This window comes from Nostoc sp. LEGE 12447 (genome assembly GCF_015206985.1).
Classification (GTDB): Bacteria; Cyanobacteriota; Cyanobacteriia; order Cyanobacteriales; family Nostocaceae; genus Nostoc.
In genome coordinates, this window is record NZ_JADEXT010000009.1 from 1 (window position 1) to 225934 (window position 225934).

At 41.5% G+C, this 225934-nt stretch carries 177 protein-coding genes, 2 tRNA genes and 6 pseudogenes; 86 read left to right on the forward strand and 99 right to left on the reverse strand.

Annotation, left to right across the window (positions count from 1 at the left end; genetic code table 11):
* The 3 genes and pseudogenes from IQ274_RS12385 to IQ274_RS12395 form a co-directional block, all read left to right on the forward strand.
* Nucleotides 1–119 (forward strand): annotated as a pseudogene (locus IQ274_RS12385) (IS630 family transposase); the annotation flags it as partial.
* Nucleotides 120–1137: 1018 nt separating this feature from the next.
* Nucleotides 1138–3087 (forward strand): AMP-dependent synthetase/ligase, encoded by a 1950-nt coding sequence (locus IQ274_RS12390; RefSeq protein ID WP_194142431.1) that lies wholly within the window; start codon nucleotides 1138–1140, stop codon nucleotides 3085–3087.
* A gap of 42 nt (nucleotides 3088–3129) precedes the next feature.
* Entirely contained in the window at nucleotides 3130–3579 is a 450-nt protein-coding gene (locus IQ274_RS12395) for a YlqD family protein (RefSeq protein WP_012412623.1), read from the forward strand.
* 83 nt (nucleotides 3580–3662) lie between these two features.
* On the opposite strand, the gene IQ274_RS12400 is transcribed toward IQ274_RS12395, so the two are convergent.
* Entirely contained in the window at nucleotides 3663–4187 is a 525-nt protein-coding gene (locus IQ274_RS12400) for a hypothetical protein (protein ID WP_194142432.1), read from the reverse strand.
* Between the two features lie 420 nt (nucleotides 4188–4607).
* On the opposite strand from IQ274_RS12400, the gene IQ274_RS12405 reads away from it, so the two are divergent.
* Entirely contained in the window at nucleotides 4608–5909 is a 1302-nt protein-coding gene (locus IQ274_RS12405; RefSeq protein WP_163929722.1) for a dihydrolipoamide acetyltransferase family protein, read from the forward strand.
* A 246-nt stretch (nucleotides 5910–6155) separates the two neighbouring features.
* Here the strand turns inward: IQ274_RS12405 and IQ274_RS37720 are convergent, their stop codons facing one another.
* On the reverse strand, nucleotides 6156–8102 hold the full coding sequence (locus tag IQ274_RS37720) for a calcium-binding protein (protein ID WP_194142433.1): 1947 nt from the start codon (nucleotides 8100–8102) through the stop codon (nucleotides 6156–6158).
* Between the two features lie 826 nt (nucleotides 8103–8928).
* The gene (locus tag IQ274_RS12415; RefSeq protein ID WP_194142434.1) at nucleotides 8929–10110 is read right to left on the reverse strand and encodes an RtcB family protein; all 1182 of its coding nucleotides are present in this window, start codon (nucleotides 10108–10110) and stop codon (nucleotides 8929–8931) included.
* Nucleotides 10111–10478: 368 nt separating this feature from the next.
* Here IQ274_RS12415 and IQ274_RS12420 point away from each other — a divergent pair, with 368 nt between their 5' ends.
* The 6 genes from IQ274_RS12420 to IQ274_RS12445 all read left to right on the forward strand — a co-directional run bounded on the left by IQ274_RS12420 (nucleotide 10479) and on the right by IQ274_RS12445 (nucleotide 16392).
* Nucleotides 10479–11366, forward strand: coding sequence for a class I SAM-dependent methyltransferase (locus IQ274_RS12420; protein ID WP_194142435.1), 888 nt, complete (start codon nucleotides 10479–10481; stop codon nucleotides 11364–11366).
* Nucleotides 11363–12091, forward strand: coding sequence for an HAD family hydrolase (locus tag IQ274_RS12425; protein WP_012412630.1), 729 nt, complete (start codon nucleotides 11363–11365; stop codon nucleotides 12089–12091). Before IQ274_RS12420 ends, IQ274_RS12425 begins: the two co-directional genes overlap by 4 nt.
* Nucleotides 12092–12156: 65 nt before the next feature.
* Nucleotides 12157–12229: transfer RNA gene (locus IQ274_RS12430), tRNA-Ala, on the forward strand.
* 163 nt (nucleotides 12230–12392) lie between these two features.
* Nucleotides 12393–13040 carry a Uma2 family endonuclease gene (locus IQ274_RS12435; protein ID WP_163936870.1) on the forward strand — a complete coding sequence of 216 codons (648 nt, stop codon included), beginning with the start codon at nucleotides 12393–12395 and terminating at the stop codon, nucleotides 13038–13040.
* Nucleotides 13041–13422: 382 nt separating this feature from the next.
* Nucleotides 13423–14985, forward strand: a complete 1563-nt coding sequence (locus IQ274_RS12440) for a phytoene desaturase family protein (protein WP_194142436.1) — start codon at nucleotides 13423–13425, stop codon at nucleotides 14983–14985.
* Between the two features lie 48 nt (nucleotides 14986–15033).
* Nucleotides 15034–16392: an FAD-dependent oxidoreductase gene (locus IQ274_RS12445; RefSeq protein WP_194142437.1), complete on the forward strand. Its 1359-nt coding sequence runs from the start codon at nucleotides 15034–15036 to the stop codon at nucleotides 16390–16392.
* A gap of 177 nt (nucleotides 16393–16569) precedes the next feature.
* Here the strand turns inward: IQ274_RS12445 and metX are convergent, their stop codons facing one another.
* The 3 genes from metX to IQ274_RS12460 form a co-directional block, all read right to left on the reverse strand.
* Entirely contained in the window at nucleotides 16570–17640 is a 1071-nt protein-coding gene (gene metX / locus IQ274_RS12450; protein WP_194142438.1) for a homoserine O-acetyltransferase MetX, read from the reverse strand.
* Between the two features lie 91 nt (nucleotides 17641–17731).
* Entirely contained in the window at nucleotides 17732–19036 is a 1305-nt protein-coding gene (locus tag IQ274_RS12455; protein WP_194142439.1) for an O-acetylhomoserine aminocarboxypropyltransferase/cysteine synthase family protein, read from the reverse strand.
* Between the two features lie 184 nt (nucleotides 19037–19220).
* Nucleotides 19221–20153: an SGNH/GDSL hydrolase family protein gene (locus tag IQ274_RS12460; RefSeq protein WP_194142440.1), complete on the reverse strand. Its 933-nt coding sequence runs from the start codon at nucleotides 20151–20153 to the stop codon at nucleotides 19221–19223.
* Between the two features lie 668 nt (nucleotides 20154–20821).
* Between IQ274_RS12460 and IQ274_RS12465 the strand changes: the two genes are divergently transcribed.
* Both IQ274_RS12465 and IQ274_RS12470 read left to right on the forward strand, forming a co-directional pair.
* A complete protein-coding gene (locus IQ274_RS12465; RefSeq protein ID WP_163938467.1) occupies nucleotides 20822–21211 on the forward strand; it encodes a hypothetical protein in 390 nt (129 codons plus the stop codon).
* A gap of 249 nt (nucleotides 21212–21460) precedes the next feature.
* Entirely contained in the window at nucleotides 21461–22408 is a 948-nt protein-coding gene (locus tag IQ274_RS12470; RefSeq protein ID WP_194142441.1) for a tetratricopeptide repeat protein, read from the forward strand.
* Between the two features lie 119 nt (nucleotides 22409–22527).
* On the opposite strand, the gene IQ274_RS12475 is transcribed toward IQ274_RS12470, so the two are convergent.
* Entirely contained in the window at nucleotides 22528–23133 is a 606-nt protein-coding gene (locus tag IQ274_RS12475) for a DUF411 domain-containing protein (protein WP_194142442.1), read from the reverse strand.
* A gap of 342 nt (nucleotides 23134–23475) precedes the next feature.
* Entirely contained in the window at nucleotides 23476–25041 is a 1566-nt protein-coding gene (locus IQ274_RS12480) for a phytoene desaturase family protein (protein ID WP_194142443.1), read from the reverse strand.
* 913 nt (nucleotides 25042–25954) lie between these two features.
* Between IQ274_RS12480 and IQ274_RS12485 the strand changes: the two genes are divergently transcribed.
* Nucleotides 25955–26902: a DNA polymerase III subunit delta' gene (locus IQ274_RS12485; RefSeq protein WP_194142444.1), complete on the forward strand. Its 948-nt coding sequence runs from the start codon at nucleotides 25955–25957 to the stop codon at nucleotides 26900–26902.
* A gap of 192 nt (nucleotides 26903–27094) precedes the next feature.
* Here IQ274_RS12485 and IQ274_RS12490 read toward each other — a convergent pair whose 3' ends face one another.
* Complete coding sequence (locus tag IQ274_RS12490) at nucleotides 27095–27370, reverse strand: hypothetical protein (protein ID WP_175586852.1); 276 nt, start codon at nucleotides 27368–27370, stop codon at nucleotides 27095–27097.
* A gap of 196 nt (nucleotides 27371–27566) precedes the next feature.
* Here IQ274_RS12490 and IQ274_RS12495 point away from each other — a divergent pair, with 196 nt between their 5' ends.
* Nucleotides 27567–28328 (forward strand): N-acetylmuramoyl-L-alanine amidase, encoded by a 762-nt coding sequence (locus IQ274_RS12495; protein WP_194142445.1) that lies wholly within the window; start codon nucleotides 27567–27569, stop codon nucleotides 28326–28328.
* Nucleotides 28329–28418: 90 nt separating this feature from the next.
* Nucleotides 28419–29984: a glucosaminidase domain-containing protein gene (locus tag IQ274_RS12500; protein WP_194142446.1), complete on the forward strand. Its 1566-nt coding sequence runs from the start codon at nucleotides 28419–28421 to the stop codon at nucleotides 29982–29984.
* A gap of 27 nt (nucleotides 29985–30011) precedes the next feature.
* On the opposite strand, the gene IQ274_RS12505 is transcribed toward IQ274_RS12500, so the two are convergent.
* From IQ274_RS12505 to mnmG, 3 genes are read right to left on the reverse strand one after another with little or no spacing between them, the layout of a single operon-like run.
* Entirely contained in the window at nucleotides 30012–31325 is a 1314-nt protein-coding gene (locus tag IQ274_RS12505; RefSeq protein ID WP_163933034.1) for a hypothetical protein, read from the reverse strand.
* Nucleotides 31326–31385: 60 nt separating this feature from the next.
* Nucleotides 31386–31508, reverse strand: coding sequence for a hypothetical protein (locus tag IQ274_RS37335; RefSeq protein ID WP_265578540.1), 123 nt, complete (start codon nucleotides 31506–31508; stop codon nucleotides 31386–31388).
* Nucleotides 31509–31555: 47 nt separating this feature from the next.
* Entirely contained in the window at nucleotides 31556–33478 is a 1923-nt protein-coding gene (gene mnmG / locus IQ274_RS12510; RefSeq protein WP_194142530.1) for a tRNA uridine-5-carboxymethylaminomethyl(34) synthesis enzyme MnmG, read from the reverse strand.
* 378 nt (nucleotides 33479–33856) lie between these two features.
* Between mnmG and IQ274_RS12515 the strand changes: the two genes are divergently transcribed.
* From IQ274_RS12515 to IQ274_RS12530, 5 genes are all read left to right on the forward strand, one after another.
* Entirely contained in the window at nucleotides 33857–34729 is an 873-nt protein-coding gene (locus IQ274_RS12515; protein WP_194142447.1) for a D-alanyl-D-alanine carboxypeptidase family protein, read from the forward strand.
* Between the two features lie 63 nt (nucleotides 34730–34792).
* On the forward strand, nucleotides 34793–35008 hold the full coding sequence (locus IQ274_RS12520; RefSeq protein WP_194142448.1) for a hypothetical protein: 216 nt from the start codon (nucleotides 34793–34795) through the stop codon (nucleotides 35006–35008).
* Between the two features lie 183 nt (nucleotides 35009–35191).
* The gene (locus tag IQ274_RS37340; protein ID WP_265578541.1) at nucleotides 35192–35323 is read left to right on the forward strand and encodes a hypothetical protein; all 132 of its coding nucleotides are present in this window, start codon (nucleotides 35192–35194) and stop codon (nucleotides 35321–35323) included.
* A gap of 215 nt (nucleotides 35324–35538) precedes the next feature.
* Nucleotides 35539–36951, forward strand: a complete 1413-nt coding sequence (locus IQ274_RS12525; RefSeq protein ID WP_228058162.1) for an efflux RND transporter periplasmic adaptor subunit — start codon at nucleotides 35539–35541, stop codon at nucleotides 36949–36951.
* 98 nt (nucleotides 36952–37049) lie between these two features.
* Nucleotides 37050–38255 carry an ABC transporter permease gene (locus IQ274_RS12530; protein WP_163933044.1) on the forward strand — a complete coding sequence of 402 codons (1206 nt, stop codon included), beginning with the start codon at nucleotides 37050–37052 and terminating at the stop codon, nucleotides 38253–38255.
* Nucleotides 38256–38301: 46 nt separating this feature from the next.
* On the opposite strand, the gene IQ274_RS12535 is transcribed toward IQ274_RS12530, so the two are convergent.
* The 4 genes from IQ274_RS12535 to IQ274_RS12550 all read right to left on the reverse strand — a co-directional run bounded on the left by IQ274_RS12535 (nucleotide 38302) and on the right by IQ274_RS12550 (nucleotide 42286).
* Nucleotides 38302–39033 carry a SagB/ThcOx family dehydrogenase gene (locus tag IQ274_RS12535; protein ID WP_114083319.1) on the reverse strand — a complete coding sequence of 244 codons (732 nt, stop codon included), beginning with the start codon at nucleotides 39031–39033 and terminating at the stop codon, nucleotides 38302–38304.
* 181 nt (nucleotides 39034–39214) lie between these two features.
* Nucleotides 39215–40525: a YcaO-like family protein gene (locus tag IQ274_RS12540; RefSeq protein WP_194142450.1), complete on the reverse strand. Its 1311-nt coding sequence runs from the start codon at nucleotides 40523–40525 to the stop codon at nucleotides 39215–39217.
* Nucleotides 40522–41649 (reverse strand): TOMM precursor leader peptide-binding protein, encoded by a 1128-nt coding sequence (locus IQ274_RS12545; protein ID WP_194142451.1) that lies wholly within the window; start codon nucleotides 41647–41649, stop codon nucleotides 40522–40524. Before IQ274_RS12545 ends, IQ274_RS12540 begins: the two co-directional genes overlap by 4 nt.
* A 238-nt stretch (nucleotides 41650–41887) precedes the next feature.
* Complete coding sequence (locus IQ274_RS12550) at nucleotides 41888–42286, reverse strand: hypothetical protein (RefSeq protein WP_194142452.1); 399 nt, start codon at nucleotides 42284–42286, stop codon at nucleotides 41888–41890.
* Nucleotides 42287–43114: 828 nt separating this feature from the next.
* Here IQ274_RS12550 and IQ274_RS12555 point away from each other — a divergent pair.
* Both IQ274_RS12555 and IQ274_RS38020 read left to right on the forward strand, forming a co-directional pair.
* The gene (locus IQ274_RS12555; RefSeq protein WP_163933056.1) at nucleotides 43115–44932 is read left to right on the forward strand and encodes an ABC transporter ATP-binding protein; all 1818 of its coding nucleotides are present in this window, start codon (nucleotides 43115–43117) and stop codon (nucleotides 44930–44932) included.
* A gap of 227 nt (nucleotides 44933–45159) precedes the next feature.
* A pseudogene (locus IQ274_RS38020) lies at nucleotides 45160–45288 on the forward strand (hypothetical protein); the annotation flags it as partial.
* Nucleotides 45289–45723: 435 nt separating this feature from the next.
* Here IQ274_RS38020 and IQ274_RS12565 read toward each other — a convergent pair.
* Nucleotides 45724–46086 carry a hypothetical protein gene (locus IQ274_RS12565; RefSeq protein WP_163933060.1) on the reverse strand — a complete coding sequence of 121 codons (363 nt, stop codon included), beginning with the start codon at nucleotides 46084–46086 and terminating at the stop codon, nucleotides 45724–45726.
* 252 nt (nucleotides 46087–46338) lie between these two features.
* Between IQ274_RS12565 and IQ274_RS12570 the strand changes: the two genes are divergently transcribed.
* A complete protein-coding gene (locus tag IQ274_RS12570) occupies nucleotides 46339–47394 on the forward strand; it encodes a DMT family transporter (RefSeq protein ID WP_194142453.1) in 1056 nt (351 codons plus the stop codon).
* A 213-nt stretch (nucleotides 47395–47607) separates the two neighbouring features.
* The gene (locus IQ274_RS12575; protein ID WP_194142454.1) at nucleotides 47608–48267 is read left to right on the forward strand and encodes a DUF2996 domain-containing protein; all 660 of its coding nucleotides are present in this window, start codon (nucleotides 47608–47610) and stop codon (nucleotides 48265–48267) included.
* A 137-nt stretch (nucleotides 48268–48404) separates the two neighbouring features.
* Here the strand turns inward: IQ274_RS12575 and IQ274_RS12580 are convergent, their stop codons facing one another.
* Nucleotides 48405–48899 (reverse strand): NINE protein, encoded by a 495-nt coding sequence (locus IQ274_RS12580; protein WP_163933070.1) that lies wholly within the window; start codon nucleotides 48897–48899, stop codon nucleotides 48405–48407.
* Between the two features lie 422 nt (nucleotides 48900–49321).
* Between IQ274_RS12580 and acsF the strand changes: the two genes are divergently transcribed.
* On the forward strand, nucleotides 49322–50398 hold the full coding sequence (acsF, locus tag IQ274_RS12585; RefSeq protein ID WP_163933073.1) for a magnesium-protoporphyrin IX monomethyl ester (oxidative) cyclase: 1077 nt from the start codon (nucleotides 49322–49324) through the stop codon (nucleotides 50396–50398).
* A gap of 269 nt (nucleotides 50399–50667) precedes the next feature.
* Here the strand turns inward: acsF and IQ274_RS12590 are convergent, their stop codons facing one another.
* The 3 genes from IQ274_RS12590 to IQ274_RS12600 all read right to left on the reverse strand — a co-directional run bounded on the left by IQ274_RS12590 (nucleotide 50668) and on the right by IQ274_RS12600 (nucleotide 54131).
* The gene (locus IQ274_RS12590; RefSeq protein ID WP_194142455.1) at nucleotides 50668–51879 is read right to left on the reverse strand and encodes a type I restriction endonuclease; all 1212 of its coding nucleotides are present in this window, start codon (nucleotides 51877–51879) and stop codon (nucleotides 50668–50670) included.
* Between the two features lie 316 nt (nucleotides 51880–52195).
* On the reverse strand, nucleotides 52196–52639 hold the full coding sequence (locus tag IQ274_RS12595) for a hypothetical protein (protein WP_163935162.1): 444 nt from the start codon (nucleotides 52637–52639) through the stop codon (nucleotides 52196–52198).
* A 649-nt stretch (nucleotides 52640–53288) separates the two neighbouring features.
* Nucleotides 53289–54131 (reverse strand): MBL fold metallo-hydrolase, encoded by an 843-nt coding sequence (locus IQ274_RS12600; RefSeq protein WP_228058164.1) that lies wholly within the window; start codon nucleotides 54129–54131, stop codon nucleotides 53289–53291.
* A gap of 498 nt (nucleotides 54132–54629) precedes the next feature.
* Between IQ274_RS12600 and IQ274_RS12605 the strand changes: the two genes are divergently transcribed.
* The gene (locus IQ274_RS12605; protein WP_041565178.1) at nucleotides 54630–54896 is read left to right on the forward strand and encodes a precorrin-3B methylase; all 267 of its coding nucleotides are present in this window, start codon (nucleotides 54630–54632) and stop codon (nucleotides 54894–54896) included.
* A gap of 148 nt (nucleotides 54897–55044) precedes the next feature.
* Nucleotides 55045–55869 carry an alpha/beta hydrolase gene (locus tag IQ274_RS12610; protein WP_194142456.1) on the forward strand — a complete coding sequence of 275 codons (825 nt, stop codon included), beginning with the start codon at nucleotides 55045–55047 and terminating at the stop codon, nucleotides 55867–55869.
* 700 nt (nucleotides 55870–56569) lie between these two features.
* Here IQ274_RS12610 and IQ274_RS12615 read toward each other — a convergent pair.
* The 3 genes from IQ274_RS12615 to IQ274_RS12625 all read right to left on the reverse strand — a co-directional run bounded on the left by IQ274_RS12615 (nucleotide 56570) and on the right by IQ274_RS12625 (nucleotide 58748).
* A complete protein-coding gene (locus IQ274_RS12615; protein WP_194142457.1) occupies nucleotides 56570–57577 on the reverse strand; it encodes an aldo/keto reductase in 1008 nt (335 codons plus the stop codon).
* Nucleotides 57578–57812: 235 nt separating this feature from the next.
* On the reverse strand, nucleotides 57813–58247 hold the full coding sequence (locus tag IQ274_RS12620; protein ID WP_228058166.1) for a hypothetical protein: 435 nt from the start codon (nucleotides 58245–58247) through the stop codon (nucleotides 57813–57815).
* Nucleotides 58248–58445: 198 nt separating this feature from the next.
* A complete protein-coding gene (locus IQ274_RS12625) occupies nucleotides 58446–58748 on the reverse strand; it encodes an RNA recognition motif domain-containing protein (RefSeq protein ID WP_094327537.1) in 303 nt (100 codons plus the stop codon).
* Nucleotides 58749–59145: 397 nt separating this feature from the next.
* On the opposite strand from IQ274_RS12625, the gene ilvA reads away from it, so the two are divergent.
* Entirely contained in the window at nucleotides 59146–60657 is a 1512-nt protein-coding gene (ilvA, locus tag IQ274_RS12630) for a threonine ammonia-lyase, biosynthetic (RefSeq protein ID WP_163935143.1), read from the forward strand.
* Nucleotides 60658–60810: 153 nt separating this feature from the next.
* Here the strand turns inward: ilvA and IQ274_RS12635 are convergent, their stop codons facing one another.
* The 4 genes from IQ274_RS12635 to IQ274_RS12650 form a co-directional block, all read right to left on the reverse strand.
* Nucleotides 60811–61836 (reverse strand): hypothetical protein, encoded by a 1026-nt coding sequence (locus IQ274_RS12635; protein ID WP_163935140.1) that lies wholly within the window; start codon nucleotides 61834–61836, stop codon nucleotides 60811–60813.
* Between the two features lie 10 nt (nucleotides 61837–61846).
* The gene (locus IQ274_RS12640) at nucleotides 61847–62092 is read right to left on the reverse strand and encodes a hypothetical protein (protein WP_114083336.1); all 246 of its coding nucleotides are present in this window, start codon (nucleotides 62090–62092) and stop codon (nucleotides 61847–61849) included.
* Nucleotides 62093–63013: 921 nt separating this feature from the next.
* Nucleotides 63014–63511, reverse strand: a complete 498-nt coding sequence (locus IQ274_RS12645; RefSeq protein ID WP_194142458.1) for an Hsp20/alpha crystallin family protein — start codon at nucleotides 63509–63511, stop codon at nucleotides 63014–63016.
* 394 nt (nucleotides 63512–63905) lie between these two features.
* Complete coding sequence (locus IQ274_RS12650; RefSeq protein ID WP_163935134.1) at nucleotides 63906–65381, reverse strand: TonB family protein; 1476 nt, start codon at nucleotides 65379–65381, stop codon at nucleotides 63906–63908.
* A 343-nt stretch (nucleotides 65382–65724) separates the two neighbouring features.
* On the opposite strand from IQ274_RS12650, the gene IQ274_RS12655 reads away from it, so the two are divergent.
* On the forward strand, nucleotides 65725–66378 hold the full coding sequence (locus IQ274_RS12655) for a MotA/TolQ/ExbB proton channel family protein (protein WP_163935132.1): 654 nt from the start codon (nucleotides 65725–65727) through the stop codon (nucleotides 66376–66378).
* Nucleotides 66362–66763 carry an ExbD/TolR family protein gene (locus tag IQ274_RS12660; RefSeq protein WP_163935129.1) on the forward strand — a complete coding sequence of 134 codons (402 nt, stop codon included), beginning with the start codon at nucleotides 66362–66364 and terminating at the stop codon, nucleotides 66761–66763. The genes IQ274_RS12655 and IQ274_RS12660 overlap by 17 nt, the downstream gene beginning before the upstream one ends.
* Before the next feature lie 88 nt (nucleotides 66764–66851).
* Here the strand turns inward: IQ274_RS12660 and IQ274_RS12665 are convergent, their stop codons facing one another.
* Entirely contained in the window at nucleotides 66852–67616 is a 765-nt protein-coding gene (locus IQ274_RS12665; RefSeq protein WP_194142459.1) for a thioesterase II family protein, read from the reverse strand.
* Between the two features lie 65 nt (nucleotides 67617–67681).
* Between IQ274_RS12665 and IQ274_RS12670 the strand changes: the two genes are divergently transcribed.
* Nucleotides 67682–69910: an NACHT domain-containing protein gene (locus tag IQ274_RS12670; protein WP_194142460.1), complete on the forward strand. Its 2229-nt coding sequence runs from the start codon at nucleotides 67682–67684 to the stop codon at nucleotides 69908–69910.
* A gap of 809 nt (nucleotides 69911–70719) precedes the next feature.
* Here IQ274_RS12670 and IQ274_RS12675 read toward each other — a convergent pair.
* Nucleotides 70720–71181: a globin domain-containing protein gene (locus tag IQ274_RS12675; protein ID WP_194142461.1), complete on the reverse strand. Its 462-nt coding sequence runs from the start codon at nucleotides 71179–71181 to the stop codon at nucleotides 70720–70722.
* 169 nt (nucleotides 71182–71350) lie between these two features.
* On the opposite strand from IQ274_RS12675, the gene IQ274_RS12680 reads away from it, so the two are divergent.
* The 3 genes and pseudogenes from IQ274_RS12680 (at nucleotide 71351) to miaB (ending at nucleotide 74878) form a co-directional block, all read left to right on the forward strand.
* Complete coding sequence (locus IQ274_RS12680) at nucleotides 71351–72784, forward strand: carotenoid oxygenase family protein (protein WP_194142462.1); 1434 nt, start codon at nucleotides 71351–71353, stop codon at nucleotides 72782–72784.
* A gap of 119 nt (nucleotides 72785–72903) precedes the next feature.
* Nucleotides 72904–73485, forward strand: a pseudogene (locus IQ274_RS12685) (Uma2 family endonuclease).
* Nucleotides 73486–73513: 28 nt separating this feature from the next.
* Complete coding sequence (miaB, locus tag IQ274_RS12690; RefSeq protein WP_163930633.1) at nucleotides 73514–74878, forward strand: tRNA (N6-isopentenyl adenosine(37)-C2)-methylthiotransferase MiaB; 1365 nt, start codon at nucleotides 73514–73516, stop codon at nucleotides 74876–74878.
* A 70-nt stretch (nucleotides 74879–74948) separates the two neighbouring features.
* Here miaB and IQ274_RS12695 read toward each other — a convergent pair whose 3' ends face one another.
* From IQ274_RS12695 to IQ274_RS12715, 5 genes are all read right to left on the reverse strand, one after another.
* Nucleotides 74949–77378 (reverse strand): hypothetical protein, encoded by a 2430-nt coding sequence (locus IQ274_RS12695; RefSeq protein ID WP_194142463.1) that lies wholly within the window; start codon nucleotides 77376–77378, stop codon nucleotides 74949–74951.
* A 173-nt stretch (nucleotides 77379–77551) separates the two neighbouring features.
* Nucleotides 77552–81421, reverse strand: coding sequence for a TonB-dependent receptor (locus IQ274_RS12700; protein ID WP_194142464.1), 3870 nt, complete (start codon nucleotides 81419–81421; stop codon nucleotides 77552–77554).
* A complete protein-coding gene (locus IQ274_RS12705; RefSeq protein WP_194142465.1) occupies nucleotides 81418–82968 on the reverse strand; it encodes an isopeptide-forming domain-containing fimbrial protein in 1551 nt (516 codons plus the stop codon). The genes IQ274_RS12700 and IQ274_RS12705 overlap by 4 nt, the downstream gene beginning before the upstream one ends.
* A gap of 145 nt (nucleotides 82969–83113) precedes the next feature.
* Nucleotides 83114–83677, reverse strand: a complete 564-nt coding sequence (locus IQ274_RS12710; RefSeq protein ID WP_194142466.1) for a DUF11 domain-containing protein — start codon at nucleotides 83675–83677, stop codon at nucleotides 83114–83116.
* 167 nt (nucleotides 83678–83844) lie between these two features.
* Nucleotides 83845–86334 (reverse strand): beta strand repeat-containing protein, encoded by a 2490-nt coding sequence (locus tag IQ274_RS12715; protein ID WP_163930623.1) that lies wholly within the window; start codon nucleotides 86332–86334, stop codon nucleotides 83845–83847.
* A gap of 840 nt (nucleotides 86335–87174) precedes the next feature.
* Here IQ274_RS12715 and thrC point away from each other — a divergent pair.
* Together thrC and IQ274_RS12725 are read left to right on the forward strand one after the other, a co-directional pair.
* Complete coding sequence (gene thrC / locus IQ274_RS12720; protein WP_194142467.1) at nucleotides 87175–88485, forward strand: threonine synthase; 1311 nt, start codon at nucleotides 87175–87177, stop codon at nucleotides 88483–88485.
* Nucleotides 88486–88565: 80 nt separating this feature from the next.
* Nucleotides 88566–88841, forward strand: coding sequence for a ubiquitin-like small modifier protein 1 (locus tag IQ274_RS12725; RefSeq protein ID WP_114083352.1), 276 nt, complete (start codon nucleotides 88566–88568; stop codon nucleotides 88839–88841).
* Nucleotides 88842–88980: 139 nt separating this feature from the next.
* Here the strand turns inward: IQ274_RS12725 and IQ274_RS12730 are convergent, their stop codons facing one another.
* A complete protein-coding gene (locus tag IQ274_RS12730) occupies nucleotides 88981–93906 on the reverse strand; it encodes a tetratricopeptide repeat protein (protein ID WP_194142468.1) in 4926 nt (1641 codons plus the stop codon).
* 103 nt (nucleotides 93907–94009) lie between these two features.
* On the opposite strand from IQ274_RS12730, the gene IQ274_RS12735 reads away from it, so the two are divergent.
* Entirely contained in the window at nucleotides 94010–94372 is a 363-nt protein-coding gene (locus tag IQ274_RS12735) for a hypothetical protein (protein WP_194142469.1), read from the forward strand.
* On the opposite strand, the gene IQ274_RS12740 is transcribed toward IQ274_RS12735, so the two are convergent.
* From IQ274_RS12740 to IQ274_RS12750, 3 genes are all read right to left on the reverse strand, one after another.
* Nucleotides 94367–95671, reverse strand: a complete 1305-nt coding sequence (locus IQ274_RS12740) for a P-loop NTPase fold protein (protein ID WP_194142470.1) — start codon at nucleotides 95669–95671, stop codon at nucleotides 94367–94369. The genes IQ274_RS12735 and IQ274_RS12740 overlap by 6 nt on opposite strands.
* Before the next feature lie 494 nt (nucleotides 95672–96165).
* Nucleotides 96166–97521 carry a (Fe-S)-binding protein gene (locus tag IQ274_RS12745; RefSeq protein ID WP_194142471.1) on the reverse strand — a complete coding sequence of 452 codons (1356 nt, stop codon included), beginning with the start codon at nucleotides 97519–97521 and terminating at the stop codon, nucleotides 96166–96168.
* 88 nt (nucleotides 97522–97609) lie between these two features.
* Nucleotides 97610–98947, reverse strand: a complete 1338-nt coding sequence (locus IQ274_RS12750; protein ID WP_194142472.1) for an FAD-binding oxidoreductase — start codon at nucleotides 98945–98947, stop codon at nucleotides 97610–97612.
* Nucleotides 98948–99165: 218 nt separating this feature from the next.
* On the opposite strand from IQ274_RS12750, the gene IQ274_RS12755 reads away from it, so the two are divergent.
* Entirely contained in the window at nucleotides 99166–99558 is a 393-nt protein-coding gene (locus IQ274_RS12755) for a hypothetical protein (protein ID WP_228058167.1), read from the forward strand.
* A 108-nt stretch (nucleotides 99559–99666) separates the two neighbouring features.
* On the opposite strand, the gene IQ274_RS12760 is transcribed toward IQ274_RS12755, so the two are convergent.
* On the reverse strand, nucleotides 99667–99870 hold the full coding sequence (locus tag IQ274_RS12760; RefSeq protein WP_228058168.1) for a hypothetical protein: 204 nt from the start codon (nucleotides 99868–99870) through the stop codon (nucleotides 99667–99669).
* A 136-nt stretch (nucleotides 99871–100006) separates the two neighbouring features.
* Here IQ274_RS12760 and IQ274_RS12765 point away from each other — a divergent pair, with 136 nt between their 5' ends.
* The gene (locus tag IQ274_RS12765; RefSeq protein ID WP_194142473.1) at nucleotides 100007–101071 is read left to right on the forward strand and encodes a DUF3326 domain-containing protein; all 1065 of its coding nucleotides are present in this window, start codon (nucleotides 100007–100009) and stop codon (nucleotides 101069–101071) included.
* Nucleotides 101072–101186: 115 nt separating this feature from the next.
* Nucleotides 101187–101789 (forward strand): type II CAAX prenyl endopeptidase Rce1 family protein, encoded by a 603-nt coding sequence (locus IQ274_RS12770; protein WP_163930005.1) that lies wholly within the window; start codon nucleotides 101187–101189, stop codon nucleotides 101787–101789.
* A gap of 334 nt (nucleotides 101790–102123) precedes the next feature.
* Here the strand turns inward: IQ274_RS12770 and IQ274_RS12775 are convergent, their stop codons facing one another.
* The 8 genes from IQ274_RS12775 to IQ274_RS12810 all read right to left on the reverse strand — a co-directional run bounded on the left by IQ274_RS12775 (nucleotide 102124) and on the right by IQ274_RS12810 (nucleotide 108211).
* Nucleotides 102124–102870 carry a creatininase family protein gene (locus IQ274_RS12775; RefSeq protein ID WP_012408581.1) on the reverse strand — a complete coding sequence of 249 codons (747 nt, stop codon included), beginning with the start codon at nucleotides 102868–102870 and terminating at the stop codon, nucleotides 102124–102126.
* Nucleotides 102871–103432: 562 nt separating this feature from the next.
* Nucleotides 103433–103705: a cupin domain-containing protein gene (locus IQ274_RS12780; protein ID WP_163930007.1), complete on the reverse strand. Its 273-nt coding sequence runs from the start codon at nucleotides 103703–103705 to the stop codon at nucleotides 103433–103435.
* 21 nt (nucleotides 103706–103726) lie between these two features.
* Complete coding sequence (locus tag IQ274_RS12785; protein WP_194142474.1) at nucleotides 103727–104086, reverse strand: Mo-dependent nitrogenase C-terminal domain-containing protein; 360 nt, start codon at nucleotides 104084–104086, stop codon at nucleotides 103727–103729.
* Between the two features lie 681 nt (nucleotides 104087–104767).
* Nucleotides 104768–106273, reverse strand: a complete 1506-nt coding sequence (locus tag IQ274_RS12790) for a protein kinase domain-containing protein (RefSeq protein ID WP_194142475.1) — start codon at nucleotides 106271–106273, stop codon at nucleotides 104768–104770.
* Nucleotides 106274–106320: 47 nt separating this feature from the next.
* Nucleotides 106321–106869, reverse strand: a complete 549-nt coding sequence (locus tag IQ274_RS12795; protein ID WP_194142476.1) for a GIY-YIG nuclease family protein — start codon at nucleotides 106867–106869, stop codon at nucleotides 106321–106323.
* A 71-nt stretch (nucleotides 106870–106940) separates the two neighbouring features.
* Nucleotides 106941–107270, reverse strand: a complete 330-nt coding sequence (locus tag IQ274_RS12800; protein WP_114082695.1) for a hypothetical protein — start codon at nucleotides 107268–107270, stop codon at nucleotides 106941–106943.
* A 390-nt stretch (nucleotides 107271–107660) separates the two neighbouring features.
* Nucleotides 107661–107801, reverse strand: coding sequence for a hypothetical protein (locus IQ274_RS12805; protein ID WP_194142477.1), 141 nt, complete (start codon nucleotides 107799–107801; stop codon nucleotides 107661–107663).
* Nucleotides 107802–108010: 209 nt separating this feature from the next.
* Complete coding sequence (locus IQ274_RS12810; RefSeq protein ID WP_163930016.1) at nucleotides 108011–108211, reverse strand: hypothetical protein; 201 nt, start codon at nucleotides 108209–108211, stop codon at nucleotides 108011–108013.
* Between the two features lie 322 nt (nucleotides 108212–108533).
* On the opposite strand from IQ274_RS12810, the gene IQ274_RS12815 reads away from it, so the two are divergent.
* A complete protein-coding gene (locus IQ274_RS12815) occupies nucleotides 108534–109031 on the forward strand; it encodes a GNAT family N-acetyltransferase (RefSeq protein ID WP_194142478.1) in 498 nt (165 codons plus the stop codon).
* Nucleotides 109032–109106: 75 nt separating this feature from the next.
* Here IQ274_RS12815 and IQ274_RS12820 read toward each other — a convergent pair whose 3' ends face one another.
* The gene (locus IQ274_RS12820) at nucleotides 109107–109730 is read right to left on the reverse strand and encodes a class I SAM-dependent methyltransferase (RefSeq protein ID WP_163930061.1); all 624 of its coding nucleotides are present in this window, start codon (nucleotides 109728–109730) and stop codon (nucleotides 109107–109109) included.
* Nucleotides 109731–110107: 377 nt separating this feature from the next.
* Between IQ274_RS12820 and IQ274_RS12825 the strand changes: the two genes are divergently transcribed.
* The 5 genes from IQ274_RS12825 (at nucleotide 110108) to arsS (ending at nucleotide 114659) form a co-directional block, all read left to right on the forward strand.
* Nucleotides 110108–110395, forward strand: coding sequence for a Mo-dependent nitrogenase C-terminal domain-containing protein (locus IQ274_RS12825; RefSeq protein WP_114082691.1), 288 nt, complete (start codon nucleotides 110108–110110; stop codon nucleotides 110393–110395).
* Nucleotides 110396–110588: 193 nt separating this feature from the next.
* Nucleotides 110589–111263, forward strand: a complete 675-nt coding sequence (locus IQ274_RS12830) for a response regulator transcription factor (protein WP_163930025.1) — start codon at nucleotides 110589–110591, stop codon at nucleotides 111261–111263.
* Nucleotides 111264–111542: 279 nt separating this feature from the next.
* A complete protein-coding gene (gene arsM / locus IQ274_RS12835) occupies nucleotides 111543–112511 on the forward strand; it encodes an arsenosugar biosynthesis arsenite methyltransferase ArsM (RefSeq protein WP_194142479.1) in 969 nt (322 codons plus the stop codon).
* Between the two features lie 146 nt (nucleotides 112512–112657).
* Entirely contained in the window at nucleotides 112658–113617 is a 960-nt protein-coding gene (locus tag IQ274_RS12840; protein ID WP_163930028.1) for an inorganic phosphate transporter, read from the forward strand.
* A 52-nt stretch (nucleotides 113618–113669) separates the two neighbouring features.
* Nucleotides 113670–114659 (forward strand): arsenosugar biosynthesis radical SAM (seleno)protein ArsS, encoded by a 990-nt coding sequence (gene arsS / locus IQ274_RS12845; protein WP_194142480.1) that lies wholly within the window; start codon nucleotides 113670–113672, stop codon nucleotides 114657–114659.
* Nucleotides 114660–115161: 502 nt separating this feature from the next.
* Here the strand turns inward: arsS and IQ274_RS12850 are convergent.
* Nucleotides 115162–117084 carry a right-handed parallel beta-helix repeat-containing protein gene (locus IQ274_RS12850; protein ID WP_194142481.1) on the reverse strand — a complete coding sequence of 641 codons (1923 nt, stop codon included), beginning with the start codon at nucleotides 117082–117084 and terminating at the stop codon, nucleotides 115162–115164.
* Between the two features lie 595 nt (nucleotides 117085–117679).
* Here IQ274_RS12850 and IQ274_RS12855 point away from each other — a divergent pair.
* A complete protein-coding gene (locus tag IQ274_RS12855; RefSeq protein ID WP_194142482.1) occupies nucleotides 117680–118687 on the forward strand; it encodes a zinc-dependent alcohol dehydrogenase family protein in 1008 nt (335 codons plus the stop codon).
* Nucleotides 118688–118696: 9 nt separating this feature from the next.
* Nucleotides 118697–120919, forward strand: coding sequence for a pentapeptide repeat-containing protein (locus tag IQ274_RS12860; RefSeq protein ID WP_194142483.1), 2223 nt, complete (start codon nucleotides 118697–118699; stop codon nucleotides 120917–120919).
* Between the two features lie 44 nt (nucleotides 120920–120963).
* On the opposite strand, the gene IQ274_RS12865 is transcribed toward IQ274_RS12860, so the two are convergent.
* The 5 genes from IQ274_RS12865 to IQ274_RS12885 all read right to left on the reverse strand — a co-directional run bounded on the left by IQ274_RS12865 (nucleotide 120964) and on the right by IQ274_RS12885 (nucleotide 125669).
* Nucleotides 120964–122088, reverse strand: a complete 1125-nt coding sequence (locus tag IQ274_RS12865; protein ID WP_194142484.1) for a sensor histidine kinase — start codon at nucleotides 122086–122088, stop codon at nucleotides 120964–120966.
* Nucleotides 122089–122130: 42 nt separating this feature from the next.
* Nucleotides 122131–122529 carry a hypothetical protein gene (locus IQ274_RS12870; protein ID WP_194142485.1) on the reverse strand — a complete coding sequence of 133 codons (399 nt, stop codon included), beginning with the start codon at nucleotides 122527–122529 and terminating at the stop codon, nucleotides 122131–122133.
* On the reverse strand, nucleotides 122530–123006 hold the full coding sequence (locus IQ274_RS12875) for a Rab family GTPase (RefSeq protein WP_243458467.1): 477 nt from the start codon (nucleotides 123004–123006) through the stop codon (nucleotides 122530–122532).
* Nucleotides 123007–123044: 38 nt separating this feature from the next.
* Nucleotides 123045–124829 carry an OmpA family protein gene (locus IQ274_RS12880; RefSeq protein WP_194142486.1) on the reverse strand — a complete coding sequence of 595 codons (1785 nt, stop codon included), beginning with the start codon at nucleotides 124827–124829 and terminating at the stop codon, nucleotides 123045–123047.
* A 231-nt stretch (nucleotides 124830–125060) separates the two neighbouring features.
* The gene (locus IQ274_RS12885; RefSeq protein WP_194142531.1) at nucleotides 125061–125669 is read right to left on the reverse strand and encodes a hypothetical protein; all 609 of its coding nucleotides are present in this window, start codon (nucleotides 125667–125669) and stop codon (nucleotides 125061–125063) included.
* Nucleotides 125670–126865: 1196 nt separating this feature from the next.
* On the opposite strand from IQ274_RS12885, the gene IQ274_RS12890 reads away from it, so the two are divergent.
* Nucleotides 126866–127354: a calcium-binding protein gene (locus IQ274_RS12890; RefSeq protein ID WP_194142487.1), complete on the forward strand. Its 489-nt coding sequence runs from the start codon at nucleotides 126866–126868 to the stop codon at nucleotides 127352–127354.
* The gene (locus IQ274_RS12895) at nucleotides 127311–128696 is read left to right on the forward strand and encodes a pre-peptidase C-terminal domain-containing protein (protein WP_194142488.1); all 1386 of its coding nucleotides are present in this window, start codon (nucleotides 127311–127313) and stop codon (nucleotides 128694–128696) included. Before IQ274_RS12890 ends, IQ274_RS12895 begins: the two co-directional genes overlap by 44 nt.
* Nucleotides 128697–128902: 206 nt before the next feature.
* On the opposite strand, the gene ilvN is transcribed toward IQ274_RS12895, so the two are convergent.
* Nucleotides 128903–129421: an acetolactate synthase small subunit gene (ilvN, locus tag IQ274_RS12900; protein WP_114080075.1), complete on the reverse strand. Its 519-nt coding sequence runs from the start codon at nucleotides 129419–129421 to the stop codon at nucleotides 128903–128905.
* Between the two features lie 348 nt (nucleotides 129422–129769).
* On the opposite strand from ilvN, the gene IQ274_RS12905 reads away from it, so the two are divergent.
* Nucleotides 129770–130138 carry a BON domain-containing protein gene (locus tag IQ274_RS12905; RefSeq protein WP_194142489.1) on the forward strand — a complete coding sequence of 123 codons (369 nt, stop codon included), beginning with the start codon at nucleotides 129770–129772 and terminating at the stop codon, nucleotides 130136–130138.
* A 145-nt stretch (nucleotides 130139–130283) separates the two neighbouring features.
* On the opposite strand, the gene IQ274_RS12910 is transcribed toward IQ274_RS12905, so the two are convergent.
* The 4 genes from IQ274_RS12910 to IQ274_RS12925 all read right to left on the reverse strand — a co-directional run bounded on the left by IQ274_RS12910 (nucleotide 130284) and on the right by IQ274_RS12925 (nucleotide 133136).
* Entirely contained in the window at nucleotides 130284–131258 is a 975-nt protein-coding gene (locus IQ274_RS12910) for an alpha/beta fold hydrolase (RefSeq protein WP_163930049.1), read from the reverse strand.
* 54 nt (nucleotides 131259–131312) lie between these two features.
* On the reverse strand, nucleotides 131313–132332 hold the full coding sequence (locus IQ274_RS12915; protein ID WP_194142490.1) for an aldo/keto reductase: 1020 nt from the start codon (nucleotides 132330–132332) through the stop codon (nucleotides 131313–131315).
* Nucleotides 132333–132530: 198 nt separating this feature from the next.
* Entirely contained in the window at nucleotides 132531–132866 is a 336-nt protein-coding gene (petJ, locus tag IQ274_RS12920) for a cytochrome c6 PetJ (protein WP_194142491.1), read from the reverse strand.
* A gap of 45 nt (nucleotides 132867–132911) precedes the next feature.
* A complete protein-coding gene (locus tag IQ274_RS12925) occupies nucleotides 132912–133136 on the reverse strand; it encodes a hypothetical protein (RefSeq protein ID WP_163930055.1) in 225 nt (74 codons plus the stop codon).
* Between the two features lie 324 nt (nucleotides 133137–133460).
* On the opposite strand from IQ274_RS12925, the gene IQ274_RS12930 reads away from it, so the two are divergent.
* A complete protein-coding gene (locus IQ274_RS12930; RefSeq protein WP_194142492.1) occupies nucleotides 133461–134261 on the forward strand; it encodes a histidine kinase in 801 nt (266 codons plus the stop codon).
* Between the two features lie 129 nt (nucleotides 134262–134390).
* Here IQ274_RS12930 and IQ274_RS12935 read toward each other — a convergent pair whose 3' ends face one another.
* Together IQ274_RS12935 and IQ274_RS12940 are read right to left on the reverse strand one after the other, a co-directional pair.
* The gene (locus IQ274_RS12935; RefSeq protein WP_194142493.1) at nucleotides 134391–136967 is read right to left on the reverse strand and encodes a GAF domain-containing protein; all 2577 of its coding nucleotides are present in this window, start codon (nucleotides 136965–136967) and stop codon (nucleotides 134391–134393) included.
* A 1462-nt stretch (nucleotides 136968–138429) separates the two neighbouring features.
* Nucleotides 138430–140715 (reverse strand): PhoD-like phosphatase, encoded by a 2286-nt coding sequence (locus tag IQ274_RS12940; protein WP_194142494.1) that lies wholly within the window; start codon nucleotides 140713–140715, stop codon nucleotides 138430–138432.
* A gap of 163 nt (nucleotides 140716–140878) precedes the next feature.
* Between IQ274_RS12940 and IQ274_RS12945 the strand changes: the two genes are divergently transcribed.
* Nucleotides 140879–141682 carry an Rpn family recombination-promoting nuclease/putative transposase gene (locus IQ274_RS12945; protein ID WP_194142495.1) on the forward strand — a complete coding sequence of 268 codons (804 nt, stop codon included), beginning with the start codon at nucleotides 140879–140881 and terminating at the stop codon, nucleotides 141680–141682.
* Between the two features lie 108 nt (nucleotides 141683–141790).
* Here the strand turns inward: IQ274_RS12945 and IQ274_RS12950 are convergent, their stop codons facing one another.
* The 3 genes and pseudogenes from IQ274_RS12950 to IQ274_RS37725 form a co-directional block, all read right to left on the reverse strand.
* Nucleotides 141791–143182, reverse strand: coding sequence for a malic enzyme-like NAD(P)-binding protein (locus IQ274_RS12950; RefSeq protein ID WP_163932045.1), 1392 nt, complete (start codon nucleotides 143180–143182; stop codon nucleotides 141791–141793).
* A gap of 322 nt (nucleotides 143183–143504) precedes the next feature.
* Nucleotides 143505–144608 carry a photosystem II q(b) protein gene (psbA, locus tag IQ274_RS12955; protein ID WP_163932048.1) on the reverse strand — a complete coding sequence of 368 codons (1104 nt, stop codon included), beginning with the start codon at nucleotides 144606–144608 and terminating at the stop codon, nucleotides 143505–143507.
* Nucleotides 144609–144863: 255 nt separating this feature from the next.
* Nucleotides 144864–145412, reverse strand: a pseudogene (locus IQ274_RS37725) (Uma2 family endonuclease).
* Between the two features lie 195 nt (nucleotides 145413–145607).
* Here IQ274_RS37725 and IQ274_RS12965 point away from each other — a divergent pair.
* A complete protein-coding gene (locus IQ274_RS12965; protein ID WP_194142496.1) occupies nucleotides 145608–147305 on the forward strand; it encodes an alpha/beta hydrolase in 1698 nt (565 codons plus the stop codon).
* A gap of 919 nt (nucleotides 147306–148224) precedes the next feature.
* Nucleotides 148225–149097 (forward strand): SDR family NAD(P)-dependent oxidoreductase, encoded by an 873-nt coding sequence (locus IQ274_RS12970; RefSeq protein ID WP_163932057.1) that lies wholly within the window; start codon nucleotides 148225–148227, stop codon nucleotides 149095–149097.
* Nucleotides 149098–149157: 60 nt separating this feature from the next.
* Here IQ274_RS12970 and IQ274_RS12975 read toward each other — a convergent pair whose 3' ends face one another.
* The gene (locus IQ274_RS12975; protein ID WP_194142497.1) at nucleotides 149158–149736 is read right to left on the reverse strand and encodes a hypothetical protein; all 579 of its coding nucleotides are present in this window, start codon (nucleotides 149734–149736) and stop codon (nucleotides 149158–149160) included.
* A gap of 77 nt (nucleotides 149737–149813) precedes the next feature.
* Here IQ274_RS12975 and IQ274_RS12980 point away from each other — a divergent pair, with 77 nt between their 5' ends.
* Nucleotides 149814–151310 (forward strand): glycosyl hydrolase family 57, encoded by a 1497-nt coding sequence (locus IQ274_RS12980; protein ID WP_194142498.1) that lies wholly within the window; start codon nucleotides 149814–149816, stop codon nucleotides 151308–151310.
* Nucleotides 151311–151806: 496 nt separating this feature from the next.
* Here IQ274_RS12980 and IQ274_RS12985 read toward each other — a convergent pair whose 3' ends face one another.
* On the reverse strand, nucleotides 151807–153165 hold the full coding sequence (locus tag IQ274_RS12985) for a sensor histidine kinase (RefSeq protein ID WP_194142499.1): 1359 nt from the start codon (nucleotides 153163–153165) through the stop codon (nucleotides 151807–151809).
* A gap of 306 nt (nucleotides 153166–153471) precedes the next feature.
* Here IQ274_RS12985 and IQ274_RS12990 point away from each other — a divergent pair, with 306 nt between their 5' ends.
* Together IQ274_RS12990 and IQ274_RS12995 are read left to right on the forward strand one after the other, a co-directional pair.
* Nucleotides 153472–154218 carry a Uma2 family endonuclease gene (locus tag IQ274_RS12990; RefSeq protein WP_194142500.1) on the forward strand — a complete coding sequence of 249 codons (747 nt, stop codon included), beginning with the start codon at nucleotides 153472–153474 and terminating at the stop codon, nucleotides 154216–154218.
* 131 nt (nucleotides 154219–154349) lie between these two features.
* Nucleotides 154350–155486, forward strand: coding sequence for an S-layer homology domain-containing protein (locus tag IQ274_RS12995; RefSeq protein WP_194142501.1), 1137 nt, complete (start codon nucleotides 154350–154352; stop codon nucleotides 155484–155486).
* Between the two features lie 235 nt (nucleotides 155487–155721).
* On the opposite strand, the gene IQ274_RS13000 is transcribed toward IQ274_RS12995, so the two are convergent.
* Complete coding sequence (locus IQ274_RS13000) at nucleotides 155722–156156, reverse strand: CAAD domain-containing protein (protein WP_012407766.1); 435 nt, start codon at nucleotides 156154–156156, stop codon at nucleotides 155722–155724.
* Between the two features lie 943 nt (nucleotides 156157–157099).
* Here IQ274_RS13000 and IQ274_RS13005 point away from each other — a divergent pair.
* Nucleotides 157100–158824 (forward strand): sensor histidine kinase, encoded by a 1725-nt coding sequence (locus IQ274_RS13005; protein WP_194142502.1) that lies wholly within the window; start codon nucleotides 157100–157102, stop codon nucleotides 158822–158824.
* Nucleotides 158825–158935: 111 nt separating this feature from the next.
* On the opposite strand, the gene IQ274_RS13010 is transcribed toward IQ274_RS13005, so the two are convergent.
* The 4 genes from IQ274_RS13010 to IQ274_RS13025 all read right to left on the reverse strand — a co-directional run bounded on the left by IQ274_RS13010 (nucleotide 158936) and on the right by IQ274_RS13025 (nucleotide 161918).
* Nucleotides 158936–159637 (reverse strand): carbonic anhydrase, encoded by a 702-nt coding sequence (locus IQ274_RS13010; RefSeq protein WP_163932090.1) that lies wholly within the window; start codon nucleotides 159635–159637, stop codon nucleotides 158936–158938.
* A gap of 28 nt (nucleotides 159638–159665) precedes the next feature.
* Nucleotides 159666–159977, reverse strand: a complete 312-nt coding sequence (locus tag IQ274_RS13015) for a P-II family nitrogen regulator (RefSeq protein ID WP_163932081.1) — start codon at nucleotides 159975–159977, stop codon at nucleotides 159666–159668.
* A gap of 4 nt (nucleotides 159978–159981) precedes the next feature.
* Nucleotides 159982–160950 carry a sodium-dependent bicarbonate transport family permease gene (locus IQ274_RS13020; protein ID WP_012407762.1) on the reverse strand — a complete coding sequence of 323 codons (969 nt, stop codon included), beginning with the start codon at nucleotides 160948–160950 and terminating at the stop codon, nucleotides 159982–159984.
* 494 nt (nucleotides 160951–161444) lie between these two features.
* Nucleotides 161445–161918, reverse strand: coding sequence for a lipocalin-like domain-containing protein (locus IQ274_RS13025; RefSeq protein WP_175586814.1), 474 nt, complete (start codon nucleotides 161916–161918; stop codon nucleotides 161445–161447).
* Nucleotides 161919–162206: 288 nt separating this feature from the next.
* On the opposite strand from IQ274_RS13025, the gene pcrA reads away from it, so the two are divergent.
* A complete protein-coding gene (gene pcrA / locus IQ274_RS13030; protein ID WP_194142503.1) occupies nucleotides 162207–164528 on the forward strand; it encodes a DNA helicase PcrA in 2322 nt (773 codons plus the stop codon).
* 51 nt (nucleotides 164529–164579) lie between these two features.
* Here pcrA and IQ274_RS13035 read toward each other — a convergent pair whose 3' ends face one another.
* The 5 genes from IQ274_RS13035 to IQ274_RS13055 all read right to left on the reverse strand — a co-directional run bounded on the left by IQ274_RS13035 (nucleotide 164580) and on the right by IQ274_RS13055 (nucleotide 168552).
* Nucleotides 164580–164873, reverse strand: coding sequence for an antibiotic biosynthesis monooxygenase family protein (locus IQ274_RS13035; protein ID WP_194142504.1), 294 nt, complete (start codon nucleotides 164871–164873; stop codon nucleotides 164580–164582).
* Between the two features lie 278 nt (nucleotides 164874–165151).
* Nucleotides 165152–165787: a retron system putative HNH endonuclease gene (locus IQ274_RS13040; protein WP_194142505.1), complete on the reverse strand. Its 636-nt coding sequence runs from the start codon at nucleotides 165785–165787 to the stop codon at nucleotides 165152–165154.
* Entirely contained in the window at nucleotides 165784–167043 is a 1260-nt protein-coding gene (locus IQ274_RS13045) for an AAA family ATPase (protein ID WP_194142506.1), read from the reverse strand. The genes IQ274_RS13040 and IQ274_RS13045 overlap by 4 nt, the downstream gene beginning before the upstream one ends.
* Before the next feature lie 53 nt (nucleotides 167044–167096).
* On the reverse strand, nucleotides 167097–167630 hold the full coding sequence (locus IQ274_RS13050; protein ID WP_194142507.1) for a GAF domain-containing protein: 534 nt from the start codon (nucleotides 167628–167630) through the stop codon (nucleotides 167097–167099).
* 4 nt (nucleotides 167631–167634) lie between these two features.
* Nucleotides 167635–168552, reverse strand: coding sequence for a metallophosphoesterase family protein (locus IQ274_RS13055; protein ID WP_194142508.1), 918 nt, complete (start codon nucleotides 168550–168552; stop codon nucleotides 167635–167637).
* Between the two features lie 135 nt (nucleotides 168553–168687).
* Here IQ274_RS13055 and IQ274_RS13060 point away from each other — a divergent pair, with 135 nt between their 5' ends.
* A complete protein-coding gene (locus IQ274_RS13060; protein WP_194142509.1) occupies nucleotides 168688–169557 on the forward strand; it encodes a hypothetical protein in 870 nt (289 codons plus the stop codon).
* A gap of 140 nt (nucleotides 169558–169697) precedes the next feature.
* Entirely contained in the window at nucleotides 169698–170531 is an 834-nt protein-coding gene (locus IQ274_RS13065) for an ATP-grasp domain-containing protein (protein WP_194142510.1), read from the forward strand.
* Nucleotides 170532–170626: 95 nt separating this feature from the next.
* Here IQ274_RS13065 and IQ274_RS13070 read toward each other — a convergent pair whose 3' ends face one another.
* Entirely contained in the window at nucleotides 170627–172615 is a 1989-nt protein-coding gene (locus IQ274_RS13070) for a GAF domain-containing sensor histidine kinase (RefSeq protein ID WP_194142511.1), read from the reverse strand.
* Nucleotides 172616–172709: 94 nt separating this feature from the next.
* Between IQ274_RS13070 and cobN the strand changes: the two genes are divergently transcribed.
* Nucleotides 172710–177029 carry a cobaltochelatase subunit CobN gene (gene cobN / locus IQ274_RS13075; RefSeq protein ID WP_194142512.1) on the forward strand — a complete coding sequence of 1440 codons (4320 nt, stop codon included), beginning with the start codon at nucleotides 172710–172712 and terminating at the stop codon, nucleotides 177027–177029.
* Between the two features lie 9 nt (nucleotides 177030–177038).
* Nucleotides 177039–178178 carry a peptidoglycan-binding protein gene (locus tag IQ274_RS13080; protein WP_194142513.1) on the forward strand — a complete coding sequence of 380 codons (1140 nt, stop codon included), beginning with the start codon at nucleotides 177039–177041 and terminating at the stop codon, nucleotides 178176–178178.
* 131 nt (nucleotides 178179–178309) lie between these two features.
* On the opposite strand, the gene IQ274_RS13085 is transcribed toward IQ274_RS13080, so the two are convergent.
* The 4 genes from IQ274_RS13085 to lipA all read right to left on the reverse strand — a co-directional run bounded on the left by IQ274_RS13085 (nucleotide 178310) and on the right by lipA (nucleotide 183067).
* Nucleotides 178310–178765, reverse strand: a complete 456-nt coding sequence (locus IQ274_RS13085) for a Fur family transcriptional regulator (protein ID WP_114080112.1) — start codon at nucleotides 178763–178765, stop codon at nucleotides 178310–178312.
* A 432-nt stretch (nucleotides 178766–179197) separates the two neighbouring features.
* A complete protein-coding gene (gene sigC / locus IQ274_RS13090; protein WP_163926761.1) occupies nucleotides 179198–180448 on the reverse strand; it encodes an RNA polymerase sigma factor SigC in 1251 nt (416 codons plus the stop codon).
* A gap of 749 nt (nucleotides 180449–181197) precedes the next feature.
* On the reverse strand, nucleotides 181198–182127 hold the full coding sequence (locus tag IQ274_RS13095) for an NAD(P)H-dependent glycerol-3-phosphate dehydrogenase (RefSeq protein WP_194142514.1): 930 nt from the start codon (nucleotides 182125–182127) through the stop codon (nucleotides 181198–181200).
* Nucleotides 182128–182194: 67 nt separating this feature from the next.
* Nucleotides 182195–183067 carry a lipoyl synthase gene (gene lipA / locus IQ274_RS13100; protein WP_163926763.1) on the reverse strand — a complete coding sequence of 291 codons (873 nt, stop codon included), beginning with the start codon at nucleotides 183065–183067 and terminating at the stop codon, nucleotides 182195–182197.
* A gap of 150 nt (nucleotides 183068–183217) precedes the next feature.
* Here lipA and IQ274_RS13105 point away from each other — a divergent pair.
* The 4 genes from IQ274_RS13105 to IQ274_RS13120 all read left to right on the forward strand — a co-directional run bounded on the left by IQ274_RS13105 (nucleotide 183218) and on the right by IQ274_RS13120 (nucleotide 191014).
* A tRNA-Pro gene (locus IQ274_RS13105) sits at nucleotides 183218–183291 on the forward strand.
* Nucleotides 183292–183530: 239 nt separating this feature from the next.
* Nucleotides 183531–183728 carry a hypothetical protein gene (locus IQ274_RS13110; RefSeq protein WP_012407746.1) on the forward strand — a complete coding sequence of 66 codons (198 nt, stop codon included), beginning with the start codon at nucleotides 183531–183533 and terminating at the stop codon, nucleotides 183726–183728.
* A 932-nt stretch (nucleotides 183729–184660) separates the two neighbouring features.
* Nucleotides 184661–190057: a translocation/assembly module TamB domain-containing protein gene (locus tag IQ274_RS13115; RefSeq protein WP_194142515.1), complete on the forward strand. Its 5397-nt coding sequence runs from the start codon at nucleotides 184661–184663 to the stop codon at nucleotides 190055–190057.
* Nucleotides 190058–190501: 444 nt separating this feature from the next.
* A complete protein-coding gene (locus tag IQ274_RS13120; RefSeq protein ID WP_167306168.1) occupies nucleotides 190502–191014 on the forward strand; it encodes a DUF3122 domain-containing protein in 513 nt (170 codons plus the stop codon).
* 132 nt (nucleotides 191015–191146) lie between these two features.
* Here IQ274_RS13120 and IQ274_RS13125 read toward each other — a convergent pair whose 3' ends face one another.
* Both IQ274_RS13125 and IQ274_RS13130 read right to left on the reverse strand, forming a co-directional pair.
* Nucleotides 191147–191440 (reverse strand): hypothetical protein, encoded by a 294-nt coding sequence (locus IQ274_RS13125; protein ID WP_163926765.1) that lies wholly within the window; start codon nucleotides 191438–191440, stop codon nucleotides 191147–191149.
* A gap of 347 nt (nucleotides 191441–191787) precedes the next feature.
* The gene (locus tag IQ274_RS13130) at nucleotides 191788–192627 is read right to left on the reverse strand and encodes a prephenate/arogenate dehydrogenase (RefSeq protein ID WP_163926836.1); all 840 of its coding nucleotides are present in this window, start codon (nucleotides 192625–192627) and stop codon (nucleotides 191788–191790) included.
* A 69-nt stretch (nucleotides 192628–192696) separates the two neighbouring features.
* On the opposite strand from IQ274_RS13130, the gene IQ274_RS13135 reads away from it, so the two are divergent.
* From IQ274_RS13135 to IQ274_RS13145, 3 genes are all read left to right on the forward strand, one after another.
* Complete coding sequence (locus IQ274_RS13135) at nucleotides 192697–194271, forward strand: pentapeptide repeat-containing protein (protein WP_163926837.1); 1575 nt, start codon at nucleotides 192697–192699, stop codon at nucleotides 194269–194271.
* A 74-nt stretch (nucleotides 194272–194345) separates the two neighbouring features.
* Nucleotides 194346–194936 (forward strand): DUF1517 domain-containing protein, encoded by a 591-nt coding sequence (locus IQ274_RS13140; RefSeq protein ID WP_163926766.1) that lies wholly within the window; start codon nucleotides 194346–194348, stop codon nucleotides 194934–194936.
* A gap of 70 nt (nucleotides 194937–195006) precedes the next feature.
* Nucleotides 195007–195891 carry a hypothetical protein gene (locus IQ274_RS13145; protein ID WP_163926767.1) on the forward strand — a complete coding sequence of 295 codons (885 nt, stop codon included), beginning with the start codon at nucleotides 195007–195009 and terminating at the stop codon, nucleotides 195889–195891.
* 655 nt (nucleotides 195892–196546) lie between these two features.
* Here the strand turns inward: IQ274_RS13145 and IQ274_RS13150 are convergent.
* The 5 genes from IQ274_RS13150 to IQ274_RS13170 all read right to left on the reverse strand — a co-directional run bounded on the left by IQ274_RS13150 (nucleotide 196547) and on the right by IQ274_RS13170 (nucleotide 200750).
* Complete coding sequence (locus IQ274_RS13150; protein ID WP_163926768.1) at nucleotides 196547–197320, reverse strand: hypothetical protein; 774 nt, start codon at nucleotides 197318–197320, stop codon at nucleotides 196547–196549.
* Between the two features lie 580 nt (nucleotides 197321–197900).
* A complete protein-coding gene (locus tag IQ274_RS13155; RefSeq protein ID WP_194142532.1) occupies nucleotides 197901–198308 on the reverse strand; it encodes a hypothetical protein in 408 nt (135 codons plus the stop codon).
* A gap of 199 nt (nucleotides 198309–198507) precedes the next feature.
* On the reverse strand, nucleotides 198508–199128 hold the full coding sequence (locus IQ274_RS13160) for a J domain-containing protein (protein WP_194142516.1): 621 nt from the start codon (nucleotides 199126–199128) through the stop codon (nucleotides 198508–198510).
* 227 nt (nucleotides 199129–199355) lie between these two features.
* Nucleotides 199356–199967 carry an ATP-dependent Clp protease proteolytic subunit gene (locus IQ274_RS13165; RefSeq protein ID WP_012407740.1) on the reverse strand — a complete coding sequence of 204 codons (612 nt, stop codon included), beginning with the start codon at nucleotides 199965–199967 and terminating at the stop codon, nucleotides 199356–199358.
* 120 nt (nucleotides 199968–200087) lie between these two features.
* Complete coding sequence (locus tag IQ274_RS13170) at nucleotides 200088–200750, reverse strand: ATP-dependent Clp protease proteolytic subunit (protein ID WP_163926770.1); 663 nt, start codon at nucleotides 200748–200750, stop codon at nucleotides 200088–200090.
* Between the two features lie 238 nt (nucleotides 200751–200988).
* On the opposite strand from IQ274_RS13170, the gene IQ274_RS13175 reads away from it, so the two are divergent.
* From IQ274_RS13175 to IQ274_RS13210, 8 genes and pseudogenes are all read left to right on the forward strand, one after another.
* Nucleotides 200989–202245 carry a vWA domain-containing protein gene (locus IQ274_RS13175; RefSeq protein WP_194142517.1) on the forward strand — a complete coding sequence of 419 codons (1257 nt, stop codon included), beginning with the start codon at nucleotides 200989–200991 and terminating at the stop codon, nucleotides 202243–202245.
* Entirely contained in the window at nucleotides 202242–203522 is a 1281-nt protein-coding gene (locus IQ274_RS13180; protein ID WP_194142518.1) for a vWA domain-containing protein, read from the forward strand. The genes IQ274_RS13175 and IQ274_RS13180 overlap by 4 nt, the downstream gene beginning before the upstream one ends.
* A gap of 144 nt (nucleotides 203523–203666) precedes the next feature.
* Nucleotides 203667–203867, forward strand: a complete 201-nt coding sequence (locus IQ274_RS13185) for a hypothetical protein (protein ID WP_194142519.1) — start codon at nucleotides 203667–203669, stop codon at nucleotides 203865–203867.
* Entirely contained in the window at nucleotides 203864–204259 is a 396-nt protein-coding gene (locus tag IQ274_RS13190) for a type II toxin-antitoxin system VapC family toxin (RefSeq protein WP_228058170.1), read from the forward strand. The genes IQ274_RS13185 and IQ274_RS13190 overlap by 4 nt, the downstream gene beginning before the upstream one ends.
* Before the next feature lies 1 nt (nucleotide 204260).
* Nucleotides 204261–204488 (forward strand): annotated as a pseudogene (locus tag IQ274_RS13195) (hypothetical protein); the annotation flags it as partial.
* A 24-nt stretch (nucleotides 204489–204512) separates the two neighbouring features.
* On the forward strand, nucleotides 204513–204899 hold the full coding sequence (locus tag IQ274_RS13200) for a VOC family protein (protein WP_194142521.1): 387 nt from the start codon (nucleotides 204513–204515) through the stop codon (nucleotides 204897–204899).
* 72 nt (nucleotides 204900–204971) lie between these two features.
* Nucleotides 204972–205256, forward strand: a pseudogene (locus IQ274_RS36515) (flagellar assembly protein H); the annotation flags it as partial.
* Between the two features lie 217 nt (nucleotides 205257–205473).
* Nucleotides 205474–205698: a hypothetical protein gene (locus IQ274_RS13210; RefSeq protein ID WP_194142533.1), complete on the forward strand. Its 225-nt coding sequence runs from the start codon at nucleotides 205474–205476 to the stop codon at nucleotides 205696–205698.
* 207 nt (nucleotides 205699–205905) lie between these two features.
* On the opposite strand, the gene IQ274_RS13215 is transcribed toward IQ274_RS13210, so the two are convergent.
* Complete coding sequence (locus IQ274_RS13215) at nucleotides 205906–206982, reverse strand: PIN/TRAM domain-containing protein (protein WP_163926777.1); 1077 nt, start codon at nucleotides 206980–206982, stop codon at nucleotides 205906–205908.
* A 251-nt stretch (nucleotides 206983–207233) separates the two neighbouring features.
* On the opposite strand from IQ274_RS13215, the gene hemW reads away from it, so the two are divergent.
* From hemW to IQ274_RS13235, 4 genes are all read left to right on the forward strand, one after another.
* Entirely contained in the window at nucleotides 207234–208415 is a 1182-nt protein-coding gene (gene hemW, locus IQ274_RS13220; protein WP_194142523.1) for a radical SAM family heme chaperone HemW, read from the forward strand.
* A gap of 131 nt (nucleotides 208416–208546) precedes the next feature.
* Nucleotides 208547–209434 (forward strand): UTP--glucose-1-phosphate uridylyltransferase, encoded by an 888-nt coding sequence (locus IQ274_RS13225; RefSeq protein WP_194142524.1) that lies wholly within the window; start codon nucleotides 208547–208549, stop codon nucleotides 209432–209434.
* A gap of 94 nt (nucleotides 209435–209528) precedes the next feature.
* Complete coding sequence (locus IQ274_RS13230) at nucleotides 209529–210650, forward strand: THUMP domain-containing class I SAM-dependent RNA methyltransferase (protein ID WP_163926780.1); 1122 nt, start codon at nucleotides 209529–209531, stop codon at nucleotides 210648–210650.
* A 292-nt stretch (nucleotides 210651–210942) separates the two neighbouring features.
* Nucleotides 210943–211209 carry a hypothetical protein gene (locus IQ274_RS13235; RefSeq protein WP_114080135.1) on the forward strand — a complete coding sequence of 89 codons (267 nt, stop codon included), beginning with the start codon at nucleotides 210943–210945 and terminating at the stop codon, nucleotides 211207–211209.
* 78 nt (nucleotides 211210–211287) lie between these two features.
* On the opposite strand, the gene IQ274_RS13240 is transcribed toward IQ274_RS13235, so the two are convergent.
* The 4 genes from IQ274_RS13240 to IQ274_RS38025 all read right to left on the reverse strand — a co-directional run bounded on the left by IQ274_RS13240 (nucleotide 211288) and on the right by IQ274_RS38025 (nucleotide 216365).
* Nucleotides 211288–212907, reverse strand: coding sequence for an NAD(P)/FAD-dependent oxidoreductase (locus tag IQ274_RS13240; RefSeq protein WP_194142525.1), 1620 nt, complete (start codon nucleotides 212905–212907; stop codon nucleotides 211288–211290).
* Nucleotides 212908–212971: 64 nt separating this feature from the next.
* Nucleotides 212972–213997: a S66 peptidase family protein gene (locus IQ274_RS13245; protein WP_163926782.1), complete on the reverse strand. Its 1026-nt coding sequence runs from the start codon at nucleotides 213995–213997 to the stop codon at nucleotides 212972–212974.
* A 720-nt stretch (nucleotides 213998–214717) separates the two neighbouring features.
* Nucleotides 214718–216202 carry a CIA30 family protein gene (locus tag IQ274_RS13250; protein WP_194142526.1) on the reverse strand — a complete coding sequence of 495 codons (1485 nt, stop codon included), beginning with the start codon at nucleotides 216200–216202 and terminating at the stop codon, nucleotides 214718–214720.
* A 55-nt stretch (nucleotides 216203–216257) separates the two neighbouring features.
* Nucleotides 216258–216365 (reverse strand): hypothetical protein, encoded by a 108-nt coding sequence (locus IQ274_RS38025; RefSeq protein ID WP_369009475.1) that lies wholly within the window; start codon nucleotides 216363–216365, stop codon nucleotides 216258–216260.
* A gap of 33 nt (nucleotides 216366–216398) precedes the next feature.
* On the opposite strand from IQ274_RS38025, the gene IQ274_RS38030 reads away from it, so the two are divergent.
* Nucleotides 216399–216581, forward strand: a complete 183-nt coding sequence (locus IQ274_RS38030; RefSeq protein ID WP_416209837.1) for a hypothetical protein — start codon at nucleotides 216399–216401, stop codon at nucleotides 216579–216581.
* 34 nt (nucleotides 216582–216615) lie between these two features.
* Nucleotides 216616–216813 (forward strand): hypothetical protein, encoded by a 198-nt coding sequence (locus IQ274_RS13260; protein ID WP_163926784.1) that lies wholly within the window; start codon nucleotides 216616–216618, stop codon nucleotides 216811–216813.
* Here the strand turns inward: IQ274_RS13260 and IQ274_RS13265 are convergent.
* The 4 genes from IQ274_RS13265 to IQ274_RS13280 form a co-directional block, all read right to left on the reverse strand.
* Entirely contained in the window at nucleotides 216810–218486 is a 1677-nt protein-coding gene (locus IQ274_RS13265) for an alpha/beta hydrolase (RefSeq protein WP_194142528.1), read from the reverse strand. The genes IQ274_RS13260 and IQ274_RS13265 overlap by 4 nt on opposite strands.
* Before the next feature lie 304 nt (nucleotides 218487–218790).
* A complete protein-coding gene (locus IQ274_RS13270; protein WP_163926786.1) occupies nucleotides 218791–219351 on the reverse strand; it encodes a hypothetical protein in 561 nt (186 codons plus the stop codon).
* Nucleotides 219352–219439: 88 nt separating this feature from the next.
* Nucleotides 219440–220789 carry a cytochrome P450 gene (locus IQ274_RS13275; RefSeq protein WP_163926787.1) on the reverse strand — a complete coding sequence of 450 codons (1350 nt, stop codon included), beginning with the start codon at nucleotides 220787–220789 and terminating at the stop codon, nucleotides 219440–219442.
* Nucleotides 220790–220903: 114 nt separating this feature from the next.
* Nucleotides 220904–222796, reverse strand: coding sequence for a lipoxygenase family protein (locus IQ274_RS13280; protein WP_194142529.1), 1893 nt, complete (start codon nucleotides 222794–222796; stop codon nucleotides 220904–220906).
* Nucleotides 222797–223476: 680 nt separating this feature from the next.
* Between IQ274_RS13280 and IQ274_RS13285 the strand changes: the two genes are divergently transcribed.
* Nucleotides 223477–224514, forward strand: a complete 1038-nt coding sequence (locus IQ274_RS13285; RefSeq protein WP_163926789.1) for an aldo/keto reductase — start codon at nucleotides 223477–223479, stop codon at nucleotides 224512–224514.
* Nucleotides 224515–224629: 115 nt separating this feature from the next.
* On the opposite strand, the gene IQ274_RS13290 is transcribed toward IQ274_RS13285, so the two are convergent.
* The gene (locus IQ274_RS13290) at nucleotides 224630–225388 is read right to left on the reverse strand and encodes an SDR family NAD(P)-dependent oxidoreductase (RefSeq protein WP_163926790.1); all 759 of its coding nucleotides are present in this window, start codon (nucleotides 225386–225388) and stop codon (nucleotides 224630–224632) included.
* Nucleotides 225389–225934 lie beyond the last annotated feature (546 nt).

Genomic DNA, 225934 nt, shown 5'->3' on the forward strand with positions numbered 1-225934 from the left:
GTGCTTTAATTCCAAAATTCTCTCATCTAAAGTGGATGTTTGAGTGGTTCATTCAAAATACTACTTTTGATTTTCCGTCTCTTCAGATGTACGGAGCTTTTTCAAAAATCAAATACTAATCCTATATGTACTCTAACTTCAATTAGTAATTATACTGAGTTAAACTCTGGCGAGGAAACAAAGGTGTAGTCCAAGCCTAAGAGTTTCAAGTAGTTTTTAGCCTTGCATTTCGAGTCTTAGCGGGTTTAGTAATACTCTTTGGTTAAGGCAAAAGATGCGATATATCGGCTTTTTGTGATGTTTATAGCAATCCTGAATCATTGCTGATAAACAAAAACCCCAACTTCTGAAATAAGTCAGGGTTATACGGGTTTCAATTATTGCAATCGAAATAAATTTACTACTGAACGGCGCGATCGCACTGTGAAACTATGTACGTACTGTTCAATATGCTTGTATGAAAATGATAAATACTTACAGCATAAGAGTTTCAGCAATGATAGTCGAATCAGCGTTAGCGTAGCTCATCGTAGACATCGCTTGCATAAGTAGATGTATAAACTATCATTTGGAATGCAAAAATATAGGTGTTGGAAAAAAATAAATTTTTCCAATTTGGCAAACAATCCATCAATTTGGAGAACACTTGGAACAAAAATCAGGACTGAATTTGCAGTATTGACTCCCTGTTAATGAGTACGCTGTACAATAAGGAAAACTCGTAAGTTCAATTTTGGCTATTTGCAATTTTGAACCGTTCCGCGACACTCCATTAAGTTGGGTTTTATCAGCCAGAAAGATTGCTACAAGCTTAGGAAACGCTATGCAAATAGTAATATTGAGCAGCGTTAGCAGTATAGCGTCTATCAAATTCATAGGTAATCATCTCCTGTGAAAAATAGGCGATTGCTATTTTGAGGTGCAAACATAATATTATGTGTAGGATTGACCTTCAGTTCATCTATTGCTTGCACTCTATGTAAACTAACTTTAACATAAATTTTTGTAAATATAAACGTGGAATTTCTGGAATTATTATACACAGAAGGGAATGTGGATAATAAGGACGGTTATTGTAGCGGGATAACAAAATAAACTGGAAAAACAATTAATTTACGATAATTTAGGTAAGGTGTTATGTCAAAAACCCAAACCGCGTCTTCTTTTTTATCTAACATCAGTGAGCAAGAACGTGAGGCATTAAAGCGGTTGGTAGATTACACAAATGTGGAATCGCTACCAGAAGTTTGGCCTTTGGCATCTCAACGATTTGGTGATGTTGTTGCCCTCCGCAGTCCTCACGCCAAACCAGAAATTGTGATTACTTATACACAGTTAGCGGAGCAAATACAATTATTTGCTGCTGGGTTACAGGCGTTGGGAGTGAAGCTAGGCGATCGCATTTCCTTAATTTCTGACAACAGTCCCCGGTGGTTTATTGCCGATCAAGGCATAATGGCTGCTGGTGCAGTTGATGCAGTGCGTAGTTCCCAAGCGGAAAAAGAAGAATTGCTGTTTATCATCGCTAATAGCGGCAGTACGGCAATAGTAGTTGAGGATTTAAAGACACTTAAAAAACTGCAAGACCATCTCAACGATTTACCAATTCAGTTTGCGATCTTAGTTTCAGATGAAGCACCACCAACGGGCGAAACTCTAAAGGTGCTGAATTTTGCACAGTTGATCGAAATTGGGAAAAATCATAATTTTGTGCCAGTTAAACAAAATCGTGACGCTTTGGCAACCCTAATTTATACCTCTGGTACTACAGGTAAACCGAAAGGTGTAATGCTGTCTTATAGCAACTTGATGCACCAAGTAACAACCTTTGGCACAGTATTGCAACCAAATGCGGGCGACATTGTTCTCAGTATTCTACCTTCTTGGCATAGCTACGAGCGGACTGTTGAATATTACCTACTATCTCAAGGTTGTACGCAAGTTTATACCAACTTGCGTTCTGTGAAAGGAGATTTGAGACAATTTAAACCTAATTATATGGTGGGTGTACCCCGCCTGTGGGAATCGATTTATGAAGGAGTGCAAAAGCAGTTTCGCGAACAACCTGCCAAAAAACAACGCCTAATTAACTTTTTGTTGGGCATTAGCGACAAATATATTAAAGCGCGGCGAGTTGCTCAGGGATTGGATTTAAATAATCTTCATGCTTCAGCCATCGAGCGATTAGCAGCTAAGATCCAAGCATTGGCTTTATTACCCCTCCACGCCTTGGGAGAACGATTAGTTTATGCCAAGGTGCGAGAAGCCACAGGAGGACACGTCAAGCAGATGATTAGCGGCGGCGGTGCGCTTCCCAGACACATCGATAACTTCTTTGAAATTATTGGTGTGCAGATTTTGCAAGGCTATGGTTTGACAGAAACTTCTCCTGTTACCCATGTGCGCCGTCCTTGGCGAAATTTGATTGGTGCATCAGGACTACCACTCCCCGCTACAGAAGCTAAAATCGTAGATCCTGAGACAAAAGCGCCTTTGCCAATAGAAAAGCGAGGCTTAGTATTGTTGAGGGGGCCGCAGATTATGCAAGGCTATTACCAAAATCCAGAAGCGACAGCGAAAGCAATTGATGCTGAAGGTTGGTTTGATAGCGGCGATTTGGGCTGGTTGACACCACAAGACGACTTAGTGCTGACTGGCAGAGCAAAGGATACGATTGTATTGACTAACGGGGAAAACATCGAGCCACAGCCGATCGAAGACGCGTGTTTGCGATCGCCCTACATCGATCAAATTATGCTCGTCGGCCAAGATCAGCGCAGCCTGGGAGCCTTGATTGTCCCCAATGTCGAAGCCCTAGAAAAATGGGCGCAGAACGATCCGGCCACTTCTTCACCTAGTCAAAAAATTGACTTGGAGAGTAGAATGATCCAGGATTTATTTCGGCAAGAATTGAATCGAGAAGTGCAAAATCGTCCAGGCTATCGACCGGATGACCGCATTGGGACATTCAAACTCATTCTAGAACCGTTTTCTATCGAAAATGGTTTGATGACACAAACACTAAAAGTTCGCCGACATATCGTCACGGAACGTTATCGCGATATTATTAACGGCATGTTTGCCTGATAATTCCACCTCCCAACTGTAAAGAGTGAACGTGAAATATTTATGGATGTCTCCAAATCTAATTTGCTTCTGAAACGCGTCGTTAACGTCAAAGTTATTGTGACTCCCCTCTGGAAAGAGGAAGTACAACAGCAGTTACAAACCCAGATCAATCAACTCGATCAGCAACTGCAACAGCTAGACGTAGAAGGACAAAGAGCGATCGCAGCAATTCAAAAGCAGAGTCTGCAACCACCCGGGCCCCAGACCCTCCAACAGATTGATAATATCCAACTTCAAGTCAATCAAAAGAAAAGTGAATTTCTAGAACAAAAAAATCAGTTGCTGCAAAATCTCCAGCAAGTGCAGTTTCTCCAGCAAGATCAAGAAGTCAACCAATTCCAAATGGAAGGCTTTTTCCGGGTAGAGATAGGAGATAACCTGATTAGCAAAATGCAAGTCGAAATCGTTCTGCGCGATGGCGTTGTAGAAGAAATTCGCGGTGACATTTAAATTTGTCATTTGTCATTTGTCCGTTGTCATTTGTTTTGTGAGCAATGACCAATGACTGATAACTAATGACCAATGACCAATGACTAATGACAAATGTGATTTAACTTAGTGCGGGAGAGGCTCCCAGCCGAACATTCTACCTGGGAGCCAGCCCAAACAATTTGCCAGACTGGAGGAGAACTAATAAATAGCGATCGCCCGAAGGCTGACATCTCAACTCGATATTTAACTGCACTAACTGCATCATCACCCCGCTTGAATTGGGTAATCGTCACTAAAGCCTGATTTCGTTGTGGATAAGCTACCTCTACCTTTCGCGTTCCTTCCACTGCTGGTATACTGTCAAAGGCATTCAGAGCGAGGGTAGCAGGATCGCTTCCTTGGAGAGATGAGTTGATATTTTCTAAGGGTATAGTTTTATAGTTAGAGCGGTCTGGGTATGCCACAACCTCTTGAGATTGATGTATTGCTCTCACCTGCTGGGTTTGCCCATAACTAGTCTCAACAATCGGTGCAGATTGCTGGCGCTGGGTAATATATACTCCAGCGCCAGCAGTGGCAAAGATACCTAATATCACAATCAAAAAGAATTTTAGCTTTGCCGACATAAAAGTAAACAGGAATTTCAAATAGGTTTATTACCAATTTTGAATTCTAGATTGAACTGCATTCCATATCCTCTACCTGTGAGCAGCTCTTGTATCTTAAGCATCCGGTATGAGGATGTATAAATAGCAATCCCATTTAATCTGTAGAAACTCATGGTGGTTTTTGCAAGTCAACGATTAAAACAAGATCGAGATATTGGCTAACCCCTAAGGATTGCTCTGCTCTGTATTATTTATAGACATCCAATTTACATTTAGGTTCCTGGGGTTAAGAGTTAGGAACTCTCCCAATACCAATTTCCAATTCCCTATTCCCAATCTAAAATATAAAATCTCCAGCCCAAAACTCTCCTGCCAAGATACAATTCGATCTGATGAAAGCTGTTAAAGTCCATAAACCATTGATTTCCAAACCACCCTATGAGCATTCATGAAGTATTTATGCCGGCGCTGAGTTCCACCATGACGGAAGGCAAAATCGTCTCCTGGGTGAAATCGCCAGGGGACAAAGTGGAAAAAGGCGAAACAGTGGTGGTTGTAGAGTCAGATAAAGCAGATATGGATGTAGAAACCTTTTATGAAGGCTTTCTTGCCCATATCATAGTTGAAGCTGGTGAAACTGCCCCGGTAGGATCTGCGATCGCCTTCATAGCCGAAACTGAAGCTGAAATTGAACAGGCGAAATCTCTTGCCAATTCCTCTGGCGTGGCTGCTACTACTACCTCTGCCCCTGAGCCAATCCCCGCCACAGCCTCAGTTGCAACACCTGCCTTAGCGTCTCAAAACGGCTCTAATCACAAAGAAGGCAGACTTGTAGTTTCACCCCGTGCCCGCAAATTAGCCAAAGAACTCAAAGTTGATTTAACTACACTCCAAGGCAGTGGCCCCTACGGTCGCATTGTCGCCGAAGATGTAGAAGCATTGTCCAATAAGGGCAAACAACCCGCCACTGCTCCAGTTGCCCCACCAGCAGCTGTACCAACCAGCGCCCCAGTTGCATCCCCAGCACCTCGCACACCAGCACCCGCGCCAGTGGTAGCTGCTGTTCCTGGTCAAATCGTACCTCTAACTACCTTCCAAAATGCCGTAGTGCGGAACATGGTAGCCACCATATCCGTGCCCGTCTTCCGTGTCGGTTATACAATTACCACTGACGGATTAGACAAACTTTATAAACAAATTAAATCCAAAGGCGTGACAATGACAGCGCTACTGGCGAAAGCTGTAGCAGTGACATTGCAAAAACACCCATTGTTAAATGCTAGCTATTCAGACCAGGGTATTGTTTATCATTCTGATATCAACATTTCCGTAGCCGTAGCGATGGATGATGGCGGATTAATTACACCTGTGCTGCAAAATGCAGATGCAGTGGATATTTATTCTCTATCGCGTACTTGGAAGTCTTTGGTAGAACGTGCCAGAGCAAAACAACTACAACCCCAAGAATATAACAGTGGTACTTTTACTCTGTCTAATTTGGGGATGTTTGGCGTAGACAAATTTGATGCGATTTTACCGCCTGGACAAGGTTCAATTTTAGCGATCGGGGCATCCCGTCCGCAAGTAGTAGCAACACCCGACGGTTTATTCGGCGTGCGGCAACAAATGCAGGTGAATATTACTTCTGACCACCGCATTATTTACGGTGCCCATGCTGCGGCGTTCTTGCAAGATTTAGCAAAATTGATTGAGACAAATCCTCAATCTTTGACAATGTAATTTTGAAAAGACACCAAATTTAAATGTTAGCGCTATGAGCGAACAGCCTTTTTCGTAGAGTAGCGCTAACAATAAACAACACCTAAACTTAAATTTTTATGAACAAACCTTGATCTGTTTCTCCCTTTGAAGCCATCAAAAAAATGGATTTACTACCAAACATTGTTGCCTTGGCACACTACTAGGGAGAAACAGTTAATTCACGAAAAGCTTGGGTTGCGTTGATGTCAGGAAAACCGAAATGGATTAAACAACTACAAAGTTGCTGACGCTTAGTGAAGATACACCGTTTAATTGTGCGAATTTTTTCTGAGCAAATCCACTATTGCTCCCATCTTGGTCAAAGTAAAGCGCCCCTGAGCTACTGTCGAAAATCAATCGCTGATCTTTTGTTGTTGCAGTTGTACCGAGGGTAAATTGACTAGGAAGGATTGAATTTGGTGATAAACTGCCACCGAAACCCACAGCAGATAATTGAATGTAGTCAATGAGACCGAAGTCATAGATAACATCAAGCCCTTCGTTAGAACTATTGAAAACAAAGGTATCTTGATTTGCACCACCAGTCAGAAAATCATTACCACCACCACCGATCAAGACATCACTCCCATCACCGCCAATTAGAGTATCATTATCGTTGCCACCGTTGAGAGTACTACTACCGCCAGCACCAAAGGCAGATAGATAATCATTACCATCGCCACCATTTAGCAAGTTATTCTTATATGAATTCTCAACAGTCAAGCGATCGTTACCTGTACCACCATCGAGATTATTGGTACTAAATGAAGAGTTAGCATTTAAGGTGTCATTACCCGTACCACCCTTCAAAGTAAAGAAGGTGTTATCGAAATGGAAGCTAGCGCCAGCAGCAGATAGATAATCATCTCCATCGCCACCATCTAGTATATTAGTACCAGATGAATAGTCTGCGTAAATGAAATCGTTACCTGCACCACCATTCAAGAAGTTACCACCATAGGTAGCTTTAGCATTTAAGGTGTCATGACCTGTACCACCATTCAGGGTATTACTGCTGCCAAAGAAGCCGGAGTAGCTATTAGCAATAGATAAATAATCATTGCCATCGCCACCATCTAGTAGGCTCGCTCCACCTGTAGCTTCTGCATATAAAAAGTCGTTACCTGTGCCACCATAGATGGTATTCTTATTACGTGAATTGTCGCTAACACGTAAGAGATCGTTACCTGCACCTCCATTGAGGGTGTCATTGCCACCACTGCCGCCGTTGAGTGTATCGTCGCCGTTGCTGCCTACAATATTGTCGTTATATGCTGTACCTTTGATTTCTAATCGTTCGATATTCTTGTAGCGGACTTGATTTGTATCGGCAGTAATGGAACCTTGGTTAATGCTAGGGTTGTATGTTGAGGTGATACCTGCGATCGCATTACTATAGTCAATGTACAAGTAATCATTACCTGTTCCTCCATCAACTGTTTGAGTTACCAAGGAATAGAGAACAGTTTCTGGGCTACTAATATAGAAAGAGTCATCACCACTATCACCATTGAGAGTGTTAGCACCCTGAACTCCATAGGCATAAAAAGTGTCTGCTCCGTTTCCACCTGAAACTGTATTCTTGCCTTTCCATTGATAATTAATGTCAAGGGTGTCATTTCCATCACCTCCGTCGAGAACATTATTACCAGCAGACAAATCAGCTGCAATATAATCATTTCCGGTTCCACCCCGAAGGGTATTGTTTCCTACGGCGTAGCGAGCAGAAAGACGATCATCTTCAGAACCACCATCTAAGATATTTTTTCCATAAGAGAAGGAAATATCTAAGGTATCGTTTCCACTTCCACCCTTAAGGGTGTTATTTCCAGTCGAGCTATAAACGTAAAGTTCATCATTTCCCGCCCCACCATCTAAAAGGTTGTTCCCAGAAGAGTTGGCGGCATAGAAGGAATCATTACCGGCTTCACCATATAGATTATTATTACCCTCTTCTCCGTTTAAATAGTCATTACCTAAGCCACCATAAAGATAGTCATCACCTAAACCTCCATAGAGTTTGTCATTATCCTCATCACCATAAAGATAGTCATTACCTAAGCCTCCATAGAGGTTGTCGTCTCCCGCAAATCCTATAACGGTATCATTCTCATTACCACCATAAAGAAAATCAAGGTAATTTTTATTATCTGTACCCTTGATAATTGCCATAAATTTAGTTCCCTTGAAATCAAAGTTTTACACAGTTTTTAAGTTTTCAATTTGCATTTAGTGCTGTTGTAATGCACTAATGATTACCGAAAGTTTGCACCATCGGCGGGCTTTGTGTCGCTATGAGGCGGCACCATTTCTGTATGAAGATTGACCCAGTTGATGGGTTTACTGGTAATACTTTAATAGTTGTCTAACGTTTTTCAGAAATATCTCTAGCCTTGGGAACTGCACACGTTAGAGCAATAAATCATCTCAGGCTCTTATTAATGCTCTTTGGAGTCAATAGTAATTTTGCCAAATATGTCAAACAATTAATGGCGTAAAATCTGCCTGGGAAGCTATAAAGCTTCAATTAATAGGTTATCATCCTGCCAGAAGAGCGCATTTTCTTTGACACTAAACTTTACTTTCTTCTACCCAAATATTTGCCCCTTTAAAAACTCAAGATTTCAAAATGGAAGAGGTTTATATACATGATGAGCTAGACTGTCATGTATAACTTGGGATAATAAATCAATATTTAGGCACTAGATAAAAGCCTCAAGTACCACTACGTACAGAAGATGGTAAATTTGAAACTGATTATAGAAATTTACCGAAGCAGTTAAGGTCGATTTGCCTAATCGATGAAGCAAAGCATGGGAGAAAGTTTAGAAATAGCTGAGAAAAATTAAGTAACCAGAAGTGAAGTGATATAAATTTTTGCTTGCGGTGGCGAATTGTATTAAGTGTTATCTCTAGGCTACTTAATATCTATGCACTTACCTCAGCGTGCCTCTGCATTTAAAAAAGAAAAAAGGTGGGCATTACCCACCTGACAAATTTATCCTTTAACACAAAGAACTTGCTTTAGTGTTGCTACAACTTCAACTAAATCTGCTTGATTTGCCATCACTTGTTCTATCGGCTTATAAGCACCTGGAATTTCATCTAACACGCCCTCATCTTTGCGGCATTCTACACCATTTGTTTGCTCTATCAAATCATCAAGTGTGTAGACATTTTTTGCCTTATTTCTAGACATCAAACGCCCCGCGCCGTGAGAACAAGAACAGAAACTATGAGCATTACCTTTACCCTTAACGATGAAAGACTTTGCTCCCATCGAACCAGGAATAATCCCATAATCTTCAGTCTGGGCACGAACTGCACCCTTACGAGTAACATATACATCCTCGTCAAAATGCACTTCTTTTTCGGCGTAATTGTGATGACAATTAACTTGTAATAAAGGTTTAGTTGCTTTCCCGCCTACCAGATGTTTTTCAACTATGTGCTTAAAACGCGCCATCATCACATCGCGGTTGACACGCGCATAGTTTTGTGACCATTGCAAATCATGCCAATATGCCTGGAATTCTGGCGTACCAGCGACAAAGTGAGCCAAATCAGGGTCAGGTAATTTATTACCTGCCATTTTTGCTAATTCTCTGGCTGTGTGAATATGACACTGGGCAAGTTTATTGCCGATGTTACGTGAACCAGAATGCAGCATCAACCAAACTTGATTCTCTGTATCGAGGCACACTTCAATAAAGTGATTTCCTCCACCGAGAGAACCCATCTGTTTCATTGCTTTACCTTGCAGGTCTTGCACACCGCGATGTAAGTCTTTAAAATCATCCCAGTGTTGCCAGTTACTGACAGATTTTTCAACGTCTTTATTCTCGTTGAATCCAGTCGGAATTGCTGCTTCAATATCCAGGCGGATTTTTTTGAGTTTACCTTCGATTTGTTCGGTGGTAAATGCTGTTTTGATCGCGCTCATCCCACAACCAATATCCACGCCTACAGCAGCAGGGATAATTGCCTCTTTGGTTGCAATTACAGAACCAACTAAAGCACCTTTGCCTAAGTGGACATCTGGCATTAAGGCCACGTGCTTAAACACAAATGGTAATGATGCTACATTCTTTGCCATCTTGGTTTCTTCTGGGCCCAAAGAGTGATTTGCCCAAGATAAAACGGGTGCTGGTGTAGTAATTTCTAACTTTTCGTAGGGCATAATTTATTCTATTTGGGATTTTAAATTTTAGATTAGGTCTACGCCACTGATAATTTATCTAGTAGTTTTTTAGTATTTGTAGTAAACACTAAATTTATTACTACTAACTTGCTTACTCATAAATTTAAACTTGACATACTACTTAGTTGTAGCAATTTAAATGTTTATTGTCTTTCATTTAACTCGTTCAGTCTTCGTGAAGCTGAAGAACTACTTTTAGGAGTAGCATATTTATACTACAAATGTAACTCATGTTATTACATGCGTCAAGTCCATACCAGAGAGAGAAAACAGATGTTTTCTAGATATATTAAAATTTGTAAAGAAAATTGCTCTGTTTAAATAAGCTCTTAAAGTTCTGACACAATATGGCAGTGCGTCAAGATACAATCTGGGAACGTTTTTTATCTCCTGTAGTGCGTCTTTTGATTGATGAAGACGGGTTACAGCGTTACGCTGATAGTATTGACTGGGAGAAAGAGGGCGATCGCTTCCGGCGAGATGATGTGATAATTCCCTCGTACTACAGCAGTCAAAACTTTCACGGGATTACAGGTGGCTATCTCACTTACAATGCAGCAGTTACTTACGATCCGATTACACAATATGTTCTACCGCCTAATGAAACTACTGTCCGTCAAGCTTTAGTTGATGCTGTTAAGGTAAAACCACGACGCATACTTGACTTAGGTTGTGGCACAGGTTCCACTACTTTAATGTTAAAACGGGCTTTTCCCGAAGCGGAAGTTATTGGTTTGGATTTATCACCCTATATGCTGGTAAGGGCAGAAGATAAAGCTAGAAATGCTGGTTTAGAGATAGTCTGGCGACACGGAAATGCAGAAAAAACCAGTTTCAGAGATGCAACATTTGACTTAGTGACAGCTTCTTTGCTATTCCACGAAACTCCAAATGAGGTGTCCTTAGCAATTTTGCAGGAAAGCTTTCGGTTGCTAGTAACTGGAGGGCAAGTACTAATTCTAGATGGGAATCAAAAGACTCTGCGGCAGCTAGAATGGCTTAATGATGTTTTTGAAGAGCCATATATTCGTGAGTATGCTGCTGGTAGTATAGAGGCAAATATGGGTGCGGCCGGATTTGAAGCAGTGCGATCGCAGGATGTATGGTGGATAAATCAGGTAACTGGCGGCGTTAAACCGATCGCAACTGAAAATGTCCGTCGTTATACTCCCACATCAGTAGATAATAATGATTTGGAGGGACTTGGATCTCCCGCATTTGGCATAATCGCATGAGTTTAAAGGCAGTTCTCTTTGATTTCAATGGTGTCATCATTAACGATGAGCCAATCCACCTACAACTGATCGATGAGATTCTCATTGAAGAAAATCTCCAACCCCAAAAGGTGAGTGAGCGTCAAGCTTCTCTTGGACGCAGCGATCGCGCTTGTTTTCAGCAACTACTCGCTAATCGTGGTAGAGTCGCCAACGAAAACTACTTAACTCAGTTGTTGTACCGCAAAGCCCAAGCTTATACGGTGGAGTTAGAGAAAATAGAGAAACTGCCTTTATATCCAGGTGTTGAAGACTTAATATATCAGGTGCGATCGCGAAATTTGAAATTAGGATTAGTCAGTGGCGCTCTTCGCCAAGAAATAGAGTTGGTACTCCATCGTGCCAAACTAGACCAACATTTTAAAATTATCGTTGCGGGCGATGACATAACCACCAGTAAACCAGAACCTGATGGTTATTTACTGGCAGTAAAATGCCTAAATAAAGAATATCCTGAATTAAACCTTCAACCACAAGAGTGTCTGGCAATTGAAGATACCCCCGCAGGTATTGCCGCAGCGAAGCGATCGCAGATGCAAGTTGTTGGTGTAGCGAACACTTACCCATTCCACATGCTTCAGCGCTGCTGTAACTGGACTGTTGATTATCTCAGTGATTTAGAACTGGAACGCGTGCAGAAGATTTATTCTCAAAAAGAGCCTCAGCCATCGGCAACTGAATGTTAGAATACTCTATGGTGATAGTCTATTGAGTTAATGAGTAATATTACTCTTGACTTAGCAACGATTCAGGGGAATTAGCTCAGTTGGTAGAGCGCTGCGATCGCACCGCAGAGGCCATCGGTTCAAATCCGTTATTCTCCATTTGTACATTAGCAAATTATATGTCGCAATTTGCTAATTAAAGTTAGATAAGAATGATAAAGGTGCGGTGTGGGAAGAGGGGAGCGTTGGTCGCCTTTTCCCTAACCCCTTTATTTAATTATTTTGTTCTGCCTGAGTTTGAATAAAGAGGAGAAAGTTTGGTATGTTACTTGAACTCAATCAACTAATTGTTAGAGCTGGTCATCAGTTGTTGATTAAAGATATCTCCTGGTCGGTATACAAACGTATTTTGGCAGAATTGGGGGACAATCGCAGTTCTAGGATAGGTTACAGTCAAGGAGTGCTGGAAATAATGGCTCCATTACCAGAGCATGAAGTAGCTAAAGTTATTATTGGAGACTTGGTAAAAGTTTTATTAGAAGAACTCGATCTGGAATTTTGGAGTTTGGGATCTACGACTTTTGATAAACAAAGTATGGATGCTGGGGTAGAACCTGATGATTGTTTCTACATCCAAAATGAAGCTAGAATTAGGGGCAAAGATAGAATCAATTTAGAAACTGACCCACCTCCAGATTTGGCTATTGAAATTGATATTACCTCCCGCACTCGTTTCAATAATTATCAAGCGTTGAGAGTACCAGAACTGTGGCGATGGAATGGAAGCAAGTTGGAAATAAACGTGCTGCTCGATGGTAAATATGTAGAATCAAATACCAGTTCTATTTTCCCTAATCTTCCAATTCAGCAAGTGATTCCCGAATATTTGATCCTGAGTAAGACCAATGGAAGGAATGCGACAATGAAAGCATTTCGTGTATGGGCAAGACAGCAAATAGGAGTGATTTAGTTACAATCCAATTGGTATTCCATTGATTCCACTCCTGACGTTGATGGTGAGTCTGGCATTGTGGTGTTTGTTGTGAGTCTGTTGGGCTTCGGATCGCTCCTTACCTGGAAATTTGGTAAGGTACAACCGCCGATGTTGGGGTAACTCAATTGACGTTCCCCATCCTGTAGAGGGATGAGAGATTACGGTAATTTAAGATAAAGTCGTCGAAATAGTGTAAATGGAAGCAAGATCGATATCAACCTGCTTCACTCAATTCATAATGACGAATATATAGTTTGCCGAACCACTTAGATTACCATCAAACCACTGTGATAGAGCGGGTTGAAGCATAGAGAAAATTGTTATCGAAAAAGACGTTTATTGTTTGAGGAAACCTCCTATGAAACCGGATTACCTAATTGTAGGCAGTGGTTTATCAGCATTGGTCTTTGGCGCTTTGATGGCAAACTCCGGTAAGACCGTGCAAATACTCGAAGCTCATGAGCATCCGGGCGGCTTTGGCCACACATTTACGATGGCTAAAAAATACACGTTTAATGCCCAATTCCATTATGTTTGGGATTGCGGTGAAGGACAAACGGTTAATCGAGTACTCAAGAAATTAGGCTTGGATCGGGAAGTGACTTTTGAACGGTACGACCCGGATGGTTTTGACCACATGCGAATGCCGGGGTATGCGTTAGATATTCCTTCGGAACCAGAGAAACTGATTCAGCGATTATCAGCGTTGTTTCCTGAATATAGCGATCGCATTCGCCAATTTGTTAACGATGTCGAAAAAACGAGTGCAGGTTTGAAAAGACTTGCTCCTCCAGTTAAGCCAATTGAACTGCTCAAACATACAAGCGAAGTGTTTTGTACTGTCCAATATCTCAACAGTACACTTCAAGATGTATTCGATAAATTTCAGCTACCCCAAGCCGCCCAAACCCTATTAGCTCTGCAATGGCCTGATTTTTTGCTGCCTCCAAATCAACTCTCGTTTTATGCCTGGGTCGCTTTGTTCAAGGGCTATCAAGCCGGTGCATTTTATCCAACCCAGCATTTTGAGCATGTTATCAATTCGTTAGTCAAAGTGATTGAATCAAATGGAGGGCAGGTACTACTAAACCATGAAGTCACGAATTTTAGAGTCACAGACAAAACGGTTACGGGCGTTGAGGCGATGGATTTAAACACCCATCAAACTCACGAATTTACAGGTGACACCGTGATTTGTAACATTGACCCCAAAAAAGCCGCCAAAATGATTGGTGAGTCACATTTTTCTAAAACCGTGCGCCGAAAACTCAACTATGAGTATTCTGCATCCAACTACATGGCTTATTGCGTCGTCAAAGACCTCGACCTGCGAGACTATGGATTTGGCAAGTGGAATGTTTTCCACACTGGTCATCAGGATTTGAATGAAGCCTTTGCTCAGATGTATGAACACAATGACTTTTCCAATCCCAGCTTTGCCATAACAACGCCCACTTTATTGACACAAGCGAGTCGGGATTGTCCAGAGGATTGTCAGATTGTCGAATTCCTTACCGTTGCTAATTACGACTACTTTAAGCAATTACGACAAAGCGATTCCCGTCGGGACGGCAAAGCCGATCGCAAAGCCTACAACCAGAAAAAGCAAGAAATTTTCGATTCTATCCTCGATGTCGTAGAAAAAGAATATGTACCGAATTTTAGAAAGCATCTAGTCTTTCATATCACCGGCAGTCCTACCACCAATGAACGTTATTGCTGGTGTCCCAACGGAAATTCCTACGGTTCTAGTCTCACACCGCGCAACATGGGTTTGGGACGCTTGAATCACGAAACCTCACTCAACCATTTCTATTTCTGCAATGCTTCATCAGGCTATCCCGGTTTTGCTCCCACATTCTGGACTGGGGCGTTGCTGTATCAACGATTATCTGGCGACGTGCTTTTAAGCAATAGCTAAACAGACACTCACACATATTATTCATATTCAACAACTGAGAGGTCAGTTATGAGAATTGCAATTATCGGTGGTGGAGCCAGTGGTATGGTTACAGCTTACCTGCTTGATAAACAAGGGCATCATGTCACCGTGTTTGAACGGCAGCCTATGTTGGGGGGGCATATTCGGACGCTTAACAAGAATGTGAAACCCAACCAATCCGATTGCAATGAAATGTTGGAAAGTGGAGTGCTAGAATTTCCTACCGTATTTTACAGCTTTGTTGCTCTTATGCAAGAGCTAGGAGTGGAACTAGAACCCATCCGTGTCGGTTCAGCTTTATTCCCCAAAGATGGCAGTCCCTTTTTCTCGAAGGTCACGATTGAGAACAACTATAAAGGCATTAAAGGTTTCATTGAATATCTGCGGTTCGATACCATCCATACCCGTTCCCTTGGATTATGGCTAAAAACGCAATTTGCCCAGATGGAAGATTTTTACAATCAGCCACTGTCTCAATATGTAAACAACAAAAGTATCAGCAATACCTGGCTAAAGTTGCTGACGATGTATAGCTACTCAATGCCCTTTGAACTCATTGATAACTTTCCCGCAGAGATGGGAATTCCGATGTTACGCGACTACCTCGCGGTCAAATGGCTCAGGATCAAAGGCGGTGTATATTCTTATATTGAAAAAATTCTGGAGCGATTTCAAGGGGAAGTTTTGTTGAATGTGGAGATTGCTAATATTTCTAGAAGTCTAGATGGTGTGATAATCCAGCGATCTGCCTCTGGCGGCAGCGCTTCGCTATCGCAGGGTGAGATCCAAGAGTTTGATAAAGTCGTATTTGCCACACCACCCGACCAAGTGATAGCACTGTTAGCTGACCCAACCGAAGCTGAAATTAAACGCTTCTCAGATTGGAAAGCCAATTATGCAACCACTACAATTCATACTGATACTTCTATGTATGATCGTCATCACATCCACCACCCCTCGGAATTTGATTTTTTCCAGACAGACACCCAATGGGGATATAACAGTTACTTAAATCAGCTTTGCGGCATCTCATCGCCACAGAATTATTTTTTATCGTTTCAACTAGAAAGATTGATTGATCCTGATCGCATTATTCACACTCAAAAGCATCACACTCCGTTGTATACCACTGAATCTTTTCGATATCGAGACGAAGTAGTTGCCACCAATGGAGAGAACAATACTTACTATGCGGGAGCTTATCTCGGAGATGGATTGCATGAAGGAGCGATCGCGTCTGCCTTTCGAGTTGCTCAACTCATTGGTTCACCCTTAGCTGTCTCCATTTCTGGATTCAACGACGGAAACGCAGACACAGTAAATATAGCGGCGGATACGGCCGGCATTGGAAAATATTTAACTCATCCCCGTTCCCATCGGTCTTGAGATTTTAGTTATAAACCAATACGCTTGGGTTAAGGGCCACTGGCAAAAATTTTGGGTTTTTGAGACGCGATAAATCGCCGTCTCTACAAGTGTTTTGGTCTTATCTGAACTGTATTGATTTATAAACCCTTACTTTTTACCTAACGTGTATTGACCTACTGCGATCGTTTCTATGGTTCAAAAAAGAACAAACTCATGGTTCTGTTGAATAATTTCATTCAAGGCAGCCATATCAATTAAAAATGCGTCATGTCCGTGGGTTGACTTTAACCACGACAGTTGAGCATTAGGGATTAAATTTGCTAATTCTTGTTGTTCTACTGGTGGATAGAGAATATCAGAATCAATGGCGACAACTAGAGTTGGTTGCTGGATGCTTCTTAGAACAGATTCATAATCTGATAAATTAGGAGCCGTGCGATCGCGTGCAATATCGTGGCTATCCATTGCATGGGTAAGGAGAATATAAGTATTGGCATCAAATCGTTCTGTCAGCTTTTGACCTTGATGCTGTAAGTAACTGGCTATAGCAAACTTCTCAGATGGATCATACTGCCGTCCAAAGCGGGTTGTAAAACTATCCCAAGAACGGTAAGTAGACATTGCCATCATTCTCGCCACTGCTAGTCCTTGGTTTGGAGGTGCATCCAGGGTGTAGTTCCCTCCTTGCCAATTTGGATCGGCATAAATTGCCTGTCTTTGGGCTTCACTTAATCCTATACACCAAGCGGAATGTCTGCCAGAAACAGCGATAGGTGCAATACCTTTTACCTTGTCGGGATATAATAACGCCCATTCCAGTGATTGCATTCCACCGAGTGAACCACCTATTACGAACCGCAGAGATTGAACACCCAGATATTCTAGTAGTACAGCTTGTAGGCGAACCATATCTCGGATTGTAATTTTAGGGAAGGATACACCATAAGGCTTTCCCGTTGTTGGGTTGATAGTAGTTGGCCCTGTTGTACCGTAACAACTTCCCAAAATGTTGCTGCACACAATAAAATCGCGATCTGGATTGAAGGCTTTCCCTGAACCAAACAAAGGTTCCCACCAATCATCAGCGTCAGCTGAACCAGTTAAGGCATGACAAATTAGTACCCCATTATCGCCTTGAACATTTAACTCTCCCCAACTGCGATAAGCAATCTGAACCCCAATTAATACTTCGCCGCTTTCAAGTTGAAATGGCACTGTAAGCTGGTAAAACTGGGTTTGTGGCGAGATGAAATCTGAGTAGATCATATCTGATGGGGGGCAGGGACAGGGGAGCAGGGGAAGCAGGGGAGGCAGAGGGAGAGGAATCAATGCCCAATGCCCAATGCCCAATTAAGAATTAAATCTTAACTTGCCCGAATGCCTGCTGAAAATCCTCTTTAATATCGTCAATATGTTCAATCCCCACTGATACGCGCACTAAATCGGGCGTTACACCTGCTGAAAGCTGTTCTTCATCACTTAGCTGTTGATGAGTTGTGGAAGCGGGATGAATCACGAGGGTTTTAGCATCACCAACATTTGCTAAATGACTCGCCAATTTCACATGATTAATAAAAGCTTTACCTGCATCCAATCCACCTTTGATGCCAAAGTTTAAAACCCCCCCAAAGCCATGCCGGAGATATTTTTTCGCTCGTTCATGATATGGGTGATTAGGAAGTCCGGGATAATTAACCCATAATACTTGCTCTTGTTGCTCTAACCACCGAGCCAATTCTAAGGCATTGCTGACATGACGATCTACACGTAAAGAAAGAGTCTCTAATCCTTGCAGCAAAAGAAAGGCGTTAAATGGACTCAAAGATGGGCCAAAATCCCGTAACCCCTCGACTCTAGCGCGGATAATAAAAGCAATGTTGCCAAAGGAACCACTAGGCCCAAACACTTCTTGGAAATTCAGCCCATGATAGCCAGGTGCTGGCTCAGTAAATAGGGGAAACTTGCCGTTACCCCAGTCAAATTTACCAGAATCGACTATTACGCCACCAATGGAAGTACCATGCCCACCAATCCATTTAGTTGCAGATTCCACTACAATGTCTGCACCATGTTCAATGGGTCGAGCTAAATACCCACCAGCACCGAAGGTATTATCCACAATTAAAGGTATGCCGTTTTCGTGGGCAATGTGAGCTAATGCAGCAAAGTCGGGAATGTTGAATTGAGGATTGCCAATGGTTTCAACGAATAACGCTTTGGTGCGATCGTCGATCGCCTGACGGAAACTTTCGGGATCGTCTCCCTCGACAAACTTGACGTTAATACCTAAACGTGGTAAAGAGACTTTAAACTGGTTATATGTTCCTCCATACAAAAAACTAGTGGAAACGATATTATCCCCAGCCTGAGCGATGGTACTGATTGCCAAGAATTGCGCCGCCTGACCACTAGCGGTTGCTAATGCTGCTACACCCCCTTCTAGTGCAGCAATCCGCTTTTCAAATACATCCGTCGTCGGGTTCATGATTCGGGTGTAAATGTTACCAAATTCCTGGAGAGCAAATAACCGCGCTCCGTGTTCGGTGTCGTCAAAAACGTAGGAAGTAGTTTGGTAAATTGGTACAGCACGGGCATTAGTTCCAGGAGCCGGCTCTTGTCCAGCATGAACTTGCAGAGTTTCAAAACGATATTGTTCAGACATCAGCAGTTATTTTGGTTTCCAATTATACAAATAAGTAATATGCTATTCGAGCGTTGGGCTAGATTAATCAACGGTAATTCTTAAGGCTTACCGTATTTTACAGTTATTTTTAGTTAATTAAACCATAGTGTAAGGGCGCACAGTTGTGCGCCCCTATCGTTGATTTTTGGCTGATCGAGGTAAGTTATAAAACCAACATTGAACGAGGATTAATCATCCCAGCCTCTTGAATCGTTGAAAAAGCAGTTTCCCCGATGATGCGATGAGCCGCAGCCGTCGGATGAATGCCATCCCAGAACAAAAACTGGTCTGGGTTACTACAGGTGCGATGCCTGCGGCTGGCATCGCCTACGCCAGATAGACATGGACTGATGACATTGGTAAAGTTAAAGGCTGCCGGATTTGCGTTGGCGTAGCCCGTCGCAGACATCGCATCCCGATATAGGGCGTTGGCATCTAATTGCACAATCTCCAGATCGGAATGCTGTTGACTTAGTAACTTTAGCGATCGCCTCAAGCCTTGATTATGTGCTTGTGTTAATGCACTGAGGTTCACAGAATTCGTACTGTTTCTAGTGGCAGGTAACTGTCCTAAATCTGGTAAATTTCCTACCAGAATCTTCTTAGCACCCATATCAGTTAGAGAGTTGATTGCCATCGTCACATTTTTAACAGGAATAGTTGCACTGCTTACTCCTTGCAAATAATCATTTGCTCCTGCCCACAGCACATAAAAAGCATCTGGATTCGTCTGTTGATATGTTTGTGTAAACGATTGCACTTGATTTAGCAAGCTAGGTATATAGCTGTTGCCAACATTGCCAGTAATTGCTCCTCCATAAGCAAAATTGTGAGTTTGTTTAAGGGAAAGATGGAGGCTTTCGGCAAGATACTCAATCCAAACCCGACCATTCGAGTAACGCCCCTGAAAGTAAGTTGGATTAGGTGGGTACATTCCTCCTGTCGCCCGGAATACCATCCCTGTATCCGAAAGACTGTCTCCAAACACATAAAGTTCTGAGATGGGATGAGTTTTATCCATAAATTTTGCCGCTACAACCATGATAAAAATTAGGAGAGCAAGTCCTGTTGTTAAAAGCCACTTTTTTCTTTGCATTAAACTTTTCTGCAAACCCTAAAGACTACAGATGTTGATGGTTATTTTTGTGACTAAGGATTGAGCTTGCAATTGAACACTTCTCTAACTTAACAAGCTAGTTTCAAGGCTAGTGAGCAAAACCGGATACTTTCAGGTGTGGATTTTGCTAATTGTTTTAATGCCACGCTGTTGTGTTTTGTCCACAATACAACACCGATAGCGTAGCGTAAAGCCTGCGGCATGGCTTCTCTACGAGACGCTACGCGTAGCTCGCTTCTCCGTAGGAGTACGCTTAGAGCGACGCAGCAGCGTCATAGCCTGTCGTAGACATCACAACGAAAAATCTATCAAATCACTTATGGTTGCATAAAGGCGATCGCGTGCTTGAAGAGTCGTAGGAAGTTTTCGCAAATCTGGAAAACTAATTGCTGCAATGCTTATGAAACTCAAGACGCGAGTTAAAAAATTGCATAAATGTTCAACCCGCCTCCGTTAAGTACTAGAAAATTAAAATCGCTCTGTTATATATCTCGACTTAACAGGATTTTTATCGCTCAATTGCTTCACCCTTTTGGGTGAGTCAGATATCAACCGATCAGATGAACTGAATGAAGGAAGCTGAGATTAATAATAAAGAAGATTCTATTACTACAGAACACTGATCGCATTTTACCTAAGAATACCTTATGAAACTCCTTACTTTAATAAAGTCTGCACTTATTTTTGCTTCTATTACTCTTGTACCTGGAATCGCTGTCGCTCAAACAGCTACTAACAATAATAGTGAAATTGCTATTAACTCTAACAATTTACCTAGTAATTCTATTTCTGTTGATTACCTCCAGCCTTTCAATCTAGTTACTTTTGCGTATCAGGGAGGTTTGAAGCAGCACGGTATTCCTAGTGGAGAGATGCTAGTATTTGAAACTCAGAAGAGAAATATTATTGCAAACGATTTGGTGAAAGCTGCTGTTAATGCAGATAAATTACCATCAAAAGCTTTAAATGACCAAAATTATCTAAGTGCTGTTAATTCACAACTCAACGCATTGCCTGATTATGCTGCTGCGGATTGATTGATTTTTCTTATATTTTTTCTAAAGCCAAATTTGTGAGTATACTATACTCGTGTGCTTCTTACTAAATATAAATAAAAGCATTTTATACACAGCGACCGCTGGTGTATAAAACAAAGTTACATATTGAAGAACAATTCCTAGATTTTGACAGAGCTTGTACCTATAAGTTCTGTTATTGTGTGTTGAATGCACAGAAAATTGTATAATCAACAACCTATCAAGCAAAAATTTCGTTTTCTATAGAGAATGACAGAAGTAATTAGAACAGGGAGCCTAAATAACATCGAGTCCATTGAGTTTGAAAAGCGGTGCTTGCACAAAGCCAGAGAAATAGGTGATCGCAATAGTGAAGTCATTTGTTTAGCAAGTTTGGGCAATGCTTATCAGTCCATTGGGGAGTACCACCTGGCAATTGAGTTTTATCAGCAGTGGTTGGATATAGCGAAAGAAATAGGCGATCGCTTCGGAGAAGCCAAATCTTTGTCTGGATTGGGTAACGCCTACCAATCATTGGGGAAATACCAGCGGGCGATTGAATTTTATCACCAGTGGTTGAGTATCACCAGGAAAATAGGCGATCGCACTGGAGAAGCCATTTGTTTAGGAAGCTTGGGCAATACTTATGAATACTTGGGCAAGTACGACCAAGCGATTGAGTTTTATCAGCAGTGGTTGAGTATCACCAGGAAAACAGGCGATCGCACTGGAGAAGCCATTTGTCTAGGAAGTTTGGGCAATACTTATGAATCATTGGGGCAGTACCAACTGGCAATTGAGCTTTACCACCAATGGTTAGAAGTGACAAGATTAATTAGCGATCGCAATGGGGAGGGCATGGCCTTAAGTGGATTGGGAAGTGCTTATAATGCTCTGGGACAGTACCAAAGAGCGGTTGAGTTTCATCAATATTCATTAGAGATTAGAAGGAATCTTGATGACCAAAATGCAGAAGCAAACTCCTGGTTTAATTTGGGTTTAGTGCTAGAAAAAATCAATCGCGAATCAGAAGCAATGAATGCCTTTTGCAATGCTCGCGGGATTTATCACGCAATGGGAATTGATGCAAGCCTCCAAGATTGTAACCATGCGATTGAGCTTCTTTCTCAAAATGTCTCAACCATAGCATCTCGCTTCTGGTTTGGGAGATGGTTCAGTCATTTATCCCAGTTGATCAAAACTGATTCTAACCAGTAATATCTTCTACCACTGATTCAGATAATATAAGGATATTTTAAAAGCTGTTGACCATTTTAATCGCTAAAGATAGATTAAAATCCACTTTTAAAATATCCTCTGAATCTAGTGAGATTATCTCAAGAAGATGGATATTTATTAAATACCGCAACTGAGTTATTGCCATCAAAGGCAAACACTGTAAACGGGTCTTTTCGATTCCCCATCTCCATCCCAGGAGTGCCTACAGGCATTTGGGGAACAGATAAACCAGCAACATTTGGCTTTTCTTGAAGCAAACGTTTGATGTCGTTTGCTGGAACGTGTCCTTCTATGACATATCCATTAACAATTGCTGTGTGGCAAGATGATAAGTTATCCGGTACGTTGTACTTTTGTTTAACTGTTTCGATGTCAGGTGTGGAAAAGTCTGTGATTTCAAAACCTTGTGTCTTTAAGTGGTCAATCCACCCGCCACAACAGTTACATTCGGGACTGTGATATACAGTGGCATTTAGCGCTGTTGATTTTGATGGTGTCTGTTTATTCTGGATGTGTCTAATAGTACTTACCAGTTGAGCATTAGCTGTCACAGAATCAGGAAAAACAGCTTGAGCATTACTCATAGAAGCGGTGCTTCCCAAAATGCCTAACACCCCTACTGTGAGACAAATTGTTACTACTACACGTATCAGCATGGGAAGTAACCATTTTTGCCAGCAATAAATAAATTCTTTGTGCGACATCTGAGACTTCCTGATTAAAACATTGCATAAATTTGTTTTAACAAATTCTTTTCAAAAAGACTTTGTGTACCTTTACTTTGTGCTTAGTTTGCGTCCCTCTACGTTTAAAACACTACAAATTTAGCCAATGCATAGCCTGACAATGCCAATGCATCGCCTGACAATGCCAATGCATTACCTGACAATGGCATTGCATCCTTATGCGTTTAAAAAGGTAAGGTTACAATTTTACGCCTACTACGTCTTATAAAGCAAAAGTGATTCCTTATCAGTCATCACAACTGCAAGCCTAGACACATAGCGGCTTGTCGCCAGATATCGCTTTATCAAAGCTACAATTCCTTACCCAATTGTCACTAAAGACTGGGGTCTTTCAGCTGCTTTGTGCCATACCGATTGTCCTGTCAGCAGTTCTACAACATCCATCCCATTGCCAATTACACCTGGTACACTTGGATACCCAGCACTCGCCCCTACCAAAAAGAGATTAGGTAACTCTGTCGTATATCCCAAACGATTTAAACCAACTTGTTTGGGTACTAATTTCGCACCATAAATATTACCTTGCGGTTGTCCCAGATAAAATTCGCTGGTGGTAGGTGTACCGTAAACTTTCATCCGGGCATATTTGTCTACATCGGGAATAAAATCTCGCACACTTGTCATAATCTGCTGATAAAATTCTCGCTTTTTGACTTTATACGCTTTTGGGTTGTTTTTGTACAGATGTTCAAATGGTTCATAAGAACAAACAGTAGCAATTTCTAATACATGATGTCCCTCTGGCCCCATCCCTGGTTCGCTAGATTTCATCGTCGGACAAGAGAGGAAAATCCACGGATGGCTAAAGTCACCTTCTAATTGTTGTTGATATTCTCTGTTCAGGTCGCCTGTGGCATAATACCAAACATTCCAGTTACCAATGCCGTAGCGTTGAGGATCGAAGCGGCTATCTAAACCCAGGTAGATATTAAAAGCACTGGCTGAGTATTGGTAACTAGTGAGGCGTTGATGCTCCTTTTGACTCAAAGCTGTAATATCATGCATTAACTCCACTGTTAATTTGGGGTCGAGGTCGCTGATATAAGCTTTGCTGGCGTGATAGCTATTACCATCAGCAAGGACACTATGGACACTATGGTTGCTAACTTGAATATGGCTCACCGGGGTTGAGTACTTGATAACACCTCCACCTGCCGTAATTACATCTGCAATGGTGTCAACAAGGTGTTTGAAGTGATGTTTTGGATAATAAGCACCTTCTGAATAATCCCAAACTAAGGAAGTGTGGGTGAGTAGCGCAATTTCCTGCGGCGGTAGTGCATAGTCGCCACTTTGCCCCGCCAATACTGCTTGCAGTTTAGGCGATAATCCGACATGGTTATACAAATCTTGCAGTGTCCAATTCCGCTTCCAAAATAAATTCAAATATTTTGGTAGTTTTAACCAGTCAGACAACTTTTGATCGTACCAGCGTATCTCATGCACTAGGTTGCGAATTTCTTGGTGAAGTTGCTGAATTTCATTGCAGTAATGGTTAATCGCACCAGTTTCTTCTGGAAATGTGGAGAGTAAACGCGATCGCAAATTCTCCCATCCCAAAGGAATTTTGAAATCCGCCTCTGGTGTGATGACTCGATCAATGCAGTCAGAATCGAGACTATTAAAGGGCACATTTTGATGAATATAGTCGAAGAATTGAGTTATAGTCTGACCAGAACCACATTGAGAGATGTAATGCACGTCAGCACAAAAACGGTATTCCCCGTAATCAAAGGTGTGACAGCATCCGCCAGGTAAATAATGTTGCTCTAGAACTACTACCCGATAGCCTTGTCGAGTTAAACAGGCTGCGGCCGAAAGTCCACCTAGCCCGGCTCCCAGAATCACATAGTCGAAGATTTCCATATCAGCCTCCTTTGGCAATTTTGATTTCTATTGATTTCGGTGTTATGACTTTTTATCACCGTTCTTGTAGTTTTAGAAATGCCAAAATACTCAGCGCATCTTCACCTAAATTTGTAGATTTTATCTAATAAAATCAGGTAGAAGAGACATTTGGTAGAAGGTGTAAGGATTTTTCTCGGTGATAATGGTAATTCCTGTATCGCTAAATATCAAAAGATTTAGCGAATAATTTAGCTAACATTTAGATGCCCTGAAAGATGTTTAAAGTAGCCACGTAACTTAGCTATGAATTCTTGTCAAGGCTTGCAGATAGTTAGCAGAAGATGATTTAATAATCTCAGGTTTTGTTAAGGAGCATCCCTAATTTTGCTATTGTGCTGCATTCCGACAGGAATGAGAGAATAAAAAAAACAAACCGTAAACAACACAACGTCAAGAGATTTGTAAAGGATTTTTGCGCCAATTTTGTGATTTTTTGAAAAATTTGGATGCTCTCATATTTTTATCCATCCTTTATTTATTCAGCTTATCGAAAACCGAAAAAATGTTTGACAATATTTGCTTTTCTTAATAAATCTTGGCTAAGGTTTAAATTACCTTAACCTATGTTTGCTAGATAAGCGCAGGAGCTAAAAAAGATTATTTTTTAATAGTTGAATAGCTAAAAAATAGATATTAAATCTCAGAAATTATTGCTATGTATAGAAGTATGAATGTACACCTTTACACTGTATTCTATATGCGTAATACCATTTCTCGAAATGCCAGATTTGTCTCTAACTCTTTCACCCTGCTGCCTATTTATACCAACTTTAAAGTGAAATAGTATAAGGGCTTCTCCAAGGTATGAGATGAGAACTGCTTGTATCCCAAAATCCTTGTAGAAGTGAGAATGTCACTCTACAATTAACTAATGACTATTAACCCATTTGCAGCACTTGTAGGACAACCGCAAGCCATAGAATTACTTACTCAGGCTGTCAGACAAAACCGGGTTGCTCCAGCGTATCTATTTGTGGGGCCAGATGGTGTAGGAAGAAGTTTAGCAGCAAAGTGCTTTATAGAATTGCTATTTTCTAGTGAGTTGGGAGTCACTGCGGCTTTACAAAACCGTTTGCGTCAGGGGAACCATCCAGCTTTGTTGTGGGTACAACCGACTTACCAATACCAGGGACAACGATTAACAGCATTAGAAGCGGCTGAAAAAGGACTTAAGCGTAAAGCACCACCTGTAATTCGGCTAGAGCAAATTCGGGAAATTACCGAGTTTTTAAGTCGTCCGCCCTTGGAAGCGCCAAGGAATGTAGTGGTGCTGGAAGAAGCCCAAACAATGGCAGAAGCCGCAGCTAATGCTTTACTTAAAACTTTGGAAGAACCGGGACAGGCGACGTTAATTTTAATTGCACCTACACCTGAGTCTGTTTTGCCAACTTTGGTGTCACGCTGTCAACGCATTCCTTTTTATCGCTTAGATGCACAGTCTTTGGCTGTTGTACTCACACAAACAAATCATCAAGAAATTTTGCAAAATCAGGCAGTGCTGAGTATAGCAGCTGGCAGCGCGGGAAGTGCGATCGCATCTTACGAGCAATTACAAACTATTCCCCCGGAGTTACTCGAAGATTTGAAAAAAGCTCCTGCTTCCTACCGCAAAGCCTTGGAGTTAGCCAAGAAAATTGATAAGGATTTAGATACAGAAGCCCAACTGTGGTTAGTTGATTACCTTCAGCAATTCTACTGGCAGCGTTGGCATCAAGCCAGTATTATTAATCAGCTAGAACAATCTCGTAAATACTTGCTTGCTTACGCTCAACCCAGGCTAGTTTGGGAATGTCTGCTTCTATCTATATGTCAAAAATGAAAATCGTATTCACAAACTTTTGCCCAAAAACCTCAATCGCTTTTCAAGTATCTACAATGAGCTATGCCTACACTATTAAATCAGGGACTTCCAAATAAAAAATATCCTAAAACTAACGCAACAATCCTCTCTCTGTCTTCTCTGCATCTGGAGTGGTTAGTTTATTTGGATAATTGATTTCTTGGAAATCCCTTATCCACCACTTTGAGACTGCTGGTAGCGACGCAAAACAGATTGGATATTTTTTTTACAAACCTCTTCACCAATTACCTGAGAAAGCGATCGCCACAACTGAGAACCCACTTGTTTAATATAGTCGTGTTCATAACTTATCTGCTCCGCAATTTCCGCATAAGTGTGCCCCAGCCAACTTTCCAACAAAACCACAGATTGAACATCATTGAGTCTTTGCCCAAAGGTAGAGCATAAAAGAGTATCGACTAGATTCAGCGCCTCTTGTGCTGTCATGGGTGAGCCTGCTTTATTTCTACGTTGAACTTAAGAAATATCTCCTTGAAATAATATATTTACGTAAAATGTCACATTTATTTACAGCAAAAACTCACTTTATCTCACCGACAGAGCGCTTATATTTAAGCTAATAATTAATACAGTGTAATTAAATTATGCTTACATCTCAAAGTATAAAAAGGAAATCAACAAGATGAAATTTGGTATTGATATGGGACACAATTGTCCTCCAGATACAGGAGCAACAGGCATCAAACAAGAAGATGCTTTAACTAAAGCAGTTGGTACACAATTGATACAAAAACTCAGAGCAGCAAATCATACCGCCATCGATTGCACTCCTACAAGCGCTAGCAGCGTAACCGATTCTCTCAGACAACGAACTAATAAGGCTAATGCTAATAACGTTAATGTCTATGTTTCGATTCATTTTAATAAATTTAACGCTAAAGCTCATGGTACAGAAATTTATGCCATTAGTAACGCATCACAAGGTATTGCTGAATCAGTTCTCAAAGAAATTGTTCAACTTGGTTTTTATAACAGAGGGGTGAAAGATACAGGTTTCTTTGTTCTGAAGAATACACAAATGCCAGCTATTTTAATTGAGTGCTGCTTTTGTGATGCCAAGGTAGATATGGATCTATTCGATGTTGAAAAAATGGCTGAAGCAATTAAAGATGGATTAATAGGTCAGCCGAAACCAAAGGAATCTAAAGCTGATAAGAAATACGTTTTGGAAATTACAACTAAAACTTTCTTAAAGCCTTCTACAGAACAGGCATCAGACTTACCAAAAGATTCTATCTTTGAGATTGAGCCAGGAGATTACCCAATTTTGGATGTAATTTTTGAAGAAAATCATTATTCGGTTAAGTGGCCCGATCAAAGTAAAGGAAACCGAAACGAGCATTTTGTTTATGCTGGACATGCCAAAGTTATAGAAAAAGATTAACTAATTCTATTTCCATCATTTGTTAACATCTACAACCCCGATTTATTAGATAAATCGGGGTTATGTAAATAGTTTTTAAAGGAAAAATCCATGCCATTACTAGATGATTTAGTAAACAATTATTCCAACAAAGATTTAGTCAAAATATTTACACAAGTTGGTATTGAAAGTGCAAAAATTACTGAAATCAATCGGCAAATCTTAAAAGAAGTTTCTCTCGCTCAATGGTTACTAGAGTCTGCCAGAGGTAAAAGCGATCTTGCTGTCAATGCTAATAATTTTGCGGGATTAAAATGGCGAATTCCTGATATGGAAGGGTTTGCTGAACCTTTGAAAATCAAGGTTCCTTCTGAACTACAAGAAGTTGTGTTCTGTAAATTTACGGATATAGACGCTTTTATTATTGGTTATTGGAAGTTTTTAACTCGCACACCGTATAAAGGTTTAGAGGAGTATACTAATACACCAGAAAATTTCCTTGGCTTTCTCAAGGCTAAAGGCTATTCATCCGATCCTAAATATGTCAGTAAAGTTGTAGACTTGCTTCCAGAGGCACAAAAGTTACTGGCTAATGCAGGTGGAGTTACCATTCCCGCTTCAGTGGAACAACTTCAGTTAATTCGTGTGCCAAAAGAAGTTGAATTAGGACAAAATTTCAGGGTTGAAGGCGTAGCACCTTTAACCGATAGAGGCAAAGTTTTGTCGATTACGATCGACGATAAATTTCCAGTCCTAAGTGTAGCAATTAGTCAGGATGGCAAATGGCAATTTGATTTCGTTTTTAAGCAAGAAGGCGATCGCCGGATGATAATTACTGTTGACGATCAAACTCTAGAGATCCCCATTAAAGTTGTTGTTCCTTTTGATAACAAGGACGATGAGAACACTCAACAACCTACAGCATCCAGCTTACCAGGAGCGAAGGTAATTAAACTCGATGGTAGTGTGGGAATTGGCGGAGTCAATAAAGCTGGTGATGTTAAGGCTATTAAGGCGCGATTGTATGAGCTAGGCTACAAATGGGTAGGCGATCCTGACAGTGCAGACAGAGACAGAGGACTATTTGATGCGATCAAACTATTTCAATCAATTATTGCCGGTCGCAGTACTGTTAATGGTGATGGTAGAGTTGATGTTGGTGGAATAACTCATCGATGGTTGCAAGCAGCTAATGCACCACGGTGGGAGTTGATGCCCAAAAGTGACCCGAATAATGGTTTAGTTAACGGTGAACTGGAAGATACTCAAGATAACCACGATTTTGGAACACACTGGTTAGCTGATGTGATTAAAAAAATTGCCCAAGATTATCAAAACAGTTATCGTAACACTCATCCCCTAGCTGCTCCATTCGCAATTAACGATGTTAGTCTTCCTTATGGAGGCGATACTCCCGATCATCATGGACATGAAACTGGCATGATGTGCGATATTTATTTACCCCAAAAAAATGGGAATTTTGGTGGTATTGTTTGGTCAAGTTCTAACTATGATCGCGATGCTGCACGAGCTATTCTCAAGTCGATTACTAATCAAAAGCTGGTACGGGCAGTCTTTTTCAACGATCAACAGCTAATTAAAGAGGGACTTTGTGTGTCTCTAAATGGTCACGACAATCATATTCATTTTGAAATTAACCCACCAGTCAGGAGCTAATTGTTGGTGAGTTAGATGCCTTGGATTTTACAACTTCTGCCCTGTGTAAATGGATCGCACTTCACCATTACGGCGGATGACAGCTTCGCCATTACTAACCTCTACCAGTGTCCAACCGCTTTGGCCAATGCTTTCACCCATATTGATGCGGCGAGTCACGCCGTCAATTTTAAACAAAGCGGCAGATTTGTTACCTAACTCTAGCAATCCTTCGAGAGTATTACTCGGAGCAACTGCGATCGCAGTTGGCGGATATACTTGTTCCTGGGTAATAGTTGGTTCTGACTCTGGCGCAAGTGCTGCACGTAATGGAACCACTGGTAATGCAGGTAGAGGCTTGGGTGTTTGCCGCACGGTAATCGGTACAGTTCGTCCAGCTACAGGTTTAAGTTCTGCTCGTACAGCCGCCGCTAACATATTGACGGTTACAGGCTTGGCAGCTTGTCGCACCGTATTTAGGGCACTTTTCACCACATTAGGTTGAGATGCCTGCAATGCATTGGCAACTTGTGGTAGAAGTGCGGGACTACCAGGAATTGCTGGCAGCGCATAGCGCATTGGCGACGGCGCTTGATAAACGGGAACATAGATCCGCTCAACAACGCTTCCAGAACGGTTAGGGGCTGGTGGTGTATTATTTGCCAGAAGTGGAAGTGGTGGTAAATTCCCACTTGTTTGCCCGTTACCAAGGGCTATTTGATTAGTATTTGTCTGACTGGAGAATCCCGAACTGAAAGATTTTTGATTGCTTTTTAATTCTTGCTTGTCTATAACTGCCAGCGCTCCCAGCATATAATCAACCAAATCTGCCTCAATTTCTGTTTTTCCAGGCAATTGTGACTGCGTTTGCGGTGCTAGAAGAGCTTGCTGGGTTAAGTTGGGATTTAAAAGATATACGACTCCAGACTGCACTAAGTAGAGAATACCAGCGATCGCCACGCCTAAAGTTGTTCCGACAATTAGCAGTTTGCCCAAAGTCCGGCTGCTTTTTTGACGCTTTCTAATAACTGGTTTAATGGTGGCGTTATCAAAGACAACGGTACTCAAGTGCTTGTTATTATTTTGAGTAACTGACTGTCCGTTTGGTAAGATAATCTGCGGTATCGTAACTGTTTGCAGAGGCACGTATTCTGGAGGCGAGTAGCGTTGAGCTTTGTTCTGCCTACCATGCCTAACGGTTTGAGAAGGCAGATTATCACTAACATCCAGAATGTAGTCGATATCGGCAAAGAGTTCATCCATGAGACCATCAGCATAGTTTTCTATCGACCAAGGCTCGTTGGCGATTAAGTCTTCTGATGGTTCTGGTACTATGAGACGGGTACTGGCTTCTTGTAACATAGACGTTCTGGGTTATTGCTAGGACGAGGAAACGCCGCGCCTACTGCCTGGGAGTTAGGATTACAGATGAGATATCCAATCCGCCGTCTTATTGAGACGAGTTGGTTGAGCGTTGGTATTAAAATCAACTTTAATCTGGGGATTGTTGATGATAGCAGTACTAATAGTTATGTCATCTATCATACCAATCTCCCTCCCTACTACTATACTCAGTCTTTATCAAGTTTGTGTTAAGCTAACGCTGGAAACTCATGCTGGCTCTTGGTTTTACGCAATTCTAGATATAATAATAAAGCGTTAATATCGGCTGGGTTTACACCACCGATACGTGCAGCTTGACCAAGAGTGAGTGGTTTTACGTGAGTCAGCTTTTCCCGCGCCTCTTTGGAAAGGGTATCAATTGCTGTATAATCCAAGTCCGCAGGTAATTGGCGGTGGGCTTGACGAGCAATTTGGTCAATCTGATTTTGTTGCCTAGCAAGATAGCCATGATATTTGATATCAATTTCTGCGCCTTCTTTCTCGGCGCGGTTGAGGTTGGGGTTTCCTAGTCCGAACCTGTCGAGGTCAACGTAATGGAATCCCGGACGGCGCAGTAAGTCGTTGAGGGTAATTGAACCTTTGATTGCTTGTTGGGTATCAGATGCGATCGCTATTCCCATTTCATCATGTTCTTTGACTCGTGTAGCTTGCAATCTTTGTTTTTCTGTGGTTATGTTCGCTTGTTTTTGGGTAAATAGATCCCATCTGCGATCGTCAATTAAACCAATTTCTCGTCCCAAGGTTGTCAAACGTTGGTCGGCATTGTCAGAACGCAATAATAAGCGGTACTCTGACCTACTGGTGAGCATCCGGTAAGGTTCCCGTAAATCCTTGGTACACAGGTCATCAACTAGCGTTCCAATGTAACTTTGCTCGCGGGCAAACACAATCATTTCTTGAGAACTAACAAATCGAGCCGCGTTAATTCCTGCCACAAGCCCTTGGGCTGCGGCTTCTTCATAACCTGTAGTGCCGTTAATCTGCCCAGCACAAAATAGTCCAGCAACCTTTTTGGTCATCAGTGTGGGGTAACACTGAGTTGCAGGTAAATAGTCATATTCCACAGCATAAGCCGGACGCAGCATCACACATTTTTCCAAACCGGGGAGAGTCCGCAACATAAGCAACTGCAAATTTTCTGGCAACCCTGTAGAAAACCCTTGGATATAAAGTTCGGGTATATCTCGTCCCTCTGGTTCAATAAAAATTTGATGGCTTTCCTTATCAGCAAAGCGGACAATTTTATCTTCAATACTGGGACAATAACGCGGCCCTTTGGCTTCTACCCAACCGCCATAAACTGGCGACAGGTGCAAATTATCTTGAATTAGACGATGGGTTTCGGCGGTGGTGCGGGTAATGTAGCAGGGTATCTGTTCCCGTTCTACCCATGCCTCTGGGTCGAAGCTAAACCAGCGCACATCCTCATCTCCTGGCTGGATTAGCATTTTACTATAATCTACAGATCGCTTATCTACCCGTGCTGGGGTTCCAGTTTTAAGTCTTCCGGTTTCAAATCCCAGGCGATTTAAGGTTTGTGTCAATCCCTCAGCCGCAAATTCCCCAGCGCGTCCAGCTGGCATTGATTTGTTGCCAACCCAGATTTTGCCCCCCAGGAAAGTGCCAGTTGTCAAGATGACAGCTTTACATTGGAACCCTACACCAAAATAAGTTTCAACGCCGATGACTTCATCATTAGCACCCAGCACCAAATCTGTCACCATACTTTCGCGGATTGTCAAGTTTTCTTGGTTCTCGACAATATTCTTCATCACTGCTGCATATTCGCGCTTGTCCGTCTGGGCGCGTAATGCCCAAACAGCAGGCCCCCGTGAAGAGTTGAGGATACGTTTTTGCAGGTAGGTGCGGTCTGCTACTTTACCTATTTCACCGCCGAGTGCATCTACCTCATGAGTCAACTGAGATTTTGCCGGGCCACCCACTGCTGGATTACAGGGTTGCCAAGCGATTCTATCCAAGTTGAGCGTCAATAACAGGGTACGACAACCGAGGCGTGCAGAGGCCAGAGCCGCTTCGCAACCGGAGTGACCTGCACCGACGACTATGACATCAAAAGCGTCTTGGAATTGAACGGAATTGTGCATGGTCATACTTACAGGATCGGCAAGCTTAGAGTTCTTTTCAATTTTAGCTGTTCCAGTGGTTTCATGGATGTAACTTTCTAATAAAAAAGTTATCAAATTTACTAGTACCCAATCAGAGAAAAGTTTCTATTTTTAGACTTGAGTATTCAATAAAAATATTATATTTTTTAAAATTTGTGACAACATTCCGGTTTGTTTGTCACAACGATTGTTCACATAGTTAGTAATTAGCACGAATTGTTTTCTTGTTGATATATTAAATACTTTTCTTAAACGCATGAAAATATAGCCTAGCTCTAATAAATTGTTTTTATTTTATCAACAATAGATGTTTAAACAAGGCTGTTACACTTACCTTTGAATCAACTAATTAATTATTTAAAAATGAAACTCACTATCAAAAAGCATAAAGATATTACTAGATTTATTAGAAAGGCAAGTTTCATCAGTATAGTTATCGGAATGATTTTTGTTTTAGTAGCTAGTAATGAGATTACCCACCACCAATTTGCTAGAACTTCCCAACCATTAAATGTATGCTCTCCAACTGTTTCATCACCTTGTATAGATACCTCTAGAGAGATAACACCAAAACCATTTATTCCCAACCCAGAATTAAATAGTAAACAGCGTTTTTTATCTGCGATTAGCCAGAAATTACCTACAATTCCCCAGGCTGGTACTTATGAATATACTTTGCTGCGAGCTTATGGTGCAGTTTTTGTAAATCAAGATATCGGAATTAAACTGCCGCCAAAAGATATCTTTGCTAATGAACAAGAAACCCAAGAATTTCAAGCTAATTTAACAATGGGTCATGTTGATGGTACTAACGATTGTTATTTACAAAAGTCGGCGGCTGATGCTCTAAATAAAGCGCGAGTTCAACAACATATCCCACTAAAATCTGGTTATGGCTCTGGTGATTGTACTCGCACTTTCAACACGAATTTAAGATTTTGGCAAAAATATGCTAACAATCAAGTTTTGGCAAAAGTTCAACAGGGCAAAGAAACAAAAATTCTTGGTCTAGTTGCACCTCCCGGAACTTCACAACATCTCTGGGGATTAGCAATTGATTTACGGGTAGGTAGTAAAGAACAAAGAAAAGCTCTTAATCAAAATGGCTGGTTTCAAACTGTAGAAAATGATGTTCCACATTGGACTTATGTGGGTTTAACTGAAGATAATTTACCTTTATTTGGTTTTAATAAACAAGTTGTTAGGGGTATTACTTATTGGATTACACCACTTTAATTGTTAGATAGCATGAAAACTTGGGATTACTAACCTAAAGGATGTATTGTCAGGGATTTAGCTATGCCCAATGAAGCTGCTAACCAGGAGCAAGACTTCCTAATTGATTTATTAAGAGCAACTTATAAAAATCAGGAAGTATATCCAATTCTGCAACATAACTTAAGTAAACTCAACGATGATTTAGCTTTAATGTTGCGAAAATGGGTAAGCGATCACTTTGCGAAAGAACCTGCCATTGCTATTAATCTAGCTAGAGCCATGTTTACCAAAAAGTAACTATTGCACCAATATGTAAATCTTTGCAGACAGATGTACTGCAATAGGTAGATTTTTGGATAACCGAAAGTTGGAATTTTAGCTTATTAAAATACAACCAGAGAATAATTTAAATAAGAAATAGATTATTTATAAGTAATAGCAGAGAGTTAATAATTTTTTAGACAAATTTAAGGCAAAATTATGTCAGACAAAATTGCCAATAAGGCTGAAGTGCTGACAGAAATATCTACTGAAAAACAGCAAGCTCTAAATGAGTGGGGTTGCTATGGTAGCTGGGGCTATGGAGGTTGCTGTGCAAATTATCAGACTTAGTAAGGGAGATGGCAAAACCCATTAATTAACAATCAATCTGATGGCAATAATTTGTTAAATTGGATGAGTTAATAATAGTTAAAGACTTCCATTTAAAAAATATCTCATATTAGGGATGCAAGGTCTTGCGCTCCTAAAAATCTAGAAATAATTTGGAATAATTTATTTTTTGTAAGTCCCTTACATGGCAATCCATTGCGCCATTAAAAACATCAATGTTGGTTTGTAGTAAGTTTTTTATTATTGATACTTTATTTATACAAGACTTATCAGGAGTTAATTTTAGTGACTACATCAAACTGTATAATCGGATGAAGAAATTTAGTCCTTGGATTTTCGGTATCTTGTTAGCCAGCACCTTGGGAAGTATGGCGACAGTTTACTGGAAAACTCAAGAAACTTCCTCCCAGCCAGATTTAACTAGTCAAACTATCTTAGTGCAAACTAAAGATTGGGTAGTGCAGATTCAAGCTAATGGCGTGGTGCAAGCATTACAAAAAATCAATCTTAGCCCAGAAGATTCTGGACGCATTGCTAAATTGTATGTGAATGAAGGTGATCGCGTCCAAAAAGGACAAATTATTGCCCTTATGGATAGTGAAAGATTACAAGCACAGGTAAATCAGTATCAAGCATCACTAAATAAAGCTGTGGCTGATTTGAAACAAAAAGTTGCTGGCACTCGACAAGAAGACATTGCTGAATCTAAAGCTAGAGTTGCTTCCGCAGAAGCATTAGTAGCTGCATCTCAAACTCGATTGAATCGAGCAATCGTAGAGATGCAACGCAATCAATTGTTGGTGCAAGAGGGTGCTATTTCCCGCAATGCCTTTGAAGAGTTTGTCACTAAAGAACAAGAAGCTAGAGCTAACTTAGAAGCAGAACTAGCACGGCTCAAAGAACAACGTGAAAGTTTGAAGAAAGCCAAAAATGGATTACGTCCCGAGGAAATTGCCCAAGCTGAAGCCGAGGTAGCACAGGCTAAAGCTCAGTTAGTTTTTTATCAAAGTCAGTTGAATAATGCTATCATTCGTGCCCCATTTGCGGGAATTATTACCCGTCGTTTTGCCCAAGAAGGGGATTTTGTTACACCCACCACATCTGCTTCTAATACTGAAGGTGCAACCTCGACCTCAATTGCTGAACTCTCTAGTGGCTTAGAAATTGAAGCCAGAATTCCTGAAGCTAGCATTGCCAAAATCAATCGCGGTCAGTTTGTAGATATTCAAACAGACACCTATCCTAATGAAACCTTCAAAGGAAAAGTAAGTTTAATTGCACCAAGAGCTGTGCAGGAAAACAATATCACTTTTTTTCGAGTTAAGGTAGTTTTATCGAATGGGCAAGACAAGTTGAAATCAGGAATGAATGTACGCCTGACATTCCACAGTCAGACTATTAAGAATGCTCTATTAATTCCTCTGGCGGCTGTAACAACTCAGCCCAATGGTCAAACCGGGGTATATGTTATTGATAGTCAAAATGCTGCCAGTTTCCAACCAGTGAAAGTAAGTGCTACTAGTGGTGATCAAGTGCAAGTTTTGGCAGGACTTCAGAAAGGCGATCGCGTGTTAATGTCTCCCCCCAGTACAGAAAAAATTGAAGGTGTAGATAAAATTGGATTTTAGAATAGCCGAATCTTCAATTGGTACTGATATTTTTCGATCATTCAACAATATTTCCCTAGTTGTAATTATCGACTCAGAACTACGAATTACGAATTATTATGAATTTACTAGAAAGTACACAAATGGCAGTCAAAACATTAGCTGCAAATAAGCTCCGTAGCATGTTGACCATGCTTGGTATTATCATTGGCAATGCCTCTGTGATTACAATGATCGCTATTGGGCAAGGGGCGCAAAAATTTACGCAAGAAAAGTTGGAGTCTCTGGGGCCAAATCAACTATCAGTGTTCGCTGGTGGCGATAATCTAGAGGGGTTAAGCTCTGATGTGCCTTCACTGTTCTTGGCAGATGCTCAAGCGATCGCAACTATGGCTCCCGCCGTCCGAGAAGTTGCCCCGCAAATTAGCAGCAACTTGCAATTATCGCGTCAGGGACGCATCAGTAAAGTTAATGTTACAGGTACAACGCCAGGAATTCTTTATGTCCGCAATCTCCAGGTACATCAAGGCCGTTTTTTTGACCCTATCGAGCTAAATCAAAATTCTCAGGTAGTGATTTTAGGGCCAGTAGTTGCGCGGAAACTTTTTGGTAATGAAAATCCCATCGGTCAGTTACTACAGATGAATAACTTGAGTTTTCAAGTTATTGGGATTATGCAAGCTAAAGGTGCATTTATGGGGAATAACCCTGATGATATAGCTTACGTGCCAATTAGTACTATGGCAGATCAGCTAGTCGGTAGGCGATCGCCTAATGGTATTCCCATCGACTACTTAGAACTGTCAGCAAAAAATCAAGATAGCATTCGCGCAGCGGCATTTCAAACAATTAATATTCTGACACGCAGACGGGGCAGAAAAGATTTCACAGTTGCCGCCAATAAGTCAGTCCAAGACTTGATCAATCAAGTGACGATAAATTTAAGTTTAGTCTTGGCGGCGATCGCAGGTATATCTTTATTCGTTGGTGGAATTGGCATCATGAACATTATGCTAGTGTCTGTCACCGAACGTACCCAAGAAATTGGACTACGCAAAGCAATAGGCGCAACAGAAAAAGCAATTCTTACCCAATTCTTAATTGAGGCGATTATCCTGTCCGTAACAGGCGGTTTAGTCGGAACTGGTATTGGCGTTAGTAGCGCACTTATAGTTGCTATGTTCTCCCCCTTACAACCATCAGTACCAATAGGAGCAATATTTCTCACAGCCAGCATTTCTGGTAGCATTGGTCTAATCTTTGGTGTAGCGCCAGCCAGAAAAGCAGCACGACTCGATCCCATAGCTGCATTAAGAGGTATTTAAGTCAACGAAGAGGCAAGGGGAAGGAGGCAGGGAACTTGGCGCACCACTACTTCTTCGCAGTACCGACGGCAACACAATAAAGTGCCGCATGGCGTTTCCCATCAATACCCAACATGGCGTTCAGACTCATATCATAGAATCCACCTATGCACAGACTATCCAGCCCCAATTGCACAGCCATTAGACATATATTTTCAGCTTGATGACCAGTTTCCAAAAGTGCAAAACGGTAGCCACGCGCACCGTATTTGCACATTGAGCGCATAAAAACAGATGTGAACAGAAACAGAGCATTGGCATTTACAATGTAATCCTGCTGCAATAAAGATTCTACAAAGTCTGTTGGCACTGCATCATTCACCCGATGTAAGCCATGACCGCGTGGTTCGTAGTGATATAGTCCATCTGCTAAACCTTCTACCGCTTGTGTCGATACAAAAATCTCAATCGGATAAAGTCCTCCCGCAGACGGTGAGTTTCGGGCTTCATAGGTATAACCATCTGTTTGACGCAGCCCATTAAGACCGCATCCTGCATCAAGCAACTGAGCTAATGTGATCATTGGCATGACCGACTTATCAAACGATCGCACAGAAGACCGTCGCTCTAAAAGCTTACTGAGCAGGTTATCGTGTGGTGCTTTTGGAAGTTCCAGAAAAGGAGCCTCCGGCATATACCGCAGTTCAGTAGCCGGAACACGCTTGACAGAACTTTTAGGTACTGGGGAGTTCAAATGATACAACAGAGCTAACTCCAGTGGCTCATTGGCTGTGTACATTACGCTGATTTCCTCGTTTTAAGCCAATTTAAAAAATGCGAGTTGCTGAATTATGGGATGATTTAGCCAAATTTAGAAGGATTTATCAATGCTTTCACCCGCCAATTCATCCCGCATTTATGCAACGCCAAAAAATGATTGCGACAAGAAAGTAATTCCTAATCCAAAATCTAAAATCGTATTAAGCCATAGGATGTGGACACGGATTTAGATCATCTGCGGTACGTCGCTCACCGTAACCTAACCTTTCTGGTACCTTGAACAACCGCCGAGTTCCCAATGGCTCTAGTCCATAGCCAAAATATATTGGGACTAGTTCACTGGCTAAAGTCCGCACTACTCGAAAACCGAGCGACTCAATATCAGGGGTTGTAATTTCCACTAAATAAGGTTCAACACCCACTGAATGCAACCTGGCAATGACCGATTGCAATTTTTCTACCTCTACTGAAGATGCATAAGTTGGTAAATCTTCAACCGTTAGGTATTGGTCATGCTCCAACAAAAATGCCAACTCGCGTAGCCGAGCCGTTTTGTAGAAAAAAGCGCTGTGATCGTCCAAATTCTGCACATCTTCATATTTATTGAGATTAATCCCAGTGCCGCTAGCCATGCGTTCTATATCACCAAAACGGGCTTGGCAAACTTCAAAAATTGCCTTACGAAGCGCAGTTGATCCATCGAGATGGCATCCTAGACCAGTTGCAACAGCTGGACTTTTACCTGAACGGTCAATTAACATTGCCATCACAACTGGGATCTGAATATCAGTAATCAAATAGAACGTAACTAGCTCAATGCCAAATCGGGCGTAGTGGCTTAAAATTTCCGTCTCAATTCCTGGACGGTGAGCGAAATAAATGCGTGGGGCAGGTAGGCGGTTTAACCATGTAATTATAAAAGCATCGCGCTCAATCAACTCGCACAAGCCACTGTAAGCAGCAAACTCAAGAGTTGGGCCACTAGCCATACCATTAGAAGTGACCGGTAAAATATAATCTCCTGGTAGATTGCTATCCCAGTCGAAATAAACCATAAATGCTGGAACTAAAACCTGTAGGTTGCTTGCTAGAGAAAGGGCAGGTATCCACGAAGTCTGCGTTGCCAGATCGAAAGGTGAATATGGAAAATTGGGGTCAGAGTATTGTTTGTCAGAAAAAGAGAAAAAAGTTGGAGGATGGACGGCGCAATGACTTAATTCTGCGTAGCTACTGACAATCAGTTGCCGATAATCTACAATACCACCACAGTAGCGCTCTACTGCTTCGCCAACTGCACCAAAAATTGCTTGTTCATCAGTCATGCCTCTACCTACGCCGTAGCGTAAATCATCCTGCTGTTTGCGAAGCTGGAAATTTGCTAATTCGGCTTGCCACAAAACTGGCAGATCAAACTCTGTATAAGGCTTGGTAAATCTATCAATGGCTCGGATGATTCCCGTATGCGGGCTAACTAAATCGCGCCAGCGTGGACTAGTGATCGCTGCATTCACTTTGTTTTCTCCTGTCCTGAGCAATGTGGACAACCAGGTTTCTTTAGCACAACGTTGTGAGTCAGCTTTGTGCCGAGCAAGTCTAGATGCAGTAATTTACCGTCAGTGGCGATTGGCAAACCGAGCAACATCTTCACTGTTTCAAGAGCCAGATAACTACCAACCAACATTTGCGCGATCGGTAAGTTTTCTCGCAAACGCGGTTGAGAACGGCGTTCTCGGTCGAGAAACTGCTCAATAGCGAATTCCGCCTCTGGAAGCTTGGCGCAGGCAATAGACCGCATCCGATAGCAAAGATAGCAAGGGCCATCCTGAGAAAAGACTAGCGGCCCAAAAGTTCCTTCAACACCAACTGCGCCACCTGGTAGCAGTGGGCGCTGCATCTTCAGGCATAGTCTGTTCAGGCGATAAGCGAGATTGACAGATACGGCATCGGTAGCGACAATCACCAGATCAACGTCCTCAAGCAAAGCATTTACTGTTTCGTCGTTAGTTAAAGGATCTGTCACAGTTTCAGTTTGGGTTACTTTTGCGATCGCCTCGATTTGTCGAGCTGCTTCCACACCTCGAAAAGCACCTATTTGATTAAAGACTGAGCCTGACATCATCGGGAAATCAGACGGAAATGTGCAGACATCATCACATAGGCGGAGAAAACCGATACCAGCACTAGCCAAATTAATTGCAGCTATCAACCCTGAACCTCCGAGTCCAAAAACAGCAATCCTCGCGTTCGCTAAGTGCTTCTGGGCATCTTTTTGCTTAAAGCCTAGTTCATGATAGAGGCTGATTTGAGGAAGTAAATATGCATGACTATCTAAATCAACTGGATCTTCCAGCAACTCATCTACTAAGCGATTGTCCATCAAAAACTCTAAACATTGATTTAGTGAAGAATCTGTCAACTTTTCGCAAATTGCCGCCCGGATTTCTCCTATTGTTCGGGAACCATCTAATAAAGGTAAAACAATTTTTTCTACATCATGCAGTGCTTGACCCTTCACTGTCAGGGTTCGCCGCCTCGTATTGAATATCATAGTTTCTTCGCCATTGCAATCTGACCGCATAATGTGAACGACAACGTGTTCTAGTAGACGCAGGCGTTGAGCATCATTTAATTTCATAGGCTTTGTTTTATTATCCCAAGCTCCATCAAAGAAATAGAAAAATCTGAAAACTCGGTTGTATCCAAAAATATTGAGAAAATGAAAAACCCTGCTTTTGCAGCTATAAAAGTGATGAATGCAAAAAAAAACAGCTTAAAATACAGGGTTTTTAACTTTTAAAGCCAGATATTGTGGCTCTAAACTTAAAAAACTTGGTTTCTAAAATTACGGAATTGCTGTTCTATTTACAGGTTATTTAGTATCCAAAACCGACCTCATCGGTGTCGTCTAGCACACCTGATATTGTTCCACCTTCAGTAACTCGACATCCGCATCCCCGACATCCGCATCCCCGACATCCGCATCCCCGACATCCGCCGCATCCCCGACATCCGCCGCATCCCCGACATCCGCATCCCTTACATCCGACACATCCAACACATCCCTTACATCCGACACATCCGACACATCCGACACATCCACCGCAATTAGCAAACCATCTTTGACTAGTCTCAGATTCAAACATTCCTGGCATTGCTAACTTTTCTAAAGCTGCAATTTCCTCATCGGACAACAGCAGTTGTTCGAGTTTGTCTGCTTTGTCTTCTAAACGCATATCTATTGTTTGTTGGGTCAGTGTTTTTTCTGCAAGCATGGTTACTCATTCCTTTCAAATTAAATTCATTAGCCTGTTTTTAAATCTGCATTCGAGTCAGTCAAAAGCTGTAATGATCTTCATGTATCAATCAGCTTTCACGGAAGGAATAAATGATGTTGGAACTAGCGAATTTACAGGATGATCAAACAATGAGATGACGGTTAATGTCTAACTATCATTCAGATCCGGTTATAGTTAAACAAAAACACTCAGTCTTTTATTCAGAATCTTAACTAATCCACAAAAGATCAAAATCGCTTTTTGGCAAGTTCAGGAAAATATCACCTAGGACAATACAGTCTGATTAAAATTTTAATCATTTAAAGATCCTTCCAACCCTGAATAAAAAAGACTTATAATTTATCTACCTCCTTTTTTAGAAGGTCGCCACAGGGAGGGATATCTCGACGTAATTGTATTGTCTTATGGAATTTATCTTCCCTAAAACCTCGTCTTTGAGAATGCTTTTGCTACTGTTAACGTCACATTCTCTTTTTTTGATCATCTAACCTCTTATAACATTATCTTTTTCTAGAGTTTTTTATTCATACCTAAGTAATATTGTTTTTAGTCTTGATAGTAATATTTTTATTTCTTAAGTAGGATTATCTTTGTTTTGGATAGCGCCTAATATTACTTTCTGCATCAGTAACCGATGCAGAAAAGCTAGAGAGACTTTAAAATAAAAAGCATACTGACAGTAAAAACCCATTTTGTAATAGCGCTGATAGCGAAGTTTAAGTTAGGGGAATATATAAGATAGGTTTTAAATACTGGCATAAAGGTTATTTACTTGACACTCGAATAAAAAATCAGGTTTAATTGATGAGCGATTTAAGAGTTTGGCTTGCAGGCTACACTAAAGCTTTATTTCGTTCTTTACCTTTATTATGGACAGCAGCACCCAGAGAAATAGTCTTGTTGATTGCTGTCACGGTATTACAAGGTTTTCTTCCTGCCATAAGTGTTTGGATAACCAAGCTAGTGGTAGATACTGTAGCAACAGCCTTAATATCTGGTAGAGAATTAGGTTATGCAACTCTTGCCCCTTTGGTAGCAGGATGGGTTGGAGCTTTGCTACTAGAATCACTGCTGTATCCTTGGGTATTGGCACTGCAAGGAAATCTCAATGACAAGTTAACGGCTCACATTAGCTTATTATTAATGCGGAAAGCTGATACTTTTTCAGATTTGAGCCGTTTTGAAGATTCTCTGTTCTATGATGAGCTACAACTGTTGCAACAACAAGTTGGCTATAAACCACTGAATTTACTGGAAAATTTGGTTGAATCAGGTCGATCTTTAGTGACCTTAATAGTGATAGTTGGGTTACTAGTTCCTCTAGCTTTTTGGATACCACTGGTGATAGCGATCGCAACTATACCTCAGATAGTGGTTTCTTCGCAGTATGGCAAAGCTATTTGGCTAAATTTATTTGAGAATAGTCCCCAAGCTCGAAGAATGGAATATTACACTTCGGTGATGCTTACTGATACCTATGCCAAAGAAATCAGGTTATTTAAGCTAGGTTCCTTTTTTATCGAGCGTTATCTGCAAGCATTTCAGTCTTTACATCAATCTATGCGCTATCTGAGGGACAAGCAAGCATTTTGGTCGTCTAGTCTAGCTATCCTCAGCACTTTGGGAAATGGTTTTTCTTTCTACTGGGTGGTACAGAAAGCTTTTAAAAGAGAATTCAGTCCAGGTAGTGTACTTTTATTTGTACAATCATTGACTTACTTCCAGAATAACCTTGAAAGATTGGTGGCTAATTGGCTGGATCTGTTTGAAAATATTCTCTACATGCAACAGTTTTTCAATTTTCTTGACAGTCCAATCCCCATGCTACTGAGCGTACCTGGAGAAAAAGTACCTACTCCGATTTGTTCAGGTATTACTTTTGAAAAAGTTGATTTTTACTATCCAGATGGTAGATTAGCACTCCAAGATATTTCTTTTACCCTTTTCCCTGGACAAACAGTAGCCATAGTAGGAGAAAATGGTGCAGGGAAAACTACTTTAGTCAAGCTGTTAACCAGGCTATACGATCCAACGCAAGGATGTATTCTAGTCGATGGTATAGACCTCAGAAATTTAAATTTAGAGCAATGGCGGCAGCAAATTGCTGGAGTTTTTCAAGACTTTGGTCACTATGCGCTAACGCTGGGGGAAAATATCGCTTTAGGAAACCTAGCTGCTCTAGAGCATCCAGACATTCTCAAATACGCGATTGAAAAAGCCGATATTGTCAAACTAGTCGATCATTTTCCTACAAAGGAGGCTACACCACTGGGCAAGCAGTTTGGCGGTACAGAACTTTCTGGAGGCCAATGGCAAAAGTTAGCTCTAGCTCGTGCTTTTATCCGCCAAGAAGCCCAACTTTTGCTATTGGATGAGCCTACTGCTGCACTCGACCCCCGCAGTGAGTGTGATCTTTACCTTCGCTTTATTGAGCTAGCTGAGGGCAAGACTACGATCTTGATTACCCATCGACTGGCTTCAGTGCGTATAGCTGACCGAATCTTAGTTCTCAAATCTGGTCATTTAATTGAGGATGGTACTCATCAAGAACTTTTACAGCGTGGAGGCGAATATACCGCACTATGGAATATGCAGGCAAAACAGTATGGCATTTCTCATTAACACTCGTAATTCTTCAGATATCTAAATTTAGGGTTGCCAGTCAGGAGACAGTATGTGCAATTCTGTATTTTGATTGCAAGAACGAATGATGCTTTTAAATATGATGCGCGATCGCTAGCCCAAAAATTCTGTTGATTAGCCCGATTTTTAGCATATTTTTAAGTACTATTGCTTGTTGACAAAAGCTCTATAAGCTTAACCTCTCACGATGGGCGCTACTACGCTATTTCGGCTACGGCAAAGGGATCACTTTTTATAGCTGGACGAGTGACCAATTCTCCCAGTACGGATCAAAAGCGGTTCTAACGACTGTCAGAGAAGCAACCTATGTCCTTTTCCAGGGGACGAAGAGTTGAAACACATCTGGTCTAGACGAATGGCACTAAGTTAAGTTGAAGAGTAAGCAGCGTAAGGATTGCAGAGGGGCAGGGGTGTAGGGGTGCAGAGGGGAATTTCTAAATATCCGTTCGTATACCTTAAACTTCTTCTTTCTCCCCTGCTCCTCTGCTCCTCTGCACCCCTGCTGCCTCAACGATTTTCCCTTTTCTTAGTGCCATTCTGGTCTAGACCCCTTGTTCAAGAGTTCTAGATCGTAGATGCAAAGCAGTGTCTTGTCAGACATCGCAACCTAAATAAATGTCAGAACTTACGCAAAAATAGCCAAAACATTGATTTTCTGGTAGAGACAATTAATGTTTTGCGCCTACCGCGTGTAGTTTTGCGTAAGTCCTAGATGTAATCCAATTGCTCCTCTGGTCTTGGCAAATATTAATTAGAAAATGGATTGAGTATTACTTCACTTCGCTGGGTTCAAACTTTGTCACCTTACCTTTCTTAATCGCTACAATCACATCGTAGTGAGAACAATAAGCAAATGTGACATTATTAGCTTTGTTATAAAGGTTAACTACATGACCTGCACCACCTACCTGGATACCGATTGGCTCCAAGTCAGCAAAAAAGAAACGACGTAGTTGATCACCACTACCAATCTGACCCTTACTTTTAGTAAGCAAATCTAGTTTCTGTGTTACAGACAATTCTTCGGCTGCCGATGCCTGCACTAATGACGGATTGATCGCTTTTAATGGTACGTCCCAAACTGTGAAAAAACCAACCAAAGCAAAACTTGTAAGTAAGGGTGCGAGTTTCATTTGTGACTCTCTTTTCTGTTTTATCCTGAACATCCCAAGCATCTCAGGTGGGAGTGAGAACTTATTGAAACTAAGCCACTATTTTCATGAATTTATCCTTTGAGAAAATTTAGTTGATTCTCAGCACTTTCTCAGGCAATGATGGTAACTCAAAGTCACAGCATAATTTAAGTATTTTCTCAACAAAACCTCATTTTGAACTGCGTGACGGCAACTTATAATGAGCAATGCTTTTATTGCAGTCGTGTTATTGTGACTAGGCCCAAAAGACCACATCGCTTAATTCATAGAGTTTCAGGACAAACATATCTCTGGCTAGCAACGCTAATTTTTGCAGCATCTGGCGCAGTTACCCGAAGGCTAACAGAAATCGGTGCTGAACATTTTATCGGGGAACGTAATCCGATTTCTTTATGTAATGTTTTATTTGTGGGAAACCTTTGCGCCTTGATACTTTTGATCCTCATCTATGGGCGACAGTGGAACAAAGCCACTTTGAAGCAACTCTCAAGGACGGATTGGGTCAGTTTAACAGCAGTAGCTATTTTATCGGGAGCGTTAGCCCCTGGCTTAATTTTCCAGGCACTTTCAGTCACAGGGGTAAATAATGTCATCTTGGTAGGACGCTTGGAACCGCCTCTAACTCTAGCTTTATCAGTCTGGTTGTTGAGGGAACGGGTAAATATTTGGGAATTTATCGGAGCGATCGCAGCGTTTGTCGGTGTTATCCTAACTATCATCCTTCAACCTCCAACAGAAGCCATGATGAATATGGGAGGTTTCAATTTAGGCATAGGGGAACTTTTAGCAGCAGTAGGATCTATAGCTGCAACGGCTTCTACAATTATTGGTAAAAAATATCTTTCACAGATCCCTTTGGGAATCTATAGCATCTTTCGGACTGCACTAGGAACCATAATCTTTTTCTTCATTGCTTTAGTCCTCTATGGCAAAGATCATTTTGCTGATGTCCTCTCACCGTTCTTATGGCAATGGATGTTTCTCTACGGTGGGTTAATTGTGGTGCTAGGCCAGTCTTTTTTGATTAAAGGCTTGAAAACTTCTACTGTATCTACGGCTTCCTTAATTGGCTCATTTAGCCCAATTGTGGGCATCTTAGCAGCCTATTTAATTTTGGGTGAAGCCCCTACCTTACCTCAATATATTGGCGGTAGCGTGATTTTAGTAGGTATATTTTTGAGCCAAGTTGGTAATTGGCGTAAGACTTCTAGCATTGCATCTGGCAAAGTGAGTTCGATTCCGGCACAGCAACAGGTAGAAACTGATATGGGATTCAAGGGGATTTGAATGAGGCAGAAGGGTTTTGGATTGAACAATCTAAAATCTAAAATTGAAGTGGTAGGGAACAGAAGGGAAGAAAGCTTATGCCCTATGCCTTTGCGTTATTTTTAACTGTACAGTTATTACTGCCTTGCTGCACTAGTATGTCAAAATAAAAATACCCGATACATCAAGGTGAGCGATCGCTCCCAAAGCTAGATTAAAGGATTGACCTGAGCAATGGCAGACCAAACCAATCACAATCAAGCGGGAGAAGTAGCTCCCAGCACTGTTGACAAGCAAGCTCCTAGTGTGGCTGAAGAAAACGCTCCGAGTACAGACTCACCTGAAGCCACAGACCTTCCTACTGCCAACGCGCCAGATCCAAACGCTGCTAAACCAACTGCGACACCCCCCAAGCGAGAAAAACCCGCAGCCGCAGCTAAAGCCGCAGTCGGCGAAAAACCCGCCGCAGCCGCAGAAGAAAAACCCGCAGCTAAAGCCGCCAAAAAAGAAAAAGCCCCATCTGTTGAAGATAAGCCGTTTGTAGAGTTTATCGAGCAAGATTACTTGCCAGCTTTACAAAAAGCGATCGCTCAAAAAGGTGTGCAAGATTTACAGGTGTCTTTTGCCAAGCAGAAAGTACCAATTACTGGCTTTGAATCTGCTGAAGAATGCTGGCAAATTACCGGCAGTTGGAAAGAAACTGGTGCGCGTCAGTTTAACCTGTATTTCCCCGAAGAAGATATTCAAGGGAAAAAGGGATTTTCCTGTAATGAAGGCAAAAAACCTAGCACTCTTGAGTCCTTCTTAATCGATGAGCGCAAAATTACCCTCGACTTGTTGGTATTTGGCTTAGTTCAGCGCTTGGACGGCCAAAAGTGGCTAGGTATAAATTAGTCATTGGTCATTGGTCATTGGTCATTGGTCATTAGTCCTTTGTCATTAGTCATTAGTCATTAGTCATTGGTTTTTAACAAAGGACAAATGAGAAATGAGAAATGACAAAGGACAAATGACAAAGGACAAATGAAAATTTAAAGTTCGTGGAAATGGTAGATAACGGCTCCAGTATTGGGGTCGTTATCTATTTTTACATAACCTGATTTGTACATCTCATTGAGAGTAGCTTCCACTTCCGCAAAGCTAGCTCCCGTGAACTTCACGCCTTGAGTGACAGTTAAAATACCACCCTTGTTTTCCGCCGCTTCAATCAGTTTAATCATCAGTTGATTGCCTGTTGGAGGGTGGACTTGAGAGGCAACCACTGCTTGATTCAACGGCACTCCAAAGGGAGATACACCTGCTTTTAGTCTCAGCTTGTGTTCGTATTCGTCAACCATGCCAGGGATGAGAAGCAAATCCACGGTCTGCCCTATATAAAACAAACCAAAAGTACACAGCCACAGCAAACCCGTGCCTATCTTGCCATTGTATAAGCGGTGCAGTCCTCCTAATCCGAAAAATCCAACTGCACACAAGATATAAGAGACAAGCAGTCGGTCTTTATGCTGATTGTTTTCAAGATTCATCTTGTTTTCAACCCTTTGGATTTGCTCTTGTTGTCTAAAAATGGGTTTTCTATGTTGTAGTAGCAACTACAGAAAATTACTGAGATTATGGCGATTTAAAATACAAAAAATGCGTGCTACTCCACTCGATCAAAACCCTGCTAATCACCGAACTACGTTTATTTGACTCCTAATCCGCGATTTTTGATTCCGTAAATATGGAATGATTGTTGCAACTCTTAATCTTTTACTTACAAATTTCTCACCCGCACCTTGGTAGACTGAACTTTATACAATTGGATTATTATGGGCTGTTACGCCTTAACAGAACATTAACCTTGGCTTTCTGGTGAGACAGTCCGGTCTTGGGGGTTTCCCCCATAAGGAACTGCCGAACCCGAAGGGTCTACTTAAGATAATAAAGACGAAAGAGCAATCAAGACATGGTAGATTCCCTCAAAAAACCAGGCTTTGAAGAAATCCGGCCAGGGATTAAAGTCCCGGCAAAAGAAACCCTGTTAACACCTCGGTTTTATACTACCGATTTTGATGAAATGGCGCGGATGGATATCTCCGTCAATGAAGACGAGTTACAAGCCATTCTCGAAGAGTTCCGCACTGACTACAACCGCCATCACTTTGTTCGGGATGCGGAGTTTGACCAATCCTGGGATCATATTGACGGGGAAACTCGCAAATTGTTCGTTGAGTTTCTAGAACGTTCCTGTACAGCAGAGTTTTCGGGCTTTTTGCTATATAAAGAACTTGGCCGTCGCTTGAAAGGAAAAAGCCCCGTCTTGGCAGAGTGCTTTAACCTGATGTCACGGGATGAAGCACGTCACGCTGGCTTTTTAAACAAAGCTTTGTCGGACTTTAATCTGTCTTTAGATTTAGGGTTTTTGACTAAGAGCCGCAATTATACCTTCTTTAAACCGAAATTCATCTTTTACGCTACTTATCTTTCTGAGAAGATCGGTTATTGGCGCTACATCACCATTTATCGCCATTTAGAAGCACATCCCGAAGACCGGGTTTATCCAATCTTCCGGTTCTTTGAAAACTGGTGTCAAGATGAAAACCGCCACGGCGATTTCTTTGATGCCATCATGAAATCCCAGCCACAAATATTGAATGATTGGAAAGCACGGCTGTGGAGTCGGTTCTTCCTGTTGTCGGTATTTGCGACAATGTATCTCAATGACATCCAACGCAAGGACTTTTATGCCACCTTGGGATTGGATGCACGAGAATACGACATTCATGTAATTCAAAAGACTAACGAAAACGCCGGTCGCGTATTCCCGTTAATGCTGGATGTAGAGAATCCTGAGTTTTATCAGCGATTGGATACTTGTATCAGCAATAACGAGAAGCTGGGTGCGATCGCTAATTCCAACACACCCAAATTCCTGCAATTCTTCCAAAAACTGCCACTTTACATCTCCAATGGCTGGCAGTTATTACGGCTGTACCTGATGAAACCGATTGATACTGTTTCTGCTCAAGGGGCAGTTCGTTAATTTATAACAGATTTGCGAAAGCTTTAGTGGTTCTGCTGATTGCAGAGCCACTTTTTTGTCTTAAATATTATAGGTTAGCCGATTAGTACTGCGATCGCTAATTTGCTAGCAGGCAAAAATCGTATCTAATCAAAAAACTAGTTTAATAACTTTGTCTTTTGAGTATGCTGTTATTCCCAATCTGCCTTTGTCTACAAATATTCAACACTCAGAATGGGAGACAGCAAAAAATGGTTGGGTAGGTGGAGTTTTGTATTAGATACCTTGAGTTAAGCTGATTTTTCCATTCTGATTACATCTGGGGTGAATGCTTGATGCTTGGCTGCTTCTGCCTCATAGCATCTGAGAATTAGTGATGTCAGCTTATCTAAATCACTGACAGAGGAAATAATTACTTTTGATGCGGCATCCCCCAGAGAAGCTGATACTTCCTGCACTTCAAAGTTTAAAGCTAGGGACTTTACTTCATCTACACTTAGTCGAGTAATAAAACTTTTTTTCTGCGAAGACAGATATAGTCTCAGAAACCACCAAGTACTTTTGCCAAGATTAATGCCAAAATAAGACGTAGTATCTCTGTATTTGAGTTCAAAACTGTAGCTCTTTAAAGTTTGCGTAATCGCTTTAATTTTTTCAAAAGCTGCTATTTCTTCAGCAGTTGTTAATATTCTGGAGTCTTGAGGGTCTTGGGGTTGTTCCTCTTCTTCAATTTCTGGTTCTACTTCAACTTTGACAGGTTGAGACATTTCTCTGCTAAGTGAGCTTGTCATTAAGTCTAGTAAACTTCCCTGAATTGACTTTTTAATAATTGGGTTGAATTTCTTAACAACTTTATTATTAATATTACCTGAGAATTCATACTTGGAGTCAGAAGCACGAAGTTCAGATACTAAAAAATGAATAAATTTTTCAGAAGGAGAGCGCAGAAGATTTCCTACAAGCTGAGTCATGCCTTTTACATATACCATTTCCTCTGCATGGTGAGTAATAGCTGCCACATCAAAAGTGTCACGGTGGAATACTTTAAGGTTCTCAATATCTTTAGAATCATATTCAAGGATGTTAAAAATGAAAAATGGCTCCTTGTCCATGATATTTTGGTGACGTAAGTCAGTAAAAAAACGGTATTCAATACCATTAGTGACGACAGCTACTTTTGCTGTCAAAAGTGCATTAAAATATTTTCTTAATTGCCCATCGTGTGCATCAGCTTTTTGTCCACGAGCTTTTGCCTCTACGAGCATGACTATATTATTGTTAATAGCTAAAGCGTAATCTACTTTTTCAAACTGCCCTGCTTTTCTAGTAGCAAAATCCGCTACATATTCTGGCATGACTTCGCTAGGATCATAGACATCATAGCCAAGAGCGCTTAAAAAAGGAACAATCAACGCCATCTTAGTAGCTTCTTCGCCAACAACTTGGTCAAATCGCTTACGCACTTGTTCAGACAGCTTGACAATATCTTCAGTAAATCCCATCTTGTTTGCTCCTGGTAGATTAGTGAGTATTGATACGTCTTTTTTGTAAAATAGGAGTGGTTGTAAGGTGACGTAGTACATTTAAATTGAAAGTGTTAGCGCGATCGCCTTTTTTATCACTCCTATAAAAGTATTCCCAAATAAGTACTACCATGTAACACTCATGACCTGTTCATAAGTGCAATAGCATCGGTAATGAATAACAATAAATCAGAATGATTTTTGATGAAGCCTCAGTCTATGGGGATTCTCAAAAGAAAAATGCTCAAGCTAATTATTCAAGCCCCGCATTTATTTGTGGGGCTTTTAATGCAAGCTAACTTGTTGCTGCTTTGTTTCCATTCTGGCTGCCATTTTTGCTGCCGTTACCATTCATACTAGTAATGAATGATGGTTGCTGTGAACTGGGAACTGGTGACTCGCCTCGCAGTCCCTTGTGGCGTTGGTTCTTAGGAATACCTCCCGCCATACCGTACTCCACACTGCTTTTACCATATTGAGTGGCAACTCCCAACAGCATGTGCTCTGCCATATCTGCCAACTCGCGCTCTGTTTCGAGCATTTCATAGTACAACTTATCAAGGTTAGAAAGAGCAGTGTTATATAAATGCTCTCTAGTTCGCATCGTCTCAATTAGGGCTGAGAACGCCGGTAGAGTAAGTCCATTGCCGACATTTAAATTCGGATCAATTGAGTTGATGCCAGCAGCACGACGCGCTGCTTTTTCTAACACCTGAGAGGTTCTTTTTCTCCGAGCCATGATCTGAACCTTGTAATTTAGTACGGTTAATATTCTTTACTTTAAAAAACTTCCGTATCGATCGGCTTGAGAGAACTCCAGCAATTATCCAATGGTTTTTGTTACATAGCGATGTTGTCATGAATGCGCGATATACCGAAATGAGAAAGCAATCAAGCTTTTGAGAAAGCAATATGTCTTTTTGCTTGCTGAATCTACTGAAATGAGAAAGCAATCAAGCATTTTGAGAAAGCAATATGCCTTTTTACTTGCTGAATCTACCGAAATGAATGCGCGATATACCGAAATGAGAAAGCAATTAAGCTTTTGAGAAAGCAATATGTCTTTTTGCTTGCTAAATCTACCGGAATGGGAAAGCAATCAAGCATTTTGAGAAAGCAATATGCCTTTTTGCTTGCTAAATCTACTGAAACGAGAAAGCAATCAAGCATTTTGAGAAAGCAATATACCTTTTTGCTTACTAAATCTACTGAAAGGAGAAAGCAATATGCTTAATTGTTTATTGAAATTGACTTGAGCAAGTAATTAGAACCTTGACAAGCTTAAGTAAGATATTTTACTTTGAGTTAATTACATTGAAACTCATAGACGCATCTCAGCCGAACCTTAAAAACCTTATAATTCTGTTGAGATGCGTTGAGTTTTTTAGCTAATTAAAAGCTGTTGAGCGCGAATTGCCTTCCTGCAATTGCAAATTATCTTGGTCAGCAAAAGTTTTGAACTCGATCGCATCATGGCTACAAAAGAGGCGCACTTCACTACTGTGGTCGAGTGATAATGCACGCAACTTATCTTGATTAGAAAGTCGAGCCTTGCGGTCTACCTCCATAAACCATTGGTAGGCACGCAAACCAGGTGTGCAAACTCGTTTAGGAGAGCCGATTTCGTGTCGGTAAAAGTAAGCATCGCCTGCATGTAAGAGCCAGCCTTCAGATGTCTCAATAGCGACACCTGCATGACCCCGTGTGTGACCAACGAGCGGTATCAGGAGAATTTCGGGCGGTAATCCTTCGAGGTTACGTACAGCCTCAAAGCCAAACCAAGGTTCACCACCAGCCGAATAATACTTCCAATTTTTTACTTCATCCCACTGGCCAGGGCGGTAACGTTGCGATGAGATAAAGCCCTGCCGTTCCCGCGCTGCTTCAATTTCACTGAGCATTACATGCACGGTTGCTTCTGGAAAATCTTCCAACCCGCCTGCATGGTCAAAATCAAGGTGAGTAAGTACTATGTGGCGGACATCGCGTGGGTTTAAACCAAGCTGTTCAATAGCCGCAACCGCCGTGTATTTTTGTTCAAACTTGATGCGATTCAAATTCATGAAGAAGGGGCTGAGTCTTGATAATGGCGCTTTAATATCGCGCTGACCAAAGCCTGTATCTATAAGAACGAGTCCCTGCTTTGTCTCAATAAGCAGACAGTGACAGACCAGACAGGCTGTTAGCCCACGGCTAAAACCGTCGAAGAGTGCCCCACCAATTGGGCACATACAACCGCAATTAAGATGATGAATACGCATAAATGATTCTACTGAGCATTAATCTCTTTTAAAGATGAAAAAATACGAATAATCACCATACTTAGGAGTGAACAAATTTATGTTTTCACAGAATTTGATTGCTGAGTTAGTTTTGCTGTCTGTGTGTGAAGAAGGCAGGAGGCAGGAGGCAGAAGGTTGCAATACAGTGTAGGCTTCTCTACGAGACGCTACGCGAACAGACCTACACTGATAGCGCAGCGTTAGCGACGCAGGAGCGTCTTGCAGGACACCAAATCAAAGATTTTGGAGTGGGGCTTAAACCCTTGCTCCGCAATGGTTCGCAGCAGAGGGCAGAAGGCAGTATTCTGTCTGCCTCCTGCCCTCTGCCTTCTGCCTTTCTTGCTAAAGTTTAATTAAATCGATTGGCGAGTTTGACTTGCTTGGGTTGTAATTGTGAGAATGAGTCTGACTCGCTACGATCGCATTAGAAATTTATCGCATCTGAGTATGGCAAAGCAGGATGCTCCACTCACAGGAGAAGAACTGATTAAAGAAGTGTGTCGGCGGATTCGGGTAGCCCGCAGCTATTGGGATGCTCACAATAACGCTGCTTGTCGGGGTGAACGCGATCGCGCATTAGCCCTTTACAATACATTGAGTAAGGAACAAAAAGATCAGATTCCGCAAGTGTTGCGGGTGTGGTTGCGCTATCGCAGTGAGAAGTACTTTGGCGCACACCGAACACCACCCAAATCAGCACGAAAATCAAAATAGTCTTTACTGGATTTTTAGATAGGGGCAATACTCTGCGGGTACCTGTTGGAAAACTCTTAAAGTATTGCCCCTACAGCGTGTACTTTTGCGTAAGTTCTGTAAACAAATGATTGATGGTTGGAATCAAGGTAAATAAAAATAAAAACTAATGGAAAAACAGCAACTAATAAAATTGCTAATTGGTGATTTTACTTGGCAAAGACTGCTTAAATCTTTTATTTTTATTTATATATTTTTTGCTGGATATGTATATTTTAGGGCAGATAGTATGATTTTTCTATCTCGTCCTTCTAGTTATCAGGATAATCCAGAAATTATTAAGTTAAAAAGTGGAGAAAATACAAATATCTCAGCTACATATTTATTAAACAATAAAGCTAATTACACTATTCTTTATGTTCATGGAAATTCTGAAGATTTAGGAGATATTAAACAAATCCTAGAAAAATTACACGCATGGGGCTTTAGTGTCTTTGCTTATGATTATCGTGGTTATGGTACGAGTCAAGGAAAGGCGACAGAAAGCCACGCATACGAAGATATCAATAGCGCTTACAATTATTTGACCGAAAATCTAAAAATACCACCTGAAAGAATTATAGTTTTGGGGCGTTCGGTTGGTGGCGGTTCTGCGGTAAACTTAGCGATGCGAAAACCAATAGCTGGTTTAATTATTGAAAGTTCGTTTATTTCCGCTTTTCAAGTAATAGTACCTTTCAGGATTTTACCTTTTGAGAAATTTCCCAATCTGGACAATATCAAAAAAGTAAAATTTCCAATACTAGTTATTCATGGCAAAGCAGATGATGTCATTCCTTTTGCTCATGGAGAAAAGTTGTTTAATGCTGCAATATCGCCAAAGCTTCATTTGTGGGTTGAAGAAGCAAATCATAATGATTTATTCTGGATAGCTGAAAACAAGTATCAGAAAGCTTTGCAAGAGTTTACTACTCTTGTAAAGGCAAATCAGTAATTATCCTCTCACCCTATTCTCCTTTAACCCTCCTTAATCACTCTCGTCATCATAAAATTTGAAACCACTACTACTCATTGCTTATTTACTTAAATAAACGATTATAACTTTAGTTTGCATAAAAAAGTCCGCTTTCGCGGACTGTGGACATTGGATAAGGTTAAGTTGTCACCAAGAGTGTCTACAAGATGTTAGACTCAATATTCATTCTTTCTTAGTACACTTTAAAATTCAAGTTCTTCAGAGCAAACATTAGGACATAACTCATTGATTTAAGTCTTTAAAAAATTATCTAAAAATATATTTTACGGAATTTTAGAAGCGATTTATAAAGTGAAAATAAAATTATTGTAGGGTGTGTTAGGCGCATATTTCGATATTATTTGTCACAAAGAATATGACTGAGCGCCTAACGCACCTTGTTATATAGCGGTGCGTTAGGCTAAAGCCGTAACACACCCTACTTAATATTTTTTTTATAAATGGTCTCTTAATTACGTATATAGTCGATACAAAAACTATTCTTCATAAAATAACGGTTAAAATATCGCTCTATTATAATCGAAAACTAGTACTTTATATTACTAATTCATCAGACATAATTAAGATATTTATGTCTGGATTTATATAAAATTTAAGTATTTTTGTTTTCAGACTTAAACCAGGTTTTTGCAAATTTAAATTAAGTAACGTTGAAATTTCACTTAGTTTGAAAGATATTCTGTACCATTTTCTTGCCTACATTCGCCGCCGCTTTATCTAACTCTGCAATCTCGCTGACGTTTAATTGCCAACCTAAAGCACCAATATTTTCTCTTGCCTGTTCTACGCTCTTGGCTCCAGGGATGGGAATGGTTTCTTTACAGATGCACCAATTAATTGCTACCTGTGACATGGTTTTGTTTCTGAACTGTGCCACCTCTTGCAAACATCCCAAAAGCGAACTGCCAGCAGAAGCCGCTCCGCGTCTACGCATTCCTGGTAATATCTGCCTAAACAACAGACCTCGAATACCTTTAGGCAAAGGACCTTGCTCAGAGTATTTTCCTGTCAGTAGTCCCAAAGCTAGAGGGCTGTAAGCAATCAATTTAATTCCCAACTCATCACAAAGGTCTTTAAGACCTAATTGGGTGACAGGATATGTAGACAACAAAGAGTATTGAACTTGCAGAGTAGTAATAGGAACACCTCGTTCAGCAAACTTTTTCTGCACTTGCTTAAGCTGTTTAGGCCCATAATTGGACAGTCCTACTCCCTTAACCAGTCCTTGCTCATATAAATCGGCAAGACCATCTAACAGCCCTACCTCTTGCCAAGGGGCGTAATTTGCTGTTGACCAGTGCATCTGTACCAAATCTACGTTTTTTCCTAGGCGTTGGGCAGATGACTTGCAAGCTTTTACCATTGATTGACGTGTCCATCTCCACGGGTAAGCAGCCAGCTTAGTCGCAATACAAATATTTTCTTTGTTTGAACCTATATATTCTCGGTTGAATCGTCCCAGAAGTAACTCACTTCGACCATTCAATCTCCCAGTTCCGTAAGAATCACCCGTATCAAATAAAGTCACACCGTTGTTTACGCAAAGGTTAAACACCGCTTGCAACTGGTCATCCATACTTTCGTCATATCCCCAAAGCAGTTGATTGCCCCAGGCCCAAGTTCCACAGCCCATACTTGGGAGGGAGAGTTTTTGGAGAGTCTGCATGTTTGCTCTCTGTAGATTGCCTTATTAATTATCAGGCATATATTGCAGGTATTAACGCACAAGTAGCAGGATTAGCTGATAAATGAGGAGAATCTTCTAGCAGTCGTGCAACCTTGTCTATTTTGTTTTAAAAGTTGACAAATATTTTGGACATTCACCAAAGTAGGTTCGCTACTTTGGTATTAGATAATATACATTTTTAGTTGCTTTTAACTAGCAACTTAATCACTAAGTATTAAGATATTGTCGAATTTGCAAGAAGCCTAGCTTTCTGAGTCCAAGCGTTATTAAAAAAACCAACCTCTGGCACTTCCAATTCAAATGAATGAGGTGGTGATTGTAGCAATAAGGACGAACCTTTGTCATGAGCCTCCACTAAATTAACTATCCAGGGAAGAAAGTCTAAGATTTCTTTTGGTAGCACAGTTAATTCGAAGTCCCACATCAAATTAAGACCTCGGCAAACTTGTCCTTTTCTGAACGTCGCCACTCTCCCAGCACTCTTGTTTATAGCCAGTCGAAGAATGAACGGACGGAATGGGACAAATTCATCAGGTGCGGTATAAGCGTATACATTTACATAGTTTAGTCTTTCCCTACGATCCATCCAAGATGCGATCGGGGAATTACTACTATAAGATGTACCAGTTACGATCACCGGCATATTCATAGAAGCAGCGAAGTTAGAGTAGAACTTATGCCTTAGTTCGCTAACAATATGTTTAGCTTCTGGGTTCATGGCTGCTACACCTATTACAAAAACGATACCTACGGAAAGTTAGGCTAACAAAAATCAACAGAAGCACAAAAAAGGCAGACGGCCTTGTCTGCCTTCAAGACTTTAGAGCTAAATTCTTAGCTTTAGACCTTAATAACGGCGAGAGGAACCACCATCACCACCCCTTCTACCGCCAGAGGAACCCCCATCAGTCTTGGGTTTAGCTTTATTCACTTTTAAGCTTCTACCCATCCACTCAGCATTATCAAGGGCTTCAATTGCTGCTGTTTCTTGTGCGTCTGATTCCATTTCTACAAAGCCGAAACCTCTCATCCGACCTGTTTCTCGGTCGATAGGTAATTGAACATTTTTTACCGTTCCGTATTCTGCAAAAACGTGGCGGAGGTCATCTTCTTTAACCTCATAAGATAGATTACCAACGTAAATTGACATACAATATCTCCAGAATCAGAGGGTGCAGAGATTTAGATGCGGAGAGGTCTGTAATACAAGTATCTATAAAAACAAACTACACAGCCGAATTTAATCTTCTATCGATACTTTATCATAAATTGAAAACTTATGTTCATAAGCAACATTATACTCATTTGTTGAACTAAATATCTGGACGGTTGGCGAAACTCTTTTAAAATGAACCTACCAGCGATCGCACTAAATTTTAAGTTACAAAAAATGCAATTACTGATACTTATTTCTCTTCCTAAAGGATTAGTAATATTGAAATTTAATTCACTCAAAATTACAAAAGAATGGAATTAAATAAAACCAGTGCGATCGCTTGTAACGTAAAATTAGTTTTCATCCGGCATTTGCTAACACCTTGACACCCATGTATTGCGACTACCTTATCCAAATCCTGACTGCCCGTGTATATGATGTTGCCCAGGAAACACCACTGGAGTATGCACCAAATTTGTCTGCGCGGTTGAATAATCAACTCCTGTTGAAACGTGAGGATATGCAGTCAGTATTTTCCTTTAAACTGCGGGGTGCTTATAACAAAATGGTGCAACTACCATCAGATGTATTAGCACAGGGTGTAATTGCAGCGTCTGCGGGCAACCATGCTCAAGGAGTTGCCCTTGCAGCCAATCGCTTGGGAACCAAAGCAATTATCGTCATGCCAATAACCACACCTCAAGTCAAGGTAGACGCAGTGAGAATGAGGGGCGGAGCAGTCGTGTTACATGGAAACACCTACGACGATGCTTATAGCTATGCTCGTGAATTAGAAGTGGAAAAAGGTTTGACCTTTATTCATCCCTTTGATGACCCTCATGTAATTGCTGGACAAGGAACCATCGGGATGGAAATTTTACGGCAATATCAGCAACCCATCCATGCAATTTTTGTCGCAATTGGAGGTGGTGGATTGATTTCTGGGATTGGGGCTTATGTAAAACGATTGCGTCCTGAAATCAAGATTATTGGTGTTGAACCAGTAGATGCTGATGCAATGTCTCAATCGCTCAAAGCCGGTCATCGAGTGCGTTTGTCTCAAGTGGGGTTATTTGCTGATGGTGTGGCGGTGCGAGAAGTAGGTGAAGAAACCTTCCGTTTATGTCAGCAGTATGTAGATGAAATCATTTTGGTGGATACTGATGATACTTGTGCTGCGATTAAAGACGTATTTGAGGATACGCGATCAATTTTAGAGCCAGCCGGTGCATTAGCGATCGCAGCTGCCAAAGCTTACGCAGAACGAGAACAAATTGAGGGACAAACCTTAATTGCCGTAGCCTGTGGTGCAAACATGAATTTTGATCGTCTCCGCTTTGTGGCAGAACGGGCCCAGTTAGGCGAACGTCGGGAAGCAATCTTTGCAGTCACAATTCCTGAAGAACGGGGAAGTATTCGCCAGTTTTGTGAATGCATTGGCAACCGTAATCTTACAGAGTTTAATTATCGCATTGCTGATGAAAAAACAGCCCATATTTTTGTAGGTGTGCAAATTCAAAACCGTGCTGATGCTGCAAAGATGGTAGAAACCTTTGAAGCTCAAGGATTTGAAACTCTTGATTTAACAGACGATGAACTAACTAAATTACATCTGCGGCACATGGTGGGTGGGCACTCTCCCCTAGCTCATAATGAATTACTTTACCGTTTTGAGTTTCCCGAACGTCCTGGCGCATTGATGAAGTTTGTGACTTCCATGAGTCCCGACTGGAATATTAGCCTTTTTCACTACCGTAATAACGGTGCAGACTACGGACGAATAGTAGTTGGTATCCAGGTTCCTCCCCACGAGATGGAAGAGTGGCAAGCTTTTCTCGATAACCTGGGCTATCGCTATTGGGATGAAAACAAGAATCCCGCATACAAGCTGTTTTTGGGATAGGCGAGGAATGGGGAATGGGGAATGGGGAATGGGGAATAGGGAGGAAAGATGATTACTTTGAGCTTTGAACTCGGAACTTCGACTTCTGAACACAAAGCATAAAGCGCCAAGCTTAGAACTTACTATTCCCAATTCCCAATCCCCAATGCCCATTTAACGAGCCTTCGATATCAGATTGGAATCCCAAGTATAGAAGCCGATTTCGTTAGGAACCCTAGAGAATCTGCCTGTCCGATAGCCTCTAGATAATTCATTCAACACCTTATTTTTGATCTCTCTAATTTGCTGAGAATCTAGTTCTCCATAAATTCCGGTGATGACTTCAGCAACGCTGAAAACTTTACCTGGATTTTCTTCAAACAGAGAGGTGAGAGCATCAATTAAGAATTGACCCTCAAAGGCTTTGAGCATCGGTACTGTTTTTGACGGAGGTACAAAAGGCTTCTTATTTTTGTTTCTAGAAGCACCATTGCGTTTATTTGGGGCTACCAAATTTAAATCCAGAGTATAACAACCTGGCTCATCGGGAATAGTTACCCAGTAATTCCTTTCTCTACCTTGGGTGAGGGAAGATTGAACCCTACCTTTAACTACTTTGAATAAATTGGAATCTAACTCTCCATAAAGCGATCGCACGATAAAATCGATATGACAAACAGTGCCTATCTGCTCTTGCAATAGCTGTTTAATGGCTTCCATTCGGGAGATAGCGTGATTGTACTGGGGTAGCATAGGGATTTCTGCCACCCTCGTTGAACTATCGTTGTTCTCTGAGGCTATCTTTGCATCTGGCGATGTAGTTGGAAGTTTTCTCTCTTTTGTATCAACAGCAGCAGAAAAGGAATTATCGATCTCAACCTTATCCGAGTCTGTGGGTTCTGACTGTAGAGACTCCACCAAGCTGATTTCGTCCATGTCATCAAGAGGCGATAAAAACCGCAGAGAGCCTTCTGGGGAAACATTTGAGGTTTCATCAGCCGCCGTCAGTCTTGATATCTGCTTGTTGGGATCTGAAAAAGACCAGTTAGACAACAACGCTTCTACATGATCGAGTTGCGATCGCGCCTGCACAAAAAGGCGTTCATACTCTTCCGTGAGGCGAGCATAATAGTCTCGTAATTCCAACAGTGGTGAAAGAAAAGTGCCCGGAGGTGGTTCTAATTGTCCATTTTGAGTCATAAGGCTTCAATCAATTTAAATCGATGTCACTTTTGTAAGACATTGGTCTGGGTTTTGCCTTTTGAGATGTTGGCTGAGATTTCTTAGGTGCTTGGGGAGGGCGACATCTCTCACAATATAAAGGTCGAGGCCCGAACGTCTCGCGTTTTGTCAGATCGTTACACTCTTTACAGACAAACTGGAAAACACGAGTATGAATCTGTCTTTTGTGCGCCCTGACAGTGTATTCTCTAACATCAATGAATTTACTTGCCATAATCAGGATTGTGAATTGCCTTCGGATCAATGTCCTATCAATATAGCTATTCAAGCAAATCAAACTGCATCAGTGTGTGTTTATGTAGAAGTTTTATTCAAATCAGTGAATTTGACATTGAACATAAAGTACAGATGAGCAACTTGAGAGTTAGCCATTGACTATCATCTCAGCATATAGTTGATGATGAGCAAAAACTACCACCATTTCTATGATGCTTGATTGTGAATACAATTCCCACTACCTATAACTAGCTGCTTTTGCCTAACGTGATGCACTTTCGATACAAATGGGTAGTCTTCAACTAAAGCACAATCTCTCTCAATCATGCCAGTTTTGTAAATTGAAAAGCACATATCGGAATAATCTTGCCAAGAAAAGGCAAGCATAAGCTAGTAGTTCGCTTTCGTGACGAAAGCGGGGTAAAGGGTAAGGGGGAAGAGGGAAAGGTTTTAAATCCCTTACCCTTTCCCCAGACCTCACAAGCGCATTTTTGGGTTGGCAGACTACTAGTTTGGCTGGATAAGATTACACTTCGACAATAGTTTCTTAAAGACCTTTTAGAGGTGCTTGAATAGACTGTAAATTAAATCTTACCAGAGTATCCTTTAGTCCCTGATTTTGATTCATCTGGATGCAGAAACGATTTTCATCGACCTCATCAGGGAAATTGAGCATAGGGGAGTGCAAGATTATTCGCTTCTACTTTTATTGATAGAAAAATCAAGTTATTACCAGTGTGTATAATTGCCAATTATATAAAGTAGACCACTTTTAAGCCCTCTTCCCCATAGTAGATGGGTGACGAGTAGCAAAGCAATTTATGTATAAAGAATAACCACCTCCCGTTTTTAAGAAGGCGGTTCTCACAGCTAATCAAAATATCAGAGAAAGTCCAAGACTCCCGAATGTTGAATTGAATTAACCAAGATTGACTTTGACGGCTTTGTGTTTTTCTGATTCCGCTTTCGGCAAAGTTAACTGGAGAATACCATTTTTGTACTCAGCTTGCACTTTGTCATTTTGAATTTGGGAAGGTAACGGGATTATCCTCTGAAATTTCCCATAACGGAACTCAGACCGAGTAATACCGTTTTCTTCACTCTTGGTTTCAGTTTTACGCTCACCGGTAATCGAAATTGATTCGGGAGTTGCTTCTACATTGATATCTTTTGGTTCTAGACCAGGTACTTCTAGTTTCAAGCGAATTGCATCATCAGTTTCTTCTAGTTCAGCAGCAGGACTAAATATAAATCCAGACCTCTCACCACCATTAGTAGTTGGCATCAATCTGTCAAATAAACGATTCATTTGCCTCTGCAAGGTGTCGATTTCTCGGAATGGTTCCCAAGATTCAGTATCCCGAAATGGTTCTAAACGTTCACTATCCCGGAATGGGTTCCAACGCACCAGTGGCATAACTATCACCTCTAAGATGAACTATTTTGTCTTAGGAGGCTCAATTTCAAGCTTCTTAGCTTGCAAACAGCTGATAAAATGGTTATTAAGCAATCTTAAATTGCACAAAGCTCAATCTCAAGCTTCCTAGTTATTAGACTAAATCAACCTTCAAGTTGAGCAGGTTCGGTTTTATAACAATGTGCGATCGCAATAACCGTACCTGCTCAAATGCTCACAAAAAATCAGGAATTTCTACATCCTTCTAGAGACGTAACACTTCCAATACTTTTCGGTTAAGGGGTAAAGGGGAAAGGGAAAGGGTTTGAATTTCCCTTTCCCCTTTAACCTTTCCCCAGACCAAAAGAGAGATTATTGGGTTTATCCGAAAAGTATTGGTAACACTTCTACATCTCTACTCCTGACTTGTAGCAGGCGGTGCAGCAGGTTGCGATTGAGGTTGTTGGCGTAAACGGCGCAACGAGTCCCGCAACTTGTTCTGGTTAGAGCTATCTCTTCGCCGCCGCCGATTTGCGGTTGGTTGTGGCTTTTGTGATGAATTACTACCCGCTCGTTCAGTACGGATACGGCGTAGAGATTCTCTTGCACTTCCTTGAGAAGGAGTTGTCCTAGCTCCAGATGATGAGTTTGTACTAGTACTTTCCCTTCTTTGAGGTTCCAGTCGCCGACTAAATCCAGATATTGCCGGTCTTGTGACCGTAGCTTGATTAGATGAGGGTGCCAACTCTCTGCGCCTACGTTTTGGGGTTTCTTCTGTGGAGTTAGCAGCCGTCGTCTGTTGCGTTCTCTCTTCTGCTTCTCTTTGTCGTTTCCGTTCTTGAACTTGGCGCGATCGCCGGGAACCTTGTATGGCAAATTCAGTGGCTATTGATACCCCTTGTCTACCACCTTCTGCGGGTTTTAATTTCCAGTCACGCGCCTGTCTTACAGTTTCTTCGTCCAAATCGCGGTTTCCACTGGAGCGAGCAATCCGCACATTGGTAACATTGCCTTGTGCGTCAGTATCAACAGCTACTTCTACTCTACCTTCAACTCCTCGCCGCCTTGCTGCTTCTGGATATTTGGCATTACATTCGCGGCAGGCTGCACGACCATTACCATTACCTGAACTGTTAATTTTTGGAGGTGTTGGTGCTGTTGGCGCTGTTGCTACTGGCGGACGATTTTCTGTTTGATTACCAGTACCTGAGCCAATACCACTGCCATTACCTGAGCCAATACCACTACCATTACCTGAGCCAATACCACTACCATTACCTGAGCCAACACCACTACCATTACCTGAGCCAACACCACTACCATTACCTGAGCCAATGCCACCACCAGTGCCAGTGCCAGTTCCTCCACCAGCGCCAGTACCGCTACTTGTACCTACAGCAATACCACTACCTGAGCCTAAACCAACACCAGAGCCGCCACCGCCACCACCGCCACCACTACTCTGAGGAGCAACGGTTGTCACAGGGACGAATGGTTTCGGAGCAATTTGCGTATTTGTTGGCTGTGGGTTTTGAGTAGTTTGTTTTGGTTGTTCAACTGCTTCAATTTTTGGTCTTTCAATCAATTCTTGTACTGGTTTTTGTACTTGTGGAGTTTCTATAGATTGTTTTTGAACAACTTCAGGTTCTTTTTTGGGTTCTTCTAGAATTTTTTCAAGTGGTTTTTCTGGTTCCGCGGCCGGAGAATCGACGATCGCCACCTCTATCGCTTCATCTTCTCCTGTAGGCACTCTCGTCAAATAATTACTTATGCCTGAGGACAGTACGCCGATATGCAGCGCCAGTGAACCTATCAGACTGTAAGTCAGAAAAGACTTGAGAGCCTCAACTTCTTTGGAACGTTGCTCGACAGTAATGCCAGAAAAGCTCATAGCTATTGCTACCTATTCTCACTAATTTAGCCATCTTAGAATGCAAGGTTACAAATATCAAGTAAAGAATTAAAATTAATTGGAATATAGTTACGGAACCCTTCACTAGCAAAAACATCTTTTAAAACCACCAATATCATGGTTTTTGAACAAAATTAATTTTTATTTCAATTCAATTAAATTTTTTTATGTAAAGCAAACGAACAATTAAATAAAAATCATGATGGCTACATTTGAAAAATTTATCATTATATTTTATATTTTATTGAGAAAAAGTTTCAGTTTTGAACTAGATTCTGGTAGTCTGATTTTGTATTGTGAGATGACGTGATAGAGGCACTACATGGGAATTCAGAATTTGTTTGCAGCAGGTGGTATCGTCATGTGGCCCCTGTTGGCGTTTTCGGTATTGGGTGTGGCACTGATCATTGAGCGGATCAGATTTTGGGTAAGGATTAATCAGCGTCAAAATCGGGTGGTGCGAGATGTTTTGAATCTCTACCGTCTCGATAATGTTGTCGGTGCAATGGATAAACTTCAGAAAAACGCAGATTTACCACTCGCCCGGATTTTTCTAGCGGCTTTAGAATTAGAGGAGCCAAATCCAGAGGAATTTCGTTTGGCGTTAGAAAGTGAATCGCAGGCTGAGATACCTGTTTTAAAACGTTTCCAAAACCTTTTCGAGACAATCATTAGTCTGGCACCATTGTTAGGTCTTCTCGGCACAGTATTAGGATTGATAGCCTCCTTTGCTTCCTTAAATCTTGGTGACGTAGGAGGTAGCAAAACCGCAAGTGTTACGGCTGGGATTAGTGAAGCTCTAGTATCAACAGCATCAGGATTGATAGTTGCTATATTCATACTCATGTTTGCCAATACCTTCCGGGGACTGTATCAACGGCAAATTGCACTAATTCAAGAGTATGGGGGACAGTTAGAATTACTTTACCGCCGCCGCTATGAACGAGGAGAAAAAACTTATGCGTCTACCAGATGAGCCAGAACTTCCATTACAGATCAACATCGTGCCGATGATTGACGTGATTTTTGCAATTTTGACATTTTTTATCATGTCAACTTTGTTTTTAACCCGCTCAGAAGGTTTACCAGTAAATTTACCGAAGGCCAGCACAGCGAAACAACAGCAAGTTCCCACTAGAATTACCATTACGGTAGATGACAAAGAACAGGTAAGTTTAAACCGGAAACCGATAGCAGTTGATGATGTGACAGAGCAAGTACGTGCTTTAGTTGGTTCTAACCCAGACGTGTTGGTGATTATTAATGCTGATGAGAAAGTTGATTATGGTCGAGTAGTAGCGGTGATGGATCGGGTTCGTAAAGTTGAAGGGGCAAAGTTAGCGATCGCTACCCAAAAATAAAAAGTAGAAATATTGTACATCAGAAGTTCAGAGAGTCAGGAAAATTTGATATTCTGACTCCTAACTCCTTTCTATCTAAAAACTAATATCAGCTACCGTTACGCATCTGCAATTCTTGATATATAAGTTTAAGTAATAATTCTTGGTGGGAATGGATGAAAAAGTGGTCGCCATTGAACTCATGTAATGAGAAAGCAGCGATGGTCTGTTCTCGCCATGCTTGTAAAGCTTCATGACTAATGTCTTGGTCTTGCAAACCACCAAAAGCAGTAATAGGACACTCCAGTGGCTGCTTTGGAGTGTAAATATAAGTTTCTAGAACTGCAAAATCTGCCCGCAAAATCGGGAGAAATATCTGCATTAGTTCCTCACTTTCTAGCACTGCTTTGGGTGTACCGTTAAGGCTGCGTAGCTCGTCCTGCAAATCATGGTCTGAGAGGATATGCAGGGGTGGTTTGATGGGTGGCAATTGCGGAGCGCGACGAGCAGAGATGAAGAGGTGAAAGGGAGTAAGATTATACTGAGAGCGAAGTAGACGGGTCAACTCAAAGCTAACTAACCCGCCCATACTATGACCGAAGAAGGCAAATGGCTTGTCTAAGTATGGTAACAGAACTGGAGCGATCGCTTCAGCAAGAGGTTCTAATCGCGTCAAGGGTGCTGACTTAATCTGTCTTCCCCGTCCTGGATATTCCACAGCACAGACCTCGACATTACTCGGTAGATTATTAGGCCAAGTGCGAAAAATTGCCGCGCTACCACCAGCGTAGGGGAAGCAAAATAAACGCAAGTTTGCTTGCGGATTTGGTTGGGGACAGATAACCCAGGAATTGAAGCTTGGTGTAGTTGTCATAAGAGAGCTTAGAGTTGGATAATACAACTTTGCTTTAATTTTTAGATATATTCACTGATAATCTTATGACAGGAATGGAACCTTGGGCTATATCAGCCGTTAGCGGTGTCGCCGCTATGGTTTTCCAAAGCGGTGGTCAGGCTTTAGGAGTATTAGGCAAAACCCTGGATGAAAAAACCAAGAAGTTAATTTTTGCTGCATCAAAGCAATATGAAAAGAACTACGAAGAACGGCATGGCATTCTCAAAGTATTGGGAATGCGGGAACCTGTCAAGCTAGAATCGATCTATACAGCAGTTCAGTTTTTAGGTCATGATGCTATCCGTAGTTTTGAATCCATTGAGAATTTAGAAGAAGTCTATCGCCAAGCAAAAAGCCGAAGTTTTCAATCTCACGATGGTAAAAAACAAGCAGGAATTAAAGTTGCTAACAATAAACAATATCTGATGGTGCTTGGTGGCCCTGGTGCCGGAAAGTCTACATTTGTGCGGAAGATGGGACTAGAAGCACTCAAAGGTAAAAAAGGAGGGTTTAAATATGCCTGCATTCCAGTTTTTATCGAATTGAAAAGGTTTGCATCCGGCAATATCGATATTAAAGCATTTATTACTGAAGAGTTCCGTATTTGTGGCTTTCCATCACCAGATAAATTTACAGTTAAAGCTCTAGAAGAAGGTAAGTTACTAATTTTGCTGGATGGTTTAGATGAAGTACCAACAAAAAATTTGACTGAGGCAATTAGCGAAATTCAAAATTTTGTTGATAAGTACAATAATAATCGTTTCATTGCTTCCTGTCGCACGGCGGCTTATCGCAGCAGTTTTCGCCGCTTTAGCGATGTGGGAATGGCAGATTTTGACGACGATCAAATTCACCAATTTATTGATAACTGGTTTCATTGTGAAGCAGACAAACAGGCGAAGACAGGCGAGAAATGTTGGGAGTTACTGCAAAAACCAGAACATGAAGCTGCAAAAGAGTTGGCGCATACACCTTTATTGCTGACATTTCTGTGTTTAGTTTATGACCGTTCCCAAAGTTTTCCAGATAATCGCAGTGTTCTTTACCGGAAGGCACTGCGGATATTGCTAGAAGAGTGGGCATCAGAAAAGCGAATTCTCAGAGAAGAGATTTATCAAGGACTGCATACAGAATTAGAAGAGATATTACTATCAGAGATTGCTTATACAGGTTTTGAGTCTGACAGACTGTTCTTTTCTGGGCGTGATATTGTTCAGCAAATCAAAACATTCTTAGCGAGTAATCTGAATGCACCCCAGCATTTAAATGGGGAATCAGTGCTGAATGCGATCGCTGTTCAACAAGGAATTTTAGTAGAACGAGCCGAGGATGTCTTTTCTTTCTCTCATCTAACGCTACAGGAATATTTAACAGCACAATATATTGATGACCATCGCCAAGTTGAGAAGTTACTTAATGAACACCTAATAGATAAACGCTGGAAAGAGGTGTTTTTGTTAGTAGCCGGGTTAATGCGTAGTGGTGCAGATGATTTGCTGCTGCTGATGGAAAAGGAAGCGCAAAAATATATTAATACCCCGAAGTTACAAGCTTTATTAAACTGGGCTGAACAGGTAACAGTTGGATCAGCAGGGGATTTTAAACCTGTGGGTAAACGTGCAGTTGCGATTGCGATCGCCAACGCCAACGCCTACGCCAACGCCAACGCCTACGCCTACGCCAACGCCTACGCCTACGCCAACGCCAACGTCTACGCCATCGCCATCGCCAACGCCAACGCCTACGCCAACGCCAACGCCAATGCCAACACCAACGCCAACGCCTACGCCAACGCCTACGCCTACGCCACCGCCAACGTCTCCGCCATCGCCATCGCCAACGCCAACGCCTACGCCAACGCCAACGCCAACGCCAACGCCAACGCCAACGCCTACGCCAACGCCTACGCCTACGCCAACGCCATCGGCGATGCCATCAAATATACTGATGATCTAAAAAAATTAGACATCTTCAATAACCTCAACTCTACTGGGCTGATCGCCCAACTGAAAGCACTTAAAGCTACAATTCCTGATGATCAACAGCCAGAGAAAGTACGTCAAGCATTTGCTAACCGCCTCCAAGAAACCTTACTCAATGCTTTCAATCTCACCCTAGAAATAATCGATTTATCTGAGGCAGAAGTGGAAGCATTCGGCAATTATCTCTACGCCAATTACCTCATCATCCAGTGTAAACAAGCAGCAGTGCGGGTGTCACCCCAAACCTGGGAAACGATTGAGGCGCGGATGTTGTTGGTTCCAGGTGGTTAAGCAACAATAAAAAAATGAAAAGATAGCCAGATAAACGCTCCATGAGTTCATTACAACAGGCTAAAGATACAAAAACTCGAACCTTTACAGCAATTTTGCACTGGGAAGAGGATGTTTATGTAGCTGAATGTCCAGAGGTGGGAACCGCCAGCCAAGGAGAGACGATAGAAGAAGCGATCAAAATTATACATAACTTACGCATTGAAAACCTGAAACCTCGATCTCCCCTAACCCCCCTTTTTAAAGGGCTACGGTGTACACACAAATCATCTGCTCCCCCTAAATCCCCCTTAAAAAGGGGGACTTGAAGAAATTTCCCCCCTTTTTAAGGGGGGTTAGGGGGGATCGAAACACTGTTAGACAACTTTATAAGACTTGTGTGTACACCGTAGTTTTTAAAGGGGGGGATCTTAAAAGCCCCCTTTAAAAAGGGGGTTGGGGGATCTCTTGTGCGTAAGTCCTACTATATTTAGAAGAGTTTTTGCTTGCTGAAGTCGCTACGCTAAAAGCTTTCATTAGCAAAATCAAAGTCGTTGTTAATACAACTTAAGCTGTTGTTATAAACGTTCAAGCTGTAGTTACTACAACTCCAGTTCTTATAAGTAAAATTGAAGCTGTTGTTAATACAACTTAAGCTGTTGTTATGAATGCTCAAGCCGTAGTTACTACAACTCCAGTTGTGATAAGTAAAATTGAAGCTGTTGTTAATACAACTTAAGCTGTTGTTATAAATGCTCAAACTGTAACTATAAACGTTGAAGTTGTTGTAACAAACCCTCAAGCTGTTGTTATGACACCAAGTCTTATCGTTAGGAATGCACAAGCTGTGGTTTTTTCTCTTCACCCACATATATATCATGTTCTCTATGAATGAAAACCTCAGACAATGCCTGATAAGCTTCAGTCCAAGCCGCCATCACTTCTTCTGTAGCTGCTTCCCCTAAAACATCTTTCATAGCTTGCAGTAAACTTTCTCCAACAATAGGATATTGCTCTGGTGTAACATGAGTCTGCACATGACGATGGGCAATCTTCTCTACCATCGACTTTAAAGCAGGCAAATTATCAATTTGGTTAGCATAGCTATAAACTGCTGTTGCTAATCTCGCAGGTTGAGAACCATCTGCTTGAGCAGACATACTAAATTGTTCTTTGATTTCTGGATGATTTTGAAACATAATTTCATACATCCGAGTTGTGATTTGCTGACCGTTCTTTTTCAAAACAGGTGCTGTAGATTTGACGATATCTATTGTTTGTTGGCTAACCATAGTTTTTTGAACCACTTAGAATCTTGATTGACTTCACTTTAGTGATTATTCCTATTGGTTACTATGAGCTAGCTCAGTTAACGAGTAATATCATTTCAAAAACTGCAACAAAGATGAAAATGTAAGAATGCAGGTATGTACATCGATAATTTATCAACCAAAATTTGATATGCATACCATTGAAAAAAAGTCAACTACAAAAGCTTGGGCAGGTGCGATCGCAGAACCAGCAAAAGAATTTCCTTCTACCCAACTGCCAATTATCTCTGGCAAAATTCCAGATGGCTTGCGTGGCACACTTTACCGCAATGGCCCCGCACGACTAGAACGCGGTGGTCTTGGCATGGGACACTGGTTTGATGGAGATGGAGCAATTCTGGCTGTAAATTTTACTGATGCAGTTGCAACGGGGGTTTATCGCTACGTGCAAACCTCTGGCTATCAAGAAGAAGCCACAGCAGGTAAACTACTCTATGGGAATTATGGCATGACTGCACCAGGGCCAATTTGGAATCAATGGCAAAAGCCCATTAAAAATGCTGCCAATACTTCGGTGATAGCACTTCCAGATAAACTTTTGGCACTGTGGGAAGGTGGTAAACCTCACGCCCTCGATTTACAAACTTTAGAAACTTGGGGCGAAGATGATTTAGGGGGGTTAACTAAAGGATTAAGCTATTCCGCACATTATAAGCGTGACGAGCAAACAGGGGAGATTTTTAACTTTGGCATCAGTCCTGGACAAAAAGCGACGCTTAATATTTACAAAAGCGATTCGACTGGCCGGATTATCCAACAAGCCGCATACCAGCTAGACGGTATACCATTTGTGCATGATTTTGTTTTAGCAGGACAGTATCTTGTATTTTTCATTCCGCCGGTGCGGTTGAGTATCTTAGCTCTGCTAATAGGGATAAACAACTATAGTGATTCGCTAGAGTGGCAACCTAAATTAGGAACTCAAATTTTAGTTTTTGACAGAGAAACCCTATCTGTAGTGAGTCGTGGAGAAACCGAACCTTGGTTCCAATGGCATTTTGGTAACGGTTATGCAGATGGTAGCGGTTCAGTGATTGTAGATATTGCCCGTTATGAAGATTTTCAAACTAACCAATATCTCAAGGAAGTAGCTACAGGTGAGACTCACACCTCAGCTAAAAGTACACTAACGCAAATTCATCTGCATCCCCAAACTGGCAAAGTTACGTCAATTCAGCAACTATTAAACAGACATTGTGAATTCCCGAATGTACCACAGCAAAACGTGGGGCAAGCTTCTCGATACACATATATGTCAACATTCCGTTCAGAAACAGATATTAGCCAAGAAGTACTAAATGCGATCGCTCGTTTTGATCACAATACCGAAACCCTCACCGAAGCAGACTTTGGAGAAAACCGTTATCCTTCAGAACCCATCCATGCCCAAAATACCCAAAACCCTGAGCAAAGTTGGGTGCTAACCGTCGTCTACGATGGTAATTCTCATAGTAGCGAAGTTTGGGTATTTGATAGCGATCGCCTGGATGCCGAACCCGTTTGCAAACTAGGATTACCCAGTGTCATCCCTCACAGCTTCCACGGCACCTGGAACCCAGCCTAATAACCCCTCTGTGTTACCTCTGCGTTAAAAAACAAGGTTACAGTAAAAACGAATAGCATTGATCAGACTTAATCGCATCTGGTCAATGCAAAATCAAAAATACCAAAAAATATTGCCCTATGCAATTACAAGAAAAACGCCATTATTCTCCCACAGAATACCTAGAACTAGAAGTCATTTCCGAGTATCGTCATGAATATATAGATGGTCAAATTATACCCATGACAGGTGGAACACCAAATCACAACCAAATAGCTCTTAATCTAAGTGCAACCCTCAATTTTGCTTTGAAGCGACAACTTTATCGAGTATTCATAGCCGATCAACGTCTATAGATTCCCAAAAAGCAAATTCATACATATCCTGATGTAATGGTTGTTGCAGGTTCATTAGAATTTTCTGAGGGACGTACAGATACAATTACTAATCCCTTAGTGATTTGTGAAGTGTTATCCAAATCTACCAGAAGCTATGACCTAGATGAAAAATTTGCGGCTTATCGTACCATTCCCAGTTTTCAGGAATATGTTCTCATCGATCAATACAAAAATCATGTAGAACAGTATTCTAAAACTGACGAAAATAAATGGATTTTCTCAGAGTATGAAGAAGAGAGTACTATCTTAACACTATCCTCTACTCAATTTCAAATCCCTCTATCAGATATTTATGATAAAGTTGACTTTGAGGCTAAAGAATAACCTCACTCTAACTGGTTAACTAAGCAACATGACCACTTCTAAACGCCACTACCACATCACTACCTTCGGCTGTCAGATGAATAAAGCTGACTCAGAACGCATGGCTGGCGTTTTGGAAGACATGGGCTTTGAATGGTCAGAAGATCCGAATAATGCAGATGTGATTCTCTACAATACTTGCACAATTCGGGATAATGCCGAGCAAAAGGTATATTCTTACCTTGGCAGACAAGCGAAGCGTAAACATGAGCAGCCAGATTTAACCCTCATCGTTGCAGGTTGTGTTGCCCAGCAAGAAGGTGAAGCGCTATTGCGGCGAGTTCCAGAATTAGACTTGGTAATGGGGCCACAACACGCCAATCGCCTCAAAGATTTGCTGGAGTCGGTGTTTGACGGCAACCAAGTTGTAGCAACCGAGTCTGTTCATATTATTGAAGATATCACCCAACCGCGACGGGATAGTAAAGTCACAGCTTGGGTAAATGTAATTTACGGCTGTAACGAACGCTGCACCTATTGCGTAGTTCCCAATGTGCGTGGTATTGAACAATCTCGCACGCCGTCAGCGATCCGGGCTGAAATGGAAGAATTAGGACGGCAAGGTTACAAGGAAATTACTCTACTTGGTCAAAATATTGACGCTTACGGTAGAGATTTACCAGGAACAACACCAGAAGGTCGGCATCTGCACAACTTCACAGATTTACTTTACTACGTCCATGATGTGCCGGGAATTGAAAGATTAAGATTTGCTACTAGCCATCCCCGTTATTTTACAGAGAGATTAATTAAGGCTTGTGCTGAGTTACCCAAAGTCTGCAAACACTTCCACATTCCCTTTCAATCTGGGGATAATGAACTTTTGAAGGCGATGGCGCGGGGTTATACCCATGAAAAATATCGCCGGATTATCGATACCATTCGGCGGTATATGCCAGATGCTTCCATTAGTGCTGATGCGATTGTTGGTTTTCCTGGGGAGACAGAAGCACAGTTTGAAAATACCCTGAAACTGGTGGAAGATATTGGCTTTGATATGTTGAATACAGCAGCATATTCACCGCGTCCAGGGACACCTGCTGCTTTGTGGGACAATCAGCTAAGTGAAGAAGTGAAAAGCGATCGCCTCCAAAGGCTCAATCATCTAGGAAACTTGAAAGTAGCAGAGCGATCGCAACGTTACTTTGGACGTATCGAAGAAGTTTTGGTAGAAGACCAAAATCCTAAAGATCAAACCCAGGTAATGGGACGCACTGATGGTAATCGTCTGACATTCTTCAGTGGGGACATCAAAGAATTGAAAGGACAGTTAGTGAAGGTAAAAATTACCGAAGTTCGCCCTTTTAGCCTCACAGGTGAACCAGTTGAAGTGAGACAAGCCATACCAGTATAAACAAGAGGGGTAAAGGCAAAAGGTTAAGGGGAAAAGGAACCTCACATTTAACCTTTTTTCTTCCTCAAAGCTACTTCACCTTAGCGCGGAAACGGACAAAACCGTAAAAATCTTTGACGAGATTGGGTAAATCTGGACTCCGTGTAATATTCACCACCACCGCCCCATTGATGTTAGCACCGCAGTATGATGGGACTGTCTCGTTAGCAGTATAAAAACGTCCGCGATCGCTATCTTGAGCATTAGTCAAATAAACTGTAGGAGTGCTAGAACCAAGCGCAAGAGCAATACCTTGATCTGCTCCTGATAAACCACCATCATTAGGAGTCAGACCATTAAAGGCAGTGGGAATAAAAGTAGTATTGACAGGAACTAAATCACAAATTTGAACACTAGTTGCATTACCTAGACCATTGGAAAGTAAGTAGATAGTGTACTCTAACTCATCTCCTGGTTTGACTATCCCAGCGTTAATCAATCCGCGCAAGTAATTAGTGGGCCATGTGTTACTGCTATCATCATCAGTGTCACGAGGAGATGCTACGTAGTTGGCAGCGCTAGGAGAAACGTCGCTGCGACCATCTACAATGTTAGTTAAATTCTGGCTGTTAATCCGCGTGATGCGTTTCACTAAAATTAACTGAGGTTTGCTAGCTGATAACGCAGTTAATGGCATAGTTACCGTAGCAGGTGTGGGATCTTCCTTACCTGCTTTGTCTACTGCGGCTACAGTAAAAGTGATGGTTGTAGCGCCATCTATATTCGGATCTACTTTTAGCTTCGTCGGATCGTAACTAGTAATCACTTGATTAGCTGTCACAGCTACACCGTTGTAGTACAGCGTCCCATTACTTGGCAGACTAACAATCTTGAAACTGTTGCTAGAACCAAGGTTCCCATCTTCCGGGTCAGTGCCAGATAGTGTTGGAACTTGTACAGTATTGGTTCCCCCTGGATTTGTTGTTGTAGATCCACTGACATTATTAGTATCGGGCAACTGCTCAATTCCAAAGTCCTTACTAGAGATGTTTGTAGCAGTATTAAAAGTAGCTGTCGTGAGTGGGCTAGTGTTGACCCAGTTAGATGGAAGGGATGGCACAGGGGCAGTATTACCTACAGTGCCAGCAGTTGTACTTAAGATAATTTTAACGTTACTTTGATTCAAGGGAACATTGAGAAAAGTATAAGTACCATCTGCGGCGACAGGTGTTGTTTTTAAGACGTTATTATTAGAATCTACGAGAATAGCATTTAATAACCCACCTGCATTGGTGCCAGTTTCCGAACCAGTATTGATATTAGTAAAAGTATTGTTAGCACTATTGTCGGCATCATCCCAAACCTTGCCGCTAAGGAAATCATCATCATAGATTGTGTAGCTGGAAGCGATCTTTGGAGAACCACCACAAGTTGTTGTTGAACTGGCGAAAAAACTAGATGAAGGTTGTATGGTAAATACAATTGTCCTCACACCTTGAGGAACGTTATTGTTAATAACAGTAAAAGGAATGGTAAAGACACTAGTAGCATCACTGCCGTCGTAGTTACCCGCAGGAATACTGATATTAAAGGTGGATGTGTTTGATATTGTGTTGTAGTCTGTACCCAAAACGGCTGTACCAGAAACTGAAATTGAAACACTGATCCCACCAGTTGGCACTAAACCAACAATCCTAAGTTTAGGTGGGTTAGTAGTAGGGTTAGTTTCCGATTCTGCTGCACCACCTGAACTCGCCGTGAACTCAAGCACCGGTTTACCAGCAAATTGGACTTCATCAAGGAAGTTGCCTATAGTATTGTTTCCGCCCGCCGTGGAAACAGCCGCAAATCCTACAGGTTGAGTGGCAGAAGCGCCAGTGTAAGGCACTGTGCCAGTGTATCTTACCCAGCCATTTCCTGCATTATTATTACTTACAGTAGGAATAGTTGCACCATTCTGCGCTACTGGTTGTGCCATAACTGTTCCATTGCTAGTTGTTGAGAATGTGCCAAAAATAGTTGATGTTGGATTGGTATTTAGTCCAATTAAAAAATTGGTAACATCAGCCACAGATGAACTTGAGCGCCCGCGATGTAAAAGAGAGAACGTGATCGTTTCATCTTTGATTAGGCATATATTCTGATACAACTCAGAATTTTGCTCTGCATTTAACTCAGCAAATTGATTTCCTGCACTAGTTGGTATCGTTGCTGTGCTAGCACCATTAAATCCTGTTTTCCAAATCTCAATCAGTGGTACATTTCCTGGAGATACATAACCACTACAATTACCTGTTCCCGCCTTGACTGAGCCATGAGTCGTTTCCCAACCAGGGATAATACCTGGCGATACTTGAACGTAACATTGTTGACCAACATTACCAAATACAGGTTGCTCAAAGCTGGGATTTAGGAACGATCGCTGGATATATTGAGCTTGCGCTACTGTAGGTTGAAGTACTAATGTCGCACCGAGCAATCCCCAGCTAAAAATATTAAAATTTTGCCATAAATTCTTCATTAGTAAATCACCATAAAATAACCTTTAAAAGATGCTGATTACCTGAACCATAATCATCAATGAAGGCTGATTATCCTCAAACAAATCTTCAGTCTCTAGCTTTCCCGAAATCGTAGATAATCTACCATTTGTATTCAGATTTATAGTGGCATTGTTTTTATTAAATAGTTGTTTTATATTTCACGCTTTTGCATCCCCTTCGTTGCAGCCTTGAGTTTACCCACCAAAGTTTTCATTGCAGATTCCTGTGGCTGACGTGGCACTGGTTTTTGTTGTCCAAAGCCATCAAATAATTCGTTGAGTTTGACGCTGACACCCAAATATGCGCCACCTGCGGAACGTGTTCCTGAGAAATCCCGGTCATCAACTTTACCAAATACATATCCAGCAGAAACACGCAGGTTAGGTGTAAGGTAATAGCCTGTTTCTACTACAAAGCCTGTTTCACTGTAGCTAGACTGACTAATTACACGAGCCTCACCCACCAAATCCCAGCTATATCCCAAACGATAGGTAGCGCGTAATTGTCCCAGATTTACTGTGCTAGTACCAGCTAAATCGCTGGCTATGTAAGAAGTGCTGTTACGCAAGGCATACTTACCATAGAATTCCCATTGCCAGTTAGGAGCATAAATAGTTTCCAAAGCAAAAGTATGGTCTTCGGAACCCGTACCACTACCTAAGAGGATGGTGTCAGGGATAGTTGATGGATTTTTGCGATATTCATAACGCAATAAGGCATTAAATTTGTCGCTATTGGGGTCGCGATAAGCTAGTCCCAACTTTAAAGTAGCTGTATCCCCCAGTCCTGAAAGCTTTTGATTGGATGAACCAGCTTGTTGATAACGTACCAATGCGGTGAGAGCCGGAGAAATTTTACCCGCAGCACCTGCGGTAATTACTGTATTGCTACCACCAGAAGAAGAACGATGTTCGTAACGGGCACTGGCTTGAAACTGCGGATTATCACTGTATTCCAGCCCCACGCTGTAGCTATCGCCACCATCAAATCCGATCGCAGATGCTGATTGACCAAAGGCGAAGGGTTGGGCATATTGTTGACCCGCCGCAGTCCGTCCGAAGAAGTTGCCAAATACGTGTTCATAAGCAACATTCAGCCGCAATCCCGAAGCAATAGTCCAACGGTTATTTAGACCAATCGCCCCTTGGGTAGTCATTTCATTTGCACCACCCAAAATTGAGTAACGACCAGTCAAGGTAGTATCCGAACCGAGTTTGTGTTCACCGTTGACACTCAAGCTGGTGATGGAATTACCCGAATATTGACCACTAGTGTAAAACTGTTGGGCCAGACTGATATTTACACCAGGAATTGCTGCCCAATTCAGCCCGAAGATGGTACGGTCTGGGTAAACGCTATCTTTTTGGGAAGATAAACTGATTTCATTTTGGGCTTGGAAAGTCAGATTTTTAGCAATAGGAACTGTAAAACGCGATCGCAATTGATCGGAAGTACCACTGAGGGCGCTGTCGGGAATGCGGTCTTCTCGATGACGATGAATCCAATCCAAATCAATAATGGCACTACCCAAGCGTTGTTGAATCCCGGCGGAAATTGTCGTTAAGGAATTATCAACTTTACTACCAGGTATCGACTCATAACGGGGTGCAAACAGTTCTTCAAAGGTATCTAAAGGTTGGGGAGCAATGCCAAAATTGTCTTCGTGGTCGTACTGCGCCCTGACGTTTGTAGTTGAACTGAGTTTAGCTGTAACCTGCGCTCCATAACGGGTTTGTCCTGGGACAAAGCTGATAGTGGCATTATTAGCAAAACCTGTATCGGCAAAGCGATAATAGGCACGACCTTGAATCCCGTTAGTAATTTGTCCCTCAGCCTCCAACCGATACGCTTCACCACTAACCTTTCCTACAACATCAGAATCATTAGTGGAATGGGCATATTCTGCAATTAATCTACCTTGATTACCCAAAGCAATCAGTGCATCTGCACCATAGAGTTGAAAGTCGCGTACTCCCTGATTTTCTTGGACATAAGTTGCTCCTATCCAACTTTCTTGGTTAAGTTTGCGGGAAAGATTATATTGCAAACGACCAGCATAGATATTGCTATCAGAATCTTCGCTGTCATATTGATAGCTAACAACAATCCGGCGTACCAAAACTTGTCCGGTTTGATCGATATCGGTACGAAGGATAGGTTCGCGGAATAATAAAGTACCGCGATCGTAGTCGATTTCATAGTCTGGGCCACGGTTAAGCTGTTTCCGTTCTAGTACAGTCCCAGGACGATTGAGTTCTTCTAACTCAATAAAGACATTTTCACTACCTGGTTGTAGTATTCTGCGAGAGAGGAAGTAATAACCGCTAGTACCATCGGGAGCAATAGTATCTCGTTGGAAAGCTTCTAAGTGGTTGCCATACAAACCTGTAACTTGTAGGTTCCCTAAGTTATAGTTAGCTTTAAAACCGTGAAGTTGTCGGGTGACAGAAGTAAATTGCTGCGATCGCCGCGCAAACTCTTCTGTGTTGTAGTCACCCCACATGGCATAATCAGGATCGGCTCCGGGGACACCAGTTGTACGCTCCAAACGCACATATAGGCTGTCAATGGAAGGAGCAACGACATCAACTCGCGAGCTATCGCCGTAGACAGGATAATTTTGCTCGCTGGATTGGTAAGTTCTAAACAGGCGATTATCGCAGTTGCAATCTTCATTGAGGTTACGAGAACTGTTGTATGCGCCTGTAAACAACCATTCTCCGATCGCACCAGTGGCAAATATCGCCGAGTGGAAATCTAACTGCGTTCTGTTATCTTTGTCAGGCGGGAGAAAATCACGGAAACTGCCGTAATAATCTGTACCTCTAGCGCCCAAACGTAAATCTATTACGCCAGTAACCAAACTCGGACGGAGTGAGGTTTCAAATTGTAGTTGAGTAAAGGCTTCTAAATTATTAGCTATGGCGCGAATTGTGACAGTTTCGGCTTTGAGTTGCGATCGCAACTTAGCCGTAAATTGCCCCGCTTTCGCCTCTACTTGAAATCCGGGTTCATCAGCTTTGAAGTCTTTCCCAACCAACTCCCCAGCAGTAGGTATCAAAGTGATAACAGCATCACGATTAGAGCGATTACCACTTGCATCGATCAGTTGACCCTTGATTGTAGCTATAGAACGTCCATCGGCCGGGATACGAGACTCAACAGTTTCTAAGGTTAGTTTCTGTGGCGCTCCCCGAACTACAACTTGCACCGTTATAGGAGGTTCTGTCCCTCCTACTACTTGTGCAGAGATGGTATTATTACCTTCTTTTAACGAAACACCATACCATGTCTGCGTTACTAAATTAGTATTGGCATCGCTTTCTGTTCGTCCAATTGAGGAAGGATCTACTAATACACCATTAGACCGTAATTCTACTGTGCTTCCAACGGGGAATTGCACAATCACTTTGGTAGCAGGAACATCCACAATGTTGTTAGCAGTTGGCATCAGGAATTTTATTCCTGTGGAGATGGGGGAAGTGGGGGGAATTTTCTGATTTTCCTCAGTTACTCCAGCTATTTTGCGTAAGCCTCTAGGTAATTGAACAGAAGTTGCTGGTTGAAATGCTTGTATTTCCGTTTCCCTTGGCTGAACATCTGAAATTAAAGTATTCGTTGAAGGAAGTTCAAGAGACAGAAATTGCTTGTCAGAACTTCCCAAAAGATGAGGATAACTTGAATCTATGCTTTTTTCAGCAACTTTATTCCGATCCGCTTGATCCTCATCCTGGTTTTTCACATTATTTGGAAAAACCAAACTTCTAGCTCCCTTCCCTTGTAAGGACGGGGGAGAATTCAAAGCCTCTCCCGTCTTAGGAGAGAGTTTTTCTAGATCCCTTGAAACTTCAGGATCTTCGACACCTTTATCTGCTTGTGAAGGCGAATCGGGGAAAAAAAGATTTTCATTTGTAGGTTCTGCCTTAACTATGGCAGGATACAAAACGAGGCTGAGAGCTACTGGCATCAACCCCATCATCTTCAGGTTGAAAATAGTTGTATGGTGCAGTCTGGGTTTCATTTTTTGACTGGCTCCTGGAAGGCGGGGGTGACAGCGAAATTCATACGTACCAAGCCACCAGGTTCTAAACGTACTAGGCGAGATTGGCTATTCCGTTCACGGAATTTTTGGTTGGGAGCTAGGGTGTAACCCGGTACACTGCTGAGGTCTAGTACGCCTGTATGACTTCCTGGTAAGACATTAGCTAAGGAGAACAAACCATTCGGATCTGTGGTGATGCGGTTTCCGTCCTCCAGAAAAATCACTGCATTGGGGACTCCAGGCTCGCCAGGTTGTTGTTCACCATCAAAGTTTTTATCAATAAACACACGACCGATAATCGTGCCACAATCAGAAACGATTCCTGGACGAATTTTTAACTGGTGCGTTGCTGGGCCATCCTTGGTGCTAAAACGGTTATCAGCTCGTTGAGCATTCACGATCGCACTATTGCGACCGTTACCACGCGCAGCATCGGCTGTTAGTTGAGCCGCGTAAGCAATATTCAGAGTTTTTCCCGTAGGAACTGTTACATCTGTGCGGAATGTCACCGTGTTTCCATTGCGTTCTGAGGTGATAGTAATTGCTTGACCATCTAACTCACCCCGCACAGATTTAGGTAAAAACTGAAATCCTAAAGGTAAGTTGTCGGTGACAAATATATTATTCAAACCAGCATCAGCAAGGTTTTTTACCGAGATCCGGTAGATTACCGTATCTCCAGGTTCAGCCGTAGCGCGATCGCCTGTTTTGACAATCTGCAACTGATTGGCTTGGCACAAATTTGTACTGAATTCAAAGGCTAATAAATCTAGTCCTACTACTTCTGCATTCGGAACCAAGACAACCGTTTGCTCTACCCTAGTCTCACCTGTAAGAGTAATTGGTTGACCATCCAAAGAAGTAGCAAGATATCGCACAATATTATTACCTTGTGTACCAGTGCTACCAAGGATTTCAATCTTGATCCGCCGTTGCTTATAGATAGAATTTGGCGGTGGATTAACTACGAAAATATAAGTTCTACCTGGATCGGTTTGACCCTTATTCGGATCGAGTAGGAAATTGTAGACACCCGCAGGGTTATTCGTAACGAAGTAGGGGTTACTATTCTCGGTATTTGGCGACTTACCGCCAGGAACGTTGTTATTAGGAATATCGGGTAACTCTGTTCGAGTCAAAGAAAGTAAGCCACCTAATTCTGTACCCGTTGGGTCGCTAGGGTTAGATTCGTATACACCAACTGAAAAACCTGTATAGTCAGGCAAAATAGTACCAGCACAACCTAATATCCGCCCTAATGGATCGATTAATGGGCTAGGACTAACATTCAGCTGACTAGAAGTTCCGTCATATTTTTGATTATTAGCAGAGTCTGTATAAGTATAAGTAGCTTGATTTATTAATGGCAAAGACACACCCAGATTGTTAGTCTGTTGTGCGATCGCTGGTATAGATATAGTAGTTTGCAAAAAACTTCCCAGAAGAACAGTAGCTGTTAACCTTTGATACCAGCTACTCCTATAAGTAATTTGTTTTTTCTTTTGAGGACGGCTCACTGAACACATCTCCTCTGGAATGCCACTTTTTTTGTTAATAAAAGCACTTGTTTATCTATCGAAGATCCCTCCGATTCTCCTTATAAAGCACGTTGTTTTTCGCTCTTGACTCCCAAAAAAGTCGCTACAGGCGGGTGATATCAGGCATAACGAATCAGCGAACTTGGACTTGATAAATAGCTTTAACCGTTTTCTTGGCCGGAACTGATGGCACTTGCAAACGGATGTGGGTGTAAACATTCGCTGGTGCTGGTTTTGTTTCCACTTTCCCGTCAGGAAGAGTAACTTTAACAGTGGGATTTTCGACAAAGCTGCGTCCGCCATCAATGCTGTAGGTTACTTTAGTCTCATTAGTGGCGATCGCAGATTTCAGTATGTATACCATTCCTTTAGGAATAGGTTGATTGAGAATCAAATTCTTTACGGGGCGATCGCTCTTATTTTCGCCACTTAATGTATATCGCAACACATCTCCTGGTTGCACCACAGCTTGACCTTTTAAAGGTTGCCATGTCTTACTTTGCTTACCCTGCTGATCCTGTGCTATCACTTGCTTCTCAGCTTCTAAGCGCAATTGTATTTGCCCTTGAGTTTTGACATTTTGGGCAACAGCACTGGTAGAATGCCATAGAGAAGCGATTCCTGGCACTTGGCTAACAAATGGCACTGTAGCAATAAGTGCGATGGCTCCTAAACTTGCAAAATAAAAACGCTTCATAATCAATAACCTCAAAAAACTTTCATAATGCCGATTGCTGATTTATCTTTCCCTGTTTTCGCTGGGGAACAATCATTTTGTAGTTGGCACTTTAGGATTAAAGCACCAGCTATAAATACAGATGTGCTATACACCCCTCTTTGCAAAGAGGGGTGAAATCAAACTATCTAGTTAACTTTGCGTTGGAAGATAAATGTTCTTTGAACACCAGGTGCAATCTGTCCAGTGGCAGTATTTACATACTTTGTGACATCACTGTTTAGCGTGGTTCCGGTTTGATCGATACTAGAGTTAGTAGCTGGATTACCATTGAAGAACTGGATCGTTGAAGCCCCAGAATCCTTTGCGGAACCAACAATGTTGCTAGTATCAATTTGAGTGTTATTGTCGTTGTCTAGCGCCCAGTTGTTGCCCCCTGCTGTACCATCTTCAGTAATCACAACTTTGTCAGCGTTCAAAATCACGTTACCAGTTCCAGATTGAACATCAGAAATATTTGTGTATTGAATTTGGTACTCAATAATGTTTCCTGGTGCAGGCTTCTTCGGAGTGATACTGAATGTGCCATCAGTCCCTTGCACTGCGGGGCCACTTCCTTGTAGAACTCGTGACATTTTCAATAGTTTTAAGAAGCCAGTGTAGACGCGATCGATGGAGATATTGTACGCTTCCCCATTAACCGCAGTATTAGGTACACCATTATTATCAGTGTCAATAAAAGCAGTGATCGGTACTGGGAAGCCCTTACCAATATCAGTTGATAGTTGCGTACCAGGTGGTAAGTCAACTTCTACACCATAATTAACAATGCCACCAGCAGGAACAGCAAGGATTTTAATTGGTGTATTACCGTTTGCTATGGTAAAAACACCAGTAGCACTATTATAGGTATACACAGCAGATTGACTGTTATAGCTAACAGTTACCTTTGTATTATTTGGCAAATCTGTAAATGTTGCTGGTGCGGTTGGCACTATTGTGATGTCGTTAGTGGCAGTACCGTTGTTCTTAATTGTGTTAGTAAAGCCAACTGATTGTGGGTCAAGTGTACTAAGAGGTGCTGTGTTAGGAGGAACAAAGGAAGATTTGTTGGTGAAGTCATCGTTGGTTAAACCCGATGGCCCAGTAGCATCCGGTGCATTATTCGGCCCGTTTAAAACTGAGTTTGCCTGGGCAACTGAAACAGTATAAACGTTGACATTTCCTGTAACAGAATTAGTACCTTGGTTGTTATTGCCTGTGTCAACATTACCAGGAGTAGTGGGATAATAACCAAGGTCAGGTGTAGTAGGAAAGGCTCCAGTAGAGGGGTTGATGTTATCTGGATTTTGATCGCCTGAATCGTCGAAGAGTAGGGGGCTATTTGGATCGCCAGCAGTTTTACCGAACACTTGAGCGATGTTGTTAACATTTGTCGCTGTCGTTCCTGTGATTCCAGTGGTCTTTACTTGCACCGTAAAGCCTGTAACAGTTGTGCCAGTGGCAATTGTAGAGATAGAGCTAGGATTGTTAATAAAACCAACCCGTTTGACTATACCGCCTGTTACATTAGCACTGTTAGTTTTCCACAGAGACTGATCGGCAGTTGTAGTGGCGGGATCTTCGCCAGCATAAACCACTATCCACCCTGAAGGAGCGGTTGGAGTCCCATTAAGAGTTGTGGATGCTGGAAGCGCATCAGAAACTAAGATGCGAGGAACTAGACTGCCATCTACATTGATATTTGTACCAGCTAAAGCTGCGGGTGTTAGCCCCCGATTGGTTACGTCATTGCTCTCAACTCGCAAGCTTAAACCATAAGTCAGCAAGTCATCATTGAGTACGGAAGCATTACCAGCGCTGTAGGCTGTCCGAGTTTTGAGTATTGTGGCTAGAGCAACGGTTTTAACAGTGTTACCCACTTGAATTTGCTGGGTAATACTAGATTCTCGTGTACCGTTAACTGGTGCGCCAATAACTTCCCCACCACCTGCGTTATCAGCGTTATCTACAGTGTAAACGTCACCACCATCGGGATTACGCAGTTGGTTTTGGGCATCACCAGGAGTATTACCAAGGGTAACTTTAATTACGTCACCGGATAGAGCGCCAGTTTGTACAGTCACTGGCACACGCACCAACACAGTACCGCTAACCGGAATTGAGGCTGTATCTACACCACCTGCTGCTACATTTGTCCAAGTTGCACCACCGTCAGTACTATATTGCAATGTGCCACTAGCTGGTGTTACCCCATTTTTATCAGCAGGAAGTACACCAGAAACTGTACCAGGCCCGGTTGTTGTTGCTTGGTTGGGAATATGGAATTTGGTGGGGTCGTTACCTACATTCGTTAGGGTGTAGGTGTAGGTTAGTAAATCGTTAACTCCAACAGTGCCACCATTGTTATCTGTGACACCCGACGCAGTAACGGTGATCCCAGCAACTTCTGCCACAGTAACTGTTACGGTATTAGAGGTGGCATTTATAGTTGTCCCTGGCGCGTTAGGATCTTCGTAGGTAGCTGTCGCTGTGTTACTAATAGATTGACCACCAGCTGTACCGTCAGCTAGTACAGGTGCAATAAATTGGAAAAGGCTACCAGTTAACAATGCTGTTGCTACTAGAGATTGGTAATGCTGGCGCTGCTTGTTGACAAATTTATTTCGGTTTACCATAGAAGTAGTTTGTTTATTTGCTGAACTTGTATTTTGGGTTTTGAGACAGGATAAAGTTCGGCAATTCTTTAAAGAATTACCGACTATATTTGCCCAAAACCTGAAGGCATTGGGCAGTGTATATATGAGGAGTTAATTTATTGGCTACTCCTGAAAAACTAGATTGAGGCAATAGGCAGAAAAGTTATTGCCTCTTGTTTTATGTTGTACGTTTACCGTTGATTATCAAGGTTAGCAATCGTAAATATGGGTAACTTACTACTGTGTCCTGCTGAATCTTCGATGTAAATAGCAATGTAGCTTTTATGCCAAAAAAAAACTTCCGTATAAATAAGTAACTTCTCTAGCGATGGATGAGTGCATCAAAGCTGAAAAATTAACTTTATTTTGGCGACACACATAGCAATTTTAGTGTTTAAAACAGAAGGAAAATACACTACAACCTATATATAAAAGCACTTTTGAATATTTGCTGCTATGTATGCATAGTACCATGTGGAGTAATTGGTATAAAGAAATAAAAAATCGACTCAGTGATCTGGATCACTAAATAAAGTGATACTAATTGAGCAAAATGCAAATAACTCATAGATAAGATGCAATTTAATTATATGAATACTCAGTGTTAAGACTGAATAACTGAAGTTTTTATCTAATTTTGAAACAAATAACTGTAAGTGTAAATACTTAATATTACGATTACGGTTATAAAAATTTTACAAAAATCATTTTTTCCAATACTAAGAATACCCGACATTTTTAGTCGGGTATGTTTGACTGGTATTTTTGCTCGTGTTACTATCAGGCGACAGCCGACAGACAAACAGGGAAAGCTAGTTTATGACTCAGGCCATCAAAACCCAAACTCCAACCCAAACCAGCACTGCCTACTTTCAAGCCTTAAAGTGTAAAGAATGTGGCGCTGAATATGAACTCAAAGCCAGTAATGTTTGTGAGTTATGTTTTGGGCCGTTAGAAGTCAAGTATGACTACAGCGCTCTCCGTCTGACTGTCACTCGTGAAACAATTCAAGCCGGGCCCAATTCAATTTGGCGCTACCGTCCTTTTTTGCCTGTTGCAACTGACAATGTTATAGATGTGGGAACGGGGATGACTCCCTTGGTTCGTTCTCACCGTCTTGCCCGTCGCCTGGGTCTAAATAAGCTTTATATAAAAAATGATGCGGTTAATATGCCCACCCTTAGCTTTAAGGATCGGGTAGTATCAGTTGCTCTATCAAGGGCGAGAGAGTTGGGTTTCACTACCGTTTCTTGCGCTAGTACAGGTAACTTGGCAAATTCTACAGCTGCGATCGCAGCTCATGCCGGTTTAGACTGCTGTGTGTTCATCCCCGCAGATTTAGAAGCCGGTAAAATTATCGGTAGTTTGATATATAGCCCAACGCTGATGGCCGTCAAGGGTAACTACGATCAAGTAAACCGTCTCTGTTCAGAAGTTGCCAATACACATGGCTGGGGTTTTGTCAATATTAATCTGCGCCCTTATTACTCTGAAGGTTCCAAAACGCTAGGTTTTGAAGTTGCTGAACAACTAGGCTGGGAGCTACCCGATCATGTTGTTGCTCCTTTGGCATCTGGTTCGCTGTTTACAAAAATTTATAAGGGTTTCCAAGAATTTATAGAAGTTGGTTTAGTAGAAGACAAGAAAGTCCGTTTCAGTGGCGCTCAAGCAGAAGGTTGTTCACCCATTGCTCAAGCCTTCAAAGAAGGACGCGACTTTATTAAACCAGTTAAACCAAATACAATTGCGAAATCCCTAGCGATTGGTAATCCAGCAGACGGTATTTATGCTGTGGAGTTAGCTCAGAAAACTGGTGGTAACATTGAATCAGTCAATGATGCAGAAATTATTGATGGCATCAAGTTGCTAGCAGAAACCGAAGGCATCTTCACAGAAACGGCTGGTGGTACAACCGTGGCCGTGCTGAAAAAACTGGTAGAAGCTGGCAAAATTGATCCAGATGAAACTACCGTGATTTACATCACCGGCAATGGTCTGAAAACCCAAGAAGCAATCCAAGGCTATGTTGGTGAACCCTTGACTATTGATGCTAAACTGGATAGTTTTGAACGCGCCCTAGAGCGATCGCGTACTCTTGATCGCTTGGAATGGCAACAAGTTCTCGTTTAGTTAGCAGTTAGGAGTTATGAGTTTTTTATTCATGACTCCTAACTCTTAACTGTATTCCTAACTCTTCACTTTGTACTTTTATGGCTGTAACAGTTTTAGTTCCTACGACTCTTCAGAATTTGACTAATAATCAAGCTACCCTAGAATCCAACGGTAGCACCATTGCTGAATTGTTGGATTCTTTAGAACAAAGCTTTCCTGGGATTAAATCCCGGTTGTGCGATGACGAAGGCAAGCTACGTCGGTTTGTAAATTTTTACGTTGATAGTGAAGATATCCGCTATTTAGATGGTATTAACACAGCCCTAAAAGATGGCGATGAAGTAAGTATTGTCCCTGCTGTTGCTGGTGGTTAATACAGAAAACATCAAATAAAGTAAAAAACTTACCAAATAAACCTTTGAGAAATTAACTGATTACCGGTCTGAGACTGGGAATCAGTTAAAAACTTAGCGATCGCCTGAGATAATTTGAGAGAGTCCCAACGCTTAACTCTTACTTGATATCGTCGCAGAGATGGCGATCGCTCTTACTGACATTCGGATTATTCTTTAGATAGTCATACAGCCAATCACAACCACGCTCCAGTAAGCTATCTAAATTCTTGAGATGATTTAGCTCATCCAAATTCCAGAGAATTATAGCCCCATCAGCACTGCCCAAAGCCAAAGTTTTACCATCGGCTGAGAAATTCGCGCTTAATAAATGATCGCTGTGCCCAGTCAAAGTTCTCATTAAATGACCGTCGCGTGTCCAAAGTTTTACAGTCTTATCATCACTGGCTGTTGCAATCATCTTACCGTCAGGTGAAAAATTCACGCTATTCACCTGATCGGTATGCCCCTTCAACTTTTTGTACCAGCGAAACTCGCCCTTGTCATCCTGCTTCCAAAGTATCACCGTCTTGTCATTACTACTAGTGGCAATCATATCGCCACTAGGTGAGAACCTAACACTCAAAACCCAACTGTTATGCCCGTTTTTCCCTGCGAGAGTCTTGTAGATGTGAAACTCGCCCTTATCGTTTTGCTTCCAAAGTTTCACCGTGTTGTCATCACTAGCTGAGGCAAGCATCTGACCGTTTGGCGACCAAGCTATAGCCCTTACCCAGTCCTGATGCTTGTTGAGAATCTGAGGTTTGATACCATCTAGCCGCGATATTATTACTTTGTTGTCCATAGTACCCAAAGCGATGAACTGACCGTTGGGTGAGAAATTCAAGTCCAATATCTTATCGCTTTTTGGAAAAAGGGTTCTCAGTAATTTACCGTCACGGTTCCAGAGTTCCACTGTGTTATCATCACTAGCGGTAGCAATTGTCTGACCATCAGGTGAGAAACTAACGTTATCGCTATGCCCCTCCAGAGTTTTGTCTAAAGTACCATCGCGCTTCCAAAGTTTCACTGTCTTGTCACGGCTGGCTGAGGCAATTATTTTGTCATCAGGTGAGAAATCTACCTGATTAACCCGATCGCTATGACCGTTGAGAATACTTACCACGCCACTACCATACTGAATCTTCATTGTGCTGTCAGCGCTAGGAGAAGTAGGAATTTGGGCGTTGTGTAAGCAACTGGTATTACCAACTTGCCAAACTTTCATCGTACCGTCAGCACTGGCAGAAACTAGGATTTTACAGTCAGGTGAAAACCTGACAGCATAAACTCCATTGGTATGTCCTGATAAAGTTGTGAGTAATGTACCATCAGGCTTCCAAAGCTTTACAGTCTTGTCGTCACTAGCTGTAGCAATCATCTTACCGCCGGGTGAGAAAGCCACACTATTGATTCCATCTTTATGTGCTTTAAAATCTTTTAAAGGAGTGCCGTCTCGATTCCAGAGTTTTACTCTGTTGTCGTTACCAGTCGCAGCAGCACCACCAGCAGCCGCCGCAATTGTCTGGCTATCGCTTGACCAAGCAACATCCCAAACAAAATCGTCATAGCCTTCTGTAGTGTGTAAAAGCTTACCATTGGATGTCCAGAGTTTCACAGTTTTGTCCCGGCCACCAGTGGCAATCATAGTACCGTCGGGGGAGAAAGCCACACTATTCACTCCATCTTGATGTGCTTTAATCGTTTTTAATAAAGTGCCATCTGGCTTCCAGAGTTTTAGTGTACTGTCTCGACTTCCTGTAGCAATTGTCTTACCATCTGGCGAGAAATCGATACTATAAACTCCCTTATTTTCGCCACTATTTACTCCATCTTGATATGCTGGTAAGGTTTTTAATAAAGTGCCGTCTTGCTTCCAAAATTTTATGATGCCCTGGAAATCGCCTGAGACAATTGTCTGATCGTCAGGTGAGAAACTCAAACCTAAGACTTTATCTTTATGTCCTTCAAGCGTCTTGTACACGCTACCATCTAAATTCCAGAGTTTTATAGTATTGTCATAACTAGTTGAGGCAATCAACTTACCATTATGGGAGAAAGTTACACCCCAGATTAGAGCCTTGTGTCCTTCTAAGCGATCACGCTCTACTATCCAGTAAACTGATTGCTGTAATGCCGCTATAACTTGGGTACGAATTTCAGAATCGGTTTTTCCCCAGTCTGTAGCTTGGAGTTTTTTACCTGCTTTAATGGCTTGTTTAAGTGCTTCAAACCTTTGATTTGAAGCAAAAAGGGCTTCCGAAGCTTTACTAATCGCAATTGTCTCAGCTTGTTCTGTCTTTTGCCTTTCAGATTCTGCCCGCACTCCCAATCCTACAGCTATAACTGCCAGAATGGACATTATAGTGACTCCTGCGATCGCAAAATTTAGTTGTCGTTTTGCGTCATTGCGTTGTCGCTTGAGAACACGATTTAGTTCTGCTTCAGCGTGTTGTCGTTGTTCCTTTTCCTTTTTCTGTTCTTCTAATTTTCTTGCTTGTTGTGACTGCCGGATAAAAGATACTAGATAATCATGAACTAATTGATATAGGTTAGCAGGGTCTTCAGGTATATTTAACACCAGCCCCGAACCAACTAAAATCTCTAAAACTAGATTAAGCTTTTCTTTTTCTGAGACAATATCTGCTGTTTTTAAATCTTCCGCTAAATTGTCAGAAGTTTTGAAGGGACGAGTACCTTTTTCGTCTGTTAGTAAATATAAAACTACTCTGGCACAGAGTTCGTTCTCAGAACCACAGTCTTTAATAACTTCTTCTAAAAATCGCTCGACTAGTTTTTCTTTTGTTCCTGACTGAAGATATTGTTCTAAAGTTGTAATTTTATCTGTTTGAAGTTGCGAACCGACGATTTGTAACTCAATCGGGCGTACCTCACCAAGTTCATCTGATAAATCTTCTACTAATTGATCGATTAACTCAGGTTCTAAATAAAAGTGGGTTTGTTCAGTCAGACTTTGGACAACAGCTTTGGCATCTTTTGAAGAGAAATTTCCTAAATAATAACGAATATCTTTGTCTAAAATATTGTTATTAATTGCTCTAAAATTTAACAGGCGATCGCATTCTAATAAATAATGCAAATAATCTTCTCTCAAACAGAGAATAATCTTAACATAAGGAATATCCAGACAAAGTTGCAAGAACTTATAAAATTGCTGTCTTTTACTTTGATCTGTGTAAACAAAGAAAAATTCTTCAAACTGGTCAAAAATTAAAACTGTTAACTTCCGCTCGGCATTTTTGTGCAAACTTTCACAGATAAATTCTATTGAATTACTAGAGGTACCATTATCTGCTAAACATTTTGCCAATATCGCCATCCAATCTGTATAAACTCGCATGACAATAGGTAATACATCACGCGCATCTATTGATTGTAGTTGCAGGGTTGGTACTAGTCCCCCATTCAAAATTGAACTTTTACCTACTCCTGACTGACCATGAAATACAGTCAATTTATGGTCAGTCCGGCTCATTCGTTTCATCAACCGATTGACATCTTGTTGCCGACCAGAAACAGCAATTTCTTGAGCAACTTTTATGAGATTTTCTCCTTGCACTAGTGCCGGATTAATTACCTCATGCCGAGGAATTAAATAAGCTGCCCCAATAAAAGCACGAAAACCATATTGATGTTCAATTTTAATTAGCTCTTGCTTAATTTGAAAAGCTGCAAGATATTGACCTTGTTGATAATAAATGCTTTGTAACCTCTCCAAAATCCGAATGTAAAGCTCTGGATCGTATTGAGGTTTAGTTTCTCTTCTTGCAGCTTCTAAGGTAGTTAAAGCATCTTCCACCTTATTAAGCTGCTGTAGCGCTCTGGCTAGTGCAAATAAATACCAACCTTGATGATAATATAGCACCAATTCTAAATTAGCTTTCGATTGGATGGATTGGTTACTAGCTACAATAAAAAGCGCTTTTTCGGCAGCTTGTTTAGCTTTATCCCAAGCAGACTGAGCAAGTGCTACTTCAGCGATAAATCCATAGGCTCTTGCTTTTCTGAACCAATCAGGATAAGTTTGATATAGAGTTAAAGCTTTTTGAGCGACTATTTCTAATTCATCCCACAGCTGAAGCTTTTGTAGTACTTCTCCCAAGGCGTTAATAAATCTTGCTACCAAGTCAGGACGATTCGCCTGCTCAAATATTTCGAGACATTTGTAATAATAATTTTTAGCGTTCGAGCAAGCATTTTGTTGTTCTGTTAAATGCTGCACGGCGTAGGTACGCCACCATAACCCCAAATTGTATAGTACACAGCCTTGCTGTTCTAGTTTAGAACTCTGTTGCAAAAGTGCAAGACTGCGTTCATAATGCTGGCGTGATTGTTCCATTGAAACCGCATCTCGACCCAGAACAAATTCCAAACTGGCTTCTAGTTCTGCGTCTAAATTCACACCCCGCTTTTGCAGTTCAGCTTGTGCTAACTCAAGTTCTACGCGGTGCGGCGAACCGATTGCCAAGTTGATTGCGGAATTATCGAGAAATTTTCCTGCGCCAGCATCTAAAACTTGAGCAAAAACTGATTCAGCAGTTTGTTTGATAAATTGAACTAAATCAGCAGTTGCGATCGCAAAATGAATTATTGTGGCCCAATTCTCAAAATCTGTCGCTAATCTGATCAGCTTTTGCAGAACTTGGTCATTAACCAGTAACATGACTGGGAACGGGAAGTTTTTTCTAAACTCCTCTCGTACTTGGTTAGCTGAAGTTAGAACTATATCGATATCTTTAACCGATTCCAAACCAAAAACCATTAATGCTGATGGCTGTTCATCTCCCAATTTTTCACCTATAGACGTGTAAAGAGTTTTTACTGACACGGGTAAGGTAATTTCACGGATTTTAACAGGAGATAGTTGGTGTAGACGTTGTACTATATCTTGACGGAAAGCTGCATAGTTACAGCGCAGCAAAGTCAGTGAAAATTCTCCCTGAGAAAGGTTAATTGCTCGCACCAAAGTTTGCAATGAACGTTCATTGTCAAAGGGTAAATTTTCTGGCTCTTGCTGATTAATCATAATGTACAGCAGTTTTTTTTGTATGAAGTACAAAGCTATGGGTTTGGAAGCAGGAAGAACGACGGACAATTTTTGTTAGTTGTAAAAAGCTGTAGTTGTGAAGATGACAACTGACACGGCTCCCGGACTTGTTGATATAACTCCCGCACTTATTGATATAGCTCCCGGACTTGCTGATATAACTCCCGCACTTGCTGATATAGCTCCCGCACTTGCTGATATAGCTCCCGCACTTGCTGATATAACTCCCGGACTTGTTGATATAGCTCCCGCACTTGCTGATATGGCTCCCCGACTTGTTGATATAGCTCCCGCACTTGTTGATATAACTCCCGGACTTGTTGATATAACTCCCGGACTTGCTGATATGGCTCCCGCACTTGTTGATATAGCTAACGTTATGAAATTTGACAAAATACCTCATAAGTTAGGCATACAACTCTACGTCCCTACAGCCGATTTATAACCTAAATTCCTTGGCTTCAGCCAAAATCGGATTGACATCAAACCAAGAACCATCCTCATTCCGGTATTCAAATACAAACATACTGCGGAGCAAAAGTTCGTATCTTTCATGACCTCTCAAGCTTTTCTCTTGCGTTACCTCACGTAGTAATTCCCATTCATCGGGTGTAATTGCCAAAGTTAGCTCATTGCGGCGTTGTTTAATCACCCTATCTACACACTCCCGCGACAGAGGTGGGTCTTCTTGCTGAAGACAGCGAAATAATAACATTAACAAATTACGCAAATGACCGCCGCTAACTAAACAAAGTCGCTCTAAAGTATCAGGACTATCAAAAACCTCGGTAATTAAATTCTGACTTTGTTCCCAACTGACACCAGGAAAAGCCCTCGCCATGACCATCTGTTGTAGTAGCGTAATTCCTTGTGAAAATTGTGAACCATTTTGCAATTGCACAGGAACCATCGGCAAAACCTTGGGGTCTACGCCAAAGCGATTTGTTAACCTTCCTAAAGCGTTGGAAAAAATCAACACTAGGGGAATGGTATAAACAACATGACAATTTAGCTGGTTTAACTGTTCACCACGTTCTACAAAAAGATATTCTGGCTGGTAATAACCCGAAGGCTTCAAAGAATTATCCACTCTGTCGAGATTATCTATAATTACCACCAGTCCTTGTTTACCTTGCTGCTTGAGTTTTTCTACAGCAGGCTTGAGCAATTCTTTGTTAATTGATTCTAAAATGCCATTGGTGCGTGGTTCTAAATATTGCCGTAACTGGCCGCGGAGTTTGGGACTATCTTTAGTTTTGGCAGTAATTTTGGCAATACCCACAGATAATTCAGCCTCCACCCCAATGTCTAGCGGCGTTTGCAAAAACTCAGAAATTTCTGCAAATAGATTTTTAAAGTATCCTGGTTTGAGGTTGATTTTTATTGCTTCTAAACTTTGACTCACCTCACGAGCTACTGCTAGTAAAATATCTGTAACATCAATATCAGCCATATCGAGGCTTTGGCTAGATTCAAAATAAACCACATGAAATCCCTGCTGCTCTAACTCTGCCTTGAGTCGCAGTAACTCAGTGGATTTACCACAGCCAATATGTCCGGTAAATAATTGACAGGTAGGTTGTTCTGGTGCAAGGCGGGTGATAGTTCGCCCAAGTTCTTCAATAATCTTGGCACCACGAACTTTAGAGAAATCAATATAATATTGTCTATCCTCCGGTTTGCTCACAACCAGAGTTTTACTGGGGTTACAAGCTTGAAAAAACCTGACTAAATCTAGTTTCATCACAAATCACCCGAAATTAGCCTGATACTCTTGCCATTTCAGTGATTATACAGATGATAAAGCGGCTATTTCGGAAAAAACTTCTTCAAGGCGACTGATTAAGGACTTCCATAAAAAACGTGAGTTCGACAGACCTCTCCCTGCCTTGAACTTGCGTTCAAGTCTGTCCCTCTCCGACTCGGAGAGCTACGGTGTACACACATCTCTGTGCCAGGTGCAAAATGTGGTTTGATCCCCCTAAATCCCCCTTAAAAAGGGGGACTTTAAGAAGTTTTCCCCCCTTTTTGAAGGGGGGTTAGGGGGGATCAAAACGTTGTGGGGCTAGGTTATCAGACTTGTGTGTACACCGTAGGACTCGGAGAGGGACAGGTTTTGCGTAGTAAAACCAGGGAGAGGTTTTTTGGGTGGACATGATATGACCCAATACGGTTCAGTTAAGGCTAAAACTCTGTTGTCAAAGTCAAAAGTAAATGCACAATGCAGCTAGCAAACCTCTACAATTTCAACTTTTCACCCCGAATCGAATAATCTAACAACTCCATCGGGTGAATAACTGAAATATTCTTACCTTGTAACTGCAAATGCTTCGTAATTTGCAAAGTACACCCCGGATTAGCAGAAGCAATTAACTCAGCACCAGTATTCAACAAATTCTGTATTTTTTGCTGACCCAATTCTTCAGCAACTTCTGGTTGCAGCATATTATAAACCCCAGCACTGCCACAACATAAAGCTGCATCTACTGGTTCTCTCAACTTCACCCCTGGAATTTGTCGTAATACCTGACGCGGTTGGACGCTAATCTTTTGACCATGCAATAAATGGCAAGCATCTTGATAAACTAAATTCAAAGGTTTATCAGTAAGTGGCGACAGTTTTGCTGTTATACCAACAGTTGCCAAAAACTCTTGAGCATCTTTAACTTTAGCTGCAAAATCCTTCGCCTTTTGCCGATATTCGAGGTCATCTTCTAAAATATGACCGTATTCTTTCAAAGTATGACCGCAACCAGCAGCATTGATAATTACAAAATCGACATCAGCCTTGGCAAAACTATCAATCATCTGCCTTGCTAAAGCTTTTGCCTGTTCTGTCTGCCCTTGGTGTTCGGGAAGTGCGGCACAACAACCTTGAGATTTGGGAATCACTACTTCACAACCATTCGCTGTTAAAACCCTCACCGTTGCTTCATTCACAGGAGAGAAAAACAGCCGTTGCACACAACCCAAAATTACCCCGACTCGATAGCGCTTCTCACCTTTAGCAGGAATCACACTAGGCAGATTATCTTGAAAAGATTTGAAGGTAATTTCTGGCAGAATTGATTCCATCGCTGCCAAACGGGGCGATATTTTATTAAGTAAACCTGTAGCGCGAAAGAATTTAGTAAACCCCAACTTTTGATAAACCAACAACGGAACTAATAAAACTCGTAAAAGATTGGGATAGGGAAACAGAGAAAATATCAGTTGACGAAAAAATTGATCTGGCAAACTGCGGGGATAATTTCGTTCAACTTGGTGACGAGTTGCAGAAATTAATTTGTCATACTGCACACCAGAAGGACAAGTACTCACACAAGCAAGGCATCCCAAACACGAATCAAAATGTTCTACGGTTGCCGTATTGAGAGCAATCTCACCCTCATTAATTGCATCCATTAAATAGATGCGTCCTCTAGGTGAATCCATTTCCTTACCCAGCACCCGATAACTGGGACAAGTCGAAAGACAAAATCCACAATGTACACAACTATCAATTAACTTTGGGTCAGGTGGATGATTAATATCAAACCCTTTCAAATTCTTTAAACTAGCCGTATTATTAACAGAATTATCTGAAACTTGCATATTTCTACCTTTCCCCTCTTCCTTTGCGTCCTTTGCGTCCTTGGCGGTAGCCTGTGGCAAGCCGCTTCGCGTCTACGTTTTCTTAAAACTAAATTCCACCCACAAACCGCCCCGGACTTAAAATATTTTTACTATCAAACTGTTCCTTAATACGGCGCATCAAAGGCAAAGCATTCCCCGTATAACCCCAAACATCTATTTGTTCTTTAACCGCCACTGGTGCTGACAGAATTGTTAAAAAACCACTAAAGGCTTGAGTGCGATCGCCTCCGGCGGAGCGTAGCTCATCGCGCACTTTCAAAACTTGATTTTTACTCTCTAATTGTAACAAACCCAAACCACTACTAATATGAATTAAACCTAACTCCACCTGAGTCAAAATCTCCACAGCAGCAGTAGGTAACACTCCTATTTTGCAGGTAATTACAGATTCTGTGGCAGAAAAATGTATTTGTTCTTGCAATCTCTGCCATAAACTAGCCTCATCAGCATCGGCAAAAATTACCCCATCTAAACCTAATTTTTGCCCAACTTCCAAAACTCGGTTTGACTGTTCTTTAACACTCTCACTAATACTCTGAAAACGGGCAATTAATCCCAATCCTTGACCCAAACCTAAGCTAGACACCAATTTAGTTGATAGCAAATCAGCTTGAACTGGTGTTAATGCCGAACTTCTAAGAATATCAGCCGCTTGGGATACAGCCTCAGCACTACCAGTTAGTACCACCGTCCCCGATGCCTCTGATAGCGGATATACACGGAAAGTTAGTTGACTAATCAAGCCCAATGTGCCATAAGACCCAGTAAGCAACTTCATCAAGTCATATCCAGCAACATTTTTAACTACTCTTCCCCCAGCTTTGGCGATTTCTCCATCAGCACGGACAAAGGTAACACCTAGTAACTGGTCACGCACACTACCATAACGTTGCCGCAGAGAACCTGTATCACCTGTGGCAACAATACCGCCAATAGTTGCTGACTCCGGTGCTGTGGGGTCAAGGGCGAGAAATTGCCGCGATTTTGCCAAAAGTGCCTGGAGATCCGAGAACTTCATTCCAGCTTCGACTGTGACAGTCAAATCGCCAACAGCGTGTTCAATCAGTTGATTGATGCGTTCTGTACTAACTACGACATCAACGTCCTTAGCTAAACCACCCCAGCTAAGTTTACTGCCACTACCACAGGGTAAGATGCGCCAGTTGTGAGTGTGAGCTTTGGCGATGACTGCGGCTAGTTGTTGTTGGGTACGGGGATAGACGATACAAGTGGGAGGTTTTCCAGAACTTACAGCTTGTTGGATACGTTTTTGCTGGTCTATTTCGATATTTTCCCAAAGGCAAACAGCATTTTCTTCGCCGATAATAGATGCAAAATCAGTAGCGCACACGCCTTGCGGCTTGTCGTTAGATATCGCTTTCATTGAGTTTATTTTTTTACGCTCTACATCTAATTTACTGGCTAACCTGACCAAAAAAGCGTATTGCCATTAATATACGGTGGCTGTAGATGCCTAGGTTGGGCTACGCCAACACGAACCAAACGCTACTCATTTGCGATAAACAACGCTTGTAACAAATAAATTATTTAACAGATGTTCTCCGCTGCCTGGAAATAGAAGGATTACTGTGGGTTGAGGCAATGTCTGTGAGTCGGCAAGCGCTATCTCAACGACCAGAAAGCTTGCCAGCAAAGTTATTTATCAAGTTATATGAGCAAGTAATAGAGCGCCTAGCAGCCAAGAAAAATCCCGCAGAAGTTGACCCAAGGTGGTCATCGATAGCTGAAGAGTTTAGTGCAGTATGGATAGCGGATGCATCGACCTTGGAAGCCATCAAAAAACATTTAGGACAACTCCAAGAAAAAACAGGCGCAGTGTTGGCGGGGAAGATGCTGATGGTGGTAGAAGCATTTACTCATCGCCCAGTAGCAGCGTTTTTCGATGCCGACGCGAAACGCAATGAAACCAACTGGTGGCAAGAACTACAACTACGCTTAACAGTAGGTGGTTTACTGATCACAGATATGGGCTAATATTCTTGATCCGCAACAACTTTCACCACAGTCGGTTTGTGATTTGTATCGCCGACGTTGGCAAATCGAAGATGCATTTTTACTGACTAAACGCTTACTCGGTTTATCTTATCTGTGGCATTCCATTCCCTGTACCCATTCTGGATAACCCCCTAGTTTATCTCCTTCTACAGGTGTAATGCGATCGCAAAAATCATCCAGATCCTCAAAACCCAGTCGCTCAATCACTTCATCTTCTAGCGTTTCATTTCCCAATTTATCCCAACCATAAACCAAGGCTACAAGGTCTTCCAACTGGGGATAATCTTCCACTTGTTGCCAAGCAATAATAGTTTTAGCAGAAAAATGAGATCCATAGAATTAGAGACGCAATTAATCGCGTCTGTATAAGAGTTAGGAGTTAGTATTTGATGGCTTCTGATTCATAACTTATAACTCCTAACTCAATATGCGTCCATACACCGCTATCTTAATCGTACCAACTGGCGTTGGGGCTACCATTGGGGGTTATGCAGGTGATGCTTTGCCTGTTGCCAAAGTTATAGCACAGGTTTGCGATCGCCTAATTACTCACCCCAATGTCCTTAACGGTGCAAGTTTATACTGGAACCTGCCAAATACTTTCTATGTTGAAGGTTATGGACTTGACAAATTTGCCTCTGGATGCTGGGGTTTGCGTCCAGTCCGCAACAATAAAGTAGGTTTGCTTTTAGACCAAGCTATTGAGCCAGAGTTGCGGCTACGACATATACAAGCAGCCGATGCAGTCAGAGCAACTCTGGGATTGACTCTAACAGATTATGTAATTACAGATGCACCATTAAATGTAGAATTACGGACTACAGCATCGGGAGCTAGTTGGGGAACAATTGGCAACCCAGATAGTTTATTACGAGCAGCTGAGATATTAATTAAAAAAGCGGGTGCAGAAGCGATCGCAGTTGTTGCCCGTTTCCCCGATGATATGGACTCAGAAGCAGTACAGAAATATCGCCAGGGTGAAGGTGTAGATCCTTTAGCGGGTGCAGAAGCCGTAATTAGCCATTTGCTAGTGCGAACCTTTCAAATTCCTTGCGCCCATTCTCCCGCCCTTTTAAGCGAACCTCCACAACCAGATTTATCTCCGCGTTCTGCCGCCGAAGAATTGGGTTATACCTTTTTGCCGTGCGTCCTTGTAGGATTAAGTCGTGCCCCACAATTTATAATAGATAAAGGAGCGATTGCATCAGAAAAAGGAGATATTTGGGCAGATGAAGTGGATGCTGCGATCGCACCTGCAAATGCTTGTGGTAGCAGTGCCTTACTGAGTTTAAGTCAAAGACAATGCCAAATAATTACAGTAGAAGAAAATAAAACTCTAATCAAAGTTCCTCCCCAACCGTTGGGGATCAAAGTTATACAGGTAAACTCATATTTAGAAGCTGTAGGCGTATTAGTAGCACACAAAGCAGGCATTAACCCCTCCGCTCTCCGTCCCAAACTATCACCTTTGCAGCCAGTAATTAAAAGTTAGGAGTTAGGAGAGAGGCGATTAATCGCGTCTGTACAGGAGTTGGAAGTTCTATCTTCCCCCTTCCCCCTTCCCCCTTCCCCTTGCCCCTTCCCCTTGCCCCTTCCCCTAAAAACCTGTGGTTGAACAACAAAAACAAGAGCCAGAAATTCCATATCTGACACGCATCCAAGTACTTGGGGCGATGGGAGCGACTGCAATCATTTTGTTGATAGTCGCCAAACTGTCGTTGCACTTTGGCAACTTTTCCCTCTTTTCCTGGAAGTGGGACGAGAAAGATTTGCTGTTGGGTGTAGGATTGGGATTCGTCATTACCGCGTTAAGTGGCATAGCTTATCGCGTTTGGACTCCCTATCGAAAAAGTGCAGATTATTATCTAGAAGTGGTACTGAAGCCCTTAGCCTTACCAGACTTAATTTGGCTCGGTTTACTACCAGGGTTGAGTGAAGAATTGTTATTTCGAGGTGTAATGCTGTCAGCTTTAGGATTAGATCATCTGGCTGTCATTGTATCTAGTTTTTGCTTTGGCATCTTACATTTTAGTGGTTCTCAACAATGGCCTTATGTGATTTGGGCAACAATTGTTGGGATGATATTGGCATATAGCGCCTTGCTTACGGGCAACCTATTAGTGCCGATTGTCGCTCACATGATTACCAATTGGATTTCTAGCTATTTCTGGAAAATGTGGCAATTGCGGCAATTAAAAAATAAATTTTGAGCTTGTAGGAATTAGTGCGTAGGCATAGATAGCCCCAAGGCTTTTCGGTTAAGAAGGGAAAGGGAAAGGGTACAAATGCAGTACTCACACATTAGATAGAGTTTCTACTTTCTGCCTTCTACCTCGTGCCCCCTGCCTTTCAATACGGTTCGGTTAGGGTTTTTTGATGAAAATTCTAAATCATAAAGACGCGATAAATCGCCGTCTCTACAATAATCAATCCTTCGTCTTGGCGGCGATTTATCACGTCTCTTGGCTTAACCGAACCGTATTGCCCTGCCTTCTATCTCCTGCATTCTACCCCCTGCCTCCTGCCTCCTGCCCCCTGCCCCCTTCAATCTGCGTTCACAAATTCCAAATATCCATTGCTGAGTTCTTTCACCGCCAAATCATAAAATTGCTTCCCGTGTTCTGGTGTTGCTAAACCAGGATTTGATCCCATGCGTCCATCTGGATAACGCACTCGAAAGTCAGCTGCGCTATAAATCCTGTGTCCGCTTGCAACTTCTGGTGAAAGGGGTGCTTGCTTAATCGCTTCTGGATAAACGTATTGGGTGAGGGCTACTTCACTTGGTGTTGCATGAGAACCTTCTTGATCCCCATATAACTCTTTAGCTAGCTTATATACAGAACCGCACATAAACCAGTTTGCCACTTGACATTGCACCTGTTGAGCATTGGCAATCTGTAAATCTTCTAAATGGGCATAAGTTTCGGAGAACGCCGCTTTGAGGGTGGCAATATTACCACCGTGTCCGTTGATAAAGTAGAACTTGCTAAAACCAGCTTTGGCTAAACAAGTTACATAATCTCGAACTACTTGAATTAAAGTGCTAGGACGCAGACTGATTGTGCCAGGAAAAGCAGTATGATGCAGTGCCATGCCCACATTGATTGTAGGGCCAACGATCGCGCCAGTTGCATCACCCACACCAGCTGCGATCGCTTCTGCACAAATGGCATCAGTACCAATTAACCCCGTTGGCCCATGTTGTTCTGTAGAACCAATAGGGAAAATAATCCCCTTCGACTGCTGTAAATAAGCTTCGACTTCTTGCCAAGTACTCAAATGCAGTAACATTTTTAATGATTTTCCTCAATAAAATTGCGGTAAGACGAAACCCTTCTCTGCTGAATAGCATCTCAATACTTTTCGGTTAAGGGGAAAAGGGGAAAGGGAAAGGGTTTGAATTTCCCTTTTCCCATTGCCCTTTAACCTTTCCCCAGACCAAAAGAGAGATTATTAGGTTTATCCGAAAAGTATTGAACTCCCACTAACTTGATTATGAACTCCCAAGATTCCCAGTAGTGGCGATCGCGATGATAAATTTCAATAACAAGATCCCCGACTTCGCTAAAATTGTCGGGGATCAATGAATTTTATATTTTTAGATATCTGCCATCAACTTTCTGCCAAATGTGGAGAAAATGAGGCTATCTATTTTTATAAATATTGTTTAGGGGATGGAGTCGCAACGATTTTTGACAGATATGGATACAAGCAATTTACCAAATATGTTACTTTATCCTACGAGCTTCGTTGCGAACCCCACCTATAAGAAAAATCTAAATTTATGAGATGTTGTGAGATGTTGGTTTTGTAGATCATCAAGAAAAGAATGGGGATCAATCTTAACTGTTGATTAATCAAAGTAATAATGTTTTTTCACGTCGCTTGTAATTTCCCAGGTACAGGACATTCCAGCCGGAAAAATCACCAAATCGCCTTTACCCATTTGCACTGGCTGTCTACCATCAGGAGTAACAACCACATCGCCTTCCAAAAAGTAGCAAGTTTCTTGAGAATCATAAGTCCAAGGGAATTTTGAGACTTCCTTTCTCCAAATATCCCATTTATAGACACCCAATTCATTGAGGCGTTCTTGTCTGGGCTGATGCTCAATTTGAATTTCCATGTTGCGTTTTTCTAGTTATGTTCAGCAGTAGGATTGAATATCCTCTCCACACTGATCTACTAAATAACACAAAGCGCGAAAACGCAAGTAGACAAGTTCGTTATAAAGTGGATTGAGTTTGCACATTGGCGGAATGTGTCCTATTTTGCGACCAAAAAGCTTGATATCACGCTCGAATGGACACTGAGCAGGAATCAGTTTAGCAATAAATTTCGCTAATTTCTGATTCTGAATCTCAATTTCATCCAGCCATTGACGTAATGGTTGCAATAAATCTAATTTAGGTTTAGTTAGTTCTTTTTTGCTATCTGCTTGATTATTTTGTCCTAAAGGTTGAATAAACGCAGACAAAAAAATACGCTGATTCTTTATTTTAAGCATAGTAGTAGGCAAGGTTTTCCTTGTGTAGATGAACTATTTGCCGAATTGGAATATTACCATCTAATCTGTCAAGCCAATTTGCATTATGCTTGGAAATTATGCAGAAAAATAAGCACAATACAAAGAATTTACATGCATCTTTGGAGGGAAATTGTCTAACTAATTGTTATTTAAGCCCACCAAATCGGGAAGAACTGTCCCGTTAAATACAAAATAACAAAGAAATTATAAAAATGGCATTTCTTTAACTTATGGATTGCTAATCTCCGAGATAGCAATTTTATATATTAAATATAAATGCCTGGTTCTGAAACGGCCTAGTATCTAGAGATGGAATTTGGCGTAGAAAAAAACAGTTTAGCTCTCACTCTATATAGGCTTCGGTAGGACTAGTCTCTAATATCTAGCGATTTTAGGCTATTAAATATCTAGTGATTTGTCTGGTATATTACACTAGATAACCTAGATATTATCTAATAAGTAGCAATAAATCCTTTGATAAGTTCAAGCTAATATACTTAGAAGTTATAGCATTTACAAGAATATTTGCAATAAATGTATCGAGTGTAACCGCTTACACTAGTACGCCCCTACCAACATATAAGGCTCATATTTGATTGATTTTTGAAAAAACTCAGTGCAATTCAAAAAGCCTTCTTTCCAGTTGCCTCTTGCCTAAACTTATTTCTTAAAATATCTCAAGCCGTAACGTTCTTGATATTTGTTGATATACTCGATATTTTGTTGCTCTAATTTTGACAGTAATTTAGATGGAAACGCTTTTGGTGAATATATAGGTTTATACCAAGGTTGGTTGTCAAAATAATCTTGTAATCCAGGAGTATCAAAACGGCGGCCGTGACTAGCAAAAATCGAATTTCGCATAATATCTAGTTCAAAACCGTCTTTACCATCCAAATCTGCATCACTTACAAGTCTTTGGGAAAGCCATAAATAAGTGTTGACGGTCGTGGTACCAACTGGCGGTATTGATGTCGTTGGGGTAGGTGTAATTTGAGTAGGAACAGATGGGGTTTGAGTAGGAACAGATGGGGTTTGAGTAGGAACAGATGGGGTAGTTGGTATAAATTTAGGAGTTTCTATGACTGGGCTGGTGACATTTGACGGAGTTTCTGAAGGTAACACCGTTTTGTCTGCTGTAGATTGAGTAGGTTTTGTTAATACCTGGCTAATAATCACAGATGCACCGATTAGCCCACCTGCAATCAAACTGCCCATAAGGATATTATTCTGACTATTACCTTGAGGATTCGGCTGTGGTTTGACAGCCACTGTCTGAGGTGGTGGTGCAGAAACTATAGTCGGTTGAGTCAAGATGGGTTGCGTTGGTGGAATTGGATTTGCGATATTCTGCAAAGTATCCAGCATTGCTCTAGCTGTGGGGTAGCGATCGCGCGGATGATATGCGATCGCTTTATCAATCGCTCCTGCTATGATTGGACTAACATGACTCGCATACTGTCGCCACACAATTTCACCCGTCTGGGAATCCGTCTCTAGTTGTTGCGCCTGTTTACCAGTGAGTAAGTAAATTATCGTCATTCCTAAACTGTATAAATCACTCGAATAAACTGGCCTACCTGCGGCTTGTTCACTCGGCATATAGCCAGGTGTACCAATCACAATCGAACTGGTAGGATTGCCTTGAGAATTTACTACGGTTCCCATTGACTCCCGGATAGCGCCAAAATCAATCAGCACTGGTTTACCATCACGATGACGCACAATGATGTTATCGGGTTTAATATCGCGGTGAACGATGTGCTTAGAGTGAACATAATCCAGGACGGGTAATAAATTCATGAATAATTCCTGGACAGCGCCTTCACTAAATAGTCCCTGCTTTTGAACTTTTCCAGTTAGGGTATCGCCTTCAACCCACTCCTGAACTAAGTAAAATTGCCCTCCAGAGGAAAAATAGGCATATAATGCTGGAATTTGGTCATTTGCACCACCGAGTTCTTCGAGAATAGCTGCTTCGCGTTGAAACCTCTCTTGCACTAACTGGTAAATTTGGGGATTATTGTGAATTGGTCTTAGCTGTTTAACCACACAACGGCGCTTTGAGGGCATATAGGTATCTTCTGCTAGATAGGTTTCACCAAACCCACCAGCGCCCAGTGTGCGGATAACTTGATAGCGATCGTTCAGCATCTGTATTGTCATGGGAGATTATAAGCGATATTCATAAGATAGTTTTCCCAAAACAACCTTCATTTCAAATCTAGTAAACCTTCTTCTTTCAATTTAGGATTGAAGCGAATTTGCATTTGTAAACCACGCACTTCTAATAATTGCGTTGAAATTTCTGCTTCTACTCTTCGCGCCACATTTTTAATAATTTTCATTTGTGCTAATTCATCATTAGCTGGATTTTGATATTTTGCCTGTTCGTCAGGTGTCATTATCAATTTGACATCAATGGGATGAGTCCATTTTTCCTTGTTATCCCCATTTCCCCAAGGTACACCGCCATTTTCAGCAATCCAAGCATTTTCAGTATTTTCTAAAATTGTGCGACTAGGGCGTTCAATAGTTTGAACTTTGACCCAATAGCATTGCTGTGGCTGACGGACTAAATGCTGCTTGAGGCTGAGATAAACATCACGAGAGTATCCTACAAATTGCAGCACTTTTTCTTGGTCAAAAATAGCATACACCCCGATTTTACCTTGAAATTGTTCAGGTAATTGACCGCTATCATCAATGTAAGGAATGTATTCCAAGGCTGCCAAAGAAGAAAGATTCGTTTCAAGAGCCATACATCAAATATTAAACTTACTATTTGCCTTCAGAATGGAAAATTGCTAATTAGGGAAAACTATCTTTTAAATTACCCATTACCCAATTTTTGGTAAATTGCACAAAGGCGACTGGGTTTAAAAATCTTAGCACTAAACATAAAATTTGGTGGTACATTGATGATGGCATATTCATCAGATTCATGATACTTTTCAAACTCTGCTGGCATTCCTTTCGTTGTCGTTAAGCTATAAGGAACTGGTTGGAAAATTAATTCTGTAAATTTAATTTGCTCACACTGCAATTGTTGGCGAATTTGGTTTAAGAAAGCATCGCTTGTCAATAAGTTGAATAAAGTTTCTTGGGCTTGTGCTTCAAGAGTGAAACTGCCATCAAAGTTCTGGACTATTTTAAGAGACATTTTCTGTATAGGTAGTTCTTAACGACTCAGTGAAAAATCACTACTTTAAGATCAGCCTATTGGATTGTGGGACTTCTGTCAGCCACTAGAGGAAGCTGGCATGATTAAGAATCATGAAGTTGAGCAGATTTTCAGGGATAGGTGATTTTTTCTTAACGCTTTGCTGACAAACTTCAGTAGGCAAAAAAGCAGTGAAAGCCCCGATTTACCGTAGGGGCAAGTCACGAATTGCTCTACAGGGTATAGCTCTGCACAAGCACTAACTAAGTGAATAAAAATCATTTTTTTAGTAAGAGGTAAAATAAAATACATAACAATGCCAGAATGCAAAACTACTCCAGGTAGGTTGGGGAGCCACTGCGTTGGGCGGGTTTCCCGACTTGTTCGCTCTTAGCGTTCCCGCAGGGTAGCAAGTGGCGTTTGAGGAACGAAACCCAACATTCTCAGGGCTTTGTTGGGACTTCCAAAAAATCCTGTGGGGTGGACATCTTGTCCGCCCTTGGCTATGGGCGGACAAGATGTCCACCCCACAATAAGTAGTTGAGTATTTTTTTATTTAGAAGTCCATTAACCGAGCAGTATTGGGGCTGCGCCTACGTACTTAGCGCACCACATTCTCGCACAACAAAAATGAGTGAATAATCGTGATATAAACCACAACTATCCACTCAAAGTTTAGTAAATCGGGGTTACTAAAAAACCCCAAGAAGATTATTCAAACTTGGGAAAGTTAAAACCAATTAACGTGATTCAGTTCCCTGATTGGGGCTACCTGCTATACCATCCTCTCCTGGTGCTTCTGGCGTAGCACTGGGTTTAGCATCACTCTTTTCAGCATCGCCAGTTTTGCGGATACTTTCGTCGATGGGGGTTTGGTAGCCACCAGAAGCAGTAGGCGTAGTTTCTTGATTATCAGATTTTTGTTTTTGTTGTTCAGCCATGATGACATTCCTTAATTATTTATTCTTGGGATTATCTTAAGAAAATTTGGGTTTTGAGTACATCTATCCAGAATCTAGTTATCGCTGATTGTCCCTCTATCGGAAGTATTGTTTAGTACTACTCATCTTTGATGACAAAAATTCATAACTATGAAATTTGCTAACCTTAGAATGCTTGCCGTCGTTAAAGGACAACTTAGAACAGATTTGATATCCGAGATGCTTTTAGAATTGCTTTATTGACGCTTGACAGAGAATGGCAAATGATCTAAGTGAATAATATCGTGTGATGATTGTGATCCAAACTATCAAAGTGTAATTAATGAACCAGAGTAATTCACCGTTACCATCTGGATGTGTCCTTCGCAAGGCAACCTTGGCGGATAAGTGGTCGATTCGATTGCTGGTATTCTCAGCGAAACTCGACCCAACCCAATTAAACTGGCAGCAATTTTGGGTAATTGAATGCGGTGATAATCTCGTAGCTTGCGGACAGCTACGTAATTTTTCAGGGGCACAAGAACTTGGTAGTTTGGTCGTTGCATCAGCTTGGAGAGGTCGCGGTTTGGGTACTTTGCTAACGCAGCATTTGATTAATACAGCAACGCAACCACTTTATCTTGAATGTTTAGGTGAACGATTGGCACAGTTTTACAGTCGTTTTAATTTTGCACCAATATCTTTTGAAGACTTGCCACAATTTCCCAAAACAACAGGTTTGTCTACGCTCAACGATAAATTTAGGTTGTCACAATTAGCTAAAAGGCTGCTCAAAGTTCCTGTGGTGTTTATGGAATATCGAGGTCATACTAATTCGTAATTCGTAATTAAGATATAGAGAACAATGACTGATACAAGCTGTTTACAATCTTTTACTCTTTCCAATTTTCTATTTTCAAATCGGAGGTTTAGCAAAAATTGTTAGTAAGACTGGCCCTAATAAATAGTGGTGATTCAAACACAATAGCCCAGCAGAAGAGCCAAGAAGTTGACGTTGATTAGGGCTGTAGAGTCTAATTCCACGGGGAGTAAGTGGCAATAATTGAGGTTCTGCGTCTTTTTTAGAAGTAATGTTAATGTCAACTAAGTAGAAGCGTCCACCGGGAGAAAGTACCCGTGCTATCTCACTAACTACCTGTTTTGGTTCCAAATAGTGCAAGAAGCTGATAGTGCTGAAAACAGCATTAAATTGACCATCAGCAAAGGGAAGAGACTCAGCTTTGCCCTCGATATAAATTAAACGTGGACGGTGATGGTTGCTCTGTCTTGCTAACCGCAACATATTAGCAGAGAAATCCAATCCAGTACCCCGCAGGTCAGGAAACTGAGTAGCAAGGCGCTCAAGTAAGCGGCCAGTACCACAACCGATATCAAGTACATTTGCTGACTTTGGTAAATCGACGTACTCCAGCAAGCGTTTGTGAATGGCTCGATAAAACACTGAAGGGAAGAGCCAGTCATAACTTGGTGCCCATCGGTCAAAAAGTAGCTTTTTGTTACTGAAGAAGTTATCAGTCATAAGTTTTCGCAGCTTCTTTAAAGCTTGATGCTTTTTTAGGGTAAGTTTAGCTGCGCCTCCCAGAATTTGGTTATAGTTTTGCAGTCCGGCAATATCTAGCCTAGCGTTTGGCACAATATAGCGGTTCTTGACCCAACCCAGTGAGTTACAGCTAGCCGATTCATTTGTTGCAAAAGTTTTTGGAAATTGTAGAAATCATCAGGAATTTTGATCCTTGAATGTGTAGTTTACAGTGTACCTAGAGATTCATTCTATCTTTGTAGAGAACGAACGAACTAGGAATCAGTGCATAAAACTATAGAACCTAAGTGTATGTATTTATAGAGGTTCAAATAGAACAAACTCAATCTAGTTTGAAATTATTAAGGTGAAAAATTATGACAAGCTTTATTCAAGTACGGTCACACAATGATTTACTACACCCTGTGCGCGAGTGGTTGGAAAAGATAGAAATTCATAACTCCAAATTGGCTCATTTCTTATGCAAAGCTATTCCTGCTCAGTGTCCCTTTGAGCAAGATATCACACTGTTTGGTCGAAAGCTATTTCATATTCCTCCGATGTGTAAATTAAATCCCCTATATGAGGAAGTGGTTGGTTTGCGTTTTAAAGCGCTCTGTTATCTTGCCGATAAATGTGGTGAAGATGTCACAAGCTATTGCTAATAGTCAGTTTGATGTTCTTTGATTAAGCAGCCATTGGTATTTGCAAATATACTGTTGTTACTTACTCAGGTTTATACTAAGCTAACGTACACCTAATTTAGATGTTTGGCTATGTAAGTAGCTGGCACCTCGCTAAAGTGTTTCCAGACCGTATTGTTGCTTACCGTACCCTGCTGAAATCATTAATATCATCATGACGCACATCTTACTGGTTGAAGATGAAGTCAAACTGGCGCGATTTGTCGAATTAGAATTAAATTATGAAGGCTATCAAGTCAGTATTGCCTACGATGGATTAACTGCACTCACCGCAGCGCGTGAGTTACATCTAGATTTAGTAATTTTAGACTGGGTGTTGCCTGGCTTATCGGGGTCAGAAATTTGCCGCCACCTGCGAAATATTAGTGATAAATTGCCAATAATATTATTAACCGTCAAAGATGAAGTAAGCGATCGCATTGTAGGCTTAGACGCTGGTGCTGATGATTACCTCGTTAAGCCCTTCAGTGTTGATGAATTATTAGCCAGAGTTGGCACTCACCTGCGAAGAAATTGGCAAGTAGACAGTGCAGATGTTTTAGAATTTGAAGACTTGAGTTTAAATCGTCGCACGCGCCAAGTGTACCGAGATCAAAGGTTAATTGAGTTAACTGCTAAGGAATTTGATTTACTGGAATATTTACTGGCCCATCCACGACAGCTAATTACCTGCGATCGCATTTTACAAGAAGTCTGGGCTTACGACTTCATGGGCGATGCCAACATCATCGAACTTCACATACGCTACCTGCGTCTGAAACTTGAAGCCAATAACGAAAAGTGTCTCATTCAAACTGTGAGTGGTGTCGGCTACACATTGCATGATTGAATTTGAGATGGGGAATGGGGAATGGGAAAGAGGACTTGGGGACAAGGAGAATTGGGGATAAGGGGAAAGACTTGTTGTAAGTTCTAAACTTTTGTCACCTTGTCCCCTTGTCCCCCTGCTCCCTCATCCCCTATCTAGTGTGAAATAACGATAAAACCTCAAAGTTTTCTGTTCCAGGAAGATTTGGGGTTTTTGGCAATTTGAGCAATAACTCATCCAACTCAGGGTTAATTATATTAGGATGCACAAAGCTGTCATCATCTAAAAATCTAAAACTGCATGACTTATCTAGAAACAGCGGCGCAATTCTACCGCGAAGTTGCCGAAACCCCGCAAGTTGGACTTTGTTGTGTGCAAAGTACACCCCTGCAACTACCAGGGTTGAAAATTTCTTTGGCTATGCAGGAAATGAACTATGGTTGTGGCACCACTGTTCACTCCACCGAACTAGGAAATCAGCCTACTGTGCTTTATGTCGGCGTTGGTGGAGGCTTAGAAGCGTTGCAATTCGCTTATTTTTCCCGCTATGCAGGTGCTGTAATTGCCGTTGAACCGGTTGGGGCCATGCGGGAAGCAGCCGCACGCAATCTGGAAATTGCTGCTCAAGAAAACCCGTGGTTTGACACGAGTTTTGTAGAAATCCGCGAAGGTGATGCTTTTAACTTACCCGTTGCTGATGCTAGCGTCGATATCGTGGCGCAGAATTGTCTTTTCAACATCTTTGAACCAGAAGATTTAAACCGTGCTTTAAAAGAAGCCTATCGGGTATTAAAACCAGGCGGACGTTTGCAGATGAGCGATCCAATTGCCACTAGTCAAATTCCAGCACATCTTCAACAAGATGAACGACTCAGAGCCATGTGTTTATCAGGCGCACTCACATATCAAGAGTATACTGAACGGATTACAAATGCTGGCTTTGGTCAGGTTGAAATTCGCGCCCGTCGTCCTTATCGCCTACTAGATTCTCAGACTTATAACTTAGACGAACACCTACTTTTAGAAAGCCTGGATTCTGTCTCCTTTAAAGTTGATATTCCAGAAGATGGTGCTTGTATTTTCACTGGAAAAACAGCAATTTATGCTGGCTTGAAACCCTTCTTCGATGACTCAGCAGGACACATACTCCAGCGAGGTATTCCTGCAGCAGTGTGTGATAAAACTGCCGCTAAACTTGCAGCTATCAAGCCAGCAGAAATAATTGTTACCAACTCAACCTGGCACTATAGCGGTGGTGGTTGCTGTTAATTTCTTAAAAAAGAATTCAAGTGTCAGTAGTTAGAATTATTCATAACTCTGTGCAACTGGAAAATGAATGCACAATTTTAATATTTCACTAATTGCATTCTTGATTCTGAATTCTCAATTTTGACTTCTTTCTTATAAGCCCCAAAATGTTGTTAATTAGTTTATTTATCGCTACGCTTTTTTTAGCATATTCTAATGGTGCCAATGACAACTTTAAAGGGGTAGCAACGTTGTTTGGTAGCCGAACTAGTAGCTATCAAACAGCAATTTTGTGGGCAACTTTCACAACTTTAGGTGGTGCAGCAACTGCAACTTTTTTGGCAAGTACACTAATTAAAAACTTCTCTGGTAAAGGACTAGTACCTGATGCGATCGCTAATTCACCAGAATTTCATCTCGCAGTTGCGATCGCTACTGGTCTAACTGTACTGATAGCAACCCTTATGGGGTTTCCCATTTCCACAACTCACAGTTTAATAGGTGCGCTAGTTGGCGCTGGTTTAGTTGCGATCGGACTCAAAGTCAATTTTGCCGTTTTGGGAACTTCCTTTGTTTTGCCTTTATTTCTCAGTCCGATCATTGCCATTCCTTTCGGAGCAGCAATTTACAGCTTATCTGGCTATATAAATTCCAAATGGAACCTACCAGTCAATCAAAAAATGATTGATACTTGCCATTTTCTCAGCGCCGGAGTTGTGAGTTTTGCTAGAGGATTAAATGATACTCCCAAGATTTCCTCACTCATTCTAGTTATTGAGTATTTTTCAGTTCAGGGAGGAATGATCACAATTGCGATCGCAATGGCACTTGGCGGTTTACTCAACTCTCAAAAAGTTGCTGTCACCATGAGTGAAAAGATTACCTCATTGAATCCTCCTCAAGGCTTATCAGCAAATATAGTAACTGGAATTCTAGTGATTGCAGCTAGTCTGTTTGGACTTCCGGTTTCTACCACTCATGTTTCAGTTGGTTCTATTTTTGGAGTCGGTTTGACTGGCAAAAAAGCCAACATGCGTGTTTTTTATCAGATACTATTATCGTGGATTTTAACTTTACCTACTGCTGCAATTATTAGTGGAATAATTTACCGATTATTACAAGGTTAGAGACATTGAGTATATTTTTGCCATATTTGCCATATTTAAGGAATAGTAGCTAATGCAAACTCAATCAAAAATTACACCATTTAAAAATAAACTAAATTTCCCTTTCAAAAAAAAGGGGATCTCTGTTTTACAAATTAATCTAGGTAAGCGTTGTAACCTTGCCTGTACACACTGTCATGTCGAAGCTGGACCAAAACGTACAGAAGAACTTTCTCCTGAAATTTGCGAACAATTGATTTCGCTAATCCATAAATTTCCCGAAATTAAAATTGTGGATTTGACTGGTGGCGCACCAGAAATGAATTATGGATTTAAGCCATTAGTAGAAGCAGCAAGAGCAACCGGCAAGCAGGTGATTGTCCGGTCTAATTTGACTATTTATTTTGAAGATGGATTTGCTGATTTACCAGAATATTTTGCTCAACACCAAATAAGAATTGTGGCTTCCCTACCATGCTATTTAGCAGACAATGTTGATAAAATGCGTGGTTCTGGCGTTTTTGATATTTCAGTCAAAGCTTTGCAGTGGCTTAACCAACTCGGCTATGGTAAAGATGAAAATTTAATTTTGGACTTGGTATTTAATCCCCAGTTACCCACTACTGAAACATTTTCCTTAGCTCCCGAACAGACCAACCTAGAACAAGATTATAAAATGTTCTTGCAAGAACATTTTAATATTGTATTTAACAACCTCTTCACCATTACCAACCTACCAGTTGGTAGAACCAAAATACATTTAGAACGGAGAAAACTGTACAGTAGCTATTTACATTTTTTAGAGTCAAATTTTAATCCTGGCACAGTTGAACATTTGATGTGTCGCGATCAACTTTCAATTGACTATCTAGGAAATGTATATGATTGTGACTTTAACCAGATGATGAATTTGCCTGCAAAAACTGGCAATTCTGAAGCACTAACAGTTAGCAAATTGCTAGAAGCTGGCAGTCTAGACCTGATTAGTGAGATCCAAACTGCTGCTTATTGCTATGGTTGTACTGCTGGGTGTGGTTCTAGTTGTGGTGGTGCTTTGCTCTAAGGCCGCTAAAAAAAGTCTGTTACCAAAATTGTTACCAGTGCGTTGTTGTTGGGCTGTTACTTTATGATGAGATTTAGTTAAGCTCCTTACACCACACTGAAAACCGTGAAACATAATGTTTCGCGGTTTTTTCCCTTTTTGTACAGTGACAAATTAAATGATGTTGAGACAAATTCGTGTCATCAAATAAATCCTTATCCACTTTAGACTGACAACAATTTGTGTTGATACAGCTTGTAAGTTCCCTGTGCCGTTTCTAAGCTTAAGACTAGAGAGTTCAAGCTTTCACACCCTCGATGACATTAATAATTTGTCACTGTACATTATCCTTTAAGGCTTTGGTATAGCCAAACTCCGATCCAAAAATTTGGATTTTATTAAATCAACTTTCCTTACCACTCCCAATATTGCTCGGTTAAAGGGAAAAGGATTGGAAGACTCGATATATAAGGTTTTTTCCCTTTTAACCTTTTCCCTTTCCCCCAAAACCCAACAAGTATTTTTACCACTCCCATCGACCGATGTCAGGTGCCGAACCAGAGTAAGGAAGTCCTACATTAGTTCCTCTATCCACCACAAGACTGCGTGACGAAGCCGGCTTGTAGTAAGGGTTCCAACGGTCGCCTGTACCTGTAAATCTTGGATCGCCCTGGATGTTTGTCGCATTAGCCGCGAATCGGATCTGCCAAGTTGATTTTGCTGGGTTCGTATTCCTGCGGAGATTATTAGTGAAAGCAATGTTTTTACCTCCTTGCACATCGTCTCCTTGAGAGTTCAAGAACACATTATTTTTGATCGATATTCTGTCTACGGAGTCGAGTTGTAGGCTATTCCCTAAGGTATCGAATACGTTGTTGTGAATCTTGATGTCGGTAGCTAAATCGGGAATGAAGACGGCAGTACTGTTCCCGAAACCAAATTGAACTTTACGAGCGACATTTGCGAAAATATTATTGTGGATGTTGATGTTGTGATTTTCTATACTTCCGCCCCATGCTTTCCCTCCCCAGATCGCAATACCGAAGCCCTTATCCTGAAAGTAGGAGTCGGATATCTCAACTCCACTCAAGGCAACCTCGATTGACTCCTTAACACTTTGTCCGTCAATATCTTTTATTCTTACGTTTCGCATCTTGAGATTGCTTGGGTGTGTAGCTGTCGGCTGGTAATCATTCATTACTGCATGATTAACCATCGATAACCACGTATTACAGGTAACGTTGTAGACTTCGTTTCCATAACTCAAATTCCAAAGTTCAATGGAAGCATCCTCGCTCCACTGGGAATCAACTTCCGGAACCTGGATGTCGCAATCGTGAATCTTCACGTTACGCAGATGACCTACATGCATGAACTTGATGCCGTATCCTTTATTTTCTCGGATAGTAATGTTGTAGATGTCAGCGCCATCCAGCCCTCCAAGTCTCAAGTTACCGGTAGATCCTCCCGATACTCCATCTGCTGCGGAGTTAATAAACGTGCAATCATATATCGTTGTGTTCTTCATCCACCTCCCCTCTGGAAGCGGGACAAACCACCACATATTGCCACGGGTAAAAACTGCACCACTGTGCTGGAAATCCTTGAACGTGACATTATGCATAGTCACATTATTACGATTTTCCACCCAGACACCGGCTTTGATGGTCTTGCCGTTCCCGTTTATGGTGAAGCCGCTTAAGGTCTGATTGCCGTCTGTCGCCTCAATCATCTCGGAAGGAGCCCCATACCTAGGGCTCGAGCCAGAGTAGCTAGGCGAGACAAGCTGAATAATGCTTCCATAATGCAAAAGACTCCAGTCGGTGCTACCTGTGTTTATTCCTGGAGCAGGAATCGCACTGTTGCTAGTGATAGTCACGCTTGATTCTCCTGCTCCCTCGATATTCACTCCCGGCGGAAGTACCGTCGCTTCCGTTTCCCTATAGACACCTGCGTTCAGGTAAATCGTGTAGTTTTGATTCGGTTGAACTCGTTTTGCTGCATACGCCAACGTCCTCAATGGCTTGCCTAGCGATCCATCGCCTCCGGTGTCGCTTCCCGTGGGAGACACATAGACGTACAAGTTCGTGGTAGATTGGGTAGCCGCAATTTTAGGATTAGTCCTTTGACCATCCTTCTCCCTAAACAAATTGAAAAGGTTGAAATTACTATCATTAGGAGGAACCCTAAAAATCAGGTCTTTATCATTTGCGCCTCCCCCGTACCTCGTACCGTAAAGCTTACCATCGCTGTTTTGTACAGATTCTGCCTCTGAAGTCGAACCATCGGACTTATTACTGTTATTAAACGAATGAATAACGGTAGGTGTAATGTTAGCGATCGCAGGAGTTTTTTGGGTAGTTACTAACTGAGTTGTGACTACAGCTACTAAAGCAATAGTGGTTAAAGCTGCGTAGGAAAGAAGGGAGCGTAGAGTCTTTATCATTACTCAAAGGAGGGAAAAGCAATGGACGCAAGGGAGCGGAGAAATGAGGAAAGAATGACAGGAAAAAGAATAGAAGGCTTTCCACCGTAAGAAGTACTGCGACGGGGATATCTTCCTCGTCTTTGGAAGGAGGAAGTAAGACTACTTGGAAATTTTTATCCAGTACCTATCGATAGATAAACTGTAAAAAACCTACCATTCTATCTTTCACCTGAGTATTAAGATTTATTCGTGTGAATTTATATCCTTTACCCTAAAGTCCACACTCTTATACTTACAGGCGGAATTAACACCAAGTTTGTAAGTGTGCAGTAGACAAGCTTGCTTGATGACATGAATTTGTCTTGATGTCATTTAATTTCTGGCTATACAGCAATACAGTTTCGTTAGCGGTAGCGGGGCGTTTAGCCCGTGCTGAGTTAGGAGTTACGGATTCTTCCCCTGCTCTCCCTGCCTCCCCTGCCTGCCTTAACAGATAAATTTGCTTAACTGAACCTGGGCTATACAGCAGTTTTCCTTCAGACAGAACTTTGTGTCTACCCTCTTGCGCTAAAGTTGCATAAGAATGTGCATCTAAAGCCAGGAGGAAAGAATAGTGAAAGCAGTCTTGATGACAGCAGCTGGCAGTCCTGAAGTTCTGCAAGTACAGGAAGTGCCAAACCCTGCGGTTCCCGTAGGGAATACTGAACTTTTAGTGCGTTTGGTGGCGGCTGGCATTAACCCCATTGACACTAAACTTCGTAGCCGAGGCACTTTCTACCCCGATCGCACGCCGGCAATTTTAGGATGTGATGGTGCTGGTGTAGTTGAGGCTGTGGGTGCTGGTGTTCAGTGTTTTCGCCCAGGCGATGAAGTATATTTTTGCTATGGCGGCTTGGGCGCACACCAAGGCAATTATGCTGAATATACCGTTGTAGATGAGCGGTTTGTGGCACGTAAACCTGCCTCTATCTCCTTTGCCGAAGCAGCCGCAGCGCCTTTAGTATTAATCACCGCCTGGGAAGCTTTATACGAAAGGGGACGATTGTCACCTGGGGAACGGGTTTTCATTCATGCGGGTGCTGGTGGTGTCGGTCATGTAGCAATTCAATTGGCGAAACTCAAAGGTGCTACTGTTTCTACCACAGTGGGTTCTGAAGAAAAGGCTAATTTCGTCAAAGAACTTGGTGCAGACCATGTAATTTTTTACAAACAAACAGACTTTGTGCAAGCGGTATTAGATTGGACTGGCGGCGAAGGCGTTGACTTGGCTTTTGATACCGTAGGCGGCGAAACCTTTCACAAAACCTTTCCCGCAGTGCGAGTATATGGTGATATTGTGACGATTCTCGAACCAGATGCCAATACTGTTTGGAAAACTGCTAGACTACGCAATCTCCGCATTGGCTTAGAATTAATGCTGACACCAGCATTGCTAGGATTGGAAGACAGCCTCCAGCACCATGCAGAAATTCTCGAACAATGTGCTACCTGGATCGATGAAGGAAAGTTAAAAATTCATGTTAGTCACGAGTTTCCTTTAAAAGAAGTGGCTAAGGCGCACCAACTAATTGAAAGCGGTTCTGTGACGGGTAAAATTGTTCTACTCATTAGCGACGAATGATCGAACAATTTGCATAATTTATTTTTTAAACATAGATGCACCCAGAGGTTAAACGCAAAGATACCCAGAAAGCTTTCTCTGCGTACCTCTGCGCTTCCCTTTGCGTTCCTTTGCGTTTTACTTCTCCTCCTCCCCCTACCTAGTTTAGCAGCGCAGACACAACCAGAACGTACACTCCTGACTCTGGAATTATTACAAGAACGTCTACATACACCAGCACTCCGCGAAGGCAATTTTACAGTAGATTTGCAGAAGATGGTGATTGATTTGCGCCCCGAAAACGCTAGCTTTCGTGATGCTTTTTACCAACTATTGCGAAAAGAGCTAGGTACAAAACCTCTGGGTTTAGACCTCAGCTATGCCCTGATTTTAGGGGATTTTGTGGGTAGCGATTTGGGTTTAAGAACCTCCTTGTACGCCCAAGCTATTGCTCCGATTTTCACAGCTACTGAAAAAGAAGAACTAGCACGTTTGCGCTTTATTTGTCTAGAATCACTAGCGAACTCCAAAGATTGTCGATCGCTTTTGGGAACAGAGCCAACCCCAGCCAGTGAAATTGCTGTCTTTCGTGGTGTCTTGAAACTCGTGCAAACTCGCTTCAATGGCGAAATGAAGTTCTCTAATACATTCTTTCTTCAGTCTGTGGATGCCCAAGGTGCAACTTTTCTGCAATCCACGAATTGGGCTGAAACCCGGTTTGGTCGTCCCGTCAGCTTTAGTAATACTAAATTCAAGCAACCAAGCAATTTCCAGGGCAGTATTTTTTTTGAAAAAGCTAATTTTAAACAAACCCAATTTCAGGAATTTGCTGATTTTCAAGGAAGTATCTTTGAAAAGACTGCTAACTTCAACCAGGCAAGTTTTAAGCAATTGGCTAAATTCAGTAGTGTGCAATGGCAAGAAAATGCTGATTTTTCTGATGTCCGCTTTGCCAATCAAGCCCAGTTTACTAAAGCAAATTTTAATCAGTTTCTCTTTTTAACAGATGCGACTTTTGAGCAAGCTCTCATATTTCGAGAAGTGGAGTTTAATCAATCAGTTAATTTACAAGGTGCAAGCATTCTCAATCAAGCAGATTTTAGCGATGCCAGGTTTTCTACAGAAGCTTGTCTAAGCGTACCTGGTTTAACTTTTAACTCTAACCAAGCAAAAATTTTAGGTAATCCCGGTCAGATTGGTAAAATGTTCTGCATTCCTACATTGCAAGGTAATCAAAATATCTTGCGGAATTTGGGGCAAAATTTCCGTCAGCAACAACAAGTTGCCGATGCTAATGAACTGGAATACACAAAACAACAGCTGCGATTAGTAGAAATGAGCCACCGTTTGACAGCTACAAATATTAATAGTGCAAGTGTTGCAAGTTTGATTAAACTGGGTTTTTCCCCAACTCAAGCCGCAGCGATCGCCCAGCGTCGTCTGATAAAATCTTTTCGCAACAGTAGTGAGTTATTGACTTTAGCAGACATCGGTTTAGAAAAATACACACAACTGAGCGATCGCTTAATTGTTGGCGAATCCCTTTCTATTGGTGGTTGGTTACTGCAAGCTTGGAGTTGGTTGGGATTGAGTGTACTGCTGTTGTTGAGTGGCTATGGGACAAATTTTTGGTTAGTGTTTGGCGTGGGAGGAGTTGCGATCGCATATTTTGGCTTACTATTTTGGCTAGTGGATCGCTATCGCCGCCTCCATCCCGTACCAATTATTCCTACATCCTACGAAACCATTGCGATATTAGTCAGTTTTAGCGTTTTAGAATTCTTGAGCTTACTAGCCATCTTTCGCAATGCTCAACAGCCTTGGCTGACACTGGGGTGTCTTTTCATAATTCTTGTCCCCGTACCACTAGCATTATTGATCCGACTTTACCAACAAGGTCGCTATCACGATTTAATGAACGTTTCTTACTTCACCGAAGATGGCACATTTCGCCAGTTACGATTGTTGATTGGGCGTTTACCAGTGATACCAAGGAATCAGACATTTCGTGAACGATATATGCCTCTACTGAGCGATCGCCGTTGGAACTGGCTCAACTACTATGATTTTAGTCTCAACAACTTAGTTAAATTAGGATTTAACGACATTCGCCTGCGAGACGAACACTTACCAGGCATCATCTCTGCACTAGCTTGGTATGAATGGAGTTTAGGTGTAATTTACATTACTCTTGTTTTATGGACTCTTTCTCGTACAATTCCGGGATTGAATTTGCTAATTTATCTGAAGTAGCTTACCACGCGATTAGAAGTAATTAATATTACTAAGGACACTTCTTAACTCATCACTGATGCTACTCTAGGCAAGCGGAACCAAAATCTAGAACCACCTTCAAGACGAGGTAAATAACCAATCATACCTCCCCAGCGTTCAAGTGTGATTCTACAAAAATAAAGACCTAAACCAGCTCTCCCTGATTTACCTTTGCCTTGAGAAAACTTTTGAAATAAATTCTTTTCCATTTCTGGCGGTACACCCAAACCACAGTCATCTATAGTAACTAAAACATCTTGCCCATCCAGTTGTAGACCAATAGTCACAATAGAATCTGGTTTACTATATCTATAAGCATTTTCTACTAGATTAGATATCACTCTATCTAAACGAGATTTATCTGCCATAACTTTCCAGTCTGCTGTCATATCAATATTGGTAGCAAGCTGTAATTGTATATTATTAAGGGCAAAGTTCAGTTTTGAAAATTCAATTACCTCTTGTATAGAACTTAAGATATTAGGTGCTTCTTCAATATCGATATGAGAATTTTCTGTTAATGCTGCTTCAGTAGAAAAAGCGTCTAAAATATCTTTAATCAACATCTCTTGTTTTAGACATTGCTTTATACCAGTTTCTAAATATTCTTTTCCTTTAGGTGTTAAGTTTTCAAATTCTAGTAGTGCAAAACAGCAGTTTATAGCGCTCAATTCTACTGCTATATCATGGATAAGACAATGAATTAGAACATCTTTTTTTTGATTATCCTTAAGTAATTGCTGATAAATCAATTGATATTCTCTAGCTTTTTGAAGAACAGACTGCTGTTCTTGATCAGAATCTTCCAAAGCCTCGATTAATAAAAATTTTCTATTATTCACACAAATTGCATAAGCTTTAAATTGATATTCTTGTCCATCTGCATCTATTTCAGTCCATAAACCTGAACTGAGTTTTTTAGTATTATTGTTAGTCCAAAATTTTTCGGCATCAATTAAAAAATTATTTAAAAAAGAAAATTCTTCCTGCGGTATTGAGATATTCATTCCTGATGCTAAAATGTTACAAGAAAATTGATTTAACCAATTAGGTAAATTACCAATAATTTTAAATAAACCTGCATCAATTTGCTCTAACGCTAGAATGTTCAAAGCTGTGAGCATATCATCCGTGATAGGTGTATTCATGAGTTAAACCTGATATGATAAATTAATTTTGACTCTAGTTTATTAATTTAACTTTCTATTTAATTTTTCCTGTAATAGTCTGAAATCATTTGCTTTTTGCTGAATAGGAAAGAGGTAGTCTCTATCACAGCTACTATCTAACAGCAATACCCAATCTGCTTCCTTCGTCGGTAATATATGAATATCTACACAACTGCCATAGTCTGTTTGGATGAATGGTAGAAATATGGAAGTATCATCTAATGGTAGTAACCCTTCTAGAAAAACAACTTGCTCTTTTGCATTTTTGCCTTTATGGAGGTTAGTAATTCCATAAGCTGCCAACTTTCCACCCCAAGTCAAGAGGCTACCATCTTTATTAACCAACAGATAGCCAAGAGAAGACTCTGTTGTTAGCAAATTTAGAATATAGGCAATTACAAAAACAGGGACATCCAACATTTAGCAATCCAATATTTTTTTAGCGAGAGTTTGAAAAGCTTCTTCTACACCAATACCATGTTTGGCACTTGTTTTAATCACAGTCCAACCCTTTTGTGTAACATCATCTATCTCAGCAGCTTCAATTTCCCATTCATCCGTTATATCCAACTTGTTTATGACTAAAATAAAGGGAACCCGACCAATGGCATCTTCTATTTTTATTTGTAAGTCAAAAGCTTTTTGTAAAGTATTATATCTGGTACCATCTACAACTAATAAATAACCAGCAGAACCTCGCAAATAAGACATTTGTAATTCTTGAAACTCATCTTCTCCATAGATATCCCAAAGGATAAGGTTGATTTTTTTATCTTGAATCTCTATAGCTTTTTTATCAATTTTTACACCCACAGTAGTATGATATTTTTCAGAAAAAATACTGTGGACAAACACTCCTACTAAACTAGTTTTACCTGTAGCAAATGCACCTATCATACAAATTTTCTTCTGGATAACCATAAATTGATATAATTTTATTTAGAGGTATTATTTATTAATATTTTGAAAGATACTCTCCGATTAAATTCTTTAGATTCTGGCGTTAATTCTGGCAGGGAAGTTAGGCTAGAACTTACAGTTAGTGCTTGAAATTGGTTTGTCTTGATTCCTTGGGATTTTAAATAAGATAAAATTTTATTAGCGCGAGCTTGACTGAGCGGTCTATTTCTTCGTTCTGTTCCAGCACTATTAGTATGTCCGATTATTTGAATCTGCACATTTTTACCTAAATACTTGGCAATATCCAAACATTTGCGGATTGATAAAAACAAATTAGGCAATTTGTCAATTTCACCAGGCATCAACTCAGTTGTTCCTTCTGCAAAAAAAATTATTTCTTTTTCTATCTTTATTTTAGATAACTCTAACTCGCTAAGTTCTATTTCTACGAGTTTTTGGTCTTGAAATTGGGTAATACCAGGAATAAATGTCCATAATTTCCGTGCTTCTAAAATCCATTTACGGGGTGCATAACCAGTTACATTAAGAATACCGTTGTTATCAACCCTTAATGATACAGTTTGGGGAGGATGCAACAATTTTTCAACTCTTTTGGCAGTAAATTCTGGCTCCAAAGACAGATAAGGTTGCCACTGGCTAATTACTATTTTGGGATTAAGATTTGTTTGTTGTATTAGTGTATTGGGATCTACTGCTAAGGGATCGCGCATTCCCGAAATAAAATATTTGCCAAAAGCTTGCTTGGTGTTAATCACAACAATTCCTGGCAGAGAGTTGAGTTTTTGGAGATATGCTTGCCAACGAAGTTGTTCTCTGATTGCAAAAAAGCTCCAAGTCCCACAAGCGATCGCGATCGCGCCCAAGAAAGCCCAGGCATAGGTATAATTTTTTTTAGCCGCAGATTTATACTGAACTACCAGACAAGCTTCTAAATAAGGCTGACTGGCCTGAAATACTTCTGTTTCCCCTGTAAAATTTTTAATTTCTCTACCTAGCTTCAGGTGAATTTTTTCTATCGCTTCTTGCAAAACTAACCTTAATTCTTGGGGAGGATTCCCTCTAATCATCGCTGCTACTAGAGCTTGCGGCCCCTCTTCAATCCAAATTATGACTTCTCCAAAGCGTAAACTTTTTAACCCATCTACTTTTTGTACCTTAAAGGAATCTTTGACAAAATCCTGGATAGCTGTCAACATCGCAGCTACTAAATCTGGATCTTGAACTGTTATCTGCGTTGTTACTAAATGTTGCAGCAATAACCCTGATTTTTTATGAATCAAAAAGATTTGTTCAACTCGATAAACTAGCGTCCGTAACAGCACAATTTCCGCAAATGATTTTCCTGTGCGTTGTGCTTCTAGCCTCCATTTAAAGCTCTGTGGAGACAAGCTATGTTCTAGAGTTTGATTCATCGATTGCATCATTTCCTCAAGAGCCGTGGAAATCGCCTTGCGAGTAGCTGGCCCAATAACTGGAAATAATGCATCTGAAAGCACATTGTGGTCTTGTTTAACAGAAACTTCAATGGCATTTTCCACAGTTGATACCATTACTTCCCCAAGTTGTTTATCTTGCTTTGAGCGCAAGATAACAGCTTCTGGAAGCATCTTGCTAATATCTTCTGGTAGAATTTGAGGGTTTTCTAATCGCTCATAAAGTGTTTTGAGTTTAGTCGGCTCAATATCCAGAAGCAAACTACGGAGTATAGTTAGTTCATCATTAAGTTCGAAGGTTTGGTTGTTGCTGTTCAAACCTTCAGAGGATGCTTTCGGTATTGGATTATTTGAATAGTCACTCATTACCAAAATTCCCCAATTCACAATTTATCATCAAGTAGCAAGCATTCTGTTGTAAACAGGAGAGATGCGCCGATAGGTAAAATTTTTTTAACCCTTAGAGTAGAGGATATTTTGAAAGTATTCTTGTCTTAAAACTTTTAAATTCTTTTAATTTCCCCTTTCTCATAGGGGTAGGGAGAATATAAAAGTGCCAAAATTCATAGGAAAAAAATTTTCAAACAATTCCTTAACTCAAGACTTATTTTCTGCATTCAGCCGGATAGCTAACTCTGTAAACATAGCAGCAAGATTTGAACGATCCGTTTTCTCTCTGCGAAGTTCTTGAGCTTCCCGTTCTAGTAAAGCTACTATTTCCTGAGATTTTTGTTGTATCTCATCTTGTAAGCTTTTAGATTGGTTGAGAATCTGTTCGCGTAACTCTCGTTGGCTATTAGTTGATTGTTCATCAAATTGAGTAATCTTTTTTTCTAAAGATATAACTATGCTTTTACTTTCTTCAGCAACTGATTTTACCTGAGAGTCACGCTCGACCTGCTCATTTTTTAGGCGCTGCGTTAAAGAATCAACTTCTTGTTTTATATAAATTTCTAAAGCGTCTAGACGTTTTCTTGTTTCATCTCGCACGTTGCCCAATTCCTTAATTAGACGTTCTTCTAGACGGGTAAATCTTCTTTCCGTATCCCGTATTTGATTGCCAAAAAGAATTTCTCTAACTTTATCTAAGTTTCTACCTTCACTCATACTGTTATTACTAAATTGCAACTCATTTATGTTTGCATTCGAATTCTGTTTTTCTATATTTGATGAATTATTATTGATGTATTCTTCAGGTGAGTTCATATTTTTAATTCCTTGGGAAACTAAATTTTGGTTTGATGTTAATTTTGATACTATATCCACAGCAGAGGTACTAATAAGTATAAATTATATTTATACGTAAAAAATTACATCTACTTGAATATATAGGAAAACATCCAATCTTTAGCCAAAGTAATGATGAATTTCGCAAGCTACTTATGGAAAACGCGATTTTTCACTCTTATCTACAAAACCTCCTTCCACTCCTGTTCCTGTTCTGACTACGCTGTACACATAAGTTAAATTATCTCCCTTAATCCACCTAACCCAACCTACACATTTTCCTTTTTTAGGCAAAACCTATGCAGTCTTGGGGAGTATTGGATTTAAAAGACCTGAAAGGAATTATATAAACTTTATGTAAAGCTTAAGTGTCATTAAGCACCAAACTTAAATTGCTGAATACATAAATTTAACTTATGTATTTTGAAATGTATTTCTTTAGTATAAAACTATTTTATTCTATTAAACGTAATATTTCTTTGACCAAAAAATCCGATATTGCAGCCAAACGTAATGACAATATCACTATAAGCGGGAAAACATATCAACATTCATCAAAACAATCAGTACGGTTAAAAAAAATATCTACTTAAAATTTACAATAATCTTTCGGTATATTAAAAATAGGATTTATTAAAATTTTAAAGATTTCATAAAGAAGTTGATACAGCCTTTTCTTTGTGATATTTAAATAATTACAGATGGGTTCAAATAAGTTTGGAAAACAAACAAAATATTTTGCATAATTACTTACCATTTGGGTAATCCATTTAGGGATTTTCGAAAAAGGAATTATCTATTTTTGTGCAATAGCTGTCTTGTTCGTCTGCAAGCAAAACCGAACTTTTCGAGCCAGCCCACAATAAATAGTAGAATATTTTTTATTTGAAATTTCCTAAGAGGTTGTTTTAAAAGTGTTTAAATGTGATTTCAGTTACTTATTCCTTTCCTCTTTTTATAAAGGAGAAACTAGAATGAAGTTTCCCAAATTTATAGAGGGTTCTAGAACACTTTTATCCCAATAATGGGATTTTTAAAACATCCTCTAACCAAATCAATCATTAATGTTTTGTAAATAGGATTACGCAAATGGTAAGCCATCTGCATTGAACTGATGAATAGTTCTTTAACTGAAGCTGAAATTACGTATTAGTTAGAAATTCAGGAAAAATAACATGGCATTTATTTTTGGCGGTACAAGTGCTGACAATCTCTCTGGGACTTCGGCAAATGACACGATAGTTGGTTGGGCTGTTGATGGTAATGCTAATAGTACTTCCGGTAACGACACCTTGAATGGTGCAGTTGGTAACGATTCTCTCGCTGGTGGAACACTAAACGACAGTCTAATTGGTGGAGATGGCGATGATACACTTGATGGAGGCACAGGAAACGACACTCTAATCGGTAGTGCAGGCATTGACATATTCAAAGGTAGTCAGGGTAACGACAGTATTAATGGCGGAGATGGCATTGATAGCGCAGATTACAGTCAACTAAACCAAACCATTACCTTGTCAGGTGTCGGAACCATTCAAAAAGCTGGCGGATTAGGGCAAGACACGCTCTTTAAGGTAGAAAAGATTATTGCTAATGCTAATGTTGCCAACAACACTATAGATGCATCGCAATCTTTGTTTGGCTGGGGTATTTATCACTGTTAACCTGCAAACCCAAAGCTTGGCTGCTAATAACGTTCCTGGTTTGGGAACACTACCATTTACTGTAGTCAACTTTGATAATGTCAGAGGCACAAATGCAAATGACATTATTGTTGGTGACAATCAAAATAACCAATTGTTTGGTAATAATGGCAACGATAGTCTAAACGGTGGAGGTGGCAATGACACTATTGATGGGGGCGCAGGTACTGACACTTTAAATGGGGCAGCAGGCGACGATACTTACATCATTGACGGTGCTGTTGACACCATTATAGAAGCTGCTAATTCAGGTACAGATGTCGTCCGATCTTCTATCAGCTACACACTGGGTTTCAATGTAGAAAATCTGAGGCTGACGGGAACTAACGCCATCAGTGGGACAGGTAACAGTCTTAACAATTTCCTCTTTGGCAATACTGCTAACAACACTATAAATGGCGGAGTAGGCAATGACACGCTAGACGGTAATTTAGGCAATGATATCCTCAATGGTGAAGATGGCAATGATAGTCTACAAGGTGGGCCAGGTAATGACATTCTCAATGGTGGGTCTGGAGACGATATCCTCATCGGTACTTTTCCCGGTAGTCTGCTTCCACCTGGATTAGGGGAAACTGATACTTTGATTGGCGGAACTGGGGCAGATAGATTTATCCTGGGAGACGCTGTAAACATTTTCTATGACGATAACAACATTGCGAATCCTGGTTTTGGAGACTTGGCTACTATTACTGACTTTGACTCTAGCCAAGATAAAATTGAACTCAAAGGAGCTTTACAAGACTACCGCCTACAAGTTGTTGGAAGCAATACACGAATATTCGTAGACAAGCCGGGAACGGAGCCGGATGAGATCATAGGTATTCTACAGGGGAGAAACAATGTCAGACTTGATAGTGATGACTTCCTTTTCTTTGAGGGGGAAAATGCTGGAGAAGCTACAAACAACACACTCGGCAGCGCTGAAGGTTTAGGTTCCTTGTCATCAGGCTCAAACGTTAATCTTTTCGCTCAGATCGCAACAGTTCAACCAAGGGACAATACGGATTTCGACTTTTTTAAATTTACCTTAGCAAATGCAGGAACTGTCACTATCAAAACCGCAACATCGGGAGATACAGTTCTCGGCCTGTTTGACAATGCTGGGACTTTACTGCAATCCAATGATGATAATGGACTTCCCCGCGATCTTACATCATTAATCACCGCTTCCCTGAATGCAGGTACGTACTCTATTTCAGTAAGTAAATTTGCTTTCTTACCTGAAAATGGTGGAACTTTCTCTAATGTGGATACCATAAGACCTGATTTTTCTTATACGCTAGGAGTCAGTGTTGTATAAGAATGTAGTCAATTTACAGAGGTTTTCAAGTATTTAGACTACGATTGAGGATCGGGAATAGGTTTTTACCGTGAATCTCAGCGTTCGATTGAGCTATCACTGTTAATTCTCTTGCAATTTTTTGGTAGTCCCTCAGCAAAAGTCATAGTAACAATTGCCACTATGACTTCTGCTGTATTTGATTTATGTGCTGATTAAAATCCCAACTAAACTTTTGCTTCCAAAGATTTGAGTAACTCGGTATTCACACCTGACTCACGAGTCAGGGCAATTTTGCCAGTGCGGGCGATTTCTCTTAAACCAAATTTTTGCAACACCTGCACGATCGCTACCATTTTACCTGGATCTCCCACAACTTCTAAGGTAAGAGAATCTTCTGCTACATCCACGACTCGCGCCCGGAAAATCTGAGACAGTTCAATCACTTCTGAGCGATTGCTGCTACTAGCATTCACTTTCACAAGCATCAATTCTCGCTCGACGCAAGGAGTTTCGGTAATATCCTGTACCTTGAGGACATTGACTAACTTGTATAGTTGCTTGGTGAGTTGCTCGATCACGCGATCGTCACCAGGTACAACCATTGTAATTCGGGAGACTCCTCCCTGTTCAGCAGGGCCAACAGCAAGGCTTTCAATATTAAAACCACGACGGGCGAATAAACCAGAAATGCGGGAAAGAACACCCGCCTCATCTTCTACGAGAACTGAAAGGGTATGTTTCATCTTCGCCAACAGAGGCTAGAACAGGATTTGAGGAACGCAGAAACTAGTACCGCTTTGCAGAATTCACTCATTCAAAAGTCAAAATTCATTGAGTTACAAACTCTTGACATTTTGTCAAATGTATGTTGATTTCTGTTGTGGCGTACTACTGCACTAATTATCAGTGCGACCTTTTATTGTAAACTCAATAGCTGCACTCATTGCATTCTCTAGAAATAAAAAATTGGGCAAAAGTTATCCTGCAAGGAGGAATTTTATGGAATGGATATCTTTTCATTGGTAGATGCGGCATTTTCGTAAAGCTTTTATACTCCACTCAATAAGCCTCTAATTAGGAGAAAAATTTTTATGAGTTGGTTACAAAGACTATTTGGAATGGAAAAACCTCAAAATGCAGAAGTAAATCCTACTCCGCAGTCAATAGCACAAACTCCTAGTAGTACTGCTGCTCCTACTGCTACTCAATCCATACCCCCAGAACGTCTGGGATTAAGTGGCGAATATGATCAAAGTGGGTTGGCAAAGCGGGTAGCTTTGGCATTTGATGAAGATCCCCAACTTGATGATGTTAATACCCTTTGGGTTGCTCAAACGGGTAGCACTGTAGTATTGAAAGGCAAAGTTCCCAGTCAAGAAATTCTTAATAAGATGATTTCTGTAGCTCGTTCTGTGCATGGAACTACAGATGTTGACACTAACCAAGCCACGATTGCTTAGGTGTTAAGTAACTCCCAATTCGATGGTCGCAAAGATATTGGGTGGCGCGATCGCTCCCATTGCATAACAAAAGCCTCATATCTATCTCTTCAAAGAGTCGCCGACAACGCTAGCTGATGAATACGCGGTATAAACCAAGGCCCTCTTAGACAATTTCCGGCAATGCTGGGAAAGTGTAAGGGGGTTGGCGATGCCTGCGGCGGGCTACGCCTACGCTAACCCATCTCTCAATCCAATCTACAATAGCTTGGTTGACTTGCTCAGGACATTCATCATGGGGACAATGGCCCACGTCTGCTAAATTCAGTACTTCCAATTTTTGGTTGTATTGGGCAAATCGGTTAGCAAGGGCTGGGGGAACAAACCGATCCTTTTGTCCCCAAATTAACAACATCGGAATTGTTAAGGTTGGTAATACTGTCTTAACGCTGGGACTAAAGTTAATTCCGATCGCAGCTTTGAACAAAGCACTAAAAGCCCTCGCTGAACCTCTGTCTTGGGGAGGCCCAGCTAAAATTTCTATGAGTTCATCGGTAATCGCCTCTGGGTTAGCGTAGGCAAGACTAGCCCAGCGACGCAGCACTCCTGGACGACGCACGAAGTTAAACACAGGTTTAAGAACTAATGGCGAAGCGACCACATTTTTAATTGCTCTGACAAGCGGCCGCAACACGGGAGGAATTGCTTCTTGTTCTAGGGAAGGGTCGGGTAAACTCATCATCACTATACCCAGCACCATGTCGGGATGAGCGGCGGCGGCGGCCATGGAAATCAGTGAACCGTTGGAATTGCCCACTAAAATCGCCGGTTGACGGATAAAAGTTTTCCAAAAATCGTAAACCTGCTCAACCCACAAGTCAATGCTGTAATTAGCTGCGGCTTTTTCAGAAGCACCAAAACCCAGCATATCAATGGCGTAAACTGTGTGATGTTCAGCCAACACTTCTAAATTATGTCGCCAATGACCAATGGAAGCGCCAAAGCCATGTAACAGAATCAGAGGTTGTGTTTTGTGGTTATTTTGGCTAGGGCGAATGTAAGTATAGCGGGTTTGCCAGCCCCGCCAAACCCAATCTCTTTGATTACCAACCCGTTCTTGCCAGTGCAGTGTAGTCGTCACGGTCTTCTTTAATTCATCAGCATGAAGATACTATTATTACCTGTTTCCCGATAATTATCGCCGATACTCGTCGCCACAATCGCCGATTAGCTGATACAAATCTCGTGACTGTCGAGATACGGCATTGATGCGATCGCGATCGTCAGCATCTAAACTAAAACTAAATACTTTGGCGTTATCTTCTATATGTTCAGATACCCCAAGTCTGGCACCAACTATCACACCACCCACAGTTGGCTGATCTAAAATGTAACGCACTGCCACGTTAGAGATGCTTACTTTATGCTTATTAGCAATTTCCTTCAAAATAGCTAGCAATTCTTGAAATAATTGCCAACCTCCCCAAGCATCAATCATATTTTTATATTTTTTCAAACTAGCAGTGGACAGATCAGATCCTCGCGGTTCCGGTTTACCCAAATAGTTTTCTGATAACAAGCTGCCGCACAGTGTACCGTAAGTAAAAAGCTTGATGTCATGCTGCTGACAAAATTCCGCCATATTAACTTCGGGACGGCGGTCAATAAGAGAAAATTGCACTTGATTAGAAACAATTTTGATGCCTGCTTCAGTAATCAGCTTCAAATTTTCCGTGTCAAAATTAGTTAAACCTAGATGCTTAATTTTACCCTCAGTCTGGAGTTCCGCCATATATTTCAGGGCATCTAGATAATTTTTATCCTGATATTCCCACCAGTGGAATTGCATCAAATCTAACGATTCTACATTCATCCTTCTCAGGGAAATATCAATGTTTTCCTCGACCAGTTTCTTTGTCATTTTACCTGGACGAGGCACCCATTTTGTGAAGGCTTGCACCTTAGATAAAGCGTCTTTGCCACGAGTATCAATTAGTTGACAGCGAAACTCACCAATAAAGTCCTCAGCAGGGCCATAATGATCTGCTAAATCCCAAGTGGTAAAGCCTGCATCTAAATATTTGAACATAGTCTCAATGGCAGCTTGGGGATTGATCTGTCCGTGTGCGCCGGAGACTTGCCACATACCATTTAATATGCGACAGATGTTTAAATCGGGAGTGAATTGGAGACGGCTCGCTGCGGGTAAGTTCATTTTCAATTTTCGGAGTTAGAAGTTGGAAGTGAGCAGATTTAATAATTAGTGAGTTGAAAAGCGGTTTTTTACAGCATTTTCACTTTTCTACTTTATTATGAATGATTTACGACGAGTAGAGTTAATAACTGCTAATTTTTTAACTCCTAACTCTTGTATAGACACAGATTAATCGCGTCTCTCCTAACTCCTAACTTTCTAACGCCAGCCTTTTTCAGCTTGTTCGAGAACGTAAGCAGCAACATCTGTAATTTGCTGTTCAGTAAGTCGATCTTTGTAGGCTGACATATTATTTTTACCATTGGTAACTATAGATGTAACTGCCTCTATTGAATCCATACCATACTTTTTCAGCGCTTGCTTTTTGAGATTTTTACCCCGCCTAACTATGTTGCTGCCGTTAATATGACAACCAGCACAATGAAGACTAAATATTTGTTCACCGTTAACTATGTCTGCTGCCATAGCAGGCATAGTAAAAGCGCTGAACAATAGCAGAAATGTTACTAATACTAATGTGAGTAGTTTTTTCAATCAACGTCTCCTGATTTCGAATACTGGTTGTATCAGAATCAATTACTACAGGGATTCAAAGTCAGTTGTAAATCCTGCAAAATTTGCACAATCTTCTTGAAAGGCTTCTGCATCGCTAACATCCTCAATTTTATAAGACATGATGCGTGTACCATCTGGCATTTTTTTGGAACCAATTAATTCTCCTTGATACTTCTGAGCGATCGCTTTGAATTCAGTACCATAGAGCTTCCAGGCATCACTTGAACAAGTAATATTTACTCGCCACATATTTCACTGTCAATTACTACCAACAAACATTAATCATCTCACAAATTGGCACTATGTTACAGTTCAACCAATACTGCGTAGTTTTTTTCTAAAAATAAAAATTTGTAGATTAGTTTGAGTAACGAAACCCAATCTTTTGTAGGGTTTGTTGGGTTTCAGCTCGTGCAAATATTCTTAACCGAGCAGTATTGACAGTTCACCTCTTTGGAACTGTAATTTTCTATCTAAAGGAAGTACCAAGCCCGATCTGGCTACGCCATAATGTGGATGTAAGAACATTTCTAGAAAGTTTTATCCCAATTAGTTAAATTCTAAGAGTTGAAAATGCCTAACAATATCAAAGAAAAAATTCAAGCAGACTTACAACAAGCTAAAGAAACTGGACAATTAAGAACCGATCGGATTCGAGAAATTGTTAAATCCGCAGTTTCTCAAGTAGGCTCTGAGTTTAAACAAGGTTCTACTGAACTTCGTAGCTTGGTTAGAGATGCTGTTTCTGCTGTCATTGAAAACTTCCAAGAAAAAGGTAGCGAACTTAAAGATGAAGTGACAGCTTCTATTGAAGGAGCGCTAGAAGGAATTAATACTCAAAGACACGAATCTATTGCTAAAACTCAAACAGATATAAAGCGGCTCCAAGCTCAATTAGATGGTGAAGAAGAACAACTCCAGCAAGAGGTTGATGTAATCTTGGCAGAGATTGAAGAGACGGGTAAAGAAAGACCAGCTAGTACCAAAACTGCAATTGATTCTGCTGTGAATGCCATTAAAGATAGTGAAGAAGTCGGGTTATTAAAGAAACGTTACGCGCAATTGCAAGCGCAGCTAGCTATTGTCAGAGCGAATATGGCTGCACGTTATGGCGGACGTTCTATGGAGGTTCAAGATTATCTAGACGAGGCTAAACACTGGTACGATAAAGCTCGTCCCCAAGCTGAGTCTGTAGCTATACAGGTAGAACAGAAGCGATCGCAGCTAGAAGACAAATTAGGTGAAGCTGGTACATCTCTAGCCAGAAAAGAGCGCCAAATCAAACAAACCTTAAGGGAGTTACTTCTAACGGCAGCTGACTTATTCAAAGATAAGGAACCTGCTAATAAAGAGCGCGAGACTATTCATAAATAGGCTACTATATGCGGAATGCGGAGCGTTTCTTGTAGAGTCGCTGCTTCTGTACGCTCCGCGTAGCTTGCTTCGGTTTAACAGTATGCATATACATGAATTGCCTTAAGATAAAAATCTTTCTTTTCATTATTAATTAGAGTTAGCTTCAGTAGCTTGATACGCTTGTAGGAGCCTAGCATGATCGAGAGTAAATCCTACTTGCATTGCTATCTGGGTAAACAAATCAATCTCAGGCTGTTGCCAATCACGGGGCCCAGAACACTGATGTGCAATTAACAAGCCAAATAACTGCTCATCTTTGATAATGGGTGCAACCAAATTTGCTTTCACAGCGAAAGATTCGAGCAGTTTAATGTGACAATCAGCCAAACCTGACTCATGAATGTTGTTGATTGCGACAACACGACCAGACTGGTACTTTTCTATATAGCCTTGAGTAAAACAGGAATCGTGGATTTTAGACCGCAAAACTTTGGGATAACCTGGAACCACTGATTCGGCAATGATAATTCCGAACCAATTAGCATAAAAGCTATAAACTAGTACTCGGTCAGTACTCAATGCCTTCCGAACCTCTTCCACAGTGGTTTTCAGGACATCCTCTTCTTTGAGCGATTGGCGAATGCTGCGGGTAATATCCACCAATAATTGACTTCGCATAGCTTCAGCCTCGATTCGTTGCAGGAGTCTTGCATGGTCGAGAGCAAATCCTACTTGCATTGCTATCTGGGCAAATAAATCGATCTCAGATTGTTTCCAGTCACGGGGTCTGGAGCATTGATGTGCAATTAATAAACCAAACAACTGCTCATCCTTGAGAATGGGAGCTACCAAATTTGCTTTCACACCAAAGGATTCGAGTAAGTTAATGTGACAATCAGCTAAACCGACTTCGTAAATGTTATTTATTGCCAGAACGCGACCAGACTGATACTCTCCTACATAGCCTTGACCAAAACATGGATCTTCGATTTCAGCCCGCAAAATTTTTGGATAGGTGAGAACAACTGATTCGGCAATTACAGTTCCAGACCAATTAGCATTAAAGCTATAAACCATCACTCGATCTGTACTAAGTACTTTGCGAACCTCTTCGACAGTGGTTTTTAGGACATCTTCTTCGCTGAGCGATTGACGAATGCTGCCAATAGTATCCACCAGCAACTGACTTTGCACACCCTCAGCCTCGATGCGTTGCAACAGTCTTGCATGGTCGAGAGCAAATCCTACTTGCATAGCTATCTGAGCAAATAAATCAATTTCAGGCTGTTGCCAATCACGCGGTCTGGAGCATTGATGAGCAATTAATAAGCCAAATAGCTGTTCATCTTTAAGAATGGGTGCAACCAAATTTGCTTTCACACTAAAAGATTCGAGCAGGCTAATGTGACAATCAGCCAAACCAGCTTGGTAAATGTTGTTTGTGATTGCAACGCGACCAGACTGATATTTTTCTACATAACCCTGACCGAAACATGGGTCTTGGATTTCAGACCGCAAAACTTTTGGATAACCTGGAATCACTGATTCGGCAATCACAGTTCCAGACCAATTAGCGTTAAAGCTATAAACCATTACTCGGTCAGTACTAAGTACTTTGCGAACCTCTTCTACAGTGATTTTCAGAACATCCTCTTCGTTGAGCGATTCGCGAATACTGCGGGTAATTTCTATAAATATCTGAGCTTTATCTGCTTTGGTGTCTACCTCTTCTAAAAGCTTGGCGTAGTCAAGGGCAAATTCCACCTGCATAGCTATCTGAGCGAATAAATCAATCTCAGATTGCTGCCAAAAGCGAACTCTAGAACACTGATGTGCAATCAATAAACCGAATAGCTGTTTGCCTTTGAAAATAGGTGCTACTAAATTAGATTTGACAGCAAATTGCTTGAGCAACTCAATATCACCATCACTGAGATCGGCTTGATAGATATTATCAATAGCACGGGTGCAACCATTCCGGTATTTTTCTATATACCCTACCTCGAAGCCAGGATCGGAGACGGTAACCCCTAGTATTTTCGGTAAACCAGGTGCTACTGATTCGACGATAAAGGTGCCATTACAGTTGGAATTGAAGCAAAAGATGGCTACACGGTCAATATTTAAAGCTTTACGAATTTCTTCTGAGGTAGTTTTGAGAACATCTTCTTCATTAAATGATTCTCGAACCCAACGGGTAATTTTCGTTAATAGTTGAGAATAATCAGCTTCGGCTTCTTTCTCTTGTACCAAAACTGAAAGCAGTTCTGTGAATAAGCTGATGTTTCTCTCTAACATCACTAATTCATCTTCGTTAGCGATGAAAGTTTGAGTAAACTCACTGTCTGGACGTAGCCTATTTTTGATATCATTAGAAGTTGCAGCAATGTTGCTAACTCGACTCATAGCTCGATTAGTCACAAAAACAGCGATCGCACCTGCTAAGATTGCCGTTACCCCCATACCAGTTAACAAGAGTGACAGTTGTCTCTGTAGAGCTTCAGTTTCTGTTGAACTTTTTGCCCTCTCAAGTCTTACTTGCGGTATTTGTTTGGTATTTAAATTAATCCCATAGAAGTAAGTAGCTATCCCAATTGCAAACACAGGAAGTACGCTGATGCTTAGTGCCCAAACTATTGCTTTAGTCTTTAAACTCCATTTTTGTGGCCACAGCTTTTGTTGACGATTTTGCCTTGCTTGGTTTTGAGAAAAAGACTGACTCATAAATGAAACCTGGATTGTTGCAATTGAGAATCAAGTAAATGACCTCACCACCAAATTCTACACAAAACTTATTAAAGGACTGGCTTTCAGGAGTACTTTAAGGCACTCACCTTCTACGTCATTCCCTCTAACCTCTCTACTTCTAACATTTTTTTAACAAACGCTTGACTCCCACCTTGGGTAAAGCTTTGGCTCATCGGAACTAAAATCAATCAAAAACGGTAACTTTTCTTTCATAACGGTGTAGATGCGATGCCTACGGCGGGCTACGCCTACGCAAAGTCCTATTTCACTTATAACTAATTTGAGCAGGCTGTACAGCTTGGGAAAGTTGTACGGTTTTACTATGTAAATCATTTTGATTATTAAGTAATCCTGCTCAGTAAGCAGTATCTAACAACACAAAAGTAATTTGAGAAAAATTAATAATCATCCTTTTGCTGAAACTGGCTCAATAACCAAGCCCCAACTTGAGATTGATTTATTTCACGGCTACAGCGTAAAGCTTCCTCTAAAATAGCGATCGCCAGAACTTAAAGTACTGCAATTTCTGTTTCTGGAGCAAATATATCTAGATCATAATCAGTAGATTTTCAGCTCTCGATTCAGGTATAAATCGGAGTTGTCTTATCTGCCATCAACTTAACTTTGATTATCAAAGCCTCCTTATTATCAACCCACAAGTGCTGAATTATCAACTTAAAGGCCATAATTCCAAGTAAGTAGGTCGGCGCAATTAAAAGTAACTGGCGCTCGCGTAGCGTCTCCGACAGGAGAAGGCTGTTATTTGTCCTTTGTCACTTGTACTGAGCGTAGTCGAAGTATTGGCCATTAGTAAGGGCTTTAAGCCTATTTACATTTCGTAACATACTTGGGTTTTTTCGTGCCAATTTACTTACAACGCAAAGAGGAAGAACATCAGTTACATCTTTCTCAACTCAAATTTTCAATTTTGGAACTAATTCATTAACTTTATTGATTAAGATGCAAGTATAAAATGGCGATTTGAGCCTTAGTTCATTGAGTTGACTTTATAAATTCTCAATTTTTAGTGATTAGAATACGAACGTTGAGCCTCTGAACTTGTAACTTCGACCTTTTTGCTCGAACGTTGAGCCTTTGAACTCGGAACTTCGACCTTTTTGCTCGAACGTTGAGCCTCGGGACTCGAAGCTTCGACCTTTTTGCTCGAACGTTGAGCCTTTGAACTCGGAACTTCGACCTTTTTGCTCAAACGTTGAGCCTCGGAACTCGAAGCTTCGACCTTTTTGCTCGAACGTTGAGCCTCGGAACTCGGAACTTCGACCTTTTTGCTCAAACGTTCAAACTTTAAGCTTTAAACTTGCACGTCAAGAGTGCAATTGATGAATTATTTTCTACGAGCCCATAAATAAATTTATTTGCTCTTAAAACCTTGATTACACAGGAGGAATTTCAGAATCTTCCCCCCCTGCCTCTTCGGTTATCGTAACAATGACTGATTAGGCGTTAACTCGCTCTCAAAACGGCTGTAAACAACTTGGGTTGGATACCAACAAGAAAACCAGTACAAATCTTGAATAACTTTGTCAGAATTACTCGAGTCTGCGAACTCAAAGTGAACCAGCCCTAAATTATTCAATCCAACTACTTCTCGCCCGTCCTGAAACCAACGATATTTCCAAAACATCAGGGGTTGTAACCATTTCCATTTAGCATTTTCTGCTCGTTTCCAGGGAGCTATTAAAGATAATATATCTGCTGTGCAGGTAGAAGTCTGAACAGTGTTTCGAGGTATCCATTCCAGCACACAATGCCAGTCCGAGTTAGTTAGCATTTGGCGATTATGGTGTAATTGTTTCGCAGAAATTTCTACCATATTGGGTGGGTTACTCCACCCGATCCAATGTCGTACCTTTTCGGGTAGTAGCCAATCTTTCAATCGTGTATGAATCAGCCGCGTCAAAATCTCTTCATTCTTCAATGCACTAGCGGTTAACTGCACCAATACAGATTGCAATTTGGAATGGGTGTGTGCATAAGACAAGTGAGCAACAGAACTGTAATGGATATCTCCAGATAGAATAATGACTTGTTGACGTTCTTCAAACAAGGTAGTTAGGAATTGCGCCAGTGCTTCCACATTAATGTTCCAAGCATCTCCAACATCGGTTGAAAAAACCTTCTCGCGTTGTAAATGCCAATGATGAATCCAATCAATTACTTGTAGACCAAATACATTAGTGGGCGCAATTACAAATGTATTTTGAATCTTAGTTTGTTCAGCTACTTGTTGTAAAGGTAAAACTAATTGTTGCTCAAAGGCTTTTGGACACAATAGCATCGGTGGTGCAATTGGTTTTTGATCGGCTGGATAACCCCGCCAAGTTCGTGTATCCAGCACAATTACTTCATGGCAATCGCTTCTGACTATATAGTGCCAAGTGAGCGCTTCAGGATCTCGATCCAGAATGAATACGGAACCGTCTCGGACTAAAATAGGTAATCCTGTGGCAGGATCGTTGGCTGGCATACCGACATAACGAGCGATCGCATCATCAGCCTTTGCATCCTTTCCTTGGGAAGCTGACCAAGCTTGTGCAGCCACCAACAACTTTTCACCGGATTGACCTTCTGTAAATTGCCCTGGTGTATTGCCCCATCCTTGAAATACCGTGTAGGCTAACAAGGCATTTTGGACTATTCTTCGCCCCAAGGGACGACCCAGCACCCGTAAACACCAAGCTTGATTTAAGTTCCAGTCATCACTTACATCATGGTCATCAAAGATGGTGTAAGTGGGAATATTAGCAAGGGCGCGACGCACTTTCCAAAGGGTGTAGATGAATTGGCGCAAATGCCAGACTGCTTGGTTCCAGTCTTTGATAGCATGGCGATCGCGCGTTACTTGGTGTCCTTGAGGAAATGCGCCTGGCCAGCACACTGGCGACCAAGCTAGTAAATAAGTAGCGTAATATTCACCCAGGCTGAAAAGATGACTGTTAACTTTCTCCGATTTATTATGTAATCCTGCGGTCAACCCAGCTTGATTTGTGGCAACATCAGCCCGCTCTCCAGGGGGTAGCTGCTGGGGAGTGCAATAAACCCCATTCACAGGAAGTTGTTCTTCCCAACCCAAAAGGGCATCACCAAGAGTCGTGGCAACCCACAACGACGGATCTGCTACATCATCTCCGTAAATTTGATCTCCAGTCATAAATAGCTGGTGAGGGCGATGTTGGGGTTGATACGCTGAAGCCTCAATTAAACTGTCAAGAATCGGTAGTGCATCAAACCCATGACCATGAGGTTTACGGCAGGAAGCATGGGCAATTTGCAAATCTTGAAGACGGTTTGGCGGCAAAACAAAGGTCGGTTTTTGATGAGCAAAGTAGCTGATGCTGACTGTAGGAGAAGAGTTTGAGCATAATGCTTGTTGCATTTGCAGGGTTTGGTCAGCAGCAGTAAGCTGGAGATCGTAAGCATAGAGGCGATCGCTAGTTAGGCGATATCCAACCGGGGATCGAGCCGTTATCGCAACTACATGAAGATACTTGCCTAGAGCAAAGCTAGAGCGTTCTCCCTCCAATAAGCAATTTCCTAGTGCTTCACCATTATTTGTTGTTTCATAAACCTTGAGTTCTACCTGACAAGACTGTTTTAGAGCCACCCATACTGTTACTGACTCTGGTTCAGTATGTTTTAGGATTGGCCCCGCCAAAATTAGCGGCAATTCTTGTAAAAACTCATCCCCAGCTTGGTACTTCATTGCAAACAGTTGACAAATGGTGGTGTTTTAGATGATGTTGCTTTATTTATATAATCCAATCACCAAATGGGGACGAGTGTTTCGCCAGTCCTCAATCTGACATATCCATGATGAGCGATTGCTAAACTGTAAAATATGCTTATCAACTTCAAAACCATCTGCCTTGAAAACAGACAGTATATTCTATCGCATCTTTCAAAGCTTACCCAGCACCTTCTTTGAACTCATTAACCAACCGCCATCACTAGCCAGTGCTTACCAATTTTCATCAGTTGAAGTCAAACAACTGGCATTTAGAATTGATGGTGTATTTTTGCCTGATACTCCAGAATTACCGATTTATTTTGCTGAGGTACAATTTCAACTCGATAGAAAAATTTATTCCCGTTTATTCGCCGAAATCTTTAACTATCTCGACAAAACTGAATTAACTAACAACTGGCGGGGTGTTGTCATCTTCCCTAATCGCAGCGTTGATACTGAAGATACAGAGAGATATGCAGAATTACTTAATTCCCAACGAGTGACTTGCGTTTACCTAAACGAGTTAAGCTCAATTCCCACATCATCAATCGGGATTGAGACAGTGAAACTAATCATCGAACCAGAATCAACTGCAACAACGAAAGCTATCGAGATTGTCAACAGCGCCCGAAAAGAAATTCTCAATACCGCCCAGCAGAGGGAAATTATACAATTAATAGAAACGATACTAATTTACAAATTGCCGCGCTTGAGCCGGGAGGAGATGGGAAAAATGTTTGGATTAAGTGAGTTAAAGCAAACTAAATTTTACCAGGAAGTTTTTGATGAGGGTAAAGAAGAGGGTAAAGAAGAAGGCAAGCTAGAAGGCAAGTTAGAAACAATACCTCAGTTATGGGCGTTAGGATTGAGTATTGAACAGATAGCCCAAGCGTTAGGTTTGGATGAAGAAGTTGTTAGGCAAGCTGTACAACCGAAATCATAAAATGATGTAGAGTACCCAAAATGGTTTGCTAGTTTTGGCAATTTTTCTATAGTCAGTATGTGCTGGGGGACGGGCGAGACACCCATCCCATAAGAGTCATTAATTTAATTAATTCTGAGCGATACCTTCTTGACGCGCTGCTTGTTGTACAGCAGCAGCAACAGCATTGACGACTCGCTCATCAAAGACTGAAGGAATAATATGTTCGCGATCCAAATCTGAAGGCTTGACTAAAGAAGCGATCGCATTTGCGGCTTCTAAATACATTGTGGTGGTAATTGTCTTTGCCCGACAATCTAAAGCACCACGGAATACCCCAGGAAAAGCTAGGACGTTATTGATTTGATTGGGGTAATCACTGCGACCGGTGGCGATAACAGCAACATCTTTACTAATTAATTCTGGCTGAATCTCTGGAATGGGATTTGCCATTGCAAACACAATTGGATCTTTCGCCATTGAATGCACCATTTCTGGTGTCAAAACTCCTGGTGCGCTAACTCCAATAAATACATCTGCCCCTTGCATCGCACCCGCTAAGGTACCTTGAGCTTTCACGGCAAATTCGAGTTTTTCTTCTGTCAAATCGGCACGACTCGTAGAGATAATCCCCTTAGAATCGCACATCCAGATTTTTTCTGCCCCAGCTTTACGAAGTAACCGCGCGATCGCTACTCCCGCCGCCCCAGCACCGTTAATCACGATGCGGATTTCTGCCATTGCCTTATTTACCAGTTTTAGAGAGTTAAACAACGCTGCCAAGGTGACAATGGCGGTACCGTGCTGATCGTCATGAAAAACGGGGATATCTAACTCTTCGCGCAATCTCTTTTCAATTTCAAAGCAGCGAGGTGCAGCGATATCTTCTAAATTCACACCCCCAAAAACTGGCGCGATATTCTTAACTGTCTGGATAATCTCTTCTGTATCTTGGGTTGCCAGACAGATGGGAAAAGCATCTAGCCCCGCAAATTCCTTGAATAGCATTGCTTTGCCTTCCATGACTGGCAGAGCAGCCGCCGGGCCGAGATTCCCTAATCCCAAAACGGCACTACCATCGGTAACAATAGCAACAGTGTTTTGTTTGATGGTTAACTTGTAAACTTCCTCTGCATCTTGAGCGATCGCAGTACAAATTCGACCAACTCCTGGTGTGTAAGCCATTGCTAGATCGGACACACTCTTTAAAGGAATTCTGCTAGTAATGCTGATTTTGCCACCGCGATGCAAATTAAAGGTGCGATCGTAGACACTGAGTAACTTGATATCTGGCAATACTTTCACTGCTTGCACAATGGTTTCAGCATGTTCGGTACTAGCAGCATCAACGGTAATATCGCGGGTGGACTCTTTGCGGGTTTGCTCGATTAAATCAATTTGACCGAGATTACCGCCAGTAGTTGCGATCGCCTGGGTTACTGACGCTAACATCCCTACACGATTGGGAATCTGCAAGCGCAGTGTCAAACTAAAACTAGAATTGGGAGTTAGGTTTGCCATGTTGATTTTGGATTTTAAGTTTTAGATTTTATATTGAATTGAGACGAAAACTAAAATCTGAGATTTGTACTCAGTGGAAATACAATGAATATTAACTCTGGATATAACCGTCACTAGTTAGTTTACTCACTGCTTACAGTTTTGATAATTATTTTTATTTATACCAATGCATTTACTAATGTAGATGAGTAACAATTTAGTAATTGTACCCAAATACACCAGATATTTTTTTAAAATTTTATCTGTGTAGATATTTGTATAACTATAGCTTCATAAAAAAAGCGCCCTCTAGACAGAGAGCGCGGCGAATTTTAAATTACAACTAACCGTGTATTGCAGGTGCCGCAGCTACGTTCGTCGTAGACATCATTGCCACAGGTACTGCCTCACCAGCCGCCAAATCTAGGGGGAAGTTGTGAGCATTGCGCTCGTGCATCACTTCTATACCCAAATTGGCGCGGTTTAGCACATCTGCCCATGTATTAATTACACGACCTTTGGAATCAAGAATTGATTGGTTAAAGTTGAACCCGTTGAGATTGAACGCCATCGTACTGATGCCCAATGCCGTCAACCAGATACCAACTACAGGCCAAGCAGCCAAGAAAAAGTGCAAGGAACGCGAGTTGTTAAAGCTGGCATATTGCCAGATTAAGCGCCCAAAATAACCGTGAGCCGCTACGATGCTATAGGTTTCTTGTTCTTGACCAAACTTATACCCATAGTTTATAGATTCAGCTTCAGTTGTCTCTCTGACTAGAGAGGAAGACACCAAAGAACCGTGCATCGCGCAGAAAAACGCACCACCGAACACTGCCGCTACGCCCAGTTGATGGAATGGGTGCATGAGGATGTTATGCTCGGCTTGAAACACGAACATGAAGTTAAATGTGCCGCTAATTCCCAGAGGCATCCCGTCAGAAAAGCTACCTTGACCAATTGGGTAAATTAAAAAGACAGAAGTTGCAGCAGCTACAGGAGCAGAGTAAGCTACGCAAATCCAGGGACGCATCCCCAAACGATAGCTTAACTCCCATTGCCGACCAAGCCAGCAGAAAATACCAATCAAAAAGTGCAAGACAATGAGTTGATAAGGCCCGCCGTTGTAGAGCCATTCATCCATTGAAGCAGCATCCCAAATTGCGTAGAAGTGCAAACCAATGGCGTTAGATGTGGGTACAACAGCACCAGTGATGACGTTATTGCCGTATAATAAAGAACCAGAAACTGGCTCCCGGATGCCGTCAATATCAACGGGTGGTGCAGCAATAAAGGCAATAATGAAACAGATAGTAGCGGTCAATAGGGTAGGAATCATTAAAACGCCGAACCAGCCGATATAAAGCCGATTGTCGGTGCTAGTAATCCATTGACAGAAACGATCCCACAGGCTGCCGCTTTCGCTTCTTCCTAGAGTTGTGGTCATAACTGTGTTGTTTATAAATCGCTGACAACAAACTTTCCCAATTTTTAAGAATTGAGAATTAAGCTGTTTTCAAAGACTTTCGCCAAATACCTTCCCCCTAATCGCCGGGACTATCTGGAATTACCTCACACCAAAAATGCTATTAACTGATTTCCCAAGGGAGACTGTCTAAAAAAAGGGAAAACTTTCCCGGCTTCTAATATCACGTTTTACATTAATAATTTGTATTTTTCAAGACATTATTTTTAAGTTTTGCTAAGTTAAACCCTCAACAAAGTCAGCGTGTGCTTTTGAATTTAACCCTTGTTGCAGCACTGCTAAAACTTTCGTCATATCCCCTGTAATTAGCGAGGTAACAGCTAACCACAAGCCTGGAAATACCCTACTTTTAATTACACAATATTCACCATTTTGCAAACAGAACCAGTCGAGTTTATTCTCTAAAGTCTGCCAGACGATATATTCCTGCACTCCATTGCGACGGTAGGCGCGTTTTTTGTCGTACAAATCAATAGATGTACTACTAGCTGACACTTCTGCGACTAATTCTGGTGCGCCCAATACAGTTCGGATAAGCATTTTTCACTTTCCTTGTGGTCTGGGTAAAGGGTAAGGGGTAAAGGGGAAAGGATGTATTCAAAACATGAGTCCCTTTCCCCTTTCCCCTTTAACCGAACCGTATTGCTGGTGCGCCTTCGTTGCTGTATAACGACGCTCAAATTCGTGGCGGGTTAAGCGATCGCCACTTTCTAAGGGAGGGATGGAAGCGTTATTATTTAAACCATGTTCTACAGAAGCCGCCATTACCTGATTCCTCATCCACAGGAGTTGTAGCTTGAATTTAACATAGTGAAGCCTCATGTTTTCGAGAAGCCGCCAAGAGTAGGTCTACGCAGACAAGAAGTTTCTTAATGTAACTGTCTATACTAAAATTGGATAATTCTAGGGAATATATCCTGTCCAAACTTGTTTGGCAGGGTTAGACAGTGGGTTTTTCTAATGAAAAAATTTCTGAGATACCTGGGTTTAGGTTTGCTATCTACCTTTTTGACTTCTACTCCCGGATTGGCGGCTGAACGCATTAGCTTTTTTTATCCTCCCTTCGGCGAATTCTCGTTATCGGTGGACTCGTTAGAAACTTTTGCCAAAGTTGGGAAAATCGATCAAGATTTTTCATTTTATGCTAGCCGTGCTACTCCTCAACAACTCGCTCAACTGCGGGATCTGCTCCAGCAAAGGTTCAATATCACTCCTACTTTAGTATCTCAAGTCACTTACTCACCGATCGGCGAGGAGGTAGTGCAACAACTAGGAAAATTACTCCTCACTGAGTCTCGACAGAATGGCTTCTATGCCATACGTGCCTCTTTGATTTTGGCCGCTGCCGATCGAGAGGGTTTAACAGTGGTGAATTTGCTGCGGAAATTTCCTAGTAATACTATGCGGGTGAATTTCACAGAAGGGTTAAGGATAGTTGATGACTTATCACAGTTGCTCAAGAAAAAGGATGAAGTTGTAGCTTCTCTTCAAAAAGAAGCGATCGCTCAAGCAGCCAATTCAACTGTTGACTTCTCAAAACAAGCAGATTTGCGATCGCCAGGAAAATTCCGTTGGCAGAAAAAAAGCCTGGAGTTAAATGACGTTTCTCGCTCACGCCGTCTACCGGTAGATATCTATTTACCTACAACTCAAAACTCAGAATCCACAGATCAGAATTCTCCGTCTCCTCCCTTCCCTTTGATTGTCATTTCTCATGGTCTTGCTTCAGACCGCTCTACCTTTGTCTACCTGGCTGAACATCTAGCATCATACGGTTTTGCTGTTGCTGTACTAGAACACCCTGGTAGTAATGCCAAACGTTTTCAGCAATACTTTGCGGGTTTGGCAAGTCCACCAGAACCAGAGGAATTTATCAACCGACCTTTGGATATCAAGTATCTCCTCGATGAACTCCAGCGTCTAGAAAAATCTGATCCCACTCTCCACAGAAAACTCAATTTTCAGCAAGTTGGGGCGATTGGTCAGTCTTTTGGTGGTTATACTGTTTTGACTCTAGCAGGAGCAAAGATTAACTTTGAGCAACTGCGCCAAGAATGTAATCCCAATTATTCATCCTTTAATTTGTCGCTGTTGTTGCAGTGTGAAGCAAGTAAGTTACCCCAAAAAAATTATGAACTCAAAGACGATCGCATCAAGGCAATCATGGCGATTAATCCGATTGACAGCTTAGTTTTGGGTGAGGGCGGAGTCAGTCAAATTAAAATGCCTGTAATGCTGGTAGCAGGTAGTCAAGATATTTTCGCTCCACCTGTATTTGAGCAAATTCGCCCCTTCACCTGGCTTTCTGATCCTAATAAGTACCTGGCTTTGATTGAAAACGCCACCCACTTTTCAGCGATCGCAGAACCGACCCCTGAAAATGATATTTTACCTGTGCCACCTGCCTTACTGGGCCCCGATCGTGATGCTGTTTATTCCTATCTCAACGCCCTCAGCGTCGCTTTTATGGAAACCCATCTCCTCAACCGCCCTGAATACCGTTCCTATTTGCAGCCATCTTATGCCACATTTCTCAGCAAAGAGCCTCTTAATCTCAGTATTTTACAGTCGTTATCGGTAGCTCAATTTAATCAAATCTGGAGTGCGTCAATTCCCCAGTCAACCAAACTACCAAATCCTCAACCTACCCCACGTTAGTTATGACCGGGAGCATCGTGAAAACAGCAGGGGAGAAAAGAGGATTACGTAAATATACGCGGGTGCGGTGAAAGGCAGAATATTAGAACTTACAGCAAGATCCCCAACTTCTGGCAGAAGTTGGGGATCTTGTTATTCAGGAATGATTTAAATTAGCAACACTACAAGTCTCAAAGATTTTTTTGATAAACTCAAAGCTAAACCCAAACAAATTACTATTTACACTAAAGTTTCAACAGATAAAATGCTGTTGTAATTTGCATTAAAAATGATGTATTAGCCCTCTTGGATTATTTAAATAAATACAATTTCAGAAACGTTTATTTTCAATAAATCAGTAAATATGCTGATAGAAATCTGCGCGTTAATCAGTAACTCTAACTATTGCAAGCATAAACTCAAATTCTATATGTCTTTTTTGTTCCTAACAGATGAATTAGATATAACAATTGCCCGAAAAAAGGCTATTTGTCAGGGAAGTGAGATATTTCTACTGAGGGATTTATAAAAACTTATTTAATAAAATATTTTATATATATATGCTTGTCGTTAAGAAGCATTAAGAAATCCTTATTAAAGAATATTGCAATACCTTGATTTAATTGCTAACGTGTGTATGACAACGATGCTGATGAACGCTCTGATCTAGGAGAAATAAAATCTATGAGCTATACCCATTCAGCCAAGTGTGTTAGGCTTTGACGGCTTAAAAACGAGAAATTTCTGCCTCGTATAGACAATTATGAGGGATTGCAGATTAACCAAGAGATATCTCGTTGCCAAAGGCTTAATTTCAGTTTGATTTCAATTGCAATAGATTATTTGTCTTACTTGATGCCGACAAGCAAGTAACTCTTGATTGTATATATCGGCAATAACGAAGAGGTTGGTAAGACTTAGATTTTGGAGGATAAAACCAATGGAGATTCAAGGTAAAGTTGCCCTGATTACAGGGGCTTCACGTGGGATTGGACGAGCGATCGCTCTTGAGCTAGCGCAAGTCGGCATCAAGCGACTGATATTAGTAGCACGCGATCGCCAAAAGTTAGTCGAGGTAGCTAACGAAATAGAGGCGATGGGAACCGAAACTGCGATCGTGGCATTAGATTTGACGCAGACAATTGAAGTAAATATCGCTGTTGCCCAACTGTGGCGCAATTTCGGACAGATTCACCTGCTGGTTAATTGTGCGGGTGTCGCATACCAAAGCTCGTTTTTGCAATCTAAGATGCCTCAAGTTCAAGAAGAACTCTCTGTGAACTTGTTAGGGATGTACAACCTCACGAGTCTGATCGCTCGACGTATGGTCAGCCAAAGGCAAGGGACAATCGTCAATGTATCGAGTCTGATGGGGAAAGTCGCAGCACCAACAATGGCGACTTACTCAGCTACCAAGTTTGCCATCTTAGGATTTACCCAAGCCTTGCGCCAAGAACTAGCTGAACACAATATCCGAGTGATTGCATTACTGCCATCTCTGACAGACACAGACATGGTGCGCGACTTAAAATTATTTCGCTGGGTGATCCCCATGACTCCGCAGCAAGTAGCCAAAGCACTCGTCGCCGGAATGCAAAATGATTCACCAGAAATTTTAGTCGGATGGCAAAGTCATTTAGCCGTATTGTGTCAACGCCTTGCCCCTTGGTTATTAGAGCTAATTTTACGAATCGCAACTCCGCCAGCGCCAAGAAAACAACAGCCTGCTGAAAGACTTAACAAGCTGATCCCGAAACTGAATTTTTTAACCAGAATCCATCGTTTCGGTGATTTGTTCTTGTCAAGAACATGATTTCTCGCATATCTGCACATAAATCCTAAATTTTTTAGTGCATCGCTTATCCTACTGGGGTCAATTGCCTTTAGCTGAAAGGTAAAAACGGAAATACCCGATCGTATAAAACAGATTGACTGCAATTAGCAGTCCTTTACCCCAGTAGGTTCGTGTGGAAGGAAATAGATAAATAGTTGCCCCTAGAACTAAGAGGATTTCTACCAAAGCTGCAATCGCGCCATAATGATTTGAGTCCCAATAAGAAACAGGGCTGATAAAACGGTAATTACTAAAGGGAAAAAAGTGTCGGTGAGCGTCGTTGTTATGGACTGGTAAATCTAAAAGAGAATGTAGCACCATACTGACGAAGCCAACTTCAATCAATCGCCAACTCCAGATATGGGCAATCAATATTCCAAGCAGCGCTAGTGGAATTGAATGAAACGTACTGACAATAGCTTGCCAAAAAGGTTGATAATAAACTTCTGACCAAATCTGACGTGTCGGCAGATGGTAAACAAACTTCATTAAAAAGTAGAACACAAAGATGGGAATATCTGGTAAGACTGCGCCGATGATAATTGCCGGACTTGCCTGAGTTCGCAATTGTTGATTGAAAATCAGCAAGTTGAGAATAGCGTGACTTGGAGTATTCATTGTATATACGCTGAGTTAAGTATTATTAAATACAAACGCAAGTTTTCTAGATATAACTCATATTGGAGCAACCAGAAATGCTTTCCTTCCCTACTACTCTCAGCAGTTTGCCCGAAATCATTGATGGCTTGCCGAATATTTCTGGTTGGGAAACAGAGGTTCTCTCTGTAGTTAACCATGATCAGTCAGTATTTTTACCAACAACAAATATTCGCTTAGAAGACGTAAATGCTGTATTTGCGATCGCCTTACACATGCACCAGCCAACTATACCTGCTGGGAATGGCGGTACACTGATCAGCAATCTGCAATATATGTTTGAACATCCCAACGAGGGGGATAACCACAATGCAGATCCTTTTGCATATTGTTACAGCCGTATGGGAGACTTGATCCCCGAACTTGTAAGTCAAGGTTGCAATCCCCGTGTGATGTTGGATTACTCAGGTAATCTTTTGTGGGGATTGCGGCAAATGGGACGCAGTGATGTTCTCGATAACCTCAAACGGATCACTTGCGATCGCAACTATCAACCTTATGTAGAATGGCTGGGTACCATGTGGGGTCATGCAGTTATTCCTTCCACACCCATAGCAGATATTAAATTGCATATCATTGCATGGCAACATCACTTCGCAGCAATTTTTGGCTGGGAAGCATTAGCACGAGTCAAAGGCTTTTCGCCTCCAGAAATGCACCTCCCCAATCACCCTGATGCTCTCTTTGAATTCGTGAAAGCGCTGAAAGAGTGTGGATATCGCTGGCTACTCGTTCAAGAACATTCTGTAGAAACTCTTACTGGTCAATCTCTCACCCACAAACATTTACCACATTGTCTCATTGCCCGCAATTCTCAAGGCGAAACTATTAGCATCACAGCCTTAATTAAAACTCAAGGTTCGGATACTAAATTAGTTGCCCAAATGCAGCCTTATTATGAAGCTAAAACTTTATCCAAACAACAAATTGGTAGTGTTTTTGTGCCACCAATAGTTAGCCAAATTGGAGATGGTGAAAATGGCGGTGTGATGATGAATGAATTTCCTAGTGCTTTTAAACAAGCTTGGTGGGATATGGTCAATAATGGTGGAGGAAAATCAGGTGTTGTTGGAATGTGTGGTACAGAATATTTAGAATTTATCGAAGCTGCTGGATGCAAACCTGAAGACTATCCAACTTGTCAGCCAGTGGGACAACATCAGATTTGGGAGAGAGTTTCACAAGATAATTGCCAACCCGAAGCTGTAGAAAATGCGATTCAAGAATTAAAGCAAATAAACTCTAATTTTCATCTGGATGGAGCCTCATGGACAAATCATATCAGTTGGGTCAAAGGATATGAAAATGTATTGTCTCCTATGTATCAATTAAGTAGTTCATTCCATCAAAAGTTTGATCAATTACAGCAAATTAATTCAGCAGAACCTGTTACCAGACAATCTCATTACCGTAACCTTCTACTACACAACCTTTTGCTGCAAACCAGTTGTTTTCGTTATTGGGGACAAGGTGCTTGGACTGATCATGCAAGGGAAATTTATCAACGTGGCGAAAATTTATTGCACATAAATTGAACTGTAGACTGGAATGGGTATGGATGCAATACTTTTCGGATAAACCCAATAATCTCTCTTTTGGTGTGGGGAAAGCTTAAAGGGTAAAGGGGAAAGGTAAATTTAAACCCTTTCCCTTTCCCCTTTCCCCCTTAACCGAAAAGTATTGGCTATGGATGAGTATTCAAACTCCAGAGATACTCTTGGGTTAAGGCTTTATCCTCACGAACCCTCCTTAAAAAGTAGAGAATTAAAACAAGCTTTTTTTAAGGGGGTTATATCATTAATAACAAGCATATTGATTTATAAATAGGCAGTTTAAATGAAAAATTAGCAATGATCCGAGCAAGATTTCTTCGGATCATTGGGAAGGATCAAATAATATTTAATTTTTTGGATTTTAAACTTATAAAAGCATGATTTAGTGCTGATTTTAAAGTTAGTATTTGAGTGATAGTTTATTGGACAAATTGTTAATACGTGAATCAATTTTCTAAGTACATATAAATATATGCTGTTACAGCAGAGGTAATAGTATTTCAAATTCTGTACCTATACCAATCTGGGAACGGAAATTTAATTTACCGCCATGTCTCACAGTTATGATTCGATAACTTACTGCTAAACTAGTATTTTTGCTATTCTTTGTTTCCAAAGAAAAAGACTCCATAATTTGCTGTTGCAATTCTTGAGACATTCCAGGGCCATTGTCAGCAATGCGAATTAATACCCAACGAGAATCTGGTGCATTTGGATTGCTTGCTTCTTGCGAAATTACTTCTGTAGTAATCTCAATTCGAGGTTTTTGAACAGTATTTTTATCTTCTAAATGCAACTGTTGCCTAACCGCTTCATTGAGCAAAATATCTACAACCTCACTGAAAATATTCATCAAAACCTGGTTTAGCTGCCCTATAAAGCAATAAACTGGGGGTAGCTGACCGTAGTATTTGACTATTTCAATTTCTCCTTGAAGACGGCTATTAATTAATAAAATAATAGTATCTATACTAGCGTGTAAATCTACTGGCTTTGGATAAAGTTCATCGATATGACAAAAATTTTGTAAACTAGTAACAAGCTTTTTTAATCTTTCCGCACCAGTACGGATACTAGCAAGCGATCGCGATAAATCTTGTTCTAAAAAATCAAATTCAATCTCTTCTTTAATCTGATTGATTTCCTGGGAAACTGATGGTAACTCTTGATCGTAAGCAGCTATTAGCTTGAGTAAATCTTGGCTGTAGGTGGAAACATAACTTATATTTCCCCAAATAAAACCCACTGGGTCTAAAATTTCGTGCGCTACGCCGTCTACCAAACGTCCCAGATTTGCCATTTTATCATTTTGGATCATTTGAGCTTGGCTGCGTTCATAGCGCACCAGATTGTCAATTCCTCGAATTTGCCAAGAAATGATATTCAATTCTTGGACATCTAACAATCTATAAGCCCCAGATTCTGTTTGTACTACAATTGGTTCTGCTAATAATTCTGGCGATCGCTTTAAGCTAAGTTGCATCGCTGTTAAAATCGATGTTGTATCAGCAAGCAGCAATATCGGTATCCGCGCATAGCTGTAAAGAACGGCTAATGGTTGCTGAACCAACAACTCTTGCCCAAATGGACGAATCAAAAATTCCAGCAGCCGCCGCCGCGAAATCATCCCAATGAACTTTCCCTGTTCTACCAAAACTACTCCTGGTAGCAGGGGATATTTTTCTAAAAAATTAGCCACTTCCATCCCAGTGTGATTGATTTCCACAGGGAAGTTATACATTGGTAATTCTTGGAGGGTTGAATCTAAACCCAGATCGCGATCGCTACCAAGAGACAAAAATGGCGGTGAGATTTGGCAACTAAATTCTTCTGACACTAGACACCCTGATTTTTACAAAGATTGGGTAAACAATAAGTTAATATTTTACATTCTGCCACCCTCGAAATCCGGTTTTGGTTTAGGTATCTAATAAGACTAGTGGTATGTCAGGGTGAAAATTGTTCTTAGGCGGTTAGAAGTAATTGGTATGCGATTTATTAATGAAAGCAATTTAGAGAAAAACTGCCTCCTACCTCCTTCAAAATCTTGGTGGTGAATATTTAGAGAGCGATGTCTACGACGGGCTACGCCTACGCAAGCTAAACTAAAAACAACCTTTACGAAGAGTGCAAAGGTAGCGTTATGACCTCTGTAACCAATCCAGCCAACGCCCTCACTCCTTTTCCCTTCCCGGATCATACTCAACTTCCTGAGTCCGATGGTACGTTCGTGTTCGCGGAGCGTGCCGGAGGCAAAAATTGGCAAGAGCATCCCCAAAGCATCCTACTAACTGACTCTATTACACCTATCCTTAAACAATTAAATCCTGAAGGTGAATACTGTATAGGGCAAGACTTAGGCATTTACTGGCACTTAACCGATCCCCCGGAAAAAGGCGCAGAAGCACCAGATTGGTTTTATGTACCGAATGTACCATTTTTGCTCAATGGGCAAACGCGACGTTCTTATGTGTTGTGGCGAGAGTTTATTGCCCCGTTGATTGTTTTAGAATTTGTCTCTGGAGACGGTAGTGAAGAACGGGATCAAACTCCTTTGAAAGGTAAATTTTGGATTTATGAGCAAGTCATTCGTCCTCCCTTCTACGGCATTTATGAAGCGAGTAAAGCCAACCTAGAAGTTTATCATCTGATTGAAGGACAGTATCAGATTTTACCAGCAAATGAACGAGGACATTATCCCATTGTTGCTTTGGGTGTTGAATTAGGTTTATGGCTAGGAGTTTATCAGAATGTGGAATTACCCTGGCTGCGTTGGTGGGATTTACAAGGTAATTTGTTGTTGAATGGCGATGAAAGAGCAGAACAGGAATGCCAAAGAGCCGATCGCCTAGCTGCCCAATTGCGTAGACGCAAAGCGGCTTGTCGTTAGACATCGCTCGGCATTGAACCAGAAGCCTGATATTTTACTACGAATTACGAATTAAAAAGGGCTGGTGTAAAAGAGTCATCTGTGGCTTAATTTGTTTAGACACAAATTTTACTGCTACCAGGGTAATCACGATGACAAATAAACCTCCTTCCGAACCGGAGTCATCTCAGAGAACTGCCCTTGGCTTTGATGAATTTATAGCCATTCTGGTTGCCTTCACCACTATCGGAGCAATTCTGTTTTGGTCATTGTCCCATAGGGATTCTAGCTGGAACTTCAACGGGTTGCTGTCGGCTTCTTCCACTCCCTCGCCTAGTGTTCAACCAAATCAAGTATTGCCTTCCCTTAATTCCAAGGTAGAACCAAATGTAGTCCCTAAGACAGTTTTGCCCTATTCTCTACCGGAGGCTGTTGTTGAATCCAAGACACCTTCATTGCCAACTAACAGCGCTGCTCCTAACCGTGGAGTGTTACCATCTGCTCAGGTAAGCCCAACTCAACCCTCACAACCACAGACACCTGTACCCTCTTCAGCAGTACTTGAGTCATCAATTAAATCATCAGCGCTGCCTTTAGTAACTCCAGCAAAACAAAAATCTATTATTCCGCCACCAATTGCATTTAACGATGTGCCCAATAACTTCTGGGGTCGGCGTTTTATAGATGTTCTTTCTTCTCGTAGTATTCTCAAAGGGTTTCCTGATTATTCTTTTAGACCAAATCAGCCTGTAAACCGCGCCGAATTTGCAGCGATTGTGCAAAAAGCCTTTGACCAAGAACCGTCTAAGACTGCGATCGCATTTGAAGATGTACCAACAAAATTCTGGGCAACTCCAGCAATTGGCCAAGCCATCAATGCCGGATTTCTCAAAGGCTACCCGAAAAAAACCTTCAAACCACAACAAAATATTTCACGAGTGCAAGTTTTGGTTGCCCTTGTTAGTGGGTTGAATTTGAAAGCGCCCACTTCGCCAAATCAGATTTTAAGTGTCTATAAAGATGCTAAAGATATTCCACCTTATGCTATTAGCAAAATAGCTGCTGCTACAACCAATGGTCTGGTAGTTAACTATCCAAACCCACAAATTCTTGCTCCCAACAAAGTAGCTAGTCGGGCTGAAGTAGCGGCGATGATTCATCAAGCTTTAGTAAAACGGGGCAAGTTGGAGGCAATTTCATCTCCAAGTATAGTGCGATTGCCCAGTGCATCTCCAGAAACTTCGCGCACTCCCAAGGTTAAATTGTCGCCAGGAGGCTCGTCTCGGTGAGTTTGTTAGAGAACGTGTTCAACAAAGAAGCAGAGGAGAAAGATTCTTAACGATCCTTTATTCCTCTGCTTCTTGGCCAACCCATTGCAGAAAATTCAAAATTCAAAATTAGAAATTCAAAAATTTTTGATTTTGAGAAAAGTCTGATCTAAGGCTTCCTTAGATCAGACTCAGAGGGTGATTTTGAATTAGATTATTTGCGTAGAGTCTTTGCAGGATAAGCGATATTTAGATATCAAGCTTCTGGAATTTTACCAACCACTTGTGATTTTAGAGTGGTGATTTCACTAGTTAACTCTTTCCTAGTTGAGGCTTTGAGTAAATAGCGGTAAACAAACCAGGCAGAGTAACCAATCCCTATCAACTCAAAAGTAGGCGCTACTAAAGGGATATCATTCAAAGCATCTAATATTGCCAAGAGTACTTTAACACCAACAATTGATCCTACAATTAAACCAACTGTTACCAGAGGTTGCTTATATTCATTAAAGAAGCCTCCCACATATTCTGGCAATGTTGCTAAAAATGTAGAAACTTGCTCCCCGTATTTTAGCCATTCATCTTGAGACTGTGCGGGAGGCTGGACTTTTGTGATGGTTCCCGTTTGGGTGTTGATCTCTGCCACTGTAGTCTCTTTGGATGCGGTTTCAGTAAAATCTTGTTCTGGCATTTTCACTCCCATTAATTTGACAGTTGAGTTTTTCTAATCTGGATAATTGCAACCAAAAGGCTGTTGGTTAGGTAATGCACAAGCGCATCAGTACAATTGATTAAAGGGCACAAAAGGGTTTTAGTGTCCTTTAACTATAATTGCCCCGTAATATCTACTGCATCAACTACAAGGTAGACAGTCAGTAGGAGGATAGAATTCAGAAGGGAGTAGGATGTATTATAATCGTCCTTCTGAGTTCTTTTCTAAATCAACTGGAATCCTCTGGTTGTGATTATCTCATTCCGTGTCATTTGTTCATAATCGTACTAAATCTAAGTACAAATAAGGCAAAATCAGCCCACCTCTCATTTATATAAGCCTAAAAGCCGATTTTAGCCAATATTAAAGCTATCTTAAGCCGGGTTCGTCAATTAACGCATTCGTATTGATATTAATACGTAATAAAAGTTTTTGTGTATTCACATCGACTAGACTTTCAACCTATTTTATGATAAACGTGCTGGTGATTGGGGATGAGGCAGAAATAACCAATGCCCCATGCCCCATAATCAAACCTTTTGTTTTTTTCCTGATTGTATTAATTTTATAAGGAAGCAGTAAGGTAGACTAGTGGCTTACCTGATGTCAAGAACTAATTGCTATCAACTGTATATTGAGGAAAGTATTGTAGTAAGGAGAAGACGGTCTCAGACAGGTCTTTAGTTCGGGCAATTATTTGTTACTGTTGAAAAAAGTGAATTCGGTTCGCTATCAGTAAGTGTACTTAGCAACATTGCTATCAAAATAACTCGTAGTATATGAGGTTATGCGAATTATCTACTAAGCAATGATTTGCTGTTGCTATAAAAGAAGATAATGTAAATGTTAATAACCAATTAAACTGTTTGTACAAGCTAAACTGATTTGGTAATTTTTGCGGGAAGGCAAGGAGGTTTGAGAAATGCCAACTCAAAAGCCAACCCTTATCGATAGCAGTTCAGAAATCAAAAAAGTGTCAGCCGAAGAGCCATCGACAGACGAACTACCGACTATAGAATTTCCCTCACGAGGGAAACTCAAAGCCAGTTCTTGGCGCATCCATCAAAAAATTGGCTATGGGTACTTTGTAGCTATCGGAATTGGCTTTTTTGGAGCGCTAACTGGGTTAGTGATTGCCAACTACTACCGGGGAAGGGAAGTAAGGCAATTCAATCAAGCTTATGAACAAGGACAACTACTGAGTAATTATAGAGATGCAGTAGTAGGGGCGCAATTACATAGCTCTAATCTAGTTGCTGTATTAGAAAATTCACAGCAACTACAAACCAAAAAAGCTGATTTTTTGAAGAATGTTGAAAAAGCCAAGCAATTAGAGTCAAAAATTTCTGGATTTATTGACAGTAAACCTAAAAGACTAGCGGCAACAAGTTCGACTTTACAGACGCTATTGCTAGATTACAAGAATAATTTAAAAGCTTACGTTGACCAAATCGAGGCTGTCTTACAGAAAATTGACTCCCAACCAGCGCAGCCTCAGCAAATTTCTGCTGCCCGATCGCAGTTATTGACAATTATGCGTGGTGAAACAGCCATGCGCCTAGATCAGCTTTCTGAAAGTTTGGCTAATATCCTGCAAACTGCTGAAGATCAAGAGCAAGAAAGGCAAAAAGCCGTTGAGCAGGCAAAAATAGTTGAGCGATTTATCGTAATTATCAGTATGCTCGTTTCGGTGGCGATCGCAGCTATTGTAGCTTGGCGTACCAGTCGAGCGATCGCTGAACCAGTTATCACCGTCACCCAAGTAGCTGAACAAGTGGCGCGGAAACATAATTTTGATTTGCGAGCGCCTGTCACCACTGAAGATGAAATTGGCCTACTTGCCAAATCTCTAAATCGTCTGATTGAGCGAGTATCTGAGCGAACCAAAGAACTACAGCAAGCTAAAGAGTTAGCGGAAGCTGCTAGCAAGGCAAAAAGCGTATTTTTAGCCAATGTCAGCCACGAATTACGCACACCATTAAATGCTGTCATTGGCTTGAGCCAACTTCTAGAAGACGACGCTACCGATCTTGGTTTATCGGCAGACTTTATCACCGACTTAGAAACAATTAACGCTGCTGGTAAGCATCTACTGCACTTGATTAACGAAATCCTCGACTTGTCAAAAATTGAAGCGGGGAAAATGACTCTCTATCCAGAAACATTTGAGATTGCGACGCTAATTAATAACGTCGTTCTCACAGTCAAACCAGCTATAGAAAAAAATGCCAATGTTTTAGAAGTGCATTTTGATGAGCAACTTGGCACCATGTACGCCGATCAAACTAGGATGCGGCAGGTGTTGTTAAATTTACTAAGCAACGCCAGTAAGTTTACTACAAATGGCAAGGTGACGCTGACAGTCAATATAGAAAAGGAGGAATTACGACTGGATGCTCCTTTGGGTATGATTACTTTTACCGTTACCGACACAGGTATAGGTATGTCTAACCGTCAACAGCAGCAGTTATTTCAACCTTTTACCCAAGGAGATACTTCGACTACGAAAAAGTATGGAGGTACAGGGCTGGGCTTGGCAATTAGCCGCCACTTTTGTCAGATGATGGGTGGTGAGATTATTGTTAAAAGTCAGCCAGGACTTGGTTCTACTTTTACTATTCGTCTGCCAATGACTGTACAGGATTGAAGGGATTGGGAATTGGGAATTGGGGTAAAACAGTTTTGTTAGCGCTAGCGGGGCGTTTAGCCCGTTCTGAGTAAGGAAGTGAGATTTCTCACTCAGAACTCAAATGTAAACTCAAGTAATAATACTTACCTTGCCTGTATCCAAGTCATAACGACCGCCCACGATTTTCAATTTACCTGACTGCACCTGCTCACTTAAAAGCTTTGATTTTTGTAACCGTTCAATTTGATATTGCACATTTGCTACCACAGCATTTTCAACCGCGTCACCTGGCTGATCCTTGACCTTTTTCAGGGCTGGCTCAATTGCCTTCACAAACGTACTAATATCACCGGGTAACGATTCCTTTTGTACAGCTGCGGTTACAGCCCCACAACGTTCATGGCCCATCACCATCAGCAGTGGAGAACCTAATAAAACAACGGCATATTCAATACTGCCGATCGCTTCATGTGTGGCAATATTTCCGGCAATCCGAACATCAAAGATATCCCCGATGCCCTGATCGAAAACAATTTCTGCGGGGACTCGTGAATCAGCACAACTAAGAATAGTTGCAAATGGATGTTGAGCTTGAGCAACTTCCTGCAACCGCAGCGCAGATTGATCGGGGTATTGGGGGTGATGTTTAACAAATCGCTGATTTCCCTCTATCAGCTTTTGTAATGCTTCATCGGGACTGAGAGATTCAGGGGAATTTGGGGGGATTTCGGCAGCTTTAGCCTGTTTAACCTGCCAGAGTAAATCGCTGGCAGTTAGCATCATTCCAAAGGCCCCGGTCATTCCCAACTTCAAAAAGTCACGACGTTCCATGAAATGCTTCATTGAATTTATAACTCTCTTAAATCGACGCGATACATCTGACAGAGCGAATTTCCATCACATCGGAAACGTAGCAAGTACCTCCGAACTTATTGAGGAGTGGTCTGATATTTTCGACAACACGCTTGAGTTCTTCTGGCATACAAAATGCGAGGATGTAAACATTATCAAGCATGGTCATGTCTAAATCTTCTGTCGTTCCTCGTAATCCTTTACCAACAACATTTCTAATGACGGCATGACTATGTACACCGGACTTGTCTAAATTATCTAAAATTTTGGCAAGCTCAAAGGAGTTGGCGATAATTTCTATCCTTTTAACTACGTGCATATTATTACCTCCAGAATAGGTTAATTCCGTAGAGATATAGCGGAATTCCCACAATAATATTGAACGGAAATGTGACTGCTAGAGCGGTAGAAACATATAGGCTGGGATTTGCTTCGGGAACAGTCATCCGCATCGCCGCCGGGACAGCAATGTAAGAAGCACTGGCACACAATACAGCGAATAACAGCGAATTTCCCGGAGGCATACCGATGAATTTGGCGATCGCTAACCCAATGCCTGCATTGAGTATAGGAATTAGTATGGCAAATAAAATCAGGAAAACTCCGGTTTTTTGCAAGTCTTTAATTCTTCTGGCAGCCACCAGTCCCATATCCAGTAAAAAGAAGGTGAGAATGCCATAAAACAACCCTTGAGCAAAGGGTTCTAATACGTGCCAACCACGTTCTCCTGTCAAGACACCGATTAACAGGCTACCAACTAGGAGAAAAACTGAACTATTAAGAAATGCTTCTTGCAAAACTTCTGACCAAGCAAACTCTCGCTTTTCATCGGCGGTGAATATACTCACCAAGATCAGACCAACAATGATCGCCGGAGATTCCATCAGGGCAAGAGCTGCTACCATGTAACCATCATACTGAATACCAAGCTCACTAAGAAAAGCGCCAGCAGTGATGAAAGTGACAGCACTGATAGAACCGTAGGTTGCAGCGATCGCAGCCGCATCGTAAGTATCCAATTTCCACTTCAGGATAAAAAAGGTGTAAATTGGAACAACACAAGCCATCATCATTGCTGCTGCGAGTGTTAGAATTACTTCTTGATTAAGTCCGCTTTTGATTAGTTCTACCCCTCCTTTAAAACCAATGGCAAACAGCAGATACAACGAAAGGAGTTTAGGCACTGGTGGGGGAATTTCTAGATCAGACTTGACAAAAACCGCAGTCATGCCTAAAAAGAAAAACAGAATTGGCGGATTCAAAATGTTGGATACAATTAAGCTCAGATCCATATCCACCTATCCTTGTATTGGTTAAACCTGAAATTAAAGAAATTTTTCATCTTTAAAAACTTAACGGTTGAATCGTGATGTATTGTGTATCGCTACCCCATGTCAATTGGGTACTCAAGGTGTGAATTGTCCTATTCGTGACAATACTTATTGATTAGGTGTTAAACAGCGCTGATAACAGAAAAAGTGAGAGCTTGCCCAACATTTTTTGATGTTGGATTCCCCGTCGCTGATCTTACGACAGAAAGTGTAGGGAGAACTCGCGATCAACGTATTTAGCGTAGAAAAAATTAATGTATTGTAGGGGCAATTTATGAATTGCTCCTGTACAAATCTTGCTTATAGCAATTTTCATTTATTTGAACCACATATATTTTAAAGGTACAGCAGAGTATTGCTCATTGGTATGAACTTAAGACCAAACCCCTTTAAAATCTCGTTTCTAGCTTGTGAGTATAAATACTTTTCATTGGGCTGCTGCCGCAAGTTTGGCTCTATGACTCTATACGTTGCCAAACTAGCTCAAAAACCTTTGAGACACCGTTGCTCATAGTCGGAGGTGTCTTTAACGTAACTTGGTTCTCTCTCAAAGTGAAAATACGAATTAAATCTGTATCGACTCGATTGGGAATAGATGCAATTTCTATATGATGGGTAACAATATTGCCACTTATAGTGTAGGTTCCAGCATAAGCACTGAATGTAGAGAATGCTTGTGCGCGTTCTGCAATGGTTACTAAATTTATGTCTTGGCTCAGTGGCGAGTGTATATCCCCATTTAGTAGTGAGCGGTCGCTCCTGGAAAGGATAACGAGTATCCGCCCTTCATGTGTATAGGTAATGTAACCGTTTGGATTGCTTCCATAGGCTTGTCCCTCCACAGTTCCGTCGTCAAGTGTTGCACTTACTGAAATTAATTTCCAAGTTCCGAGCAAAGGATTATTTTGTGCCAACGAGAAATCAGACATCACTAACTCCCATACAATTAGCGAAGATCGTCCAGGAGCAATTATTCTAACTATTAACTCCCCCCATGCCCTTCAATTGGTTCATCCTAATGAACCACACCGATTTGGAATGTGCCTTTGACTGACAGCATAGCTTTTTCTTGCTTCTACATAAATCATGATACAGTACCATTCTGGTTAAGAAGATTGCCACACAATCTTTATTGACCAAGTTTCGTTAGGATATTGTAACCTGGGCAATAGCGACTCTCTATTGATGTGACACCAGGCGATCGCTTTTTCACATCCATGACAACAACCATCGACTTTCTCAGTCACCTTAACCCTAGTCAACGTCAAGCTGTCGAACACTACTGCGGCCCGTTGCTAGTTGTTGCCGGCGCAGGTTCCGGTAAAACACGAGCGCTGACTTATCGCATTGCAAATCTGATTCTGAAACACAAAGTTGATCCAGAACATATCTTGGCGGTTACTTTTACCAATAAAGCCGCGCGGGAGATGAAAGAACGGATTCAACGGCTGTTTGCTGAACAACTGGCAATGAAACAACACGGACAGCGATTGGATTTGTTGACAGAATACCAACAAACGCAATTGCGATCGCAAGTTTACAAAAACACGATCAAAGATTTGTGGTGTGGCACCTTCCACAGTCTATTTTCTCGCATTCTCCGTTTTGATATTGAAAAATACGTAGACGAAAAAGGACGCAAGTGGAATCGTAATTTTTCTATTTTTGATGAATCAGATGTGATGACTCTGATTAAAGAACTCGTTAATAAAGAGCTAAATTTAGACGATAAGAAGTTTGATGCCCGCTCTGTTCGTTACGCTATTAGCAATGCTAAAAACCAAGGTTTATCACCCCAAGAATTTGAGCAAGACCAACCAAATTATCGCGGACGGGTAATTGCCCAAGTTTACAATTTATATCAAGATAAGTTAGCACAAAATAACGCTCTCGACTTTGACGATCTTATTCTTGTACCTACTAGATTATTTCAACAAAACGAGCAGGTATTAAGTTACTGGCATCGAAAATTTCGCCATATTCTCGTAGATGAATATCAGGATACTAACCGCACTCAGTATCAACTGATTAATTTATTAGTTACTAATGGCGAAACCAAAAAGAGCGAATGGCAATGGGAAAATCGCTCAGTTTTTGTTGTTGGTGATGCAGACCAATCAATTTACAGCTTTCGGATGGCAGATTTCACCATCTTGCTAGGATTTCAGGAAGACTTTGGCGATGGTTTGGTAGATGATGACACCCGAACGATGGTTAAGCTAGAAGAAAACTATCGTTCTTGTGAAAACATTCTGCAAGCGGCTAATGAACTGATTGAAAATAACACCCAACGGATTGATAAAGTCCTGAAGGCGACGCGGGGATCGGGTGAACAGATTACTTGTCACAAAGCCGATGAAGAACTTGCAGAAGCGGCATTTGTAATTAATCAAATTAGTACTTTAGAACAGCAAAATCCAGAGTTAAACTGGGGTAGTTTTGCTATACTTTATCGGACGAATGCTCAATCTCGTCCATTTGAAGAATTGTTGGTGAAATATCAAATTCCTTACACAGTTGTGGGGGGAATGAGGTTTTACGATCGCAAAGAAATTAAAGATGTCGTCGCTTATTTAAGGGCGATAAATAATCCAGCTGATACAGTCAGTTTATTGCGAGTGATTAATACTCCCCGGCGGGGAATTGGCAAAACCACTATTGATGCTTTGATGAACGCATCTCAGCAACTAGGGACAACTTTGTGGGAAATCCTCAGCGATGAAACATCAGTTAATACATTAGCTGGACGGGCGACAAAAGCTGTAAATAACTTTGCCGCAATGATTAGCCGTTGGCAAGGACAAGTCGCCACGCTTCCCGTGACTGAGGTTTTGCAAGGAATACTAGAAGACTCTGGTTACGTTCAAGACTTGATGAATCAAGGCACAGATGAAGCCACAGATCGGGTACAAAACGTTCAAGAACTTTATAACGCTGCATTGCAATTTCAAGAAGAAAACGAAGAAATTTCCCTGCGAGATTTTTTAAGTAGTGCCGCCCTCAGTTCCGATTTGGATAACTTAAAAGAAGGACAGACAGCCGTTTCTTTGATGACTTTGCACGCTTCCAAAGGTTTGGAATTTCCCGTGGTGTTTTTGGTGGGATTAGAACAGGGGCTATTTCCCGGCTACCGCTCCCTAAGCGATCCTGCTTCTTTGGAAGAAGAACGCCGCTTGTGTTATGTGGGGATTACTCGCGCTCAAGAAAGGTTATATTTATCACACGCGCGAGAACGGCGTTTGTATGGTTCGCGGGAACCTGCGATGCGATCGCAGTTCCTCGACGAATTACCAGAAGAATTATTATCTACCCAACGCGTGAGTCGTCAAAGTTATACCAAAAGTGCCTCTACTCCGAATGGAAAACAAGACGCAACCCAGAATTGGCAAGTAGGCGATAGAGTATTACACAAAACCTTTGGTCTTGGTGAAATCACCCATGTCTTCGGAACAGGTAATAAAATGTCTGTAGCAATTAAATTTGCCAGTTTAGGACAAAAAATTGTTGACCCAAGAGTAGCACAGTTACAAAAAATTTGAAAACAAAGCCACAGATCCCCAACTTTTTTGAAAAGTTAGGGATCGTGTTTTTCATATTTCAATTTCTTCAAAGTGTTCAACAGTAGGAAATGGCTCATAAAAATGATGCAGAAGTTTTTTCCACTCTTGATACTCAGCAGAACTTCTAAATCCTACAGTATGAGATTCTAAAGTTTCCCATCTGACAAGTAATAAGTATTTACCTTGAACTTCTATACATTTATGCAATTCATGGGATAAATATCCCTCCATTGAAGAAATAATTTTAGAAGCTTTTTGGAAATCAGTTTCAAAATCGGATTCCAAACCAGGTTTAATATGAAGCATCACAGCTTCAATAATCATAAAATTTTACAGTGAGTATTAAGCTAATGTTATTTAGTATAGTGTGATGTGTACAAAGGGCTACGCCATTACAGCACTTCCGGCAGCTATGAGGTACATCCTCAAAGCTGAAAGCTATGATAGAAAAGGGCAAGAAGAAAAACTGTACTGTATTGCATAATAGCTGAAAGTGCTTTAACCCAAGTTTTTCTAGTCTTCTTCTAGAGGACTTGCACCATTAGACAGGGAATTCTATTCCCTGGCGGTCTGTATTGCATAATAGCTGGAAGTGCGTAAGACTAATTTTTTAGTAAATAGATAATCGCAGCACAAAACTCTTCGTAATATCCTTTAGAATCAGTTTCACTGAAGCCTAGAATTAAGTCTTGTCTCTCTTCCTCTGTAATCGTATTAATAATTTCCAATATTGGCTCAATAGATTTTGCACGTAAATTTTTCAGCTTGTCAATATTGAGTGCGAGTTTATCAATTGTTGTTTCAGCAGCTAATTGCTTTTCTGAATGATTTGTCGCCAAAATCTGGCCATCATCAGTGTACCTAAAGAACTCAGCACAGTTGACATCTAGAGGTGAAATCATCAGATTGTCATCGTACCATTTATCTTTTATTTTCCCACAATGGAGAGGTTCTTTGCGTACTGTATCTTTTTGGCATGATGCCAGTATATTTGTGTATTCTAGCGCTAATTGAGGATAAGTTGTTCTTGGCTTTAAATGTTCAAAATGGCTATCATCAGTATTAATCCGTCTTCCACAGTAACAGCAAATAAAACCTTGCTCTTGCAACAAGGAATTATGTACATCGGTTTTTTGTGGTTTGCTGAAGTCGTCCCAAGTTGGTTGCCAATCCTCATTTGCTAAATTTTTCCAATTAGTAAAACTTTCTGGCTCCTCACTTTTTTTGATATATTTCACCGCTTCAAAATCTCTTTGCGTCGAATAGATACACTTGCTTTTACTAATTCTGGTTCATCTTGTCCAATAATATCAGCAATTTCTTGAGATAATTGCCTAGCGCCATCAAGATTCCCTTCATCAATTAGTCTAAACAACTCATGTAAACGATCTTTTATTTCTTGTGGACGTGCTGGAACACCCATGAGGTCTTCTAAGATACGATTACTATCTCTCCCAAAGGAACTTTCTGGTCTTTTAGCAACAACACCTTCGTCTGTTTTTTCTAGAATATAAATTCCTTCCGGTTTGACTTGGCTAATTACTTGAGGCGAATGGGTGGTGACAATAAATTGGCAATTGGGGAATGTTCTTGTCAAAGCTGGAATAATTTCTCGTTGCCATTTGGGGTGTAAGTGTAACTCAATTTCATCAATTAAAACAACACCCTCACCTTCGAGTGGTTCTGTTAAACCTGGATTAGCGATCGCTAATCGTCTTGCTAAATCTCCCACCATAGCCAGCAAGCATTTCTCGCCATCCGATAGCTGATTAACTATGAGTTCTTTGCCTTGTTTTTGCACAGTCATTCTCATTAGCGGGGAACGACGCACGCGCAAATTAGAAAAACTCGGTATTAATGAAGATATGGCTTGCCTGACTGATTCTAATTGCCTATCCCGATAACTAGAATTACCTTCCAGGCGTAACTCATTCTCTAAATCTTCTTGCTTTTTAAACCATTCAAAGAAGATTCTAAACTCACTTCCTACTCCTGTAAGTGCATTTTCATATACATCTATTTGTTCGAATGAATGCTTTGTGCGAATCTTCAAAGGGATATCCAACACTGCACGATTGGTGGAATAATAAACTAATACAGGAATATTTAATTGATTAGATATATATAAATCTTTTTTGATATTTTCAGCAACCTTTGTTATGGCTGACAGGTTAGTGTTAGTATCTTTGCTTAATCCTTTATGTACCTTGGTTAAAGACCATATTGCTTCTTCAGAATTCAATGAAACAGTGATTTCGTTGTGTGTTTCCTTTTGCCCATTAGTGATGTCTTCCTCCCTGAAGACTCTTCCCGAAGATGTTGAGTGTTGAATCGAGCTAGTAAAACGCGATAGAAGAATAGCAAGGCAATCAATAATACTCGATTTACCTACGCCGTTGATACCAATAAATACCGTTGGCTCTGCTTCATCGAACTCAAGCGTCAAATCGCCGATTCCACGGAAAGATTGCATTTTCAGGCGCTTGACTTTCATAGGTTTAATAACGCTGAATGTAATGTATTCGATTAGTAATGCCTAGTCTACAACTAATCAAAAACAGACTTGACATAATCAACCGCAATAGGTGTAATTTTCTCGACAAGATTATTAATCACCTCTCGTTCATATTCAGTCCAAATTCTGGGATGACCAAAAATGCATGGTTGCAAAATTCCCCAGAGTTGCCCATCCTGGCGGATATGGGCATGAATAAGAGCGCGATGTCCAAAATACTTCTGTTCAAATTCCCGATTTAACACTTGAGGTTCAGCAGTTTCTACATCTTCGACAAAGATTGAAGGTTTGGCACGTAGCGCAGCCGCAAACATCGGATCTTCATCTACTAAAGTTGGGGGTTGGGCTGCCCAGTTTTCATTGTAAACAGTTGGTACGTCTGGAGTGCGAACCCAACAAAAGGCAACTCTACCAAGGTTATTTTGTGGATTATGCAGGTATAGAAAACATCTATCAGACTGTAGAAAATCGCCTATAGCTGGTAATAGTGTAGAAAATAGAGCCTCTGGTGTTTGAGATGATTCTATAATATTGTTGAGTGCAGAAGGAAGTTCTTGCTGAGTCATATAACTAAGCTGATTTTAATTGAATAATACCTTTATCAAATACGCGATTATTAGTAGCGATCGCACTTATTTCTATTCTATCTTTATACACCTCATAAGAGGCAAAACTTAAATCACTGGTAGAATACCCTGTCCACTCAGAACGCCCTACAGGACGATTACCAGCACCTGCACCACAAATTAAATAAGTTGTCCCATCAATAGGACGTGTGCGTTCATAATTGTGTTCGTGACCATTGATATAAAGTTGAACGCCATATTTTTTAAATAGGGGAGTAAAAGTTTTAATAAAATCTGGATTACTCCCATACTGACCAGATGAATAAATTGGATGATGACCAAACACTACTTTCCAAGGAGCATTACTAAGACTTAATTCTTTTTCTAACCAAGTTAGCTGGTTTTTCCAATCAGCATTACTGTTAGTATCCAAAGCGAAAAATTGTACTTGATTACGTTTAAATGTATAGTAACGTCCCTTCATATTAAAACCGACATACTTGACTTGTAAATCGCCATTGGCAGTACGAATATCGTGATTGCCTAAGCAAGCCTGAAATTTCACACCTTGTTTTAGCAAAGGTTGATAAGGACGCTCAAAAACTTCACCAATTTTTTCAATTTCACCGTTATTGTAAATATTGTCTCCAGCTAAAACGACTAAATCATAAGGATTTTGTTTGTGATAGGTATTCATTGCCCCAGCCACAGCATACTGTCCTCTAGCCCCAGTCCCCGTATCAGCCACAGATACAAAACGTAATAACAAGTCTTTTTTGACTGGGTTGGCAGCTATAGCTGTAGTTGAATCGGTAAGATCAGCACTGTGATGATTTTGATTAGTTAACATCCACGCTAAAAATCCTGTACTAAGGGCGCTGAAGCTACTTAAAAATAAAAATTGACGGCGTTTCAGTTTCATAATTCACCAAATTTGATAAATAGTCAGTTTAGCGGAAACAATGAGCAATGAAGTGATACATTAAGGCAAAAGAAGGCAGCACCAGTAATAATGTACGTTGTTTGTCTTTGATTCGCTGCTTTTGGTGAAAGTTCCATGTCACAAGACAATCAGTCAAAACCGACGGATGAGCAGGTAAATCAACCTCCCCAAAAACCTTACCAGAGAGTTCAGCCATTTTGGAAGGCTAAAATTATCCAAGTTCTCCGAGGGACGATTGGGGTTTTAGAAACAACGGTGGACAAACTGGAGACAGCACCCCCACCAGGTACTAAGGAAACACCCGGCTTTTTCCAGCAGCTTCAGTTGCAATGGGGTGGACTGTTAAGGACAATCCGCTTGTTTTTGCCATCAAATTTATCAACAAAGTTATCAGATACAGCTTTGACGGGAATTGTGGCTGGAATTGCTGTAATTCTCATTTGGACAACTACAACTGTCTTTACTGGTAAACCTACTGAAATAGCAACGGTTCCTCCAGTTGAAGAGGTTCCTGCACCGACACCAACGATAACTACTCCACCGGAGTCAGTTGTACCAGAACCGCAGCCGCCACAGCCACCAGAGGAAATTACGCCACCGCCTGAACCTGAACCTGAACCTGAACCTGAACCAATTCCCACCCCAACGCCAACACCGACACCAGCTATAGAATTAACACCAGAACAAGCTTTGATTGTGGCTATTGAAAATCAGGTAGCCGAAATTAGCGATCGCATTGCCTCTGGTCTGATAAAGTCAATTCAAGCCAATTTCCGCACGAGTAATTTGACTGTCAAAATTAGTGACGATTGGTACACTCTCAAAGAATCTCAGCAGGACAAACTAGCTGCGGAGATATTACAACGTTCTCAAGAACTTGATTTTACCCATTTAGAAATTATCGACTCCCAAGATCATCTGATAGCGCGTAACCCAGTTGTCGGTACTGAAATGGTGATTTTTAAACGGCAAACAACAAGCTAAAATAATTCGTAATTCGTAATTCGTAATTCGTATAACACATTATAAAAGCGTTGAATTGATGGATATCAATTCAAGCAAAGTATGTGTTTATGCGATGATTAATATCAATACTTAATTTTGACATTTAACTTCAAGTATTTATGTTAGACAACCTTTCGCTATTGCTCAAAGCTTGTGAAAATTTAAATATCAGCTATGAAATTATTCATCCAGCTGAAAACTTAGTAAAAATAAAACTGAATAATAAACAACATTTTTTTTGTAATTATAGTACTCCGATAATAAATCAAGCCGTAGCACAAATTATTAAAGACAAAGAATATACTTACCATATTTTAAAAAACAAAGTTAAACTCCCTCGGACAGTAGGTTTTCTTTCCCCTTTTTGTGACCTGCAATACAAGATTTACTTAAAATTTCCAAGTTTTGAAGATATTATATTAGAAATAAAAAAAACCTTTGAAACACCTGTAATTGTTAAACGTAATTCTGGTTCAAGTGGACATAACGTTTTTTTATGTCAGAATACAGATGAAGTTGAAACTGCTTTAGAAGAGATTTTTAATATCAATAATAAAAAGTATGATTACGTTGCGATCGCTCAAGAGTTCATTGACATAAAATCTGAGTATAGAGCCGTTTTTCTAAATAAAGAGTTAGTTCTGCTCTATGAAAAAGATATAACTAATGCAAAATTTGTAGGCAACCTCAGCCCTCTTCACTGGGATGGTGCGAAAGCAAAGTATATCAATGATCCACAAATATTGTCAAAGATTGCTAATTTTGCTAAACCAATTTTTGAAGAATTAGATATTGATTATGGTGGTTTAGATATCGTCTTAGATCGGGATAACCAATATTGGTTAATTGAAATCAATTCTCACCCAAATTATACTATTTTCACTAGAGACAATGGAGAGGAGCCTGTGTTGAGAATTTTTGAAAAAATGCTCCTTAGCCTAGCCTCAGATTGAAGAAATAAATGATCACAAAGACGCGATAAATTGCCATCTCTACGAAATACTGATTATTGTAAAGACGGCGATTTATCGCGTCTCTTGCTTAACTCCTAACTCAGCACTCTCATTGCCTGAGTTGGTATCCATACAGTAAAAATTGAGCCAATACTGATGGTTGATTCTACTTCAATTCGACCCCGATGAAGTTTTACAAGTTGTTTAGTTAAAGCTAATCCAAGTCCAGTGCCTTCGTAGCGGCGGCGATAGGGTGTATCGAGTTGCTGAAATTTTTCAAATAGTAATGGTAACTGTTCTTCGCGTATGCCAATCCCAGTATCTTCCACTTGAAAAATAGCGGTATCATCCTCCACCCAAAGGCGCAAGGTAACGTTACCACTTTCTGGAGTGAATTTAATCGCATTAGTTAACAGATTCGAGAGAATTTGTGCTACTCGTTCGGCATCGGCGGTAAAGCGATCGCGCCTGGGATCGATTTGCAAATCAAGGTTGAGATTAATTTGTTCGCTTGTTGCTTTTTTTCGCAGTGACTCCACAGCATTTTCGGCAACATTCACCAAAGAAAATTCCGAAATATTTAAAGCTGTCTTACCAGCCTCGATTTGCGATAAATCGAGGATGTCATTAATCATTTCTAATAAATGTTCTCCACTATCGTGGATTGTTTGCAGATAATCCCGTTGTCGTTGACTCAATTCACCCAAAGGCCAGCGTAACAACGTAGACGACATCCCAATCACATAAGTTAAAGGCGTGAGTAATTCGTGACTGATAGTAGCGAGAAATTCACTTCTGAGGCGGTTAGCAGCTTCGGCGGCGAGGAGAGCATCACGTAGTCCGATTGTGCGTTCAATAACTCGTTGTTCGAGAGTTTGTTTTTCTTGGGTGAGGGTTTGCATTAACTCAGCTTGGTAAACGGCGATCGCTAATTGTTCGGCGATCGCAATCAGCAAGTTTTTTTCACTATCAATCCACTGGCGTGGTTCATTGCACTGATGAGCAATCAGCAGCCCCCACAGCTTGTCCTCAAGTATAATCGGTGCTGCCAACTTAGCCCGCACTTGGCTTTCCCTTAAAAAATTCAATAAACACTCTTCTAGAGCATAAGTTTTTTCGACATCATCCACAGCTAACGTAAAGCCTTGGCGATACTTCTCCCAACATTGAGAGGTTCGCATAAAGCAATTTTTTTCTGTGTAATTCAACACGCAGGTAATCGCATCTGTAGCACGAGCTTCATAGACAATATAACCTCCATGCTGTTGGTAATCTTCTAATAGGGATTGATTATTTACTGAGATAGAAGTTGAGCGTTTCCCGTTATCCTCATCTGTAGAAGACTGGTATTTTTGAGTCTTGACTTTGGAACCTTCAAATTTATAGATTACTAATCGGTCTAATTCTAGAAACTCACGCACCTGTGTAATTGCCGTTGCCATAATGACGGGCAAATCCAAGCTTTTGCGGATTTGCGTTGTTACCTGATTCAACAACCGTTCTTGGGAAATCTGTTTTTTTAAGGCATCTTCCACTGGCTGACATATATAAACTGCCGGCGCAGTTGGGCTTGGAGGTGCTATTATTTCTTGGTTTGGCTGAGTTAGAAGATATTCTAATAGCAACAGCGAAAACTTACTCTGGAGGGTAGCATCATTGGGCCCAATAATTTGGCGATAGCGTTCGAGATTTTGGTGAGTATAGGAATCGCACTCAAACAAGTCTCTCAATTCGTGGAGAAAGGAAGCGATCGCCTCTAAATTAAATGTCACCCTAGCATTGAGCGCCGAATCAATTCCCTGCTCCTCTGCTCCCCTGCTCCCCTGCTCCCCTGCTCCCCTGCTCCCCTGCCCCCCTTCCTCAAAATTTCCTAACAAAACCACACTAAACTGCTTAGAAACCACCAATGTAAACCTTCGCCTTTGCCACTCCACAGGTATGCAAATCCGCGCCAAAACAGCTTCTGTCAGTACCAGAGTGGCACTTTCCACTGTTTGAGCCATTTGTTCCAACAATTCCCCAAGCTGATTAAATACAACAATAGGCAAGGTTCGAGAAAAGCTCAAATCAGGAGAACTAAGCATTTTTAATCATTACTGGTAAGAGGGGACTAAATGCAGGGAAAAAGTTTGTTTTGATTGTGTAATAACCAATAGTTTAAGACGGTAATACAGCATTATGCATCGTATAAGTAGCACATCGGGTGGATGGAATCAGTCAGAGGGTTTAATTTTTCTAGAACAAACTCCAGCGCCTTTCGTGTTTATTACGGCTGCTGATACCGACATTCAAACTTTGGCAGTTGCGGTTACGAAATTACCTCCACAATTTCCTGCCTTAAGAGTCGCCAATCTATTGCAATTGCAGCAACAGTTAAGCATAGATACTTATGGAGAGCAAGTTTTGGAGCTTGCTCAGGTAATTATTTTGCGCCTGTTAGGAGGACGTTCTTACTGGGGTTATGGCTTAGAAGTAGTGCAAGAAATTGTGCAACGTAATGGTAGAACCCTCATTGTAATGCCAGGGGACGACGCTTTTGATCCCGACTTAATTTCTCAGTCTACCGTGCCTTTAAGTGTTGCTAACCAGGTATGGCAGTATTTTAGCGAAGGCGGCGTAGAAAATTTTGTTAATGCTCTGCAATTTATCTCCGATAGTTGCTTGTCAACTGTATACAATCCCCTGCCACCTCGGCCGATTCCCCGTGTGGGATTGTATGAATGGGGAATGGGAGCAGGGAGAGCAGGGGAGGCTGGGGAAGAAGGGGACAAGGGGACAAGGGGACAAGGGGAATTAGAGAGTAATTCATCCACCTCGGAACTGGATGAATCCACCTCAGAACTCCGTTCATCCACCTTTGAACCGGATGAATCCACCTCGGAACTCCGTTCATCCACCTTTGAACCGGATGAATCCACCTCGGAACTCCGTTCATCCACCTTTGAACCGGATGAATCCACCTCAGAACTCCGTTCATCCACCTTTGAACTGGATGAATCCACCTCAGAACTCCGTTCATCCACCTTTGAACCGGATGAATCCACCTCAGATACTCGTTCATCCACCTTTGAACTGGATGAATCCACCTCAGAACTCCGTTCATCCACCTTTGAACCTGAAATCTCGCAATCCCCAATCCCCAAAGTCGGCATCCTCTTCTACCGCGCTCATTATTTAGCGGGGAATACTAAAGTAATTGATGCTTTATGCCAAGCCTTGGTACAGAAAAATTTACAACCAGTGCCAGTGTTTGTTTCCTCATTGCGTGAACCCGATGTTCAAGCGGAGTTGAGTGAATTTTTCCAACCTAAAGAAGCTGAATCAATCGCTGTACTGCTAAATACCACTAGTTTTTCTTTAGCACGCTTAGAAAGCGAAACACCCCAAACTGAACTGTGGGAAAAATTAGATGTGCCTGTGTTGCAAGTAATCCTCAGTGGCGGATCAATTGAACAGTGGGAGTCACAGTTTCAAGGGCTTTCTCCCCGCGATATTGGGATGAATGTGGCGCTACCAGAAGTAGATGGGCGGATTATTACTCGTGCTGTGTCTTTTAAAGCCGTGCAAACTCGTAATCCCCATTTAGAGACAGATGTGGTAATTTATGAACCAGTCAGCGATCGCATTGAGTTCGTTGCTAAACTAGCAGCAAATTGGGCGCGTCTGCGTTCCAAACCCCCCCAAGAGCGGCGAATTGCCCTAATTTTGGCAAACTACCCCAACCGCAATGGACGGCTTGCTAATGGTGTGGGACTCGATACCCCAGCTAGTTGTGTAGAAATCCTGCAAGCTTTACATCAGGCTGGGTATGAAGTAGAAAATCCACCTGCTCAAGGAGATGAGTTGATTCAACGGCTGACAGATGGCGTAACAAATGACCCAGAAGGTCGAGAATCCCTTCCGGTACACCAAAGTGTCTCTTGGGAAGAATATCAAGAATATTTCGCTTCATTACCGCCAGCAGTTCAGCAAGGTATTAGTGAACGGTGGGGAATGGGGAATGGGGAATGGGGAATGGGGAATGGGGAAGAGTTTAGTAGTACCGCAATTTCCAATGCCCAATTCCCAATTCCCAATGCCCAATCCCCAATCCCCGTTCCCGGAATTCAACTCGGCAACGTTTTTGTGGGAATTCAGCCAGCAAGGGGTTATGATAATGACCCCAGTTTGAATTATCATGCACCGGATTTAGAACCAACCCATGATTATTTAGCTTTCTACTATTGGGTTAGAGAAACTTTTGGTGCTGATGCTGTAGTTCATGTAGGGAAACACGGAAATCTAGAATGGCTACCCGGTAAAAGCGTGGCTTTATCTAATAATTGTTATCCAGAAGTGGCTTTCGGCGCACTTCCCCACCTGTACCCGTTTATTGTCAACGATCCTGGTGAAGGTTCCCAAGCGAAACGTCGCGCTCAAGCGGTGATTATAGATCACTTAACGCCGCCGATGACTCGTGCGGAACTCTACGGTTCTTTGCAACAGTTAGAAAATTTAATTGATGAGTATTATGAAGCCGACAGTTTAGATCCTTCACGTTTACCAGTAATTCGCGATCGCATCCACGAATTGGTGATCAAAGAAAACCTCCATCTAGATTTGGGAATCCAAAATGAAACAGAAATTTTTAAGTCTGAATCCTTAATCTTGAATTCCATCGGTGGTTATCTTTGTGAATTGAAAGAAGCCCAAATCCGTGATGGGTTGCACATTTTTGGGCAATGTCCCCAAGGACGGCAACTGCGAGACTTGATAGTAGCGATCGCTCGCATCCCCAATCGCCATTCTTCAGGTATTACCCGCGCCATAGCTCAAGATTGGGGTTTAGACTTCGATCCCCTCACAGCCGATTTGTCAATGTCTAGTGGTGAATATTCAGTAGTCAATGGCACAGAATGCCGCACCATCGGCGATATAGTTGAAGTCCTAGAAGAACACGCCGCCCTTTTAGTAGAACAACTAATAAATCAAAATTCTTCTTGTAGAGACGCGATTCATCGCGTCTTTGCTGGAGGGGGAGACGCGATGAATCGCGTGTCTACCTGGATACGCGATCGCCTGCTACCAGCTTTACAACAAACCGATCAGGAAATCACCCATTTATTACATGGACTCGATGGCGGTTACGTCCCTAGCGCCCCATCTGGCGCACCCACGCGCGGCCGCCCAGAAGTTCTACCAACAGGGAGAAACTTTTATTCTGTAGATATTCGCGCCATTCCCACAGAGACAGCTTGGGATATTGGTAGAAAAGCTGCTGAAACCCTCGTGGAATATTACACTCAAGAGCATGGCGAATATCCCAAAACACTAGGTTTGTCATTGTGGGGAACAGCCACCATGAGGACTGGAGGTGATGATATTGCCGAAGCGTTAGCTTTATTGGGAGTCCAACCTGTATGGGATGGTGCAGCGCGGCGAGTAGTAGATTTTGAAATTTTGCCTCTAGCAATTTTGGGACGGCCCCGTGTAGATGTCACCTTGCGAATTTCAGGATTCTTCCGCGATGCTTTTCCCAACTTAATTGACTTATTCGATCAAGCGGTATCAGCAGTAGCAGATTTGGATGAACCGCCAGAACAAAATCCCCTAGCGGATGCAGTTCGCCAAGAGACTGAATTGTGGACAAGCCAAGGATTAACTTTAGAAGAAGCCGTGGTGCGATCGCGCTATCGCATCTTTGGTTCTCGCCCAGGCGCTTACGGTGCAGGACTCCAAGGTTTAATCGAATCACAAAACTGGACAGACGATGAAGATTTAGCCCGCGCCTACATTAACTGGAGTTCTTACGCTTATTCTTCGGGGGCAGGGGAGCAGGGGGCAGGGGGAGCAGGGGGAGCAGGGGAAGCAGGGGGAGCAGGGGAGGATAAAATTTCCAATCCCCAATCCTCAGTCCCCAATCCCCAGTCCCCAATCCCCAATACCGAAGCCTTCAAGCAACGCTTATCCCAAATGCAAGTTGTCCTGCACAATCAAGATAACCGCGAACACGACCTACTTGATTCTGATGATTATTACCAATTTCAGGGTGGCTTAACCGCAGCCGTGCGTTCTCTACAGGGAAAAAACCCCCAAACATATTTTGGTGATAATTCCATACCCGCTCAACCACGAGTCCGCCAACTCAAAGAAGAAATTTCACGGGTGTATCGTTCTCGTGTAGTTAATCCTAAATGGATTGCCGGAGTTATGCGCCACGGTTACAAAGGTGCTTTTGAAATGGCGGCGACAGTAGATTTTTTATTCGCCTACGACGCTACAGCTAAATGTGTAGAAGATTATATGTATCAAGGCATAGTAGAGGCTTACTTGCTCGATCCAGTTGTGTCAGAATTTATTCAGGAAAAGAACCCTTACGCTCTGCGTGATATTGCTGAAAAATTATTAGAAGCACACAAGCGCAATTTATGGGAGGATGTAAATATAGGAACATTAGAAGCTTTGAGGAACCTAGTACATCAAGCTGAAGCAGTTATCGAAGAAAAATCAATGGTGTAGGAAACAAATATGGAAAATCTTGCGTATTTGCACCTAGCTTTCGCCTACGAAGACAGCACACCCAGTGAATTGGTATCCCTCAGTTCTTTGTTTAACAAAGCAGCTGCACCAGACTGGAAACGGCTTTCTGGTAGGGCTTGGAAGTATATGTTGCCCCTTGCTCTGTCCTTGTCTATTCTTGGCGCTGTCAGCAGCGTTATAGCACTCGAAAAAGGCGATCAAGGCCCCTCTGTTAGAAATCTCCAACAAAAGTTGAGAACAGCAGGTTTTTACCAATCCTCTGTTACCCAAGTATATGACGCATCCACACAAGAGGCTGTGCGCCGCTTCCAAAAAGCCGCCGGTTTACCAGTGGACGGCATTGTTGGAGCAAGCACACTGCAAAAGTTAGAAAACTGGCAAGCTAAAAAGCCCAGTACTACGACAACACAAGCAAAAAAAGCCACTGTTGTCAGTACACAAGCTAAAAAGCCCAGCACTACTAGTTCGGTTCGTTCAGCCACCAACCAACGCCGTAATCCTAACTACCTTGCTAAGGGTGATGAAGGTGAAGCTGTCAGAGCCTTGCAAGAACGCTTAAGAATCGCAGGCTTTTATTATGGGAACGCCACAGGAATATTTGGCCCAATTACCGAAGAATCTGTAAAGCGGTTCCAAGATTCTTATAAATTAAGCGTTGATGGAATTGCTGGCCCCGCAACATTGCGTAAATTGCCAGGAATTGGCATTGGCGATGGAGAAGAGGCTCCCAAAAAGGTAGTCAATCGAGATAAACTCCGTGTAGGCGATCGCGGCGAGTCAGTTAGAGTTATCCAAGAACAATTGATCCAGGCAGGATATTTAGAGGGAGAGCCAAATGGCTACTATGGCCCCTACACTGCCGATGCTGTACGAAGATTCCAGGCAGCTAATTTCTTAGCAGCAAGTGGCGTTGCTGGCCCAACTACACGAGCTAAGTTATATAGCTCAGTTAATACTGCTAAAAAAAGCGAATTTAATACCCTGGAAATCCAAACGCGACTACGGGAGCGGGGTTTTTATAAAGGCAAGCTGAACGGTGTAATGGCAGATGACACCAAAAAAGCGATTAAACAAGCCCAAGAATTCTACGGCATCAGCCTCAAGGATCTTAAGAGCGGACGCTTTTAACATCCGCTTTGGTGTTGTTAGTATCAGTTCCCAACTCGTTGCTAGCCTCTAGTAACAGCAAATTACGAACTGCTCAAAATTCCACTTATTTGGTTAATTTGAGTAGGTTCGTCTGATTATTTACCCAAGTGCTAAAGCGGCATCAGCGCCCGTTGGCACTTGGGACACACAGCATGGATTGTCATTTGACAATCAAGCAGGTGGAAACCTTCTTTTTGAGCAGTTTTCGATCCAATTTTTAAAATTGAATCATTTTTAAACTCAATAGTTGAGTTGCATCTAACACAAATCAAGTGATGGTGATGATGAGGATAAGGCTGGTTGATCTCATAATGCTTATGTCCTTCACCCAGTTCTAATTCCCGTAAAATTCCCATCCTGGCCATCAACTTCAAAGTCCGATAAATAGTTGACAGACTGATCCCTTCACCATCAGTTTCTAACCGATGATAAAGATCCTCCGCACTTAGATGTTCACCTTGCGGAAGTTCTTGAAAAATGTGTAAAATTGTTTCGCGCTGGGGAGTTAATCGCCAGCCTCGCCCGTTCAGTTCTGCCTTGAGTGAAGTAGTTGTGTAGACAGTCATACTAATATTTCTCAACAAAGCTTGTTAGTTGAGAATATAACAAATCTTGGGAGCAATTTGCAACAATCATTGCCTATTGAGAATTTATGCTAAATATTTAAGAACAATTCATAAAATCTTGATCAAAATTCAAATAATAAGCTGTATTGCATTTAATTTGCATACAGTTAATAGTTAGGATACTTGTAACGATTGCATCCCTTGACTTTAAATTTTAGATGAGTGAATTTTGAATTGTTTAATCGATCCCCACCTTCAAGATATCTGAGCAAAGCTCTGGGGGAACTCTTATCTAATTAAATGCAAATTACTTGCTATAAGCGTCTAAAAGGCTTTCAATCTGTGATAAGATCAGTCCTTTGTCCCTAGTCATTTGTCAAGTGTAGTTTTCTAATGACAAATGACTAATGACAAATGACTCTCGATCATTGACTAACTTAGAGATTCCAAATAATCGCGGATCAGGTTGCGACGCTTAGGTTGGCGTAGCTTTTGCAAAGCCTTGGATTCTATTTGTCGAACTCGTTCGCGGGATAAGTCGAGAGCGCGGCCAATTTCTGCTAAAGAATAAGGATGACCATCTGCCAAACCAAACCGCATCAAAATTACATCGCGTTCCCGGCTAGTTAAATCTGACAGAAGATGATGCAAGTCTCTTTGTAAAGATTCTCGCATTAACATTTCTTCTGGGGTTACACTGTCGGTTTCTAGTAATTCGCCTAACTCAGTGTCTTTATCTTTTCCTACTTTGGTTTCTAAAGAAACGGAGCGAGGAACCCGCAACAAAACTTCTCGTACTTGAGTCGGTGTCATCTCTAACTCAGTTGCTAAATCTTCTAGAGTTGGGGTGCGACCTTTTTCTTGAGCAATTTTGCGTTGAGCCTTTTTGATTTTGTTTAACTTTTCGGTAATATGAACCGGAAGGCGGATAGTGCGACTAGAAGTTGCGATCGCTCGTGTAATTCCCTGACGAATCCACCAGTAAGCATAAGTACTGAAGCGATAACCCTTAGTTGGGTCAAATTTTTCTACAGCCCGCTCCAAACCTAGTGTGCCTTCTTGGACTAAATCCAACAATTCCAAACCACGATTTTGATACTTTTTAGCAACAGACACAACTAAGCGAAGATTCGCCTTAATCATGTGTTCTTTTGCTTGGAGTCCTTGGGACTGAACTTGCTCCAACTCTTCTACAGTCAACTTGGCAATTTCTGCCCAGCGACGTTTGCCATTTGCCAAAGTTGGCCTAAGATCGGATAAAACTATATCAGCAGTAGCAGCCCATCTTTCCAAAGATGGGCGATGTCCTAGTTCCGAGGTTAGACGTTCTTGAACTTCAATTAACCTCAAATAGGGCGTAATCACTTCATCCCCTTCCTTGGCGGCCTTAGCAAGTACTATCCGCATCCGCAAGTAACGCTGGACTTTTTGAGCTTCTGAAACCTCTTCATCGCGCCCCAACAAGCGAACCCGACCAATTTCTTGAAGATATAGACGTACTAGGTCTGTACTCCGACGGTTACTGCTAGCAGCAAAGTTAGCATTGTCAACAGAAGCGATCTCTAGCTCCTGTAGGTCATCTACCGATAACTCACTGTCATCAACCGTGAGATCCGAGTCCAAAGCCTGGCGGGACTTTTTGGTGTTGTAGGGGGCGTCTGCATAAAAAGATGTTGCTGGCATAAGATCGTCTCAATGGCTCCAGGTAACAATAGATTTCGGTCAGCTTAGATTACGGTCAGCTATTCAACTGTTGCTATTGTTCCCGCGATTAACGATGAACTAACATAGTTGAAGGTTCCATTACAATTTTTTTAGAAATTAACTGTAATGGTTTTATTGGATACAGTATTACTGGATTTAATCGGCTGCTAAATTTTTGATTTAACCAATAGCTATTTAAATCGGCAGCTAGGCTTTCAATATTTCAACTACTTAGTTAACATTTCAACCTTGGGGGGTTGTGATAGTAACTTTTGTAACACAGTATAAACATCCTTCAGTGAATGTCATCTTTATAATTGGCATAGTCACATTTACATGGCTACAAAAGTAATATCCTGACGATTTAGCAATTTTTTCTCAGGATTATTTAGGTATAAGTAGAACTAATAGAGATCAGGGAAGTGATTAGTATTAACGGCAAAAATTCTATCGATACGGAGATAGAAAACGTAGGAAAGTTATTAAATACTCTCTCCGTGTCTTGCTAACCCGTCAATTTCAACTTGAATATGATTTACGCAAAACTATACTCATGCTGTAGGGGCAATTCATACCTGCTACAGCATGGGTATGCTCTCAATACTTTTCGGTTAAGAGGGAAAGGGGAAAGGGAAAGGGTTTAAATTTACCTTTACCCCAAACCCAGTAAGCTTTCCCCAGACCAAAAGAGAGATTATTGGGTTTATCCGAAAAGTATTGGGGATGCTCTAGTAGTTGTACTCTGGCTTGATATCTCGCAGCATCAGTTCATCAAGCGCTTGTCGGGGTGTGATTTCTCCCTGAAGTAACCGATAAACTTGCTCAGTAATTGGAACTGGAATGTTTTGTTGCTTGGCTCTTTGCATCAAAACTTGGCAAGTGTTCACTCCTTCGGCTGTTCCTTGTAAATTTGCAAGAGTTTCTTTAAGTGTCTTACCACCAGCTAGCTGGTAGCCGACTTGGTAATTGCGGCTTAAGGGACTATTGCAGGTTGCTAACAAGTCTCCTAGACCCGATAATCCATAAAATGTTTCCGTCTTTGCACCCCAGTTGTTACCGATGCGAACCATTTCTGTGAGTCCACGGGTGACTAAAGCAGCTTTGGCATTGGTTCCTAGATGTAAACCATCGCACACACCAGCTGCGATCGCAATCACATTTTTTAGCGTTCCCCCCAGTTCCACCCCCAAGGGGTCGGGATTGGTATATACCCGGAAACGATGAGAAGAAAATACTAACTGCACTACTTCCGCAGCTGTGGGAATATTACTGGCTACCACTGTTGCTGCTGGTAACTCTAGTTGAATTTCTTTAGATAAATTAGGCCCAGACAAAACAACCACTGCATGGTTAGGGAATACTGTTTGCCAAATTTGCGACGGCGTGCAAGTGGTTTGGGGATCTAAGCCTTTGGTCGCCGTCACAAAAATCGTCTCTGGAGAAAGGGGGAAAGACTTGACTTGGGAAGCAACATCTCTCACACCAATCATTGAGATAGCGGATAGGATTATTTGGGCATTTTCTAACACTGTTTGGAGAGTTTGGGAACCTTGACGCGACCACACGCGCACCTGATGACCATTCGCTGCGCCGAGATTTGCCAGAGATGCACCCCAAGCACCCGCACCAAGAATTGCTACAGATTTTGAATTAGTCATTAATCACCATTCTCCCCATTACCCAATCACCCTATTCTCTTAGCAATCTAAAATCTAAAATCTAAAATTAGCGCCGAGGATAACGTTCCATTAATTCCCTGACCTGTTCTGCATGATATGAGCTTCTTGTCAATGGAGAAGAAACAATTTGTAAAAATCCGATTTCTTCGCCGAATGTCTTCCAAGCAGCAAATTGTTCTGGGTTGATAAATTCATTTACTTGTAAATGTTTTTGACTGGGTTGGAGATATTGCCCAATTGTCAAAATGTCGCAATCTACGGTTCGTAAGTCTTGCATGACTTGGCGAATTTCGGCATCAGTTTCACCGAGTCCAACCATAATCCCAGATTTTGTGTATGTGCTAGGAGAAAGTTGGCGAGTTCGCTGTAATAATTCTAATGTGCGATCGTAGTTTCCTTGGGGACGCACCCGGCGATACAGTCGTGGAACAGTTTCGGTATTGTGGTTTAATACCTCTGGCGCTGCTTGTAGAATCAACTCTAAAGCATTCCAATTACCGCACAAGTCAGGAATTAGCACCTCAATTGTGGTGTTAGGTGAAACAGAGTGAACCGCATCAATACACGCCACAAACTGAGATGCACCACCATCAAACAAATCATCTCGATTTACAGAAGTGATTACTACATGATTAAGGTTCAGGCGGCGAACAGCTTCTGCTAGTCGTGCAGGTTCCGTGGGGTCTAGTGGTTTCGGTTTTTTCTCAAAATCAATATCGCAGTAGGGACAAGCGCGTGTACAAGCCGGGCCCATAATCAAAAACGTAGCAGTACCGGCATTGAAGCATTCGCCAATATTCGGACAGGATGCTTCCTCACAAACTGTATTGAGGGATAAATCCCGCAAAATGTCTTTAACGTTACCGATGCGCTCACGCTGAGGTGCTTTTACCCGCAACCAGTCTGGTTTTACAGTCACAATCCGCTTTTACCACTAGAGTTATACAAATTTAATCGTAGCAAGCAAAGCCTTGGGTGAAGCGATCATATATTCATATATATATATAGATGTAATTCTGTCATTTAGCACGGGTTGTGATATTCTTAATTTACAATGCCATTTTTATGGCGGGATGTGGCGCAGCTTGGTAGCGCACTTCGTTCGGGACGAAGGGGCCGCTGGTTCGAATCCAGTCATCCCGATTTTGTTGTTGTAGAGCGACAAATTATTTGTCAACTGCTTTCCTATGGACTTAATGTAGCTGAATCTCTTTGAGTACACAAGGCACGCGATCGCTACTAAACTCATAGAGTTTTAAACAATCGGCAACCCAAAGATTAACAGAACTTGTTACCTACCACTGCGTGAAATAAGTCTCAAGATAGTGTATGCCTCACCACAGAAGGACTTAAGCTTGGCGTATAAGTTTTGGGAAATAGTGATGAATAAGGAAACAGTTCCTAGTCAAGCTGAAAAATCGAATCCAGAAGGTGAACCGTCGCAACTAAGTCCAGAGCTACTGGACAAAATCAAACACCCTGCGAGAATTGACGATGTTATTCGGGAGCAATCGCCAGAAGAACGCAAGAGTAACCCAGCTTTAGTACCAGAAATGATTGATGATTCAAGCGAGCAATGATCGGGTTGGCGATGGAGTAATCTAAAAGCTCAGGTTTCTAAATTTTTAGATAAGCCAATAATCTTGTTAGTAATTGTTGCTGTCTAAGACTAAACAGTTTTTCTTGATATAGTTCCGGCGTGTTGATGTGTAGTAGCACCGCCGGAATCTCATGTTTCACTTGATGAATTAGTGGATAAAATTATCTGGGTTTTTTTAAGTGCGTTCACGTAGTTTGTCGTAGACATTCGCATCCTATTACTGAATAAAAATAGATGCCTCATTTTACCTTTCTAGCCGGGTGCATTAATCAACTATAAGTTTTTTTCTAAATAAAAATAAGCTAACTTTTTTCAATTATTTAAACCACCATGATTAAGCTATAATCCATAATTTGTCTAAATAGATTCAGCCTAATTCAGTATACATAAAATTAGTATTAATTGAGTAAAATTGCTGCCCAAATGCCCGACTTCTTCAAGAACGGGGAATTTAAATCTAGCTTCAGGAATTTCATTCAACTCTAGATTACCCTTAAATTTAAAGTTACTTTCTGTCATCTATATTAAGTTAGATTATACAGAGTTTTAATTTTCTAACCAGGGTTGTATATACAGGAGTTATCACAAAATATATTCAGGAATTATGCAAGATTATGGAATAATATGAAACATTTACAAAGCGTCTCATTGGGGCAGCTTCTCCTGGAGAATAGAAGTAGCCTGCCGCAAAGTTCTTGCGAAAGTCTTCATATTATGAAACCATAGTTTGTAACTTACTGATACAACTGAGGCTAGTACAGCACGGCGTAAATAAACCACCCTTTCCAAATCAACGAATTGCCTACGCTGTATTGATTTTTAATTTTTAATTTTTAATTTTTAATTCCGCCTTGCGGTACTAGCCTGTCTCTCGGCTCACTCCAGAAAAAAGTACTGGTACTAGTAACGATAATGACGCGCTCTCCAAATTCAAAAAATAATCAGGAACCATCTAATCCTCGTTTATGGCTCCTCCTCTTAGGACGTACCAGTTTGGCTCTCGGTGTCATTTTGCTGGTTGGAATTGCAGTCGGTGCTTGGTGGGCTAGAAGCTATGTATATAAGGATTTAGCGCCATTAGTGCAGCAAAATCTCGAACAATTGCTTGGGCGACCGGTAAAAGTAGGGAAAGTTGAACGTTTTTCGCTCTCTAGTTTAAGATTTAGCTCTTTATCTATACCAGCAACTACCACAGATGCAGACCAGGTGGTTGCAAAAGCCTTGGATGTGCAGTTTTCGCCTTTGCAAGTTCTCTTAACTCGAAAACTGGTATTAAATGTAACGTTGATTCAGCCCAATGTCTACATCCAACAGGATCGAGATGGTCGTTGGGTTACAGCCCAAGTGAAGGCTGGAGAAGGAAAAGGTGCTATTCAAACAGAGTTGCAAACACTTCAGATTCAAGATGGAAATGTGGAGTTGGTGCCGTTCGCCGCACCAACTAGACCGAAAGGTTCAGTAATATTAAATCAAGTTGGTGGTGTTGCCCGATTTTTTGATCAAAATCAAAGGATTGGTTATGACATCAATGCTCAACTCGCTAGGGGAGGTGGAGTAAAAATCGCTGGTGAGACACAAGTAAAAGCTCAAACAACTAGCCTCAACCTTTCAACACAAAATTTACAAGCATCTGATATTAGTCGATTAATTGAGTTACCAATTGCCTTGCAAGCAGGGTATTTAAATGCTGACTTAGCGCTTCAGATTCCACCTAAACTGTCAGACGTAGCGATTACGGGAACGGCTACTGCTAATCAAATCACTGCCAAAATTAAAAATATCCCTCAGCAAGTTTCTAATTTTAATGGAAGATTTTCATTTCAAGGTCAGACAGTTGCTTTAGAAAATTTGAGTACGAACTTTGGCAAAGTTCCCATTCTGGCTAATGGAACAATTAATACTCAAACTGGTTTTAATGTCTCTGCTCAGATAAAACCAGTTAGTGCTAAAAATATTTTAGATACATTGAATGTAAATTCGTCAGTCCCAGCTAGTGGCGAAATTCAAGCAAATATTCAGGTGTTAGGCGCACTTCAGAAACCAGTTGTTAGCGGTACAGTAAGCAACACAAAACCTATTCAAGTTGACCGCGTTCTCTTCAAAGCTGTCAATACTGATTTCCGTTTGAATGTTTCTCAAACGGCATCTCAACTTGCTGTCTCTAATTTGAAAATAGTCCCCGCAGCCGGTGGTCAAATCACAGGAGGCGGTCAAGCTAATTTGGGAGCCAAAAGCGACGTAAGATTTAATGCTCAAGTTGACGGAGTATCCGGAGATATATTAGCGCGTAGCTATGGCGTTAGTTTACCGATCGCAGTTGGAAATGTCTCGGCAAAAGCAGAAGTCTCTGGCTCACTTGGTAAACAGCCGTTGAACCTTGATGTTTCCAGTGTTCAGGTAACGCCGCCAACAGGGGGGCAAATTACAGCCAGTGGTCAAATTCAACTCGCTCCCCAAGGTCAAGTAGATATAGGTATTGAAGCTCAAGGTTTACCAGGAAATGTGATCGCTCAAGGTTACAATATTTCAACTCCTCTAAATCTTGGTGGTATATCTGCGAACGCTAAAGTTTCTGGATCGCTAGGTACACCTTTAAATGTCAATGTTGCTCGCGTTCAAGCAAATCCAGAGGTGGGAGGGCAAGTAATAGCTAGCGGTCAACTTCAGCTTGCACCTCAAGGTAGGGTGGCGTTGAATGTCCAAGCCCAAAATTTACCAGGGGATGCGATCGCACGAGCATACAAATCCTCACCCAGCATTACCATTGGGAATGTATCCGCAAATGCCGATATTTCCGGCACTCTGAGCAACCTGCAAGCAGTCGCGCGGGTGCAAGCGCCGAAAGCCACCTATCCCACTACCGGCAGGGTTGTTGTTACCAAACAAGGAGAGAATGTCGTCTTTCCAGATGCCGTGTTGAACGTGGCAGGTGGGACAATTAGGGCGAAAGGTCAACTTGCACAACAACGCTGGCAAGCAGCTGTCAACACTGCTCAAATTCAACTCAACCGTTTTTCACCACAACTACGAGGACGGCTCAATAGCAATCTTCAGTTAGCAGGGACAACAGAATCTTTCCAGCTTGCAGATATTCGCGCCGCAGGGCAAATCCGCCTTTCCCAAGGAGTAGCGCTACTGGCAAAACCGCTAACAGCTCAATTTCAGTGGAATGGAAAGCAGATTATAGTTGAAAACGCAAGTACCCAAGGATTGAGTGCTAATGGTGCGATCGCAATTCAGTCTCCACCAACAGGCTCACCCCAAATTGCGGGATTTGATTTAAATGTACTCGCACAGAATTTCAACTTAAAAAATACAGGCTTTCAAGTTCCTGGAGACGTAGCGTTAGCAGGGGTACTTGATTTTAATGGAAGAGTTACAGGTACTCCAGATGTACCGCAAGCTAACGGCAACATTCGGTTACGGAATTTTCAGGTTAGTAACTTGGCATTTGACCCGCTTTTAACTGGAAACGTGAATTTTCAGGGAGGACAGGGGGCAAGTCTGCGATTAGCTGGGAAGCAAGACAGGATAGCGCTTAACTTGGGTGCAGATTATCGTCCAACTTCATTTTTAGTCAAGCGGGATGAGGCAGTTACTACAGGTAGAACTGAGGGAGATAACTTGCTCATCAACGCGCAACAGTTTCCCATAGCTTTGATTGGGGGCTTTTTACCTAACAATCAGTTGAAACCTTTAGGGGGGCAATTATCAGGAAATTTAGTTGTCAATCTTAATAATTATGCAGTTGTGGGAGACGTTGCGATCGCAGGGCCTCGTGTTGCCAGAGTTGCAGCAGACGAATTTCGCGGCAGTATCAATTATGCTGATGGTACTGCTAGCTTGGCTAATGGTCTATTGCGGATTGGAGATAGCAACATCGCTTTAAGTGGAAATGTGAAAACAGGGAATGACCCACAATTTCAATTCCAAGCTAACTTAGACCAAGCCAGAATTGAGAGACTTTTACAAGCATTCAATATCTTCGACTTTCAAGACCTTGGCACCGGATTGCAGCCTCCAACCTTGGCTGGAGCAGAAGTACTTAATACCAAGCCGATCAGTTTGCCTAATGCAGATTTGAAAACACAGTTAGCATATTTCTCTAATATTGCGGCATCCATAGCAAAACAACAGCAAGTAGAGGCAAAAAGAGACTTATCTTTACCCACCCTTGCAGAATTAACAGGTGCTTTGAGCGGAGGAATTACAGCTAATGGCTCATTAAAATCTGGATTGAATGTCGGCTTTAATTTCCAAGGTGCTAACTGGAAATGGGGTGAATATTCCATTAATCAAGTCGTTGCTCAAGGCAATTTTGCTAATGGAATCGTCACACTTTCGCCCTTGAGTGTTGGGATAAATCAAGGATTAGTGGCTTTTTCGGGACAATTAGGAACTGAGCAGCTATCTGGAAAATTGAATGTAGCAAGTCTACCTTTATCACTTTTACAACCTTTTATAGAAAGATATCCCATAGATATCACTGGTAATGTAAATGCTGATGCCACATTAGGAGGTAGTTTACAAGATCCCAGAGTGCAAGGGGAAATAACACTGGCGAATGCAACTCTCAACCAGCAACCTGTACAAACAGGACTGGTGAACTTTGACTACAACAAAGCTCGTTTGAATTTCGACAGTACCTTATTAGTGACAGGAACACAACCAGTTACAGTTACAGGTAGCGTACCTGCGCCGTTACCATTTGCCGCAGTGCAACCAGATAGCAATCAAATCAGCATCAACGCCGATGTGAACAATGAAGGATTGGCACTGTTAAATCTGTTTACCAATAATCAAGTAACTTGGGTAGACGGTCAAGGAAAAGTAGACTTAAATGTTCAGGGTACTTTAAACGAGCCAATTATCAATGGAAACGCCACAGTTAACAATGCAACTGTTCGCGCTCAAGCTTTATCTGAACCCCTAACAAATTTGACAGGGACAGCGCAATTTAATGGCAATACGGTCAGCGTTGAAAACATTCAAGCTACTTACAATAAAGGGCAAATCACTGCATCAGGCATCCTGCCAATTGTTGATCCTCAGCCAGGCGCAGCGAATCCTTTGACAATATCAATAGCAGACAAACTCAACTTTAAGCTTGCAGGACTGTATGAAGGCGGTGTCGGCGGCGATGTTGTAATTCGCGGAACAGCCCTAAAACCTGTAATTGGTGGAGACATTAACCTGAGTGATGGTCAGGTGATTATTGGAAATACTGCTAAAGCAAAACCAGCCGCTACAACAGAAGCTAACAGTAACGTCATAAATTTAAATAGAGAACAGGTTAACGCTAATGCTATACCTACAGCCCAAAGTAGCGCTAGCGCAGTGACTACACCAGAGAGTAGCGGTAGCGCAGTTACTAAACCAGATAATAATGCTAATGCCGCAGCAACTCCACCCAATTTACCTGTAGAGTTTGCAGATTTAAGGTTGAGTCTAGATGACAATGTTCGTGTTACCACTGAGCCCCTACTAAGCTTTGTACCAGGAGGAGCCGCATTAAGTCAGCCCATACTGAACTTTGAGGCAAAAGGCGACTTGACCATTAATGGTACATTAGCCAAGCCACTTCCTGAAGGATTGATTCGTTTGACAGGAGGACGACTGAGCTTATTTTCCACTGAATTTGCTTTGGCGCGAGGCTACGAACAAACTGCGCGGTTTACTCCCAGCCAAGGACTTGACCCTACTTTGGATGTCCGCCTGACTGCGATCGTACCGGAAGCATCAGCAATAAACAATAGAATTTTGGAATCCCCATTGTCTGCTGAAATCAGCGATGTTTCTGCGACTAACTTCGGTACTTTACGTACCGTTCGCGTTCAAGCAAGAGTGGATGGGCCAGCGAGTGAATTGGGCGACAATCTGGAACTGACGAGTGAACCTAGCCGTAGTCGGGGAGAAATAGTTGCTTTACTGGGTGGTTCGATTCTTGGTTCTTTCGGTCAAGCAGATGCAGGGCAAGGGCTGACTAATTTCGCTAGTTCTACCATTTTAGGTGGTTTGCAAGGAACTATCACTGCGATCGGACAGGCTGTTGGCTTCAGCGAATTTCGGATATTTCCTACCCCTACTACTAGTAATGAAACAAAGACAGCTTCAGTTCTGAATTTATCAGCAGAAGGTGTGTTTAATATTAATAGAAATTTCTCTGCTTCATTATCACGCCCTCTTTCTAGCGATGAGTCTTTCCGTTATAACGTCCTTTATCGACTCAACGACGAAATTTTGATGCGAGGCTCAACTAATTTGGGAGATGAAAATCAATTCCAAGTTGAGTATGAAACTCGATTTTAGAGGTTGTTTGAAAAGCATTTTGCTGTGACTTTAGGCACTTTGAGATCCCCCCTAACCCCCCTTAAAAAAGGGGGAACCGGAATCAAAGTTCCCCAATCTATCGAGGGATTTAGGAGGATCTAGAACTTTTGATACTGACAAGAGGACTTTTCAAACATCCTCTTAGATTGCTGCAATGTTGTTAATGCAGACTGATGCAATGCCATTGTTGCCCAATAGATTAGTTTGTCACTGATGATTAAACTAATGGTCTGGATGTTCATGATTTGTGACTACAGGTGATACTGCCGTTACTGCACTTTCTTCTTGGGCTTGCATTTACAGCAATTGGGGAATTGTCACAAATCGATTCTCTGCGAAACGCTACGCGTTAGCGGAGCTTTCGCTTTAGCGATACGCTCAGAGAAAGTGGGCATTGGGCATTGGTGCTGTAAAATATGTTAGATGAAGCGAAAATTTCAACAATATTTTTGGCGTTGTGCCTTAATAGTGTTTTTAACATTAACTGGATGTGGATGGGGTGTGGAGTCAGCGCAAGCACTGTTGCGTCAACATCATGATTCTCCCGGTATCTTACGCTATCACTCACAAGTATCTATCAAAGATGAAAAAGGATATGCTTGGCAAGTACTGCTGTTCAAACAGAATTACACCAGTGCAGTAAAAGATTTACGCTTACGCTTAGTTGCTTTTCCGGGTGTCGTTGAAATTGCTCACCCCCAACCATTATTGATTGAGACAGTAGCCGGAAAATTACTCAGTGCATCGGATGCTTATGCTTTAACTGCACCCGTCCCCAATGTGGGGGAATATAACTTAACTGATATCTTAACGAAGTTGCCAACAACTGATGCGCTCAAACTATATGTACCTCTCTCTAGTGGACAGCAATTGGTTCTCAACATATCCAAAACTGTAGTCACTGAGTGGCAATGGCTAGTTACAGAAATTGATTAGTAAAAGCATTTGAATATAAAAATAACCCAATGGTGATGGGGGGCATAATTACTGCCTGCGGAGGCAGAAATCCTGTCTTCATATATTTATAACGACGAGTTAAAGCCTCCCACATCACACGCAGGAGTAATGTTAGTCTTGAGACTCCTCAGAGATAGTTTCCGATTCGGTTTCAAGTTCTTCTGTTTGGACTTTGGCGACTGGAGGTTTAACGGGTTTTGGGCCACGCGCTAGGGCAGGATTCCCCTGCTGCCTGTTTTCATCTCCGTAAGATGCTTTTTTCCCTTTGTCAGACGAGCGGTTACGGCTCGGTTTTGAGCTTTTGGGGTTGGATTCAATAGGAGTTATAGAATCCTTATTTTCGGAATTGTTGTCAGTATTTGCTTGGGACTGACGTTCCGATTTTTTGATTGGACGTTCTACCATTGTTGATTTTTGTAAATTTATCTGTATAGTACATCGGTTTGGTGACTGTTAAACTGTTAATTAGCATTTTTTTAAAAGTTTTATTGTTAAAATTATTAAATAACTATGTTTATTGATTTAGAAAAGAAAGTAGCTACCTAACTTTATCAACTACATCAAAAAACATTCTTGCAGAAGAATTCAGGAGCCAGAATCAAGAAAAAACTTTCCAGGTTTTTCTATGACCACTAAATATATATATTTAGTAGGGGTCTTAAACTAATTTATTTATCTGCTTTTTCGCTCAGAATTAATTCTGTTAGCGGATAGCTAAGGTTTAGCCCATTCTGACTCCTGATCCCTGAATCCTAATCAACAAAATCAGGTCGTGCCTTACCTGTTGATTTCAACTTTTGCTCTAAAACTGTCCAATTTTCTTGCTCAATTAAATTAGTTAATTCATCAAGATTGTGACGATACTGTTGCAGCGATCGCAGCAATGCTTGACGATTATACCGCGCCATCATCACGCCCAACTCTGGATTCCCACCACCCACACGGCTAGTATCTCGAAAACCGGAACTAGCTAACTTTTGAGCTAATTCCAAAACATCGGGGTCAGTTTCACTCAAACAAGCAGCAATCAATGAGGAACTGACCATTACAGGTAAATGGGAAATCCAACTAACAGCGCGGTCATGTTGCTCTGGTTGACAATAGTAGATATTAGCTCCTAGCGATCGCACAATTTCTTCTACAACCGTAATTGCATTAGTTGGTGTTGTAGCTATCGGTGTTAATACATAAGGTTTATCAACAAATAAATTCCGTTGTGCAGCTTCTATGCCACTATCTGTTCTTCCCGCCATTGGATGACCGCCGATAAAATTATCCCAAAGGGGAGAAATCGCTTTGACTATCTGTGCTTTTGCTGAACCCACGTCAGTCACAATGGTAGCTGTAGACAAATGAGCGATCATTTGCTCCAATTGGGGCACAATAAGCGCTAGAGGTGTACAAATAAATACAACCTCTGCGGCTGCTAACAGACTCAGATCAACTGATGCTTCATCAACACTGCCGATAGCAACTGCCTTTTGACAGGTAGATTCACGGCGACTGACTCCTAAGATATGATGTCCTTGCGATCGCAAATCAAAACCTAAAGATCCGCCGATCAATCCCAACCCTAAAATCCCAATATTCATTTTTAATTTTGACATTCCGTTTTTATGACTTTACCAACTATTAAAGTTGGCATCCAAGGGGTAGCATCGATGACTGTAGAGGAATTACTAGAAAAGTACGCAGCAGGAGTCTTAAACTTTAGTGGTATTGACCTTGCGGAAGCTAATCTGAGTGGGGTCAAACTCAGTGGCGTGAATCTTAGCGATGCTAATTTGAGTATAGTTAACCTCAGTGGCGCGAATCTGAGCGAAGCTAACTTGAGCAATGCCAAGCTGAATGTAGCCAGACTCAGTGGCGTGAATCTATCCAACGCTATCTTAAATAACGCTAGTCTCAACGTCGCTAATTTGATTCGAGCCGATCTCAGCCGCGCTCAACTTAAAGGAGCCTTATTGATTCGCGCTGAGTTAATTCGCGCTGACCTCAGTCGCGCTGACCTGTCGGAGGCTGACCTCACCAGTGCTGATTTACGAGAGGCGACACTGCGCCAAGCGAATCTCCGCCACGCTAACTTAAGTGAGAGTGTCTTGAGAGGGGCTTCCATGACGGGAGCAAATTTAGAGATGGCTAACTTAAATGCCAGTGACCTCAGTCGTTGCGATCTCAGTGGTGCAAATTTGCGAGATACTGAACTCAGACAAGCGAATCTTAGCCATGCTAACTTGAGCGGAGCAGATTTGAGTGGGGCGAACCTCCGTTGGGCAGATTTGAGTGGGGCGAACCTCCGGTGGGCAGACTTGAGCGGTGCAAAATTGAGCGGGGCTACCTTAATTGGCGCAGATTTAACCAATGCGAATTTAACGAATACAATCTTTATCCACGCCGATTTAACTCAGGCAAAATTAATTAGGGCGGAATGGATTGGTGCTGACTTAACCGGAGCAACATTAACTGGGGCCAAGCTTTACGCCACTTCCAGGTTTGGTTTAAAAACCGAAGGTATGATTTGTGAATGGGTCGACCTTAGTCCAGCCGGCGATCGCTCCATTATCCAAAAGTTCCATTCCGAAGACTCACGAGACTTTTTTAACGAAACACCGCCGACAATCCGCATTATTGTTGATGCAGCCTTAGAACACGAAGCCAATTTTGCGATCGCAGGCGCTTACTATCAAATTGCTCAGGAATATCGTGTACTAAGACAACCCCCAAGCATCGAAAGTGGTCGTCGTCGAACTGTTTTCACATTTTATGTAGATAGCGATGAAGCATTATTTTCCACTGCTTACATTGTGATTCTTCCCTTTCTAGATGCGGCATCTACTCAAAATAATATTTCCAGTGTCGTGGAAATGATTAACAATGAAATTGTTGCAAATCAAGATTTAAAATTGCCAAAATCGCCTCTAATTGTGAAACAATTAAATATTCTTCTAGAGCAAGCCATGAGTCAGGCGACAACAATTAAACAGACGAAAAAAAATATTGAAGTAGCCACAAAGTTAAATTTTTGTAAAGCCCCAACTCAAATAGTTTTAACGAATTCTAGCGCCCACACATTGATTGTCCATGACCATCCCAACTTTGGGAAAAGATTTATTAATCGCTCTGCTCTTAATGCTTCAACTTATGATGATATATCTAATGAACCGACAAAACACATCTTACCTTCGTCAAGTATGATTATAGATTTCGTCAAAGGATTTCACTATATTAGTCATTAAATATGGGGAATGGGGAATGGGAATTAATTATTAGACAAATGACTAATGACTAATGACAAAATTTTGGAGGAAAAATGAGCAATCTTTTTAATAAAATGATCGGTCGCACTCGCTATGTAGTCTTTCGCCTATTTCTGCACTTGGGGGGAGGCGAAGTAGCGCCAATTTTGGGAGTATTAAATAGCGCTGGGCGAGATGCGATCGATGCCGATGGCGACTTAGAAGTTTTAGGAGAAGGATTGGTAGAAATTAGCCAAACTCTTCTACAATACGATGAATATTGGCTTTCTGCTGCCAACGAAGGCGACGTATTTTGGAGTGAAGGCGAGGCAGGAGATTATGTTAATGAATTATTTACTGACTCTGCCGAAAGATATCTCAGTGAACCAGATTACAGTTCTGATGGATTGAATGAACCTTTATCTATACCTGTAACTCGCAACGTCATTGTAATGATTACAGTAGCTTATGAAGGAGAAGTACCAGAGTTAGAAACCGATCTTTCTAACGTTCAGGCGCTCAAGGAAGGATTGAAAGCATTGATAAATCTGCACTATAAACATAGATTAAAGGCAATCCAGGTGCATTTTTCCCCAGCACAGTTAGGCGATGAACTCACTAGCGATCAACTGTTGCAATATTACCCAGAATTGATTCCTTTATAATATGTTGGGTAGTCCGTACTTACTACTCACATCGAGAAATTGTTAAGCTCAGAGATAGGACAATAATCCAATGATCATGACCATAGTACGTAAATTTACAGCCGTTTTTTTAGCTCTGAGTTTGTGTGTCACAACTGTCGCTTGTGGTGGGGGAAACGAAACTACTCCTCCCGCTAAGAACGTTAGCCAAACCTCTACTAACACAAAGCTGAGTGATGGAGAGTATAAAATACAACAAGCTACTTATGACGATGCAACTGGTGAATACAGCTTGTTTTTACTTAACAATAATCCCCCAACCTTTGCAACCGAAAATTTGCAAATGGCACGGTTAACTGATGATGAAATCAAGCAAGGTAAGAAGACTTATCTGAAGGTAGAAAAAGGACAACCGATTTTATATCTAACGGAAGACTTTAAAATAGATTACGTCCACAACGTTACCGAAAATAAAACCAATCCCCAAACAGGACAACAAGAGACGGTTGTAGTCCGTCGAGAAAATAGCTTCTGGACACCCTTTGCTGGGTCTGTGGCTGGTAGCTTGGCGGGACAGGCAATTGGTAGTATGTTGTTTAGACCACAGTATTATGTACCCCCTGTCTATCAATCAGGTCAAGGATTAAGTGGCTTCGGTGGATATGGTGGAAGCTATGGCCAAGCAGTTCAAAACTACCAAAGTCGCTATAATGCACCACCCGCAGCCGTGACAAATCGGACTGCATTCCGCAATACAGGGACGATTAGAAGGTCATATCCTGGAAATACGAATATACGCAATACACCACGTAGCACTACAGGTAATAACCGTCCTTCTGGTTCTGGTTTTGGTGGTAGTACGTTGCGACCATCTGGTAATTCCAGCACTACTAGACGCAATTCTGGCAGTGGTTTTGGTAGTGGACGTAGTACAGCACCCCGCCGCTCTAGTGGTTTTGGCAGCAGACGACGTTAGGAAATTTTCAATTTAATAAGTAGACTGCCTGAGAAGTTAAAGTAATGTATTGCATAAAGAAGCCGGAGGGTCACAAGTCAATCCTCCGGCTTCTCTTTATATCTATGCAATTTGTGATCAGAAATTATGAATTATTCAATCAAATAATATGAAATACTAAATATAAATATTGCTAAGAGAACAGGAATCATTTTATTAAAATCTATTTGCTTTTTTTGAACTATTTCTAAACAAGACATCGGAATCATCAGGGGCCAAAAGATAGTTGTTACCAAAAAGATCACAACTGACAAAAATTTATCTTCTGGAGTGGAAGCAGGATGACGTAGAGCAAATATTAACCAATTGATTAAAAAATAACATGTCATTAACAGATAACCAATAGTTAAAGTCAGTTGTATCTGATTCACCGTAAGTACTCCTGAAGTTATGTGAGCTTCACCAAACATCATCCGTACAAAGTTATAACATATTTGGTTTTCTTCCTTGCTCTAGAAAAACATAGTATCTTTATATACTAAATAAGTAACATTTTTGTTATGTCAAACTTCTCTTGCTGTTTGTAAAGCCTCATTAACCCTTAAATTTTGGATGATGAATATTTTTATATAGCACGCTCCAAAATTTAAAATTTGGTTAGCTATGAAAGTAATAATTAAGCGGTTTTAAAAAATCGAATAATTTCGCGGACATGATCGAGAAATTGCCCGTCGGTGGAAAGTTGCGCGATCGCAGTTCGTGCTTCTCTTGCCAAACGCTCATGTTCAGTTTGATTTGTCGCCCGTAATTCCTCAAAATTAGCTGCAATCCGAGCTAAATCTCTGCGAGTCTCTTCGGCAAAGCGTTGTTGAGTTGCGGGTAATGAATAAGATTGTTCTGGGTTGAGTTGATCTTCCAATAACTGGATTTTTTGTTCCAATATCGAGAAGCGATCGCGCAGTTCAAAAATATCTTCGCGTGGATACTTCCATTCTTGGCGAATCATTGCTAACCGCGCATATAAATACTCATAAGCTCGAATAGCTGGACGCAGAATCGTTAATAACAAAGCTGCACCAGAGCTTATATATCCCACTGTACTAATACCAGTGGCAGCAAGGGTATAAAGACCAACGGCTGAGAATAAGTGTAAAGCAATGGCAACCCAAAGCGATCGCTTCGCCAACAATGTGACATACTTCACTTGTTTCTGATCGACTGGAATTCCTTTTTCAGTTGATTGTGCTGCTTCTGCTAAGACTTCTTTAGCTTGAAAATGCACATTCCACGGTACGGTAACAATTACTAACAGCCACCAAAAACTTGCACCACCAATTACCCAATCAAGAAAGTTACCAGCAGGGATGTGCAACCATTGCAGTAAGCCAAAAGCCGCTAGTACCACAACCACAATTCCAGCGATGGAACTAATGAAAAAGTTAATATACATCTTACCCTGTCTCCGGTGAAACCATCATCTCGATCATGACGATATCGCAGTAGTTATACGGAAATGCTTGTGATGGTTTTTCTATTTGCACACACTAGTTTTTGAGTGATGTAGCTACGCTAATTAGGTTGAGTCTCTTTGCTACCTTTTTCTTGGAAAGTCGCAACGGAGATGATTGTGATGGTTTTTCGAGTTGCACATATACAATAAATAAAATGAACCACTACTTAGAAACAAAGAAGAGAGAAATAATGCAGTACTGCTTTGTAGAGTTTCAAGTAGATGATTCAACAAGATTCAAGCCTTAGAGGATGTTTTAAAAGTCCCCTTATCGGTATCAAAAGTTCAGATCCCCCTAAATCCCCCTTAAAAAAGGGGACTTTAATTCCGGTTCCCTCCTTTTTTAAGGGGGGTTAGGGGGGATCTAGAAGTACTTAAAAGCACAGACAATTACTTTTAAAACAACTTCTTAGTTGAATCCTTCGATTTTATAATTCTTGCAGAAGATGACGGTACAGGATACACAAAATTTAACCTGTAATTTAGGAAAAGAGTGAGGCATTCAATCCTTTGCCGATCGCTATTGGATGAGATAACTACGCCAAATTGGTTGAGTATTTTTACTACCCTTTTCTGGAATTAGCGATCGCCAAGTTTTACCTTCTTGCTGAATTTGCAAGTAAACATCAAAGGGTTGTTGTGGTTGCGTCAAGCGCCGTTTTGGTAGCTTGAGAATCAAGTCGTAGGTTCCCCGAACGTGGAAAGCTGGTAAATTTTCAATCGTTAGGGGTTGTTCTTGGGTAATTGATAGCCGCTTGATTTCAAATCCTTGAAAATCTAGATCCAACTGTTGGCTAAGTTTTTGTTGAGTTTGCTCTAGCCCAAGTGCGATCGCTTTTTGCACTAACTCGCTAGTCGGTAGCAATCCAATACTGCCACAAGCTGTAACTAGCATCAGCAATATTGCTGTCAAAACTAACCGCACTATGTTATTCACTGCCTAATCTGCTATTTTCTTCCTTATCAGTTTAACCGGACGGGTTGCTGCTTTTTCCGCGTCGAGTAATTTAGGAATTATGCAAACAATAGCCGAAAAATTTTAATTACAGATAAGGGCAATTTATGAATTGCCCCTGTTGTTAGAATTTGGTAACTAGATTTTGATTTTCAATAAATTTTGTAAATCTTTAAAAAATTTGTTCTAAGCGTTGGAAATCGCGTTGCACTTCATACCAGAGACTTTTATTATGGGGGTCTGTTTTCAAAGCTTTTTTGAGATAAATTCTGGCTTTGAGCAATTGGTTTTCAGAAATTAGCGCCCGTCCCCAAATTTGATAAGCGATCGCTTGCCATTGGCGAACTTCTGCATCTGTTGACAAACGATCTGCTAAAGCTTCCACCAGTGCGATCGCTTGCGGAAATCGTTTCTCTTGCAAAAATCGCTGCAATTGTTCATAAGTCTTCCACTTCAGCCGTTCTTCTATTTCCAACAGATTAGGCGGCTTTGGTTTCCCTGGTTGCTGGTTTACCACTGTTGTGACTGGTGTTTTCTGGCGCTGCGTTGTCTTAGCAGCATCACGCCCAGTTGACACCTGAGTTGAATGTGCAGCAGTTTCCTCTGGCAGTACTACCGTCAGCAGGAGTTTGTAAGCCTCTGTCAAGGCAATAAACTTATCTTTGGCTTTGTTGTCATCTGGGTTGATATCGGGATGATATTGCTGCGCCAATCGTCGATAAGACGCTTTGATATCAGCAAAAGAAGCTCCCGATCTTAAACCTAGCAAACGGTAGCAATCTCCAAGATCCATCTTGAGCTATGAGCTATCGAATTATTTAGCTATCGGCTATTATCTGTCAGTATTCAGCTTTAAGCCTGGACTATTAATGATAAAGGCTAATTTTCTATTTTAAAGTTCAATGTTGACAGTTTGTTTTGGGAATGGGGAATGGGGAATGGGGAATGGCTCAAGAATCAATAAATAGTTCTTCTTCCCCTGCCTCCCCTGCTCCCCCTTCTCCCTGCCCCCTGCTTCCCTTACTCGCCTGCTACTATAGAGGTTCGTTCTTCAATCACACGGTCAATTAAACCGTATTCTTTAGCCTCTTCAGCAGACATGAAAAAGTCACGATCCATATCTTTTTCAATTTTTGCTATGGTCTGACCGGTTTTATCGGCATAAATGCCATTAAGCTGGTGACGAATCCGCAGAATCTCTCTAGCTTCAATTTCGATGTCGGTTGCTTGTCCACGGGTTCCACCTGAAGGTTGGTGAATCATAATCCGTGAATGAGGCAATGCTAGGCGTTTACCTTTGGTGCCAGCAGCCAACAGGAAAGACCCCATTGAAGCAGCTAAACCAACGCAAATAGTCACTACATCTGATTTTATATGTTGCATGGTGTCAAAAATAGCCATGCCAGATGTAACCATTCCACCTGGGGAATTGATGTATAAATAAATATCTTTACCTGGATCGTCTGAGTCCAGATACAGCATTACAGCAATTATTTGATTGGCAATTTCATCATCAATATCTCGTCCCAAGAATATAATCCGTTCCCGGTAAAGGCGATCGTAGATGCTAATCCAATCTGTATATTGTCCTCCGGGCATCCGGTAAGGGACTTTAGGAACGCCTATAGGCATAATTTACTCCGTTTTTAATTAGTCATTAGTCATTAGTCATTAGTCATTAGTCATTAGTCATTGGTCATTGGTCATTAATAATTTTTGGTTATTAACAAAGGACGAATGACAAAAGACAAATTAAAGGACACTGGCTGGGAGGGGGGGATTTGCGAGTTCTTCTTTCTCAAAAACTCGGTCAATTAGACCGTATTCCTTCGCTTCGTAAGGTGTCAGATATAACAACCTATCCATGTCTTTAGTAATTTTTTCTCGGGCCTGCCCAGTGGTCTGATGTAAGATATCAACTAATGCCCCTTTATTTACCAATACTTCCCTTGCCCGAATTTGAATATCCGTTGCTTGACCTTGGGCGTAGCTCTTAGGCTGATGCAGGATAATCGAAGAGTGAGGCAAACTAGCGCGGCAACCTTTTGTCCCAGCACTGAGAAGCATGGCTGACATACCCATCGCGGAACCGACGCAGATGGTATGGATAGGAGGCTTGATATATCTCATGGTGTCATAGATGGCGAAGGCTTCGGTTTCAAAGCCAATGGGTTCGCCACTGTAACCAGATGTACCGGTGGAGTTGATATAGATTTTAATGGGCTTTTCTGGGTCATCGGATTGCAAAAACAGCAACTCAGCCACGATTAATTCCGTGACAGCAGGCACCAGTGGCATCCCAATATAGACAATTCGCTCCTTCAATAAGAGGGAAGGTAAATCTGGCGGTGGTGTCCGGTAAGAGCTATCGCCGTAATATGGGGCTTGAACAGCTTTGATTGGGGAAATGTCCATAGCAACTGATCGCCTGAAACTATGCCGTTAACTGTAATACATCCTAGCGCGATGCACGCTTCCCTCAAGGTGCGGATTTCTCCCTAATGCTGAAGGTGGCTTTGCATCTGCCAATGTTTGGCTTCTAAGATATTCTGATTATATTCATGTATTTGTGTTGGATAGGTTTTCCGTAGAGCTAAAGTGGTGCTTTGAAGTTATTTATTAATATGTATATCCTGAATAGGGACTTTAAGTTATGAAGGTTAGCTTGCAGCCTGCCTTGAATGATGGTAATTTGGACGCGAATCAGCCGAATAGTCAACGTCAGTTGGGAATTTCGATTTCGGCGATCGCAGAGACTCAAGACCGCCATGTGCCCTTAAATTTATGTTTAATTCTGGATCACAGTGGTTCTATGAATGGGCGATCGCTAGAAACGGTGAAAAAAGCAGCGAATCGTCTGGTAGATAGACTTAATCCTGGCGATCGCCTCAGTGTTGTAGTTTTCGATCATCGTGCCAAAGTCTTAGTACCTAGCCAAAGTGTCGAAGATCCAGAAAAAATCAAAAATCAAATTAACCGCCTAGCCGCCGATGGTGGAACTGCCATTGATGAAGGATTGCGCTTAGGGATTGAGGAGTTGGCGAAGGGAAAGAAAGATACTGTTTCCCAAGCCTTCTTATTAACCGATGGGGAAAATGAACATGGTGATAATAATCGCTGTTTGAAATTTGCCCAATTAGCTGCTAGCTATAGTTTGACTTTGAACACTCTGGGCTTTGGTGACAACTGGAACCAAGATGTTTTAGAAAAAATTGCTGATGCTGGTTTAGGGACTTTATCTTACATTCAAAAGCCGGAAGAGGCAGTGGATGAGTTTAATCGCCTGTTTAGCCGCATTCAAACAGTGGGATTGACTAATGCTTATCTGTTATTGTCTCTGATGCCCCATGTCCGGTTAGCGGAACTTAAACCCATAGCTCAAGTTTCCCCAGACACAATTGAGTTACCACTGCAACAAGAAGCTGATGGACGCTTCGCTGTGCGGTTGGGAGATTTAATGAAAGATGCAGAACGGATAATCTTAGCTAATATTTATTTGGGACAATTGCCAGCAGGTGAACAAGCGATCGCTAATGTGCAAGTCCGCTACGACGATCCAGCCGCCAACAAGGTAGGTTTAGTTACACCAAATATCGCAGTTTATGCCCATGTAGTGAAAAACTACCAAGCAGATCCGAATCCCCAAGTGCAACAGTCTATTTTGGCATTAGCTAAATATCGCCAAACCCAGCTAGCCGAAACGAAATTGCAACAGGGCGATCGCAGTGGTGCAGCGACAATGCTACAAACGGCTGCTAAAACTGCACTGCAAATGGGAGATACTGGGGCAGCAACGGTGTTGCAAACTTCTGCCACACAGCTACAATCTGGTGGAGATTTATCTGAAAGCGATCGCAAGAAAACCAGAATTGTCTCCAAAACAGTTTTGCAAGATACCCCTCCTCAATGAAAGTTAAATTGCTCTCGGCGTTAAATGACAATAATGTTGATGTGGCTCAAACAAGTAGCCAACGTCAACTAGCAATGACGATTTCGGCTATCGCTGGTGAGTTTGACCAAAATCTGCCCCTTAACCTCTGCCTGATTCTGGATAGAAGTGGTTCTATGCATGGACAACCGATCAAAACGGTGATTCAGGCAGTGGAAGGATTAATAGATCGGTTGAAAATTGGCGATCGCATTTCAGTTGTGGCTTTTTCCGGTTCTGCGGAAGTCATTATCCCCAACCAAGCGATCGAAGACCCCGAAAGCATCAAATCTCAAATCAAAAGCAAACTCAGCGCTAGCGGCGGCACTGCGATCGCTGAGGGTTTGGAACTGGGAATTACAGAACTGATGAAGGGCACAAGAGGCGCTGTTTCCCAGGCGTTTCTGCTGACGGATGGGCATGGTGAAAGCAGTTTGCGGATTTGGAAGTGGGATATTGGGCGAGATGACAATAAGCGCTGTCTCAAATTGGCACAAAAAGCTGCCAAACTGAACCTAACTATCAACACTTTCGGATTTGGCAATAGCTGGAATCAAGATTTGCTAGAAAAAATTGCCGATGTCGGTGGTGGTACTCTAGCTCATATTGAACATCCTGAACAAGCTGTGGAGCAATTTAGCCGACTATTTGGCCGGATTCAGTCAATTGGGCTAACAAATGCCTACTTGCTGTTATCTTTAGTGCCAAATGTCCGATTAGCAGAATTGAAGCCCATTGCCCAAGTTGCCCCTGACACAATCGAGTTACCAGTGGAACGAGAAGCTGATGGTAGCTTTGCTGTACGTTTGGGAGATTTGATGCAGGATGTAGAACGGGTAGTTTTGGCGAATATTTATCTGGGACAATTACCAGAGGGAAAACAAGCGATCGGGCATCTGCAAATCCGTTATGATGATCCGTTAGTTAACCAAGAAGGCTTACTTTCGCCCCTGGTGCCAGTGTATGCAGATGTGGTGCGGGCATATCAACCAGATTCTAATCCCCAGGTACAGCAGTCTATTTTGGCATTAGCGAAGTATCGCCAAACCCAGTTAGCTGAGGCGAAATTGCTACAAGGCGATCGCACTGGTGCAGCCACGATGCTACAAACAGCAGCTAAAACCGCTTTGCAAATTGGAGATAAAGGTGCAGCAACAGTGTTGCAAAGTTCCGCCACTCGCCTGCAAGCTGGTGAAGAACTTTCGGAAGCAGACCTCAAGAAAACTAGGATTGCATCAAAGACTGTTTTACAAGAATAGTAAAAATCCAGCGTTGCTGATTAACGGTATAAAAGTTTCGCGTCAAAGCGCAAAGCGAGAAAAAATATTTTATTCCTCAATTGAGGAACAAAGTAGTCGCATATTCCTAACTTATTGATTAACAACCACCAAAGAGTTTGACTTATGCTGATCCAGAAGATTGTCCAAGAATTGCAAGACATCCCTGAAGACAAACTAGTAGAACTTTATGACTTAATTCACTACTTTCGGCTAGGTTTAAGTCAAGAACATACACAACTCCGCACCCCTGGTTTATTGAAAGGACAACTTGGTGATGCTTTCTTTGAACCACTGCCAGAAGATGAACTTCAGCAATGGGAATGAGCTATCTCATCGACACCCATATCCTGCTGTGGTGGCTCTTTGACGATCCAAAACTCCACACTGACTGCCGAGACATCATTCGCAACCCAGATCATCGGATTATTGTCAGCAGTGCTTCTGCTTGGGAAATTGCCACCAAATACCATATGGGTAAACTACCAGAAGCCAAACAACTTGTTGAGCAATATTCACAGATATTGCATCAGGCTAAATTTATCGAACTTGCTATCACCACAGCCCATGCGCTCAGAGCAGGAAGCCTACCGATCGCCCACCGAGATCCCTTTGATCGTATGATCATGGCTCAAGCTGAACTCGAAAGCTTACTTGTCATCTCCTACGACAAAGCTTTCCAGACTGGACTGATTCAGGTAATTCCTGACCTCAAGTAAAGCAAAGTATTGCCAAACCCAGTTAGCTGAGGCGAAATTGCAACAAGGCGATCGCACTGGTGCAGCCACGATGTTGCAAACAGCAGCTAAAACCGCTTTACAAATCGGAGATAAAGGGGCGGCGACAGTGTTACAAAGTTCCGCCACTCGCTTGCAAGCTGGAGAAGAACTTTCCGAAGCAGACCTCAAGAAAACTAGGATTGTATCAAAGACTGTTTTACAGGAATAGCCCTCTAAATAATTCCTAACTTTTATGAAAACCACTGGCATTCATCATGTAGCGATTATTTGTTCTGACTATGATCGCTCAAAAAATTTTTATGTAGAAGTTTTAGGCTTTTCGATTATTCAAGAGACTTTTCGCACTGAAAGAAATTCTTATAAATTAGATTTAAAAGTTGCAGAAAATACTCAAATCGAACTATTCTCTTTCCCAAATCCTCCAGAACGATCTAGTAAACCAGAGGCTTGTGGGTTAAGACATCTTGCTTTTAAAGTTGATAATATTGAGGAAACTGTTTTTTACTTAAACTCCCAAGGTGTAGGAACAGAGAATATCAGAATTGACGAAATCACAGGTAAGAAATTCACTTTTTTTAAAGATCCAGATAATTTACCGTTAGAAATTTATGAAAATTAGAAAATATAAATTTTTTGATTAAAGAATTTTAGATAAATAGCAAATGAGCCATCTGTTTGGTAAAATTCTCAAATGTTTGATAATATCTGTAAATTCTTAGCTGAAATTTTCTCTAGCGACTTCGCTGCTTGGTTATTAGGAGAACCGATTACTTTAACTGAACTAAGCCCAAAATAATTATCTCCAGAACCCATTCGTGCTGATGCTTTAATTTTGCTAAAGTTCGAGCAAAACATCTTACATTTGAAATTTCAAACCCAGTTCGATGCTGAAATTCCTTTTCGGATGATTGACTATCGATTGCGAGTGTATCGCCGTTTTCCCAACAAATCAATGCATCAAGTTGTAATTTACCTGATACCATTTCTTTGTGAGGCTGCGCCAAATTTTCTTTCTTCCTTTGTGTCCTTTGCGCCCTTTGCGGTTCGTTCCTTATATAATTTGGCGCATCTTTATACAGAATTGGTATGAAGCAGACAAATTCGGATTTGGTGCAACAAAATACATTTACAATTGCTGGAACACGCCATGAATTTGCAGTTATCAGACTTTGGGAACAACCAACCGAAGTATTTTGAGAACACCTGGATTTTTATCTTTGGCAGTGTTGAGTAATACTATTGAGCCAGAAGTTATACTAAATGAAGTGGCGCGTGAAATTAACAGTATTACAGAATCCAAAACTCAAAGTAATATTGCTGCTTCCACGGCTATTTTAGTATTAGATAAAGAGGTTATTAGACGAGTTTTGAGGTCAGACATTATGCGCGAGTCAGTGATTTATCAAGATATTTTATAAGAAGGGAAAGCCGAAGCTTTACTTGAAGTGGCAAGTAATCTTTTTAATACTGGTATGTCATTAGAACAGATAGCAAGATTGACAGGGTTATCAATTGAGCAGTTACAGTATTTGCAGGTAAGCAAATCTGATAATTAAAAATAAATAATCGGTGCAGGTTGACTGCACCGATTGCACAATTTATATTTAATTGCACCGGACATTTCCTCACGCCAATGCTGATGCTTGGGGTTTGGCAAAAATCATTCTTCCTGCGGTGGTTTGCAAAGCACTAGTAACTACTACTCGCAGTTCACCACCCACATAATTGCTGCCTTCTTCAACGACTACCATTGTGCCGTCATCTAGATAGCCAATACCTTGACTGGGTTCTTTGCCTTCCTTGAGAATTTTCAAATCAAGGTTATCGCCAGGTAAATAACTGGGACGGACAGCATTCACTAAATCATTCACATTCAAAACAGGTACTTTTTGAACGCTGGCGACTTTAGACAAGTTGTAGTCGTTGGTTAGCAGTGTGCCGCTAATTTCTTGGGCAAAGCGCACCAACTTGGCATCGACTGTGGGAATATCTTCGTAGTCAACTGCATTAATCAAAATGCGATCGGGATATTCTTCCTTAATGCGGTTGAGAATTTCTAGTCCTCTCCTTCCCCGCACCCGTTTTTGGTCTTTGCTAGCATCCGCTACTTGTTGGAGTTCTTGCAAGACAAATTGCGGTACGAGAATTTGTCCTTCCAGAAACCCCGTTTCTAATAACGCTTCAATGCGACCATCGATAATGCAACTGGTGTCTAAAACTTTCGTATTAGCTGGTTTTAGCGTTCCTTCCACAACCATCGATTCGACGGTGTTGGGATTAATGAACCGCAATAAACCTCGCCCGTGGGTGTCTGCCAAATTCATGCCAGTGACGGAGAGGATAATACTACCGACAACTGCCACAAGTGGCTTAATAAATCCAAAATCCGCGGGGATGGGTAGTAAGAATAGTGGGGCTAACATGAGGTTAGCTAGCAATAAGCCGATTACTAAGCCAATGGCACGAGTTAAGATCACTTCCAGAGGCATTTCTTTGACTTGTGATTCTAGACGGCGATATGTCGTCTGGAAACTCAACCCGATCGCACCACCAATAATAGCGGCAAAGACGGCAACAACTAAGCGTAAAGCTTCTAGATTCGTTACCTGATCGAGAGTGCCATTGGGTAGTAGTTCAATGCTGTAGAACCCTATTCCCGAAGCTGCCAGGATAAATGAGAAAATGATAATTGCGTCAAGCATGGTTATGTTGTTTTCCTGCAACTGTGTTCACCGAGAAACTTAAGTATTTTTTATTTCATCGGTAAGATAAACTGATCAATATTGACTTAGACTAAGGGTTTAGGCTGACAATATCTGCAATTATTATAACTAAAGGCTTTTATCTTAATATTTTTCATTGTTTCTTTGTAAAACGACAAAAATTTGTAAATAAACTGCTTATTTTCATTGTCTCTAATTCGCAGTTGGCTTAACTTAAAACTTTTCTCAAAATGAGTCAAAAATTTAGTGTTTCTGGAATTGCGAGTTCTGCTTATGTGCATATACCCTTTTGCAGACGGCGATGCTTTTATTGTGATTTCCCGGTGTCTGTTGTGGGCGATCGCTTGCGGGGCGAAACATCTGGTACTATCTCCCAATATGTTGAGGTACTATGTCAAGAAATTGCCATTACACCAGCCTTTGACCAACCCCTAAAGACAATTTTCTTCGGTGGTGGTACTCCTTCGCTGCTATCAACAGAACAGCTACAACGGATAGTGGGAGAATTGGAGAAGCATTTTGGTATTGCATCTGGGGCAGAGATTTCTATGGAAATTGACCCAGGTACCTTTGATTTAGCACATATAGCAGGCTATCGCAGTGCAGGTGTGAACCGGGTAAGTTTGGGTGTACAAGCCTTTCAAAAAGAATTATTGCAAAGGGCGGGGCGATCGCACTCAGTTGAAGATATTTTCGCAGCTGTGGAGTTAATCCACCAAGTCGAGATTCCCGAATTTAGCTTAGACTTAATTTCTGGGTTGCCGCATCAGTCTTTGGATCAATGGCAGGATTCTCTAACTAAAGCGGTAGAACTTTTACCCACTCACATTTCCATATACGATCTTACCATCGAACCAGGTACAGCCTTTGGTCGTTACTACAAACCTGGTGATCCTCCTTTGCCTACGGATGAAGCCACAGTCAAAATGTACCAGATGGCGCAGCAGGTTTTGACTGGTGCAGGTTATGAGCATTATGAAATTTCTAATTATGCCCAACCTAAGCATCAGTGTCAGCATAATCGAGTTTATTGGGAAAACCGCCCTTATTACGGCTTTGGTATGGGTGCAGCGAGTTATGTTGAGGGGAAACGCTTCACTCGTCCGCGTAAGACTAGGGAGTATTATCAGTGGGTACAAGCTGGCGGTGTAATTGATTGTGATGTTACCCCTCCAAAGGAAGTATTGTTAGAAACGTTAATGTTGGGGTTGCGTTTGGCGGAGGGTTTGAGTTTGGCGGCGTTGGCGGAGGCGTTTGGCGAAGAGAAGGTGGAGGAAGTTTGCAGGTGTTTGCAAGGGTATTTTGATAAAGGTTGGGTGGAAGTTACAGAGGGAAGGTTGCGTTTGATTGATCCCCAAGGGTTTTTGTTTTCTAATGTGGTGTTGGCACAGTTGTTTGAGAAGTTGGGATGACGAACCGCAGAGGCAAGGCAGCGCGATCTTCTCCCAAAGGGAGAGGCTAGCGCCGAGGCTAGCGCCAAGGGGGTTTCCCCATGAGCGACTGCCGCGCTGAGTTCGCAGAGAGAAGAGGGGAGGGGAGGTTTATGCAGAAAAATCAAGTTAGAAAAGCTGTAATTCCGGTAGCTGGTTTTGGGACTCGGTTGTTTCCAGCAACTAAGGTTGTGAAAAAAGAGCTTTTCCCGATTATTGATCGAGATGGGAGGGCAAAACCTGTCATTCTCGCAATTATTGAAGAAGCAATTAGTGCTGGAATTACAGAAGTCGGGATCGTGGTACAGCCAGACGATCAAGAAGTATTTGAAGATTTATTGAAAAACCCACCTAAAAAAGAACTTTTAGATAAACTTTCACCGCAAAATAAAGAATATAGCCGATATCTCGAAGATTTAGGTAGCAAAATTACGTTTTTATTGCAAGAAGAACAATTAGGCTATGGTCATGCGGTATTTTGTGCTAAAGATTGGGTAAAAGATGAGCCATTTATGTTAATGTTGGGCGACCACATTTATACATCTGATATTGAAAAATCTTGTGCTAGTCAAGTTTTAGATACTTACGAACAAGTTAATCAAAGCGTTGTTGGTTTAACTAAAATGCCAGCAGAAATTATTCATAAAGCTGGTTGTGTTACAGGAGTTTGGCAAGAGTTAAACTCGATTTTATCAGTTACACAACTCTATGAAAAACCAACCATTGAGTATGCACAACAGCATCTGTATGTAGAGGGAATGTCAGAAAATGAGTTTTTAGGTATATTTGGATTGTATTTACTTACACCGAAAATTTTTGACTTTCTAGCAGAACACATCAAGCAAAATTTTCAAGAACGAGGCGAATTTCAGTTAACATCCTGTCTGGAAAGATTGCGTCAGGAAGAGGGAATGACAGGATATATTGTTAAAGGTAACTGTTTTGATACAGGTTTACCAGATGCTTATCGTCAGACAATGATTGATTTTAGAAATTTCTAAATTAATCTGAGTTTCAAAACAAAAAGATCCCCGACTTCTTCAAGAAGTCGGGGATCTGAGCGTCTCAGTAGCCTTTAATTACGAATTACGAATTATGAATTATTTTGCAACAGTTGCTCGCGGATTAGAAACCCTGGCGGCTCAGGAGTTAGAGCAACTGGGTGCCCATTCTGTGGAGCCAGGATTTTGCGGTGTAGCCTTTGAGGGCGATCGCACTTTGCTTTATCGCGTCAACCTCTGGGCTAGGCTACCGTTCCGAATCTTGGTGGATATCGATGAGTTTCCTTGCCAAAATGCCGATGATCTCTATCGTGGTATCCAGACTATCGATTGGGTAAACTATTTAACGCCAGACATGACGCTAGCTGTGAATGTCACGGGCAAAAACCAGCACCTCAACCACAGCCACTTCACATCTCTACAGGTCAAAAATGCGATCGTCGATCAGCAGCAGGAAAAGCTGGGTGAGCGTTCAAATGTAGAACTTCATCAACCAGATGTGCGGATTAATGTTCACATTGAGCGCGACTTTTGTACCGTCAAACTCGATAGTTCTGGAAATAGTCTACACCGCCGAGGCTATCGCCCTGCGGTTGGAGCAGCACCTCTTAAGGAATCTCTGGCTGCTGCCCTCATTCAACTTTCGGGCTGGCAGCCAAACCAAATGTTCTACGATCCTCTCTGTGGATCTGGCACTTTACCCTTGGAAGCTAGCTTAAAAGCACTGAACATAGCACCAGGGCTGTTTCGTGAGTCCTTTGGATTTGAAAATTGGCTCGATTTTGATCTGTCCCTTTTAGAAAAGCTGCTCCAAGAAGCTAAGGACAGCCAACTGGATATCCTTCCCGCACCGATTTGGGGAAGCGATCGCGATGAAAATATAATTGAGCAAGCGATTAACAATGCCCAAAACTGTGGCGTTGATAATCATGTATGGTTTTCTCAAATGGAGCTTGCCGATGTTGTCGCCCCCGCAGACAGTGGGATTTTATTCTGCAATCCACCTTATGGCGAACGGTTGGGGCGAGATATTGATTTAGGGGCATTTTACAAACTTTTGGGCGATGTGCTGAAACAACGCTTCAAAGGCTGGACTGCGTTTGTGTTGAGTGGCAACAAGGAACTGTCTCAATCCATTGGGCTGAAATCATCCAAGCGAATTGCGGTGTATAACGGAGCGTTGCCTTGTCAGTTAATGAAATATGAGTTGTATTAAGGCGATCGCTCTCAACTACTTCTGTTAGATCCAAAGACGTGATAAATCGCCGTCTCTACAATAATCGGTCTTTTGTAGAGACGGCGATTCATCGCATCTTTTGCCTTAACTATCTCCATAGACTCATCGGTGATATTTTTAATACTCTTTAACAAATTTAAATTTAGCCAAGAAAAGCTTGAAACCATTTATTAGTGGATATTCTGGCAGTTATGATGAAACGTTTACAAAAAGGTGGCAGTATAATCGGTGACTGACAACCTGCAATTTATTTATAGCTAAGGGGCTATTTATGTCAGATCAATTCACGTTTACCGTTACCAATGACACCGAACAGGCAATTACAGAGTTGTGGGTATCTGTCGATGATGAAGATTGGGCTTCATTTACCTTGAGTGATTCAGGGATTCCATCGGGTGAAACAGTAACAATTGCTTGGGCTGAATATACAAATGATTCGCCCTGTGAATGGTATATCTCTGCTGTCTTTGAAGATGAATCAGAAAGTGAGTCAGCTCTATTTAACTTCTGTGAAGAACCAGCTTTAACGTTCGGCTAAATTTCCCATTGCGATCGCATCCAGTATGATTTCGTTCTCAGTCGAAGCCTGGGAATGCCTAATCTGAAGGCTGCCGCCTCAAGACTTGCGATCGCAATTCCTCAAAATACTTAAAGCCACCGCCTCTGCCACCTTAATCCCATCGATACCAGCCGAGAGAATTCCCCCTGCGTATCCCGCTCCCTCCCCAGCCGGATAAAGACCGACTGTATTTAAACTCTGATAATCTTCTTTGCGTTTAATCCGAATCGGTGATGAAGTGCGGGTTTCCACACCAGTCAATACGGCATCATCCATTGCAAATCCTTTAATTTGTTTGTCAAAAGCAGGAAGTGCTTCGCGGATGGCGGCGATCGCATAATCTGGTAAACTCTGGCTCAAATCACCTAAATGTACTCCAGGTGTATAAGACGGTTTGACCGTGCCGAATGCTGTAGAGGGACGATTGTTGAGAAAGTCACCTACCAACTGCCCCGGAGCTTCATAAGTTCCACCACCCAATTTAAAAGCCTGTTCTTCTAAACGTCGTTGAAAGTCAATTCCCGCCAAAGCATTCCCCGGATAATCTTCGGGGGTGATGCCCACAACGATCGCACTGTTGGCATTACGCTCATTGCGAGAGTATTGGCTCATCCCGTTGGTGACAAGTCGCCCCGGTTCTGATGCAGCTGCAACCACCAAGCCTCCTGGACACATACAAAAACTATAAACGGAACGACCATTTTGACAGTGGTGAACCAGTTTATAATCGGCAGCACCTAAAATCTTATGACCAGCTTGAGGGCCGAAACGACATTGGTCGATGAGAGACTGGGGATGTTCCACCCGAAAGCCAATGGAAAAAGGTTTAGGCTCGATGTAAACTCCGCGATCGTATAGCATTTGGAAGGTATCGCGGGCGCTGTGCCCCACTGCCAGAACTACATAATCGCTGGCGATATATTCCCCACTGGCAAGGGTGACTCCCCGCACTTGTCCATTTTCGATGTTGATATCTTCCACCCGACTTTCAAAGCGAATTTCGCCGCCGAGGGATTCGATTTTGGCACGCATACTTTGGACGATTCCCACCAGTTTGAAGGTGCCGATATGTGGTTTGTTGATATAGAGAATTTCTGGTGAGGCTCCGGCGTTGACGAGTTCGGTTAATACTTTACGCCCATAATGCTGAGGATCTTTAACTTGACTGTAGAGTTTGCCATCGGAAAATGTACCCGCTCCACCTTCGCCAAACTGGGCATTAGATTCGGGGTTAAAGTCTGATTTTTTCTTCCAAAAGCCAAAGGTATCAGCAGTGCGATCGCGAACTTTTTTGCCACGTTCTAAAATGATGGGACGGAAACCCATTTGTGCCAGCATCAAACCTGCAAATAATCCACAAGGCCCAGTACCAATCACAATGGGGCGAATCGCCAAATTGCTCGGTGCTTTTGCCACTGGGCGATAACTCATGTCTGGCGTAACCATTACATGAGGATTTTTTTTCAGGCGCTTGAGTAGATGAGTTTCTTGAGTTGTTTCTACATCCAGAATATAAACAAGAGCGATCTCTCCTTTCTTACGGGCATCATAGCTACGCTTGAAGATGGAATAGCTGATCAATTCTTCGTCCGTGATTTGCAGCTTTTTGAGGATGGCAGACTTGATCTCATCTTCAGGATGATCAAGCGGGAGCTTTACTTCTGTTAGTCGTAACATAGCGAGGAGAAATTCATACTATCTATCAAAATTTTAATCAAAGTCAGTGTGGTACAGCTGATGCTTAAACCAGACTGACAGCCGACTCTAACATTCGTATTATCCCAAGTTCAGCATCTATTTCCACTTCCACACCGATTGGCAAGGTAAATTTATCTTTAATATGACCAATCATTGAACCGTACCAAGCAGGAATACCTAAAGGAAGTAGGTGTTGTTGCAATACTTGCATTAATGTAAATGATGGTTCATCCCCAAGACTACATTTAGTGCATTGCCCAAAGATAAAGCCAGCAATTTGATTAAGTATCCCAGCAGTTTTTAACTGCGTCAGCATTCTATCTATCCGGTAAACATCCTCGCCAACTTCTTCCACAAATAGGATGCTTTTGTTCCAAGAAGGTAGATAAGGTGAACCTATCATCGCTGATAGCACTGATAAGTTTCCACCGATGAGTTTACCTCTCGCCTTTCCTGGTGCTATTGTCTCCACCCGCACTTCGCTAGGCTTGAGATTTTCCATAGTCACTGCTTCACCATTAAAAAGGATGCGTTTGAAGTAATCGACTGTAAATTGATTCCAGGTAGATGTGGCAACTGGCCCATGAAAAGTAATCATTTTACTACGGGCGTTAATTGCCAACAACAGCGTTGTAATATCGCTGTAACCAATGATAATTTTCGGATAGGAGCGGATTAGTGAATAGTTGAGTAGGGGTAAAATGCGATTACAGCCCCAACCTCCACGCATAGGGATAATTGCTTTGATGGTGCGATCGCTAAACATCAAGTTTACATCCTGGGCGCGATCGATATCTTTACCCGCTAAATAGCCGTAACGGTCTAAAATATGCTTCCCCAACTTGACTTTTAACCCTAATTGGGAAAGTGATTGCTGTGCTGCTTCGATATCTTTAGCGTCAACAATACCCGCAGGGGCGATTAATCCTACAGTATCTCCCACTTGTAGGCGTGACGGCTTGCGGATGATGTTTGGAGATGGCTTACCTTCAGCAGTAAATGCTGGTATCTGGGTGGCTAAGGTAGCTAGTCCACAGGTTGTAATAAATTCCCGACGTTTGATATTCATAACCATTTAGTTGGGGACTAGAGACTGTTTTCGTAATACCCAGTACCCAGTTTTGTAAAGAGTAGTCATAGCACAATAGAGTTCAGTTAGTGCCAAAAATCTTAAACTGCGTAGGTTTGGGTTGCGGTTTCCCGACTTGTACCCCTACGGGGAAGCAAGCTACGCTCTTAGCGTTCCCATAGGGGTAGCAAGTGGCATTTGAGGAACGAAACCCAACCTTGTATCTTAGAAAGAGTAGTAGACCGTCCCAACCTAGGTCATAATAGACCGCTTTGTAGTATGTGGCACTACAAAAATCTCCATTACAGAACTCGAACAGTCGCCGGGGTCAAAACTTTAAACACTGAAAGTTCTCTTTTTGCCTACAAGCGAAATCCAGCAACTGGGGAAGGTTCAGCGGCGATGCGACCATCTTAACCCAATACTTTTCGGTTAAGGGGGAAAGGGAAAGGGTTTGAATTTTCCTTTCCCCATTGCCCTTTAACCTTTCCCCAGACCAAAAGAAAGATTATTGGGTTTAACCGAAAAGTATTGCATCTTAACCAAGAGGCACAAGTCTTTTTGCCCATACCAGGCACCGCTGAATCTAGCGCAGAGTTCCCCTATTGCGTCAATCTTCCCAGTCGCTATTTTTTGTTAGCGATCGCTTGACTTTTAAGACAGTCGCTACTATTTCTCTTAACCCAAGCGTATTGGAGTATAAGTCTGTAGTCAATTCACTTATTTATCCTTTACTAAGTTAGAAAATAGCCTCTGCCAATCGATAGAGTTAACAGTATTGTCTGTCTGTTTTACCTCAAAGGTGATATTACAAGCTGGTGCTATTTTTAGCGCTTGCACACAAAGTTCTGCCACATCTTCACGGCTGATTTTGCCCTTAATATTATCGCCTTGCTCGAATATTAATTCCTTACCCCCTGGTTCCTCAGTTAAAGCACAAGGTCTAATAATCGTATAAGGAATTCCGCTTTCTCTTAAACTATCTTCTCCCTTCAACTTCCAAGTTAGAATTCCTCCTAATTGGTCATTTAATTTCACTGCTGGCGGTTCTTCATCTAAATTAATGCCAGGGCGACCGGGACGAGTTACGCCTGCTGAACTGACTAGGACAAATTGTGGTAAAGTTGTACCGCCGTAAGCCTTAATTGATTCCAATTGAAAAGTAAAACCACCAGGGGAAAATTTGGGATTCAAAGCCCCATCATATTCAAATTTGCTCAACATTAATTGGAATGAACAAATTCTAGTCTGCTCAATAGGCGGCGCATCTTTGACAACTTTTGCCCGAAAGACGGGAATCAAATCTGCAAAGGGTATGTGAACATCTATCCAAGTATTAGCTACTGTGTCAAAAGAATAGCTGTAGCCAATGCCATCCCATTTTGTATCTGTTCGTAGGAAGATTTTATAACGTTGTCCATCACCTTTGACGTGCAATTTCACACCTTCATAACCGGATAAGTTGAAGGGGGGATCAAAATTCTTAGTTCTAACAGATGCAAATCCACCAGAGTTAGCGGTGGAGACATTACCTGCAAATAAAGCTGTATTTTCTACTAATTGAATATTACTGGCACTCACGCCACCCATGACAACATCATCCAACGCCCCCCAGTTATCTTTTAATTCTGCTGATGGCTTGGTGAAATCAAATATCGGTTTTTCGTTTGCTTGGGGTAAATATTTTGCAGCCGCTTGGACTAAGTTTTTGACACCTTGATATTCTACATTTTCTGGGGTGTCGCCAACAATTTCTGGCTGGTAAAATTTCACACCTTGATAATATTTGGCTCTATCGGCTGTGTCTCCCTCAACTGGTTGCACGCGCACTGCTGTGCAGCAAACTACAGCTTGGATATCAGCCATAACTAAAGGAGTTAAAGTTTCTGGTTTTGTGATATCTGCAACTACTAAGTCTATATCATTACCTAGAATCGACCGTGCTTTGTCAATGTCTCGAACTAGGGCGCGAACTTTATAACCCTGTTGGAGCGATCGCTGCACCACTCGTTTACCTACACCACCTGTTGCACCCGCTACAAGTATTACACCCACGTTTCTCCCTCCATTGGGTCTATCTTGATTATCCTTTGGATGGCCTTGGATTAACTGCTGTAGCCAGTTAAGGAAAGGAATTACCTCAAAGTAAGTCAGGGTTTCGAGAAACCTGCCTAAGTCCCATTGAGAACGATTTTTGTCAGTCATATTTGCGTCCTCATAACTTTCTTCAGTCTAGCCCAATGAGCTAGTTATGTTGTCTTTAAGCCAGTCCCACACTTTTAATAGTTTTGTCCAAACCGCAAGTACTAAGCAGGTTCTGCCCATCTGGGCTGATGGCAAAAGAATTAATATTGGTTTTATGTGTCATCGACTGGGACTGAGAGCCATATTGATCGATCTAATGGTTGAGGTTGAGATTAAAGGCGACGAGGCGATGATTCAGATTTTGGCGGAATTCTCCAAGCGCAATGCATCTTACGTTAAGGGAATTCCCAAACTGACCATCTCACTTGATGAATCTCCTTTGTGGATTTTGGGACAGTATCTCACTCAACTCGCAATACTTTTCGGTAAAACCCAATAATCTCTCTTTTGGTCTGGTGAAAGGTTAAAGCGCAATGGGGAAAGGGCAATTTAAACCCTTTCCCTTTCCCCTTTCCCCCAAAACCCGAAAAGTATTGACTCAACTCGGACTGTCCACTGAGTCGTGGCGATCGCTGGAGGATGATCGGAGGGTTAGGTACTATCGATTGAATACTGAGGATGTCACGTTTGTCCAGCCTGTATTACCAATGATTTCGGAATCTCTTGTCTAACGTTGAGTTTTTTGTTGATAAATTTGCGGCGCAAGAATCACTTGAATTTGCTTTTCTTGGCATCTTTGAGAAAAAACGCTAATTTGCTCAAGCTCGTCTCCTCCAATTGACAAAGATTCTAAAAATCCTTGAAATCCTAAAAAAGCTAATTCGTAAATGGCTTTCTGACTAAAACCACCTCCAAAATAGCCTGTGTGGGTATCAATACCTTGAGGATCTCTATTGTTAATAGATTTCCGAATAAATGCCAAGGTTAGGAGAATGTAATTCCCAAAATTTATCGCAGGCTTTTGGATGGCAGAACTAACAATTCCGATCTGATCTATCCGGTCATCTTTATAATCTGTACAGTCAAAATATGTAAATAAATCTGCGGGTTGTACCGACTCTTCTGACATTTTAGTTATCTCTTCAAGTTTTCTATGTTCGCTACTAGAAGAACGAATTTCTAAATATTTATAAGGGTTGTCAAGTCTGTAACCTTTGCCATAGTCTTGCTTGTGCAAATTAACAACTCCATATCTGGGTGTGTGACCCACTAAATCATTTTTATTGTTGAAATGCTTAACTGTTATATTCCCAAGCCTATATCCACTAATACGAGTTCGCGCTGGGAAACTAAAATAATTTGCGGCAGTAGAGGTAAATCGTAACGCTAAGTCTCCCTCATTACAAAATATATAAGCTTCTTCGCAGCGACGTAAAGAAGAACGAAGGAAATTAGCACGTCCTGGCAAGATACTTTCTACAGGTATATCAGGTGCAACTAGTACAAGTCTGCCTAATCGAAATACATTGCCAATATCCGAATCCGGTTTTTTATTAATAGATTTTACATCAAAAACATCAGAGAGAATACGAATTACATCTGTAACTACAAAACATCCCATGCTATGACTAATAAAAGATAACTTAATCCGTTTATTTCGAGGTAGTTTTACCGTATAATCAAGCTGTCTAATCAATTCAACTAAATCTGTAACTCCGTAATTAGTCGCTCTATAAGTATCACGGAAATAAGTAGATAGTCTAAGAATAATTAATGTAAAAATAATTACAGATACAATGCCAGATAAAATTAACATCGCTGTGAAAAAGTGGACAGCGCTATTACTCAAAATATTTAGGAACAATAGAGCTATAGCAGACCATATACTAATTGTTAGTCCCAGAGCTAAATTGATAGCTAATAAAATTGGTAGAGAAGAAAGTGCGTTGATTAGCTTTTGCCCAAAAGAACCAGACTCATCCGTTTTTACAGGATTTTCCGATGGCCATCTATATCCGATAAAAATATACTTATTTGGTTGCTGAATAGCCGTATTAATGTATTCATAAATCTTTTTGCAGCCTGTCTCTGTATCCGATGGTGTAGAACTATATCCATGAATATTTATAATAATTTCTGGTTCGGGGCTTGATTCCAAAGTTTTAGCAATTTTCTCAATCATGTCTTGGGTTGAAGGTTCAGCTTGTCCATCATTGATATTAAAAAGCTTTTTATTAGCAACTAATGATAAATATCTATTAGAATTATGTTCTTCTGTCTCAACGTTCAGTTTGGCAGTACTGACTACTAAATAGCCAGGGATTTTTTCCTGATTAATTTTTTTAAATTCGTAAATTTTATACGGTTGATTGTCTGGCAGATTTTGATTATCACAATAGTTCATCAGGTCTATTTCCTTTTACAATTAAGACTCAGTATATCGTAATCGCTTTTTGTTGGTGTTAGAGCAGCCTGCTTAGATAATGAATTCACTAAATATTTATATGAATTATCTATAAGCAAATCCTGCCTTCTTGTTTAATCTCTTGAAGTAAGCCTTTAACTAATTTGGGATTGCTGAATCAAAATAACGAATTAGAGGCTTATACTTTTTATTACATGAGTAGTCATTTTTAGTCTTGACTGCTTTTCTAAAAGAGTATTGACTAGGAAACGGGTAAACTTGCTACCCAAAAGGACAAACCATGTCAATTTGAGTGGTGTGCAATCACTAAACACTCATTTTTCACCCTAGAAAGCATATCGTTAAAAGCAGGAGTATAACAACCATCTTGATCAACAACCTTACGGAGAGTATACTCACCAGCCCTAGAAAGTCCGCCGAACCAAATGTTATTTCTGTACCAAATATCTCCATTAAGAGAATTTTTGTCTTGGGACATTGTACAACTTACAATCAATGTTGAAATTGGTATTCCCAGCAAAACAGGGATGACTTGAGCTTGTTGCAACGTTTCATCTTCAAATTGAATTTTGTAAATTACTTTAAACCATTGAATTAAACGTAGTAATATCCAACCCGCAATCGAGTTATGAAAAGTCCACTGTAATGGAGCAAAGGTTGGTAAAACCAAAGTTCTACTCTGCATATTCCATTCCAAATTGTACATAGTAATGCAAGTATCTGGCAGAGGATTCCCATCCATAAAAAATACACCCTTAAGGATAGATGGTAAGTTTGTTTCTTTAATTGGAATCATCCAGGTTGCAATATTATCTAGTTGCTTCTCTTCAATTAATTCGGTCATACTAATTTTTAATTCGTAATGAATATACACCCAAAAAGCACTTACAAACATCCTCTAATTCAAAACTTCCGGCTCTTAATTTTATTACTTACAGTCGTTGAGCAAAACCTTGTAGCACTAAATTATTAGGAGTAACGGCAGTCACTTTTTCAAAATCCCACTTGACTTCTGTAATTGAGTCCCATTGATAGTTCTGGAACAGATGTAAACAGAAAATCTTGATAAAGCCAATTGATAAGGATTTACCAGGACAGGCTCGCTCATGCTCTTCACCGTTCCAAGATAAAATATCTGAAAAATTCCGTGTAAGGTCAAAATCATCTGGATTTTGGTATCTGTTGGCATCCCGATTAGCTGTAAGAATAGAGCCAAGCAAACGAGTACCTTTTTGGAATGGACATTTTTGTTCTCCAATCTCAACTTCACCCCCTTCAGTGGTGAGTTGGCTAACAAACCGCACAGGTGGATAGAGACGAGCCGTTTCTAAAATCACTTGATTGAGAAGTGTTAACTGTTCTAGAGCATCTGGGTCTAAAGTTTTCTTACCATTCCAGACTGCATTCACTTCTGACACTACATCATTTCTGAGGGCATTATCCAAGCAGAGAACGCCAATAACTGATCCTAAAAGCGCACTCGTGCCGGCAGTACCAGCGATATGAATCATATCGAAAAGGGTATTAGCGATTTGGTGTTCGTTCAACTGATACTGAGCGCCTGTTTCAAAGTAAGATGCCCATAAAGCTGATTGTTTATATCGCTTGGTTAAATATTGACGATGCCGAATTTTTGGTGCTGTTAATATTGCCAGCAGATACTTGTTAATAAAATTAGGCAAGGATGCGAGAGCCAAACCTTTAATGTAACTATCGGATGCTGTAATTTCTTCCTCAGATAAAGATATCTGAAAAACCAGTTGATGCAAAACTGATAGCATGATCTTTGGTAAATCGTTACCGATGTGTAATTTGCCTTGTTTAGCAGCTTCTAACAAGCTTTGCTCAACTAGATTCCCTAAGAAGTCTATCTTTTGAGACGGTTCTGGTAAGGCTTGTAAGATTACAGTACGTAGTCCTGTGTGTTCGTTACCGTTCGTTCCCAAGCTCAGAGGATTATCAAGCAGGTAGTTAGGAGCTAATATTCTGATGATGCCTAAATCATTTCCTCGCAGTTGGGGTTGGGTTTGCATTAGTTCCCTCACCTGCGAGTGAGAGGAATGCATAATTGCTTGGTCTACCGCAAAATACTTGTCTCCAATATTGTCCTTACGGATGTAGAGAAAGTCCCGCCACGCTTTGAGTATGATTGAGGCATCTGTATAATAGAAAATCAAACGCAGAAACTTGCCGATCGCAGTGTCATAACCTACTTTGGCTAGTATAGGTGCAAGCCAAAGCTGGCGATCGTGACCTTTGAGAACTTTATCTTTAAGTGTCATAATATTTATTTTGAGTCATTTGTCATTGGTCATTTGTCATTGGTCATTTATTATTGGTCATTTATTATTGGTCATTTGTCATTGGTCATTTGTCGTTAGTTATTTGTCCCTAATTCAGATATTGATGCTTTGAGGAATTTTAGAAGGAAGTAGATACTCATAGGGTGGACGGTGCAAATTACGTTGCTTGATGGTATCTTCTACCTGCTGAAGATGACTTTGGAATGCCTGTAACAATGGTTTTACTTTCTCGTCTGTGAAGTATCCTTGCTCATACTCGCCCAGCTTGTTGTAGTATACAGACCCTAATAAGCTGAGTAAGTTGTATTGCCGTTGTGCCTGATCTAAAGGGGGGAGCAAATTAAGGTAGTCTTGTTCAGTAACTTCTCTTTTAAGAGTTGAGGCTGGTAAATAACCTGCCATTGGTATAGCTGCGGCGTAGCCCATCAAATCTTTTTGCGGAAAGTTAACGGCTGCATGTTGGGCACTGGCAGTAAAAATAATCAGTGTAGTGGCATCAATCAGGTAATTTAGCGTTTTGATGCCCCCACCTTCGCCAAAATCGGGGAGACGACCACCATCGTAAGCTGAGATTTCAGCTGCCCACGCTTGCAATGCTCTGTCTTTTTGAATGTCTTCATCCGTGGTGTAGTAAAGGTTCAGGTAGTCTGAAACCCATTGATGAATGGCATTCCAGACTAGTAGGGCATCATCCCGGTAAGGATAAATAGGCAAGATATTGGGATCGTCTACACCGCGCTGTTGGAATTGCTTAGGTAAGATGGCGCTGTTAAAACTATAGCTTTGCAACCCTAGCACTGCTAAAACGCGAGAGTTATCGATTGATGATGAGAGTAATCTATCGACACCACCGCCTGGAGCAATGAGAATCCGTTGGGCGGCATCGTTAATTGCTAAGGTGCTATCAAAATGCGGGCGCAGCAGGATTCTCAGGGGATGGGTGAGTGGCAATTGTCGAGCAGTTGCGATCGCAAAAACACCAATCAAAAGATGAGTTCTTGCTAGGTGAGTAACAGCTTCGTGGTAGTTAGCATCTGCTATTTGGACTACTGTTTTGGCAAAAAGCCAAGAGTATTTACCGGAGTTAGGGGTAACAATTGGATAATCTGGGTCTGGGGTTTGACCGCATTGAATGGCTATCGGACGCAATAGACGGGTGGGGTCTGAGCCTTTGGGTAAGGCAAACAGTGCTAGGGGAGCATAGAGATATTTTTGCTCGTGTGGGAATGTACCGTTGATCGCACCATCTAAAATTTTATAGTCAGCTAAGTAGAGTCTTCCTTCAAGCCCGGCTGCTGCTAATGAATCGTCATTTCCCATCACTGCTTGATAATGTTCGTCTGTGACTGGGAAGCGATCGCTTAGAGTAGTTACTCGCTCAATCGTGACGGGATTGTAGCCAGCAACTCTCATGTAGGCAAATACTTCATCTTCCTGATAAGTTTTAGCGATGGCTGGTAGACTAATCACCGGAAACAAATTTTCGTAGTCCTTGAGACTGGTTGCATGTCCTGTAGGCTGTCCTTCATATAAAAGGGTAATTATCCTATTTAGAGCATCTCTGAGGATCGCAAGTCCGTTTTCTTTCAGAATAGAATGAAAAAGATCGTCGAGTTCTCTAAAATCCTTAGATATCTCTTTGAGCAAAAGCTGAGGGATAATTTGCAGGATTCTTGCCAGAATGCTGATTCGGGCTGGTACTGCTCCCTTGAGCAAGGCTTCTAAAATAAATCTTTCGACATCATCACGAATCGATTTAGAATCTTGATTGCCTCTGTTGACAATCAAGGTATTGATAAAAAGAACTCGTAACTGCTGGGCTAATAAAAAATACCAGTTAGTGGTGAACTCTTCCGTAATAGAAAGCTGATCCACCATCGCAATAGATGGAATATGGTTGTAGTTATATTGATACTCTTGCCTAGCTATATCTAAAGTATGAGTACTTGATGAACTGATTGAATGATCTGGTGATAAAGCAGTCATTGGCTCTACTCATGTGTAGTACTGGGAAATTTAACACTTGAGGATAAACAGGTTTGAGTTACTAACTTTCGGTCAAAGGAACAGGGAACAGGCAACGGACAACAGTGAAGATTTTTGGTTAGATGCGGATCTTGTTACCTCGACCTTTCATCGGGTCAAAAGCCCCGTCCCAATGGGACGATTGTGTTGGACGGGTTAACAGTCCCCTTCCAACTCCTGCCCTGTTCCCTATTGCCTTTATCTAAACTTATTATCGCAATCAAGTTTGAAATTTTGATTTTTCTAAAGAAATTTTCTGGAATTTCTCAATTTTTGAGCCACACGCTAAATGTTTCGAAATTTTGCAAGGAATATTTAGCACTACAAATGATACTTGCCAAGATTTAGAAACAATTCTCTAATAACACTTTCGGACTAAGGCACTGTGTTGGAGTTGACATTTTAACTACTGAAACAACATCAGGAAGACGACTATTAGATTCTTCTTCTGCTTCCTATGTCTCCAATTTTTCCTTTACTTACACAGCGATGGGATATTCTTTTCTCTTACCCTCTGTTTATCAAAAATCTATCTCTACCTCACTGCTTTTCTCCTTCAACAGTTAGAAGCAGCGAATTTTGCTCCCATGCAAAGCTAGCTATCAGGGCAAGTTCTCATACTGTGGCAAAAGGATTAATTTGTGGATATTAACAGACGAGATTTACTGAAGCTAGTTTCTGCTTCTGGTTTAGGTGGAGCTGGAGTATTTGCTTTACAAGGTTTCACTAAACAGGTTTTAGCACAAAATCAGCCTACCCCACTCCAGATAAAAAAAGGTGAAATGCTCTACAGGCAACTAGGACGCACTGGAGAACAAGTATCTGTAATTGGTCTAGGTGGTCATCATATTGGTAGACCAAAAGATGAGCAAGAGGGTATTAATCTGATCCGTACTGCCCTCGATCGCGGGATTAATTTTATGGACAATTGCTGGGATTACCATAACGGAGGTAGCGAAATTCGCATGGGTAAAGCTCTGCAAAATGGTTATCGTCAAAAAGCTTTTCTGATGACTAAAATTGACGGTCGCACAAAGGCGGCCGCTACTAAACAAATTGATGAATCTTTAAAACGTTTGCAAACAGACCGCATTGATTTATTGCAGCATCATGAAGTCATTCGTATGGAAGACCCAGACCGGATTTTTGCCCCTGGTGGTGCGATGGAAGCAGTTGTGGAAGCACAAAAAGCTGGCAAGATTCGCTACATAGGCTTTACTGGACACAAAGACCCTTTAGTACACCTGAGAATGTTGGAAGTTGCCAATCAAAACAACTTCCGTTTTGATGCAGTGCAGATGCCGTTAAATGTTATGGATGCCCATTTCCGCAGTTTTGAGAGGCAAGTTTTACCCAGACTGGTTCAGGAGGGAATTGCTGTACTGGGGATGAAATCAATGGGCGACCAAAACATTCTCAAAAGCAATGTGGTCAAGCCTATCGAATGTCTGCATTACGCGATGAATCTGCCAACTTCAACGGTGATTACAGGCATTGAAAGTATGCCCATCTTAAACCAGGCTTTCGAGGCAGTACGTACTTTTACACCCATGAGCCAAGAACAAGTTAAAGCATTACTGAATCGGACTCGCCAAGCTGCTCTTAAAGGTCAGTATGAACTGTTTAAAACCACTAGCCAATTTGATGGTACAGCCAAAAATCCTGAGTGGTTGGGATAAGTTTTAAGCAAACGGGTTTTGGGTTTAAGACCCCGACTCAATCAAACACGGACTTTGGTAATACGACTATTTAATAAAGCCACAGCAGACTGTTGCACCTAATTGGTTAAGATATCTAAGCATTCATCCCGCCATCAACATCAAGTGTTGCACCGGTGATGAAAGCTGCGTCAGGACTGGCGAGAAAAGCGACCGCAGCTGCAACTTCCTCTGGCTTACCGTAGCGGTTGAGCGCTGTGGCTGCTTTTTGGATTACCGCAAAATCACTATCAGATGGGTTCATATCAGTTTCAATTGGGCCTGGCTGTATAACGTTAACTGTAATCGCCCTCGACCCCAGGTCACGTGCCCATCCGCGCGTGTAGCCAGCGATCGCAGATTTAGTTGCTGAATAATCGGAGATTCCTGCCCAAAGCGAATGGGTTCCAACACAGGAGCCGATGGAGATGATCCGTCCACCTTCAGTCATGAGTGGTGCAGCAGCGCGGACGGCAGCCACTACGCCACCCACATTGATCGCAAACTGCCGTTCTAAGGATGCAATATCGCTTGCAGGATCGCCAACTATACCAAGGACAAATACGCCAGCGTTGTTCACGAGAATATCGAGACGACCAAAGCGTTCAGCGACCATCTTAACCAAATTCCCAACCTGGAGAGGATCGGCTTGGTCGGCTTTGAAGGCGGCGGCACTAACGCCTTTTTCTTCGAGTTCCCGGACAACGATCGCGGCCGTTTCGGATGAGGTGGCATAACTGATGGCAATGTCTGCGCCGTCTTCAGCCAGACGTTTAGCGATCGCAGCACCAATACCCCGTGAACCACCTGTAATGAGGGCAACTTTACCTGTGAGTTTCTTAATATTGCTATTCATGATTTTTGCTTTTTCGTTGTTGTAACCTGTTACCTCAGTTATTTTACACCGGGTACTTTTGTCAAGATTTTGACAACGCTATTAATAAATAACCAAGCCTGATGTATTTTACCCAAATTTGAAAAATCGCAATGCGTATTTACTGATGATCGTTCACTTCAGTAGAAATCTGTATTTGTGGTTCTTAGACTGACGCAAGTAAGTAAATTCGCCAGTTATTTAGCATAACTAGACTTAGACTATTACGTAAATAAACGGACTATACGCACTGTCAGAGAAAGTTTATAGTCATTGCGTGGTGCTAAAGATTAGCGAGGCTAATCATTATTTAATTCGCATTTGAAGAGTTAACTTGACTTGAATTCTGGGAACTATCATATTAACTACCAAAATCTATTAGAAAATAACATTCAGACAAGTATAGGAATCATATTTGATTTCTGAAAAGGACTGCGAGATAATACGGGTAAAAATATCTGTCTAATAACGAACAATGATAACCCAGCGTCTAGAAATGGCGATCGCAGAATTACAAGAATTTATAGA

What these genes read in the sequence shown, in the direction of transcription:
- IQ274_RS12895 (WP_194142488.1), top strand. Translation starts at nt 127,311, where the DNA reads ATGCATCGCAATCTTTGTTTGGCTGGGGTATTTATCACTGTTAACCTG.
- IQ274_RS13185 (WP_194142519.1), top strand. Translation starts at nt 203,667, where the DNA reads ATGCTGATCCAGAAGATTGTCCAAGAATTGCAAGACATCCCTGAAGAC.
- IQ274_RS12440 (WP_194142436.1), top strand. Translation starts at nt 13,423, where the DNA reads ATGAAACCGGATTACCTAATTGTAGGCAGTGGTTTATCAGCATTGGTC.
- IQ274_RS13225 (WP_194142524.1), top strand. Translation starts at nt 208,547, where the DNA reads ATGCAGAAAAATCAAGTTAGAAAAGCTGTAATTCCGGTAGCTGGTTTT.
- IQ274_RS13245 (WP_163926782.1), bottom strand. Translation starts at nt 213,997, where the DNA reads ATGAATATCAAACGTCGGGAATTTATTACAACCTGTGGACTAGCTACC.
- IQ274_RS12485 (WP_194142444.1), top strand. Translation starts at nt 25,955, where the DNA reads ATGACTATTAACCCATTTGCAGCACTTGTAGGACAACCGCAAGCCATA.
- IQ274_RS13170 (WP_163926770.1), bottom strand. Translation starts at nt 200,750, where the DNA reads ATGGACATTTCCCCAATCAAAGCTGTTCAAGCCCCATATTACGGCGAT.
- IQ274_RS13180 (WP_194142518.1), top strand. Translation starts at nt 202,242, where the DNA reads ATGAAAGTTAAATTGCTCTCGGCGTTAAATGACAATAATGTTGATGTG.
- IQ274_RS12425 (WP_012412630.1), top strand. Translation starts at nt 11,363, where the DNA reads ATGAGTTTAAAGGCAGTTCTCTTTGATTTCAATGGTGTCATCATTAAC.
- IQ274_RS13240 (WP_194142525.1), bottom strand. Translation starts at nt 212,907, where the DNA reads ATGTTACGACTAACAGAAGTAAAGCTCCCGCTTGATCATCCTGAAGAT.
- IQ274_RS13165 (WP_012407740.1), bottom strand. Translation starts at nt 199,967, where the DNA reads ATGCCTATAGGCGTTCCTAAAGTCCCTTACCGGATGCCCGGAGGACAA.
- IQ274_RS12505 (WP_163933034.1), bottom strand. Translation starts at nt 31,325, where the DNA reads ATGTTACAAGAAGCCAGTACCCGTCTCATAGTACCAGAACCATCAGAA.
- IQ274_RS12930 (WP_194142492.1), top strand. Translation starts at nt 133,461, where the DNA reads ATGCCTAACAATATCAAAGAAAAAATTCAAGCAGACTTACAACAAGCT.
- IQ274_RS12940 (WP_194142494.1), bottom strand. Translation starts at nt 140,715, where the DNA reads ATGAAGTACCAAGCTGGGGATGAGTTTTTACAAGAATTGCCGCTAATT.
- IQ274_RS12595 (WP_163935162.1), bottom strand. Translation starts at nt 52,639, where the DNA reads ATGGCTCGGAGAAAAAGAACCTCTCAGGTGTTAGAAAAAGCAGCGCGT.
- IQ274_RS12715 (WP_163930623.1), bottom strand. Translation starts at nt 86,334, where the DNA reads ATGGTAAACCGAAATAAATTTGTCAACAAGCAGCGCCAGCATTACCAA.
- IQ274_RS12880 (WP_194142486.1), bottom strand. Translation starts at nt 124,829, where the DNA reads ATGAGTGACTATTCAAATAATCCAATACCGAAAGCATCCTCTGAAGGT.
- IQ274_RS12730 (WP_194142468.1), bottom strand. Translation starts at nt 93,906, where the DNA reads ATGATTAATCAGCAAGAGCCAGAAAATTTACCCTTTGACAATGAACGT.
- IQ274_RS12765 (WP_194142473.1), top strand. Translation starts at nt 100,007, where the DNA reads ATGCGTCCATACACCGCTATCTTAATCGTACCAACTGGCGTTGGGGCT.
- IQ274_RS13000 (WP_012407766.1), bottom strand. Translation starts at nt 156,156, where the DNA reads ATGCCAGAACAAGATTTTACTGAAACCGCATCCAAAGAGACTACAGTG.
- IQ274_RS12965 (WP_194142496.1), top strand. Translation starts at nt 145,608, where the DNA reads ATGAAAAAATTTCTGAGATACCTGGGTTTAGGTTTGCTATCTACCTTT.
- IQ274_RS13055 (WP_194142508.1), bottom strand. Translation starts at nt 168,552, where the DNA reads ATGAAACTGAAACGCCGTCAATTTTTATTTTTAAGTAGCTTCAGCGCC.
- IQ274_RS12800 (WP_114082695.1), bottom strand. Translation starts at nt 107,270, where the DNA reads ATGTCTCTTAAAATAGTCCAGAACTTTGATGGCAGTTTCACTCTTGAA.
- IQ274_RS12515 (WP_194142447.1), top strand. Translation starts at nt 33,857, where the DNA reads ATGAAACTCACTATCAAAAAGCATAAAGATATTACTAGATTTATTAGA.
- IQ274_RS13175 (WP_194142517.1), top strand. Translation starts at nt 200,989, where the DNA reads ATGAAGGTTAGCTTGCAGCCTGCCTTGAATGATGGTAATTTGGACGCG.
- IQ274_RS12815 (WP_194142478.1), top strand. Translation starts at nt 108,534, where the DNA reads ATGAACCAGAGTAATTCACCGTTACCATCTGGATGTGTCCTTCGCAAG.
- IQ274_RS12480 (WP_194142443.1), bottom strand. Translation starts at nt 25,041, where the DNA reads ATGGAAATCTTCGACTATGTGATTCTGGGAGCCGGGCTAGGTGGACTT.
- IQ274_RS12725 (WP_114083352.1), top strand. Translation starts at nt 88,566, where the DNA reads ATGGCTGTAACAGTTTTAGTTCCTACGACTCTTCAGAATTTGACTAAT.
- IQ274_RS12605 (WP_041565178.1), top strand. Translation starts at nt 54,630, where the DNA reads ATGGCAAAGCAGGATGCTCCACTCACAGGAGAAGAACTGATTAAAGAA.
- IQ274_RS12495 (WP_194142445.1), top strand. Translation starts at nt 27,567, where the DNA reads ATGAAATTTGGTATTGATATGGGACACAATTGTCCTCCAGATACAGGA.
- IQ274_RS12830 (WP_163930025.1), top strand. Translation starts at nt 110,589, where the DNA reads ATGACGCACATCTTACTGGTTGAAGATGAAGTCAAACTGGCGCGATTT.
- IQ274_RS12535 (WP_114083319.1), bottom strand. Translation starts at nt 39,033, where the DNA reads ATGTACACAGCCAATGAGCCACTGGAGTTAGCTCTGTTGTATCATTTG.
- IQ274_RS12565 (WP_163933060.1), bottom strand. Translation starts at nt 46,086, where the DNA reads ATGAAACTCGCACCCTTACTTACAAGTTTTGCTTTGGTTGGTTTTTTC.
- IQ274_RS13160 (WP_194142516.1), bottom strand. Translation starts at nt 199,128, where the DNA reads ATGGATCTTGGAGATTGCTACCGTTTGCTAGGTTTAAGATCGGGAGCT.
- IQ274_RS12995 (WP_194142501.1), top strand. Translation starts at nt 154,350, where the DNA reads ATGACAAATAAACCTCCTTCCGAACCGGAGTCATCTCAGAGAACTGCC.
- IQ274_RS13190 (WP_228058170.1), top strand. Translation starts at nt 203,864, where the DNA reads ATGAGCTATCTCATCGACACCCATATCCTGCTGTGGTGGCTCTTTGAC.
- IQ274_RS12645 (WP_194142458.1), bottom strand. Translation starts at nt 63,511, where the DNA reads ATGCCACTGGTGCGTTGGAACCCATTCCGGGATAGTGAACGTTTAGAA.
- IQ274_RS13060 (WP_194142509.1), top strand. Translation starts at nt 168,688, where the DNA reads ATGTCACAAGACAATCAGTCAAAACCGACGGATGAGCAGGTAAATCAA.
- IQ274_RS12500 (WP_194142446.1), top strand. Translation starts at nt 28,419, where the DNA reads ATGCCATTACTAGATGATTTAGTAAACAATTATTCCAACAAAGATTTA.
- IQ274_RS38025 (WP_369009475.1), bottom strand. Translation starts at nt 216,365, where the DNA reads ATGACACATAAAACCAATATTAATTCTTTTGCCATCAGCCCAGATGGG.
- IQ274_RS12825 (WP_114082691.1), top strand. Translation starts at nt 110,108, where the DNA reads ATGACAAGCTTTATTCAAGTACGGTCACACAATGATTTACTACACCCT.
- IQ274_RS12655 (WP_163935132.1), top strand. Translation starts at nt 65,725, where the DNA reads ATGGGAATTCAGAATTTGTTTGCAGCAGGTGGTATCGTCATGTGGCCC.
- IQ274_RS12885 (WP_194142531.1), bottom strand. Translation starts at nt 125,669, where the DNA reads ATGAACTCACCTGAAGAATACATCAATAATAATTCATCAAATATAGAA.
- IQ274_RS12550 (WP_194142452.1), bottom strand. Translation starts at nt 42,286, where the DNA reads ATGCTTGCAGAAAAAACACTGACCCAACAAACAATAGATATGCGTTTA.
- IQ274_RS12755 (WP_228058167.1), top strand. Translation starts at nt 99,166, where the DNA reads ATGTCTGTGAGTCGGCAAGCGCTATCTCAACGACCAGAAAGCTTGCCA.
- IQ274_RS13275 (WP_163926787.1), bottom strand. Translation starts at nt 220,789, where the DNA reads ATGACACTTAAAGATAAAGTTCTCAAAGGTCACGATCGCCAGCTTTGG.
- IQ274_RS13140 (WP_163926766.1), top strand. Translation starts at nt 194,346, where the DNA reads ATGAGCAATCTTTTTAATAAAATGATCGGTCGCACTCGCTATGTAGTC.
- IQ274_RS12555 (WP_163933056.1), top strand. Translation starts at nt 43,115, where the DNA reads ATGAGCGATTTAAGAGTTTGGCTTGCAGGCTACACTAAAGCTTTATTT.
- IQ274_RS13125 (WP_163926765.1), bottom strand. Translation starts at nt 191,440, where the DNA reads ATGGTAGAACGTCCAATCAAAAAATCGGAACGTCAGTCCCAAGCAAAT.
- IQ274_RS13115 (WP_194142515.1), top strand. Translation starts at nt 184,661, where the DNA reads ATGACGCGCTCTCCAAATTCAAAAAATAATCAGGAACCATCTAATCCT.
- IQ274_RS12445 (WP_194142437.1), top strand. Translation starts at nt 15,034, where the DNA reads ATGAGAATTGCAATTATCGGTGGTGGAGCCAGTGGTATGGTTACAGCT.
- IQ274_RS12580 (WP_163933070.1), bottom strand. Translation starts at nt 48,899, where the DNA reads ATGAATCTTGAAAACAATCAGCATAAAGACCGACTGCTTGTCTCTTAT.
- IQ274_RS12915 (WP_194142490.1), bottom strand. Translation starts at nt 132,332, where the DNA reads ATGAACTTACCCGCAGCGAGCCGTCTCCAATTCACTCCCGATTTAAAC.
- IQ274_RS12665 (WP_194142459.1), bottom strand. Translation starts at nt 67,616, where the DNA reads ATGACAACTACACCAAGCTTCAATTCCTGGGTTATCTGTCCCCAACCA.
- IQ274_RS12865 (WP_194142484.1), bottom strand. Translation starts at nt 122,088, where the DNA reads ATGAATACACCTATCACGGATGATATGCTCACAGCTTTGAACATTCTA.
- IQ274_RS13200 (WP_194142521.1), top strand. Translation starts at nt 204,513, where the DNA reads ATGAAAACCACTGGCATTCATCATGTAGCGATTATTTGTTCTGACTAT.
- IQ274_RS12400 (WP_194142432.1), bottom strand. Translation starts at nt 4,187, where the DNA reads ATGTCGGCAAAGCTAAAATTCTTTTTGATTGTGATATTAGGTATCTTT.
- IQ274_RS13130 (WP_163926836.1), bottom strand. Translation starts at nt 192,627, where the DNA reads ATGAATATTGGGATTTTAGGGTTGGGATTGATCGGCGGATCTTTAGGT.
- IQ274_RS12680 (WP_194142462.1), top strand. Translation starts at nt 71,351, where the DNA reads ATGCATACCATTGAAAAAAAGTCAACTACAAAAGCTTGGGCAGGTGCG.
- IQ274_RS13265 (WP_194142528.1), bottom strand. Translation starts at nt 218,486, where the DNA reads ATGAACTATTGTGATAATCAAAATCTGCCAGACAATCAACCGTATAAA.
- IQ274_RS12975 (WP_194142497.1), bottom strand. Translation starts at nt 149,736, where the DNA reads ATGAATACTCCAAGTCACGCTATTCTCAACTTGCTGATTTTCAATCAA.
- IQ274_RS13230 (WP_163926780.1), top strand. Translation starts at nt 209,529, where the DNA reads ATGAATTATTTTGCAACAGTTGCTCGCGGATTAGAAACCCTGGCGGCT.
- IQ274_RS12460 (WP_194142440.1), bottom strand. Translation starts at nt 20,153, where the DNA reads ATGCAAAGAAAAAAGTGGCTTTTAACAACAGGACTTGCTCTCCTAATT.
- IQ274_RS38030 (WP_416209837.1), top strand. Translation starts at nt 216,399, where the DNA reads ATGGTTGAGGTTGAGATTAAAGGCGACGAGGCGATGATTCAGATTTTG.
- IQ274_RS12925 (WP_163930055.1), bottom strand. Translation starts at nt 133,136, where the DNA reads ATGTGGCGAGTAAATATTACTTGTTCAAGTGATGCCTGGAAGCTCTAT.
- IQ274_RS13015 (WP_163932081.1), bottom strand. Translation starts at nt 159,977, where the DNA reads ATGCACGTAGTTAAAAGGATAGAAATTATCGCCAACTCCTTTGAGCTT.
- IQ274_RS12615 (WP_194142457.1), bottom strand. Translation starts at nt 57,577, where the DNA reads ATGCAGACTCTCCAAAAACTCTCCCTCCCAAGTATGGGCTGTGGAACT.
- IQ274_RS12820 (WP_163930061.1), bottom strand. Translation starts at nt 109,730, where the DNA reads ATGACTGATAACTTCTTCAGTAACAAAAAGCTACTTTTTGACCGATGG.
- IQ274_RS13085 (WP_114080112.1), bottom strand. Translation starts at nt 178,765, where the DNA reads ATGACTGTCTACACAACTACTTCACTCAAGGCAGAACTGAACGGGCGA.
- IQ274_RS12950 (WP_163932045.1), bottom strand. Translation starts at nt 143,182, where the DNA reads ATGGCAAACCTAACTCCCAATTCTAGTTTTAGTTTGACACTGCGCTTG.
- IQ274_RS13035 (WP_194142504.1), bottom strand. Translation starts at nt 164,873, where the DNA reads ATGATTATTGAAGCTGTGATGCTTCATATTAAACCTGGTTTGGAATCC.
- IQ274_RS12520 (WP_194142448.1), top strand. Translation starts at nt 34,793, where the DNA reads ATGCCCAATGAAGCTGCTAACCAGGAGCAAGACTTCCTAATTGATTTA.
- IQ274_RS12700 (WP_194142464.1), bottom strand. Translation starts at nt 81,421, where the DNA reads ATGAAACCCAGACTGCACCATACAACTATTTTCAACCTGAAGATGATG.
- IQ274_RS13250 (WP_194142526.1), bottom strand. Translation starts at nt 216,202, where the DNA reads ATGACTGACAAAAATCGTTCTCAATGGGACTTAGGCAGGTTTCTCGAA.
- IQ274_RS13005 (WP_194142502.1), top strand. Translation starts at nt 157,100, where the DNA reads ATGCCAACTCAAAAGCCAACCCTTATCGATAGCAGTTCAGAAATCAAA.
- thrC (WP_194142467.1), top strand. Translation starts at nt 87,175, where the DNA reads ATGACTCAGGCCATCAAAACCCAAACTCCAACCCAAACCAGCACTGCC.
- IQ274_RS13215 (WP_163926777.1), bottom strand. Translation starts at nt 206,982, where the DNA reads ATGCTTGACGCAATTATCATTTTCTCATTTATCCTGGCAGCTTCGGGA.
- IQ274_RS12775 (WP_012408581.1), bottom strand. Translation starts at nt 102,870, where the DNA reads ATGTTACTGCATTTGAGTACTTGGCAAGAAGTCGAAGCTTATTTACAG.
- IQ274_RS12750 (WP_194142472.1), bottom strand. Translation starts at nt 98,947, where the DNA reads ATGAAAGCGATATCTAACGACAAGCCGCAAGGCGTGTGCGCTACTGAT.
- IQ274_RS13050 (WP_194142507.1), bottom strand. Translation starts at nt 167,630, where the DNA reads ATGACTCAGCAAGAACTTCCTTCTGCACTCAACAATATTATAGAATCA.
- IQ274_RS12465 (WP_163938467.1), top strand. Translation starts at nt 20,822, where the DNA reads ATGAAACTCCTTACTTTAATAAAGTCTGCACTTATTTTTGCTTCTATT.
- arsM (WP_194142479.1), top strand. Translation starts at nt 111,543, where the DNA reads ATGACTTATCTAGAAACAGCGGCGCAATTCTACCGCGAAGTTGCCGAA.
- IQ274_RS13110 (WP_012407746.1), top strand. Translation starts at nt 183,531, where the DNA reads ATGAATAAGGAAACAGTTCCTAGTCAAGCTGAAAAATCGAATCCAGAA.
- IQ274_RS13010 (WP_163932090.1), bottom strand. Translation starts at nt 159,637, where the DNA reads ATGGAACGTCGTGACTTTTTGAAGTTGGGAATGACCGGGGCCTTTGGA.
- IQ274_RS12980 (WP_194142498.1), top strand. Translation starts at nt 149,814, where the DNA reads ATGCTTTCCTTCCCTACTACTCTCAGCAGTTTGCCCGAAATCATTGAT.
- IQ274_RS37335 (WP_265578540.1), bottom strand. Translation starts at nt 31,508, where the DNA reads ATGATAGATGACATAACTATTAGTACTGCTATCATCAACAATCCCCAG.
- arsS (WP_194142480.1), top strand. Translation starts at nt 113,670, where the DNA reads ATGCAAACTCAATCAAAAATTACACCATTTAAAAATAAACTAAATTTC.
- IQ274_RS12620 (WP_228058166.1), bottom strand. Translation starts at nt 58,247, where the DNA reads ATGAATATGCCGGTGATCGTAACTGGTACATCTTATAGTAGTAATTCC.
- IQ274_RS12475 (WP_194142442.1), bottom strand. Translation starts at nt 23,133, where the DNA reads ATGTCGCACAAAGAATTTATTTATTGCTGGCAAAAATGGTTACTTCCC.
- IQ274_RS13290 (WP_163926790.1), bottom strand. Translation starts at nt 225,388, where the DNA reads ATGAATAGCAATATTAAGAAACTCACAGGTAAAGTTGCCCTCATTACA.
- IQ274_RS12590 (WP_194142455.1), bottom strand. Translation starts at nt 51,879, where the DNA reads ATGGGATTTACTGAAGATATTGTCAAGCTGTCTGAACAAGTGCGTAAG.
- IQ274_RS12650 (WP_163935134.1), bottom strand. Translation starts at nt 65,381, where the DNA reads ATGAGCTTTTCTGGCATTACTGTCGAGCAACGTTCCAAAGAAGTTGAG.
- IQ274_RS13260 (WP_163926784.1), top strand. Translation starts at nt 216,616, where the DNA reads ATGGGGAAAGGGCAATTTAAACCCTTTCCCTTTCCCCTTTCCCCCAAA.
- IQ274_RS12745 (WP_194142471.1), bottom strand. Translation starts at nt 97,521, where the DNA reads ATGCAAGTTTCAGATAATTCTGTTAATAATACGGCTAGTTTAAAGAAT.
- IQ274_RS12735 (WP_194142469.1), top strand. Translation starts at nt 94,010, where the DNA reads ATGACAACTGACACGGCTCCCGGACTTGTTGATATAACTCCCGCACTT.
- IQ274_RS12455 (WP_194142439.1), bottom strand. Translation starts at nt 19,036, where the DNA reads ATGTCTGAACAATATCGTTTTGAAACTCTGCAAGTTCATGCTGGACAA.
- IQ274_RS12420 (WP_194142435.1), top strand. Translation starts at nt 10,479, where the DNA reads ATGGCAGTGCGTCAAGATACAATCTGGGAACGTTTTTTATCTCCTGTA.
- IQ274_RS13045 (WP_194142506.1), bottom strand. Translation starts at nt 167,043, where the DNA reads ATGAAAGTCAAGCGCCTGAAAATGCAATCTTTCCGTGGAATCGGCGAT.
- IQ274_RS13270 (WP_163926786.1), bottom strand. Translation starts at nt 219,351, where the DNA reads ATGACCGAATTAATTGAAGAGAAGCAACTAGATAATATTGCAACCTGG.
- sigC (WP_163926761.1), bottom strand. Translation starts at nt 180,448, where the DNA reads ATGCCAGCAACATCTTTTTATGCAGACGCCCCCTACAACACCAAAAAG.
- IQ274_RS12530 (WP_163933044.1), top strand. Translation starts at nt 37,050, where the DNA reads ATGAATTTACTAGAAAGTACACAAATGGCAGTCAAAACATTAGCTGCA.
- IQ274_RS12890 (WP_194142487.1), top strand. Translation starts at nt 126,866, where the DNA reads ATGGCATTTATTTTTGGCGGTACAAGTGCTGACAATCTCTCTGGGACT.
- IQ274_RS12610 (WP_194142456.1), top strand. Translation starts at nt 55,045, where the DNA reads ATGGAAAAACAGCAACTAATAAAATTGCTAATTGGTGATTTTACTTGG.
- IQ274_RS13095 (WP_194142514.1), bottom strand. Translation starts at nt 182,127, where the DNA reads ATGACTAATTCAAAATCTGTAGCAATTCTTGGTGCGGGTGCTTGGGGT.
- IQ274_RS12415 (WP_194142434.1), bottom strand. Translation starts at nt 10,110, where the DNA reads ATGCCCTACGAAAAGTTAGAAATTACTACACCAGCACCCGTTTTATCT.
- IQ274_RS12395 (WP_012412623.1), top strand. Translation starts at nt 3,130, where the DNA reads ATGGATGTCTCCAAATCTAATTTGCTTCTGAAACGCGTCGTTAACGTC.
- IQ274_RS12545 (WP_194142451.1), bottom strand. Translation starts at nt 41,649, where the DNA reads ATGAAATTAAATGATGCTCAACGCCTGCGTCTACTAGAACACGTTGTC.
- ilvN (WP_114080075.1), bottom strand. Translation starts at nt 129,421, where the DNA reads ATGAAACATACCCTTTCAGTTCTCGTAGAAGATGAGGCGGGTGTTCTT.
- IQ274_RS12710 (WP_194142466.1), bottom strand. Translation starts at nt 83,677, where the DNA reads ATGAAGCGTTTTTATTTTGCAAGTTTAGGAGCCATCGCACTTATTGCT.
- IQ274_RS12670 (WP_194142460.1), top strand. Translation starts at nt 67,682, where the DNA reads ATGACAGGAATGGAACCTTGGGCTATATCAGCCGTTAGCGGTGTCGCC.
- IQ274_RS12575 (WP_194142454.1), top strand. Translation starts at nt 47,608, where the DNA reads ATGGCAGACCAAACCAATCACAATCAAGCGGGAGAAGTAGCTCCCAGC.
- IQ274_RS12990 (WP_194142500.1), top strand. Translation starts at nt 153,472, where the DNA reads ATGACCTCTGTAACCAATCCAGCCAACGCCCTCACTCCTTTTCCCTTC.
- IQ274_RS13235 (WP_114080135.1), top strand. Translation starts at nt 210,943, where the DNA reads ATGTCAGATCAATTCACGTTTACCGTTACCAATGACACCGAACAGGCA.
- IQ274_RS12490 (WP_175586852.1), bottom strand. Translation starts at nt 27,370, where the DNA reads ATGACAGCACAAGAGGCGCTGAATCTAGTCGATACTCTTTTATGCTCT.
- IQ274_RS12790 (WP_194142475.1), bottom strand. Translation starts at nt 106,273, where the DNA reads ATGACAATACAGATGCTGAACGATCGCTATCAAGTTATCCGCACACTG.
- IQ274_RS12625 (WP_094327537.1), bottom strand. Translation starts at nt 58,748, where the DNA reads ATGTCAATTTACGTTGGTAATCTATCTTATGAGGTTAAAGAAGATGAC.
- IQ274_RS12705 (WP_194142465.1), bottom strand. Translation starts at nt 82,968, where the DNA reads ATGTGTTCAGTGAGCCGTCCTCAAAAGAAAAAACAAATTACTTATAGG.
- mnmG (WP_194142530.1), bottom strand. Translation starts at nt 33,478, where the DNA reads ATGACCATGCACAATTCCGTTCAATTCCAAGACGCTTTTGATGTCATA.
- hemW (WP_194142523.1), top strand. Translation starts at nt 207,234, where the DNA reads ATGAGTCAAAAATTTAGTGTTTCTGGAATTGCGAGTTCTGCTTATGTG.
- IQ274_RS12905 (WP_194142489.1), top strand. Translation starts at nt 129,770, where the DNA reads ATGAGTTGGTTACAAAGACTATTTGGAATGGAAAAACCTCAAAATGCA.
- IQ274_RS13065 (WP_194142510.1), top strand. Translation starts at nt 169,698, where the DNA reads ATGTTAGACAACCTTTCGCTATTGCTCAAAGCTTGTGAAAATTTAAAT.
- IQ274_RS12405 (WP_163929722.1), top strand. Translation starts at nt 4,608, where the DNA reads ATGAGCATTCATGAAGTATTTATGCCGGCGCTGAGTTCCACCATGACG.
- IQ274_RS12850 (WP_194142481.1), bottom strand. Translation starts at nt 117,084, where the DNA reads ATGATAAAGACTCTACGCTCCCTTCTTTCCTACGCAGCTTTAACCACT.
- IQ274_RS12660 (WP_163935129.1), top strand. Translation starts at nt 66,362, where the DNA reads ATGCGTCTACCAGATGAGCCAGAACTTCCATTACAGATCAACATCGTG.
- IQ274_RS12740 (WP_194142470.1), bottom strand. Translation starts at nt 95,671, where the DNA reads ATGAAACTAGATTTAGTCAGGTTTTTTCAAGCTTGTAACCCCAGTAAA.
- IQ274_RS12470 (WP_194142441.1), top strand. Translation starts at nt 21,461, where the DNA reads ATGACAGAAGTAATTAGAACAGGGAGCCTAAATAACATCGAGTCCATT.
- psbA (WP_163932048.1), bottom strand. Translation starts at nt 144,608, where the DNA reads ATGACCACAACTCTAGGAAGAAGCGAAAGCGGCAGCCTGTGGGATCGT.
- ilvA (WP_163935143.1), top strand. Translation starts at nt 59,146, where the DNA reads ATGTATTGCGACTACCTTATCCAAATCCTGACTGCCCGTGTATATGAT.
- IQ274_RS12935 (WP_194142493.1), bottom strand. Translation starts at nt 136,967, where the DNA reads ATGAGTCAGTCTTTTTCTCAAAACCAAGCAAGGCAAAATCGTCAACAA.
- IQ274_RS37720 (WP_194142433.1), bottom strand. Translation starts at nt 8,102, where the DNA reads ATGGCAATTATCAAGGGTACAGATAATAAAAATTACCTTGATTTTCTT.
- IQ274_RS12870 (WP_194142485.1), bottom strand. Translation starts at nt 122,529, where the DNA reads ATGTTGGATGTCCCTGTTTTTGTAATTGCCTATATTCTAAATTTGCTA.
- metX (WP_194142438.1), bottom strand. Translation starts at nt 17,640, where the DNA reads ATGATCTACTCAGATTTCATCTCGCCACAAACCCAGTTTTACCAGCTT.
- IQ274_RS12785 (WP_194142474.1), bottom strand. Translation starts at nt 104,086, where the DNA reads ATGCTTAAAATAAAGAATCAGCGTATTTTTTTGTCTGCGTTTATTCAA.
- IQ274_RS13145 (WP_163926767.1), top strand. Translation starts at nt 195,007, where the DNA reads ATGATCATGACCATAGTACGTAAATTTACAGCCGTTTTTTTAGCTCTG.
- pcrA (WP_194142503.1), top strand. Translation starts at nt 162,207, where the DNA reads ATGACAACAACCATCGACTTTCTCAGTCACCTTAACCCTAGTCAACGT.
- IQ274_RS13150 (WP_163926768.1), bottom strand. Translation starts at nt 197,320, where the DNA reads ATGTATATTAACTTTTTCATTAGTTCCATCGCTGGAATTGTGGTTGTG.
- IQ274_RS12525 (WP_228058162.1), top strand. Translation starts at nt 35,539, where the DNA reads ATGTTGGTTTGTAGTAAGTTTTTTATTATTGATACTTTATTTATACAA.
- IQ274_RS12780 (WP_163930007.1), bottom strand. Translation starts at nt 103,705, where the DNA reads ATGGAAATTCAAATTGAGCATCAGCCCAGACAAGAACGCCTCAATGAA.
- IQ274_RS12675 (WP_194142461.1), bottom strand. Translation starts at nt 71,181, where the DNA reads ATGGTTAGCCAACAAACAATAGATATCGTCAAATCTACAGCACCTGTT.
- IQ274_RS12795 (WP_194142476.1), bottom strand. Translation starts at nt 106,869, where the DNA reads ATGGCTCTTGAAACGAATCTTTCTTCTTTGGCAGCCTTGGAATACATT.
- IQ274_RS12840 (WP_163930028.1), top strand. Translation starts at nt 112,658, where the DNA reads ATGTTGTTAATTAGTTTATTTATCGCTACGCTTTTTTTAGCATATTCT.
- IQ274_RS13080 (WP_194142513.1), top strand. Translation starts at nt 177,039, where the DNA reads ATGGAAAATCTTGCGTATTTGCACCTAGCTTTCGCCTACGAAGACAGC.
- cobN (WP_194142512.1), top strand. Translation starts at nt 172,710, where the DNA reads ATGCATCGTATAAGTAGCACATCGGGTGGATGGAATCAGTCAGAGGGT.
- acsF (WP_163933073.1), top strand. Translation starts at nt 49,322, where the DNA reads ATGGTAGATTCCCTCAAAAAACCAGGCTTTGAAGAAATCCGGCCAGGG.
- IQ274_RS13280 (WP_194142529.1), bottom strand. Translation starts at nt 222,796, where the DNA reads ATGACTGCTTTATCACCAGATCATTCAATCAGTTCATCAAGTACTCAT.
- IQ274_RS13025 (WP_175586814.1), bottom strand. Translation starts at nt 161,918, where the DNA reads ATGTCTGATTTCTCGTTGGCACAAAATAATCCTTTGCTCGGAACTTGG.
- IQ274_RS12390 (WP_194142431.1), top strand. Translation starts at nt 1,138, where the DNA reads ATGTCAAAAACCCAAACCGCGTCTTCTTTTTTATCTAACATCAGTGAG.
- IQ274_RS13020 (WP_012407762.1), bottom strand. Translation starts at nt 160,950, where the DNA reads ATGGATCTGAGCTTAATTGTATCCAACATTTTGAATCCGCCAATTCTG.
- IQ274_RS12695 (WP_194142463.1), bottom strand. Translation starts at nt 77,378, where the DNA reads ATGAAGAATTTATGGCAAAATTTTAATATTTTTAGCTGGGGATTGCTC.
- IQ274_RS12600 (WP_228058164.1), bottom strand. Translation starts at nt 54,131, where the DNA reads ATGTGCCCAATTGGTGGGGCACTCTTCGACGGTTTTAGCCGTGGGCTA.
- IQ274_RS13070 (WP_194142511.1), bottom strand. Translation starts at nt 172,615, where the DNA reads ATGCTTAGTTCTCCTGATTTGAGCTTTTCTCGAACCTTGCCTATTGTT.
- miaB (WP_163930633.1), top strand. Translation starts at nt 73,514, where the DNA reads ATGACCACTTCTAAACGCCACTACCACATCACTACCTTCGGCTGTCAG.
- IQ274_RS12640 (WP_114083336.1), bottom strand. Translation starts at nt 62,092, where the DNA reads ATGGCAAGTAAATTCATTGATGTTAGAGAATACACTGTCAGGGCGCAC.
- IQ274_RS12875 (WP_243458467.1), bottom strand. Translation starts at nt 123,006, where the DNA reads ATGATAGGTGCATTTGCTACAGGTAAAACTAGTTTAGTAGGAGTGTTT.
- IQ274_RS12635 (WP_163935140.1), bottom strand. Translation starts at nt 61,836, where the DNA reads ATGACTCAAAATGGACAATTAGAACCACCTCCGGGCACTTTTCTTTCA.
- IQ274_RS37340 (WP_265578541.1), top strand. Translation starts at nt 35,192, where the DNA reads ATGTCAGACAAAATTGCCAATAAGGCTGAAGTGCTGACAGAAATATCT.
- IQ274_RS13120 (WP_167306168.1), top strand. Translation starts at nt 190,502, where the DNA reads ATGAAGCGAAAATTTCAACAATATTTTTGGCGTTGTGCCTTAATAGTG.
- IQ274_RS12970 (WP_163932057.1), top strand. Translation starts at nt 148,225, where the DNA reads ATGGAGATTCAAGGTAAAGTTGCCCTGATTACAGGGGCTTCACGTGGG.
- IQ274_RS12810 (WP_163930016.1), bottom strand. Translation starts at nt 108,211, where the DNA reads ATGGCTGAACAACAAAAACAAAAATCTGATAATCAAGAAACTACGCCT.
- IQ274_RS12435 (WP_163936870.1), top strand. Translation starts at nt 12,393, where the DNA reads ATGTTACTTGAACTCAATCAACTAATTGTTAGAGCTGGTCATCAGTTG.
- IQ274_RS13135 (WP_163926837.1), top strand. Translation starts at nt 192,697, where the DNA reads ATGACTGTAGAGGAATTACTAGAAAAGTACGCAGCAGGAGTCTTAAAC.